Source organism: Arthrobacter sp. 01T414 (assembly GCF_056398965.1).
The window spans coordinates 287018-514258 of record NZ_JBFTQK010000002.1 but is presented as its reverse complement, the minus strand read 5'-3'; the positions used below and the strand labels follow the sequence as shown (position 1 = coordinate 514258).

The following is a 227241-nucleotide window of genomic DNA, read 5'->3' as shown; positions in this document are numbered from 1 at the left end:
GCTCTCGCACGCGCCCTGCGCCTGGACCCGCCCTCGACCATTCATCTGCACCGGCTCGCGCAACCGGTCCTGCAGACCGCGGCCAGTCCCTCCCCGGCGGGGGTGGCGGAGGGCCTCTCGTATCTACTGGTCACGTTGGCCCAGGTTCCGGCCTTTGTCCAGGACCGCTTCATGAACGTCCTCGCCGCCAATCCGCTGGCCGTTGCCCTGTCCCCGAGGAACCAACCGGGCACGAACGTGCTGCGGGCAGCCTTCCTGGACCCCGCCGAACGGGAGCTCTACGAGGACTGGGAACACGTCATGGAGGACGCGACCGCGGGACTCCGCGCAGCTGTGGGGGAGCGCATCAACGACCCGCAACTCGAGGCGCTGGTCACCGAGCTATCGGAGCGCAGCGCCTACTTCCTCCGGCTTTGGGGGCGCCACGATGTCCGCCCCAAGGTGTCGGGCAAGCGACTGCTGCATCACCCGGTGGTGGGCGACCTTGAGCTCTTCCACGAAAAACTGGCCGTAACCGGAACGGACGGTCACCTCCTCGTCATTCACCACGCCGAGCCCGGCAGTGCCTCCGAACGGGCACTGGAGTGTCTGGCCCGGACGCTCCCGGACATGACCCGACCCCTCCATCACGGGCGGCTCTGAATCACCCACGAGGGTAGCCCCGGCATTCATATGAATCACGGGGTTCTGGCTGCCCGATTCCGGTGCGAGCACACTGAATTCCAGAGCTGCCCAGACCCCGCGCTCCTTCAGGCTTGCAGCCGAAGGACGCCGGACGGCTCCTATGAAAAAACTTCCTGCACTGCCGAAAGAAGACCAACCCCATGGCAAGAATCACCACCGGTTTCGGATTCAGCTCCACCACCTCCGACGTCACCGAAGGCATCGACTTCACCGGAAAGCGCGTCATCGTCACCGGCGGCGCCTCCGGCATCGGGATCGAAACAGCCCGCGCTTTCGCCAACATCGGTGCTGAGGTCACCCTGGCGGTGCGCAACGTCGAGGCCGCAACGCCCATAGCCCAGGAATTGCGCGAGTCAACGGCTAACAACAACATCTTCTTGGGCCGGATGGACCTCGCCGACCTGGCCACCATCACCGAATTCGCCGACCGATGGACTGGCCCGCTGCACGTGCTGGTCAACAACGCCGGCATCATGGCCCTGCCCGAACTCGAGCGCACACCGGAGGGCTGGGAAATGCAGTTCGCCACGAACCATCTGGGTCACTTCGCCCTCGCCCAGGCCCTGCATGGAGCCCTCGCCGAGGCGGGGAATGCCCGGATCGTGTCCCTGAGCTCCAGCGGACACTTGTTCTCCCCGGTCATATTCGATGACCCGCATTTCAACTTCGTCGCCTACGACGCCTTTGTCGCCTACGGGCAGTCCAAGACCGCCTCAGCCCTGTTCGCCGTGGGCGTGACCGCACGCTGGGCCAAGGACGGCATCACCTCCAACGCCGTCATGCCCGGGGCCATCGCCACCAAACTCCAGCGCCATACTGGAGGGCTGCGAACCCCCGTCGAACGTCAGAAAACTCCCCAGCAGGGTGCGGCGACCACGCTGTATGTTGCGACCTCCCCCGAGCTTGAGGGCATCGGCGGACGCTACTTTGAGGACGTCAACGAGGCCCGCACCGTGGACCACCGAGGCCCCGACTACACCGGAGTGGCAGCCTACGCAGTCGATCCGGCCAACGCCGAGCGACTTTGGGATCTCTCGACCGAACTCCTCGCCCGGAAGACCCCGTGAAAGCCCTCAACTCCTCCATGCAGAAAGACAATTACATGACCGGCAGCACCGCCACACCCGGCGCAACACCAACCGCACCTGCAATCACCCCTGGCAACGCCTCCGAACTTAACGTCGGCTGGGTCGGCCTCGGAGACCAGGGTGCCCCCATGGCACGCGCGATCGCCGAGGCGGGCTTCAAACTTAACATCTGGGTCCGCCGCGAGGCGTCCCTGGCCGCCCTCGACGGCCTCCCTTACGTCCGGCATGACACCCTCGCCGCGCTCGCCGCGTCCAGCGACATGGTCGGATTGTGCCTCCGCGAGGACTCCGACATCGAGGAGGTTCTCACGACAGGCGGCCTGCTCGAAAGCTCGCGGCCGGGCACCATTCTCATCAACCACGGCACCGGTCTTCCCGGTTATGCCGCCGCCATGGCCGAGCAGGGATCCCAAACTGGCGTGTTGGTCCTGGACGCCCCGGTGAGCGGCGGCAGGACCGGAGCCGAAGCACGTCAGCTGACGACTATCGTCGGCGGTCCCCGCGAAGCTCTGGAGATAGCCCGGCCCGTTCTAGAGTCCTTCTCCCGAAAGATCGCCTACATGGGGGAGGCAGGATCAGGCCAGACCGGAAAGCTCCTCAACAATGCCCTGCTGATGATGAACCAGAAGAACGTCCAGGATATCCTCGCCCTGGCCTGCGATCTGGACTTCGATCTTGGCGCGCTGACGGACTTGCTCCGCTCCGGAACCGGCCGAAGCTTCGCCCTCGAAGCACTCACCGGCGCCGTCACGACCGCCAACGCCGATCACCTCAAAGTCCTGCAGATCATCGACATGGATATCTTCGTCGAGGCCATGACAGGCCTCGGCCACGACGTCACCGATATCGACAACTACGCACGCGCCGGCGCCAGCGGCCTGCCCTCTGCCGCCCGCTTGATCGCCGACGTCGCCCGCTAGAGCCTGGAGTCAACGATGCGGCGGCTGGCCGGGGCGACGTCGTCGGGCTCCTCAGCGGCATGGCGGGCTGAATCGGCAAGCCGGAAAACCCTGCCAGCCGGAGCCGCAGGCACCCAACGGCTCCGGACCATGGTTAGGCCGTTGGGCGCCGGTGTCACTAAACGTGCCCGGGAACGGCGTTTCGTTCCAGCAGGTTCCGGTAGTGCCGGGCCAGGTCCTGCAGCTGCTCATCCGTCAGGTCACGTACCCCGTGCAGGACGAAGGGGCTGAGCCACTGCATTCCGAGCCGACGGGCCGTGGCTTGCAGAGGGATGAGGATGTCGGTGTAGTCCCATCCGTGGAAACCGTCGGGGGAGTAGGCATCCCGGGTGCCTCCCGTGCTGGTGGCGACGCGCAGTGTCTTGCCAGCAAGGGCCCCCGGCGCCCCGGTGCCGTAGGCCCAGCCGCGGACCAGCACCTCATCCAGCCAGCTCTTGATGAACGCCGGCGGGGCGTACCAGTGCGTGGGGTACTGCAGCACGATGTCGTCCGCTGCCTCCACCGCAGCTCTTTCCTCAGCAAGGTCGATCCGGCCGTCCGGGTACAGGCGGCGCAGGTCGCGCACCGCGAGACCGGGTGCACCCTCCAAAGCGGCGGCAAGGGCGTGATTCACTCGGGACCGGCTGAGATCGGGGTGGTCAAGAAGAACCAAGGCTTTGGCGTTTGGGTATGTCACTGTCGTTTTCCTTTCTGGGCGAGGGGTTGTGGCCGGGGGCGGGACTGCCGGCACCTGGGGTGGCGGGTGCCTTCCCGAGTCGCACCGCCTCGGATCGGTCGGGCAGACCGCGGCGCACTTTGGTCAGTAAGTGGGATTATCGGCAGGGGGTGCTACCTGGTTGTTCCACTGCCAATGTGCTGTTGCCGCCCCGTCCGCGTTGAGGGTCACCACCCAAAGGTTGTCAAAAGTTCCAAGAGCGGGATATACGCCGGTTCCCTGAGCAGCGAAGGTGTCTCCCGTCAGGTGGAGGAGCTTCCAGCCGAAAGTCCAGGAGGCTGTGCCACTCCACCCTGACCTCAGTTTCCATCCCGCGATAATTTCGTCCAGACCATGCCAGTCGGTCTCATAGGGACGTTCGTGGAACTCGGCGTCCGGGGCGTAGACGCTGGATATGTCATCCAAGCGGTTCGTCCTCCACGCCTGGACATACCGATCGATCCATCGGCTCGCCTCGTGCTCACTGAGGACCTTGTCCATCTTTCTGGTCTCCTTTCAGGAACTCGCGTACGTGAGGAAGCGGTGGCTATTTGGCCAGGAAGCGGAGCAGGATTTCGTTGATCTCGGCGGCGTGCGTCCAGAGCATGCCGTGCGGTGCATCCTGGAGCTCCACGTACTCCGCGGACGGAAGACGCTTGGTGAACTCGCGGCCTGTCGCGTCGATTGGCAGGATGCGGTCCTGCGCTCCGTGCACGATCAGGGTCGGGATTGTGATTTTGTCGACGTCGGAGCGGAAGTCCGTCAGCCATGAGTCGACGACGGCGAACGACGCGTACCAGGACGAGCCGGCGGCGACGTTCCAGGCGTTGCGAAGCGCTTCCTCGCTGAGGCGGCTTCCGAGGAAAACGTCGGTGTTGAAGAAGTTGTTGTAGAAGTCGGCGAACCAGGCGTAACGGTCCTCAATGGCGGCGGTGCGGATGCCGTCGAACACCGAAGACGGAACGCCGCTGGGGTTGTCTTCGGTCTGCAGGAGGAACGGTTCGAGAGAGGCAAGAAACACTGCCTTGGCTACACGGGCCTGGCCGGAGGTGCCGATGTAACGTCCGACTTCGCCGGTGCCCATCGAGAAACCGACCAGGACGGCGTCCTGGAGGTCCAGGGTTTCGAGTACGGCGTTAAGGTCGGCTGCGAAGGTGTCGTAATCGTAGCCGGTGGTCGGTTTGCTGGATTTGCCGAACCCCCGGCGGTCGTAGGCGATGACGCGGTAACCGCCATTCAAGAGGGCCGCGGTCTGCTTTTCCCAGGAGCCGCCATCCAGAGGGTAGCCGTGGATGAGGACAACCGGCTGGCCGGCCCCGTGGTCCTCGTAGTAGAGCTCGATTTCCGTGCTGTTTTCGGTACCGACGTTGATGTAGCCCATGATTTTGATCCTTGTCTCGACGGCGGAGAACTGACGTTCTCGCGCCGCCATCACATCTGCGGATGGAGTTTGTCCAGTTCCGGCCGGGTGACCGGCAATGGTTCCGGTTTTTACCGGATGTATCCAGCATTGACCCGGCAACGCGCTGGCGGACCCGCGAATCCCGTCAACCATCCCCCAGATAGCGTCAGCCTATGATCGAGCGGGCGGTGAGGTTCGGAAGCCTCAGGGCTGTGACAGGAGATTTTCCAGATAGAGCGACGGACTCATTCCGATCCGCTGCGTGAAGACGCGCCTCATCGTTTCGGCACTGCCGAATCCGCTGGCGGCCGCCGTCGCGGCGACGGTGGCTCCCCTCTGGAGCATGCCTTGAGCCGCCTCTATGCGCACCATTTCGACGTACCGACCAGGAGTGGTGTTGGTTGCCTCTTGAAATCGCCGGGTGAGGCTACTGGCGCTGAGATTCGTCATGGCGGCCATGGCGTCAATCGAGTAGTTCGCGGCTGGGTCGGCCGTGATGCTGTCGAGGAGTTTGCGGAGGACGTGGTCCCTGGGGGCGCTCACGCGGACCGCGACAGGACGCTGGGACTGGCCTCCCGGCCGTTGATTAAAAATGACCATTTGACGGACGACGGCGCGCGCGACGTCGGGGCCGTAGTCGTCTTCAACTATGAACAGGGCCAGGTCGACCCCGGAACTGACTCCCGCTGAGGTGATGATCGAACCGTCTTGCACGAATAACGCGTCAGGGACGACACGTACCAGCGGATATGACCTGCTGAACCTTTCGATTTGGGTCCAGTGGGTGGTCGCGTTGCGGTAGTTCAGCAAGCCCCTGTGCGCCAGCAGAAAAGCACCGGTACAGACGGAGGCGATCCTGTCGGCATCATCCGTTAGACCGGAAACCGCCTCGACCAGCCCCTGCTCGAAGGACTTCGCCACCATCCCGTAGGCACCCGGAACGATGATTGTGTCCAAGGCGCCCGTCTGGCCGGCTGCGGCCTCTACGGTCAGATAGTGCCCATTGGAGGCGCGCTTGGCCTTGCCGTCGGCGGAAATCAAAACAGTCTCGTAGCGCGCCCCGAAGGCATTTGCGTGGTGAAACACATCCGCTGGCCCGGCGATGTCCACCATCGTAACGTTGTCGTGGATCAAGAACCCAATGACCTGGCTTCGATCACTCACTTCTCACCGTAGTCTCTTGAGCTGTGGGGCTGCGCAAAGGGTGCTGCCGACGGGCGCCTGCCCGGATGGCCTCCAACAATCATCGAACCTGACCCCTGAGTTCGCAACATACGAGACCCGCAGTGGTCACACCGACGCTCAAGTCGTCACCGCCGTTCGGTGCCGATGACGAGCCAGCCCTGGCGCAGCTGAACCTGCTGGAAAGCGGGGTTGACGCCCTGGGGGTGCGGACCGCTCCGATGGGCTTGCAGCAGCGCCCCGGGCCAGGTCGATCACCGGGGCTGCAGCCGTGTTCCAGACTAGGATCGGGGAGAGAACCAGCATGTCCCCGGCTAGCGGAGGCAGCCGTCAAGACAGCTCAAGGGGAGACAAACTTCATGCCCGAACAATCCGGCCGCCGCGCCAGGCACGGCTGTACGCCCGTTGATCCCGCCAAATTCATCCCCATTCACCGTCCCAGTAACGCATCGCTGCGCGGCGCAGTGGTCACCGGGTTCGTTCTATGGATCGCGGCTGGAGCAATTTCCGCTGGATGGCTGGCCTCCTGCTTCAGCACTCAACTGCCGTTCTTCCTGACCGCCGCAGTGTTGGGCGCAACCCTGGTCACGGTTCTGGGCGTCCGAAATACCAAGCGGATGGGCCGGCGTCGGCGGGAAGATTTCATCCGTTGCGGCGGCGATCCGACCGGGATGACCGACCTGATGTTCGGGTCGATGCGTGGGTTCCGGACGCCGGAGGGGGAGTGGGAGGTTCCCGAGCAGGGTTCCGGCGACTACCAAGGCATCTGACCGCCCCAAGGTGGGAATCCGATGCTGATGGTGAGGCGGGTTCTGACTCCGGACAGATACCGCGGGTCCGTGGTATTTCTTGGGCCGGAATGTGGCCTGAGTCATTTCCGCTCAAGTCGTCAGGTTCCGTCCCTGATTAGGTCTAGCGTGGCGAGTACAGATCCCTTGCGTACAGATACGCGCCAGCTGCTGGGGCCGGTCCGGGATCAGGGCTCGTTTCACGTCGGAGAGAACGGCGTGGGGAGCCCGCCTACGGCGCCTTCCAGTCAAAGGCGAAGGAACGGAACAGCAATGATGGCTGACCCGAAGACCTGCGCGCCCGATTCCGGCTACGGCGGGGGATTGTACGTACTGGACAATCACGAGGTTGTGAGGCGCGGGTTACGCCACCTGATTGAGTCGGCCGGATTGGCCGTGGCCGGGGAGTCGGGTTCGGCGCGCGAAGCCATCCGGCGGATTCCCGCCCTACGACCGGTGCTTGCGGTTCTTGACGATGATCTTCCTGACGGGTCCGGTGCGGACGTTTGCCGTGCCGTCGCCGTTACGGACCCTTCCATCCGCTGTGTCTTGATGACCAATGGAGATGACGAATCCGTGCTCATCGAATCTATCCTGGCCGGTGCCTGGGGTTGCTTGTCCAAACAGGACGACAGCGGCGACCAGCACAGGTTGATCCGCAGGGTACTGGCTGGCCAGACCGCTTACAGCAGCCGGTTCGTTCCGGGGCTCCGGGTCCGGGTGCCGGGGCGGGGAGCTGACTGTACGGAGGAGACGCTCCGGCGCCTATCCAATCGGGAAGCCTCCGTGGCGCTCGGCTTGGCAAGAGGTTTAAGCAACCGCCAGATCAGCCGGGAAATGTTTCTAGCGGAGAAGACAGTTAAGAATATGGTCTCGTCAATACTGGACAAGCTCGGCATKGAACGCAGGACCGAGGTTGCGGTGCTCGTCGCCGGGGAGCTGAGTCGCCCCGAGGTTTCCGCCGGCGCCGGCTACAGGTCCTGTGGGGTTCCGGACCTGATTGCTGAGGTCACCGCTTCCCTGACGGACTGCATCAGCGAGGACCCCGCCGGGCCACGGACGAGCGCCGGACGTGCCGCGGCCACGGTTCGTCTATCCGCTGCCCTAGACGCGGCCCGGGCCGACCCGATGGGGCGCGGCTCCCTGCTGAACCGACGCGGCGGGTGGACGCCTGGATCGGGACATATTGTCCCGGCGCCTTGAGTGGAGATCCTGCGTCCGGGCATCGAAGCGCCCCGGCTCTATCCCGGGGACCCATTGGGACGCTAGGGGCCGATCACTTTCGGCCTATTGTTCGACATAGCAATGGTCGGTACGGAGCTCCGTTGCGGCCCGTATCTTTTGGGGGCGGAGCGCACCGGTTGTCGTTTCCGTGGGAGTTCAACACAGAGGAAGTCCATGATCGCTTCGGGTCTTTCGTCCCTGACAATGGCGGACGGACCGGCGCATGCTGTAAAGGAGTGTTCCGGCCAGGTAACGGTGCAACGCAGACCAAGGGCAGAGATGCCCGGGAGGACCAAAAATCATGGCAGGGACATTCGAGTTGTTTACCGACCCCCAGTCGCACGTCCGGTTCCGGCTTCTGGCGCCGGACGGGACCGTACTGGCCCTCTCACAGCCCTTCGGGGATAAGGATGAAGCTGCGGCGGCCATCGTCAACGTGCGCGAATGCGCCGGGACGGGTTTGATCCAGGACCACTGCACCGACCGCACGCGGCGCGCACCAGGCTCGACCCGAACCGCCGCTTGAGATCCGTGAATCTGCGGGCCGGCCGGACCATTTTGTCTGCCGGCACCATCACTCGTCGGTGGACAGCTTGTTGCTCGGCCAACCAAGGGATGTCACATGTCCAATGATCCAGACGAATCAGGCACTAACGGGGAACAGTCCGGCAGCACGGCGGAGCTGCCGGAAGAGAACAAGCCTGCAGAGAGGCCCAGTCGGCCCCTTCCGGCCCGAACCATTAACCTGTTCGGGTACGAGCGCGGTCACTGGCCACCGCTCTAGAGTGGCGCTGGCCGCATAGGCGGCCAGCCGGACACGGAGTCGGGGTGGCGTTCACGCTTGGGGCGGAGACTGCGTTGCGGGACCATCGGTCCGGTACCACCATCGGAGCCGCCGGCTGCTTGACGGCTCCAACTGAGCCCGGACCGGTTTCTAGGTGGCCAGGGGGCCTGGTACTGCTGAAGACCGCCACCTACTTCCAGCTGAAGCTCAGGCGGACCCCTGACCAGCATGCGCCCTCATCGGCGCAATAGCGAGCGGGTCAACCGGAATGGCGCCGGCCGACACGTTACATCCACGGATCCCGGTCACCGCCACCGTCAGCGGCAGAAGATGCTGTGTCGCGGACAACGTCAGCGCCATACGGGCGTAAATGGTTTGATTGGTCAGTGCTCCGTCTCAAACGCCTTCTGGTTTTCGGCTTGTTCGCCCTGTGCATCATCATCGCGTTCTCGTTCTGGGTAATCCGGCAGCCCGGCGCGGACTCAGCCGGGGCCCCTCCTGCACCGCCGCGGGCCGGGGCAAAGCTTGAAATGTTGTCCACCGGGATCACAACCGCCGTGAACGTCAGCCGGAACCCTGATGCCCAGTGGCTCACCCGCGCCGCCGCGCAGACCGGGATCCCGGCCCGCGCGCTCCGGGCTTATGTGGCCGCGGCCGTCTCGGCCAATGATGCGACGCCCGGCTGCGGGATCGGGTGGAACACCGTGGCGGCCGTGGGTTTCGTCGAATCAGCGCACGGATCATACGGCGGCGGCAGCCTTAACAGCGCCGGGCAGGCGAGCGGCCCAATCGTGGGACCCAGCCTCAACGGCGTCGGCTTTGCCGCCATCGCGGACACGGACGCCGGTGCCTTGGACGGTGATGCCCGTTGGGACCACGCCGTCGGGCCCATGCAGTTCATTCCCTCCACCTGGCAGCTCGTCGGGCGGGACGGGAACGGTGACGGAAAAGCGGATCCGCTCAATATCGACGACGCCGCCCTCAGCGCGGCGACGTATCTGTGCGGCAGCGGCCGCGACCTCACTACGGCGCAAGGATGGACCGACGCCATTTACGCCTACAACCAGTCGGGCGACTACATCCGCCAGGTGCGCAGCCACGCCACTGCCTATGCCGAGAAGGCTGGAACCCCTTGAGTCGCGGGGTGCGATCCTCGTAGAGTGTCCGCAAACGTCCAGCAGCCCAAGGAGATGACATGTCCCTCGTCCGCGTGCACAACTTCTCGGTCTCCCTGGACGGCTTCGGCACCGGCGAGGACCAGCGACTCGAAGCTCCATTTGGACACGCTGGCTCACGGCTCATGGAATGGGCCTTCGAGACGCGCACCTTCCGGGAGATGGGCTTCCACGGGGAGTCGGAAGGCTCCTACGGCGTCGACGAGGCTTTCGCCAGCCAGTGGAAGCCAGGGATCGGGGCGGAGATCATGGGTCGAAACAAGTTCGGTCCTCAACGCGGCCCCTGGCAGGACGAGGAATGGAAAGGGTGGTGGGGCGATAACCCCGTCTTCCACACCCCCGTCGTTGTTCTGACACACCATCCCCGGCCGACACTCGAAATGGAGGGCGGGACAACCTTCCATTTTGTCGACGCCGATCCTGTCTCGCTGCTTCAGCAGGCCCGCGCCCTGGCCGGAGACCTCGACGTCCGGATTGGTGGCGGCGTCCGGACCATCCGCCAGTTCCTTGAGGCCGATCTGATCGATCACATGCACATCGTCCTCGTGCCGATCGTCCTGGGGCGAGGGGAACGGCTCTGGGATGGACTCGAAGACCTTGAACAGCGCTTTGACATCGAAGCCACCCCTTCTCCCCTCGGAGTCACCCACCTGGTCTTCACGCGGCGCGCGGCCGGGTAGGTAGGCCGAGTAGGCCAGTCCGGCAGTGGCGTTCTGTCACTTTGCACACTCCGCGAAGCTTGTACCCCGAAACAGGGAATTACGTAGCCACTTCGTACGTTGCACCTGCGTCAGCTAAGAACGACGGAAGAGAGAATGACCTAAGTGGCAACTGATTACGACGAAGTACGTTCCGACGTCAAGGAATCCCAGGAACGCTCCCTGGAAGCGCTGCAGTCCGCCAACGCGCCGGATGCCCGCAGCGTTGTCCGGGAACTGGACGAATCCGATGCACTGGATGATGCCATCACCCCCGGCGGAGAGTTTGTCGCCGAGGAACTCGTCGTTGAAGTCATTCCCCAGGCCGAAGACGAGTTCACCTGCTTCTCCTGTTTCCTGGTCCGGCATCGTTCCCAGCTCGCGAGCCAAAGGAACGGACATTCGTACTGCATCGAGTGCGAAGGCTAGGACGACCCAGGTCTCCGGTTAATATGACTCCTGCTCACGGGTTTCCCGGCTTCCTACGGCGTCCGCAGCCCATCAAACCTGAGGCCGGTCAAGAGTCGGTCTGGGACTATCCGCGGCCGCCGAGGGTGGAGCCGCGGTCGGAACGGATCGTTGTCCGGCTCGGCGGCCAGGTGATTGCCGACACCACCGATTCAGTGCGCGTCCTGGAAACGAGTCATCCGCCGGTCTACTACCTGCCGCTGGATGCCTTTTCCGCCGGCGTCCTGGTCCCGGTCGAGGGCACCAGCTTCTGTGAGTTCAAGGGGCAGGCGCACTACTTCGACGTCGTGGCCGGCGGTGTTGTGGTTCCCCGCGGCGGGTGGACCTATCCCGATCCCGCCCGGGGGTTCGAAGCGCTGAGCACCAGGGTGGCCCTCTACCCGGCCCGCATGGATTCCTGCGAGGTCGACGGCGAGCGAGTGGCCGCCCAGGCGGGTGACTTCTACGGCGGCTGGATCACCAGGCAGATCGTCGGTCCCTTCAAGGGCGGTCCGGGCACCGGCGGGTGGTAGTCCGAGCGGTTTGTCCTCACACCGCACTCAGAGGCCTCGGCGCCCCGCCCACAGCCCGTGGAGCAGCGGAACAACCGACCCAACCATCAGCACGTTGCCGAGCAACAAGTCATCCGCCCGGACCACGGCGCCTGCAATGAGCAGCGCGCCGAAGACCAGCGCCGACGCGGCTCGCTGCGCCGTGCGGTCCAGCCGGGCCAGCTGCCGTTCGAGGCGCGGATTGGCCACGGACAGTGGCCCCTCCTCGAACCCGGTGATCAGGCCGTCCAGGCGTTTCGGCAGGCGCACGGCCACCCCGGCGGCGTCGAGCACCTGCTGTGCCACATCCTGGACGAGGTTGCCCCGTTCGTCGCGCAGCAGCTGCGCCGCATAGGGTTCGACGGCGTCCCAGAGATTGAAGCGGGCGTCCAGCGAGCTGCACACACCCGAGGTCAGCGACATCGCCCGGATGATGAGCAGGAAATTTTCCGGCAGCTGGAACGGCAGCGAGCGGACCAGATCGCCGAACTCCACGGCGAACTCGAGGAACTCCTGCTGGTCCACCTCGCGAAGCTCGGCAAAGCCCATCCCGCCGAAGCGGGCGAAGAGCTGCGTCATCGCCCGCTCCAGCTCTGCCCTGTCGGCCGTCGGAACCAGCACCCCCACGTCGCTGATCGCGTTGACCAGTCCCTTGCCGTCACGCGAGGCGGCCGCGATCAGCAGCTTCCGTAGGCCGCTGCGGGTGCGCGGCGGAACTTCGCCCATCATGCCGAAGTCGATGAACGTCAGCTTCCACGGGCGAGCCGCCGATGGATCGGTAACCGGGGTGACAAAGATGTTGCCGGGGTGCGGGTCTGCATGGAAGAACCCGTTGGTAAACAGTTGGTCGAACATCACCGAGGCAAAAACCGGCGCCACCTTCGCCGGGTCAATTCCCGCCGCGAGAAGCGCCCCGGCGTCGGTGATCTTGATCGCCGCAACGTCTTCGAGAACAAGCGCGCGGCGGGTGCTCCACTCCCATGCGACCTCGGGCACGTCCACCCGGTCATCATCGGCGAAATCAGCCGCGAAGCGCTCCGCGTTCGCCGCCTCATGCAGGTAGTCGATCTCGTCGAGGCTGATCTGTGCAAACTCCTCGACCAGGGCCGGCATGTCCGCGCGGCTGGACACCAGGCGCACGCGGCTGAGCCATCCGCCGACCTTCCGCAGGGCCGCCAGGTCGACGTCGATAATCTCGCGGATGCCCGGGCGCTGCACCTTCAAGACCACGCTGTGAAGCCCGGCGTCGGCGGCATTGGCGGGCAGGAGCCGTGCTCGATGTGCCTGCCCAAGCGATGCCGCGGCGATCGGGACCTCCTCTACTGAGTCGAAAACCTGGTCCAGCGGGGCACCCAGCTCCGCCTCGGCAAGGGCGCGGATTGCGGGGAACGGAACGGGCGGCACCTCATCCTGCAGCCCCTCCAGCTCCTTGGTGATTTCGGGCGGAAGCACGTCGAGCCTGGACGACAGGAACTGCCCGACCTTGATCATCAGGCCGCCGAGCTCCACCGCGAGCACATGGAAGCGCTGCGCGAAACGGCGCATCCGCTTCGTCCGGGTACGCCCGGCAACGCTGCCCAGCCCCACCCGGGGGAGGAACAGTTCAAACCACCAGGTCTCCGCGAGATGCCACGCGGCGAAGCGCAGGATCCGACGGTAGCGTGCACGGGTGTCCCCGGCGCCGGGAACCGGATCCGCCCGGTCCCGGCGGCCCGACGGCACCGGTCAGTCCTGGGCGAGGATCGAATACAGCCGGCGACGCGCCTCGTTGAGCACCGCCACGGCCTGCTGCACCTGCTCTGGCGAGCCCGTGCGGCCCACCTGGGAGGCAGCCTGCGCGAGCTCGACTCCGGCCTTGGGTAGCGCCGCGAAACCGGGGCCGGCTGCGTGGCCCGTAGGCTCCCACGGTGCCGACGCATCGGCGCCGGCGACTTCCTCCCGGCCCGCCTCGGTTAGCGAGTAGATCTTGCGGCCGTTGGACTCCTCGGCACGGATCAGCCCCTCATCGGCCAGGAGCTGCAAGGTGGGGTAGACGGAGCCGGCACTCGGCTTCCAGCTGCCGCTGCTGCGCTCCTCGATTTCACGGATGATTTGGTAGCCGTGCATCGGCCGCTCAGCGAGCAGGGCGAGTACCGCCGACCGCACCTCGCCACGACCCGCACGGGTTCCCGAGCGCTTCTCGAACCGCGCGCGCAGGTCTTCAACCGCCTGCCACATGCTGTCAATGTTGGGTGCTCCAAAGCCGCCGGCCGGGTATGAACTACGCATGCTGGTCTCTCCTTAGTGAGTCGCGAACGATACTCAACGATACATTCCGATATAGGGGAAAACTAGGGGTTGGAGCGGCCGGGGTGGTGGATTCGTTGTCTGCGTGCGGTAGACCAGAAGCTATGATCTTCAGCCAGCTTGAATACATGGTCGCGTTGGCCCGGGAGCGCCACTTCGCACGGGCGGCCGAGAGTTGCTCGGTGTCCCAGCCGGCCTTGTCCGAGGGCATCAGGAAGCTTGAAGTCGAGTTGGGCGTCCCGTTGATCCGGCGCGGCAATAGGTTCGAAGGTCTGACGGCCGAGGGTGAACAGATTGTGGTGTGGGCGCGCCGCATTCTGGCGGACCGCAGTGCCCTGACGGCGCAGATCGCGGCCATGCGGTCCGGCGTGACGGGACAGCTTCGAATCGGCACGATCCCGACCGCGTCACCCGCCGTGTCCGGGCTGACCGCCGCTTTTTGCGCGGCGCATCCTCTGGCCAACGTCCATGTCGCGTCCGACCTCAGGTCCGAGGACGTGCTGCGGCTGCTGGCCGACTACGAAATTGACGCCGGAATTAGCTACGTCGCCGACCCGGTTCCGGACGGTTTTGAGATGACCAGCTTGTACCGCGAAAAGTATGTGCTCCTCACGTCGGAGGCCCACGGGGCATTCAAGGGCACTGCGGTGGGCTGGTCGGACGCCGCGACACTGCCTCTGTGCCTGTTGGACCGGTCGATGCAGGGGCGCCGGCAGGTGGACGAAGCGTTCCTGGACGTGGGTTTGACCGCTGACCCGCGGCTTGAGACGGACTCGGTCGCTTCGCTCCTGGCCCAAATGAGCGCCGGCCTGTGGGCCACCATTGTGCCGGCGGCTTGGTTGCATGTGTTTCGGATTCCCCGTGGCCTGCGCGCCCTCCGGCTGATCGGATCGGAGCGGCGGCCACACATCGGGCTCGTGACGCTCTCTCGCGAGCCGCAAAGCGTCCTTGCACGCGCGCTCACTGAGGTGGCCCGTGGGATCGATCTCACATTCTTGGAAAATGCGCCGGCTGACCAGCAGGAATAAACATTCCCTATCGCGCGATGGACTTTTCTTCTTTGAAAGCTATCGCTGCTCGGAGAAGGGTGGGTAGCAGCCGCGGGCTCAGGAAGAGCCCGGACGCGGCACTTCACGGCGCGGCCTCTTTGGACGCCTGTCTAAGCAATTGGAGATTCCTTGAGTACTTTTGCCACTCACCAGCCACTCCGCGGACCGGCCAGGAAGGCCGCCTACACGGATACCGACACCCTTCATCGCTCGGCCCCGGCGAAGAGGACGCTGCCGGGCGGGTACACCGACGTCGACGTCCTGGCCGGGGGGCGGGCCGAGCATGCGGGGCGACCGGGCAGCTACGCGGACGTCCACACCCTGGTGGGTAGGATGACTGCCTGGGACAGTCAGGGCCGCCAGGGCAGTTACACAGACGTGGATCGCTAAGGCACCCGCAACGATCGAGAGGACTCCGGGATGGACACGAAACGCAAGGTGGCTGTGCTCGGCACCGGCATCATGGGGGCCGCGATGGCCCGGAATCTGCTGCGGGCCGGACACGAAGTCCACGTGTGGAACCGCGACCAGGCCAAGACCGTCCCGCTCGGCGACGCCGGGGCGCAGATAGCCGGGTCCCCGGCTGAGGCTGTTGCGGGCGCGGACGTTGTATTGACCATGCTCTTTGATGCTGCCGCCGTGGTCGACGTGATCCGGCATGCGGCAGCGGGAGTCCGCCCGGGCACCGCCTGGGTGCAGTGCACGACCGTCGGTGTGCACGACGTCGCAGCCCTCGCGGACCTGGCGAACGAGGTAGGCCTCGACCTGGTCGAAGCGCCCGTTTCCGGCACCCGCGAGCCCGCTGAGGCCGGCCAGCTTATAGTGATCGCGGCCGGCCCGGACGCGGTGCGTGAACGCGTGGCGCCGGTCCTGGACGCCATCGGTGCGCGCACGGTCTGGACGGGGCAGGACGCGGCCGCGGGCTCGGCAACCCGGCTGAAGCTCGTCGTCAACAGCTGGGTCATCGCCGCCTCAAATGCCGCCGGTGAGATCCTGGCCCTCGCCGAGGCGCTCGGGGTGGATCCCGGGCAGTTCTTCGGGCTGATCGACGGCGGCGGCCTCGATCTGCCCTTCCTGCGAACCAAGGCCGGCCTCATCCTCGAAGACCGGCTGGAACCGGCGTCCTTCGCGGTCGACACATCCCTGAAAGACGCCCGGCTGATCCTCGATGCCGCCCGGGAGCAGGGTGTTCGGCTAGACGGGGTGGAGGCATCGGCCGAGCGCCTCGAACGAGTCGCCTCCCAGGGCCGCGCAAAGCAGGACATGGCCGCTGCCTATTACGCCGGAATCAGGCAGGACCCCGGCACCGCTGGCAGCCTGGGGCTCCCCGCGAGTTAGGTCGGGGCGGCCCGGCCGAGTCAATTCTCGGAACGTTCGCTAAAGGACACCAAGCGCGATTGCATCTCCCAGTACGGGGTGGCGGCCGGCGCCTGCTTGCCATCGCGCAGGGCGGTGACTACGTTCACCGCGGCGTCGACGGCGGCTCGGTAAGGCAGGGAGCCGGAACTCACCCGCCTGACCCCCAGCTCACCCAGTTCAGGGACGGTCAGTGAGGGATGTGCCAGCACGTTAACCGGCAGCGCGACACCGGCGGTGACGGCCTGGATGTCGTCCGGAGCCGCAAGCCCGGGGACAAAGATTCCGTCCGCCCCGGCGTCGGCGTAGAGACCGGCGCGGCGCAGGACGGCGTCGACGGTGGCCTGTTCGCCGAACCAGATGTTGTCTACCCGCGCGTTGACAAACACGGCCGGACTGCGTCGCTTGACTGCGGCGACCTTGTCCGCGACGACTGCTGGATCAACCAGATGACCGGCCGTGCTGTCCTCCAGGTTGACCCCGGCCAGGCCGAGCGCAGCCAGTTGGGCCACGAAGTCCGCAACCTCGGCCGGGTCATCGGAGTAACCGTCCTCGATGTCCGCCGTGATGTGGACCGGCAGGCGGCACAGGCGGGCCACCAGAGCGGCCGTTGCCGCCTTGCTGGAGCGGCCTCCGTCCGGGAGGCCTGCACTCGCAGCGATGCCAAAGCTGGTGGTGCCGACGGCAGGGAATCCCGCATCGGCGAATGCCAGGCCGGATCCGGCGTCCCACGCATTCGGCAATAGGAACGGCGTTGCGGCGTAGTGGAGGTCCCGAAACGTAGTCATTTTCAATCCCATCCCTTGCCAAACGAATAGGTGGATTCCCGTTCAGTTTACAAACGCGTCCGGCCGCCGCAAGGGATGGACGGCAGGCCGGATAACAGTCCGCCGGCGCGGACAGGATGCGAGGGGTCCGGCGTCGCTGCACAGTGCCGGAAAGGCCCTATTGCGCCGGCCGGCGGACTGCTAGGCTCGGCGCCACGACAACTTCGGGAGGTCTGGTGTTTGATCGACTTTTTGGACGAAAAGACCAGCAGGCAAACGGCGAAACCCAATCCCGGGCGGATATCGCCAATCCGGTGTACAAGGAGATCGCGCTCCAGCTCACCTCCACCGCAGAGAATTCGACTCCTGACTGGACCACGTCCTATGGCTACATCGAGGACATCGATGACGGGCGCGGCTACACCGGCGGCCTGGTGGGGTGGTGCAGCGGCACCGGCGATATGCTCGAGCTCCTCCAGGCCTACTCGAATGCCGCCCCCGGGAATCCGCTGGCGCAGTACCTGCCGAGCCTGCAGCAGATCATGGAGGCGCCCTACAAGGAACGCCCGGCCTTGAGCCACCGGCTGCTGGACCCTGGCTTCGCTGCCGGCTGGAAGGCCGCTGCTGGTGACCCGGCCTTCCAGCGGACCCAACAGCAGGAGCGGGACAGGGTCTATTGGCAGCCTGCGTTCGAAGAAGCTGTCCGGGACGGCGTTGGTCCGCTGGGGCTTGCGATCTACTATGACGTCTCGGTCAACCACGGCCCGGGGGACGACGACGAGTCGTTCGGTGGCATTCTGGCCGCAGCCCGGAAGTCGGAACGCCCCCCGGCCCAAGGCGGAGAAGAGGCCAAGTTCCTCGCCGCCGTCGTGAAGGACAGGGTGAAAGTCCTCAAGGCCTGGGGCGATTACCAGAAGCACGGGCGCCAGGATATCCACAACGGGCTTTTGGAAGCAGGAAACCTTGAGCTCACGCCACCAATCAGCTGGTCTGTTTATGACGACCCGTATGAGCTCGGATCGTATCCCCAAGTGAGGTAACGGCCCGCCGCCCGCCGGGGTGCCGCCGTCGACCGGGGTACCGGTGGCAGGTTTACGGATTCTCCGTCACGGTGTCGCCATGCCGATGCGCAACTTTCCATTCGCCGTCCTCGCGCCGGTAAACCTGGGTGGCCCGCAGCGTGTAGGCCCGCGGCTCACCGTTCACGGACGCAGAGGTGTGTTCGAGGCCCGCCGTGTAGGCCATGTCGCCCACCACGTCATATGCCTGCAATTCGAACACATAGGACGTGCAGTCCGAGAAACTCTTCGCGAGCCCCGTGAACAGCTCATCCAGTTCCCGCTGGCCGTTCGCGTTGCGCCATGCACCCAGGACGCTCACGGGTTCATTGCGGGACCAGAGCGCCCGGCGGGGCGCTGCGTCGCCATTGTGCAGGGCCAGTTCCGCCTGGTACAGCGCGGTCTGGACCCAGGCCAAGAAGTCCTCACGCTCATTCATGCCACCAGTATGCTCCCGGTCCAAGCGGTGCGCACCGGCTCATCGCGACGTTCAGGCCGCCTGCCAGCTGGCCGGGAGCGCTTTCAGGCCATAGACGATGGTGCTTTCCATCCGTTCGAGGCGAGCTCCCGGATCCAGGGCGAGTCCGGGCAACCGGCTGAGGATGCCCTCCAGCACGATCCTGGCTTCCAGCCTTGCCAACGGGGCGCCGAGGCAGAAGTGGACGCCGTGGCCGAACGCAAGATGCCGGATCTGGCCGCGGTCGACGTCGAAGCGGGCGGCCTGCTGGAACTGCCGTTCGTCCCGGTTCGCGGAGCCGATCCACGCCACGAGCGGGGCGCCGGCCGGAATTTGAACATCGCCCAGAGTGGTTTCGGCGACGGCAATCCGGTACATCGACTGGACCGGAGACCGAAAGCGAAGGACCTCTTCTATGGCCTGGGGGAGCAGCGACGGTTCCCCGCGGAGGCGTTCGATGGTGCCGGGAACTTCGGCGAAGCAAAGAACAGCGTTGCCGATCAAGTTGGTGGTTGTTTCATTGCCGGCAACGAGCAGCAGGCTGCAGAAACCCAGCAGCTCGACCACGCTTAGCTTCTGCCCGTCGATCTCGGCAGAGAGCAGATTGCTGATCAAGTCGTTGCCGGGCCGGCTCCGACGCTGTTCGATCAGGTCCAGGAAGTACGCCGTCATCTCCCGGTTGGCTGCCTCATGATCCTCATTCAGCGCATTGGTCCGCGTCTGGCTGACGATCACGTCTGACCACTCCTTGAAGCGGTCGCGGTCCTCGGCGGGCACGCCCATCAGTTCCGAGATCACGATCACCGGCAGCGGGACGGCCAATGCCTGGATCAGGTCCGCTGTCCCGAGGTCCGCGATCTCCCCGAGGAGCTCGTCCGTGAGCTGTGAAATGCGGGGACCGAGCGCGTCTACGGCTTTCGGCGTGAAGGCTTGCGTCACCAGGGAACGCAATTGCCGGTGCCGGGGCGGGTCGGTGGTAATCAGGCTGGATTCGAAGAGGTGGCCGGACTCGGATGAGTCGTCGCTCCGCATCCGGGAGGAGAACGTGGCGTGTTCGGAGAGCACCCGCTGCACGTCCTCGTACCGGAAGACGTGCCAGCTGCCCGACTGCTCGTGGTGGAAGACTGGGGCGGTTTCCCGCATTCGTTCGTAGGAAGGAAAGGGATCCAGCGGATGCTCACTGGCCGGGGTGAAGTCCATGGCTGGCCTCTCTGCTCAGCCCGGCGAGCTAGCGTCCGGGCCCGGCCGCCGGGGTCCCGGGTCGATTGACCGGGGACCCTGATTTTATCCAATGCCCCCTCGTGGCGACAGGGGCCGAATGCGAATGGCCGGAGCCGCTGGTCCGCAAAAGGGCGGCCGGAGCCGCTACTCCGCGAACGGCCGTCGGCGCTGCTGTTTCGTCGCGGCCCGCCGTTCCTTCGCGGCAAGGCGCCTGCGGTTGGAGCCCCGGGTAGGTTTGGTCGGCCGGCGCGGCGCAGCCTCTGCCGTCAGGGCCTCGGCCACAAGCTCGGAGAGCTTGGCCAGGGCGCTCTCGCGATTGCGCAGCTGGGATCGCTGCTCCGAAGCGGTCACCGTGATCACCCCGCGGACCAGGCGTCGTCCCAGGCGTGCCACCAGCATCGCCCGCTGGCTGTCCGAAAGCGCGGCCGAGCCGCCGACACTCCACGAGAGTTCCACGCGGCTGTCCGAGGTGTTGACGTGCTGGCCGCCCGGCCCGGATGAGCGTGAGAACCGCCAGCGGAGTTCGGACGAGGGGATGGTGAGCGCGGGCGACACCTCGAGATCCATGCAACCAGCGTTGCACACTCTGGACGCGCGTTTTAGATCCCCGCACGCTGTGGTGCTCGATTCTGCTGGCGTTACCGCCGAGGTTTTGGTCGAGGCGGGGGCCGTTGGCTCCAAGATCCAGAGGATCTGGCCTCTCAAGGCGTATTGTGGGGCCCTGGGGGAGGGCGGCATGGAAGAAATCCTGATTGCAGACGGCAAGGGCCGGCTCGGTCTCAGCGGGCGGCTACTGCACCTGTCCTGGGCGCCCGGTTCGCAGGTCGGAATTGAGGACGCCATCGCGTCCATCGAGGTCATGCGCGGCCTCAGTGACGGCAGCGCGCTGCCCCTGCTGGTGGATATCTCCAGCGTGACCGTGAGCGCAGCGGCGAGGGGCGCTTACGAGCGTGCCCAGGCGGTATCGGCCGTTGCCCTGGTGGGATCGACGGTGGTGGACACCGTCGTGGCGGCAGCGCTGGGGCGCCATGACTTCTGCCCGCACGCCTATTTCACCTCCCGTGCGGAAGCCCTAAAGTGGCTGGACGGGATCTCCCCCGGTTAAGGGCGTGAGTCGCGCCGCTTCTTTCCTCGCGGCGGCGGTGCCGTGGATGAAAGGCCAAAGCTGTCGGACTTCCCAGCCCGTTGTGGCCGCAGGCTCATGCCGGCCGCAAGCACGGCCGCCGTGCCGGCGGCTGCTGCCATGGCGTAGCCCATGCCCGTGTACGTTCCCAGCCATACCGCCAGCAGCGTGCCCGCAGCCGGGGCGACGGCGGTCACGGCGGTCAGCGGTGCCGCAAAGACGCCCTGAAGGGTGCCTAAGCCGTGCGTTCCCCACCGTTCAGCGACGACGGTCGCCTGCAGAAGGGTCTGGCAGCCCCGGACGGCACCTGCGAGCATTCCCGCCGCAATCAGCACCGGCATCGGGCCGGGCAGGGCTGCCAGGAGGAGCACAGCGCAGGCCGCCGCAGCGGTGATGCTTGGCAGCCGGGCTCCGGGCGGGATGGCCGCGAACAGCAGCCGGCCGCCGACTTGCCCGGCGCCCACAAGCCCGAGGCCGAGGGCGGCCGTGGGGTAGTCGGCTCCCTTTTCAAGCAGCAGGGGAATGATGTTCAGCGTCACGGTGTAAAGACCAAACCCGAGGAGCACCATGAGGGTTTGCAGGCCGAGGAATTCCGGACTGCGCCGGACGGCCCGCAGCCGGGCGCGGTGGTCTGTCGCAGGGGTGCCGCGAGCGGGCGGCGCCCACTGACCGTTAAGGTAGCGGGCATGCAGTGGGACTGTGACCAGACCCAGGATCCCGGCGAGCACGAGGAAAGCGTCCCGCCAGCCGAACGCGGAGGCCAGGGCGGCGGTGACCGGGGCGAAGATGGTGGACGCGAAGCCGGCGGCGAGGGTCAGGATTGTCAGGGGCCGGATGCGGGCAGGGCCGTACCAGCGGGTGATCACGGTGAAGGCCGGCTGATAGAGGACCGCGGACTGCGCGGCCCCCGCCAAAAGCCACGCGGCAAAGAACACGGGCAGGGTTGGTGCCATCGCCACGATAACCAGTGCCAGCACTCCCAGCAGCGATCCGTTGATCATCAGTGTCCGCGGCCCGGTCCTGTCCAGGATCCTGCCCACGAAGATTCCGGCTGCAGCGGAGACCAGCAGCCCGGCGGAGAAGGCCCCGGTGACCAAAGCCGGGTCCCAGCCGGTGTCCTCGCTGATGGGCCGGACCGCGGCGACCAGCGCGTAGTAGAGCACGCCCCACCCTGTGGTTTGGGTAATGCACAGTGCGGCGAGACCGCCGCGCGGTGCACCCTCTGCCACCAGGGTCCTTGATGGCGCCGCGGCGGGCATGGCCTAGCTACCGGTGAGCTCCGCATACAGCTTCTGGATCCGGGACTTGATGTCGTCCCGGACCAGCCGCATGCGCTCCATGCCTTCGATGCCGCGTTCGGAGGGCTCATCCGTGTCCCAGACTTCAAGCCGCTTGCCCTCGGGGCCGTCCACTCTGGCCTCCTTGCCCAAGACGATCACGACGTCGACCTCGTCAAGGACTGCCTCAGTGATGGGTTTCGGGTGTTCGCCGCTGATGTCGATGCCGAGTTCCGCCAGAGACTCCACGGACTGGGGGTTCAGTGACGTGCCCGGGTTTGTCCCGGCTGAGTACACCGTGACGGAACCGTTCGCGAGCTGGTTCATCAGTCCGGCGGCGAGCTGTGATTTGCCGCCGTTCTTGCTGCAGACGAACAGGACGCCGGGCCTTTTCGTGGTCTGGATCATTGGTTTGATTCCTTCTTGCTGGAGCCGGAGCCGGTGTTGCTTAGCAGGGATGGGGACCTGGCTAGGTGACCAGGCGGAGGGGGTCAGTTTTCGCCGGAGCGGCCGTGGGCCAGACCGGTGGGGAAGCCGACCAGGACCGGTTCGGGCGTCCCGCAGCAACCGCCGGAGGTCTCCGCCACGAACCCCGCGGTCGCCGGCGTCGGGACGTCGCAGCTGGTGCCGATGTCCGAGGAGCAGACTCCGGTCTCGGGTAGTTCGAGCTGGACGGTGTCGGCGGCTTCCCGGTCCCCGGCCAGGGCCGCGGCGACGGAGCGGACCTGTTCGTAGCCGGTGGCCAGCAGGAAGGTGGGGGCCCGGCCGTAGGACTTCATCCCGACGATGTAGAAGTCCCGCTCCGGGTGGGCCAGCATCTTCGCGCCGTGCGGTTCCACGGTGCCGCAGGAGTGGAATTCGGGATCGATCAGCGGGCCCAGCTCCCGCGGTGCTTCGACGCCCGGGTCCAGTTCCAGCCGGAGTTCCCGGAGCATGTCCAGGTTTGGGCGGAACCCGGTAGCCGGGACCACGACGTCCGCCGTCAGGGTCCGGCCGTCGGTGGCGGTGAGGGTTACCGAACCGGCGTCGGCCGCGGTGAGTGCGGCGATCCCGAAGCCGGTGTGCAGTTCCACCGTGCCGTCCTCCACAAGGGCGCGCAGCCTGCTGCCGAGCTGGCCGCGGGCGGCGAGCCCGTCGGCGTCGCCGCCGCCGTAGACCTTGGCCGCCGAGGCTCCGCGGATCGCCCACACGATCTTCGTGCCGGGCACTTGGGCCGCAAGTTCGGAGAGGTTGATCAGCGTGTTGGCCGCGGAGTGGCCGGCGCCGATGACGACGGCGGTGCGCCCGGCGAAGGCTTCGCGGTCTCGGCCCAGGACGTCCGGCAGGGGAGAGGAGATGTGGGCCGCGGCGGCTGCTTCGCCGACGGCGGGCAGGCCGGAGGTGCCGAGGGGGTTGTGGGTGGACCAGGTTCCGGAGGCGTCAATGACGGCGGCGGCCTGGTAGTCGCGGACTTCGCCGTCGGCGTGCGCGACCCGGACCACGAACGGGGTCGTGTCGCGGTTCCGGCTGTGGGTCTTGTCCATGCCCTGCCTGGTGACGGCGATGACGCGGGCCCCGGTGTGCAGGCGGGACTCGATCTCGGGAAGCGATGCGAGTGGGCTGAGGTACCGGTCGATCAAGTCGCCGCCGGTGGGCAGCGCGGACGGCTCGGGTGATTCCCAGCCGGCCGCGGCGAGCAGTCGTGCCACGGCGGCGTCGGTGTTGTACTGCCAGGGCGAGAACAACCGGATGTGGCGCCACTGTTCGATCGCGGCGGCCGGGGCCGGGCCGGCCTCGAGGATCAACGGTTCCAGGCCGCGTTCGAGCAGGTGCGCCGCCGCGGCGAGGCCGATGGGCCCGGCTCCGATGACAGCTACGGGAAGGGTGTTGGTTGCAGCCATGGTGTCCTCTGTTTCGTTCGGCGGGGTGGTTACTTGTTCGCGGGGGTGAGGGAAGCGATGAGCTCCTCGATGCGGGACTTGATTTCGTCCCGGATGGGACGGACCGCGTCGACGCCCTGCCCGGCAGGGTCCTCGAGTTCCCAGTCCTCGTAGCGCTTGCCCGGGAAGATCGGGCAGGTGTCGCCGCAGCCCATGGTGATGACGACGTCCGATTCCTTGACGGCCTCGGTGGTGAGGACCTTGGGGATCTCCGCAGTCATGTCGATCCCGAGTTCGGCCATGGCCTCGACGGCGGCGGGGTTGACCTTATCCGCGGGCGCAGATCCCGCGGAGCGGACTTCGATGGCGCCCTTGGACAGGGTGGTGAGGAAGGCAGCGGCCATCTGGGAGCGGCCCGCGTTGTGGACGCAGACGAAGAGGACGGACGGCTTCTTGGCGGTTTCGGTGCTCATGGCGTTCTCCTGAGGTTTGTGGGGTTAGACGGAAAGGGTGCGGGAGGTGAAGTAGCATTTGCGGGCCCAGAGGGCCGCGTAGACCAGTGCAACTAGGACGGGGACTTCGATCAAGGGCCCGACGACGCCGGCCAGCGCCTGCCCGGAGGTGACGCCGAAGGTGCCGATCGCGACGGCGATGGCGAGTTCGAAGTTGTTGCCCGCCGCGGTGAAGGCCAGGGTGGTGGTTTTGGCGTAGCCCAGTCGCAGCCGCCGGCCAATCAGCATCCCGGCGCCGAAGACCACCAGGAAGTAAACCAGCAGCGGCAGGGCGATCCGGGCGACGTCCAGCGGGCGGGAAGTGATGGTGCCGCCCTGCAGGGCGAACAACAGGGTGATGGTGAACAGCAGGCCGTAGAGTGCCCAGGGGCCGAGTTTCGGAAGGAAGGTTCCCTCGTACCAGTCGCGGCCCTTGGCCCGTTCCCCGAGTGTGCGGGTGAGGAAGCCGGCCAGCAACGGGATCCCCAGGAACACCAGCACGGAGGCGGTAATGGCCCAGAAGGAGAAGCCGGCGCTGGTGGTGGGCAGGCCCAGGATGGAGGGCAGGAGCTGGAGGTAAAACCAGCCGAGGGCGCCGAACGCGATGACCTGGAAGACGGAGTTGATGGCCACCAGCACGGCCGCGGCCTCGCGGTCGCCGCAGGCAAGGTCGTTCCAGATCATCACCATGGCGATGCAGCGGGCCAGGCCCACAATAATCAGCCCGGTGCGGTACTCGGGCAGGTCCGGGATGAAGATCCACGCCAGGACGAACATGAACGCCGGGGCGAGGACCCAGTTCAGGACCAGGGAGGTGATCATGAGTTTGCGATCGCCGATCACGCGGTGTGCCTGGTCGTAGCGGACCTTGGCGAGCACCGGATACATCATCACCAGCAAGCCGACGGCGATCGGCAGGGAGACCTCGCCGATTTTGACGGCCTCAAGTGCGGTATTCAGGCCCGGGACGAAGCTGCCCAGCAGCAGGCCGAGAGCCATGGCCGCGATGATCCAGACGGGCAGGAACCGGTCCAGAGTGGAGAGTTTGCCGACGACGGCGGCCTCACCTTCGACGTCGGGCGACTGGTCGGTCTGGATGTTCACGGGACTCCTGTACTGCGCCGGCGCAGCCTGATTTGGACAGCTCGGCAAAAGATTGATGGTTATCGATATGAAGTATTGCCAACTATATCGATGGATGTCAATCCATGTGCATAATAGACACATGAATTCTCTGCAGACCCTTGAGCCGGCCGTCGACGAGGCCTGCTGCGTACCGTCCGACCAGGCCGTCCTGAGCGCAGAGGATGCCCAGCGCAAGGCCCTGGTGTTCAAGGCCCTGGCCGACCCTAACCGGCTACGGCTCCTCTCCATCGTCAAGGGTTCCGGGGGCGGGGAAGCCTGCGTCTGCGACCTTACCGAACCGCTGGACCTGGGCCAGCCCACCGTGTCGCACCACCTTAAAATCCTGGTCGACGCCGGCTTGCTGCACCGTGAAAAGCGCGGGACTTGGGCCTACTACTCACTGGTGCCCGGCGCGATCGAGCAGACTGCCGGGCTCCTGGCGACACTGTGAGCCGGGGAACCGCGGCGGGTGTCGCCGTCCGGCCGATGCGGGAGACGGACTGGCCGGCGGTGCACAGAATTTACAGCGAGGGTATCGCCACCGGGCAGGCGACGTTCGAGTCCGAGGCGCCGGACTGGCACCGGTTCGACGCCTCGCGGCTGGCCTCGCACCGCCTGGTGGCGGAGACGCCCGACGCCGGGATTCTCGGCTGGGCTGCGGTTTCCGCCGTGTCCGCCCGGCCGGTTTACGCGGGCGTCGTGGAACACTCCATCTACGTCTCCGCAGCCGCGCGCGGCCGGGGGATCGGATCCGTCCTCCTCCGGTCCCTGATCGCCTCGACGGAACGGGACGGCATCTGGACCATCCAGGCGAGCGTGTTCCCGGAGAACGAGCGGAGCCTGGGACTCCACCTCGCCCACGGGTTCAGGGCGGTCGGCCGGCGGGAAAAGATTGGCCGGATGGCCCACGGCCCTGCCGCAGGCCAATGGCGGGACACCGTGCTGATCGAACGGCGAACCCAGGTCCTTTAGTTCTGGTGCCGTGCACGTGCCCGCGGGGAAACTGGTCCCAAGGACCGGCAACAGCCTCGCGAACAAAGGACACCCATGACCATGGAAGAGCCCACCGCCCAGGACAGGCTGCGCGCCGTGCTGGAAAACGTCAGGACAGCCACGGCAAACACACGCCAGGCGATGGACGCGCCGGGCGACGAGAATTGGGTTCAGGACGGCGAGTCGGATGCCGAATACCTGCGGTCCCTCCAGCGCGACACGATCGCCAGGCTGGACGCCACGGCCCGGGATATCGAGGCGCTGCTGGACCGGGGCCGGCTCGACTAGCCGGGCCGCGGAGCCGGCGGGGCGAGTCTCTCTCAGGCCGGCTCCGAGCTGGGAGTGGTCAGCGCGGACAGTCTTTCTTCTCCAACGGGTTCCTCGGCCAGCAGCGGAATCAGGGCTACCCGGCCCGTCAGGGTGTGCACTTTCGTGATCTGTTCGAATTCGCTCGCGGCGCGGGCCCGCAGGAACGGCGTCCGCGGATGCGCGGCTGCGATCGAGTTGTTGATCACCCAGGCCCACGGATGGATGCCGGCTCTTTCCAGGTCGGACTGCAGTTCCTGTGCTTCGAGCACCGGTGTTGGTTCGGCAAGGGTGACAAGTACGACCTTGGTCTGGGCTGGATCCTGTAGTCGCATGAGCGGCGTCACGAACCCCATGGTGTCACCGACCTGGCGGGCGATCTCGCGGTGGTAGGAACCGGTTGCATCCAGGAGAAGCAGCGTGTGCCCGGTGGGGGCGGTGTCGATCACCACGAAGTGCCGGCGCGACTCCTGAACCACCCTGGAGAACTGCCGGAACACGGCTACCTCATCGGTGCACGGGGACAACAGGTCTTCGGCCAGCGCCGCACGTCCTTCTTCGTCCAAGTTCCGGCCCTTGGTTTCCATCACGTGGCTGCGGTATTCCTGGATGGCCGCCTCCGGATCGATCCGCGAAACCGTCAGGCCCGTGATGGAACCGTTGAGCGTCTCGGTGAGGTGAGCGGCCGGATCGGTCGTCGTGAGGTGAACCGCATGACCCCGGTTCGCCAGCGCGACTGCGATAGCGGCCGCGACGGTGGTCTTCCCGACCCCGCCCTTGCCCATGCACAGCACGAGACCATGGCCGTCGGCTTCCATCTCGTCCACCAGGGCGGCCAGCGGAGCGTGGCTGACCTCGGGGGCCGGGGCCGCGTCTGCCGCGTCTGCCGTGGAGCTGGCGCCGGAAGCGGTCACGAACAGGGACTTCAGGGCCGGAATGCCGACCATGTTGCCCGAATTCAATTCCAGGACATCGCGTGGCAGCCCGGCGACCAACTCGGGAATGGAGGCGAGGGCAGCAGACTCGCGGGTCCTCAGCGCCCGCGCCAGTTCCTCCGTGCCGGCTGAATCCGGGAGCACGCCGTTGACGACGACGTAACCGCCGCCGATCCCGATCTGCTCGAGTTCGCGGTACGTCCGCTCGATCTCGCTCAGTGCCGACTTCTGTGCCCGGGTGACCAGGACAAGCCGAGTCCTCGCCGGATCGGTAAGGGCACGGACCGCCGCGGCATATACCTCTTTGTGCTTCTCGAGTCCCGAGAGCGGCCCCAAGCAGGAGGGGTCGCCCTTGCCGGCGGCCAGGAAATCGGTCCACGAGCCGGGCAGTTGCAGCAGCCGCAGCGTGTGGCCTGTCGGGGCAGTGTCGAAGAGGATGTGGTCGTACTCGCCGTATGCATCGTCGTCGGCGAGCAGGTTGGTGAACTCGTCGAAAGAGGCAATCTCCGTTGTGCAGGAGCCTGAGAGGCTCTCGGCGATGCCTACCAGTTCGGTCTCCGGGAGGAGACCCCTTACGGGGGCGAGGATCCGTTCCCGGTAGGCCTCGACGGCTTGCTCAGGGTCAATTTCCAGGGCGGAGAGCCCCGGTGCCCCCGGGATGGGCGTGAGGGTGTTCCCGATGCTGACCCCGAAGACCTGCCCGACGTTGGAGGCGGGGTCTGTGCTGACCAGCAAGACCCTTCTGCCCTTACCCGCGAGGGTGAGCGCCGCCGCGCAGGCTATGGACGTCTTTCCCACCCCGCCCTTGCCGGTGAAGAAGAGGAACCGCGGGGCGTTCTCGAGAAATTTCACGTGGCCAGTTTATCGACGGGCGTCAATCCCCATGCTGTTCCTCCTACGTCCCGTTGGATCCGCCGGCCAGGCTTCGCTTGAGGATTTTCCCGCTCGGGCCGAGAGGGAGCTCCGTGAGCAGCCTGATGACGCGAGGATACTTGTACGCGGCCAGCTGGGCGCTGGCGAAGTCGATCAGCTCCTTCTCGGAGACGGTGGCGCCGGCGTCGAGCACGATTGCGGCCGCGACTTCCTGGCCGTGGACGTCGTGCGGGATCCCATAGACGGCGGCGCTGACCACCTCCGGGTGGGTGAGCAGGATTTCCTCCACCTCGCGGGGGTAGACGTTGTAGCCGTTCCGGATGATCATGTCCTTCTTGCGGTCCACAATGGTGAGGTATCCGTCGTCGTCCTTGGTGCCAAGGTCCCCGGTGCGGAACCAGCCGTCGACGATCGCCTCCTCCGTGGCCTCCGGCCGGTTGAGGTAGCCCTTCATCAGCAGGTGTCCGCGGACGACGAGCTCGCCCAGCTCGCCCGTGGGCAGCAGTTCGATGCTGTCGACCGTCTCGGCCCGCGCAATTTCAATGTCGACGCCCCAAATGGCCGTCCCGATGGTGCCGGGCCGGGGCTGGGTGCCCACATGGTTGAACGCGGCGACCGGAGAGGTCTCGGTCAGGCCATAGCCTTCGTGGATCTCCACCCCGAAGACGTCGCGGAACCGGTCCATCACCGCAAGCGGCAGCGATGCCCCGCCGGAGATGCCGTAGCGGAGGCCGGTCGGACGGACGGCAACGGTCTTCGCCGCTTCGATGAGCGCCACATACATGGTCGGCACGCCGAGGAAGATGTTGACGTTGTGCCGGGCCATCAGCTGGAGGGCATCTTCGCCGTTGAAGCGCGGCATCATCACGATTGTGGCCCCCGCCCGCAGGCCGGCGTTGAGCACCACGGTCTGGCCGAAGGTGTGGAAGAGCGGCAGGCCGCCGAAGAGAACGTCGCCGGGCTTAAAGTCCATGACCGAGGTCAAGATGACGGAGGTCTGTTCCACCAGGGCGAAGTGCGTGCCTAGGGCGCCCTTGGGCTTGCCTGTGGTGCCGGAGGTGTACAGGATCGTGGCGGTGTCCGAGGGCCGGCATGGCTCGTAGCTGCGGATGGGCTCGGCCGCGGCCGCCTCCGACTCGAGCCGGGGCAGATCGCCGTCCTCGGGTGCCATGACCGTCAGGACATTGACGCCGGCGCTGACGGCGCCGGCGGCGCCTTCCTTCAGCAGCGGTGCGGCGCAGATCAACATCCTGGCGCCGCTGTCCTGGAGGACGTATTCGATTTCGCGTGCCTTGAGCAGGGCGTGCACCGGAACCACGATGGCTCCCAGCGAGAGGACGGCGTAGTAGACGCGGGCGAAGTCCGGGACGTTGGGGATCAGGACGGCGACGGCGTCGCCGGGCCCGATGCCGCGGGCCCGCAGCGCCCCGGCGTAGGCACGCGTCCCGCGCCACAGTTCGCCGTAGCTGGTCTCGTCCTCACCGACGATGAGGGCGATGCTGTTCGGTGTCCGCCGGGCGGATTCGGCCAGGATGGCGGCGACGGAGATTGTTCCGAAGCCGTCTGCGGTGCTGTTGTTGGTCATGGCCTGCTTCTTCGTAGGGGTGCTCATGCTTTGAGGATCAGTGCGTCGCCCTGGCCGCCGCCGCCGCAAAGGGCGACGACGCCGGTGCCTCCACCGCGGCGCTTCAGTGCCAGTGCCTGGTGCAGCACCAGGCGCGCACCGGAAGCTCCCACCGGATGACCGAGGGCGATGGCGCCGCCTTCGGCGTTGACGGCTTCGGCCTCGATGCCCAGGTCGTTGGCCGACTGGATGAGCACGGAGGCGAAGGCTTCGTTGATTTCGACGAGGTCGAGGTCCTCGACAGAGAGTCCCTCGCCCTTGAGGGCGCGTTCAATGGCCCGTGCCGGCTGCGAATGCAGGGAGCCGTCCGGCCCGGCGGTCTGGCCGTGGGCGCCAATTTCGGCAATCCATTCCAGTCCCGCTGCCTCGGCTGCGGCCTTGCTGGCGATCACCAGCGCCGCGGCACCGTCGGAGAGCGGGGAGGAGGACCCGGCCGTGATGGTGGCCGCTTCGTCCTTCGAGAAGGCGGGCCGCAACTGGGCGAGCGATTCCGCGGTGGTCTCCGGCCGGATGCCCTCGTCGTGTTCGAGCGTGAGCGCCGGGCCCTTGCGCTGCGGAACCTCGATCGGGGCGATCTCCTCGGCGAGTACGCCTTCAGCGCGTGCTGCCGCGGCGCGCTGGTGGGAGCGGGCCGCGACCTCGTCCTGCTCGGCGCGCGCGATGCCCCGCTCGGCGTTGCCGGCGTCCGTTGCGGTGCCCATGAGCTGCCCGCTCACCGGATCCTGCAGGCCGTCGTGGTTCAGCGAATCGAGCATCGGCGCATCGCCGATGACGACGCCGGCGCGCAGGCCGGGCACAAGGTGGGGCGCGTTGGTCATTGATTCCTGGCCGGCGGCGACGATGAAGTCGGCTTCGCCCGCACGGATCATCCGGGCGGCGTCGATCACGGCGGTGAGCCCGGAGAGGCAGAGCTTGTTGATCGTTACGGTGGGAACGTCCCAGCCGATGCCGGCGGCCAGGCTGGCCTGCCGCGCCGGACCCTGGCCCGCTCCGGCCTGGATGACCTGCCCGACAATGACGGCGCCGACCTGCTCGGGAGCGACGCCGGTCCGGTCCAGCGCGGCGCGGATGGCGTGCGCGCCGAGCTCGCTGGACGAGAAGGCGGTCAGGCCGCCGCGGAAGCGGCCGAAGGGTGTCCGGGCGCCGCCGAGGATGACGGGGATGTTGGCGTTCTGGTTCATGAGAATCCTTTCGGGGTGGCGGGCGCGGTGCGGATCAGGCGGGGGCTCAGGCGAAGGCGGAGGTTCCGGTGATGCCGCGCCCGATGATGAGGGCCTGCATGGTCTCGGTGCCCTCGTAGGTGTGGATGGCCTCGATGTCGGCGAGGTGCCGGGCGACGCGGTTGGCCAGCAGGATGCCGTTGCCGCCGAGCAGGTCCCTGGCATTGGAGGCGATGCCGCGGGCCGTCCGGGTGCAGGTGTACTTGACCAGCGAGGCCTGCTCGGGAGTGAGCAGCCCTTCTTCGTCGAGGCGGGTCATCTGGACGACCATCAGCTGCATGGTGGCCAGCTCGCTGAGCATCCGGGCCAGTCGTTCCTGCACAATCTGGGAAGCTGCCAGCGGCCGGCCGAACTGCACCCGCTGCTTGGCGTACTGGACGGCGGTTTCGTAGCAGGCGGTGGCATGCCCGACGGCGGACCAGGCGACGCCCAGCCGGGTCGCCAGCAGCACGCGCGCGGTGTCCTTGAAGGTCCGGGCGCCTGGCAGGACGTTCTCTTGCGGGACGAAGACGTTCTCGAGCCGGATGTGCGCCTGCCAGATGGCGCGCAAGGCCAGCTTGCCCTCGATCTTGGTCGCGGAGTAGCCGGGGGAGTCCTGCGGAACCAGGTAGCCGTGCACCTGGCCGTCCTCGCCGCGGGCCCACACCACGCTGACGCCGCCGACGGAGCCGTTGCCGATCCACTTCTTTTCGCCGTTGAGCAGGAAACCGCCGTCCGTGGCGGTGGCCGTGGACTCCAGGGCCACGGAGTCCGATCCGTGGGTCGGTTCCGTCAGGGCAAACGCGGCGTATTCCGTGCCGGCGGCGATCGCCGGCAGCCAGCGGTCCTTCTGCTCCGCGGACCCGCACTCCGCGACGGAGCGCAGGGCGAGGCCGCCCTGCACGGCGATCATGGTGGCCACGGAGCCGTCGCCCCTGCTGATTTCCATGTTCACCAGGCCGGCGGCCATGCTGCTCATCGCGGGGTACCCGTCGACCTCGACGCCGTCCCGCAGCAAATCGAGTTCGCCGAGGCGCCGGAGCAGGTGCAGTGGATACTCGGCGCGCTCCCAGTAACCGTCTATGACGGGAAGGACCTCGTCCTGGACGAAGCTGCGGGCACGATCCCAGTAGCTTCGGTCCTCGTCGCTGAGGCTGGTGAAGACGGCGGCGGGGTCCGTGCCCAGGGCCTCGGTCAGCACGTAATCGGGTTCTACGGTTCCGAGCGGAAAGTTGTCCGCGGTCGCTGTGGCGGTAAGCCCGGAGCCGGGCGACGTCGTCGTCATGTGTAGTCCTCTGTCTGCGGTGCGGGGTCTGATCGCCCGCGGAGTGTGGCTCGCGCCACATCGACTAAGGATGCAATGAAACGGAGTCCCACGTCAAGAAACTCAGTGTCACGACGCTCGATCCCTGGCTTAGGGGAGGGCATCCCGGACGGCCTGGGCAATTGCGTCCTTGTCTGCGCCCGCCGCGAGGACAGTCACGACGACGGCGGTGGACTCGGGCGCGCGGCCCGAGCCCAGCAGCGCCGGACGGAAGATCTCCGAGAGGGCGTGCAGTTCGTTAGAGAGCGCCGTTGAGCGGTCCCGGGCAGCCTTCTCCGCTTCCGGGGCCCCGGCCGCCGTGCGGAGCCACCGCCGGAGGAAGGCGTTGTGCACGGCCACCACGGCCGCGGCGAAGGAGACGGCCTTGTATTCGCGGTGTTCGGCGTCGGGCAGGGTGTCCAGGAGGTGCTGGAGGAACGCCCTCTCATACCGGTGCGAGGTGACCAGCTCCCGGTCCCGGAGTGCGGGAACCGCCTGCATTAGCTCATAGCGCGCCCGGGACGTTTCCCTGTTCCGCAGGTGGTGGTTGAAGACCAGCAGGGCCGCTTCGCAGATCGCCGCGAGTGGTTCCTGCATCGTTTCCGCCAGGCTGTCGGTGACCTGCCGCAGGATCCGCTCGTGGTCGGCGAAGACGACGTCCTCCTTGGAACCGAACTTCCGAAAGAAGGTGCTGCGGCTCATCCCCGCCGCGTCCGCAAGGTCGTCGACAGACGTTGCGTCGAAGCCGTGCCTCGCCAACAGGCCGATAGCGGCGGCAGCGGGCGCATCGGCATGATGGCTTGGCGGTTGCGAGGTCATGGGCCGAAATTTAGCACAGCGGGGCCGGTGCCTTCTGCCGGACCGTGCGCTCCAGCCCAGTTACCAGGTCCGACACGCGCAGCCGGCCGGTGTGTCCCCGGCACAGAAGCGGATTCGAGGGAGGTAACTGGGCAGGAGCGCAGCCCTTTCAGCTCACTCCGCCGTGTCCTGGAGCGACGACTGCGTGGTGAAGGGCAGCACCAGCCGGGAGGGGTGGGCCGCGTCGCGGTAGATCTTGTGGGTGACGGGGCGGCCTACCGGCAGGTGGAAGGCGTCCGGCGGCAGCAGTGCGTTGTGCTCGTCGGCCAGCGGCTCGTCATTGGACAGCTCAACCGTCAAGGTGTGGCCCTGCTTGAAGGTGTTCGCGAACGGGTAGAGCCGCAGGACATACTCCTCGATCACGCCGGGTTCCACCGGCACCGATCGGGTGTGCGGGTGGACCGGGCTGCCTTCGGTGCTGCGTTCATCGAGTTCGCGGTGCGAGGCCTTGAGGTAGCCGCTGGTGATGAGCTGCCGTTTGCCGTTGGGGGCGTAGTCCCACAGGCGCAGGATGAAATTGGTGTCCGGCTGGTCGATCTCGGCGAAGATGTGGGCGGCGCCCGAGCCGATCATTTCCGTGTCTTCCTCGAAGGCCGGGGTGGACCAGCTGATGATTTCCACCTTGTCGGTCACCGTCAGCGGCGCCTGGTAGAAGCCGTCCGGGGCCGCATATTCGGCGCCCATGAGCTCCGGCTCGGTCGAGAGCTTGCGCCGCGGCCGCAGGTAGAGGGACTTGTAGTCTGTGTCCTTCGGCGGCCATGCCTCCGCGGTCACGAGCTCGCGGGAGCCCTCGACGAAGACGCTGACAGCAGGCTCGTCCATCACGCCGTTGTCGATGCCCTTGATCCAGTAGTCGTACCAGCGGAACATCTTGTCGTGTTCCTCGATGAACGGACGCGACTGCATCGGCGGGTACGGACCGATGTCCAGCTTCTTGGGGCCCTTCAGGGCGTTGAACAGCTCGATCGTGCCGTCCATGGTCCAGCCACGGCCCTGATCGATCTGCAGCCAGACCGGGATCTCGATGTTCGGCGCGAGCGTGATCGGGTTGCGCTCCTCGTACCAGTCGCCGTCGAGGTCGTTCATCACGATGTCGAACCAGGCTTCGTGGTTCTTCGGGTAGTGCAGGACGTGGACCAGGTTCGGCCAGGCGGCGACGTCGGGATCCTCCAGGCGCTTGGCGACGAGTTCCTTGAGGTCCGCGGGTGAGTGCTTCTCGATCATGCGGGACTTGACGCCGTCGGTGAACGCCCAGCCGGAGTCGCCGCCGCGGCCCTCCCGCGCGGCCCGCGGCATGAACCACATGATGCCGCCGTGGTACGTGGTCTCGTAGAAGTCGTAGTGTCCGCCGGAGACGAAGATCGCCTTCAGGTGCGGCGGCCGTTCGGCGGCAGCCAGCACCTGCATGGACCCGAAGTAGGAGATGCCGACCATGCCGACGTTGCCGTCGCACCACGGCTGTTCGGCGACCCACTCGATGAAGTCGTAGGCGTCCTGGCCCAGGGACACACCACCGGCGTTGTAGTTGCCGATGTGCTCGCCGCCGGAATGACCGGAGCCGCGCAGGTCGCCGATGACGTGGACGTAGTCTTCCTTGACGATCCGGGCGATGTCGCCGGCCTCGATGCAGCCGTCCCACATCGGGCTGGGGCGCCGCTGCGGCGGCGTGGCCAGCGCGAGCGCCTGCAACTCCTTGCCGTACGGGCTCAGGGCCACGAGTGCGGGCCGCGGCTTGTCCTCGGGGCCCTGGTAGGCGTCGGCGGCAAGCTCGACGCCGTCGCGCATCGGGACCCGGAGGTCCTTGCGGACGGCGATCTTCTCGCCGCCTGCGTCCAGTATCTGGAAGTCATTCACGAGTGCTGATCTCCTCATCGTGGGTCGTGGGGTCCAGCGCGGTGCTGTAGCCGTGGAGCGTGGTGAAGAACGGGGACGGCTCCAGCGTGGGGTCCCCGGTGTAGCCAAGGTCCTCGGCAGCGCGGGTGAAGGGCGAATAGGGCGAGCCGGAGTCCTGCAGCCCGTCGGCCAGGCAGCCGCAGGCCGCCTCATTGACGCGTGCCTCGACGTCGAGGCTCCCCTGAAGCGCCTCCGCGGCCTCTGCGGCGTCGAGCTTCACGCCGTACGGTGTGCCGTCGGCGCGTCGGTACGGGTGGCCCAGGTAGAGGTGCTTGGGACGGATTTCATCGCGCAGGTAACGCAGGCTCGCACGGTAGGCGGCCGGGTCCACAAAGCCGGGGAAGCCGTTGGCGGCGCCGTGGACCTGGACGGCGTCGCCGACGAACACGTCGTTTTGGCCGTCGACGACGTACGCCACCGAACCCGGGGTGTGGCCCGGGATCGAGTGGACCGACACGGTGACGTTTCCGCCGAGGGAGAGGGTCTCGCCGCCGCGCACCAGCACGTCCGGTTCCATCTCGCCTGAGATGACGGCGTTCGTGGCGGCTGTCAGCTTGGCCTCGCCGTCCGGGTCATGCAGGTACTGCCCGCGACCGGCAAGGTATTCGTCCACATGGGCGCGGCGGGAGCGCAGCATGGGGGCGTCGGCCTCGTGGATGACCACCTGGGCTCGCCGTCCGGTGAGCTCCCACAAGGCATGGGCGCCGCCGAGGTGGTCGATGTGGCCGTGGGTCAGCAGGATCCAGCGGACGTCCTCGATTCGGCGGCCGATCGCCGCCAGGGCCGGCACCATGCCCTCGGCGGGCGAGGACGCGATGCCCGTATCCACGATCGCGGGCTCCGGGGCATCGATGAAGAAACTGTAGAGGCCGAACCGCCCCCACGGGGAGAACAAGGGGTGGACGGCGACCGGTTCAGTCATTGCGCCCCACTCCTCTGTGCCCGCGCCAGGCCTGGGTGCCCGTTGGGCCCCGCGCTCCCGCCCAGGAAGGCGGCGGTTTCTTCGATGGCCCCATAGAACTCCGGAATCCAGGAGAAATTGGCGACGAAGCCGTGGTTGGCGCCCGCATAGCGGCTGACCGAGGCTTCCACTCCGGCTTCCCTGAGCCGCCGGCCGTAAAGTTCGCCCTCGTCCCGCAGCGGGTCGTACTCGGCGGTGATGACCAGGGCCGGCGGCAGGCCGGAGAGGTCCCGGCGCTTGATGGGGGAGACGAGGGGGTCCTCCGGATCGGCTCCGCTTTCAAGGTAGAAGGAGTTGAACGGCAGCAGCCCGGCCGTCTCGAGTCCGTACCCTTCGGCGTTCTCCCGCAGCGAGGCGTAGCGTTCGACGTCGAAGTCCAGGTCCAGCGAGGGGTAGTAGAGGATCTGGTGGGTGATCCGCTCGAATCCGTCATCGTGGGCCTTCGCTGCGACCGCGGCGACGAAGTTGCCGCCCGAGCTGTCGCCGGCGATGGCGAGGTTCTTGCCGTCCCACTTCAGGCCGGCGCCTTGTCCGGCCGCCCAGCGCACCACGCCGTAGCAGTCGTCCAGCCCGGCAGGGAAGGCGGCCTCTGGGGCGAGGCGGTAGCCCACCGAGATGACCTTGTAGCCGGTTTCCTTGGCCAGGGAGCGCGCCACATGGTCGTGGGTGTCCAGGCTGCCGAGGAAGAACGCGCCGCCGTGGCAATACACCAGGAGGCCGTAGCTGTCGGCCTCGGCGGGGGTATAGATCCGCACCGGCACTTCGCCAAATGGGGTCACAGCCGTGGCGTCCTCGACGGCGTGGAGCGGGAGACGCTCCTCCGGCGGCGCGACCTGCGCGGCCTCCCCGGCGCGCATGGCGCCAGGGTCCAGGGGAGAACCATCGGGTGCAGGCAGGGTGGCCAGGACCTTGGCGATTTCTGGATGGATTGCCATACCGTTATGCCTCCACCTGGACGGGCTGCTGGGACGCGGGCTGCTGGGACGCGGGCTTTTGTCCGGGGAATACGTCGTTGACCTCTTCCTCGGACCATCCCTGGCGCGAGATGCGCTGCAGTTCGTCCGTCACCGGCTTGCGGGTCGACTGGAACAGCGCCAGCGCTTCCTTGACCGAGCCGGCCTCGGCCAGGGCGTCGGCCAGGGCTCCGGCATCTTCGATGGCGGAGTTCGCGCCCTGCCCCTGGTGGTGCAGCATGGAGTGGGCCGCATCGCCCATCAGGACCACCGAGTCCGTGTGCCAGGTGTCAACGGGGTCGATGTCGTAGACCGCCCGGATGTTCACGGCGTGCATGTCCAGGCCCCGGGCGATCCCCACGATCCGCTCGTCGAAACCTTCCACCGTCTTCAGGAGGTCTTCCTTGCTGATCGCGGGGGCCCAGGTCCCGTCCGGGTTCAGGGCGGTGATGTCGAAGGACATCTGGTTGCGGTGGCGCAGCGGCAGCAGGTAGACCTTCGTGCCCTTGCCGATGTACATCCGCAGGTTGTCGTCGACCACCAGGCCGTGGGCGTCGTCGGCGGAGATCACCACCCGGTAGGCGTGCTCGCCGGAGAACACCGGGCCCGCGCTGCTGAAGAGCTGCTCGCGGAGCGTGGACTTGATGCCGTCCGCGCCGACCACGAGGTCGGCCTCGACGCTCTCCCCGTTGGCAAAGGTCAGGACGGAGCTGCCGCCCTTGTCCTCAATGGTCTCCAGCCGGTGGCCAAGCTGCACCATGCCCGCGGGAAGTACGCCGAGCAGGGCATCGATGAAGTCGCGGCGATGGATGAGGTAGGTGTGCTTCTCATCGCCGGCTTCGGGCCAGTTGTCTTTCATGATCGGTTCGCCGGTGGCCGTGAGGATTTCGAAGTAGTCGCTCGGTGAACTGACCTTGGCGACCGCATCGAAGATCCCCCACTGGCGGAACCGGGCCATCGTGGCGGGACGGAGGCCGATGCCGGCGCCGACCTCGCCCATCTGGGGAGCCTGCTCGTAGACGGTGACGTCTGCGCCAAGCAGGCTCAGGGCCTTGGCCGCTGCGGCGCCGCCGTAGCCGGCGCCGACGACGGCGATCTTGAGGTTCTTGATGTCTTCAGCCTTCATTGGATGGTTCTCTTTCTTGACTCTTTCTTGGCCCGGGCCAAGTCAGGGGAGGGGGTGGGCTGTGCGTGTCAGGGAGGGTCAGGCGCTAAGCGACAGGAAGTCTGCGGGGTTGTCCTCGAGCAGGAGTTTGAGGGTGGCGTCATCGATGCCGGCCGCCCGCATGTCGGGGATCATGTCCTCGAAGATGTAGTTGATGGTGTGGCCTTTCACGCCCGGCCAGCCGAGGGGGCTGCAGTTGGCGTCGGCCGAGACCAGGAGCTTGTCCGCGTAGCCCTTGTTGACGAGCTTGACGAAGTGCTCCATGCGTTCCGCGCGCTTGCGTCCCCAGAAGGGCGGGTCCGGCAGTTCCAGGTCGTAGCCGAAGGTATCGAAGCCGATCCGGCCGCCCTGTTCGTAGATCCAGTCGTGCGGGGTGATCGGAGCGTTCAGGCCGTCGTCGGCATGGCCGAAGAGCACCCGGTCAAGCGGGAGGCCCTCCTCGTTGAAGATGGTCACGGCCGGTTCCGGATCGATGGCCAGGTGGGTCAGGATGGGTGCGCCGGTGACGACGGCGGCGCGGGCCGCGGCGCGGTAGATGCGCTTGTCCAGCTCCGTCATGCGGCCGCCGCGGCTGACACCAACCTTGATGACGCCCGCCTTGGCGCCCGTGGATCCGATGCCGACGGTGATCTCGTGGATGAACACCTTGGTGAGGTAGTCCACGGACGCACGCGAGAAGTGGGGCAGCGCGGTGTCCCCGCCGACGAAGCCGGTGCAGGCGACAATGTGGACGCCCGTCTTCCGGGACAGGGACTTGTAGTAGTCGACGTCGCGGCCGTTGCAGATGCCCGTCGCATCCACGAAGGTGCCGCCGCCGTAGTCGCGGAACTTCCGCAGCTTGGGCACAGTTTCCTCATAGGCCTGCTCCGGCGACTTCCACCACTTGGTGTCCAGCTCGGACCCCGGCATGCCGTAGCCGATGTGTTCGTGGACCGCCACGATTTCCAGTTCTTCGGCCGGGATGGTTCCCAGCACGGTGTTGACCTTGGTCATTCGTTCACCTCAGGGGTCGAAAGGGTTAGGGGACGTACGGGCGTGGGCTTAGCGCACGGCCAGCAGCCTGCGCGGGTTGTCCACGAGGATGCGTCGGCTGTCCTCCTCGCCCAGGCCCCAGGACTTGAGGAAGGGCATGAACGTGGTGAGGACGTGGCTGTAGGGCAGGTTGTACTCCGGCAGGCCCTTGGCCACGCCGATCGAGTTGCCCGAGAGGATGATCTTGTCGGCATGGCCGGCCGTGACGAGCTCGAGCACCAGCTCGGCGCGCTCGTGGTCGGTGAGGTAGCCAGGGTTGTCGTTCAGGCCCACATGGTCGATGCCGACGAAGGCTCCCCGGCCGGCCACTTCGGCGGCGGCGCCGGCGACGTCCTTACGGTCCAGGTCTCCGACGAGCACCCGGTCGGCTCCGACCTGCTCATCCAGGACGATGTCCAGATCGTGCAGGGCGTCGGCGCCAAAACGGATGGACACCGGGACGCCGGTATTCCGGGCGGCGCGGGCGGATCCCCGGAACAAGCTTTCCTCGGTGGCGGTCATGCCCGCGCGGTCGGCGATGGTGGCGACGATGCCGGCAGGGGCGCGCCGCTCGACCCGGGGAATCACCATCCCCTCGGTGACCTCCTTGCCGAAGAGATCGCCAAACTTTTCGGCCGGCCACGGCGTGGGCGGGTTGGTCTGCGGCGTCAGGAAGTAGCCGCCGAGTTCTTCCTCCGGGCCGAGGCCCGTGGAGGCGACGATGTGGACGCCGGTGGAACGTGAGAGCGCCTCGTAGAGCTTGAGGTCGCGGCCATGGAACATGCCTGTGCTGTCAACGATCGTCCGCCCGCCGTGGTCGCGGAAGTCCTGCAGCTTCGCGGCCAGGGTTTCGAAAATCTCTGCCCGGTCCATCGTGATGTCGGGGGCGTACTGGGCGCCGGGGAGGACCGAGAGCAGTGCCTCGTGGACCGCGACCACACCCAGTTCGGAATCGGGCACGGGGCCCAGGACCGTGTTGACGGTGCGCCCGGCGGGGGCCTTGGTCGCTGCGGCGGTGCCGGCGGGGGTGGGGTGACTCACGAGGGTTCTCCCTTGGGTTGCGGGGTTGAATTCAGGGCCGCGAAGCCTGGCGCGCCAGCGCTCCGTTGCGGTGTTGCCAGCATCACACAACGCTTTACATCGTGTCAAGAAAATTGTCGGCGCGTACGGAACGCGGCTTCATTGGACGTTTGTGAAGGCAACATTGCGTATGCGCTCTTGACAGTCTGTAAAGCTTGACTCCACACTGTGGTGAGCGCCACACCTTCTTCCGAAACAAAGGAGTTTCATCGATGAGTCTGACCACACCGGTGCCGGGCCGCGGCTCGGTCCGGGCCACCTTCGTCGCCGCCTATAGCGCCGTCACACTGGCCCAAATCACCAACGCACTGCCTGGCGCCCTCAACGGCACCTTTGCGGTGGAGTTCCACACCTCGGGCGCCGGCCTGACTTGGATTGCCGGCATGTTCATGATGGGCATCGTGGTGTTTGAGCTCAGCTGGGGTCTCCTCGGTGACCTGTTCGGCCGCAAGAAGCTGCTCTACGCCGGCGCTGCAATCAGCGTCGCCGGCTCGGTCCTGGCGGCGCTGGCCTCCAGCACCGAGATGATGATCGCGGCGCAGGCAGTCGGCGGCATCGGGGCCGGCATCCTCTTCCCCATTTCGCTGTCCATGATCGCGGCGATCACCCCCGACCACCGCGCCCGGGCCAAAGTCATCGCCACCTGGGCCGGGTTCTTGTCGCTGGGCGCGGTCATCTCGCCGATGCTGGCAGGCGTGACGGCGGCGGCCTTCACCGTCCCGGGTGCCGCTGCCGGCGCGCCCAACGTCTTCAGCGGGTGGCGGGTGGCCTACTACGTCGCTGCCGCGATCGCCGTCGCGGTTCTCATCGTGGCGGTCCGGGCCAAGGATTCTGCAGCGGCCGAGGGACGCAAGCTGGACCTGCCCGGCCAGGTGACTCTCGCGCTCGGCCTGATCGCGGTGCTCTTCGCCACCGTGCAAGCGGTCGACGCCGGCTTCGGCAGCGCCGAGGTGATCGCCAGTTACGTTGCCGGCGGCGTACTCCTGGTCGCCTTTGTGGTCATCGAAATGCGCACTAAGCAGCCGCTGATCCACCTCTCGCTGTTCAAAAACAGCGCCTACTCGATCACCGGCGTGGTTGCCGTCACCGGCATGTTCGCCTTCCTAGCGGTCTGCTACAGCACCAGCGTCGCTGTCGGCGGACTCGCCCTCGCCGAAGCCTGGAAGGTAGGCGTGCTCTTCGTCTTCATCCAGGGCCCTGCGTTTGCCTTCATCCCGGCGGTCGGCTGGCTCATCCACCATGTGGCTCCGCGCTGGGTACTCACCGCTGGCTTCGCCTTCATGGCCGTCTCCGCCTTCTGGCTCTCGACCTTCGCCCTGGGCACGCCGGAGGCGTTTGGCGGAACCCCCTGGACGGCGTTCATTGCGCCGCTCCTGCTACTGGGCATCGGGTTCGCGCTCACGGTCGGCTCCATCACCGCCGTCGCCATCAACACCGTCCAGCCGCAGCACATCGGCATGGCATCCGCGACGACCAACCTCCTGCGCGACCTCGGCTTCGCCCTGGGCCCCGTCATCGGCTCGGCCATCGCGTTCGGAATCGGCGCCAGCGTCTTCGTCGGCCCCCTGGCCGGGATCCTCGGCGGCGCGGGCCTGCCCGCCGACGCCGTCGCCGGGCTGTCGAACGTCCCGCCCCTGGGCTACCTCTCCGGCTGGGACGGCGTGATCGCGCAGTTCTCCGGCCAGGCTGCGGCCGGCGGCGCACCCGCCCAGGCCGTCGATGGCATGGTCCAGGCCCTCGGCGCCGCGAAGCAGCAAATCCAAGGCGTGGCGGGCGCATCCCTTGGCCACGGCTTCCAAGTCGTCTACCTTGCCGCAGGCATCGCGGCGACACTCTCCGCCATCCTCACCCTGTTCATCTCCGCCCGGGCCTCGGCACCCACACCCGACGCCGTCGCGGAAACCACCGAAGCCAACGCCGAGGCCAGCGCCGAGGCTGCGGTCTGAGACTGACCGCCCGGGCTGGATCCAACAACCAACACATCATTTGGAGAACACCATGACTGCACCCCTCGAATCCGACATCGACATCTGGGATGACGACATCCTTATCGACCCGTACCCCACGTACGCCTCGCTCCGCGAGCAGGCAGCCGTTGTCCACCTGCCCAAGAACGAGCTCTACGTCCTGACGCGCTACGACGTCATCCGCGACGCACTGGGGGATCCGGAAACGTTCTCGTCCACCAGCATCGGCTTCAACCCGATGGTGAATGAGGCGCTCCAAGGCACCTCGCTCGCCTCCGACCCGCCCGTCCACACGCAACTGCGCGCCACGCTGTCGCAGAACCTCACCCCCCGAGCGCTTCGGGGCCTGAAGGTCGTCATCGACGAAAAGGCTGACAAGCTCGTGGCCGAACTAGCCGTCAGCGGCAGCTTCGAGGCCATCGATTCCCTGGCCCGGGCTTTCCCGATCGAGATCGTGGCCGACCTCATCGGCTTCAGCGGCCACGTCAGGGACAACATGCTGCGCTGGGGCCAGGCTGCGATGCAGGTCCTCGGCCCGCTGAACCAGCGCACGCAGGAGAACTTCCCGATCGCCGGCGAGCTCTATGGCTGGTGCTCGTCGGTCACCGCCGAGGACCTCACCCCCGGCTCGATCGGCCGCGGCATCTTCGACGCCGAGGTGCGCGGGGACATTCCCCAGGGCTCCGCGGGGCACATCATCCACCAGTACCTCGGTGCCGGTGTCGATACCACCATCGCTTCGATCGGAAACATCATTGCGCTCTTCGGCCACCACCCCGAGCAGTTCGAGCTGGTCAGGAAGAACCCCGAACTCGTCCCCGCAGCCTTCGCCGAGGTGTTGCGCTACTGGGCGCCGGTCCACATCTGGGGCCGCAAGGCCACCCGCGACGTCGAGATCGACGGGGTCACGATTCCTGCAGGTGCCCAGGTGGGCATCCTGTTTGGTGCTGGCAACAGGGATCCGCGGCATTACGAAAACCCGGACACCTTTGACATTCTGCGCAACCCGGTGGACCACCTCTCCTTCGGCTACGGACCCCACGGCTGCGCCGGACAGGGGCTGGCGAAGCTCGAGGCGCACGCCATCATCGAGGCGCTTGCACGCAGGGTGAAGACGCTGACGATCTCGGATGAGGTCCGGGAACCGAGCAACATCACCCGCAGCCACGAGTCGCTCCAAGTCGAAAAGGTGGTGGCCGCGTGAGGATCGAACTGGACCGGCCGCGCTGCGAGGGACACGGCCTTTGCGAGGAAGCCGCGCCGAAGCTGATGCATCTCGACGACGACGGCGAACTGGTGATCGATGTCGCGGAGGTGGACGGGCCCGAGCTCGACGCTGCCAAGGCTGCTGTCAGGGTCTGCCCGGTAGCCGCACTGCGATTGGCCGCAGCCTGATGATGCGCAGGATCGTCGTGGTCGGCAACGGCATCGCCGGGCTCACTGCCTGTGACTCGCTGCGTTCGGCCGGTTTCGACGGCGAACTCACGGTGGTGGGTGCCGAGCGCCATCATCCCTATAGCCGCCCGGCCCTGTCCAAGGCGCTGCTGCACGGCGACAGCGGGAACGGTGCCGGCGGCAGCGGTGATGGAGGCCTCCGGGCGCATGAGCTCCCAGAACCTGGCCACGAAGCAACCGAGCTGCTCGGCGTGAGCGCGACCGGCCTGGACGCCGAGGCCCGGCGGGTGTTGCTGGACGGAGGCGATGAGCTGCCGTACGACGGCTTGGTCATCGCCTCCGGTTCCCGGGCACGGCGGCTCACGGCAGCACCCGGCGGGGACGAGGCGCCTCTGGAACTGACGCTGCGCACCATCGAGGACGCCGTCCACCTGAGGGAACGCATCGCAGCGCGGCCCTCGGTCATCGTGATCGGCGGCGGACCCCTCGGGATGGAGGTGGCATCCGGTTGCCTGCATATGGGCTGTGAGGTCACCCTCGTTTCAGACGGCTTGCCGCTTGTCCGTCAACTCGGCGGCTATCTGGCGGACCTCTTCACCACCGCCGCCGTCCGCCGCGGACTGCGGGTGGTTGAGGGCGGCAAGGCCCGGCTGGTCGATCACGGCGACCGGGCGAGCGTTGTCCTGGCCGACGGCACCTCGCTCGAGGCTGACCTGGTGGTCACCGCCGTCGGCGATGAGCCCAACATCGGCTGGCTGGTCGGCTCAAAGCTGCTCGCCGAGGGTGCGCTGCGCGTGGACTCCCGCGGCCGGGTGCGGCCGGAGATCGTGGCGGCCGGCGATGTGGCGTTCTTCCCGACCCTCCGCGGCGTGCAGCGGGTGCCTTTGTGGACGAGTGCCATCGACCAGGCCAAGGTCGCCGCCGTCGGACTGCTGCACGGCGACGCCGCACCCGAGTTCAACTTCCAGCCCTATTTCTGGACCGAAGGCTTCGGCCTGTCGCTCAAAGCGGTCGGCTTCACACCTGTCTCGGGTGCCCCCGGCTACTGCGAGCGGGGCGGTGAAGACGGCTCGGAGTTGCTGCGCTGGTCCAATCCGGACGGTTCCGGGACCGCAGCCGCTCTCAATTTCCGAATCCCGATCCCCAAACTGCGCCGGCTGGCCGACGCTGAGCCGGTTGGCGCCGGCCTGGCCGCGCCGCGCCCGGCGGCGACTTCCCGGGTTTGACCCCGTGCCGCAACGTTAGGATTGATCCATGTCGTCGCTGCGAGAAGCCCAGAAGAAGCTCACCCGCGACATGATCGTGGAGCGGGCGCTGGAGCTCTTTACCGAGAAAGGCTATGCCGCGACCACGATCGATGAGATCGCCGCGGCGGCGGGTACCACCAGGGTTACCTTCTACGCCTACTACCCCTCACGCGCTGACTTGATGCGGGACTTCATGGCGCGGGTCAACGCGGTGCTGGACCGCGCCGATGGGCCGGAGAGCGGTTCCACCGCGCCGGACCTGGTGGACGTGGTGCGCGCCGGCGAGTTGCCGGGCATCCTGGCCTGGCTGGAGTCGCGGGCGGCACTGTGGCCGGTTTTCCGGCCCTACCTCGATGTCCTCGACGAGGCGGCCGCGGTCGACCGTGAGGTGCGCGCCATGGTGGAGGGGTGGCACGAGGAGGTCATATCCGACCTGGTCCGCGGGATGGAACTTGCCGGGCGCTTCACCGAGGAGACCCGCCACATCCGCGGGACCCTCGCCTTCACCTCCCTGGACTACGTGGCCACGCTCTGGACCCGGCGCAAGTTCGAACCCAACCGCGAACACGCCCTGGAAGTGCTCGCCGACAGCTGGTACCACCTGCTCTGCGAAGAAGGCTAAAGGGGCCCTCGCATAGTGGCCCCGTGCGCTCCAGCCCAGTTACCAGGTCCGACACGCGCAGCCGGCCGGCGTGTCCCCGGCACAGGAGCGGATTCGAGGGATGTAACTGGGCAGGAGCGCCCGTCGGCTCAGACGGTGCTCAGATCCACTTCGGCGCGGCCGGGGCCAGGCCGTTCGAGGCTCCGGGCCCGGCAGCGGTGACGCCGCCGTGGCCGCGTCCGGCGGCCCATTCGACGACGGCGGCCAGCGGCCCGGACACCACAGTCGGGGACTCCGCCAGGGTGTCCCCGAAGGTCAGGTCGCGGTCGGTGACCTTGACCACGAGGCCCGCATCGGTGCCGCGGGTTTTCCAGGCTCCGGTGATGTCCCGCAGCAGCCGTTCCAGCACGGGAACCGGAATGTCGCGGAAGGCTGCGCCGTTGTCCAGGTCCACGGCGTGCATCCAGACCTCCCGGCTGCGCATCCAGACCGTTTCGGCGGCAGGCACCTCCCGGCCCTGGACTGTCCGGACCCTGTGGTGCCAGGCGTGCTCGGGCAGGTCACGCCATTCAACGTTCAGGTGCACCGCGGAGTGGTCGAACAGGTGCCGGAGCGCAATCGGGGGAAGCGTGGCGCCAAAGTCGATCTCGTGGTCCCGGACCTCGGTGGAGGGGTACATCGGGGTCTCCACCCCGGTGGCCGCCCACTCGATGAGGCGCGCAATCGCGCGGGCGTTGTAGCCGATGTGGGCCGTGATGTGGCGGCGGGTCCAGCCGGGCAGCAGCGAGTCGCCGTCGAGCTCTGCGTCGGTGAGTTCGTTGAGCTTGCGGGCGAAGAACGCCGTGCCCCGTCGCGCCTGCAGGAGGGCCTGCAGGAGCTCCGGGTCCGTCGTCTGGTCCTGGCGGGCAACCATCAGGCTTCCTTGACCACGCGGTTTTTCAGCTGGCCCAGGCCCTCGATGGTGGTGACCAGGAGCTGGCCCTCCTGCAGATAGCGTTTCGGATCCTGGGCGTGGCCCACGCCGCCGGGCGTGCCGGTGGCGATCACGTCGCCGGGGTTCAGCGTGATGATCGTGGAGATGTAGGAGACCAGGAATTCCGGCGTGAAGACCAGGTCGCCGGTAGGGGTCTGCTGCTGGACCTCGCCGTCGACCTCGGAAGTCATCAGCGGTCCTGCGGAGAACTCATCCTTGGTGACCAGGGCCGGGCCGAACGGGGTGGACTTTTCCCAGGTCTTGCCCTGCAGCCACTGGATGGTGCGGAACTGGTAGTCGCGCATGGACACGTCGTTGAGAACGGCGTAGCCGGCAATGTGGTCCTTCGCGTCGGCTTCGCTGATCCGGCGGCCGGCCTTGCCGATCACGACGGCGAGCTCGGCCTCCCAGTCGACCGCGTCGGATTCCTGCGGCAGGGCCAGGTGATCGTTCGGGCCGATCAGGGATTCGGCGTACTTGGCGAACAGGGTGGGGAACTCGGGGACTTCCCGGCCCATTTCCTTGATGTGGTTGCGGTAGTTGTGGCCCACGCAGATGATTTTGCCGGGGGAGGGGACCACGGCGTCAAGGTCGGCGCCGTCGAGCGGATGGGTGGCGCCGCTGGCAGCTTTAGCCGTGGCTTCCCAGTCGGCGTCTTTCAGCAGCTCGCCGACGTTGGCGAAGCCGTCAATCTCGGTCAGGGTGTCGCCGTCCTGGCGCACAGCCACGGTGACGGTGTTGTCGCCAGCGGCGAGGCGGAGGGTGAGGAGTTTCATGCGTTCTTGCGTCCTTCGGTGTAGGTGCGGTTGAAGTTCAACCGTTCAAAAATGGGGGCGTCGCTGAAGCGGAAGAGATCGAATTCGCTTCCGGCCTGCAGGTCGGCCTGAAGGCAAAAAGATGCCCAGGACGGCACCACGAACAGGTCGCCCTTTTCCAGCGTCCGGGTTTCGCCGTTGAGCACCGCTGAGCCGGTGCCTTCGAAGACCTGCCAGACGCTCGAGCCCACCTCGCGGAGCTCTTGCGTGGACGCGCCGGCGCGGAGCCGGTGGAATTCGGCCCGGATTGTGGGCATGACATCGCCGCCCGTGGTGGGGTTGGTGAAGCGGACCGCCGCGTGGCCCTGGGAGACGGTGGCGGGGTGGCCCTCGTCCTCGAGGAGCAGCTGTTCCCGGAGGGCCCGGTCGGTGTGCTCCCAGCGGTAGGCCGCGATGGGGGAGCTCGTGGTGTCGTCCAGGCCGGAGAGCGGACGCAGGCCCGGGTGTGCCCAGAGCCGCTCGGAGCGGGAGATGTCCGGGGTCGCCTCGTCGGTGACGCGTTCGGTGCCGAACTCGAAGAACCCGGCGTCGGCGTAGTGCACGAACGGGATGTCCAGGCCGTCGATCCAGGCCATCGGCTCGTCGGTGTCGTTGTGGTGGCCGTGGAAGTTCCAGCCCGGGGTGAGCAGGAAGTCGCCGCGGGACATGCGCACCGGGTCGCCGTTCACGACGGTCCAGACGCCTTCGCCTTCGACGACGAAGCGGAAGGCGTTCTGCGAGTGGCGGTGCTCCGGGGCGGTCTCGCGGGCGCCGAGGTACTGGATGGCCGCCCACAACGTCGGGGTGGCGTACGGGGTATTGACGAGGCCGGGGTTGGCCAGGGCAATGGCGCGGCGTTCGCCGCCGCGGCCCACCGGGACGAGGTCGCCGGCGCGGGCAGCCAGCGGGTACAGATCGCTCCACCGCCAGACGTGGGGGACCGCCTTGGGGCTCGGCACCATCGGCATCAGGTCCGCGATCTCGGTCCAGAGCGGGATCAGGTTTTCACGGTCGAAGTCGCGGTACAGCTCCTGCAGCTGGGCGGCCTCTTCAGGAGTGGGCTCCGGAGCAGTGTGCCCCGCAGCCACTGATTCATGGGTCGTGTTCTCGGCGCTGATGGACACGTGGGCCTCCTCGGTAGGTCAGAACAGTTCTTGGCGTAGTTCGACCATACGGAGCCCGCAGTGTGACTCCCAACATATTCTGCCAGTCAGAATTAGTGGAGGATTAGTCCCGGCGGCCGAGCCGCCCGCCTAGTCCGGCTCGGCGGGATTGGCAGCGATATCGATCTCCAGTTGCCGGCAGGTCTCCCGCATGGCGGAAACGAGACCGGCGTCGAACACCCGCCGGAAGCGGGTCGCGGGAGTCGCCACGCTGAGCGCCCCGACGACGTGCCCGTGCCGGTTGTGCAGGGCCATGCCGAGGGCGCTCACACCCTCCTCGGTGCCCTCGAAGTTGGCGGCGAAGCCGTTGCCCCGGATGGATTCGAGTTCGCGCAGGAAGGCGGGGTACTCCGCGTCCGGGATGGTATCCCCACCGATCTCGGCATTGCTGCTGCGGAACAGCTGCTCGATCATGGCCGGTTCCAGTTCTGCGAGCATGGCCTTGCCGCCGGACGTCCTGTTGGCCGGCATCACCGTCCCCTGCCGGTCACCCACGCGCAGGACGTTATTCCCCTCTACGGTGGCCAGGAAGCGGACTTTGGTTCCCACCCGCACCATGAGGTTCACGGTCTCGTTGAGCCGGGCGGAGAGCAGTTCCATGTGCGGCTGCGCGAGCGTGCGCAGCAGCCTGGTCCAAGCCAGCCCCGCCGGCCCGACGCCCATCGCGGGCCCGGGCACATAGCGGCGGGTTTCGTCCTGCACGGCGAAACCCCGGTACACCAGCATGGCCAGCAGGCGGTGGGCCGTGGACGGCGCGACGCCGAGTTCCGCTGCGGCGTCCTTGAGCCGCAGCGCGCCGCCGTCGCGCAAGAGTTGCAGGAGCTGCAGCGCGTTGTCCACCGCCTCGATCGAGTACGTCGGGCGTTTCTGGACGGGTTTCCGGGCGGACGGCGACGCTGGCGTGTTCTGCACATCAGAATTGTATTGTGGTTCATCTGCGGCGGCTAGGACAGTAGTGGCATGAATCACACACCATCTGTTGCAGCGCCGCAACGGTCCGCGCCGGAGTCTCCGGGCCCCTCGCCCGCTGACGGGCCTACCTCCCGGTTTTCCAAAGCCTCGGCGGCCGCCGTCCTCGTCTGCTGGCTCCTCGTCGTTTTCGACGGCTACGACCTGATCGTCTACGGCACCGTCCAGTCCTCCCTCATCTCCGAGACCGGGTGGGGCCTGAGCAAGGCCACCGCCGGGACCATCGGTTCGATGGCCTTCGTCGGCATGATGGTCGGAGCTATCTTCGCCGGCCGGATGGCCGACTCCTGGGGACGCCGCCGCACCATCCTGGGCTGCGCCGTCGTCTTCTCAATCTTCACCATCCTCTGCGCCTTCGCTCCCAACGCCCCCGTCTTCGGCGCCCTCCGGCTCCTGGCCGGCGTCGGCCTCGGCGGGCTGGTGCCCTCGGCCAACGCCCTCGTGGCCGAACTGGTCCCCACCAAGTGGCGGTCCACCATCGCCACGCTGATGATGTCCGGCGTCCCGATCGGCGGATCCATCGCCGCCCTTGTCGGCATCCAGCTGATCCCGGCCTTCGGCTGGGAATCCATGTTCCTGGTGGCCTCGGTGGCGCTGCTGGTTGTGGTGCCGCTGGGACTGAAATACCTGCCCGAGACCCTCGCCCCGGCAACCGCCGCAGGGAGCACGGCCGGCAAGGGCCGCACGCTCCGGGAACCGGCCGGCTTCTCCTCCCTGCTCCGCGCGCCGTACCTGGGCATCAGCATGCTGTTCGCCCTGGCCACGATCGCCACCCTCTTCGCCTGGTACGGGCTGGGCACCTGGCTGCCGAACCTCATGCAGCTCGCCGGCTACAACCTCGGCTCTGCCCTGACCTTCGCCCTGGCCCTCAACCTCGGAGCGGTGGCGGGTTCGGTCCTGACGGCCTGGGCCGGGACCCGTTTCGGCCCGATCCCGACGGCGATCGCCGCCGCCGCCGTCGCCGCCGGCGCCCTCGTGGTCCTCGTGACCGGACCGCCCGTCGCCGTCGTCTACTTCATGCTCGTCCTCGCCGGCGTCGGAACCCACGGCACGCAGTGCCTGATCATTGCCGCCGTCGCAAGCCATTACCCCGGACACCTGCGCGGCACCGCGCTGGGCTGGGCGCTTGGCACGGGCCGCATCGGCGCCGTCGCCGCACCCCAAATCGGCGGCCTGCTGCTGGCCGCCGGGCTGGGCGTCAATTCCAATTTCCTCGCCTTCGCCGGCGCAGCCGCCATTGCCGCGGTCCTGCTGGTCGTCGTCGGCCTCAAACTCACAGCTAAAATCTCGACCCCGCAAGGAGCAAGCAATGTCTGAGCACGTCCTCTCCACCAGTTTCCCGTCCGCCGAGAGCCCGTCCACCGACGTCCTGGTCATCGGAGGGGGAATGGCCGGACTGGCCGGAGCCCTCGCACTGCGCGAAAACGGCGCCAACGTCACCCTCGTGGAGCGGGCTCCCGAATTCGGCGAGGTTGGCGCCGGGCTGCAGATGGCCCCCAACGCCTCCCGCGTCCTGAAGCGCTGGGGCCTGCTGGAAAAGGCGCTCGAAATCGGCGTCCAGCCCAAGCACCTCGTGTTCCGCGACGCCGTCACCGGCGAGGAGCTCACCCGCCAGAGCCTCGGCGGGGAATTCGCGGAACGCTACGGCGCGCCCTACGTCGTGATCCACCGCAGCGACCTGCACCGGGTGCTGCTCGAAGGCTGCGAAGCCGCCGGCGTCACGCTCGTCAACGACGTCATGGTCGAGAGCGTGGAAACCGTCAACGGCCGCGGCGTGGCCCACACCGCAGCGGGCGTGGACTACGAGGCCGACGTCGTGATCGGCGCCGACGGACTCCGGTCCACGCTGCGCCCGCTCGTGACCAACGACGAGCCCGTCTCCTCGGCCTACGTCGCCTACCGCGGCACCGTCCCGATCACCGAAGACACCCCCAAGGCCGACCTGGAGGACGTCATCGTCTACCTCGGCCCGGACTGCCACCTGGTGCAGTACCCGCTGCGCAAGGGCGAGCTGCTGAACACCGTGGCCGTCTTCAAATCCCCGTCCTTCGAACGCGGCGAGGAGCAATACGGCGGCGTCGACGAGCTCGAGGCCGCGTACAAGGACTGCGTTCCTGCCGTCCAGGAGGCGCTGAAGAACCTGGCCACCGGCATCCGCTGGCCGATGTACGACCGTGACCCGATCGAGAACTGGGTCGCCGGCCGGATGGTCCTGATGGGCGACGCCGCGCACCCGATGCTCCAGTACCTCGCCCAGGGCGCCTGCCAGGCGCTCGAGGACGCCGCCGCGCTGCAGGACGCCACCGTCGGCACGGTCTTCACGGAGGCCGGCATCAACCCGGACGCCTGGGACGGTGCGATCAAGGAGTTCAACAGCGTCCGCGCCGGCCGCACAGCCCGGGTGCAGCGCACCGCGCGCGTCTGGGGCGAATCGTGGCACGTGTCCGGACTGGCCCGGACGCTGCGCAACCTGCTCTTCAAGAGCCGGAAGGACAACGACTTCCGGTACAACGACTGGCTGTACGGCCAGGACGGCGACGGCGTGCCCGCCGTCCGTGAAGCCCGGACCGGCGTGCAGGAGCCGGTCCCGGCCTGAGCCGCCCGCCGATGCCCGGCCACACCGGCCCGTTGCTCTCTCACCTCTGGTCGTTCTGAAGCCCCGGAACGTGCCGAAGTGATAGCGCAACGGGCTGGTCCGTGCCAGCATGGGCCTCGGCGCACCGTGCGCCCGGAAGAAACCTTGCGCCGGAAGGAACTGAGATGGAAGCCAAGGACCTGCTGCTCGATGCCTTTGGCCGGATCCACGAAACGGTGGCGGCCACGCTGGACGGGGTGGATGCCCGCACGCTGTCCCGGCGCCCGGGCGGGAACGGGAACTCGATGGCGTGGCTGATCTGGCATCTGGGCCGGGTCGAGGACGCGCAGCTTGCCTCCGCGGCCGGCCTCGCCCAGGTGTGGACCGCGCAGGGCTTTGCCGCCCGCTTCGGCTTGCCGCTGCCCGAGCGGGACACCGGCTACGGCCACACTTCCGCGCAGGTCGACGCCGTCACGGCCGCGCCCGAGCTGTTGGCCGCGTACTACGACGCCGTCCACAAGCAGACGGTCGGCTTCATCCGGGGCCTCGACGGCGGCGACCTCGACCGCGTCGTGGACACCCGCTGGGACCCGCCGGTCACCCTCGGCGTGCGGCTGGTCAGTACCCTTGCCGACTGCCTGCAGCACGTTGGACAGGCCGCGTACGCCAGGGGACTGGACGCCTGACCGGCGCCTGACCGGCGCCGGACGCGGGAAAACGGGTCCGGGGAAACCCGGGCCGGCCCGCGGGCTACCGCGCCGCGGTGAGCACCATCGCGGAGCCTCCGCCGCGCCGGACCGGCTCGGCCGCCGCGGTCATCCGCCCGCCCGGGCCGAACTCGATCGCCGTTGCCGCGCCGATTTCCGCCGCCGAGGTGAAGGCGTCCCCGGAGGGCGTGAAGGCGTGGCCGTACCCGGCGAGCGGGCCGCCGTATGCGGTGATGAAGTCCGGTTCGGCGGTCACCTTCGCGGTGTTCCGCTGTGACGCCCGCGGGGCCGCGATCGCCTCGGAGATCGTCATGCCCAGGTCAACCCGGTTCAGGATGGTCTGCAGGACGGTGGTGATGATCGTGGACCCGCCGGGCGAGCCAAGGGCAAAGAAGGGCGATCCGTCCTTAAGGACGATGGTCGGTGCCATCGAGGAGCGGGGACGCTTGCCCGGCTCGATCCGGTTCGGATCCTTCGGGTCGTACACCGTGGAGAAGTCCGTCAGTTCGTTGTTCAGCAGGAAACCCCGGCCCGGCACCACCATGCCGGACCCGCCGGTCTGCTCGATCGTGAGGGTGTACTCGGCCACGTTGCCCCACTTGTCCGCGACCGTGAGGTTGGTCGTCGAGATGTTCTCGGTGTCCAACTCGTCCGCGGGGGCGGCACTGGTGTCCGGGCACACGCCGTCGTAGGCGGTGACATCGCCGGGCGCGACAGGCTTGGGGGCGGCCCGCAGCGGATCGATCCGGCACCCGCGCTCCTTGCCGAAGAGCGGGTCGGTCAGGGCGGCCGTCGGCACCTGCTGACCGGCCGGGTCACCGACGTACTTGCCACGGTCGGCGAACGCCAGGGCGCTTGCCTCCAGGTAGTGGTGCAAGGCGCCGGCGCGCGGCATTGCCGCGAGGTTCGACGGCGCCAGGATGTTCAGTGCCTCGCCGACCGTGGTCCCGCCGCTGCTGGAGGGCGCCATCCCGTAGACGTCCAGGCCGCGGTAGTCCACATGCGTCGGATCCTGGTCCAGCGCCCGGTAGGCGGCGAGGTCCGCAGTCGTCATGGACCCGGCCGGCACGGGCAGGGCGGTACCGGCAGCTTTCGCCGGAGCCTGGACCGTGGCGGCGATCTCCGCCGCGAGCGGGCCGCCGTAAAAGCCGTCCGTGCCCTGCCGTGCGAGGAGACGGTAGGTGGCGGCGAGGTCGTGGTTCTGGAAGATACTGCCGACGGCGGGAGCGTCGCCGCCGGGAAGGAAGAGGGCGCTGGTGGCAGGGAATGCCGCGAAGCGGGCCTTATTGTCGAGGGTTTGCTGGCGGAAGGTGCCGTCAACCACGAATCCGCGCGTGGCCACTTTGATGGCAGGCCGGAGGGCCTCGGCCAGGCCCAGGCTTCCCCAGCGTTCGAGGGCCCGCTGCCACGTCGCCGGGGTGCCCGGGACACCGACGGCGACGCCGCTGGTGACCAGTTCGGGGGTGAACCGGTAGGGCTGGCCGGTTCCCGGATCGATGAACGCGTCGTGCCGCATGCCTGCCGGGGCGGTTTCACGCCCGTCGACCGTGCCGACGCGGCCGGTCTTTGCGTCGTAGTAGACGAAGTAGCCGCCTCCGCCGATCCCCGCGCTGTACGGCTCGGTCACGCCCAGGGTAGCGGCGGCGGCGACCGCGGCGTCGGCCGCATTGCCGCCCTTCCGCAGCACCTCCAGTGCGGCGGCGGAGGCCTCGGGGTCCACGGTGCTCACGGCGCCGCCGTAGCCGGATGCCGTCGCGGTCTTCTCGGTCTCCCGCGGCGCCGCGGAGGCAGGGGAGGCGACGGCGGCGCCCGCCACGCCCAGGGCCAGGGCCGCGGTGGCGGCGGACAGTCGGCGTCCTACAAGATGCATGGGTGCTCCCCGGTTCACGTGATTGACAGGTTCTGTCACACTACCTGCGCCCGCTGTGACGTGGCAATGCGAAAGTTGTCACGAGGAATGCCCCGATCAGGCCGCCCCGCCGAGGTGGGCGATAAGCGCGTCCAGAACCGGCAGCTGGCCGCGCACCAGCTTGGTGCGCGCCGCGGTCTCGCTGAACCACGCGGCGTCGTCGATTTCCGGATAGTTGCGGACGACGCCGGATCCCTTCGGCCACTCCAGCGAGAACGTGTTGCTCGAGATGGTTTCCGGCTGAAAGTCCGATTCGGCGGCGAAGACCGTAATGACCTTGCCTGAGGACTGCCGGAAGCTGCCCAGCGGGAAATAATCGCCCGGCGGGGGCGGCGTCCCGATTTCCTCGGCGAACTCGCGCTTGGCGGCGGCCAGGGCATCCTCGTCCTCGGTGTACTCGCCCTTCGGGATGGACCAGGCCGCGGTGTCCTTCCGCGCCCAGAACGGCCCGCCCATGTGCGCGATCCACACTTCCAGCCCCGACTGTGGGTCTCTTCGGAACAGCAGCAGGCCGGCGCTCCTTACGGGCATGCACCCTCCGTCCACTGGCGCCGGCGCGGCATCGCTGGAGTGGTCCGGGCGGCGACCCCGGACGGTCCGTGCGGCGGGATTACCAGTTCTGCGGGTCGTTCATGTTGCAGCCCTGGCTGCTGCACTGCCTCGCGCTGACCTGCCAGTCGGGCTGCCGCGCCGCCGCGGACCGGACGTCCTTCCAGATGGGCACCACCCGTGAACCGCAGGCCGGGCACGGCGGTTCCATATGCGCGCGTCGTTGCGCCTTGTTCATGATTCCCCCAAAAACCTTCGATACCTACAGGCAAATTTAGCCATATTTCCATCGAAGTTACAAACATCCTAGGCGCGTGCTGCCCAGTCCAGGACCCGCCGGGCCCGCAGCGTGTTCCAACGGCTTGGGCGGCCGTCGCCCTCGTCCAGCGCGAAGTGGATCCGGCCCGGATGGCTGTTCTCCAGCTGCCAGGTTCCGTCCGGCTGCCGCTTGGACTCCACCAGCGCCAGGGCCTCCGCGGTCCTCTCGTCCGGAGCGGCGCCGGCGGCCCGGAAATAGTCCAAGCCGCGGAGCACGTCGTAGTGCCAGCGCACCGGGTAGGAGAACTGCAGCCACGCGGGATCGATCAGGTCCCCGGTGCTCTTGCGCCGCAGCAGGCCCCGCTCCAGCAGGTACTCCTCGCCGCGCTGCCGTGCCGCGGCCACGTCAGGGGACCGGCCACCCGATCGGCCGTACTCCAGCAGCCCCTCCAGCACGTTGATGGTGGTGTCGAACGAGGAACGGGTGGAACCCCGCTCCGCCTCGCAATTCCAGCCGCCGTCGTCGAGTTGTTCCGCCAGCAGCCGCGAGACGGTGCCGTCGACGTTCGCGCCGAAGTAGGCCCCGAGCGCGACGGCCATCCCGTTGATGCAGGGTTCCACCTCGCCGTCGAAGAAAGGCTGGCCGCCCTCTTCCCAGCGGCTGCACTTGCTGACCCGGCCGACGGCGGTGCGTGCCGGCTCGCTGCCGGGGTCCAGACCGAACTCGCGGAGCAAAAGCAGGCTGTAGGTGGTCGCGGTCCAGGGCTGGCCCGGTTCGGAATTATCGAAGGGCGACGGGAAGTAGGTGCCGCCGTCCCACTGTCCGTCGGAGCCCTGCAGCCCGAGCAGGCGGGCGCCCCAGCCGGAGTCGGAGACGCGGGCGCGCTCCGCGCCCACCTCCTCAGCGGACGCGTCCGTGAGGTCGCGCAGGACCTGCCAGCGCAGCGCGGGGTCGGAGTCGAGCAGCCAGTCCAAGACGTCCATCCGGACAAGCTAGCATCACCGGCCTCGGCCGGGGAAGGAGCCCGGCTGCGCCGTCACTCGCCGTCGTCGTCGGACAACCGCCGGAAATCGCGGGACAGGTAGAGCGCCAGCGCGGCCGAATTACCGCTGTCCACCGTGACCGCCACCCGGTTGCGGCCCAGCTGGTGCAGGGCGTTCAGGGAGTGGGCCAGCAGTTCCTCGGCGAGGCCCTGCCTGCGGTGATCGGGATGCGTGAACAGTTCGGCGATCTCGCTGTCCCAGTCGACATCACTGCCGGGCGCGGGCTCGGTGACGATAATGGCGGCCGCGAGTTGCCCGTCGGGTGCCGCTTTGACCGCCGACGCCTCGGCAAGGTGCCGCCCGCGGGCTCCATCGATCAGGGCATCGATCCAGCCGACCTCGCGGTCCGCCGGTTGCGGCAGGCTGTCCGCGTACGCCTCCCGGTACATAAGGGAGAGGCCTGGCAGGTCGGCGGCCTGGATGGGCCGTATCGCGGTGCCGGGTCGGGTGCCGTCGGGGGCGCCGGTGGGACCGGTCAGGATGATCAAGGGATTCACGGCGGCCCTGCTCTCTCTAGCGACCTCTTATGACGGGACACCCTGCGGGTATCCCTTCCAGCTTGGCCCCGCTTTGTTGCAGCCGCATTTCCGGCTGGTGATATTCGGGCGACGGGCGGGCAGTTGGAAGGTTAACGCACGCCTGCCGCCAGGAGTTCCGGCTGGGGACGCCGGCAGCGGTTCGGGGATACGGCAACGGTCCGGCGCTACGGGAATCCCCGTAGCGCCGGACCGTCTGCGCGTCATTCAGCCGGAGCCGCTGCGCGAAACCGCTGCGCGGATTAGCTCAGGGTCGCGGTGTCAATCACGAAACGGTAGCGCACGTCGGAGGCGAGCACACGCTCGTAGGCTTCGTTGATCTTCTCGGCCGGGATGACCTCGATCTCGGCGCCGAGGTGGTGCTCGGCGCAGAAGTCGAGCATTTCCTGGGTCTGGCGGATGCCGCCGATCATGGAACCGGCGAAGGAGCGGCGGCCGCCGATCAGGGCGAACGCGTTCACCGGCAGCGGTTCGGCCGGAGCGCCGACGTTCACCATGGTGCCGTCGAGGCTCAGCAGCTGCAGGTAGGAGCTGATGTCGATCGAGGCGCTGACCGTGTTGATGATCAGGTCGAAGCTGCCGGCGAGCTCGGTGAAGGTGTTCTCGTCGCTGGTGGCGAAGTAGTGGTCCGCGCCGAGGCGCAGGCCGTCTTCCTGCTTCTTCAACGACTGCGAGAGGACCGTGACCTCGGCGCCCATGGCGTGGGCGATCTTGACGGCCATGTGGCCGAGCCCGCCGAGTCCGACGACGGCGACCTTCTTGCCGGGGCCGGCGTTCCAGTGGCGCAGCGGCGAGTAGGTGGTGATACCGGCGCACAGCAGCGGTGCGGCGACGTCGAGTTCGATGCCCTCGGGGATGCGCACCACGAAGTCTTCGGTGACGACGACGTGGGTGGAGTAGCCGCCCTGCGTGATGGTGCCATCGCGGTCCACGGCGCCGTAGGTGCCGGTGTTGCCCTTGAGGCAGTACTGTTCCTCGCCAGCCTGGCAGTTGGCACACTCGCCGCAGGAGTTCACCATGCAGCCGACGCCGACGCGGTCGCCAACGGCGTGCTTGGTGACGGCCGAGCCGACCTCGGTCACGATTCCGGCGATCTCATGGCCGGGGGCGAGGGGGTAAGACTGCGGGCCCCAGTCGCCACGGACCGTGTGGATGTCTGAGTGGCAGATGCCCGCGAACTTGATCTCGATCAGGACATCGTGCGGGCCGACGTCGCGGCGCTCGATCTTGGTGGGGACGAGGTCCTCGGTGGCGGACGGGGCAGCGTAAGCGTTTACGGTAAGCATTCTTCTCCAGTAAGAGTCGGTGCGGTGTCGCGTCGTCGCGGGGAAGAGGAGGTCCGGGGATTGGGGGGGGGGGCGCCCCGGAACTTTCTGGCCCGCGATGGCGCGGTGGCCCGAGGGCGTATCGCCCGGAGCCACAATATGGGCCAACACCGTGCCCGTGCCGATTGTTCCGAGATGCGCCGGATTTTTTTCGCCGGCGCCCTTTCGGCTCCTTTTCGGCTCCGTTCTTCGGCTCCGCTGCCGGCGGGTGCCGCTAGCCGGCCATGCCGGGGTGGACGCGGACGAACTCGATCTTGTTTCCCGGATTGACTTTCTTCCTGGGCGCCCGGGAAAAGCCCTTGGCGTCCAGGTTGTTTTGCGCCCGGAACTCGGCGAGCGCGGCGTCGTAGGCAGCATTCAGTTGCTGGCCGGTGAACTCTTCGGTGGAGCCGTCGGCGAAGGTGATGGTGACGGGGGTGCTGGCGGGGAAGTGCCGGTTCATCCGGATGAAGCCGTCAGCGTCCTGCTGGAGATTGATCAATGGGTTCCGCCTTTGCGATTGGGAGTTCCAGTCTTCCTTAGTTTCGTCCACAAAATGCCCGTAGCAGTGGCGGGGGACAATGGAGGCGTGACTTCCACCCCCGCCGCCGGCAACCCGGCCCGCCCTCCTTTCGACCTGGGCTCCATCGGAACCGGGCTGGTCTTTGCCGGGTCCCTGGGCCGGCTCGCTGAGGCCCTGGAGGCGGGATCCCCGGGCGGTGCCGCGGTGGTCGAGGCGCCACCGGGGACGGGAAAGACCACGCTGGTGCCCCCGCTGCTGGCCAACCTTGCCCTGCAGGACGCTGCGCTGCGCGGCGCTGCCGACACGGCCCCGCGGATCGTGGTGACCCAGCCGCGCCGCGTCGCCGCGCGTTCCGCCGCCCGGCGCCTCGCCGCCCTGGACGGCAGCCCGCTGGGCGGACGCGTCGGCTACACCGTCCGCGGCGACCGTCAGGCCGGGCCCGGCACCTGGATCGAATTCGTCACCCCCGGCATCCTGCTGCGCCGCCTGCTCGCGGATCCCGGGCTGGAGGGCACCGATGCGGTGGTGCTCGATGAGGTCCACGAACGCGGGCTGGAGACAGACCTGCTGCTCGGCATGCTCGCCGAAGTCCGCCAGCTGCGCGGCGACCTCACGCTCGTTGCCATGTCCGCCACCCTGGATGCGCCACGTTTCGCCGCCCTGCTGGGGGACGCGGCGTCCGACGGCGGCGGCGCGGCCCCCGTCGTCGGCTGCCCTTCCGCGCTGCACCCGCTGGAGACCCAGTGGGCGCCCGCACCGGTTCCCCGCCTGGACGCCCGCGGCGTGACGCGCACGTTCCTGGACCACGTGGCGGACACAGCCGCGCATGCCCATGCCGCGGCGCTCGCCGCGGGAGAGGACATCGACGCACTGGTTTTCGTTCCGGGTGCCCGGGAGGTCTCCCACGTCGCGGCCAGGTTGCGGAGCCTGGCGGGGGCAGAGGTCCTGGAGCTGCATGGCCAGGTCGGCCCCGCCCTGCAGGACCGCGCCGTGTCCGGCCGCGCCCCGGGGGACCCTGCACGGATCATCGTCTCCACGGCGCTCGCCGAATCTTCCCTGACGGTTCCGGGGGTACGCCTGGTGGTTGATTCCGGACTCTCCCGCGAACCTCGCCGGGACGCCGGGCGCGGCATGACCGGCTTGGTGACCGTGTCCTGCTCACGTGCCTCGGCCGAACAGCGCGCCGGACGGGCCGCGCGGCTTGGCCCCGGACGGGTGGTCCGGTGTTACGACCAGAAGAGTTTCGGGGCCGCCCCGGCCCACCAGACTCCGGAGATCGCCGTCGCCGACCTGACGGGAGCGGCCCTGGTGCTGGCTTGCTGGGGCTCGCCCGGCGGCCGGGGGCTGGCACTCCCGGATGCACCGCCCATCGCTGCGATGGAAGAGGCCGTTGAAGTGCTGCGCGAGCTCGGCGCCGTAGGCACCGGCGGACTGGCGACGGAGCTCGGCAAAGCGCTGGCCCGGATCCCGGCGGATCCGCGGCTCGCCCGCGCCCTGCTGGATGGCGCTTCCGCCGTCGGGCCCCGCGCCGCGGCGGAGGCCGTCGCCGCCGTCGCCGGCGGGCAGCGCGCCCCCGGTGCGGACCTGCCCGGGCTGCTGAACGCCCTCCGCACCGGCAACGACCCGGCGTCCCGGCGCTGGGCGGAGGACGTCCGGCGGATGGAATCCCTTGCCCGGCAGTCCGGGACGCACGCGGACGCCGCACAGCCCGGCCCCGCGCGGCCGGCCGGTGCGGAAGACACCGGATTCGTTGTCGCCCTCGCGTTCCCGGACCGGGTGGCCCGCCGGGTGCCGGGGCCCGGGGAACGCTACCTGCTCTCATCCGGAACCCGGGCCGGGCTCCCGGGCGGCAGCCGGCTGGCCGGCCACGAGTGGCTGGCAGTCGCGGAGGTATCACGCGCCGACGGGCAGGACGCGGCCGGGACCGGCGCAGTCATCCGGTCAGCCGCGCCGCTTGCGGCCGATTCCGCGGAGGCGGCGGCGCGGCATTTGCTCAGCGACACGGTGGAGGCAGGATTCGGCCAGGGACGGGTCACCGCGCGCCGGGAGCGCCGCCTGGGCGCGATCGCGCTCTCCTCGACGCCCGTGCGGCCGTCCGCGGCGGAGGGCCGCACCGCGGTGGCCCGTGCGCTGGAACAATCGGGGCTGCAAACGATCGGCTGGTCGACGGCGGCGGACGCGCTGCGCCGGCGCCTGGCCCTGCTCCACCGCGAACTCGGCGAACCCTGGCCGGATGTCTCCGAGCCTGCCCTGCTGGCCCGGCTGGATGAATGGCTGGCGCCGGAACTGGAGGCCCTCGCCGCAGGTGCTGCGACGAACGGCATCGACCTGGCCGAACCGCTGCGGCGGCTCCTGCCCTGGCCGGAGGCTGCCCGGCTGGGGGAGCTGGCCCCGGAAGCGCTGCAGGTCCCCAGCGGTTCGCGGATCCGCATTGACTACCCCGAAGCGGGCGAGCCCGACGGCGGCCGGCCGGTGGTCGCGGTCAAGCTGCAGGAGTGCTTCGGCTGGGACCAGACGCCGCGGCTGGTGGATGGCCGGGTTCCGGTACTGTTCCACCTGCTGTCTCCGGCCCGGCGCCCGCTCGCTGTCACCGACGACCTGGCATCCTTCTGGTCCGGGCCCTACGCGCAGGTCCGGGCGGAGATGCGCGGCCGGTATCCCAAACACCCTTGGCCGGAGGACCCCTGGACCGCGCCCGCGACCGCCAAGGTCAAAAGCAGGATGTGAGGGGCCCGGCAGTGTGCACTTTGGGGGAAACCGCTACCCGGCTTCGGCGCCCTCCCAGGCAACGTGGACCCAGCGCTGGCCCTCGCCGTCCCAGGATTCCGAATGGCCCAGCAGGGCCAGGTCCTGGAAGCTGACCTCGATCCCGTCACGCTGAAGCTCGTCGCGGAGTTCGCTCGTGGCCTCACGGACGGCGGAAACAACTGCCTCGGGGTTGTCGGATTCGACGCGCCGGGAGGCTTCATATGGTTTGCTCATGGGCACCATCTTTCAGCCTCGAAGCCGTTATGGGAACCACCGGCTGCAGCGGCAGCTGCGGGCACAGTGCGGATCAGCTGCCGATCAGCCGTTCCCCGTTGGACCAGCAGACCGCGCGCAGCCAGTCGTCGTCGAGCCGTGGCTCCCGGTCGCGGAGCCGTTCGAGTGACTCAAGCTGGTGCGCGTAGGGGTACGGGATATTGGGGAAGTCACTGCCGAGCACGATCCGGTCCCCAAGCTCGGCGAGCCTCGGCAGCAGCCCGGCCGGAAACGGCGCCACGTCCTCGAAGAAGTCGGTAAAGGCCATCGTGGTGTCGAGATGGACGCGCGGATACTTCTCGGCCAGGGCCAGGAACTCGGCATACTCCGGCGTGCCCAGATGGGCGACGACGGCGGTGAGCCCGGGATGCCGGCGCAGCACGCCCTCGAGCTTGTCCGGCCCGGTGAACCCGGCCCGCGGGACCGGTCCGCTGCCCACGTGCACCACCACGGGGACGGCGGCCTCGGCAAGGAGTCCCCACACCGGGTCCAGGACCGGTTCGCGCAGGTCGAAGCCGCCCACCTGGGCGTGGATCTTGAACACGCGCGCGCCCCGGCTAAGGGCCGATTCGACCTGCCCCAGCACGCCGTCCTCCGGGTAGAACGTGGCGCTCGGCACGCAGTCCGGCTCGGCCGCGGCGAGGTCCAGGGCAAAGTCCGTTAGGTCTGCCGCCATCCCCGGACGGTGGGCATAGGCGAGTGCGGTGAAGCGGCGGACCCCCCAGCTGCCGGAGCTGCTGCAGCCTGCTGTCCTGGTCCGTGCGGTAGGTGATGGGCCAGGGCCTGCCCACCAGGGGCCCGGCCGCGTCGAAGTGCGCCCAGACCCGCCGCAGCATCCGCTCGGGCAGGAAATGCGTGTGGATGTCGATCAGCCCCGGCAGCCTTAGCCGCTGCCACCAGGCCGGGACGTCGCCGTCGGCCATAGGTTCCGGCCGCCCAGCGCTGGTTCCGGCCGTTCCCGGCCCGTTCACCGGGCATCCTTGGCAGCCATGTCCCCGCTGTGCAGCCGGATGAACTCCGCCACTGCCGGTGCGAGGTCTGCCCCGATCTCATCCGCTGCCCGCTTCGCCCCGGCCACGGCGAAGGAGTGGTCCCCGCCCTCACGCCACTGCAGTGTCGCCGCGTGGCCGATGCGCTGCACCACGGACTCCAGCAGCCCGCGCGTTGCGAAGGTGTCCCTGGTGCCCTGCAGGAACAGCATCGGCACGGTGAGTTCGTAGAGGTGCTCGTCGCGCAGCTTCTCAGGCTTGCCCGGGGGATGCAGCGGATAGCCGAGGTACACGAGGCCGGCCGCGGGCATGCCTTCCGCGACTGCCATCGATGCCATCCGGCCGCCAAAGGACTTTCCCGCGGCCCAGAGCGGCTCGCCCTCGGACCGGGCAGCCGCAGCGTCCATCGCCGCCCGCCAGGCCGCGATGGCCATCGGCGGCCGGTCCGGGAACTTCCGGCCGGCCTCGCGGTACGGGAAGTTGAACCGCAGCGTTGCGAAGCCGACGTCGTTCAGGGCCCCCGTGAAGCCGCGCAGGAACGGGTGCTCCATTCCGGCTCCCGCGCCGTGGGCCACCACGAGCGTCGCGACGGGGTTGTCGGGGCGGCAGTAGACCCCAGACACCGCGGTGCCCTCGACGTCGATGCTCAGCGGCTGCTCAGCGGCGGCCATGAAGCATTCCGCGCCGCGCGAGCCCGCGCAGTGACAACCCGACGGCGCAGGCCACCGGCGCCATGGCCAGCAGCATGGCGATCGGGTTGGGCCGGAACATGACGCGGCCGCGCGGGTTCCGGGCGTAGACGCCGAGGGGCAGCACGAAGCCGCCGCCCCCGCCGCCGGAGCCCGCCGGGGCTTCGTCCGAGGCAGGGGCGCTGCCGCCGCCGAAGCCGAACGACACCAGCGCCACCGGAATGAGTTCCTCGCCGCCGAGCTGGACGGGGGCTCCGTACGCGCGCGCCACCCCCACGTTTTTGAAAGCGTCCACGAGGGACGTAAATGCCTCAGACATGTCAGCCACCCTAACCACGGGCCGCGGCGAGCACCAGAGCGAGCACCAGAGCGGCCCGCCGGCCGGGGCCGGACTGCGCCCGTCCGGGCCGTCCGGCCCCTGTTCCGGCGCCCCGGTTGCCCATAGATTGGGGCTGGGACAAGCCGCCGGCTGAGAGGAATGAGTCATGTCAACTACCGCTGGAGCCGCACCGCGGCTGGCCGGAGCGCTGGCCATCGTGCTCGGTACCGAGGACATCCCGCTCCAGCTGCGGGCCTGGGACGGCTCGGAAGCCGGACCGGAGGGCGCGCCGCTGCTGGTGGTCCACTCGCGCCGGGCGCTGCGTCGGATCCTCTTCTCGCCCGGCCAGCTCGGCCTGAGCCGGGCGTACGTCGCCGGCGAGATCGAGGCGCCCGGCGACATCTTCGCCAGCTTCACCGCCCTCAGTTCGGCGGGGAAGTTCGCCCAGCCCGGGCCGTTCCGCCGGCCCACGGTCCGCGAACTGGGAGCCCTGGCCGCGGCCGCGGTGCGGCTCGGCGCGCTGGGGCCGAACCCCGCCCCGCCCCCCGAAGAGGCCCGCGTGGCGCGCAAGGGCCGGCGGCATTCCCGGAAGCGCGACGCCGCCGCCATCTCGCACCACTACGACGTGGGCAACAAGTTCTACGCCCTTGTGCTCGGCCCGTCCCTGGTCTACTCCTGCGCGGTCTGGGATACCCCCGAAACGGGCCTGGACGCGGCGCAGGAAGCAAAACTCGATCTGGTCTGCCGCAAGCTCGGTCTCCGGCCCGGGATGCGGGTGCTGGACGTCGGCTGCGGCTGGGGCAGCTTCGCCATCCACGCGGCCCAACGCTACGGGGCCGACGTCGTCGGCGTCACGCTCTCCGCCGAGCAGGCCGAACTGGCCCGGAAACGGGTGGCGGAAGCCGGACTGACGGACCGGGTCGAGATCCGGATCCAGGACTACCGGGACGTGGACGACGGTCCCTTCGACGCGATCAGCTCGATCGGCATGTCCGAGCATGTGGGCCGCGAGCAGATCGGGCACTACGTCTCCCGGCTGCACGGGCTGCTTTGCCCCGGCGGCCGGCTGTTGAACCACGCCATCTCCTGGAACGCCGGCCCCACCGACCCGGATCCCGATTCCTTTATCCCGCGCTACGTCTTCCCGGACGGGGAGATGCTCAGCCTGACCGAGATGATCGGCGCCCTGGAAGGCGGAGGCCTGGAAGTGCTCGACGTCGAGGCGCTGCGCCCGCACTACGCGCTGACGCTGCGCGCCTGGGTGCAGAACCTGGAGCGCCACTGGGACGAAGCCGTGGCGGCCAGCAGCCTGGGCCGTGCCCGGGTCTGGCGGCTCTACATGGCGGCCAGTGCGCTGGGATTCGAAGCCGGCACCACGGGCGTGAACCAGGTCCTGGTGCAGCGCGCCGGCGGCGCCGAACCCCCGCTGCGCCGGACCGCCTGGCTTTGATGTCGCCGGCATCCGCCGCCATCGCGGAGGGACTGTCCTCGGCGGAGGCCGCCCGGCGGCTGGCGGCCGACGGCCCGAACGAGCTTCCCACGGCGAAGCCGCGCAACCTCCTGCAGCAGAGCTGGGCCGTGATCCGCCAGCCCATGCTGCTCCTGCTGCTGGGTGCCGGGACCGTGAACTTCGTCCTGGCCGAACTCCTCGACGGCGTGCTGTTGATGTCCTTCGTGGTCGTGGTGATCGGCATTTCCATCTACCAGGAGCGCAAGACCGAGAACGCGCTCGCGGCCCTCCGGGACCTGTCCTCCCCGCGAGCGCTCGTGGTCCGCGACGGAGACCAGCTCCGCATCCCCGGACGCGAGGTGGTGCGCGGGGACCTTGCCGTACTCGCCGAGGGGGACCGGGTGCCGGCCGATGCGGTGCTGCTGGAAGCCCGCAACTTCGCGGCCGACGAATCAGCGCTGACCGGGGAGTCGGTCCCGGTCCGCAAGGCGCCGCAGGGTGGCGCCGCGGCGGAGGCCATGGGCCGGCCGGGCGGGGACGCCACGCCCTGGATCTTCTCCGGCACCCTGGTGGTGAAGGGCCATGGGCTGGCCCTGGTCAAGGCAACGGGGGCGGGCACGGAACTGGGCCGGATCGGCTCGGCCCTGCGCTCGATCGAACAGGAACCGACCCCGCTGCAACGGGAAATCGACCGGCTGGTCCGCTACGTGGCGGCATTGGGCCTGGCCGCCGCCGCCGTCGTCGTGGTGCTGTACGGGCTGAGCCGGGGGAACTGGCTCGAGGGACTGCTGGCCGGCATCGCGACCGCGATGGCGATGCTGCCCGAGGAGTTCCCGGTGGTGCTGACCGTGTTCCTGGCCCTGGGAGCCTGGCGGATGTCGCAAAAGCACGTGCTGACCCGGCGCTCGCCGGTGATCGAAGCCCTGGGCGCGGCGACCGTCATCTGTGTGGACAAAACCGGCACCCTGACTCTGAACAGCATGACCGTGCGCCAGCTGGTGGTCGGTACCCGGAGCTACACCCTCGACGACGGACCGCTGCCGGAGGCCTTCCACACGATCGCCGAGTTCGGCGTCCTCGCCTCCCCGGTGGATCCGTTCGATCCGATGGACAAAGCCTTCAAAGCGGTCGGCGCGAAGTACCTGGGCGACACCGAACACGTGCACGCCGACTGGGAACTGGTCCGGGAATATCCGCTCTCGGAAAGCCTGCTGGCCCTCTCGCACGTCTGGCGCGCCCCGGATGGAAGCCGCTACGTGGTGGCCGCCAAGGGTGCCCCGGAGGCGGTGGCAAGGCTGTGCCGGCTGGGCCCCGCGGAGCTCGCGGCCCTGACCGCGGAAGTGGAGGCGGCCACCGCGGGCGGCCAACGGGTCCTCGCGGTGGCGCGGGCCTCGTTCGACCGGGCGGGGAGCCTGCCGGAGCTCCAGCGCGACTTTGACTTTGAGTATCTGGGCCTGGTGGGCCTGCATGACCCGCTGCGGCCCGGCGCGGCCGACGCCGTGTCGGCCTGTGCGCGGGCGGGGGTCCGAACCGTCATGATCACGGGGGACTACCCCGGGACGGCCCTGGCGATCGCCCGCGAGATCGGCCTGGACCACGGCGCCGGTGTCATCACCGGCCCCGAGCTCGAGGCCATGGCGGATGAAGAGCTGGCCCGGCGCATCCGGACCGTCAGCGTGTTCGCACGGATGGTGCCGGAGCAGAAACTCCGGCTGATCCGCGCCCTCAAGGTCAACGGCGAGGTGGTCGGCATGACCGGCGACGGCGTCAACGACGCGCCCGCCCTGCGCGCGGCGGATATCGGCATCGCCATGGGCGCGCGCGGCACCGACGTCGCCCGCGAATCCGCCGACCTGGTCATCACCGACGATGATTTCAGCTCCATCGCCGGCGGCATCCGCCAGGGCCGCGGCATCTTCGACAACCTCCGCAAGGCCTTGGCGTACACCATCGCCGTCCACGTCCCGATCGTCGGCATGTCCCTGCTGCCGGTCTTCGTCAGTGAGTGGCCGCTGGTGCTGCTGCCGGTCCAGATCGCGTTCCTAGAACTCATCATCGACCCGGCCTGTTCTGTGGTTTTCGAAGCGGAGGAAATCGACCCGGCCATCATGGACCAGCCCCCGCGCCGGGCCGGCCAAGGCATCTTCGGCCGCCGGGTCCTGGTCATTGCCGCCTGCCAGGGGCTCTCCGTGCTGGCTGCCGTGGTCTGCGTCTACCTCTGGAGCATCGGCAGCGGAAAGGCTGACGACGTCGTCCGTTCGCTCGCCTTCGCCACCCTCGTCATCGGCAACCTGTCGCTGATCCTGGTGAACCGGTCCTGGCGGCTGCCGGTCTGGCGGACGTTCCGCGAGCGCCGGAACCGGACCCTGAAGTGGGTGGTCGGCGGTGCCGCCCTGTTCCTGGTGGTGCTGCTGAGCGTTCCGGGGCTGCGCGGCGCCTTCGACCTGGGGCCGCTGGCGCCGGGGGACTGGCTGCTGGCGGTCGTGGCCGGTGCCGCCGGCGTGGCCTGGTTCGAGGTCTACAAGACCGTTCGGCATCCCTGATGCTTCCGCCGTCTCCTTTTGCTGGACGGCGGCCCGGGGTAGCTTGTCCTCATGGCGCGGGAAGAAACCACGGTCTCCGTTGCGGGACCCGAGGGCAGCAGGGAAATCCGGATCTCAAGTCCCAGCAGGCCGCTGTGGCCTGACGCGGGTTTGAGCAAGCTGGACCTGGCCCATTACATGATCGCCGTCGGGGACGCCTTCCTGGCCGCCAACGGGGGCCGCCCCATCACGCTCCAGCGGTTCTCCGGCGACGTCGACGGCGAACAGTTCTTTTCGAAGAATCCACCCAAGGGCGCCCCGGACTTTGTGCGGGCCGTGGACGTGGTCTATCCGAGCGGCCGCTCCCACCCGCAGCTGGTGATCGATGAGATAGCCGCCGCGGTGTGGGCGGTGCAGATGAACACGGTGGTCTTCCACCCCTGGGCCTCGCGGGCTGCGAACCCGGACAACCCGGACCAGCTGCGGATCGACCTTGATCCGCAACCCGGCACCGGCTTCCGGGACGCCGTGCCCGCGGCCCGGGAACTGCGCAAGGTACTGGCCGAAGCGGGGCTGACCGCCTTCATCAAGACCTCGGGCAACCGCGGACTCCACGTCTTCGCGCCGATCGAGCCCGCCCACGAATTCCTCGATGTGCGGCACGCCGTGATCGCCGCCGCGCGCGAACTCGAGCGCCGGATGCCGGAGCAGGTCACCACCGCGTGGTGGAAGGAGGAACGCGGTGCCCGGGTCTTCATCGACTTCAACCAGGCCAACCGTGACCGCACCATGGCGGGGGCCTACAGCCCGCGCGCCCTGCCCGCCGCCACCGTGTCCTGCCCGCTGGAGTGGGAGGAGCTCGACGGCGCCGACCCGGGCGACTTCACCGTCGCCACCGTCCCCGGCCGGCTCAAGGCCACGGGTGACCCCTGGGCGGACATGCATTCGAGCCCCGGGTCCATTGCGGCGCTGCTTGAATGGTGGGAACGGGACCAGGCTGCCGGCCTCGGCGAGCTTCCCTTCCCGCCGGACTTCCCGAAGATGCCGGGCGAACCGCCGCGGGTGCAGCCCAGCCGGGCCAAGAGCAAAGACTAGGGTCTGCCCGTTATTCCTGGAGGAGTTCGGGGTGGTGCAGCCTGGCCACCTCGGGGTGGGTGCGGAGCCAGCCTTTGAGGACGTTCGCCCCGTAGGAGGCGAGCATGGGGTTCTCGGGATCGTCCGAAAGGCCGCGGGACTGGGCCGCGAGCGCCGGGGGAAGCGGGACCGGCTCAATCACGGCGTCCAGCCGGGGCGACCAGAAGAACGGAACGGTGTAACGGTCGACGCCGGGTGGTGGCGCCTGCACCCTGTGGATCGTAGCCGAAAGATACCCCTGGGTCGCCACCTCAAGCATTTCGCCGAGGTTTACCACCAGGGCCCCCTCGATGGGCGCCACCGGGATCCAGTCCTTGCTGCCGGGCGGCCGGACTTCCAGACCGCCCGCCCGGTCCTGCAGCAGGAGGGTCACGAACCCGTAGTCCGCGTGCGCGCCGACCCCCTGGTCGCCGGCTGCCTGGTCGCCGGCTGCCTGGACTTCGCCGCCGACGTCGTGGGTGAGCCTGGCCATCCACGCCGGTGTGCCTTCGAAGGCTGCATCGAAGTAGTCCTCCGGAAGTTCCAGCGACACCGCGATGGCGCGCAGCAACTCCGCGCCCCCGACGCACATGCGTTCGGCCCAGGCCATGGCCGCGCTGCGCAGTTCCGGGAGGGACTCATCCGGCCAGAGATTGGGCCCCTGGATGAGCCAGTATGGCTGCTCGGCCGGGTAGCCGCTCAGGGCCGGCCGTTCGGGGCCGAAGTCCAGCTGTTCCCGTGCCTCCGGGCGCCCCCGCGTCCCCTCGTGCCCCAGCCGGGTGTAGCCGCGGAAATGCGGAGATTTCCGGTTGTCCAAGGCGAGCCGGTCCGCTTCCGGGAGATCGAAAAACCGGCGTGTGAGCCCGAAAAGCTCATCGACCTGCTCGGCCGTGGCGCCGTGGCCGACCAGCTGGAAAGAGCCCACCCGGTGGCTGGCGTCGCGGAGTTCGGCAAGGAAGCCGGGGTTGAATGAACCGTCGATATTTCTCGCCCCGCCCAGGTCCAGGACCGGGATTGATTCGGTTCGGGTGTCCATCTTTGCAACGTAGCACCGGGAGTTCAGCGATTGAAGGTGTCCGCCGCGCCAGCGCCAACCCGATCGGAGCGGTGCAGCCGCTCCAGCGCGGCGGTGTCACGGCCGAACGAGAAGAGCAGGAGCGCGAGGGCGCCGAGGAGCGCCGTCGTGCCCGCCACTGAAGGTATGCCGGGCGTCAGGGCCAGGAGCAGGGCGAGAGGTTGAAGCGCACCGATGGCCTTCCGGGCGGGCGAGGCGGGGAGGTCGTTCTTGAGGGCCGGACGGAGCCAGCCAGCGGCGGCAAGAACGTAGTACATGAGTCCGATCAGCAGCACCCACGGCCCGAAGGCCGCCGCCGCCGCGCAGGACAGCACCAGGGTCAGCGCCGCGTCCGTCTCGGAGTCCAGCCGTGCTCCCGCTGCGGACGCGGTCCCGGTCCGCCTTGCCACCGGACCGTCCACGGCGTCGAGCGCGAAGGCAACGGCACCCAGGACGACCAGGAGCCCGGCAGGCAGTTGCCGGCCTAGGAGTCCCGCGGCCGCCAGCGCCGCGCAGCACGCAACCAGCACGGCGCGGACCAGGGTGACCCGGTCAGCGGGGGTGCACACGCGGGGCTCCCGCAGCAAAATGGAGCCGGCTGTTCGGCCCAGTACCAGTGCGCCGGCGACCACGGCCAGGGACCCCGCGGCCGCGCCGGGGGCGGCGAGCGACGCGAGCCAGCCGCCGGCCCCCAAGTAGGCGGCCCCGGCAGCCGTGACGTCGACCGCCGCCCGGCGGGGATATCTGTTCGGCATGCTCACCTCGACCCCATGCTAACAACGCCCCGGTCAGGCACGGAGGCGGCCGGTCCCCGGGCCGCCCGGCAGGCGCTGCCGGGCGCGCCGGGTGCGGACCACGCCGAGCCCGGCCAGCGCCGCACCGGCACCCTCCGCAATGGCGCTGACGGTCTTCTCGAAATACCAGACGGGCTCGTACATCGCCGGGAACGGTCCGAAGGCGGGGAGGTTCACGTAGCGGTAGAACATGACGGCACCGAAGGCGCTGAGCGCCACGAGGAAGGCGAAAACGTAGGAGGCCGTGCTGCCGCGCAGCAGCACCGCCAGCGCCGCGAGCGCCGCCGCCGCGGATTCGAGCAGGAACAAGGTGCCCTGGCCGACCCCTTGCGGGGACCCGGCCTGGTAGCCGGGCGCCAGATGGATGTGGACACCGGCGTCGATCAGCAGGGCCAAGGCCGTCAATGCCCGCAGGGCCAGGTCCGGGCCCCGTCCGGGTGAGCCGCCGCGGGGGTTCACTTGACCGTCAACGTTCCGTGCATGCCGGGGTGGAAGGTGCAGTGGAAGGGATACGTCCCCGGCTGTGACGGCGCGGTGAACGTGGCGGTGCCGCCGCCGCCCTTGACGTCGACGTCGAACGCGGAGCCGTCGTCTGAGGTCACCGTGTGCTCGGCGCTGTCCATGTTCGTCACGCTCACCTGCGCCCCGGCGGCGACTACCACCGGCGTACCGTACGCAAAGTCGCGTACGGTGATCGCCGCCGTCGAACTGGCCGGCGCCGGAGTGGCCGGCGTCGAACTGCCGGGCCGACCGCCGGATCCCATCGGCATGCTCGCGCTCGCGGAGGCGCTCGCCGGAGCTGTGGCCGCCGGCGGCGACCCGGTCTGCCCACCCGGCGCGCATCCCGCGGCACCCAGCAGGACCGCTGCGAGCAGCAACGTGACATGTGCATTCCCGGTGTTCATGACGCACCCTCTTGACCTTGAGGCAACGCTGGAAGGAAAGCTTCCTGACTCAATTCTGCGCCCGTTCCGGGCACATGGCGCCGGAGCGCAAGCCGGGTATTTTGCCTGAACCCCGGCGCGTCCGGAAGGCCTACGAACCCGAACAATGGGCCGGCGCGAAGGACGCGGGTGGGGCCCCATAGCTACTCGTCAGAGCCCTGCTCCGCTCCGGAAGCTACTTGGCCAAACTGCCGGCTACCCGGATTTCCTCGGGCCTGCGTACTCGATACGCGGGCGCCCCGTACCCGACTTTTCGCCTCCGGAAAAATCGGGTAGTTACCCTCGCTTGTTGTCTCTAGGCCGCCGTGTCACGGTGGCTGCGGGAAGTGGCATGTCATTGATCAACGCGATTTGCAACGGGGCCTGGGGATCGGAGRGCATCGTGCACAACTTGCCGGCGGCAGCGCCATCCATAGCGGTTCAGCTGTTTGGATCCCTGGAAATTCGCCGCGAGGGCGTGGCACTCACGGCCGCGGATCTGGGCGGCTGCAAGCCGCGGCACATTCTGGAAATCCTCCTGCTCAATCTGGGTACTCCGGTCTCGAAAACCCGGCTGATCGAAATCCTCTGGGGGCCATGCGCCAGCGACGGGGCCGTGGCCACGCTGGAGAGCTATGTCAGCGGCATTCGCCGGGCAATCCAGCCGGGACATACCAAGACGGGGCCGCTCCGGACCGCGAACAGCGGATACGTGTTGGATCCCGCACTCGTGGATTTGGACCTTTCGCGTTTCCGCGACCTGTTGCGCGCCGCGGACCTGGCAGCGCCCGCCAAGGCCTATTTGTTCCTGGTTGAGGCCCTGGAGCTCTCGGCCGATCCGCTCCTCGGCTTCGAGCTCGACGCCGACTGGGCAGATGCGGCCCGCGCCCGCCACGCGGCCGAGCGCGTGGCAGCCATGATCTCCGCCGCCGAGGCCGCGGCCTTCCTGGGACGCCACGACGAGGCGATCCGCTGGGCCCAGTCAGCCATCCGTCTGGAACCGCTTAACGAGCGGGCGTGGACCGGCCTGGTGACGGCGTACGAACTTGCCGGCCTGCCGGTGCAGGGGTTGTCCGCCTATGACCGGTGCCGCCGCCTTTTCGACCGCGACCTTGCCTGCCCGCCGGGGCCGGCCCTCCAAGCGGCTCACCTCCGGCTGCTGCGGAGGCGCGCCGAGGCGGATACGGGCCTCTCCGAAGTGCTGGGGGCCCTTCTCTTGCTCTGGGACAGGCTGCACGCGGCCGGCCCCCAGGGTCCCGCGGTTGATGACCGGCTCCGCGAGAACGCCGGGAGGATCCTGGACTCCTTCCTGCAAACGGCCCGGACCACGGGCTGAGCTTCAGGCCGTGCTCAGGCGGCCCTCACCACGGGAAGTTCGTCCCAGTGGGTCGTGTAGCGCGGGGACAGCATGTCGCGTTTCATCGTCCAGTCGGGGCCGCCGCGGATCCCCGCGTGACCCAGGCCGATGGAGCCCCGGCCGTATTTGCGGCTGACCTCCTCCAGCAGCGGCCCGATGCCGTGTTCTTCATGCGGGTTCTCAAACACGGCCAGCGGCGCCTGGCTGGCTGTCGGGCGCAGGTCGGTGACCATGATGCCGGCCTTCGCGTACTTGACGCCGTCGACGACCCGGGGGAGCAGGGCGTAGGCCGCCCTGGCCAGCAGGACCGGATCAGCGGTCGGCATCGGGAGCGCTGCAGACACCGAGGGGTGTGAACTGTCTCGGGGGTTGTAGTAGGACGTTGCGGCGAACGCGGTCAAGACCTTGGCTTGCAGGCCGTGCCGTGCGAGCCTGGCGCTGGCCTGTTGCGCGTAGATGCCCAGGACCTGGCGCATTCCGGCCGCGGTGCTGATCGGGGTGGCGAAGGAGCGGCTGAAGATGAGCTGGTCCCGGCCGACGCGCTCCTCCTCAAGCGGAATGCAGGGCGTGCCCTGCAATTCCAGAACGGTGCGCATCAGCACCACCGAGAAGCGGTCCCTGATCCGGACCGGGTCCGCCCGGGCCAGGTCGAGCACGCTATGGATCCCCAGCGCGTTCAGCCGTTTGGTCAGTCGTGTCGAGACGCCCCAGAGTTCGATGACGGACAGGCCGGCCATGAGCTGCTCCTGCAGGTTGGCGGGTACCGAATCCCAGTGACAGACGCCGTCGAAGGCGGGGTTGTGTTTGGCCCACTTGTTGGCCAGTTTCGCCAGGGTCTTGGTCCCGGCGATGCCGACGCAGACCGGGACGCCGACATTCCGGCGAACCGCCGTCTTCATTGCCTGCCCCAGCCGCAGCAGTTCTTCCGGGTCGCCGCGCACGCCCAGGAAGGCCTCGTCAATGCTGTAGACCTCCAGCCACGCCGAATACCGGCCCAGGAGTTCCATCACCCGGGCGCTGACGTCGCCGTAGAGCTCGTAGTTGCTCGACCTGGCCACGAGCCCCCACTCCTTGGCGCGTGGGGCGAGCTTGAACCACGGTTCGCCAAGCGGGATGCCGAGCGCCTTCGCCTCGGGGGATCGGGTGACGGCGCAGCCGTCGTTGTTGGATAGCACCACCACCGGCCGGCCTTCCAAGGAGGGGTCGAACGCGCGTTCGGCGCTGGCGTAGAAGCAGTTCACATCCACGAGGGCGATGCTGCCGCCGGGCCGGGTCTCGGGCATGGGGCTCATACCGGGGGCTCAGACATGGTGCAGGCACCGGGTGGCGACGCCCCAGATGACCAGGTCGGAGAGGGCCGGAACCCTGATGTCGGGGTAGCGCGGGTTGTCCGCCTGCAGGACCACGCCGGCTGCGGTGACGCGCAGGCGCTTGACGGTGAGTTCGCCGTCGAGGACGGCGACGACGACGCATCCGTCGCGGGGCTCCAGGGCACGGTTGACGATCAGCTCGTCGCCGTCGCTGATGCCGGCGCCCTCCATGGAGTCCCCGGACACCCTGACGACGTAGGTGCTGGTGATGTCCTTGATCAGGTGCTCGTTGAGGTCGATCCGTCCGTCGAAGTAATCCTGCGCCGGCGACGGATAGCCGGCGGCGACCGGAACCGGCGAGATCAGCACCGAGAGGAGGGAAGTGCCAGCGTCTATCACGCGAGGCCCAACGATTACGCCCACAACACACCTTTTTTCGAATATATGTTCGAGTTAAAGTGTAGCCCCGGGGGCCGACATTTGACCGGGCAGTGCCATTCAGGAGTGCGGATACCCATTTCGCCGCGCGCAACCACTTAACGGCGGTCCCGCAGCCAGCGCGAATGAGTTTCTGCGCATCATTTCTGACTCCATCCGGTCGGTCGGCTCCTGGTGCTGAACTGGATCTGGATGTGGTTGAGTTCGGAGCGCGGAAGCGCGGCGGTCACGACGCCTGCGCCTGGCAGTTCGGCGCCGATGCCGTATACGAACGGGCCCGTGTCGACTTCGACGCCGGGTATTTCCACCCCGTTGACGAGGACACGTACCCGGCCATTGACCATCCGGTCGCCCACTGCGGGTGCGGCCCGATCCCACGGACTGCCGTTCAATCCGGGCTCCGGCCGGTACTGATTCATGAGGATGTGGTTGACGTGGTCGACCAGCAGCCTGCGGACCGAAGAGCGCTCGGAGGAATCACGGTGCCAGCTGGTTCGCACGGCGTCCCACAACTGCGGGTACCGCATTCGCTCCACCTGCGCGACCAGCCACGCGGGTCGCGGCCATGGCGGAACATTCTCGATCGCCTTCCGCGTGCGCTCGTCGAGGTCCGCGAGGTTTATCGGATCCGAGCGGTCTGCCGGGTTCCGCCAGACTGTGTAGGTGACGCCCGCCGTCATTTCGCTGTATCCACGATCGTCCTGGCTGTAGGCCAGAGAAACAGTGTCCGTGTCTTCCAGCGACGGCTGGGGCATGAGGCCCATCACGGGGACGGGCATGAGTCTCAGCTGTTCAGCCTGCTGAACACGAGGGTCCGGTGCGTCCTCGGGGAGAACTCCAGTCAGTCTCATGCCTCGATTATGAACCTGGAAATGTAAATGCCGGAGTCAATTAGGCGGCCCCGTAGGGGGTTCGGAATAGGGTAACTCCCCACTCCTGGTTGTGCAGCACGATGCCACTGTCCCGGCGGGCAAACTGAAGCGGCGCCTGAAGGTACTGCTTCATCCGCTGTTGTTCCCCGTCCCAGGGGAATGGGCACGCGCCGACGAAGCTTTCGAACGTGCCCGGATCCGGTGTGATGGTGCCGCCGGCAACACTCACTCCGACCGCGTAGGACGCGCAGCGGATCCGCACCGTCATCAACGGATGGCCGCCCACGCTGCCAAACCTGACGGCATAGTCACCGGAGCTCAGGCCAGGACCTGCGGGCACGGATGCGGGCATCAGGGAGCCGGAAGTGAAGTATTCGCACCGAAGGGGTCCGTTGGCTGCGGCGTCCCCGGCCTGCTGCAGGCACTGATCCGCGCCGCGGCCGGCGGGGGCGGGCGGAACCGGCGGGGCGGGCGCAAGGGTCTGACCTGGCGACAGCCCGGCGCCCGTCACGGCCGCTGCCGAGGCTGCCGGCGGCTTGGTCAGGGTTGGCGTGCCAGCCGGCTCCGCGGGCGGAGCCGAGCCGCAGCCCGCCGTCACCGCCCCAATCGTCACCGCCCCAAAGGCGAGGCATGCGATAGACAACAGTGTCGGCGTCGTGCGTTTTCGATAACGTGCGTTTCCCCCGGGCGCGGTCATGATCCGAACAATAGGGGGCCGGGGGTGTCGCTGCAAGGACCCGCCCGGCCAGCCCGACGGCTATCCGCAGCGCTATTCGAAGCGGGACGGGTCTCCCATGCCGTGGCGGGTGACCTCGGCAACGCCGCTGGAGAAATCGATGACCGTGGTCGGCTCTGCCCCGCAGTCGCCGGAGTCGATGACGGCGTCCACCACGTGGTCCAGCCGTTCCTTGATTTCCCAGCCCTGGGTCAGCGGCTCTTCTTCGTCCGGAAGCAGCAGCGTGCTGGAAAGCAGCGGTTCGCCGAGTTCGGCCAGCAAGGCCTGGACGACCTTGTTGTCCGGGATGCGTACGCCCACCGTTTTCTTCTTCGGGTGCAGCAGCCGCTTCGGCACTTCCTTTGTGGCCGGCAGGATGAAAGTGTAGCTGCCCGGCGTCACTGCCTTGATGCTGCGGAACACGTCATTGTCGATCTGGACGAACTGGCCGAGCTGGGCGAAGTCCTTGCAGACCAGCGTGAAGTGGTGCTTGTCATCCAGGTGCCGGATGGCCCGGATCCTGTCCAGCGCGTCCCGGTTGCCGAGCTGCGCGCCGAGGGCGTAGCAGGAGTCGGTCGGGTAGGCGATCAGGCCGCCGGACTTGATCATCTCCACCACCTGCGTAATGGCTCGCGGCTGCGGGTTGTCGGGGTGCACATCGAAATATCTCGCCATGGCACGAGCTTACGCCCGCGGCCGGGCCCCGCGGCGCCACATGCCCGACCAGCAGTGGCGCCCGCCATTTGTGTACAGACAATTCTGTCTGGTAGCTTCGTTCCCGACATAGACAATCCTGTCTAGGGCAGCCCGGCGCGCCGCTGCGCCCGGCCAGGAATCCTGAAAGAAGCACAAAGCTCCCATGACCACACACCGCACCCTCGTCGTCGTTGCCCACCCCGACCTGGCAGCATCCCGGATCACCGCGCGGCTTGCCGCCGCCGTCAGGGACCTCGACGGCGTGACCGTCCGGGACCTCGCCTCCGCCTACCCGGACCGGCGCGTGGACGCCGCCAGGGAGCAGGAGCTCCTGCTCGAGCATGACACCATCGTCCTGCTGTTCCCTTGGCACTGGTACTCCGTGCCCGGTGTGCTGAAAGAGTGGATGGACCAGGTCCTCAGCTATGGTTTCGCCTACGGCGCCGGCGGAACCGCCCTGCACGGCAAGCGGCTGCAACTGGTCATCTCAACCGGCGGCCCCGAATCCTCCTACACGCCGGCGGGGCACAACCGCTTCACCATGGCCGAGCTGCTGCGTCCGCTGGAGGCCACCGCGCACCTCTGCGGGCTGGAAATGGCAGAACCCCTGGTCCGGCATTCGGCCCCACGGGTGACGCCGGACGAATTGGCGGCACACGCCGCACGCTTCCGGGAGCTGCTCTCGGCCGTTCCTGCCGCCGCACGCTGACCGAAGGCCGGGAAGCCGCTAGGCGTGCTGCTGATCGTGGTTTTGCTCGTCGTGGTGGATCCGCTCGTCCAGCCGGTGTAGCGGCTCGCCGCTGCCACTCCACTGCTTGGCGATGATTTCCGCGGCGATGGACACCGCTGTCTCTTCCGGGGTGCGCGCGCCAAGGTCCAAGCCGACCGGGCTGTGCAGCCGGGCCAGCTCGGTCCCGCCCAGTCCCGCCTCGCGCAGCCGCCGGATCCTGTCCTCATGGGTGCGCCGCGAGCCCATCGCCCCGATGAAGGCCACCGGGCTGCCGCGCAGGGCCACCTCCAGCAGCGGAATATCGAATTTCGGGTCGTGGGTGAGCACGCAGATGACGGTCCGTTCGTCCACCAGTCCCTGCTCCTGCTGCCGGGCAAGATAGCGGTGCGGCCACTCGTTGATCACCTCGGCGGCCTCGGGAAACCGGGCCGGGGTGGCGAAGACGGGGCGTGCGTCGCACACCGTCACCCGGTAGCCCAGGAAGGTTCCCAGCCTTGCCAGCGCGGAGGCGAAGTCGATGGCCCCGAAGACGAGCATCCGCGGCGGCGGGGCGTAGCTGGTGAAAAAGATGCGCATTCCACTGTCGAGCCGTTCCCCGTCCGGGCCGTAGTTCAGGATGCCGGTCCGGCCCGCGGCCAAGTAGCCCTGACAGTCGTCGCCGACGGCGAGGTTGGCGCGTTCGGAGCCCAGGTTGCCCTCGAAGCCGTCCGGCCGCACCACCAGGTGCCGTCCGAGCCAGTTGCTGTCCGGGTGTTCGATCACCGTGGCGACGCCCACCCGCTTTTCGTCGCCGATGTCCTGCCGCACGCCGTCGAGCTCGGCGAAGCGCTGTTGGGAGACCGGCTCCACGAAGATGTCGATGATGCCGCCGCAAGTGAGGCCGACGGCGAAGGCGTCGTCGTCGCTGATTCCGTACCGCACCAGCACCGGGACGCCGTCGTCCTTGACCTGGGTGGCCAGCTCATACACCGCGCCCTCCACGCAGCCGCCCGACACCGACCCGACGGCCTCGCCGCCGGCGGTGACCAGCATCGACGCGCCCGGAAGCCGCGGGGCGGACTTGAACGTGTTCACCACCGTGGCCAGGCCCGCAGTCCTGCCCAGCCGCCAGTCCGGCAAGATGGCCCCCAGCACGTCCCGCATGGGCTTCTCCTAGAGCCTTCCGCAGAGCCGGAGCATCCGGAAGGCCGAGCGCCGGCCCGCCCAGTACGCCAGGCACGCCACTGCGGCGAGCAGGCCCGCGACCTTGCCGGGGCTGGAGAGCTGGTCGGCGGCAATGCCCTTCGCCAGGCTGAAGGCGTCGAGACTGCCCGACGGCGCTGGCGTCGCTGGCGTCACTGGCGGTATGGGGGCTGCGGGCGGTTGGGCTGCGGCAGCTGGCACAGGGGCAGCGGGTGGGGTCATTGCCGGTGGGGTGGCCGCCGGAGGTGCGGGCTCGGCAGGGGCCTCGGCAGGGGCCTCGGCCGGGCCCTGGGCCGCGGCTGCCCCCGGCTCGGCAAGCATGGCCTGCAGGTTGCTGGCGAAGAGTCCCATCATTTGTTCGGTAACGCTGCCGATCACGCTCTTGCCCATGGCGGCTGCCTTGCCGGAAAGCGCCAGGTCGGCACTGACGGTTCCGCGGGTCGTGGTTCCCTCCTCCGCCAGGGCCAGCGTGACCTTGGCTTCCGCTGTGCCCTGGCCGCGGGTCTCCTGCGCCTTCCCGCCCAGAACGGCCCGGTGCTCGGTGGCGTTCCGCTCCCGGACGTTCAGCAGCCCCTTGTACTGCATGTTCACCGGGCCCAGCTTCACCGTCATGCCCACCTGGTAGGCGTCGTCGGAGAGCTTGTTCAGGATCTGGGCACCCGGAAGGCAGCCGGCCACCCGTTCGAAATCCATCAGCGTGTCCCAGACCTTGCCGATCGGTGCGACCACCGAGAAACTGCTGTCGATCTGCATTAGCTGCTCCCTTGACTTTCGATCCCTTGTCTTCCCACTGCATGTCCTTCCGGACCGGCCGGGCCGTCGCCGCGGATGGCCGCAGCCAGCTCCGCCAGTGCCACATAACTGTGCCCGCTGACGAACGCGTCGCAGTAGGGCAGTGCGGCGGCAATGCCGCCGGCCAGCGGCTGGTAGTGCGGCGCCGCCTTCCGCGGGTTCACCCAGACCACCCGGTGCGCGAGCCTGCGCAATCTCGCCATCTGGGCCGCGATCTGCTCCGGATCCTCCTGCGCCCAGCCGTCGGAGAAAACCACCACCACGGCTCCGCGCGCTAGGCCGCGGCGGCCGTGTTCGTCGACGAAGTCCCGGAGGCACGCGGCGATCCTGGTGCCGCTGGCCCAGTCCGGCGCGGTGGCGGCTGCGCGGGCAAGTGCCAGGTCGGGATCGCGCTGGGCCAGTTGCCGGGTCAGGCGTGTCAGCCTGGTGGAGAAGACGAAGGCCTCGGCCCCAGCGGTCGTGACTGCTCCCTGCAGCAGCGCGAGGAAGATCCGGGAATAGGCTTCCATCGACGCGGAGACATCGCACAGCAGCACCAGCTTGCGCCTGAGTTGGCGGCGCCGGGCGTAAAGGAGCCTGGGGGAGTCATAGCCGGAGCGCCGGGCCGCCCGCACGGTGGCCCGGATGTCCAGGCGCGCGCTACTGTGCACCGACTTGCGTGTACGCCGGCTCAAGCGCACGGGCGTCGAAAGCAGGATCCGGCCGGCCAGGCGGCGGATCTCGGCGGCTTCCGCGTCGGTGAGCTCGGCAAAGTTCATCGCGTGCAGGTGCTCTTCGGTGGAGGCCATCGCCAGCACCGCCTCGCGCTCGGGTCCGCGCCGGTCTCCGGCGTCGTCCTGGACCGAAGCCACGGCGGGGTGCTGCCGCCCGGCTGTGTAGCGGTGCTCGGTCTCGCGTCCGGTGCCGGCGGCGGCCTTGGGCCGGGCGCCGTCCGCCGGCGGCGCCGCCGGGACAGGGACGGGTTGGCCGGCGTGGCGCTCCAGCGCGGCGGCGGGGTCGAAGCCGCCCCGGAAAACGGCGTCAAACACGGCGTCGAACACCGGTAACTGCTCACGGCTGGAGACCAGCACCACCCGCAGGGTCCAGTACAGCCGCTCCAGATACGTCGGCGGGACAAGCCGCAGCGCCACCGCCAGCCTGGCCGCCCGGTCCGGCGAGCACGTGACTCCCGCGCCGCGCAGGGCCGTGATGAAGGACGCGGCCAGGGAAGCAGCCTCGACGAACGGCGGCCCGGCAGTCGGCGGCCCGGCAGTCGGCGGCCCGGCAGTTAGCGTCTCAGCCGTGGCCGCCTGCGGGAATTTTGGCGTCGGGTCAGTCATCGGTGCCGTCCACCAGCCAGGCCGCGCCGCGGGAGCCCACCAGTTCCAAGTCGTCGCGGTTCTTCACGATCGAACCCAGGGTCCGTTCGGCCGTCGCGGCGTCGATCCGCTCGATGCCCAGCACCGCGAGCGCGGACACCCAGTCGATGGCCTCGGAGATGCCAGGCGGCTTCGCCAGGTCCAGGCTGCGCAGCCGAGTGATCACCGCTGCGGCCTGCAACGCCAGCGGGCCGCTGCTGGCGGGCACCCGGCGGCGCACAATCTCGGCAATCCGGGCCGGGCCCGGGTAATCGATCCAGTGGTACAGGCAGCGGCGGGTCAGCGCGTCGTGCAGGTCACGGGTGCGGTTGGAGGTCAGCACGACGATGGGCGGATGCGTGGCGCGGATGGTGCCCAGCTCGGGGATAGTGACCGAGGCCTCTGCCAGCAACTCAAAGGTGAACGCCTCGAACTCGGCGTCGGCGCGGTCAATCTCGTCCAGCAGCAGCACGGCCGGACGCGGCCCCGGGTGTTCGATGGCCTGCAGCAGCGGCCGGCGCAGGAGGTATTGAGGACCGAACAGTTCAGCCTCGCCGACCTCGGCATCGCGCGCCTCGGCCAGCCGGATCCCCAGCAGCTGGCGCTGGTGGTTCCACTCGTAAAGCGCTTCTCCCGCGTCGATACCCTCGTAGCACTGCAGCCGGTACAGCGGGGTGTCCAGCAGCAGCGCCAGCGTCTTGGCTGCCTCCGTCTTGCCCACGCCGGCCTCGCCCTCGAGCAGGATGGGCTGCGGCAGCCGCACCGCCAGGAACAGCGCGGTGGCCAGCCCGGTGTCAGCCAGGTAGTCGTGCTGGTCCAGGGCCGCCATCAGCGAGGCGACGTCGGGGATCCTCCGCTGCACCTCGTCCTCCGCGCCGTGCCGGGCTGCCGTGTTCATCCGGCCCCCTGCAGCTCGGCCAGCACCCGCCGGTAGTCCTCTTCGGTGTCGACGTCGAGGGGGATGAGGCCCGGCGTGGGAACCTCGACGACGTCGTCCGCCCGCTGCTCCAGCAGCTTCCACACGGCCTTGTCCCCGTGCAACGAGGCCAGCTCCGGCAGCAGCCGCCGGCTGAACGCGAGGGGATGGCCCACGCCGTCGTCGTAGCGGCACACGGCGGCCAACGGGCCGTCGGACCGGCCCAGCGCCCGCAGCAGCGGCGCCACGCTCTCCGCCCGGACGCCGGGCTGGTCGCCCAGCAGCAGGACCACCGCCTCGGTGTCCGGCCGCAGCACTCCCATAGCGGCGGCGATCGAGGACGAACATCCCTGGCCGTAGTCCGGGTTGAGCGCCACCTCGCAGCCCGTGGTGTCCACCGCACCGAGGACTTCCTCGGCGGATCCGCCGAGCGCCAGCACAGTCTGCGCGAACCCGCAGCGCCGGGCCGTCGCGAGCGCGGCGTCCAGCAGCACGCCGTCGCCGTAGGGCAGCAGCTGCTTGGGCCGGCCCAGGCGCGCCGACCCGCCGGCCGCCAGGATGACGGCCGCGGTGCCTGCCGGGAGGGTCGAATCAGGTGCTGAGGGCATAGCGCTCCGGATCCTTGCGGAAGGCCGCGCGGCAGCCGGGCGAGCAGAAGTAGACGGTGACGCCGTTGTGCTCGAGCTGCAGTGACGATTCGACCGCCGGGACCGACATGCCGCACACCGGGTCCACCGCGGTTTCCGGCTGCGGCGTCGACGGCGCAGGAACCCCGCCGGCTTGCGCGCTGTTCTGTGCAGCGTTCTGTGCCTGCGCACGGGCCGCGGCCCGTTCCTGCACCAGCTGGGCGAGGATGGACACGGCGATTTCCCCGGGGGTGCGGGCGCCCAGCTGCAGGCCCGCGGGGGTGTACACCCGCGAGCGCAGCACATCGTCGACCTCGAGCGAGTCCAGCACGGCGGCGCCCCGGGTTTCGCTCGCCACCAGGGCGACGTAGGGGACTCCGGCGCGCAGTGCGGCCTCGAGGGCACCCTCCTCCGCCTTGCCGTGCGAGGCGACGATCAGGGCGGCGTCGCCCGCGCGCGGCTCAGCGGAGCCGCCGTCGGCGAGTTCGACGTCGAACCCCACACCGGACCCCAGCGCCGCGAGCGCCTGCGCCACCGGCGTCGTCCCCACCACCACGACCCGTGGCGCGGGGAGGCGCGGCTGGAGGAAGATTTCGATCGCTCCGCCGCTCAGGCACGGGTTGGACACCTCCACGGCGCCGTCCTCCGTGTGCCTGGACGGTTCGCCGGGCAGCACGCGCAGCAACAGGGGTTCCCCGGAGGCGAGCACCTGCAGGCCGTATTCGCGGACCGAGGACTCGACGCAGTTCCCGCCGACGAAGCCCTGGATGTCCCCGCCGGGCAGCACCAGGGCGGTGTCCCCGGCGCGGGCGCTGGTGGGATGCTGGGCGCGGACCACCGTGGCGTGCACGAACGGCTCGCGGCGGGCGGCGAGTTCGCCGGCCCGTGCGGAGATGGAGTCTGCGGCGGTGGTCATCTCAGATCGGCGGCGTTGCCCGGCCCTGCATGGCGGCCCAGACCCGGGCCGGCGTGCACGGCATGTCCATGTGCACGACGCCGAACGGCGCCAGCGCGTCGACCACGGCGTTCACGATCGCCGGGGGTGAGCCGACCGTGGCGGATTCGCCGATCCCCTTGGCGCCGATGGGGTGGTGCGGGGACGGTGTGACCGTGAAGCCGGTCTCCCAGTCCGGGACCTCCATGGCCGTGGGGATGAGGTAGTCCATGAACGAGCCGCCCAGGTTGTTGCCGTCCGGGTCGAACTCGATGATCTCCATCAGGGCCATCCCGACCCCGTCGGTCAGGCCGCCGTGCACCTGGCCTTCGATGATCATCGGGTTGATACGGGTCCCGCAGTCGTCCACCGCGATGAACCGCCGCACCTTGACGTGGCCGGTGCCAGGGTCGACGTCGACCACGCAGATGTAGGCGCCGAACGGGAAGGTCAGGTTGGGCGGGTCGTAGGTGACCTCCGCATCCAGGTTGCCGTCGACGCCTTCGGGCAGGGTCATGGTGCCGTGGGCCGCCATGGCGATGTCCTCGATGGTCTTCCCGGCTGTGGGGTCGCCCTTGACGAACCAGCGGCCCTTCTCCCATTCCAGGTCTTCGGGGCGGGTCTCCAGCATGGCCGCGGCGATCAGTTTCGCTTTCTCCCGCACCTTGCGCGCCACCAGCGCCACGGCGCCGCCGCTGACCGGCGTCGAGCGGCTCCCGTAGGTGCCCAGGCCGAACGGTGTCTGGTCCGTGTCGCCGTGGACGACGTCGATGTTCTCCGGCGGGATGCCGAGTTCCTCCGCGACGATCTGGGCGAAGGTGGTCTCGTGGCCCTGCCCCTGGCTTTGCACGGACAGCCGCACGACGGCCTTGCCGGTGGGGTGCACCCGCAGTTCGGCGCCGTCGGCCATGCCCAGGCCGACGATGTCGAAGTGCTTGCGCGGCCCGGCGCCGACAACCTCGGTGAAGAAGGAAATGCCGATGCCCATCAGTTCGCCCCTGGTGCGCTTCTCCTGTTGTTCGCGCCGCAGCTCCTCATAGCCGGCCAGCTGCATGGACTTCCGCATGGCCGCCTCGTAGTTGCCGGAGTCGTAGACCCAGCCGGTCTTGTTGGCGTAGGGGAACTGCTCGGGTTTGATGAAGTTCTTCAGCCTGAGCTCCGCCGGGTCCATGTCCAGCTTCCGGGCCAGGACGTCCACCATCCGCTCCACGAGGTACACGGCTTCGGTGACCCGGAAGGAGCAGGCGTAGGCCACGCCGCCGGGTGCCTTGTTGGTGTAGACGCCGGTGACCTTGCAGTGGGCGGCCTGCAGGTCGTAGCTGCCGGTGAAGATGGAGAAGAAGCCGGCCGGGTTTTTGGTGGGCTGGGCGGTGGCGTTGAAGGCGCCGTGGTCGGCCAGCACGTTGGTGCGCAGGGCCAGGATCTTGCCGTCCTTCGTCGCGGCGATCTCGCCCTGCATGATGTAGTCGCGGGCGAAGGAGGTGGACATCAGGTTCTCCGAGCGGTCCTCCACCCACTTGACCGGTTTGCCGGTGACGATGGAGCCGACCACCGCGAGGATGTAGCCGGGGTAGATGCCGACCTTGTTGCCGAAACCGCCGCCAATGTCGGGGGAGACGATCCGGATCTTGTGTTCCGGGATGCCGGCCACGATCGCGAACAGCGTCCGGTGCGCGTGCGGGGCCTGCGTCGTCTCGTACAGGGTCAGCTTGCCGTTGACGGCGTCGAAGTCGGCCACGGCGCCGCAGGTCTCCATCGGAGCCGGGTGCACTCGGGGGTACACCATCTCCTGGCTGACCACGACGTCCGCGCCCGCGAACACGGCGTCGGTCTCGGCCGCGTCCCCCATCTCCCAATCGAAGATCTTGTTGTCCGTCCGGCCCTCGATTTCGTCCCTGATGAGCGGGGCGTCGGCGTCGAGTGCCCTGCGCGCATCGACCAGTGGCGGCAGCATGTCGTATTCGACGTCGATCAGCTCCAGCGCGTCCCGGGCGGCGTAACGGTCCTCGGCCACGACAAACGCGACCTCCTGCCCCTGGAACCGGACCTTGTCCGTCACGAGAACCGCCTGCACGTCGGCGGAGAGCGTGGGAGCCCAGGCCAGCTTGAGGCCCTCGAGGTCCTTGCCGGTGATGACGGCGAGGACCTTGGGGTGCGCCAGGGCGTTGGTGGTGTCGATCGACACCAGCCGGGCGTGCGCCACCGGGGCACGCAGGATCGCGCCGTGCAGCATGCCGGGCAGGACGAGGTCGTCGATGTAGTGGCCCTTGCCGCGGACGAAGCGGGGGTCTTCCTTGCGCTGGATGCGGCCGTAGCCGATCGGACGGTCCGCGTCGCCGGCGGCGGGGTTGTTCTCCCGCTCATGGATGACGGTCATGCCTTCACCTCTGCGTCTTCGGTTTCCGTGGCGACGTCCGCCACAACGGTGTCGGTCCCGTCGAGGACCTCGTCGGCTCCTTCGCCCGGGTCGGCCCCGTCCGCCGGATGGGCCGCAGCCCACAGCACCGAGCGGACGATCGTCGCGTAGCCCGTGCACCGGCAGATCTGGCCGGAGATGGCCTGGCGGATCTCGCCCTCGTCCGGGTGCGGGTTCTTGTCCAGCAGGGCGCGGGCTGTGAGCATCATGCCCGGCGTGCAGAAGCCGCACTGCAGCCCGTGCTCCTCCATGAAGCCCTGTTGCACCGGGTCCAGCGTGGTCCCGGCGGCGAGTCCCTCGACTGTCCGGATGTCGTGTCCGGCGGCCATCGCCGCCAGGACGGTGCAGGACTTCACGGGCTGGCCGTCCATCAGGACCACGCAGGTTCCGCAGTTGCTCGTGTCGCAGCCCCAGTGGGTGCCGGTCAGTCCGAGCACCTCGCGGATGTAGTGGACCAGGAGCACGCGCGGTTCAATCTCGGACGTTACTTCGTTGCCGTTCACGGTCATGCTGATCTGCATGCGCTTCAGCCTTCCTGTTGCTGGTTGACCGGCTGCTCGGGTTGCCCGGCGGCCCGGGCGCAGGCGCGCCGCAGGACGCGCCGGGTGAGTTCGTCGGCGAGGTGCCGTTTGTAGTCGACCGGTCCGCGCTGGTCCGCCACCGGGTCGCAGGCCTCGGCGGCGAGTCGGCCGGCGTCGGCGAACAGTTCCTCGGAGGGGTGCTTGCCGCGCAACAGCCCGGCGGCTTCCTCAACCGTGTGGTCCAGGCCCAGTGCGGTGAGCCCGACGGCGGCCTCGGCAATGCTGCCGTCCTCCGCGAGCGTCACGGACGCCCCGGCGGCCCCCACGGCCCAGTCGCCCACGCGCCGCTCCACCTTCTCGTAGGCGCTGGACGAGCGGGCCTTGATGGGGATGCGGACTTCGCACAGCAGCTCGTCCGGGCCGACGGCCGTCTGGTACGGGCCGCGGTGGAAGTCCGGCATGGACAGGACGCGCTCGCCGGCCGGGCCGCGGACCGCGGCCGCGGCGCCGAGGACGGCGCACACCGTGGAGAGATCCTCAGCCGGGTCGGCCTGGCACAGCGAACCGCCGATGGTGCCGCGGTTGCGGACCACCGGGTCGGCGATCACCAGCTCCGCGTCCCGCACAATCGGGAACAGCCCGGCAATTTCGTCCGATTCCAGCAGCGTGGAGTGGCGGGTCAGGGCGCCGATGCGCAGCTCCCCGCCGTCGCGCAGGATGAAGTCAAGCTCGAAGAGGTCGTTGATGTCGATCAGCCATTCGGGCCGCGACAGCCGGAGCTTCATCATCGGCAGCAGGCTGTGGCCGCCGGCAACCACCCGGGACTCGGGGCCGTGGCGTGCCAGAAGCTCAAGGGCGTTCTCCACCGTGGTGGCCCGAACATAGTCGAATGGAGCCGGAATCTGCATAGTCTCACCTCACTCCAGGGCGCAGGCATCGTCGCGCGGCGCCGATTTAGCGTCAGTCTTGCCCCGCCCCAAGGAGGGTGTCAACATCGTCATAAGCGAAAGGTTATGAAGCCGTGTCGATGACGTTGAGCCAGTTGCGGACGTTCGCGCTGGTGGCACGCCTCGGTTCCCTGCACGCCGCCGCGGCGGCCTTGGGCGTCAGCGAGCCCGCCGTTTCCGCGGCCCTCGCGGCGCTCCGGCAGGACCTGGGGGATCCCTTGTTCGTGCGGGCCTCGGGCGGGATCACCCTGACGCCCGGCGGCCGGGCCCTGGCGGACTACGCGCAGGATATTGTCGGGCTCGCGGACCAGGCCCGCTGGGAGGTCGGTAACGCCAAGAACGACGCCGGACGGCTGAGAATCGCGGCCACTGCGCCGTTTGCCGAGCACGCCGCCGGTCGGTTGCTGGACCTGTTCACCAAGCGGGTCCCGGGCGCCTCGGTGGATGTCGTCGCCGAGGCTGCCGAGGACCTGGCCGGGCTCCTGCTGGAGCGTGCCTATGACATCGCCCTGGGGGCCAGGCCGCCGGGGCACCCCGGGAGTTCCGCGCCCGTCCCGGGCCTCCACTCTGTCCCGTTCCTCCGCTACCAGCGGGTTTTCGTGGCGGCCCCGGCGGACCCGCTGGGGCGGGCACACGGCCCGCTGGCCGTGGAGCGGCTGTTGGGCAGGCCCTGGTTCACCGGTCCCGCGGGCATCCTGGAGAGCGCGGAGGAGGGCCGCTGGCTCGCCTCGCTGGGAGTCGTGCCGGAGATCATCAGACTCAGCAGCGAGACGGAGGCCCTGGCCGCCGCACGGGCGGGGGAGGGAACCATGCTGGCCCTGGGCCACATCGTCCAGGCCGAGGTCGCCGACGGCATGCTGGTGCGGTTGCCCGTCGCCGGAACCCCGGTGCCCGGCCTGTGGTGGGCCAGCACGCTGGACCAGCACAGGACCACCAGCATGGCCCAGACCCTGCAGCGCTTCGTCGGGACCGCCGATGCCACGGCGGCCATGGTTGCCCGCGGCGGCTCGCGCGGGCTGGAGCGCCGTGGCTCAAAGTTCCACGTTGCCCTGTGGAGTTGATGGTCGGGGGAGTTGACCGCCGGGGGAGCTGGTGGTCGGAGGGCCGGTGACTTGGCGGCACCGGCTGTGTCGCGTTGCACCTTGGCCGGAATCGGTGCTACCCCTTGAGGGACAGCCGATTGACCCGAGCACCCGAGCATGAGGAGTAGCAGATGACCTTGCCCCGAGAAGAAGACAGCGCGCTGCGGCACTGGAGCGCCCGCCTGATCCAGGCCCTGCAGATCCTTGACCTGGAAGTCGACCACGAGAAGCTCGTGGAAGTCGCGGAAGAATCCGTGAAGGCGGTCGGGCCGCACGCAGACGCCGTCAGCGCCTTCATCGTCGGCTTCGCTGCGGGTACGGCATCCACCAACGGCCGGAAGAGCACCCAGGAGGCGGTGCACGCCGCGTCCAACAAGGTCATCGAGCTGTGCGAGCACGGCGAGTCCGGCGGCCCTGACGAGAAGGGCTGGGCCAAGCGGGCCCAGTAGCTGGCCGGGTGGCGTAGCGCTGTAGCACCCCAGGGGGACATGCCCTTCCTTGGCAGCCAAGGGTGGACATATCCGCATTATGTCCACTGGCCAAGGCCGGGAATGGGCATGTCCCCCGATGTGGTTTGAGCCTTCCTGAGGGACATGCCCCTTTTTGGCCGCCAAGGATGGACATATGCGCATTATGTCCAGTGGCTGCGGCGCACGTCGGGCATGTTCCCCGATGTGGTTTGAGCCTTCCTGAGGGACATGCCCTTCCTTGGCGGCCAAGAATGGACATATGCGCATTATGTCCAGTGGCCGCGGCCGACGTCGGGCATGTCCCCGATGTGGTTTGAGCCTTCCGGAGGGACATGTCCCTCCTTGGCTGCCAAGGATGGACATATGCGCATTATGTCCAGTGGCCAAGGCCGGGAATGAGCATGTCCCCCGAAGTGCTCGAGCCTCTCCAAGGGACATGTCCCACCGCTCAGGCCGGCCACCGCTTAGGCCGGTGCCCGCTTAGGCCGGCGCCATGACGCCCGGGGCCATGTGCAGCCGGGACGGGCTGTCCGGGGTCTGGTCAAGGCTCGGCTCGAGCCGGACGATGACGGCCTTGGAGATCGGCGTGTTGCTGCCCTCCGCCGTGTGGTTCAGCGGCACCAGCACGTTGGCCTCCGGGTAGTACGCGGCGGCGCAACCGCGGGCCGTCGGGTAGGAGACGACGCGGAACTTGCGCAGCACCCGCTCGACACCGTCCTGGTACTGCCCGTGGATGTCCACGAAAAGCCCGTCGGCCAGGCCCAGCTCGTTCAGGTCCTCCGGATTCACGAACACCACGTGGCGGCCCTTCTTGATCCCGCGGTAGCGGTCGTTATGGCCGTAGATGGTGGTGTTGAACTGGTCGTGGGACCGCATGGTCTGCAGGATCAGGGTGCCCTCCGGCCGCTCCACGTGCTCGAGCTCGTTCACGGTGAGCACGGCCTTGCCGGTCGGCGTCGGGAAGGTGCGGGAGTCCCGGGGGCCGTTCTCGAGGATGAAGCCGCCTTCCTGGCGGATCCGGGTGTTGTAGTCCTTGCAGCCGCCGACGACCCGCGAGATGTGGTCCCGGATCAGGTCGTAGTTCTTCTCGTAGCCGTCCCAGTCCGCCTTGATCTTGTCGCCCACGAGGGCTTTGCCGAGGCGGCTGAGGATCGCCGGTTCGGAAAGCAGGTGGTGCGAGACGGGCTCCACGCTGCCCCACGAGGGGTGCACGGCGCACACCGTGTCCTCCACGGAGACGAACTGCTCGCCGGATTCCTGGATGTCGATCTCGGACCGGCCCATGGTAGGCAGGATCAGGGCTTCCGCGCCGGTCACCACGTGCGAGCGGTTGAGCTTGGTGGAGACCTGGATGGACATCTCCGTCCCCGCCACGGCCGCCTCGGCGGCGTTGGTGTCGGAAATGGCGCCGACAAAGTTGCCGCCCATCGCCATGAACACCTTGATCTCGCCGTCCTGCATCTTGTTGATGGTCTCGACGGCGTCGACACCGTGCTCGCGGGGCGGTTCGAAGTCGAATTCCTCGCCGAGGGCTTCCATGAAGGACTGCGGCATCTGCTCCCAGATACCCATGGTGCGGTCGCCCTGCACATTGGAATGGCCGCGGATCGGGGAGGCGCCAGCGCCGGGCTTGCCCATGTTGCCGCGGAGCAGGAGCAGGTTGATGATCTCCTTGATGGTGGCCACGCCCTTCTTCTGCTGCGTGACCCCCATGGCCCAGGTGATGATGACCTTGTCGGCCTTCAGGTAGCGGGCGGCGAGTTCGTCGATCTCCTCGGTGCGCAGGCCGGTGGCTTCCAGCACTGCCTGCTCGTCGAGCAGGGCCAGGTGTTCCTTGAGCTCCTCGAGCCCTTCGCAGTGCTCGGCGAGGAAGGCGTGGTCCAGGACGGTGCCGGGGTTCTTCGCCTCGGCGTCGAGCACGCGCTTGGACACGGCCTGCAGCAGGGCCATGTCCCCGCCGATCCGGATGTGCATGAACTGGTCGGCGATTGAGGTGCCGCGGCCGATGATGCCCTTGATCTTCTGCGGGTTCTTGTACCGGTGCAGGCCCGCCTCGGGGAGCGGGTTGACGGCGACGATCTCGCCGCCGTTGTGCTTGCAGTTCTCCAGTTCGGTGAGCATGCGCGGGTGGTTCGTGCCCGGGTTCTGGCCCATGATGATGATCAAGTCCGCGTCGGCGTAGTCGTCGAAGTTGACCGTGGCCTTGCCGATGCCGATTGTCTGGCCCATCGCCCAGCCGGACGACTCGTGGCACATGTTCGAGCAGTCCGGCAGGTTGTTGGTGCCGTAACCGCGGACCAGCAGCTGGTAGAGGAAAGCTGCCTCGTTGGAGGTGCGGCCGCTGGTGTAGAAGGAGGCCTCGTCCGGGGAGTCCAGGCCCTTGAGCTTCTCGGTGATGATCCGGATGGCCTCATCCCAGCTGATCGGCTTGTAGTGGTCTTCGCCGCTGGGCTTATAAACCGGTTCGGTGAGCCGGCCCTGCATGCCAAGCCAGTAGTCCGAGCGGTTGCGCAGTTCACTCACCGAGTGCTCTGCCCAGAACGACGTCGGGATGACCACCGGAGTCGCTTCCCAGGTGACGGCCTTGGCGCCGTTTTCGCAGAATTCGAAGGCCTTGCGGTGATGCGGATCCGGCCACGCGCAGCTCGGGCAGTCGAAGCCGTCCTTCTGGTTCATCTTCATGACCGTCTTGCGCGTGCGGTTCAGGCCCATCTGCTCAACGGCAGGCTTCATGGAATGGTAGACACCCGGGACCCCGGCGGCCCAGTGCTTCGGCCCGTCGCCGACCTCCAGGTCCTTTTCCTCGGTTTCCTCAATGCGCGGAGCCTTACGAGTCACGTCAACTTCCCTTCTGCAGACGCCGCCCGTTCAGGCTGGCGCACCTCTACTCAAGCACACTACCTTTTGGCCTGTAGCGGGCCTACCAGCAGGCCCGGAGCGCCGCGAGGGATCTGCGTCGAGGGACCGGCGGCGGGCCCGTCGGCAGCGCACGCAAGCGCCGCGACGTCGTGGTCCCAGCTTTTTCCAAGGACGTCCCCGCATTCTGGTGCCACCATCAGCGTCCGGGGGACAACGGCCGGTCACCGACCGCCACCGTCCGCCGCGGCACAACTGCCAGGGGCCGCGACCAGGACGCCTGAGATGGGACCGCTGGCTGCCGGGTTCCCAGCGACCCGGCAGCTGGGCCGCCTCCGCCACCGGCGGGTACTTCCCGCCGGGAAGTACCCGCCCTAACGGCCGGCCACCAGCCTGTCCCGGATCTCCCGGCGCAGGACCTTGCCGATCAGCGAGCGCGGCAGAACGTCCAGTACCTCCACGCGCCGGGGAACCTTGTAGGCCGCCAGGTGCCCGCGCGCGAAGTCCAGGAGTGCCCCCGTGTCGAGGCGGCTCCCCGCGGCGGGCACGACGGCGGCCACCACGTCCTCCCCGCCGCCTGGCCTGGGCAGCCCAACCACTGAGACCTCCGCGACGCCGGGGAACTCGGCGAGGACGTCCTCCACCTCGGTTGGCGAGACGTTGAAGCCGCCGGTGATGATCAGTTCCTTGATCCGGTCCCGGATAGTGACGAAGTGGTCCTTATCTACCGAGACGATGTCGCCGGTGCGGAACCAGCCGCCCTCCAGCAGGGCCTCCTCTGTCTCCTGCGGCCGGTTCCAATAGCCGGCGAAGACCTGGGGTCCACGGATCAGCAGCTCGCCCGCCTCGCCCGGGGCGCGGTCGATCCTGACGTTCTGCGGGTCCACCACGCGGATGTCGGTGAGCGGGAACGGGACTCCCACTGTGCCCGGCTTGCGGCTGGGGCCGAACGGGTTGCCGATCGAGATCGGCGAGGTCTCCGTCAGCCCGTACCCTTCGATCAGGTAGCCGCCGGTAGCCTTTTCCCACGTCTCCACGGTCGCCACCGGAAGGTTCATCGCCCCGGAAATAGAGAACCGGATTCCCTTGAGGCTGATGCCCTGCCGTGCCGCTCCGGCCGCGATCCGTTCATAGATCGGCGGGACGGCGGGCAGGAAGGTGGCCGGGGACTTCCGGTACGCCTTGAGCACCAGGTCGACGTCGAACTTGGGGAAGAGCACCAGCCGCGCGCCAATGCTCAGCGCAAAGGTCATGCACAGGGTCAGTCCGTAGGCGTGGAACATGGGCAGCACGGCGTACACGGTTTCGCGCCCGTCCTTGAGGCCGGGGACCCAAGCCCGCCCCTGGGCGGCGTTGGCCTGGAGGTTCGCATGCGTGAGCATGGCGCCCTTCGGTTCACCGGTGGTGCCGCTGGTGTACTGCAGCACCGCGAGGTCCTCCGGTGCGGGGCGCGGGTACCGCTTCTTGAGCTCGCCGGCCTTGAGGAGGTCGTCCCACGGCAGGACAGACCGCCGCACGCCGTTGTGCACCCGGGGCGCGGGTTTGCCGGCGGCCAGGGCGGCCCGTGCCTTGCGGGCCGCCGGGAGCGGCAGCCGCAGCGCGAGCCRCTTGGCCAGCGGCATCGCGGGGATCAGCCCGACTGAGACGACGCTGCGCAGCCCGACGTCGGCCGGCAGCTGCAGCACCCGGTCCACCGCCTTGTCCCAGACGATGGCGACGGCGGCGCCGTGGTCCTCGAACTGGTGCCGCAGTTCACGGTCCGTGTAGAGCGGGTTGTGCTCCACCACGACGGCGCCGAGCCGCAGCGCCGCGTGGAAGGCGATCACGTGCTGCGGGCAGTTCGGCAGGACCAGGGCAACCCGGTCACCGGCCTTCACACCGAGTTTCTTCAGCCCGGCGGCCGCCCGGCTGATCTGCGTCCCGAGTTCCCGGTAGCTGGTGGTCGCCCCGAAGAACTCGAGCGCCGTCTTGGCTCCGAAGCGCCGGACGGAGGCCTCCATCAGGTCCACGAGGGAACCCTTGGGGAGCTTGAGGTCGGCGGGTACGCCCGGGCTGTAGTGCCTGGTCCACGGACGGTCCGCCCAGGGCAGGCCGGGAACCGGGGCAGCTGGGAGCGGTTTCTTGTTCATGCGTAGTCCTTGCCACTGGGTTGGCGGAGTCCGGTTTGTGTTCCCCGCCCGAAGGCCTGCCCGGAGAGCCTGCCGGAAAAAGCCTACCGGGGCGGCTCAGGCAGGCCGGACCAGCCGTGGCTCCCAGCCGCCGGGTGCTCGTGACTTTCGGCCCTAGGTGGGGGCCGGGATTGCGCGGAAGGTGGGGTTGACGGACTCGGGAACGGAAGCACCATGAAACACGAGCAGCCGACCCTCCGGTTTTTCGGTGCAACTGACACCGTGACCGGCTCCCGCTACATGCTCGAAGCCGGCGGCCGCCGGGTTCTGGTCGACTGCGGGCTGTTCCAGGGCTACAAGCGCAGCCGCGAACGCAACCGCCTGCCGTTCCCGGTGCCGCCCCGCTCGATCGACGCCGTCGTCCTCACGCACGCGCACCTGGACCACACCGGCTACGTCCCGGCGCTGGTTCGGGACGGCTTCGCCGGGCCGGTCTATGCCACCGACGGGACCACCGAGCTCTGCAAGCTGATCCTGCCGGACAGCGGCTACCTGCAGGAGGAGGAGGCGCGTTACGCGACGCACCGCGGCTCCACCCGGCACAGCCCGGCGCTGCCGCTGTACACCACAGCGGATGCGGTCAAGTCGCTGAACAGCTTCAAGATCCGCGACTTCGACGATCCGCTGGATCTTGGCGGCGGCATGGAAATGACCTTCGTGCCTGCCGGTCACATCCTGGGCGCGGCGCAGGTGCACGTCAGGTTCGGCTCCCAGTCGGTGCACTTCACCGGCGACCTAGGCCGCTCCGATGATCCGTTCATGTTCCCGCCGCGACCGCTGGGCGCCGTCGACGTGCTTGTCACGGAGTCCACCTACGGCAACCGCAAGCACTCCACGCTGGATCCGGAGCAGCAGCTTGGGGAGATCATCACGCGCGTCGCCAAACGCGGCGGGGTGGTGATGTTTGCCGCGTTCGCCGTCGGACGGGCCGAGACGCTCATGCTGTACCTGTCCCGGCTCCGGCGCAGGAACGCCATCCCGGACATTCCGGTGTACCTCAACAGCCCGATGGCGATCGACGCCTCCGACATGTATCAGCGGCACCCCGAGGAACACCGGCTCACCCGGGACGAATACAAGAACATGTACAGCCTCGCCAAGCTCACCCGCAGCGTGGACGACTCCAAGCTGCTGAACTTGCGCGGCGGGCCAATGATCATCATCTCCGCCAGCGGGATGCTCACCGGCGGCAGGATCCTGCACCACCTCGCGGCCTACGGCCCGGACCCCAAGAACGCCCTCATTCTCAGCGGCTACCAGGCCGGGGGCACCCGCGGCGCGGCGCTGGCCGCGGGCGAGCGCGAGGTCCGGATCTACGGCGAGGACGTCAAGATCCGGGCCGAAGTCATCCAGATGGAGAACCTGTCCGCGCACGCCGACACAGACGGGCTGATCAACTGGATGCGGGCCGCGCCGCAGGAGCCGCGGATGACGTACATCACGCACGGCGAGCCCGACTCCTCGGACGCGCTGCGGGTCCGGATCAAACGCGAACTGGGGTGGCGGGCCAGGGTCCCGGAGCACCTGGAGCGGATCGAGATTGGGGACCCGCGGTGAACCCGGGCAGCGTCACCAAGTCGTCCGTCCTGGGCGAGATCCATTCCCTTGCGCGTCCCCTCCGCACCGAACGGGACCTTGACGGGCTGGTGCGGCGGGCCGCCGGGTGCCGGTTCACGGCGATCGGGGAAGCCTCGCACGGCACCCACGAGTTCTACACCTGGCGGGCCACGCTTAGCCGCCGGCTGATCGAGGAGCAGGGTTACACCTGGATCGGCGTGGAAGGGGATTGGCCCGACTGCTGGCGGATCAACCAGTGGGTGCGCGGACAGCACGGGCAGGACCAGGGCGTCCATGCGCTCCTCGCCGGTTTCCAGCGCTGGCCCACCTGGATGTGGGCGAACGAGGAAGTGGCCGGCTTCCTGGACTGGCTGCGCACCTGGAACTCGCGCCGCCCGCTGCCCGAACGGGTCGGGTTTTACGGCCTGGACGTGTACTCGCTCTGGGACTCGCTGCGCGAGATCATCGCCTGGCTCGAGGAGCACCTGCCCGACGCCGTTCCCGCCGCGATGCGCGCCTGGCAGTGCTTCCTGCCGCACCACGAGGACCCGCACCAGTACGCGTGGAGCACCCGGCTGGTCCCCAACTCCTGCGAGGCCGACGTCGTGGCACTGCTCAGCGAAGTACGGAGCCGCGTGTTCACCCCGGGAGACCACGATGAGGAAGCGTTCGACGCCGTCCAAAACGCCGAGGTCGCCGCGAACGCCGAACACTACTACCGGATCATGGTCCGCGGCGACCGACAGTCCTGGAACGTCCGGGACCACCACATGGCAGACACCATTGACCGGTTGAGCAGGCACCTGGGCGCAGCCTCCAAGGGCATCATCTGGGAGCACAACACCCACGTGGGCGATGCGCGTGCCACGGACATGGCGCAGGACGGCCTGGTCAACGTCGGCCAGCTGCTGCGGGAGCGGCACGCCCTCGACGGTGTCCTGCTCGTGGGCTTCGCCGCGCACCGCGGTGCGGTCATCGCCGCCGACTCCTGGGGGACGCCGGAGCGGATCATGCCCGTGCCCCCGGCGCGACCGGGCAGCCACGAGGATTTCCTGCACGAGGCCCTGGGCGTGCCCGCGGTGCTGGAGTTCGGCGACGACCGGACCGGACCATGGCTTGCGACCTGGCTGGGCCACCGCGCGATCGGCGTGGTCTACCACCCGGAACGGGAGCAAGGGAACTACGTCCCGACCCGGATGGGGGAGCGCTACGACGCACTGATCTGGCTTGAGCACACCGACGCGCTGCGCCCGGTGCACCACGAGGGGCCGCCCCGGGAGCCCGAATTCGAGACCGAACCGACCGGCTTCTAGGCGGATGTTGTGGGGCTTAAGGCCCTAACCGGGCGCCGGGGGCCGGGTCACACTGAATTGTCGGCAGAGCCCCGGGGCTGCCGGCGAGTCATGCCAAGGTGCAGCGGCCGCTAAGCAACGGCCTATGCAGCGGTCTCAGCAGTGGTCACAGAAGGGTGCGCTGCCGGGACCACCGTAGAGGTCACGTCAACGTTCACGCTATGGAAAAGAGCAGGATTCAGCATGAGTAAACCAATCGTCGTCGGCATCAACGGTTCGGCGGGCAGCGAGGCCGCGCTGACGTGGGCGCTGGAGCGCGCTGCCCGGCAGAAACTCGCCGTGGTCTGCGTCCACGCCGTGGACGACCGTTGGATGTCGCCGGACTTCCAGTACCACGAGCTGATCCGCGAATCCGGGATGGAGCTGCTGGAGAAGGCCAAGGCCAACGCGAAAAACCATGCCCCCGACGTGGACGTTGATATCCAGTTGCGGCACGGAAGCCCCGGATCGGCGCTGCGGGAAGTGTCCAAGGAAGCGTCCATGGTCGTCGTCGGCGGCCACGACAAGCACTGGATGGACGGCGGCCCAATGACGGACCGCGCCCTCCAGATCGTGACAGCCTCGGACAGCCCTGTCGCCGTCATCCCGGCCCAGCGCGCCGCCGGCGGCCACGGCGTGGTGGTCGGCGTGGACGGATCTGAGGAATCGCTCCAGGCCGTGGCGTTCGCCGCAGCCGAAGCCGACCGGGGCGGGGACGAACTAACCGTGGTCCTGGCGTTCCGCAGCCCTGCCCGCTGGGTGGAGCACCAGCTCCCCGAAAGCGGACTGGCGGAGACGATCGTCGAAGAAGACCGGATTGTGCTGGCTGAATCGGTCGCCGGCCTCGGGGACAAATACCCCGACCTCGTCGTCCACCAGCGGCTCGAAACCGACACCGAGCCGGCGAAGGCCCTCGTCGACATTGCCCGCGAGGCACGGCTGCTGGTGGTCGGCAGCCGCGGCCGCGGAGGCTTTTCCCGGCTGGTACTCGGTTCCACAGCCCATGCCGTGTTGCTGAACGTGCCGTGCCCCACCGTGGTGACCCGGGTGCACAAGGTCAAGCACGAGGACTGAGCGGCCCGGGCTGCCGCTTACCGCGTGAGCCCCCTCTTCGGAGGGGGCTTTCCGCTGCCCGGCGCCGGTGGGAGGATGATGCCGTGGATTCCCTGTTCAATTTCTTCGGCCACAACTGGTGGCTGGTCTTCCCGCTGAGCGCCCTGCTGGCCAACTGGGCACGCTCCTGGAGTAAAGCCGCAGAACGCCGGCACCGCCGGAAAGTCGAGTTGTACCGGCTCAGGAACCAACAGGCGGACCTGGAGCTGGCCGGCCGCGCCGAAGTACAAGCCCTCATCGACGCCCACGACGCGGTCAACCGCCGCTGGCTGGACTACGAACTGGACGTGGGCAAACTCATTGACTTTCCGGTCATGACCGACGTTCGTGAGCCGCTCACCGTGGCCTTCCTCCGCGCCAAACGCGAGGCCGACGGCCTCCGTCCCTCCGACGCCGGGCAGATCACGACGGCGCCCCGGCTGGCGGAATACCGCGCCGCCGTGCGCGGCTTCGAGCTGGCCTTCGACGTCGCCGAGCGCGAAGCCCTCCGGATCAGGGACAGCAACTTCACCGGTCCCGAGCGCGAACGGCTCGCGACGGCCCGCAAACTGCTGCGGATCGCCTCCGACTCGGCGGCCACCCCGGCCGAACGGCAGTCCGCGTACAAACGGGCCCGCCGTGAACTGGACGGGCTGATTGTGCTGCCGGATGCGACCCTGGCCGAACTCGAAGGCAGGATCGCCGGGGTGCTCGACGCGGGCCCGGGCCGCGGCGCGCATGGCTGACCGCGCGGTCCGCGCCACCGGCCCCGCAGCCGGGCCAAACCCCGATGTTTTGCCCTGCACTCATTGGCACGTACGATCTATAGGGTTTCAGGACAGCTTTGGTGAACCGCACCGGTGCTCCCGGCTTGACGGCGGGTGAACAGTGAGAAGCAAGGCCGCCACGGGGAATGAAACTGCTGACCGTCGACTCTGCAGATTGGGCAACAGGTGGAAATCACCGTAATGGTGGCGCTGGTAATAGCGCTGGCGCTTTTCTTTGACTTCACGAACGGATTCCACGACACCGCCAACGCGATGGCGACGCCCATCGCGACCGGTGCCATCAAGCCGAAGACCGCCGTCGCTCTCGCGGCAGTGCTGAACCTGGTGGGCGCGTTTCTTTCCACCGAGGTGGCCAAGACGGTTTCCGGCGGCATCATCCGGGAAGGCTCCGACGGCGTCCAAATCACCCCGGACATCATCTTCGCCGGCCTGATGGGCGCGATTCTCTGGAACATGATCACCTGGCTCAAAGGCCTGCCTTCCAGTTCCTCGCACGCCCTCTTCGGCGGCCTGATCGGTGCGGCCATCGCCGGCATCGGCCTGCACTCGGTGAACTTCACCTCGGTGCTCCAGAAGGTCCTCCTGCCCGCCGTCTTCGCGCCGGTCATCGCCGCCGCCGTGGCCTACGTCTGCACCCGGCTCGCCTACGCGCTGACGGCACGGCACGACCCGGAGACCGGCAGCAAGCTCACGCAGAAGCGTGGCGGTTTCCGCACCGGGCAGATCTTCACCTCCAGCCTGGTGGCCCTCGCGCACGGTACGAATGATGCGCAGAAGACCATGGGCATCATCACTCTGGTGCTGATCTCGGCCGGTAGCCAGGCCCCCGGTTCGGGTCCGCAGCTCTGGGTCATTGCGGCCTGCGCCCTGGCCATCGCGGTCGGCACCTACTCCGGCGGCTGGCGGATCATCCGGACCATGGGCTCGGGCCTCACCGACGTCAAGCCCGCCCAGGGCTTCGCCGCGGAGACCAGCACCGCCGCGGCCATCCTGGCCTCCTCGCACCTCGGCTTTGCCCTGTCCACCACCCACGTGGCCTCCGGCTCCGTCATTGGCTCGGGCATGGGTCGCCGCGGCACCACCGTGCGCTGGGGCACTGCAGGGAAGATCGTCGTAGGCTGGCTCTTCACCCTCCCGGCCGCCGGAATCGTCGGCGCCCTGACCGCCCTGCTGGTGCACACCGGCACGGTCGGGTTCGTTATCGCCGCCGTCGCCGGGACGGCAGCCGTGGTCTACATGTTCGTTGCTTCCCGGAAGTCCCACGTCGGCCACCACAACGCCGTCGAGGTCGAAGAGGCCGGCCAGGCCATCCGGTTCGCGAAGAAGAAAGCGGCTGCGGTCAGCCGTACCAACAACTCCAAGGGTGGCCGGTAATGAAGTGGCTTGAACTCGTCCTGGTAGCGGGGGCCACCCTCGTCTCCGCTGTGACCGTCGTGGTCCTGTATGCCCTGGGCGTGCGGCTCACCGCCATCGCAGGGGATGCCCGCACCACCCAGCCCGGCTGGATCCGGCCGCTTTCCTACGTGTGCTTCGGCCTCTGCGGCGTCGCGGTGCTCTTCGGGCTGTACCTGATCATTCCGTACTTCACCAAGTAGCCGACGGCGGCGGCCCCCGCCGCGCCGCCCGCTTGGCCTCTGGGAAAAGCCCCCTGCGGTGGCTACGCTGGGCACATGCCCGGCTTCCAGTACTTCGTAGCGGCCTCCCTGGATGGCTTCATCGCCACCGCGGACGACAACCTCGACTGGCTGCTCCAGTTCGACGGCTTCGCCGGCGGCAAGGAGAGCTACGACGCGTTCATGGCCGACGTCGGCTGCATCGTGATGGGCGGGGACACCTACGCCTGGCTCCGGCAACACGAGAGCGGCTGGCCATACCCGGGCATCCCGTGCTGGATCTTCACGCACCACGAACTGTCCGCCCCCGCGGGCACGGACATCACCTACGTCCGGGGACCCGTGGCCGAATTCGCCGGGGACTTGACGGACGCCGCCGCGGGAAAGAATGTCTGGGTGGTAGGCGGGGGAGTCCTGGCCGCCCAGTTCGTCGACGCCGGGCTGCTGGACGAACTGATCCTCTCGGTCATCCCCATTGTGCTGGGCGGCGGGAAGCCGCTGCTTCCGCTGTCCGGCCCGACGGCGCCACTCGAGCTGCTCTCATCGCGGACCATGGGCCGCGGCATCGTCGAACTCCGCTACCGCCTCAGCGGCCGCGGCTGACGGACGTCAGACCGCCGCCAGCCCGGCGGCCGGCCGAGGGACGCCGGGCTCGCTACTCGCTAACGTCGCGAAGCAGGTTGGTGATCCGCGCAGTGGAAAGCCGCCGGCCCTGCTCGTCGGTCATGATGATTTCGTGCGTCGTGAGGGTCCGGCCCAGGTGGATGGCCGTGCAGGTCCCCGTCACGGTGCCGGAGGAGATCGAGCGGTGGTGCGTCGCGCCGACGTCGATCCCCAGGGCTTGGCGGCCCGGTCCCGCATGCATGGCGGCAGCGAAGGAGCCGAGGGTTTCGGCCAGCACCACGTGCGCGCCGCCGTGCAGGATCCCGGCGACCTGCGTGTTGCCCTCTACGGGCATGGTCGCGACCGTGCGCTCCGGGCTCAACTCGAGGAAGTGGATCCCCATCTTCACCACGAGGGCGCCTACACCCATCTGGCCCAACCAGTCGTGCAGTTCCGCGGGAACACCGGCGGCCTCAAGTTCGGCGGCGAACGGGGCGGGCGTGAAATTGTCGATCATGGGAACTAGGCTGGCACCTGTGAGCGAAACTACCAAACCGGCCCCCGCCCCTTCTGCCGCAGGCACCACCGAAGCCGCCGCAGGCACTGCGACAGGAATGACAGACACTGCTGCGTCGGCCGGCGGTTCCGTGCTTGTTGCCGAAAAGGCGAAGAAGCCGCGGCGCAGCACGCCCGAGGTCTCCGCCACCGAGGCTCCCGTCATCCCGATCACGGACCAGCCCCGCCTCCTTGTGCTCGACGGGCACTCCATGGCCTTCCGGGCCTTCTTCGCGCTGCCCGCGGACAAGTTCTCCACCGCCACCGGCCAGCACACCAACGCCGTGCATGGTTTCACCTCCATGCTGATCAACCTGATCAAGGCGCAGAAGCCCACCCACGTGGCTGTGGCGTTCGACGTCTCCGACGACACCACCCACCGCAAGGCCGAGTACGACGGCTACAAGGGCGGACGCAACGAGACGCCGCGGGAAATGAGCGGCCAGATCGACCTGATCGACAAGGTCATGGGCGCCTGGGGTATCAAGACCATCAAGCTCCCGGGCTGGGAGGCGGATGACATCCTGGCCACCCTCGCCGCCCAGGGCGAAGCGGCCGGCTTCGAGGTGCTCCTGGTCTCCGGTGACCGCGATGCCTTCCAGCTCATCACCGACAACGTCTTCGTGCTCTACCCCAAGAAGGGCGTGAGCGACATTCCCCGCATGGACGCGGACGCCATCCAGGAAAAGTACTTCGTGTCGCCGGCCCAGTACTCGGACCTCGCCGCCCTGGTGGGCGAAACGGCCGACAACCTTCCCGGCGTCCCCGGCGTCGGGCCCAAGACCGCGGCCAAATGGATCAACCTCTACGGCGGCCTCGAGGGTGTACTGGAGAACATCGACTCGATCGGCGGCAAGGTCGGCGATGCCCTTCGCGAGAATGTCGACGCCGTAAAGCGCAACCGCAAGCTCAACCGGTTGCGGACCGACCTGGAACTGCCCGTCACACTGGAGGACCTGGCCGATCCCAAGCCAGACCAGGCCGCGCTCGAGGAACTCTTCGACACGCTCGAATTCAAGACCATCCGCACCAGGCTCTTCGCCCTCTACGGCAGCGAGGTCACCGAGGCAGAACGCGAGACACTGGCCACCCCGGAATACACTGTTCCCGCCACGGCAGCCGAGCTCAGCGCGTTCCTGGCCGGTGCGGAAGGCAACCGCGCCGCCGTCGCGGTGGACCTGGTCCCCGGCCGCATCGGCGAGGACGCGGCCGCCGTCGCGATCGTCCACGGCGAGTCCGCCGTCTACCTGGACCTCACCAGCCAGGACGCCGAAACCGAGAACGTCCTCGCCACCTGGCTCCGCGACCCCTCGGCCGCCAAGGTCATGCACGGGTTCAAGGGCGCGCTCAAGGCGCTGTCCGCCCGCGGCATGGAACTGGACGGCGTGGTGGATGACACCTCCATCTCCGGCTACCTCATCCAGCCCGACCGCCGCAGCTACGAGCTCGCCGAGCTGGCCCAGCACCACCTGAACCTCACCGTCTCCAAGGAGGAAGCGAAGGCGGGTCAGCTGGAGCTGGCGTTCGACGGCGACGACGCTGCCGCCGCCGGCGCGCTGGTCCATGTCGCCGCCGTCGTCCAGGCCCTGAGCCGCTACTTCGAAACCGAGCTGAAGGAGCGCGGGGCGCAGGAGCTGCTCACTACCCTTGAGCTGCCCGTCAGCCGCGTCCTCGCCGACATGGAACTGGCGGGGATCGCCATCGACATGCAGCGCATGGACGAGCAGCTGGCGGACCTGGCCAAGGTGATCGACAACGCCCAGGAACAGGCGTTCGCAGCCATCGGCCACGAGGTCAACCTTGGCTCGCCGAAGCAGCTCCAGACCGTCCTGTTCGACGAGCTGGGCCTGCCGAAGACGAAGAAGATCAAGTCCGGGTACACCACGGATGCCGCCTCGCTGAAGAACCTGCTGGAAAAGACCGGGCATGAATTCCTGGTCCAGCTGATGGCGCACCGGGAGTCCTCGAAGCTCCGCCAGATGCTGGAATCGTTGAAGAAATCGGTCACGGAAGACGGCCGGATCCACACCACCTACGCGCAGAACGTCGCGGCAACGGGCCGGATCTCCTCCAACAATCCCAACCTGCAGAACATCCCGATCCGCAGCGAGGAAGGCCGCCGCGTGCGCGGCATCTTCGTCGTCAGCGAAGGCTACGAATGCCTGCTCTCCGCTGACTACTCGCAGATCGAAATGCGCATCATGGCCCACCTCTCGGGCGACCCCGGACTGATCCAGGCCTACAAGGACGGCGAAGACCTGCACCGGTTCGTCGGTTCCAACATCTTCCACGTGCCCACCGACCAGGTCACCAGTGCGATGCGTTCCAAGGTCAAAGCGATGTCCTACGGCCTGGCTTACGGCCTGACCTCGTTCGGCCTGTCCAAGCAGCTGGAAATCTCCGTCGACGAGGCGCGGACCCTGATGAAGGACTACTTCGACCGGTTCGGCGCCGTCCGCGATTACCTGCGCGGCGTGGTGGACCAGGCCCGGATCGACGGGTACACCGCCACCATCGAGGGCCGCCGTCGATACCTCCCGGATCTGACCAGCACCGACCGCCAGCTGCGTGAAAACGCCGAACGCATCGCGCTCAACTCGCCGATCCAGGGATCCGCGGCGGACATCATCAAGCGGGCCATGCTTGGCGTTTCCGGCGCGCTGGCCGAGCAGGGGCTGAAATCACGGATGCTGCTGCAGGTCCATGATGAACTGGTCCTCGAGGTCGCCGACGGCGAACGCGAGGCGGTCGAGAAGCTCGTGACGGAGCAGATGGGCGCCGCGGCCCAGCTGTCGGTGCCGCTGGAAGTCCAGATCGGTATCGGCACCAGCTGGTACGAAGCGGGGCACTAGGCCGGGCCGGCCGTTCAGTTCTTTCAAAGTTGCAAGAATTTCCAGGGGGAGAAGCACGTGGCAGAGCAGTATGAAATCCGGCGTTTCCAACCCGCGGCCAAGGACGACGCGGCATATCCGGAGTCGGTCGCCTGGATGCGGGCCGTAGCCTTCGGCTTCCACGACGCCCGCCGAAGCGACGAACGGGTCGACAAAGGCCTCGAGATGCAGCGCGTGGACGGACGGGTACTGACCGGCGCCTACCAGACCGGTCCGGTGTCCGAGCACGCCCTCGGCGCCGACGTGCCGGTGGCAACCTTCGGCACGATGACCAAGACGCTGAACATTGGCTACGGCCGGCTGCTGGATACCCGGCTCGTGACGGCCGTTACGGTGCGGACCTCGCACCGCCGCCGCGGACTGTTGCGCCGCATGATGGCGGAGGAGCTGGGGCTGGCACGGCAGGAGGGGCTGGCGATGGCGGCACTGACCGCCTCGGAAGCGTCCATTTACGGCCGGTTCGGCTTCGGCGTCGCCACGTCCGAACAGTCGATCAAGGTCGACACGAGTGCCCGCTTCGTCCTGAAGCACACGCCCGTCGGGAGCGTCGAGGTGGCTGATCCCAAGGTGCTCCTTGAGTTGGCTCCGGCGATCTTCGAACGCCTGCACCGCCAGACGCCGGGCTCGGTGGGCCGGCACGAGTTCTACCGGCAGTTCGCCTCCGGTTCCATCAGCCGTGAAGACGGTGAGGACCCCAAGGTCAAGGTCGCGCTGCACTACGACGCCGACGGCGCTGTGGACGGCTACGTGTCCTACAAGTTCGGCGGCTGGTCCAGCACCCCGTACACAATGGACGTCGTCGACCTGGTGGCCGCCACCCGGACCGCCTACCTGGAGCTGTGGCAATACCTCGGCGCCATCGATCTCGTCGAACGCGTGAGCTGGGACGAGGCGCCCGTTGACGATCCGCTGCCGTGGGCGCTCACGGACCCGCGCTGTGTCGATGCCTCGGACGCCCGGGACATGCTCTGGCTGCGGATCCTGGACGTGGAGAAAGCCCTGGCCGCGCGGCGCTACTCCGCCGACGGGTCCCTCGTGCTTCGCGTCACCGACAGCCTCGGCTTCGCGGCCGGGACGTTCGTCCTGACGGTCAGCGGCGGCGAGGCAACGGTGACGCCGTCCCCTGACGCCGAACCCGACCTGTCACTGGACGTCGCGCACCTTGGCTCCCTTTACCTGGGCGCCGTCTGTCCGGTGACACTGCTGTCGGCCGGCCGGATCACCGAACACACCCCGGGGGCGGCGCTGACGGCGCGGCTGATGCTCGCCGTCGAACGCGCACCGCACTGCCTGACGCACTTCTAGAGGGGCGACGGCGGGCTCCGTTGCGCTTTGACCGGGGTTGGCGTATACGACTAGACTAAACGGGCGTGTACTACGTGTGCGCAACCTAATCCACAAAATCAGGATGACCCGGCGGATCGCCTTTGATTTGCCGTGTTCTTCACCCGTGTCGCCGACGCGGGTGGGACGGTTTGCCTGACCGACTAACTATCCACAACGGAGCCCCTACTACATGACCATCACCTCAACCGAGAAGTCAGGTACCCCCGTAGTCGCAATTAACGACATCGGTACCGCTGAGGACTTCCTCGCAGCAGTCGACGCCACCATCAAGTACTTCAACGACGGAGACCTCGTCGAAGGTACCGTCGTCAAGGTCGACCGCGACGAAGTCCTGCTCGACATCGGTTACAAGACCGAAGGTGTCATTCCCTCCCGCGAGCTTTCCATCAAGCACGACGTTGACCCCGGAGACGTTGTTTCCGTTGGCGATCAGGTCGAAGCCCTGGTGCTCACCAAGGAAGACAAAGAAGGCCGTCTGATCCTCTCCAAGAAGCGTGCTCAGTACGAGCGTGCCTGGGGCGACATTGAGAAGGTCAAGGAAGAAGACGGCGTCGTCACCGGTACCGTCATCGAGGTTGTCAAGGGTGGTCTTATCCTCGACATCGGCCTGCGCGGCTTCCTGCCCGCATCCCTGGTCGAGATGCGCCGTGTGCGCGACCTTGCTCCGTACATCGGTCAGCAGATCGAAGCCAAGATCATCGAGCTGGACAAGAACCGCAACAACGTTGTGCTGTCCCGCCGTGCATGGCTCGAGCAGACCCAGTCCGAGGTCCGCTCCACGTTCCTCAACAAGCTGGAAAAGGGCCAGGTTCGTCCCGGCGTCGTTTCCTCCATCGTCAACTTCGGTGCCTTCGTGGACCTGGGCGGCGTAGACGGCCTGGTTCACGTTTCCGAGCTGTCCTGGAAGCACATCGACCACCCGTCCGAGGTTGTCGAAGTTGGCCAGGAAGTCACCGTCGAGGTTCTCGAGGTCGACCTGGACCGCGAGCGCGTTTCCCTGTCGCTCAAGGCTACGCAGGAAGATCCGTGGCAGACCTTCGCCCGCACCCACGCCCTCGGCCAGGTTGTTCCGGGTAAGGTCACCAAGCTGGTTCCGTTCGGCGCGTTCGTCCGCGTTGAAGACGGCATCGAAGGCCTGGTCCACATCTCCGAGCTCGCCGTGCGCCACGTTGAGCTGGCCGAGCAGGTTGTCTCCGTTGGCGACGAGCTCTTCGTCAAGGTCATCGACATTGACCTCGAACGCCGCCGCATCTCGCTGTCCCTCAAGCAGGCCAACGAGGGCGTCGACGCCGAGTCCACCGAATTCGATCCGGCTCTCTACGGCATGGCCGCTGAGTACGACGAAGAGGGCAACTACAAGTACCCGGAGGGCTTCGATCCGGAGTCCAACGAGTGGCTTGAAGGCTACGAGACGCAGCGCGCCGCCTGGGAGCAGCAGTACGCTGACGCCCAGACCCGCTGGGAAGCCCACAAGAAGCAGGTTGCCCAGCACGCTGCCGACGACGCTGCCGCTGCAACGTCCGGCGAGAGCGACTCCGGCACCACCAGCTACTCCTCCGAGCCGGCTGCAGCCGAGACCGGTGCAGGCACGCTTGCATCGGACGAAGCCCTCGCCGCTCTGCGCGAGAAGCTGACCGGCAACTAATTGCCACCGGCCCGGGTCGCCCCGGGCCAACCCAAGCGGGTCCCTGCCATGTGCAGGGGCCCGCTTTGGGTTAAGCGGGGTGCTGCTGCGCGGCGGTACGTGGGGACATGCCCAATCTTGGGGGCGGGGACTGGACATAGTGCGGATATGTCCAGTGGCCGGCGTGGGCGCGGGGCATGCTCCTCGCGCCACGCGGGGCGTGGAAGGAGGACGGACCTTGAAAAAGGTGCCGGCGGATGTTCAGGCCGCGGTGCCGAGGATCCGGTCCGTGGCTTGGTCCGGATCCCCGCCGAAGTACTTGTCCAGGACTTGGCGGAACGCGGGCTCGTCAGGTGCCGCCCGCAGGAAAAGGGTCGACGACGAATGCAGCTTCCGTGCGTCAATGCCGCCAAAGATCTGCTCGGCGCTTCGGTCGTTAACGGCGTCGACCGCCCGGAAACACTCCAGGAGACGGCTTCCGAGAACCGGGTGGTGCAGGTAGGCCCGAGCCTCCTCCAAGGACGAGATGGCGTATTTCCGGGACGTCGCGCTCTGCCCCAGCCCGGTGATTTGCGGAAAAATAAACCACATCCAGTGGCTCTGCTTGGAGCCGGCCCGCAAGTCCGCCAACGCGCGCTGGTAGGTACCTCCTGAGTCCTGGGCTTCGAGGAATCGTGCGAGGTCGAAGGGATAGTCCATGCATAGTCTCCTTGTTCGTTGCTGTGCCCGGTCCGCCCGCATCGATGCCGTCGCCGGGCGTAGGGCTCCCTTCATCCAACCACTGTCCTAGGGTCCGCGACAGGCCACGACCGGCAGCATCCCCGGATCCAGTGGGCGCGGGGGATGAGGTTGTCCACTCCGTCCCCGGCACCCGGCGGCTAGCCCAGCTTGAACCGCGCGCTGATCCGCTGTCCGTCGGTCGCGAGCTCGGCACCCGCGGAACGTAGCAAGGCCTGGGCTGCTGCATTTCCGGGGGTTGTTTCCGCCGCCAGCAGGTCCGCGCCGGCCGCCGCGGCCTGGGCTTTGACCAGGCGCAGTGCCTCCCGGCCGATGCCGCGGCCTCGGAAGCTCCGGCCCAGCCAGATCCCGGTCTCCAGGGCGCCGCCGTCGTGCGGGAATGTCACGGACCCCGCAGCGGACACCCGCTGCAGCCGGACGGATCCGGCCAACTCTCCATCGGCCGTGATTGCCCAGGTTTTCTGCCGTGCCGGGCCGTCGAGCCCTGCGGCAGCCGCGCGGTGGTAGGCGCGGAACCAGCTGATCCGTTCGGTGTTCCAACCCTCGGCGGTCCCGAGTGGCGGGGTGACTTCGTCGGCGTCGGCCTCGTGCAGGGCGACCGCCAGGAGCCGCTCCAGCACGGGATCCGTCACGTCGACCAGCGCCACTACCGGCAAGGGTTCAGTCGATGGCAACATCGGTCCACTCCGTTTCTCCGGGCAGCAGTTCGGCGCTTCCGGCCGAAATTGCCGCAAGGCGATCAGCGGCCTCCGCCAGCCCCGCCGGGTCGTCCGGCAACGCCAGCCGGAGGACCGTCGTCTGCGCATCATAGCTGGTGCCGGCCATGACATAGCCGGCCGCCCGTAACTCGTTCTCAAGCCGCCCGGCGGCTGCGTGCGGCACCGGCACGGCGCAGATCCGCAGCCGCTGCCGGCGTACCAGCGGCGCCAATTCCAGCGCGGCGGACACCGATTCGGAGTAGGCCCGGACCAGTCCGCCCGCACCGAGCAGGATCCCGCCGAAATAGCGGACGACGACGGCGGTCACGTCGCTCAGGTCGGTCACGCCGGGGGCGGTTTCGCGTTTCAGCAACGCTTCCAGCATCGGAATGCCGGCGGTGCCGGAGGGTTCGCCGTCGTCGCTGGAGCGCTGCACGCCGCGGTCCGGCCCGAGGATGAACGCCGAGCAGTGGTGCCGGGCGTCGTGGAATTCCCGTCGCAGGCCGGCGATGAGCGCCCGGGCGCTGTCTTCGTCGGCGGTGCGCTGGAGCACCGTGATGAAGCGGGACCGTTTGATCTCCAGCTCGTGCCGGAAGCTGCCGCCGGCCGCGAGTGTTGTGTACACGGTGGCTCCGTCTCTCGGAGAAACCGCGTCGATTGGCACGGCTTCAGTTTAGTCTGGTGGGGTGCTGAAGATCGGTTTGACGGGCGGCATCGCCTCAGGGAAGTCAGTGGTGGCCTCGCGGCTGCGTGAACTGGGCGCCGTGGTGGTCGACGCCGACGCGTTGGCCCGCGAGGTCGTCGAGCCCGGGACACCCGGTCTGGCGCGGGTGGTGGAAGCCTTCAGTTCCGCCATCCTGGATCCCCACGGAGCCCTGGACCGAGCCCGCCTGGGCGCCCTCGTCTTCGGCGATCCCGAACGCCTGGCGGTGCTGAACGGCATCATCCACCCCCTCGTCCGGGAGCGCGCCGCCGCCCTCGCGGCCGGCGCCCCGAAAGGCGCAGTCGTGGTCCAGGATATTCCGCTCCTGGTCGAGACCGGCCAGGGCGCCCACTTCCATCTCGTCGTGGTGGTGGACGCTCCGGAAGACGTCCGGGTACGTCGGATGGTGGAGCACCGGAAGATGACGGTCGAGGAGGCCCGCTCGCGCATGGCCGCCCAGGCCACCCGCGACGCCCGGCTGGCGGCGGCCGACGTCGTACTGGACAACTCGGGCTCCAAGGAGGAACTGCGGGACGCGGTGGACCGGCTCTGGCAGCGCCGGCTGCTCCCGTTCGCGGAGAACCTGACCAAGCACCGGGTGGCCCCGCGCACCGGCGGCCCCGTGCTCAGTCCGGCCAATCCGGACTGGCCGGCCCAGGCCTCCCGGATCGCGGCCCGCCTGCTGGCAGTGGCGCTCCGGGACGTCTTCGCCGTGGACCACATCGGCTCTACCGCGGTTCCGGGACTCGACGCCAAGGACGTGCTGGACCTGCAGCTCACCGTCCGTGACCTGGCGACGGCGGACCGCCTCGAGCCGCTGCTGGCGGCGGCAGGCTACCCGCGCTGGCCCGGCATCGGCCCGGACAACCCCAAGCCCGCCCACCCCGACCCCGCCGACTGGGACAAGCGCGTGCACGGCAGCGCGGACCCCGGCCGGGCCGTGAACCTGCACATCCGGGCCGCGGGGTCGCCCGGCTGGAGGTATGCGCTGTGCTTCCGCGACTGGCTGCGCGACGACGCCGGGGCGCGCGCCGACTACCTCGCGGAAAAGCGCCGCGCGGCCCGACGGCACGGCGTGGACAAGTCCACCGCGGCCTACGCGGCGGACAAGGAGGAGTGGTTCACCGGCCACGCCGCCCCGCGGATGGAAGAGTGGGCCCGCCGCACCGGCTGGCTGCCGCCGTCGTACGCCGCCTCCGGACCGGCGGGTACCGCCCAAAGCTGAATCCGGCCTTCCTGTCGGAGGGCGGCGGTAGATTAGTAGCATGAGCCTTGCCCAGGAAATCAACCGTGTCGTGGCGCCCTTCGAGGTTATTAGCGAGTTCAAGCCCGCCGGGGACCAGCCGGCCGCGATCGCTGAACTGACCGAGCGCATCCAGAATGGCGAGAAGGACGTGGTGCTTCTCGGCGCCACCGGTACCGGCAAGAGCGCGACGACGGCGTGGCTGATCGAGCAGGTCCAGCGGCCCACCCTGGTGATGGTGCAAAACAAGACGCTCGCCGCCCAGCTGGCCAACGAATTCCGCGAACTGCTGCCGAACAACGCGGTCGAGTACTTCGTCTCGTACTACGACTACTACCAGCCGGAAGCCTACGTGGCCCAGACCGACACCTTCATCGAGAAGGACTCCTCCGTCAACGAGGAAGTCGAACGGCTCCGGCACTCCGCGACGAACGCCCTGCTCACCCGGCGCGACGTGATCGTGGTCGCCACCGTCTCCTGCATCTACGGCCTCGGCACCCCGGAGGAATACATCGCCGGCATGGTGACCCTCCGCAAGGGCGCCCAGATGAACCGCGACGACCTGCTCCGGAAATTCGTCTCCATGCAGTACACCCGCAACGACATGGACTTCCACCGCGGCACGTTCCGGGTCCGCGGCGACACCGTGGAAATCATCCCGATGTACGAGGAACTGGCGATCCGGATCGAGTTCTTCGGCGACGAGATCGAGAACATTTACACCCTGCACCCGCTGACCGGCGAGGTGATCCGGGACGAAACCGAAATGTACGTCTTCCCCGCGTCGCACTACGTCGCCGGTCCGGAACGGATGGCCCGCGCGATCAAGCGGATCGAGGACGAGCTCGCGGACCGCCTCAAGGTGCTCGAGAGCCAGAACAAACTCGTCGAAGCCCAGCGGCTGCGCATGCGCACCACCTACGACCTGGAAATGATGCAGCAGATGGGGTTCTGCAACGGCATCGAGAACTACTCCTCGCACATCGACGGCCGCGCCCGCGGCACGGCGCCGCACTGCCTCCTCGACTACTTCCCGGACGACTTCCTGCTGGTCATCGACGAATCCCACGTCACCGTGCCGCAGATCGGCGCCATGTACGAGGGCGACATGTCCCGCAAGCGGAACCTCGTGGACCACGGCTTCCGGCTTCCCTCCGCCATGGACAACCGCCCGCTCAAATGGGACGAGTTCCAGGAGCGCGTGGGCCAGACCGTCTACCTGTCGGCAACCCCGGGCAAGTACGAGCTCGGCAAGGCGGACGGCTTCGTGCAGCAGATCATCCGGCCCACCGGCCTGATCGACCCCGAGGTCATCGTCAAGCCCACCAAGGGCCAGATCGACGACCTGCTGGGCGAGATCCGCACCCGCACCGCCAAGAACGAACGCGTCCTCGTCACCACGCTGACCAAGCGGATGGCCGAGGACCTCACCGACTATCTGCTGGGCCACGGCGTGAAGGTCGAGTACCTGCACTCCGACGTCGACACGCTGCGCCGCGTGGAGCTGCTCCGTGAACTGCGGATGGGCGTCTTCGACGTGCTGGTCGGCATCAACCTGCTCCGCGAAGGCCTGGACCTGCCCGAAGTTTCGCTGGTGAGCATTCTGGACGCGGACAAGGAGGGCTTCCTCCGCTCGGCGACCTCGCTGATCCAGACCATCGGCCGTGCGGCCCGAAACGTCTCCGGCCAGGTCCACATGTACGCGGACAAGATCACCGACTCGATGGCTCAGGCCATTGACGAGACCAACCGCCGCCGCGCGATCCAGGTGGCGTACAACACCGAAAAGGGCATCGACCCGCAGCCGCTGCGCAAGAAGATCGCCGACATCACGGACCAGCTGGCCAAGGAGGACGCGGACACCCGCGAGCTGCTGGCCAGCGCGGGGAAGGCGCGCGGCAAGGGCAAGGGCGGCTCAAAGGTCCGTGCCGACGGCCTTGCCGCGGCTCCTGCCGAGGACCTGGTGGGCCTGATCGAACAGTTGACCGAGCAGATGCACGCTGCCGCCGGCGAGCTGCAGTTCGAGCTCGCGGCGCGGCTCCGCGACGAGGTCGGAGAACTGAAGAAGGAGCTGCGCCAGATGCAGTCGGCCGGGCACGCCTGAGGTAAAGTGGATCAAACGTAGGGGAGTATCCCAAGCGCTACGATCGTCAACACGCACGGCACAGATGCCCTGCCGGGCGTAGCGGGCAGCGAATCTGCACCTGATGGCGACAGCCCAGGTGCGGCAGCTCAGCCGGAGAGACTTACACCGCTTAGTCGTACCCTGCGAAAGGTATCTTCGTGCCCGAACTTCCCGTCTGGTTCGAGATCGGCTCCTTCGTCGTTCTTGGAATCATCCTCACCATCGATCTGCTCCTGGTGCTGAAGCGCCCGCATGAGCCCTCCATGAAGGAAGCAGGCCTGTGGGTCTCCTTCTACATCGGCCTGGCGCTCGTCTTCGCCGGAGCCATGTTCCTTTTCACGGGTCCGGAGTACGGCGGACAGTTCATCGCCGGCTGGGTGACGGAATACAGCCTCAGCATCGACAACCTGTTCGTCTTCATCATCATCATGGCGCGCTTCTCGGTACCCCGTAAGTACCAGCAGGAAGTCCTCATGGTGGGCATCATCATTGCCTTGATCCTGCGTGGAATCTTCATCATGCTCGGCGCGATCGTGATCGAACAGTTCAGTTGGGTTTTCTACATCTTCGGTGCCTTCCTGCTCTGGACCGCATGGAAGCAGGCGCAGGACGAGGGCGAGGACGAGGAGGACAAGGAAAACCCGCTGATCGCCCGGATCCGCCGCATCCTGCCGATGTCCGAGAAGTTCGACGGCGGCAAGCTCCGCACCGAGGTCAACGGCAAGAAGGTCTTCACCCCCATGGTGATCGTCTTCGTCACCATCGGCATGACCGACCTGCTCTTCGCCGTCGACTCCATCCCGGCCATCTTCGGCCTCACCCAGAGCGCCTTCATCGTCTTCACCGCCAACATCTTCGCCTTGATGGGCCTGCGCCAGTTGTACTTCCTGCTTGGCGGCCTGATGAGCCGGCTCATCTACCTCAAGCACGCGCTGTCGGTCATCCTGGCCTTCATCGGCGTCAAGCTGGTGCTGCACGCCATGCACGTCAACGAACTGCCCTTCATCAACGGCGGCAAGCACATCGAGTGGGCCCCGGAAATCCCGACCTACGTTTCGCTCGGCGTGATCGTCGGAACGATCATTATCGCGGTCATCGCCAGCCTGGTCAGCTCCAAGGCCTCGAAGGCCAAGCTGGATGCCCGGCTCGAAGAGGACTCCCGCAAGAGCCTCACCGACGCCGAGTAACGCGCCCCGGCAGCCCGTCTCCGGGCTAAGCTCGGAACGTGAAAAATTTCAACGCCACGACGGCGGCCGGTGCGGCGCTGCACCCGCAACGGGTGCAGCGCCGTACCGTTGTCGTGCTCAGCGCCGCCCAGCTGCTCAGCGGCGTGGGCGGCGGTGCCAGCCTTTCCGTCGGGTCGCTGCTCGCGGTCCAGCTCTCCGGCTCCAACGCCTGGGCCGGCTCGGTGACCACCACCATGACTCTCGCGGCCGCACTGGCCGCGCTTCCGCTTGCCGGCCTGGCAGGGCGGCGGGGACGCCGGGCAGCCCTCGTGACCGGCCTGCTGTCCGCCATGACCGGGGCCGTGCTGGTCATCCTGGCCACCGTGACCGCCTTCTTCCCGGCGCTGCTGCTCGGTGCAGCGATGCTGGGCCTGGGCACGGCGGCCAACCTCCAGGCCCGCTTCGCCGCCGTGGATCTCGCCGAACCCGAACACCGCGGCCGCTCGCTCGCAATCGTGGTGTGGGCCGTGACGGTCGGCGCCGTGGCCGGGCCGAACCTGATCCAGCCCGGCGCGCTGGTGGGTCAGGCCCTGGGCCTGCCGCCGATTTCCGGGCCCTTCGTGTTTTCGACCGCCGGACTGGCCCTCGCCGCGGTGCTGCTGTTCATCGGGCTCCGCCCGGACCCGCTGTTGCTGGCCGCCCGACTCCGCGCCGCAGGCGAGGAACCGGGCCAGGGGCCAGGGCGGCGGCGGGGGGATGGGGCGGGCGAGGAGCCCGCGAAGGGGACAGTGGCAACCCGGCGCAAGCACGCGTTGCGGAACGGACTGCGTGCGGTCCGTTCCTCGCCGCGGGCCAGGCTGGCGCTGCTCGCCGTCGTCGCTGCGCACGGCTGCATGGCCGCCGTGATGTCCATGACCCCGCTGCATCTGCAACTGCTCACCGAGGGCCCAATGGCCGGCCACGCCGCGGGGCACTCGCATGCCGCCGGCACGGACGTCTTCGTGCTGATCGGCTTTACGATTTCGCTGCACATCGCCGGCATGTACGCCCTCTCACCCGTAATGGGCTGGCTCACCGACAGGGTGGGACGGCTGCCGGTGATCCTGGCCGGCCACGGGCTGATCCTGCTCGCCGTCTGCGTGGCGGGCTTCGGCCAGGCCCAGCCCGCCCTGGTCACCACCGGACTGGTGCTCCTGGGGCTGGGCTGGTCCGCGGCCACGATCGCCGGCTCCACCCTGCTGGCCGAGAGCGTCGCTGCCGGGGACCGGGTCCTGGTGCAGGGCGTGTCGGACACCCTGATGGGGGTGGCGGGCGCTGTGGGCTCGGGGTTCGCCGGTCTCGTGATGAGCGGCGTCGGGTATCAGGGCCTGAACCTTGTGGCGGCCGTCGTGGCCGCCGCGGTGCTGGGCGTGGTCCTGCAGGCAGCCATCCGGGCGCCGCGTGCCCCTGCGCCGGCCTGAGCCTGAGGCCTGAAACCCGGGCCTGCGTCCTGAAACCAGGCCTGCATCCTGAACCCCGGGCCGTGAACCCCGGGGTTGCGGGCGCTTCAGGCCCGCATGCCTCGGATCATGCCAAGCAGCCGGCCGAAGATGGCCTCACCGTCGTCGGCGATGCCGTCGTGGTGGAACTCATCCGACTCCCAGACCTGCAGGCCCCGGACGGCGGCCGCAGTCTCCAGCGACAGCTCCCGGTCAACGTAGATGTCGTCGCTGTACACGGCGGCGGCCACCGGCACATTGTTCAGGGCCAGCCGCTCGGGATCGTAGAGCGGTTTCCAATCGTCCTTCTCCGCGAGCAGCTGTGCCACCGCGCGGAGTGGGCGCAGGGCGGGATCCTGTTCGAAGTACCAGGGGTAGACCATTTCCCCGGTCAGCAGCGGGTCGGCGGCGTCCGGGCGGAACTCGGGGAACGACTGGAGCACCCGCAGGGCGGCCCAGTCGGTGGCTTCGCCCTGGCCGTAGATGGACTCATGCATGAGGGCATAGAGCGGATTCGATGCCCGCGAGACAAGCCCGCGGACCTGCTCCAGGAAGCCGTCGGAGAGCCTGTCGCCGTCGGGGGTGCTGACGAAGGCATCCTCCAGCAGGTGGTGCAGGCCGTCCACCCGGGTGTTGCCGCCCAGGTAAGAACCCACCATCTGGAAGCGTTCCACGGTGAGCCTGCTGCCATCGGGCAGGAGTTCCTCGTGCTCGCGGAGGTGCCGGGCGATGCGGCTGACCAGTTCCCGGTCCTGCGGATACCAGCCGAAGTACTCGGCGTTGCGGGCCGCCACGCGCCGGAAAGTTGTCTGGTAGACGCGGTCCGCGGGGCCGGACAGGGGAGCGAGGCCGCCGGTGATCAGCGCCTCGCGCAGCCCCTCCGGCGCGAACGACAGGTAGCTCAGGGCGCAGAAGCCGCCGTAGCTTTGCCCGTAGATGGTCCACGGCGCGGCGCCGAGGGTCCGCCGGATCGCTTCGGCGTCGGCCACGATCGAGTCGGCCCGGAAGTGCGCCAGGTATTCGGCCTGTTCCCGGTCACTGCCGCGCAGCGGCAGGGTCTTGCGGTCGATGGGGGAGGAGAGCCCGGTGCCGCGCTGGTCCAGCATCAGGATCCGGAAATCCCGGGCCGCGGCCTTGCTCCAGCCGCCCAGGGCGGGGAAACGGTTGCCGCGCCCGCCCGGCCCGCCCTGCAGGTACAGCAGCCACGGGAGTTCGGCGGCGGCCTCCTCGCTGTGGTCTGCGGAGACGTATTCCCGGGCGAAGACGGTGATGGATTCCCCGTCGCCGCCGAAATGGTCCAGTGGCACCTCGAAGTAGTGCTCCGCGGTGCGCATGCCGCGGTAGTCGTGCCGCGCCTTGACGATGTGGGGGACGGCAGCGGTCCCCAGCTCAGCCGTGTCAGCCACGGGCGTTGGCCGTCCGGGCGCCCGCGAACGCGTCCAGGGCGTCGCCGGTGAGCCGGAAGGTGGACCACTCGTCCATCGGGGCGGCGCCGAGGTTCTTGTAGAAGGCGATCGAGGGCTCGTTCCAGTCCAGCACGCTCCACTCAACCCGGGCATAGCCGCGCTCGACGGCGGTGGCCGCCAGATGCTGCAGCAGCGCCTTCCCGTGTCCGGCGCCGCGGGCCTCGGGCATGACGTAGAGATCCTCGAGGTAGATCCCGTGCACGCCTTCCCAGGTGGAGTAGTTCAGGAACCACAGAGCGAAGCCCTGGACGTCGCCGGCCTCGTTCTCGGCCATGGTGGCGTACACGCGAGGGTTCTCGCCGAACAGCACCTCCGTGAGCATCTCCGGGGTGTTGCGGACGGCGTCCGGTTCCTTCTCGTAGATGGCCAGGTCGTGGATCATCTGCAGGATGGCGGGGACGTCGTGGGGCGTGGCCGGGCGGATTACACTCATGGTCGCCAGTTTACTAGCGGCTACAGGCGGTTCACGTCCGTCACGCGTACGACGGCGGTGCCGGTTTCGTCCGAAGCGGCCAGGTCTACCTCGGCAGAGATGCCCCAGTCGTGGTTGCCGGCCGGGTCGTCGAAGATCTGCCGGACCTTCCAGACGCCCGGTTCCTCGGTGATAATCAGCAGGCCCGGCCCGCGCGCGTCCGGGCCGGTCCCGATGTCCTGGTGCTCTTCGAAGTAGTCGTCCAGCGCGTCCTCCCAGCGCTCCGCGCCCCAGCCGGAACCGCCGTCGAGTTCGCCCAGCGCGGTAGCGGCTTCATCCGCGAAGAGCTCCACCCGCCGGAACATCTCGTTGCGGACCATGACCCGGAAGGCACGGATATTGGAGGTCAGCGACGGCGGCGGGGGCGGCGGGGCATCATGCGGGGTCGGGGCGGCGCCGGAGGTAAGTTCCTCCCATTCGTCCAGCAGGCTCGAGTCGACCTGGCGGACCAACTCGCCGAGCCAGGCGATGAGGTCCTCAAGGTCCTCACGCAGCGCGTCCTGCGGCACGGTCTGGCGCAGGGCCTTGAAGCCGTCGGCCAGGTAGCGCAGCACGATGCCCTCGGAGCGGGCCAGGCCGTAGAACTGGACGAATTCGCCGAAGTTCATCGCGCGTTCGTACATGTCCCGGATGACCGATTTGGGGGCGAGTTCGAAGTCGCCGATCCACGGAGCGGCCTTGCGGTACACATCGAACGCCTCGCCGAGGATCTCCGCGAGCGGCTGCGGGTAGGTCACTTCCTCGAGCATGGCCATCCGCTGGTCGTACTCGATCCCGTCGGCCTTCATCGCGGCGATGGCTTCCCCTCGGGCCTTCTTCTGCTGGGCGGAGATGATCTGCCGCGGCTTCTCCAACGTCGACTCGATCACCGAGACGACGTCGAGGGCGTACGACGGCGACTCCGGATCCAGCAGTTCGAGCGCTGCCAAGGCGAAGGGGGAGAGCGGCTGGTTCAGGGCGAAGTTCGCCTGCAGGTGGACGGTGAGCCGGACGCTGCGCCCGTCCGGGCCCTGCTCCGCGGGCGGGATGCGTTCGACGACGCCGGCGGCCAGCAGTTCGCGGTAGATGCCCAGTGCCTTCTTCATCAGCTGCAGCTGCGCGGCACGCGTCTCGTGGTTTTCCGTCAGCAGCCGGCGGGCGGCCTTGAACGGATCGCCCGGGCGTTCCATCAGGTTCATCAGCATCGCGTGCGTGACGGTGAAGCTGGAGCTCAGCGGGTCCGGCACGGAATCGACCAGCCGCTTGTAGGTGGGTTCGCCCCAGGAAACGAAGCCTTCCGGCGGCTTCTTCTTGACCACCTGGCGGAGCTTCTTCTGGTCGTCGCCGAACTTCGCCGTGGCCTTGGCCATCGCCTTGACGTTTTCGATCACATGCTCGGGGGCCTGGACCACCACCGTGCCGGCGGTGTCATACCCGGCCCGGCCCGCCCGGCCCGCGATCTGGTGGAACTCGCGCGAATTCAACAGGCGGGTGCGGACGCCGTCGTACTTGCTCAGCGCCGTCAGCAGGACCGTGCGGATGGGGACGTTGATCCCGACGCCGAGGGTGTCCGTGCCGCAGATGACCTTGAGCAGGCCCGCCTGGGCGAGTTGCTCCACGAGCCGGCGGTACTTGGGCAGCATCCCGGCGTGGTGCACGCCGATGCCGTGCCGGACCAGCCGGTTGAGGGTCTTGCCGAAGCCCGCGGCGAAACGAAACCCGGCGATCAACTCGGCGATCTTGTCCTTTTCCTCCCGGGTGCACACATTGATGCTCATCAGGTTCTGGGCGCGGTCGATCGCCTCAAGCTGGCTGAAGTGCACCACATAGACGGGCACCTGTTTGGTGGAGAGCAACTCCTCCAGGGTCTCGTGCACGGGGGTCTGCTGGTAGTAGAAGTGCAACGGAATGGGCCGTTCCGCGGAACTGACGGTCGTCGTCGGGCGCCCGGTCAGTTCGGTGATGCCCTCCTCGAAGCGGCTGACGTCGCCCAGGGTGGCGGACATCAGCAGGAACTGCGCCTGCGGAAGTTCCAGCAGCGGCACCTGCCAGGCCCAGCCGCGTTGCGGATCGGAGTAGAAGTGGAACTCGTCCATGATGACGGCGCCAAGGTCCGCGTTCGAGCCCTCGCGCAGGGCGATGTTCGCCAGGATTTCCGCCGTGCAGCAGATGATGGGCGCGTCCTGGTTGACGCCGGAATCGCCGGTGATCATGCCGACGTTTTCCGCCCCGAAGATCTCGCACAGGGCGAAGAATTTCTCCGAGACGAGGGCCTTGATCGGAGCGGTGTAGTAGCTGCGGGCCCCTCGCGTCATCGCCTGGAAGTGCGCTGCGATGGCCACCAGCGACTTGCCGGACCCGGTGGGCGTCGCCAGGATCACGTTGGCGCCGGCTGCGAGCTCCATGACCGCCTCGTCCTGCGCTGCGTACAGGGCCAGCCCGCGGCTCTCGGTCCATTCGACAAACCGGGTGTAGAGCTCGTCCGGATCGAGCGCGTGCCTGCCGGGAACGCGGGCGGCCGGGGCGGGGAGCTGATCAACAAGTTTCATTGCCTTCCAGCTTAGTGGCCCGGGGCGCTGCCGGTGGGCTACTCCCAAGGACCAACACTTGAACATTCAATCAAGTGGGCGTACGTTAGTTGTAGCTTCAACTAACACCCTATTTCCCAGCAGAAAGGAAACTGATGAACGACCTCTTGGCCCGCCTCTTTGGAAAGAAGAATCCCATGATCGACATCACCATCATCGGCAACGGAAACATGGCCCGGGGCATCGCCACCCGCGCCCACGCGGCAGGCCGCAGCGTGGAGATCCTCGGCCAGGACGCGGCCAAGGCCCAGGCGCTGGCCGAAAGCCTGGGCAACGGTGCGCGCTTCGGCACCACCGCCGACGCACCCCAGGGGGACATCGTCGTCCTGGCCATCCCCTTCGATGCCGCCAAGTCGGTGGTCACCAGCTACGGCGGGAGCCTCGCGGGCAAGACGCTCGTGGACATCACCAATCCGGTGAACTTTGAGACCTTTGACTCCCTCGTCGTGGATCCCGGGACTTCCGCCGCGGAGGAAATTGCCGCGCTTGCCCCCTCCGGCGCCAATGTGGTCAAGGCCTTCAACACCACCTTCGCCGGAACCCTGCTGGCCGGTGAATCCGCCGGCCAGCCCCTGGATGTCTTCATTGCCGGAGACGACGCCAACGCCACCGGGGCGGTCAGCAGCTTCGTTGGCGATGCCGGTATGCGGCCGATCGTGGTCGGTCCGCTCAAGCGCGCCCGCGAACTGGAAGGCTTCCAGTTCGTGCTGATGACCCTCCAGGCAAACTCCGAGTTCGCCGACTTCAACTGGAACACCGGCCTGAAGGTCACCAAGTAATGCCCGCCGCACACAGTGCCCCCGTGGTGGCGTCTGCTGGTTCGACCGACCCGGCGGCGCCCTTGGTGGTGCTCCTGCATGGACGCGGTTCCAATGAGCTTGGCATCATCGGCCTCGCCGAGCAGCTGCCGGCCGGTCCCGCCTACGCCGCCGTCCGGGCGCCGATTGCCGAGGGCGGCGGTTACGCCTGGTTCGCCAACCGCGGCATCGGCCGCCCGGTTGCGGAGTCGCTGACCGAAACAATGGCCTGGTTCCGGGCATGGCTTGACGCGGCAGCCCCTGACGGCCGGCCCGTTGTGCTGGTCGGTTTCAGCGGCGGTGCGGCCTTTGCCGGCGGCCTGCTGCTCGCCGATCCCCAGCGTTATGCCGGCGCGGCCATCCTTTATGGCACCCTCCCGTTCGACGCGGGCGTTCCCGTGGCCCCGGCCGGCTTGGCGGGCGTTCCGGTCTTCGTCGCCCAGGGCGATCAGGACCGGGTCATCCCGGCGGAGCTGCTGGAGCGCACATGGCGGTACCTCCACACGGAATCCGGGGCGGCCGCCCGCGGGCGCCGTGATCCCGGTGGCCATGGCATCACCGGCCAGACCCTGGCAGAGCTCGGCCGCTGGATCGAGGAAAACCTTGCTCCCTTCTACCCGGCGGATACGGCAGCGGCTACCGACGCCGCGCGCTGAGCCGTTTTCGCCGCGCCGCCGGGCCGACACGCCTCCGGAGGGCTAGGCTTCCGCTGACAGAGCCATGGGAAGCGGAGGAACGCGTGAAGTGGGATCCAGCCAAGTACGTGCAATTCGGGGACTATAGGGACCGGCCGTTTTTCGACCTGACCGCCCGCATCCATGCCGAGGCACCGCGGCACGTCGTCGACCTTGGCTGTGGACCGGGCAGCCTGACCGCCACGCTGGCGGCGCGCTGGCCGGGCGCCGCCGTGCAGGGGCTCGACTCCTCCGCCGAGATGCTCGAGAAGGCGGCGGCCAGCGGGGCGGGGGCGGACAACCTTGCCTTTGGCCTGGCGGACATTGCCGACTGGATGCCGACGCCGGACACCGACGTCGTGGTCACGAACGCGGCACTGCAGTGGGTGCCCGGGCACCGGGAGCTGCTGACCCGCTGGCTCGCGGCATTGCGTCCGGGGGCGTGGTTCGCGCTTCAGGTCCCGGGCAACTTCAGCTCACCCTCACACACCCTGATGCGGAGCCTTGCTGGCTCGGACGAGTGGTCCGGCCGGCTGGTAGGCGTGCTGCGCCACGACGACGTCGTGGCCGAACCTGCCGCGTATCTGGAGCTGATGCTTGATGCGGGGTGCGACGCCGACGCCTGGGAGACCACTTACCTCCAGCTCCTGCCGGGAGAGGACCCGGTGCTCGAATGGGTGCGGGGGACCGGCCTACGCCCGGTGCTGGCCGCGCTCACGGCGGAGGAGGCGGGCCGCTTCGAGCGGGAGTATGCGCGGCTGCTGAGGGAGGCTTATCCGCCCGGTGAGCACGGGACGGTTTTCCCCTTCCGGAGGATCTTCGCCGTGGCTCGCAAGCGCGGTTGAGCGGGGTAGATCCCGGTCGCCGCCGGGCGGTGCGGGAGGGCAATTCGTCCGCCACCCGAGCCATTTGACGAATGTGACACGCCGTATGACAACAAACGGAGTGTGATCGGGCTTACAATGACAAGGCGGTCTGGGGGCGGCCGCGTTCTGGTCCTAGTCCGAGCCCTGTTCTAGCGATGGAGGTTCGGTGCTACTTCGCCTGATGGGGCGCTTACTCGTCGCCCACAGGATGACCGTCCTGGCCATCATCGGCCTGCAGCTGCTGCAGACCACCGCCAACCTGATGCTTCCCACCCTGAATGCGGCCATCATCGACGACGGGATCGTGGCCGGCGACACACGTGTAATCCTGCGGCTGGGCGGCTGGATGGCGGCCGTCGCCGTTCTCCAGGTCGGGACCGCCATCGCCGCCGGCTACCTCGGCGCCGTCGTCGCCATGCGCGTGGGCCGCGAGCTTCGCGAGGAACTGTTCGCCAAGGTCCAGACCTTTTCCTCGCAGGAGGTCGGCGCGTTCGGGGCGCCGAGCCTTGTCACCCGGGCCATCAATGACGTCACGCAGATCCAGAACCTCACCGTCCTGGTCTTCATCATGCTCGTCGCTGCGCCCGCCAGCTTCATCGGCGGCATCGTGCTTGCAGCCCGCCAGGACCTTCCACTCTCCGGGATCGTCGCCGCGGTGATTCCGGTGCTGGCCGGGCTCATGCTGTTGATAGTGCGCCGGCTGATTCCGCTGTACCGGCGGGGCCAGGAACTTATCGACCGGATCAGCCGGGTGCTGCGGGAACAGATCATCGGCGCCAACGTCATCCGGGGCTTCGTCCGGCAGGAGCACGAGATCCGGCGCTTCGACGCCGCCAACCGGGACCTCACCCGGAACAACCTGGACTCGGCCCTGCTGGTGGCCGGCATGAACCCGATGATCATGGTCGTGGTGAACCTGTCCTCCGTCGCGGTGGTCTGGTTCGGCGGCCACCGGATCCAGTCCGGAGACATGCGCCTGGGCGCCCTGACGGCCTTCATCGCCTACATCCTGCAAATCCTGATCGCCATCATGATGGCGATGTACGTCTTCACCACGGCGCCCCGCGCCGCCGCCTGCGCCGAGCGCATCCAGGCGGTTCTCGACACCGAGCCCGCCATCGGCGGTCCGGATCCGGCCGCCCAGCCGCCAGAGCCGGACCCGGCGGCCCCACCGGTCCACGGCCCGGACCACGCCTTGGACCACGGCCCCGTCCCCGCAAGCACGGTGCCCGCAGGCGCGGTCGAGTTCCGCGACGTCGCTTTCGCCTACCCGGGGGCCGAAGCCCCCGTCCTCAGTGGGGTCACGTTCAGCGCCGCTCCCGGAACCACGACGGCGGTCATCGGCGCCACCGGCAGCGGCAAGACCACGCTGCTGAACCTGTTGCCGCGCCTCCTCGACCCGACGGCGGGCAGCATCAGCATCGGGGGCCGCGGGATTCGCTCGCTTCCGTTGGCGGAGCTGCGCTGCCTGATTTCCATGGTGCCGCAGCACTCCTACCTCTTCTCCGGGACCCTCGCGGATAACCTGCGAATGGGCCGCCCGGACGCGAGCGACGCCGAACTCTGGCGGGCCCTGCAGACGGCACAGGCCGAAGATTTCGTCAGCGAGCTCCCCGGCGGCCTCGACTCGCCGGTCAGCCAGGGCGGCACCAACTTCTCGGGCGGCCAGCGCCAGCGTCTGTGCATCGCCCGGGCGCTGCTTCGGCCCGCTCCCGTCTACCTTTTCGACGACAGTTTCTCCGCCCTCGACTACGGCACCGACGAGAGGCTTCGCGCCGCCCTGGAGCCGGCGCTGCGGGAGGCCACGGTGCTGGTCGTGGCGGAACGCGTGTCCACGATCGAGGAGGCTGACCTGATCCTTGTGCTGGAGGAGGGCCGGCTCGTGGCCCAAGGCACCCATCGGGAGCTGATGGAGTCGTCGCGTACCTACCAGGAGATTGCCGCCTCCCAGCTGGTCCTGGAGGAGACCCCGTGAGCGCGGACTTCGCCGCCCCGGCACGGACGGCTGCCGCTAAATGGCGGACCGCCGGGAGGCTCCTGGGCCTCCTGAAGCCGGTGCGCCGCCGCATGGCCGGTGTCATCGCCGCCACCTGCGCCTTCGCGGCGCTGAACGTGGCGGCACCCAAATACCTCGGCGACGCCACCGACGTCGTGGTGGCAAGCGTCGTCGGGGGTCCCTTCGATGAACAGAGGCTCGGCCGGCTGCTGCTCGAAGTCGCGTTGATGTACCTTGGCGCCTCCCTGTTCAGCTGGATCCAGGGCGCCCTTACCGCCACGGCCGTGCAGCGGCTGAGCTACGGGCTCCGGGCCTCCGTGGAACGAAAGCTCCACGTGCTTCCATCCAGCCATTTCGACGACCAGCACCGCGGCGACGTGCTCAGCCGGGCCACCAACGACGTCGACAACGTCTCGCAGGCGCTCAATCAGCTGCTCAACCAGCTGATCATGTCGGTGCTGATGCTCTCCGGCGCCTTGGCCCTGATGTTATGGCTGTCCCCGCTACTGGCAGTGATCGCCCTGGCCTCGGTCCCGCTCTCCACCCTGATCACCGTGCTCGTGGCGCGGAGGTCGCAGGCGCATTTCACCGAGCAGTGGGCCGGCACCGGCGAACTCAACGCGCACCTGGAGGAATTCTTCACCGGGCACGAGGTGATCAAGGTCTTTGGCCGCCAGGAGAACGCCGCGGAGATTTTCGCCGGGAGCAACCAGCGGCTCTTCCGGGCGGCGTCCAGCGCGCAGTATCTCTCCGGCGTCGTGCAGCCCCTGATGATCTTCGTCTCCAACCTCAACTACATCGCTGTCGCCGTGATCGGCGCGCTCCAGGTGGCCGCCGGCAGCATGACGATCGGCGGTGTCCAGGCCTTCATCCAGTTCAGCAGGCTCTTCAGCCAGCCGATGGGCCAGATCGGCGGGATGCTAAACCTGATGCAGTCCTGCGTGGCCTCCGCCGAGCGCGTCTTCGCGCTGCTGGACGCGCCCGAAATCCCGTCGGATGCTGCGGAACCTGCCGCCGGAGCGGCGCGTGCCGCGGCCGTCCGCGCCGTCAATGAGCGCGCCGCTGGCGCCGAGCCGCCGGCGCCCGCGGGCCGGGTCACCTTCGAGGGCGCGACCTTCGGCTACAGCCCCGGCAAGCCCGTCGTGGAGGACCTTTCCTTCACTGCCGAGCCGGGCCAGACAGTGGCGATCGTGGGACCCACCGGGGCCGGCAAGACCACGGTGGTGAACCTCCTGATGCGGTTCTACGAGCTGGACTCCGGACGGATCACGGTGGACGGAATCGACATTGCCGACATGCCGCGCGACACGTTGCGGTCGGTCTTCGGCACCGTGACGCAGGACGCCTGGCTGTTCACGGGCAGCATCAGGGAGAACATCGAGTACGGCCGGCCCGGCGCCAGCGACGGCGAGATCATGGCCGCGGCGCAGTCCAGCCATGTGGACCAGTTCGTCCGCGCACTCCCGGCCGGCTACGCCACCATGCTCGGCAACGACGGCGACTCCCTGAGCCGCGGCCAGCGCCAACTTATCTCGATCGCGCGTGCTCAGCTGGCCGGACGCAGCGTCCTGATCCTCGATGAGGCCACGAGCTCGGTGGACAGCCGCACGGAAGTGCAGATCCGGAACGCCATGGCCAAGCTTCGGCAGGGCCGCACCAGCTTCGTCGTCGCCCACCGCTTGTCCACGGTCCGGGACGCTGATCTAATTCTGGTCATGGACCACGGACGGATAGTTGAGCAGGGCAACCACCAGGAACTAATGGCCGGGGGCGGTTTCTACGCCGCGCTCTACCGGGCCCAGTTCGCCGGCCGCGAACAGGCCGAGGCTGTCCTGGAGCCCGAACTGTGAGCTCCGCCGAACGTGCCGCGGCGCAGTTCCCGGGCAGTTGGAAGCCCAACACCGGCAGCTCGGTGCCGCTCTTCGAACAGCTCCGGCTGAATATCATCGAGCAGGCGGACAACGGCACCCTGGCGCCGGGCACCCGCCTGCCCGCCGTCCGCAGCCTCGCCGGCGAACTGGGGGTCGCGCCGCACACCGTGGCGCGCGCCTACAAGGAACTTGAGGCGGCCGGCGTCGTCGCCACCCGCGGCCGGAACGGAACCGTCGTCTGCGCCCGGGACGAGGCCTGGGGCTCCCTCACCGCTGCCGCTTCGGAGTACGCGGCGGCGGCCAAAGCGCAGGGCGCCAGCTTCGCCGAGGCCGTTCGACTGCTCGCCGCAGCGTACGACCGCCAATAGCACACCCGACGCCCGAATAGATATTCGAAGAAGTTTTCGATTAGCATTGGAGGCGTGCCTAAAGCCGTAGCTGAAGAACCTGCCGTTGATGTCCAGCCTGCCGCCGTTCCGGTGAAGTCCGGAAAAGCGGGCGGCTCCCGCTCGTCCAGCCCGGCCTCCTCGGCCGTGGAGCTGGCCCGCCCGGACCTGTCCCGACTCGTCGTGAAGGGCGCGCGCGAACATAACCTGCGCAATGTCGACCTCGACCTGCCGCGGGACGCGATGATTGTCTTCACCGGCCTGTCCGGCTCCGGAAAGTCCTCGCTCGCCTTCGACACCATCTTCGCCGAGGGGCAGCGGCGCTACGTGGAGTCGCTCTCCGCCTACGCCCGCCAGTTCCTGGGCCAGGTGGACAAGCCCGACGTCGACTTCATCGAGGGCCTCTCGCCGGCCGTGTCGATCGACCAGAAGTCCACCAGCAAGAACCCCCGTTCCACCGTGGGTACCATCACCGAGATCTACGACTACATGCGCCTGCTCTGGGCCCGGGTGGGACGCCCGCACTGCCCCGTCTGTGGCGAGCCGGTCACCAAGCAGACCCCGCAGCAGATCGTTGACCAGCTCCTGGAGCTGCCTGAGGGCACCCGGTTCCAGGTGCTGGCGCCGGTGGTCCGCGGCCGCAAGGGCGAATTTGTCGAACTGTTCAAGGAACTCACGGCGAAGGGCTACTCGCGGGCCAGGGTGGACGACAAGCTGATCCAGCTCAGCGATCCGCCCAAGCTTGGCAAACAGTTCAAGCACACCATCGAGGTGGTCGTGGACCGCCTGGTGGTCAAGGAGGGTATCAGCCAGCGACTCACCGACTCGGTCGAGACCGCCCTGGGGCTCGCCGAGGGCCGCGTGCTGGCCGAATTCGTTGACCTCGAGGCGGACGACCCGGAGCGGATCCGGGCCTTCTCCGAGCACCTCGCCTGCCCCAACGAGCATCCGCTGGCGATCGATGAGATCGAACCCCGCTCGTTCTCCTTCAACAACCCCTTCGGCGCCTGCTCCGCCTGCAGCGGCATCGGCACCAAGCTCGAGGTTGATGAGGAACTCCTCATCCCCAACCCGGAGCTCTCGCTCTCCGAGGGCGCCATCGCCCCGTGGTCGCTCGGCACCGCCACTACCGAGTACTGGAACCGGCTGCTCGGCGGCCTGGCCAAGGAAATCGGCTTCAAGATGACGACGCCGTGGGAGAAGCTCTCCAATGAGGCCCGGCAGACCGTGCTGCACGGCAAGGACCACAAGGTTGTGGTGCAGTACCGCAACCGCTTCGGCCGGGAACGCAAGTACAGCACCGGCTTCGAGGGCGTCGTGCAGTACGTGCACCGCAAGCACACGGAGACGGATTCAGACTCGGCGCGGGACCGCTACGAGGAGTACATGCGCCAGGTTCCGTGCCCCGCCTGCAACGGTGCCCGGCTGAACCCGGCGTCGCTGTCGGTCCTGATCAACGGCAAATCGATTGCCGAGGTCGCCGCGCTGCCGATGCGCGAATGCGCGCACTTCCTCGACACCCTGGTCCTCAGCGGCCGTGAGGCCCAGATCGCGCACCAGGTCCTCAAGGAGATCCAGGCGCGCCTGACCTTCCTGCTCGACGTCGGCCTCGAGTACCTGAACCTGGAACGGCCCTCCGGCACCCTGTCCGGCGGCGAAGCCCAGCGCATCCGCCTGGCCACCCAGATCGGCTCCGGGCTGGTCGGCGTGCTGTACGTCCTCGACGAGCCCTCCATCGGCCTGCACCAGCGCGACAACCGGCGCCTGATCGAGACCCTCACCCGGCTCCGCGACCTCGGCAACACGCTGATCGTGGTCGAGCACGACGAGGACACCATCCACGAGGCCGACTGGGTGGTGGACATCGGACCCGGCGCCGGCGAGCACGGCGGCAAGGTGGTCCACTCCGGCTCCTACCAGGACCTGTTGAAGAACACCGAGTCCCTGACCGGCGACTACCTCTCCGGGCGCAAGTCCATCGAGGTGCCGAAGAAGCGCCGCAAGTACGACAAGAAGCGCGAGCTGAAGGTCGTCGGCGCCAAGGAAAACAACCTCACGAACGTGGACGCGGCCTTCCCGCTGGGCCTCTTCACTGCCGTCACCGGCGTCAGCGGCTCCGGCAAGTCCACCCTGGTCAACGAGATCCTCTACAAGGTGCTCGCCAACAAGCTCAACGGCGCCAAGCAGGTCGCCGGCCGGCACAAGACCGTGCAGGGCCTTGAGCACCTCGACAAGGTGGTGCACGTGGACCAGAGCCCCATCGGCCGCACCCCGCGCTCCAACCCGGCCACCTACACGGGCGTCTTCGACCACATCCGGAAGCTCTTCGCCGAGACCACCGAAGCGAAAGTCCGCGGCTACATGCCCGGGCGCTTCTCCTTCAACGTCAAGGGCGGGCGCTGCGAGGCCTGCTCCGGCGACGGCACGCTGAAGATCGAGATGAACTTCCTGCCGGACGTGTACGTGCCCTGCGAGGTCTGCCACGGTGCGCGCTACAACCGCGAAACCCTTGAGGTGCACTACAAGGGCAAGACCATCGCGGACGTGCTGAACATGCCGATCGAAGAGGGCGCCGAGTTCTTCGCCGCGTTCTCGCCGATTGCCCGGCACCTGAAGACCCTGGTCGACGTCGGCCTCGGTTACGTCCGGCTCGGCCAGCCTGCCACGACGCTCTCCGGCGGCGAGGCGCAGCGCGTCAAGCTGGCTGCGGAGCTGCAGAAGCGCTCCAACGGCCGCAGCGTCTACGTCCTCGACGAACCCACCACCGGGCTCCACTTCGAGGACATCCGCAAGCTGCTGATGGTCCTGCAGGGCCTAGTAGAAAAGGGCAACACCGTGATCACGATCGAGCACAACCTCGACGTCATCAAGAGCGCGGACTGGATCGTGGACCTGGGACCCGACGGCGGTTCCGGCGGCGGCCGGATCGTCGCCTCCGGCACGCCGGAGCAGGTCGCCAAGTCCAAGGACAGCCACACGGCGGCGTTCCTGGCCGACATCCTCGGCTGACCCGGGCCGCCGGCTAGCCTCCGCGGGAATCACCCGCGGAGGCGTCAGCCCCAACCGGCCCGATGCATTCCCCTAGGGGTATGCGGGTTTTTGGCATACGTGCCGCCGTGAGAAACTAAGCCGGTGACCCAGACAACCGTGCCCGTGATCTTTGACCTGGACGGCACTCTTGTCGATCCGGCCGACGGCATCTCCGGAGGGGTTGCCGTGGCCCTGAGGGAACTCGGGCTTGCCGTGCCCGGGCGTGAACGGCTGAACGCGATGATCGGTCCCAAGCTCAGCCATTCGCTCGTGGACATCGCCGGCGTCCCGGTTGAGTTGCTGGACGACGCGATCCGGATCTACCGCGCCCACTACCTCTCCACCGGCATCGCGCAGGGCCGCGTCTACGAGGGTGTCCGTGCACTGCTTGAGTCCTACGTCCACGCGGGGCGGCCGATTGCCGTCGCCACCCAAAAGCCCGAGCACCTTGCCCGAATCGTCCTGGAACACCACGGCCTCGCCGGACTGTTCCGCGCCATCCGCGGTTCCGCGGCCGACGAGTCCGCCGTCGCCTCCGGACCGGCCGGAAAGGCCGGGATCATCGCGGCCGCGCTGGCAGATCTTGGAACCGGGGACGCCGTCATGGTGGGGGACCGGGCGCAGGATGTCGCCGGAGCGGCGGCCAACGGCCTGGAATGCATCGGGGTAGGCTGGGGTTTTGCGCTCGACGGCGAACTCCGCGATGCGGGCGCAGCGGCGGTGGTGCACAGCACCTCCGCCCTCCACGAAACTATTGTCAGGCTGGACGCCGTCCGTGCCGACACCCTGCAGACCCTGAACGAGGTGCACACCGATGGCAATGTTTGACGCGATCCGCTGGACCACGCGGGGGCTGGTCAGTTCGACCTGCCGCCCCACGGTCGTCGGACTCGAGAACGTGCCGAAGAGCGGCCCGTTCATCGTGGCGCCGAACCACCTCTCCTTCCTGGACAGTGTGATTGTCCAGGCCCTCATGCCGCGGCCCGTGGCGTTCTTCGCGAAGGCGGAGTATTTCACCACCGGCGGCATCAAGGGCAAGGTCATGAAGTCTTTCTTCGAGGCCGTGGGTTCCATCCCGGTGGAGCGCGGCGAGCAGGCAGCCAGCGTGCAGGCCTTGAAGACGCTGCTGGAGATCCTCGACGCCGGCAAGGGCGTGGGCATCTACCCGGAGGGCACCCGCTCCCGCGACGGCATCCTGTACCGCGGCCGCACCGGCGTCGGCTGGCTGGCCCTGACCACGGGCGCCCCGGTGATCCCGGTGGGACTGATCGGCACCGAAAACCTGCAGCCCGCGGACAGCAACAAGATCACCCCGCAGCACTTCACCATGAAGGTGGGCGAGCCGCTCTACTTCGACAAGACCGGCCCGGATCACTCGCTGCCGGCGCGGCGCCAGGTCACCGACCGGATCATGGACGCCATCGCGGAACTCAGCGGGCAGCAGAGGGCCACCACGTACAACCAGAGCAAGAGCGTCGAGTAGTCCGGGCGTGCCGCCCGGGCGCGCCGCGGGCCGGTACGGTCGGATCCGTACCGGCCGGCTCAGTAGAATGGACTAGTGGCAAATCCAGCTAGTTACCGCCCCCAGACGGGGGAGATCCCGACCAACCCGGGTGTATACCGGTTCCGCGACCCGCACGGCCGGGTCATTTACGTCGGCAAGGCCAAGAACCTCCGCTCCCGGCTGAACTCCTACTTTGCCAACCCCGCAGGCCTGCTGCCCAAGACCTACGCGATGGTGCACACCGCCAGCAGCGTGGAATGGACCGTCGTCGGCAGCGAGCTGGAATCCCTGCAGCTCGAATACACCTGGATCAAAGAATTCAAGCCGCGGTTCAACGTCATGTTCCGCGACGACAAGTCCTACCCCTACCTGGCCGTCACCATGGGGGAGAAGTACCCCCGGGTACAGGTCCTGCGCGGCGAACGGCGCAAGGGCACCCGGTACTTCGGCCCGTACACAGCCGGCGCCATCCGCGACACCATGGACACCCTGCTGCGGGTCTTCCCGGTCCGCAGCTGCAGCCCCGGCGTCCTCAAACGCGCCGAAGCCAGCGGCCGGCCGTGCCTCCTCGGCTACATCGACAAGTGCGCCGCGCCCTGCGTCGGCCGCATCTCCGCGGAGGACCACCGCGCCTTGGCCGAAGACTTCTGCGCCTTCATGGGCGGCGAAGCCAAACGCTTCGTCTCCCGGCTGGAGAAGGACATGGCCGCCGCCGTCGCCGAACTCGACTACGAACGCGCCGCCCGGGTACGCGATGACATCATCGCGCTGAAGAAAGTCTTCGAGCGCAACGCCGTCGTTCTGGCCGAAGACACCGACGCCGACGTGTTCGCCCTGCACGAGGACGAGCTCGAAGCCGCCGTGCAGGTCTTCCACGTCCGCGGCGGCCGGATCCGCGGCCAGCGCGGCTGGGTGGTGGAAAAGGTCGAGGACTCCACCACGCCCGACCTTGTCGAACACCTGCTCCAGCAGGTCTACGGCGAAGAAGGCGAAAGCCAGGGCCGGATGCCCCGCGAGGTGCTGGTTCCGGCCGAGCCCAGCAACGCCGCCGAGCTCGCCCAATGGCTCAGCGGCCTGCGCGGCGCCCGGGTGGACATCCGCGTCCCGCAGCGCGGGGACAAGGCCACCCTGCTATCCACGGTCCGGGACAACGCCGAACACGCCCTCAAGCTCCATAAGTCACGCCGGGCCGGCGACATCACCATGCGTTCCCAGGCGCTGCAGGAACTGCAGGAGGCCCTGGATCTTCCGGACGCGCTGATGCGGATCGAATGCTTCGACATCTCGCACATCCAGGGCACCAACGTGGTCGGCTCCATGGTGGTGGTCGAAGACGGACTGCCGAAGAAATCCGACTACCGGAAATTCTCGGTCACCGGAGCGGCTGCCAACGACGACACGGCCGCGATGCATGACGTCCTGACGCGCCGCTTCCGGAACTATCTGCAGGAACAGGCCGAGAAGACGGCCGACAATTCAAGCCCCCTGGCCGCCGCCCAGGCGGCCGCCGTGGCCGACACCCCCGTATCGGACACCACGACGCCGGCGCCGCGGACGAAGTTCGCCTACCCGCCCAACCTCGTCGTCGTCGACGGCGGCAAGCCCCAGGTCAACGCCGCAGCGAAGGCCCTGGCAGAGCTCGGCATCCAGGACGTCTACGTGGTGGGACTCGCCAAGCGGCTCGAAGAGGTCTGGCTGCCGGACAGCGACTTCCCGGTCATCCTGCCGCGCGCCTCGGCCGGGCTCTACCTGCTGCAGCGGATCCGCGACGAGGCGCACCGCTTCGCCATTTCCTTCCACCGGCAAAAGCGCGGCAAGGCGATGACCGTCTCCGCCCTCGACGGCGTGCCCGGCCTTGGCGACTCGAAGCGCAAGGCGCTCCTGAACCAGTTCGGCTCGGTGAAAAGCATCAAGGCCGCGACGGTGGAGGAGCTGACCGCAGCCAAGGGGGTCGGGCCGGCCCTCGCCGGCGCCATCGTGCGGCATTTCAACGCCGAGGACGGCGCGGAAGAGCCCGCTGCTCCCGCCATCAACATGACGACCGGCGAAATCCTCGAAACTTAGCTAGGGCCGGCAATCTTAGCTAGGGTAAGGAGCTGAGGTACGGCGCGCAGCCGGCACGAAACTGCTGCGCGCGGTGCCCTGATGGCAGAGCAAACAGCAGAGATGGGGCACCACGGATGACAGAGTCAACGGCAGGATCCGGCATGGAGGCGGACGGCTTGACCCCCGTCAAGCCGATCGAGGCGGAACTGCTCGTGGTGACCGGGATGTCCGGCGCCGGCCGGAGCACCGCCTCCGACGCCCTCGAGGACCACGGCTGGTACGTCGTGGACAACCTGCCGCCGCAGATGCTCGGGACGCTCGCGGAGCTGGTCTCCCACGCGCCGGGCTCCATTTCCAAACTCGCCGTCGTCGTGGACGTCCGCAGCAAGGACCTCTTCGCGGACATCCGCACCGCGCTGCGCAACCTTGAGGCCAGTGGGGTCACGTTCCGGGTGCTGTTCCTGGACGCCAGCGACGACGTCCTGGTCCGCCGCTTCGAGCAGGGCCGGCGCCCGCACCCGCTGCAGGGCGGCGGCAGGATCCTCGACGGTATCGCCGCGGAACGCGACTTGTTGCACGAACTCCGCGAATCCGCGGACATCGTGCTGGACACCTCGACGCTCAACGTCCACGGCCTCGCGACCGCCATCACCGAACTGTTCAGCGAAACCGGCCCGGTGGCGCTGCGGCTGAACGTGATGAGCTTCGGCTTCAAATACGGGCTGCCGGTGGACGCCAACTTCGTCGCCGACGCCCGATTCATCCCGAACCCGCACTGGGTGCCGCAGCTGCGCCCGCACACCGGCCTGGACAAGGACGTCAGCGACTACGTGCTCGAGGCGGAGGGCGTCAGCAACTTCGTGGAACGCTACGTACTTGCGCTCGAACCCGTCCTGGACGGCTACCGGCGCGAGAACAAGCACTACGCGACCATCGCCGTCGGGTGCACCGGCGGCAAGCACCGTTCCGTCGCGGTGGCAGTGGAACTGTCGCGGCGGCTGGCACAGTACCCCCGAGTCACCGTCACCACCACCCACCGGGATCTGGGCCGCGAGTAATGGCGCTCCTCACCGGGCCGCTGCCCCTGGTGCCGGCCGCCAGCGCGGCCTCCGCCGGCCAGCAGGACAAAGGCCCCTCCGTGGTCGCCCTCGGCGGCGGCCACGGCCTCTCCGCCTCGCTCTCGGCCCTGCGCCTGCTCACCTCGGAACTGACCGCCATCGTCACTGTCGCGGACGACGGCGGCTCCTCCGGGCGGCTGCGCGACGAGTACGGCGTGCTGCCCCCGGGGGACCTCCGGATGGCCCTGTCCGCGCTCTGCGACGACACGGACTGGGGCCGGACCTGGCGCGATGTCATGCAGCACCGCTTCAAACCCGGCAAGGGCCCCGGCGGTTCGCTCGACGAACACGCCATGGGCAACCTGCTGATCGTCACGCTGTGGGAACTGCTGGGCGACGCCGTCGTCGGACTGCAATGGGCAGGAGCGCTGCTCGGCGCCCGGGGCCAGGTCCTGCCGATGTCCACCACCCCGCTCACCATCGAAGGTGAGGTGCGGGTCGGCTTGCCGGACGGCACGACCGAACTGCAGACCGTCAGCGGGCAGGCCAAGTGCGCCGTGGCGGGAACCCTCGAAGCCGTGCGGCTGCTGCCCGAATCGGCCCCGGCCTGCGTCGAGGCACTGACCGCCATTGAGCTCGCCGACTGGGTGGTCCTCGGGCCCGGCTCCTGGTACACCTCGGTGCTGCCGCACCTGCTGCTGCCAGAGATGCGCGACGCGTTGTGCAAGACCGAGGCGCGGCGCTGCCTCACGATGAACCTCGCCACGGACACCAAGGAGACCCTCGGCATGTCCGCCGCGGACCACCTGCGCGTGCTGCGCGACTACGCGCCGGACTTCAGCGTCGACGTCATCCTCGCCGACCCCGCCTCGGTACCGGACCTCACGGATTTCAAGCAGGCGGCCGGGATGCTCGGAGCAGAGGTGGTCTTGGGTAAAGTAGGGGCGTCGAGCCGCCGGCCGATCCACGACCCGCTGCGCCTGGCAACGGCGTACCACGACATTTTCGGGAACAGGTAGGAAAGGTGCCATGGCACTGACAGCATCAGTCAAGGAAGAACTTTCCCGGCTGGACATCAAGAAGTCCTCGGTCCGCAAGGCTGAAGTGTCCGCCATGCTCCGCTTCGCGGGGGGACTGCACATCATCTCCGGACGCATCGTGATCGAGGCCGAGGTGGACCTCGCCTCGACCGCCCGCCGGCTCCGCGCGGCGATCGCCGAGGTCTACGGGCACCAAAGCGAGATCATCGTCGTCTCCGGCGGCGGACTGCGCCGCGGCAGCCGCTACGTGGTGCGGGTGGTCCGCGACGGGGAAGCCCTCGCCCGGCAAACCGGCCTGCTGGATGCGCGCGGCCGCCCCGTCCGGGGCCTGCCCTCCGTGGTGGTCAACGGCTCCGCCGCCGACGCCGAGGCCGTCTGGCGCGGCGCGTTCCTGGCCCACGGCTCGCTCACCGAGCCGGGCCGCTCGTCCGCGATGGAAGTCACCTGCCCCGGCCCCGAATCAGCCCTCGCGCTGGTCGGCGCCGCGCGCCGCCTCGGCATCCAGGCCAAGGCCCGTGAAGTCAGGGGAGTGGACCGCGTGGTAATCCGCGACGGCGACACCATCGCGGCGCTGCTGACCCGGATGGGCGCACACGATGCGCTCATGGTCTGGGAGGAGCGGCGGATGCGCAAGGAGGTCCGCGCCACCGCCAACCGGCTGGCCAACTTCGACGACGCCAACCTGCGCCGCTCGGCGCAGGCCGCCGTAGCCGCCGGCGCCCGGGTGGACCGGGCCCTGGAGATCCTCGGCGACGACGTCCCGGACCACCTCAAATATGCCGGCGAACTCCGCGTCGCCCACAAGCAGGCCAGCCTGGACGAACTCGGCCGGCTCGCCGACCCGGTGATGACCAAAGACGCCATCGCCGGCCGGATCCGCCGCCTCCTGGCGATGGCGGACAAGCGGGCCCAGGACCTCGGCATCCCCGGCACCGAAGCGAACGTGACGCCGGAAATGCTGGACGAGTAGCCGGCGCCGGGAATACCTCAGCCGGACCGGGGGCTATGCCCACTGGATCCGCATCCATAGACTTCCGGGTGTCCAACCATCCGGATGCACAATCCGAGAGTTAGCAAAACCGGACGAACCCGTCCACGACATTGGAGGATTTTGTGACCGAGTACGTACTGCCCGAACTTGACTACGACTACGCTGCGCTGGAGCCCCACATCTCCGCGAAGATCATGGAGCTGCACCACAGCAAACACCACGCCACCTACGTTGCCGGCGCCAACAACGCGCTGGCCCAGCTGGCCGAGGCACGCGAAAAGGGCGACTTCGCCAACATCAACCGCCTCTCCAAGGACCTCGCGTTCCACACAGGCGGCCACATCAACCACTCCGTGTTCTGGAAGAACCTTTCCCCGGACGGCGGCGACAAGCCCGAGGGCGAACTCGCGGCCGCGATCGACGACGCCTTCGGCTCCTTCGACGCCTTCCGCGCCCAGTTCAGCGCCGCGGCCCTGGGCCTGCAGGGCTCCGGCTGGGGCTTCCTGGCCTACGAGCCCATCGGCGGCAACCTCGTCATCGAGCAGCTCTACGATCAGCAGGGCAACGTCGCGCTGGGCACCACCCCGCTGCTGATGCTCGACATGTGGGAGCACGCCTTCTACCTGGACTACGTCAACGTCAAGGCCGACTATGTCAAGGCTTTCTGGAACATCGTGAACTGGGCCGACGTCGCCAAGCGCTTCGACGCCGCCCGCAAGAACGCCACGGGCCTCATCACCCTCTAGGGACTGCCCGGCCGGAAGGCCGCCAAGCAGTAACCTGGATGTAACAAAGCTCACATTTCGGGCCGTTGGTCCCGAAACGTGGACAGCCCGCCCCCGCACTTGCGGGGGCGGGCCAACTTAAACGTAAGATGGATCACGGAAGGCGGTTAGCCTTCAGCAACGTGGCTGGTCGCCCTCCGATCTGGTAATCATCTCTGCCCAATGGCGTGCGGGATCTGTTAGTTGGCTTGAACGCCTACTCAACTAGTCGTGCTTGATAGAGCACCAAGGAGACTGAAAACGTGACGACACGTATTGGTATCAACGGCTTCGGCCGCATCGGCCGCAACTACTTCCGCGCCGCCCTGGCCCAGGGAGCAGACCTCGAGATCGTTGCAGTCAACGACCTCACCAGCCCGGAAGCCCTCGCACACCTCTTCAAGTACGACTCGGTCGGCGGCCGCCTGGCCGAAACCATCGAGGTCAAGGACGGCAACATCGTCGTCGACGGCAAGACCGTCAAGGTCCTCGCCGAGCGTGACCCCGCCAAGCTGCCGTGGGGCGAGCTGGGTGTCGACATCGTGATCGAGTCCACCGGTTTCTTCACCAAGGCCGCAGATGCGCAGAAGCACATCGACGCCGGCGCCAAGAAGGTCCTGATCTCCGCCCCCGCCTCCGACGAGGACATCACGATCGTGATGGGCGTCAACGACGGCCTCTACGACAACGCCGCGCACAACATCATCTCCAACGCCTCCTGCACCACCAACTGCCTCGGCCCGCTGGCCAAGGTCGTCAACGACGCGTTCGGCATCGAGCGCGGCCTGATGACCACCATCCACGCCTACACCGCGGACCAGAACCTGCAGGACGGCCCGCACAAGGACCTCCGCCGCGCCCGCGCCGCCGCCATCAACATGGTCCCGACCTCCACCGGCGCCGCCAAGGCGATCGGCCTGGTCCTGCCGGAGCTCAAGGGCAAGCTCGACGGCTACGCCATCCGCGTCCCCGTCCCCACCGGCTCCGCCACCGACCTCACCGTGACCGTCTCCCGCGAGACCACCGTCGAGGAAGTGAACGCCGCCCTCAAGGCCGCCTCCGAGTCGGAAGAGCTCAAGGGCCTGCTGACCTACACCGACGAGCCGATCGTGTCCTCGGACATCGTCGGGGACCCGGCGTCGTCCATCTTCGACTCCGGCCTCACCAAGGTGATCGGCAACCAGGTCAAGGTTGTTTCCTGGTATGACAACGAGTGGGGCTACTCCAACCGCCTCGTCGACCTCACGGAGCTCGTCGCGTCGAAGCTGGGCTAGGGTAAGACCCATGACATTCCACACCCTCGACGAACTGATCGCTGATGGTGTCCGCGGGCGGTACGTTCTGGTCAGAAGTGACCTGAACGTGCCGCTCGACGGCTCTACAGTCACTGACGACGGCCGGATCAAGGCCTCCCTGCCAGTGCTGTCGAAGCTGACGGACGCCGGTGCCCGCGTGCTGGTCACGGCACACCTCGGCCGCCCCAAGGGCGCCCCGGAGGAGAAGTACTCGCTCAAGCCCGCCGTGGCGCGCCTGGCCGAACTCGCGTCCTTCAAGGTATCCCTCGCGGACGACACAGTCGGCGGAGCCGCCCGGACGGCCGCTGCAGCACTGCAGGACGGCGAAGCCCTGGTCCTTGAAAACGTGCGCTTCGACGCCCGCGAAACGTCCAAGGACGACGCCGAACGCGGCGCCTTCGCAGACGAACTGGTCGCCCTGACCGGCGACCACGGCGCCTTTGTCGACGATGCCTTCGGTGCCGTGCACCGCAAGCACGCCAGCGTGTACGACGTCGCCACCCGGCTCCCGTCGTACCAGGGCGACCTGGTCCGCACCGAGGTGGAGGTGCTGCGCAAGCTGACCACCGACACCCAGCGGCCCTACGTCGTCGTGCTCGGCGGCTCCAAGGTCTCGGACAAGCTCGCCGTGATCGCGAACCTGATCGGCAAGGCGGACACCATTTTGGTAGGTGGCGGCATGCTGTTCACCTTCCTCGCCGCTGCCGGCCACAAGGTCGCCGGCAGCCTGCTCGAAGAGGACCAAATCCCCGTCGTCCAGGACTACCTCAAGCGCGCCGCTGACGCAGGCACCGAGTTCGTTGTCCCCACCGACGTGGTGGTGGCCAGCAAGTTCGCCGCCGACGCCGAGCACCAGACGGTAGCAGCGGACGCCATCGAGTCCAGCCGCTTCGGCACCTCCGGCATCGGCCTGGACATCGGACCGGATTCGGCAGCCGCGTTCGCCGAACGGATCAAGGGCGCCAAAACGGTGTTCTGGAACGGTCCGATGGGCGTCTTCGAGTTCCCCGCCTTCGCCGGCGGCACCCGGGCCGTGGCCCAGGCGCTCACCGAGACCTCCGCGTTCACGGTTGTTGGCGGCGGTGACTCGGCCGCGGCGGTGCGTACCCTCGGCTTCGCCGACGACCAGTTCGGGCACATTTCCACCGGCGGCGGCGCCAGCCTGGAATACCTCGAAGGCAAGGACCTTCCCGGCCTGAGCGTGCTGGACCGCTAGAACCACCAGCCGGCAGGGCGCCCGCCCGCAAAACGGGCGCCCTGCCGGCTCTTTCACTGCTACGAATCTTTTGGAGATCACGTGACAACGTCAACCAACGGCAAGTTCGACCGCAAGCCCTTCATCGCGGGCAACTGGAAGATGAACATGGACCACGTCCAGGGCATCACCCTCCTGCAGAAGCTGGCCTGGACCCTGTCCGATGCCAAGCACGACTACAGCCGGGTGGAGGTCGCCGTGTTCCCGCCGTTCACCGATCTCCGCGGCGTGCAGACCCTCGTCCAGGGCGACGAACTGGACGTCGCCTACGGCGGCCAGGACCTGTCGCAGTTCGACTCCGGCGCCTACACCGGCGACATCTCCGGGCAATTCCTCGCCAAGCTCGGCTGCCGGTACGTGCTGGTGGGACACAGCGAACGCCGCACCATCCACAATGAGTCCGACGCGGTCCTTAACGCCAAGACCAAGGCGGCCTTCCGCCACGGCATCACCCCGGTGCTCTGCGTCGGCGAAGGGCTCGAAGTCCGCCAGGCGGGCACGCACGTGGAGCACACGCTGGCCCAGCTCCGCGCCGGCGTCGAAGGCCTCACCGCCGAGCAGGCAGCCGAGCTGGTGGTTGCCTACGAACCCGTCTGGGCCATCGGCACCGGTGAAGTCGCCGGCCCGGAGGACGCCCAGGAAATGTGCGCTGCGATCCGCGCCGAGCTGGCCACCCTCTTCGACGCCTCGGTCGCCGCCAAGACGCGGCTGCTCTACGGCGGTTCGGTCAAGGCCAACAACGCCGCCTCGATCCTCAAGGAACGCGACGTCGACGGATTGCTGGTCGGCGGTGCCAGCCTTGACGCTGCCGAGTTTGCTAATATTGTCAGGTTCGAGAGTCACCTGCTGACGGATTAGTCCGGACACAGCTTTGGCCCCCGCAATCCCCATCTTCTGAAAGGCCGTCGTGGACGTTCTTCATGTCATTCTCCAGGTGCTGCTGGGCATCACCAGCCTGCTGCTGACCCTGCTCATCCTGCTTCACAAGGGACGCGGCGGCGGTCTGTCCGACATGTTCGGCGGCGGCATGAGCTCCGGACTCAGCTCCTCGGGCGTGGCCGAGCGGAACCTCAACCGCTTCACGATCATCCTCGGAGTCACCTGGGGCGTCGTCATCATCGCCCTCGGTCTGCTGATGCGCTTCAGCACCGGCGCCGACTCCTAATACCCGGCTTTTCCAAAACTCCATAGGGGCCTTGCGGCCCTCCCTCGCATCGGGAACTCCGAACTACACTGTCGCTGGCAAGAACCAATCCACCAGCGAGTAGCCAGGAGTTCCCGATGCTGCATTCTGCTTCCGGATTTAGGGGCATCCGCGTCGGTGCCATCGCCGGAGCCCCGGCCCGTCACGAGCCCCTCGACGGCGGCGCTGCGCCACCCCGGGTCTGTGTCACCTACCGCTGCGCGAAGGGCCACGAAACCGCCCTCGTCTTCGCCAAGCTTCCGGAGGAGCAAATCCCCGGGGTGTGGGACTGCCGCCGCTGCGGCGCTCCAGCCACCCGGGACGAAGCCCGGTTCGCGCTGGAGGACGAGCCCGTCGAGGGGTTCAAGAGCCACCTCGAATACGTTAAAGAACGGCGCTCCAGCCAAGACGCCGAAGACGTGCTGGCTGGAGCGCTGGAACGGCTACGCGCCCGACGCGCCCTTCCGGACGAGCTGCTCGGGGACGCGTGAGGCTGCGTCCTCGTCGATCAGCCACAGCGTCTGGAACCGACCCCGCGGTCCTGCCGCCGGCACCTGCACAGGGTTGGCACCGGCCAGGGCCAGTCCCACCGCGCCGGCCTTGTCATCGCCGGCCACCACCATCCACACCTCGTTGGCGGTGTTGATCGTCGGCAGCGTGAGTGACAGCCGGGCCGGCGGCGGCTTGGGGGAGTTGCGGACGCCGACGACGGTCAGCTCCTTCTCCCGGATCCCGGCCTGCTCGGGGAACAGCGAGGCCACATGGGCGTCCGGGCCGACGCCCAGCAGCACAATGTCCAGCCGCGGCAGGCTGGCGGGCTCCTCCGGACGGTCATCGGACATGTCGGCTGCGTGCTCGGCCGCGGCCGCCTCGGCGAGCCGCCGGGCGTAGTCCGCCGCCGCCTCCTCGGGGGTGCCGAAGTCATCCGACGAGCCGGGGACGTGGACCCGCGCGGGGTCGACGTCGATGTGCGAAAGAAGTGCCTCGTGCGCCTGGCGGGCGTTCCGGTCGGCGTCGTCGGCGCCGACGAAGCGCTCATCGCCCCACCAGAAGTTCACCTTGGACCAGTCCACGGCCGGGGCGGCCGGCGACTCGGCAACGGCCCGGAGCGAGCCGATCCCCATCGTCCCGCCGGTAAGCACCACAGTGGCCTCGCCGTGCTTGTCCTGGATGTCGACGAGCTTGGTGATCAGGCGTGCCGCGATCGCCGCCATCAGGACGGTCGAGTCAGGATGGATGCTTACTCTGGGGTCAGCGCTCACTGGGACGGACACTCCTTAGGTTGGTACGGGGCAGTCCAATAGTAATCACTTCGCCGAAGACTTCGTCCGGGTCCAGGCGCCGGAGCTCCTCGGCCAGGCAGTCCTTGAGGCTGCGGCGCGGCAGGGAAATGCGCTGCGCCGGCTGGCCCGGCTGGGTCAGTTCGGCCACGGTCAGCCCGGGCCGGAACAGCTGCACGTCGCCCCCGGTGCGGGACAACCGCACCCGCCGGATCCCCGTGCCGGCCGGATCGGCAACGATCGTCACCGGAGCGTCCAGCGCCAGTGTCAGCCACGCCGCGAGCAGGATGGTGCTGGGGGAGTCGGAGGCGCCCTCGACGGCGACGGCGGTGACCGGTGACGAATCCACCTGGTCGAGGACGGCGGCCAACTGGATCCGCCAGTTGGTCAGGCGGGTCCAGGCCAGGTCCGTGTCGCCGGCTTTGTAGGTGCTGCGGAGGTTGTCCAGGGCAGCCAGCGGGTCCGGCTCATTCGCGGAGTCGGTGATGCGGCGGTGCGCGATCCGTCCGATGGACGTCTCGCAGGCATTCCGGGGCGCGCCGTGCGGCCACCAGGCCACGATCGGGGCGTCCGGAAGGAGCAGCGCGGCCACCAGGGACTCGCTCTCCTCCGCGAGTTCGCCGTAGCCGCGGAGCAGGATGACCTCGGAAGCGCCGGCGTCGCCGCCCACACGGATCTGGGCGTCCAGCCTGGTAGGCGCGGAGGCGCCGGCGTCGGCCAGGACGATGATCCGGCAGGGGTGCTCCCGGCTGGCTTCGTTGGCGGCCTCGATGGCTTCCTCTTCGAGGCCGGACTTGGTCACCACCACGAGGGTCAGCACGCGGCCCAGGGCGATCACACCGCCCTGCTCGCGCAGCGCCATGATCTTCTTCGAGATCTTGGAGGTTGTTGTGTCGGGAAGATCTACAATCATGGCCTTCTCCAGGTGCGTCCGTCGCGGGCGAGCAGTTCATCGGCGGAGGCGGGACCCCAGCTTCCCGGGGCGTAGGGCTCCGGCTGTTCCTTCAGGCTCGCCCAGTAGTCCTCGAACGGGTCCAGGATCTTCCAGGAGAGCTCCACTTCCTGGTGCCGCGGGAACAGCGGGGGCTCGCCCAGCAGCACGTCCAGGATGAGCCGTTCGTAGGCCTCGGGACTGGACTCCGTGAACGAGTGGCCGTAGCCGAAGTCCATCGTTACGTCGCGGACTTCCATCTGGGTGCCGGGAACCTTGGAACCGAAGCGGATCGTGGCGCCCTCATCGGGCTGCACCCGGATGACCACCGCGTTCTGGCCGAAGTCGTCCTCACCGTGGTCGCGGAAGAGCAGGTTGGGAGCGCGCTTGAAGACGACGGCGATCTCCGTCACGCGCCGTCCCAGCCGCTTGCCGGCCCGCAGGTAGAACGGCACGCCGCTCCAACGCCGGGTGTTGATGTCCACCCGGATGGCGGCGAACGTCTCGGTGGTGGAGTCGGCGGGGATGCCCTCCTCCTCCAGGTAGCCCTGGACCTGCTCGCCGCCCTGCCAGCCGCCGGCGAACTGCCCGCGCGCCGAGTGCATGGACAGGTCCTCCGGCAACCGGACGGCAGCGAGGACCTTTTCCTTTTCGGCGCGGAGGTCGTCCGCGTTGAAGGAGATCGGCTCTTCCATGGCGGTCAACGCGAGCAGCTGCAGCAGGTGGTTCTGGATGACGTCGCGGGCAGCGCCCACGCCGTCGTAGTAACCGGCCCGGCCGCCCGTGCCGATATCTTCCGCCATGGTGATCTGGACGTGGTCCACGTAGTTGGCGTTCCACAACGGTTCGAACAGCTGGTTCGCGAAGCGCAGCGCCAGGATGTTCTGGACCGTTTCCTTACCGAGGTAGTGGTCGATCCGGAATACGGCGTCCGGCGGGAAGACCGACTCAACAATGTCGTTGAGCTGGCGGGCGGACTCCAGGTCGTGCCCGAACGGCTTCTCGATCACGACGCGGCGCCACTTGTCGCCCTCCGCCTGCGCGAGGCCGTGCTTGGAGAGCTGCCGGCAGACGAGTTCGAAAGCCTTCGGCGGGATCGACAGGTAGAAAGCGTGGTTGCCCCGGGTTCCGCGCTGTTCGTCGAGCTCGTCGATGGTCTCGCTCAGCCGTTCGAATGCGTCGTCGTCGTCGAACTCGCCCTGAACGAAGCGGATGCCCTCGGAGAGCTGCTTCCACACCGTTTCGTCGAACGGTGTCCGGGCGTAGTTCTTGACCGATTCCTTAACCTCGGCGGCAAAGTCCTCGTTCTCCCACTGCCGCCGGGCGAAGCCGACGAGCGCGAAGCTCGGGGGCAGGAGCCCGCGGTTGGCCAGGTCATAGACGGCCGGCATGAGTTTCTTACGGGCGAGGTCACCGGTAACGCCGAAGAGCACCAGTGAGGAGGGGCCGGCGATGCGGTTCAGTCGGCGGTCCCGCGGGTCGCGGAGCGGATTGCGCCCCCGGCCCGCGGGCTTAGGGCCGCCGTTTTGCGAGAGTGGCATGGTTGCTGTGGTGCCTTAGCTTTCGGTGGAGGACGCGGTGCTGCCGGCGGTTGAAGGGCCGGCCAGCGAGGAAACGAGCTGCCGCAGCTGGCGGACGCCGGCGGCACGGTCCGTGAGGTGGAGCCGGAGCACCGGCCGACCATGTTCGCCAAGGACCTGCGCGTCACCGGCGGCCTGCGCCGAGATGAGCTCGCCAAAGGTGAACGGACGGTCCGGGATGCCGAGATCCGTGGCGGACGCTGCCGTGATTTGCAGGAACACCCCGATGGCCGGTCCGCCCTTGTGGAACTGGCCGGTGGAGTGCAGGAACCTCGGGCCCCAGCCGAAGGTGACAGGGCGGCCGCTGAGGGCGGCGAGTTCGTCCCGGATGCCCTCCAGCGGTGCGTAGTTGAGCCGGTCGAAGTAGGCCTGGACGCTGAGGTAGCCGTCCTGGCCGAGCTGGCCCAGCAACGCGCTGACCGCTTCGGCCGCGGTACCCGAGCCGTCCAGCCAGCTGCCGCCGCGGACCTCGATCGCGCCATCGGTGAAGTTGGCCGGGGTCGGTTCGGGCTGCGCGTCCAGCAGTCCGCGCGCAGCCACCTTGGCGGCCTCGACGTCGGGCTGGTCGAAGGGGTTGATACCGAGCAGCCGCCCCGCGACGGCGGTGGCGAATTCCCAGGTCATCATTTGCGCGGCGAGGCCGCCGGCGATGGCAGCCTCGTTTTCGCCGAGTTCGACGTCGGCGTCGGCTGCCACCAGCCGGACCACCAGCACGTCAGCGGCGCCGCCGGTGACCTCCGGCGCGTCCGGGCCCGCGACGACCGGCAGCACGCCGGTGCCGAGCTTGCCGGTGGATTCGGCAATGAGCTGTTCCGCCCAGTCAGCGAACCCTGCGATCCCGGAGCCGTCCTCGGCGATGACGATCTTGTCGCGCAGCGGGTTGGTGCCGCCCAGCGCGGCGCCGAGGGCGAGGCCGATGTTCTCCTCGCTGTCGTCGTTGAGGATCTCGGCCGTTTCCTCGGCTTCGTCCAGGAAGGCCTGGATGTCCACGCCGGCGAGTCCGCACGGCACCAGCCCGAAGGCGGTCAGCGCGGAGTAGCGGCCGCCGACATTGGGGTCGGCGTTGAAGACCGCCCGGTAGCCGGCCTCGCGGGAGGCCTTGTCCAGCGGGGAGCCCGGGTCCGTGACGATGACGATCCGGCTCTTCGCGTCCAGGTCCGCCTCGGTGAAGGCATGCTCGAAGACGCGGCGCTGAGAGTCGGTCTCCAGCGTGGAACCCGACTTCGAGGAGACCACGATGGCCGTCTCCGCGAGGCGGTCGGCGAGGGCGGCGGCAACCTGCTCGGGGTCGGTGCTGTCCAGCACCGTCAGCTCGACGCCGGCAGTTCCGGCGATGACCTCGGGGGCCAGCGAGGAACCACCCATGCCGCACAGGACAATCCGGGTCACACCCTCGGCGCGGAGGGCGTCCCGGAGGGCCAGGATGTCGGCTACCAGCGGCTGGGAAACGGTGGCGGCTTCCACCCAGCCGAGCCGGACCGCGGCCTCGGCTTCGGCGTCCGGACCCCACAGGGTGGCATCCTTGGCGAAGATCCGGGTGGCGACCCGTTCCTCCAGCAGGGCGGGCAGGTGCTGTTCATGGGCCTGGCGGGCGGCGCCCGTGGCGTCGTAGCTGAGAGTGGTCATGGGGGACTATGCGTCCTTCCGTGCAGCGGCGAGGGCGACCTCGACGTCGGCCAGCAGTTCCTTCCAGCTTGCCACAAACTTGTCGAGGCCTTCGGACTCGAGCAGGGCGACGACTTCGTTGTAGGAAATGCCGAGGGCATCGAGGGCGTTGAGGGTCGCGTTCGCATCGTCGTAGCCGCGGGTGATCGTGTCTCCGGTGATGGCGCCGTGGTCGTAGGTGGCGTCCAGGGTCTTTTCCGGCATGGTGTTGACGACGCCGGGGGCGACGAGTTCGGTCACGTACAGGGTGTCCGGGTAGGCCGGATCCTTGACGCCGGTGGACGCCCAGAGCGGGCGCTGCGGCCGCGCGCCGGCTTCGGCAAGCAGGGCCCAGCGCTCGGTGGAGAACAGCTCCTGGTAGACCTGGTACGCCAGGCGGGCGTTGGCCAGGCCGGCCTTGCCCTTGAGTGCCTTGGCTTCATCGGTGCCGATCGCGTCCAGTCGCTTGTCGATTTCCGTGTCCACGCGGGAGACGAAGAAGGACGCCACCGAGTGGATCTTGGACAGGTCGTGGCCGTTTTCCTTGGCCTGCTCGAGTCCGCTCTGGAAGGCGTTGATCACGGCGCGGTAGCGCTCGAGCGAGAAGATAAGCGTCACGTTGACGCTGATGCCGCTGGCCAGCGTGGCGGTGATCGCCTCAAGGCCTTCGAGCGTGGCGGGGATCTTGATCAGGACGTTGTCCTTGTTGACCTGGCCGTAGAGTTCCTTGGCTTCGGTGATGGTGCCGGCGGTGTCCCAGGCGAGGCGCGGGTCTACCTCGATCGAGACGCGGCCGTCGACGCCGTTCGTGGCTGCAGCCACCGGGGCGAACAGCTCGCAGGCGTCGGCGACGTCGGTGGTGGTGATCGCGAAGACGGTCTCCTCGACGCTGGCGCCGGCGGCCGCCATTTCCTTGATCTTGGCGTCGTAGTCGGTGCCGGCCGTGATGGCGGCGTGGAAGATGCTCGGGTTGGTGGTGACGCCGACGACGTTCTTCTCTTCGATCAGTTTGCGCAGCGTGCCGGTGGCGAGGCGGCCGCGGGAGAGGTCATCGAGCCAGATGGAAACGCCGGCGTCGGAAAGCTGTTGCGTGGGGGTGGTGTTCATGTGTGACTCCTGAAGTCTGGGGCCGCCGCCGTCGGTGGGGCGGCGGCCCGGAAAGCGTGAAGTTGGGTCTCAGGCCGTGAGGCCGGCGAGGGATTCCTTGGCGGCGGCGGCCACGGCTTCGGCGGTGATTCCGAATTCCTGGAAGAGCCGCTTGTAGTCGGCCGAGGCGCCGAAGTGCTCGAGGCTGATGGAGCGGCCGGCGTCGCCGACGAATTCCTTCCAGCCCAGGGCGAGCCCGGCTTCGACCGAGACGCGGGCCTTGACGCCGGCGGGGAGCACGGCGTCGCGGTAGGCGGCGTCCTGCTTGTTGAACCATTCCACGCACGGCATGGAGACAACCCGGGTGGGGATGCCTTCGGCCTGCAGGGCCTCGCGGGCCTCTACGGCGAGCTGGACCTCGGAACCGGTGCCGATCAGGATGACCTGCGCGTCGGTGCTCTCACCGTTGGCGGAAGCTTCGGCGAGGACATAGCCGCCGCGTGCCACGCCGACGGTCGAGGCGAAGGTGTCTCCCTCGGCGTCGCCGGTGCCGCGGGCGTAGGTGGGGATGTTCTGCCGGGTCAGCACGATGCCGGCCGGGTTTTCGTGGTTTTCGAGCATGACCTTCCAGGCCGCGGCGACCTCGTTGGCGTCGCCGGGGCGGACCACGTCCAGGCCCGGGATAGCCCGGAGCGAGGCGAGCTGCTCCACCGGCTGGTGGGTCGGGCCGTCCTCGCCGAGGCCGATCGAGTCGTGCGTCCAGACGTAGAGGGACGGGACGCCCATCAGGGCGCCGAGCCGGATCGCGGGGCGCTGGTAGTCCGAGAAGATCAGGAACGTGCCGGAGAACGCGCGGGTTGCCCCGGCGAGGCTGATGCCGTTCACGATCGACGCGGCGGCGTGCTCGCGGATGCCGAAGTGCAGCACCCGGCCGTAGGGGTTGCCCTTCCACGCCTCGGTCTGCCGGGACGCGGGGATGAACGAGGGTGAGCCTTCGATGGTGGTGTTGTTGGACTCGGCGAGGTCGGCGGAGCCGCCCCAGAGTTCGGGCATGACCGGGCCGATGGCGTTCAGGACCTTGCCGGACGCGGCGCGGGTGGAGACGTCCTTGCCGGCCTCGAAGACCGGGAGGGCGGCGTCGAGTTCGGCCGGGAGCTTCCGCGCTTCGACGCGCTCGAGCAGGGCGGCCGCCTCGGGGTTGGCCGACTGCCAGGCGTCGAAGGATTCCTGCCACTCGGTCCGGGCCGCGGCGCCGCGGGCCTGCGCCTCGCGGGTGTGGGCCAGGACCTCGTCGTCGACCTGGAAGCTGCGCTCCGGGTCGAAGCCGAGGACCTTCTTCAGGCCCGCGACTTCCTCGGCGCCCAGGGCCGAGCCGTGGATCTTGCCGGTGTTCTGCTTCTTCGGCGCCGGCCAGCCGATGATGGTGCGCAGCGAGATGATGGAGGGCTTGGACGTCTCGGCCTTCGCGGCGAGCAGGGCGGCGTGCAGTTCGGCCACGTCCTCCTTGTACTCGCCGGTGCGGGTCCAGTCGACGCGCTGGGTGTGCCAGCCGTAGGYCTCGTAGCGGGCCAGGACGTCCTCGGTGAACGCCACGTCAGTGTCGTCCTCGATGCTGATGTGGTTCTCGTCGTAAATCACCACGAGGTTCCCCAGCTCCTGGTGGCCGGCGAGCGAGGAGGCTTCGGACGTGACGCCTTCCTGCAGGTCGCCGTCGGAGGCGATCACCCAGATGGTGTGATCGAACGGGCTGGTGCCCTCGGCGGCGTCCGCGTCGAACAATCCGCGCGTACGGCGCTGCGAGTACGCGAAGCCGACGGCGGATGCCAGACCCTGGCCGAGCGGGCCGGTGGTGATCTCCACGCCCTTGGTGTGCTTGTATTCCGGGTGGCCCGGGGTCAGCGAACCCCAGGTGCGCAGCGACTCAAGGTCCTTCAGCTCCAGGCCGTAGCCGGAGAGGAAGAGCTGGATGTAAAGCGTCAGGGACGTGTGGCCGGGGGAGAGGATGAACCGGTCGCGGCCCAGCCACTCCGGGTTCGCCGGATCGTGGCGCATCAACTTCTGGAAGAGCAGGTACGCGGCCGGCGCGAGGCTCATGGCCGTGCCTGGGTGGCCGTTGCCGACCTTCTCCACCGCATCCGCCGCAAGTATGCGGACGGTGTCCACGGCACGCTGGTCCACGCTGGTCCATGACAGTTCTTGCTCTTCCAAATGTGGCACGAAAACCGGGCCCCTCTCTGTGCTGACGGCCGGCGGTACGGGTTTTCCCTCTGGGAGCTGTCCGCCGGGGCACAGTTCGGTGCCCGCTGCGGTTCGTACCAGCCGTTCACCATCGAAACGTTGATCTATCATTCAGTCGCATGCGCAGAGGCAGGGAGCGCCGTTGGAGGGCAGCCGCCCGTGCGTGCTGATCTGTCTGACAGCTTAGCCCCATTCCACCTGCCGGGCAGCGTACATCTCACGAATTGGACCTGATTTTGGGCATATATGAATCACCGCGCGGCGCAGCGGCTGTGAGTCTTCGTTAACCTGCCGGAATTCCGGCAGGACTCCGGGCGGATTCCAGCGGCTTCCGGGAGTACCGGGACGCCGGTGCTGCCACGGTATGATGGTGCGTGGCTACCAACGGGGGCGAGGACATGCCTGTGCACTGCGCGTGGACCCCCTCCGAACGCAGTGCGCCGGATCTAGGACGTACTGCGACGACCAGCCGGACTGAACAGCCAGACAGAACAGAGTGACTGCCACCGTGAGCACAACAGATACGCCGCTAAACGCCTCCCCGGCCCCGGGCCGAATCGGTTTCGGCCGCAAAGCCAAGGCCTACCTGGCGCTCACGAAACCCCGGGTCATCGAACTCCTGCTGGTCAGCACCCTGCCCACCATGATTTACGCCGAGCGCGGATTCCCGTCCCTGGGCCTGATCCTGGCGACACTCGTGGGCGGAGCCTTTGCCGCCGGCAGCGCCGGTTCCTTCAACTGCTACATCGACCGGGACATCGACAAACTGATGCACCGGACGGAGAACCGGCCGCTGGTTACCGGCGAGGTCACGCCGCGCGAAGCCCTCGTGTTCTCCTGGCTCCTCGGTGCAGCCGCGATCGCGATCCTCTGGTTCGGCGCCAACCCGCTTTCGGCCTGGCTGGGGCTCGGCGCCATCGTGTTCTATGTGGTGATCTACACCATGATCCTCAAGCGCCGTACCGCGCAGAACATCGTCTGGGGCGGCGCCGCGGGCTGCTTCCCGGTGCTGATCGCCTGGGCCGCCGTGACCAATACGGTGGAATGGCCCGCCGTCGTCCTCTTCATGGTGATTTTCCTGTGGACGCCGCCGCACTACTGGCCGCTGTCCATGCGCTACGGCGAGGACTACCGCAACGCCAACGTGCCGATGCTGGGCGCAATCGCCGGCGCCAAGGTTGTGTCGGTGCAGGTGGTGCTCTACGCGTGGGCCATGGTTGCCTGCTCGCTGCTGCTGATCCCGGTCGGCGGGGCCGGCTGGGTTTACACCGTCACCGCAGTGGCTGCCGGTGCCTGGTTCCTGTACGAGTCGCACGCCCTCTACAAGCGCGCGCAGGCCGGGGACGTCTCCAACAAGGGCGCCATGAAGGTCTTCCACGGATCGATCAGCTACCTCACCCTGCTCTTCATCGCACTGGCTGTCGACCCGTTCATCGGATCCGCCATCGTCGGCGGCTAGGCAGCCGACCACGGGGCGTTCCGCCCGGGCATGACAAGAGAACCCCGGTCCAAACGGACCGGGGTTCTTCTGTTTGGGGCGCGGGCGGCGCCGCTAGTCCGGGTTCCTGCCCGGCCTAGTTGACTGGGCTAGTTAACCGGGCTGCTGCGGGCGATGTCCGCGGCATTGGTGGACGCGGCCATCAGCAGGGCCGCGCCGAGCATGTGGGCGCCGACCAGCAGCGCGGGGATGCCGTTGTAGTACTGCGTGAAGCCGATGACCGCCTGCAGCACGGTGACGCCAAGGAGCATGAACACGGCGCTGCGGAACAGGCCCGTGATGCGGCCGCGGACCACCAGGAAGACGCCGAACAGGGCCCCGGCGGTTACCAGGTAGGCGGGGACGGCGTGGATGTGTGAGAACAGGTCCCAGTCCAGGTTGTTGCGCGGCGCATTCGCGTCGCCGGCGTGCGGGCCGGCACCGGTGACCACGACGCCGAGGCACACAGCGACGGCGGAGATCAGGGCTGTGGCGGTCAGCACCGGACGGGCGGCGCCCGGCAGCACGGGGAGCTCACGCGTGCGGAACTTTCCGGTCCTGCCGTAGGCCCGGTTGACGAGCAGGGTCGCGAGGACCACCAGCGCCATCGAGACGAGGAAGTGCAGGCCCACCACCCAGGGGTTCAACTGGGTGAGCACGGTGATGCCGCCAATCACGGCCTGGGCCGGGATGCTCGCCAACAGGCCGAGGGCCAACCCGAAGAGGTCACGGCGTTCCTTGCGCAGGTTCCACAGGAAAACCAGCATCGCGACGGCGACGGCGGCCAGGGCGAAGGTCAGGGTCCTGTTGCCGAATTCGATGATGCCGTGGATACCCATTTCCGGGGTATTCACCAGCGAGCCGTCGGTGCAGCGCGGCCAGGTGGGGCAGCCCAGGCCGGAGGCAGTGAGGCGGACCGCTCCGCCGGTCACCACCAGCACGATCTGGCCGATCAGGGACAGCACGGCCAGCCGGCGGACCGTCTTGTCGACGGTGACGGGCAGCCGGGAGGAAATCCTGGACACGATCCGGGAAGGGCGGGACGCCGTACTCACAGTTTTCTCAATTCCACTTGAACCAACGGGTTGCTGCGAAGCCGGCGATCGCCGTCCAGAGCAGCAGGACAAAGACGGCGGCAAAATTGACGCTGCCGTGCAGGAAAGCGTCCCGCAGCGCCTGGCCCAGCGCGCCGGAGGGAAGGAAGTGCACGATCGCCTGGGCGAGGGCCGGGAGGCGTTCGGCCGGAATGACGATGCCGCCAAGGGCGCCGAGCAGGATCCACAGCAGGTTGGTGATCGCCAGGGTGGCCTCGGGCCGGACCGTGCCCGCCACGAGCAGGCCCAGGGCGGTGAAGGCCGCCGCGCCAAGGACCAGCAGTACCAGCCCGGGCAGTAGTCCCGGCAGCGAAGGCCGCCAGCCCAGTGGCAGGGCGACCGCGGAGACCACCAGCACCTGCAGTAGCAGCACCGCAAGCACGGCGAGCACCTTGCCCAGGATCAGGCCCGCGCGCCCCAGCGGTGTGGTGGAGAGGAAGCGCAGCACGCCGTAGCGCCGGTCGAAGCCGGTGGAAATTCCCTGCCCGGTGAAGGCGGTGGACATGGCGCACAGGGCCAGGATGCCCGGCACCGCGACGTTCACCCGGCTCGAACCAAGGCCGTCCAGCAGGGGAGTGACGGTCAGGCCCACGAGGGCCAGCAGCGGCAGGATGATCGCCAGGATCAGTTGCTCGCCGTTGCGGAGCATGGTCACGGTCTCGTACTTGCCCTGCAGCAGAATCCGGCGCAACAGGGGAGCGGGCGCACTGCCCAGCGGTGCGCCGGCGGTGACGGGGGCGGAGCTCATCGGGTCTCCCTTCCGGAGATGTCGAGGAAGACGTCCTCGAGGCTGCGGGCAGCCAGGCTCATCGAGGCGGGCATGATGCCTCGTTCCGCCCACCATGCCGTGACGGCGGCGAGGTCGGCGGGCGTCAGCGCACCGGTGGCGCTGTAGCTCCCGGCGCGTGTTTCCCGGATTTCGACGTCGGCCGGCAGGACGCCGGCCAGGTCCAGCCCGGGCTCGGCCTCGAAGTGCAGCGTCCTAATGTGCTGTTCGCCGGCGGCAGCCAGTTCGTGCTGCAGCAGTTGCGCGACCGTGCCTTCGGCGACATTCCGGCCGGCTTCGATGATGTACACGTAGTCGGCCAGGCGCTGGGCGTCGTCCATGAGGTGGGTCGTGAGGACGATGGCCATTCCGCGGTCCCGCAGTTCGGCGATCAGCTCGAAGACCAACTGGCGGGACTGCGGGTCCAGGCCGGCGCTGGGCTCATCGAGGAAGAGCACCTCGGGCCGGCCCACCAGGGCTGCGGCCAGGGCCAGGCGTTGTTTCTGGCCGCCGGAGAGGCGCCGCACGGAGGTCCGGCTGAAAGCGTCAATGCCCAGGCGCGCCACGAGCTCGTCCACCGGCCACGGGTCCTGGTACATGCCGGCGATATGCCTGAGCAGCGGGATCGGGCGGGCCGACGGCGGCAGGCCGCCGTCCTGGAGCATGACGCCGACGCGGGCGCGCAGCTCGGCCCCGGCCGTGTCCGGGTCCTGGCCGAGCAGGCTGATGCTGCCGCCGGTCCGCTTCTGCAGGCCCTGGGCGCATTCGATGGTCGTTGTTTTGCCGGCTCCGTTCGCGCCCAGCAGGGCGGTCACCTGGCCTCGCTCGGCAACAAGGGAGACTCCGCTGACCACACGCAGCATTTTGCCGTCGAGGCTGGGCAGTGGGCCAACATCCTTGATGAGCCCGCTGATTGTCAGGGCGGGAGATTCGGGAGATCGCACCAAAGCATTCTACGTGATGTAGTAGGGCCTGCCCCGATCGGCAGCCGGTGCCAGGAAAGCCATGCCTTACTGGATCGGGGGAGTAAATTACGACATGATTGTGTTGTGTATTCCATGAGTCCAACTACTTCTGCCGTGCCTGCCACGCGCGCGGAGTCAGCCGGGCCTTCCGAGGGCTCGTCAGTCCGCGCAGCAGTGCCGGCGGCAACCGCCGCCGACGCGGAGGAACGCACCCGGGACCGTGTCCTGGCGGCAGTGCTGGAACACGGCCCGATCAGCGCCGCGGAGCTTGGCGAGCTGCTGGGTTTCACTCCGGCAGCGGTCCGCCGCCACCTGGACCACCTCTCCCGCCACGGCGTGATCGAGGTCAAGCGCGCCTCCCGTGCGGGCGCCGGCGCCGGACGTCCCGCTCGACGCTACGTGCTCAGCTCGCAGGGCCAGTCGACACTGGGCAATGACTACCTCGACATCGCCAGTTCCGCGCTGCGCCGGCTCGGCGAAATGGCCGGCGACGACGCGGTACGGGAGTTCGCCGTCGAGCGTTTCGCCGAGATGGAACGCCGCTACGCGCCGGAAATCGAGCGCGCGGGTGCCGACATCACGGCCCGCGCCCAGGCGTTGTCTGAGGCCCTGAGCCGCGACGGATTTGTCGCCTCGGCGCAGTCGATCGAGGCCAAGGCACCGCTGCCGGCCGCCCTTTCCAGTGTTCAGCTCTGCCAGGGACACTGCCCCATCCAGCAGCTCGCCGCACAGTTCCCCGTGTTCTGCGATGTGGAGACTGAACTGTTCTCCCGGCTGGTCGGCGTCGACGTGCGCCGGCTCTCCACGCTGGCACGCGGCGGGCATGTCTGCACCACCCACATACCTACGGGCCGTCCGGCCGCCGTCGGGGCTCCCAGCCCCGCGGGCCCGGGCAACCCGGACGAAGTATCCAACCATCTGCAAGAAAGGCCGTGATGACGGACCAACTATCAGAGAAGAAGGTTGCTGAATCCACTGTGATCTCGGAGATTCTGGAAAAGAATCCCGAGCTCCACGGAATCGGCACCTACGAGTACGGCTGGGCCGACAAGACCGACGTCGGCGCCAACGCCCGCCGTGGTATCGATGAGGACGTTGTCCGTGACATCTCGGCCAAGAAGAACGAACCCGAGTGGATGCTGGACCTGCGCCTCAAGGGTCTGAAGTACTTCGACCGCAAGCCCATGCCCACCTGGGGTGCGGACCTGTCGGGCATCGACTTCGACAACATCAAGTACTTCGTGCGCTCCACGGAGAAGCAGGCCGCCAGCTGGGAGGACCTGCCTGAGGACATCCGGAACACCTACGAGAAGCTGGGCATCCCGGAAGCCGAGCGCAGCCGCCTGGTTTCCGGCGTCGCCGCGCAGTACGAGTCCGAGGTTGTCTACCACCAGATCCGCGAGGACCTGGAAGCCCAGGGCGTCATCTTCCTGGACACGGACACCGCCCTGCGCGAACACCCGGAGATCTTCCAGGAGTACTTCGGCACCATCATCCCGGTGGGCGACAACAAGTTCGCCTCGCTGAACACGGCCGTCTGGTCCGGCGGTTCCTTCGTGTACGTGCCCAAGGGCGTGCACGTGGACATCCCGCTGCAGGCCTACTTCCGCATCAACACGGAAAACATGGGCCAGTTCGAGCGCACCCTGATCATCGCGGACGAGGATTCCTACGTTCACTACATCGAGGGCTGCACGGCGCCGATCTACACCTCGGACTCGCTGCACTCCGCCGTCGTGGAGATCGTCGTGAAGAAGGGCGCCCGCGTCCGCTACACGACCATCCAGAACTGGTCCAACAACGTGTACAACCTGGTCACCAAGCGCGCCATCTGCGAAGAGGGCGCCACGATGGAGTGGATCGACGGCAACATCGGTTCCAAGGTCACCATGAAGTACCCGGCCGTCTACCTCGTAGGCGAAGGCGCGAAGGGCGAGACCCTCTCAATCGCGTTCGCCGGTGAAGGCCAGCACCAGGACACCGGGTCCAAGATGGTCCACATCGCGCCGAACACCAAGAGCTCGATCATCTCCAAGTCCGTGGCACGCGGCGGCGGCCGGGCCGCCTACCGCGGCCTGGTACAGGTCCGCGAAGGCGCCAAGCACTCGGCCAACACGGTCCGTTGCGACGCGCTGCTGGTGGATACCATCAGCCGCTCGGACACCTACCCGTACATCGACATCCGCGAGGACGACGTCACCATGGGCCACGAGGCCACGGTCTCGCGCGTCAGCGAAGAGCAGCTCTTCTACCTGATGTCCCGCGGCATGCGCGAAGACGAGGCCATGGCGATGATCGTCCGCGGCTTCATCGAACCGATTGCCCGCGAACTGCCGATGGAATACGCCCTCGAGCTGAACCGCCTGATTGAACTGCAGATGGAAGGATCGGTCGGTTAATGACTGACATCACTACCGAAAAGGCACGCATCGGCGCGCCCTCAGCCCAGCCGTTCATCAACGGTTTCACCGAGGAAGGCGAAAGCCTCTCACCGCTGAACGCCGCGGAGTCCAAGTCGCCCCTGGGCGGCGAGGCCGTCAAGCGCCACTCGCACGGCGGCGGCGTCGGCGTTCCGGACAGCTCACGCGCCGGCCGGCTCACCTCCTACAAGCTGGCGGATTTCAAGCCGCTCACCGGCATGGAGGAAGACTGGCGGTTCACCCCGCTCAAGCGCCTCCGCGGCCTGCACACCGACGTCCTCAACGGCACGGCACCGGCCGTGGCCGTCACTGGCCCGGACAGCGTCCGCGTCGAGACCGTCGGCCGCGACGATGCCCGCATCGGCTCGGCTGCCATCCCGGAGGACCGGGTCTCCGCCAACGCCTGGGAGAACTTCACCGAGGCCACCGTCATCACGGTGCCCGCCGAGGTCCAGGCCGAAGGCGAAGTCAGCGTGGTCCTGACCGGCCAGGGCACCCGGGCGTCCGCGCAGCACGTCGTGATCGTCGCAGAGAAGTTCTCCAAGGCCGTCGTCGTCCTGGACCACCAGGGCACCGCCGTCGTTTCGGAAAACATCGAAATCCTGGTTGAGGACGGCGCGCAGCTGACCGTCATCTCGCTCCAGGAATGGAACGACGACGCCGTGCACGCCTCCTCGCAGCAGGCAAAGCTCGGCCGCGACGCCAAGTTCAAGCACATCGTCGTCAGCCTCGGCGGGGACCTGGTCCGCGTCACGCCGTCGGCCCGCTTCACCGCCCCAGGCGCCGAAGCGGAGCTGTTCGGACTGTACTTCGCCGACGCCGGCCAGCACCTTGAGCAGCGCCTCTTCGTTGACCACGCCGTCGCGAACTGCAAGTCCAACGTGCTCTACAAGGGCGCCCTGCAGGGCCGCAACGCGCACACCGTCTGGGTGGGTGACGTCCTGATCCGCAAGGAAGCAGAAGGCACCGACACCTACGAGGCCAACCGCAACCTGGTCCTCACCGACGGCGCCCGCGCGGACTCCGTGCCGAACCTCGAGATTGAAACCGGCCTGATCGCCGGCGCAGGCCACGCCAGCGCCACCGGCCGTTTCGACGATGAGCACCTGTTCTACCTGATGGCCCGCGGTATTCCGGAAAAGGTGGCCCGCCGACTGGTGGTCCGCGGCTTCCTGAACGAGATCATCCAGCAGATCAAGGTTCCCGCCATCGAGGAACGCCTCACCGCCGCCGTCGAGCGCGAGCTCGCCGCAACGGATAACTAGTGCGCAGCACTAGGGGATACGGACTGCCATCATGACGGAACAGCCAAAGGGCGAGCTGGTCTGCAACGCCAGCGAGATCCAGGTCAAGCAGGCACTGCGCATCCTGATCGACGACTACCCGGTAGCGGTCGTGAAGGACTCGATGGGGGAGATCCACGCCATCGGCGACACCTGCTCGCACGCGGACATCTCGCTCTCCGAAGGCGAAGTGGAAGACTGCAAGATCGAATGCTGGGGCCACGGCTCCCAGTTCGACCTGCGCAGCGGCCAGCCGCTGCAGCTGCCCGCCTATGATCCAGTCCCGGTCTTCGCCGTCACCATCCAGGATGACGACGTCTACGTGGACGTCAGCACCATCCTGAACGGCGCCGAGGCCCCGAACTTCGGCTAAAGGCCGGGGCGAGCCAGGCTCGCCCCGGCCGGCAGCCAGCACTAACAAAAACTTATCGACGAGAAAACGCACCGCCGTCGAGGCGGGTGCAGAGGAGAACAAGACACATGTCTACTCTTGAGATCAAGGACCTGCACGTCAGCATTGACACCGAGCAGGGCACCAAGGAAATCCTGAAGGGCGTCAGCCTGACCATCAAGACCGGCCAGACCCACGCCATCATGGGCCCCAACGGCTCGGGCAAGTCCACCCTGGCTTCCACCATCGCCGGACACCCGCGCTACAACGTCACGAGCGGCACCATTACGCTCGACGGCGAAGACGTCCTGGCGATGAGCGTCGACGAGCGCGCCCGCGCCGGCCTCTTCCTGGCCATGCAGTACCCGGTCGAGGTCCCCGGCGTCAGCATGACCAACTTCCTGCGCACCGCCAAGACCGCGATCGACGGCGAAGCCCCGAAGCTGCGCACCTGGACCAAGGACGTCAAGGCCGCCATGGCCCAGCTGCGCATCGACGCGGACTTCACCCAGCGCAACGTCAACGAGGGCTTCTCCGGCGGCGAGAAGAAGCGCGTGGAGATCCTCCAGCTGGAGCTCTTCAAGCCCAAGTTCGCCATCCTCGACGAGACCGACTCCGGCCTCGACGTCGACGCGCTGAAGGTTGTCTCCGAGGGCGTCAACCGCGCCCACGCGGAAGGCAACATGGGCACCCTGCTGATCACCCACTACACCCGGATCCTGCGCTACATCAAGCCGGAGTTCGTGCACGTGTTCGTTGACGGCAAGGTTGTCGAAGAGGGCGGCCCGGAGCTGGCGGACCGCCTCGAAGAAGAAGGCTACGACCGTTACGTCCAGGGCGCCGGAGCCGCCACCATCGCTGCCGCCGAAGCCGCAGCACAGGCCTAGTTAGGACTACGCCATGACCGAAATCAATACGGCCCGCACGGGCCTCGAGGATGTCGAAGAGGCACTCAAGGATGTGATCGACCCGGAACTGGGCGTGAACATTGTTGACCTGGGCCTGCTGTACGGCCTGAAGTACTCGGACGACGACGGCGCCCTGCTGATCGACATGACCCTCACCACGGCTGCCTGCCCGCTGACCGACGTGATCGAGGAGCAGGTGGGCAAGGCCCTGGACGGCATTGTCGACGACTGGCGGCTGAACTGGGTCTGGATGCCGCCTTGGGGTCCGGAGCGGATCACCGAAGACGGCCGCGACCAGATGCGCGCCCTGGGCTTCAACATCTAGATTCCCACCGCACCAAAACGACGGCGGGCCCACCTCCATGAGGTGGGTCCGCCGTCGTCGTTTTATCGGTTGCTCCATAACCGCCCTTTTGAGGGCTCATAAGGGCGGTTATGGAGCAGTCGATGGGTTACCGGGCTACGGGGTAGCGAGCTTGAAGGCGAGACCGGCCGGTGGCATTGGACGGCAGCTGGGCTGGCTAACAGATAGGCTCGCAGCATGAGCATCCCCACCGCCGCTTTCCTTCGGCCTTCCCCGTGGCGGCAGGACCGTTCACGCCTGCACCAGGGACGAAGGGGCCTCGGCGCCACCTCCGGCGGCGGCAGTACGCCATCCGGTCGTTTTTCTCGGAATCCGTGAAATTCCGGAGCCGACGCACTGTTGCCGGAATCAATTTCAGCAGCGCCATGAAGACGGTCGCCACCGCGCTGGCCTCGGGTCTGCTGATTCTGGGCGTGGCCGGCTGCGGCGCCGGGGCGGGGACTGCGGACTCGGACTACTCCGCGAAGTACAAAGCGGCAGCCGAACCGGTAGCCCACGTGGCCTCCGTGGATGCCAGCTACAAGTCTTCGGGCGGCATGGGCCGCAGCGGGGATGTCTTCCTGCATTCCGACAGCTCGGACCGGGAGGTCCTGGTGGGCGTCCTCCGGGATGCGCTGCCAGCCGTCGTGGACGCAGCTAATGGGGACCCCGACGTCAACCTGGCCATCCAGGTGATCTCCGCGAACGGGGCGTCGGCCGTCTCTCCGTCCGATCTGGGCTATTCCGGCCCCGGGACCCTGAGCAGCTACCGCGCCTTCCTCGGCAAATAGGCTGACCGCTTAGAGCCTGATGGCTTGCAAGTCGCCGGCCAGGGCAGCCATGCGGTCATCCGGCGGGGTGGGTTCCTCTTCTGATGCCACCGAGTGCTCCGAAACGGCCCTTTTGAGGGCTCATAAGGGCCGTTACGGAGCAGTCGATTGTTTAGTCGCTACGGGGTTGCGACCTTGAAGGTGTCGCACTGGTTGATGTCGCCGGTCTTGTAGCCCTGGTAGAACCACTTCTGCCGCTGCGCGCTGGAGCCGTGGGTCCAGGACTCGGGAGAGACCCGGCCGGTGGCGGCCTTCTGGATCCGGTCGTCGCCCACGGACGCGGCGGCGGACAGTGCGTCCTGCAGGTCCTGGGTCTTGAGCGGTTCCAGGAACGGCTGGCTGCTCTTCGGGTCCTTGGTGGTGGTCGCGTAGCGGGCCCAGAGGCCGGCGTAGCAGTCGGCCTGGAGTTCCACCCGCACGGCGCCGGACTGCGGACCCTGGGGATCCTGCTGGGCGCGGTCGATGGTGCCGAGGACGTTCTGGATATGGTGCCCGAACTCATGGGCCACCACGTATTCCTGCGCCAACGGGCCGCCCGAGGAGCCGAAGCGGTCCACAAGCTCCTGGAAGAAGCCCGGATCGAAGTACGCCGTCTGGTCAGCAGGGCAGTAGAAGGGGCCGACTTCCGAGGTGGCATTGCCGCAGCCGGTGCTGGTGGCATTGCGGAAAAGGACCGTCTGCGGTTGCGGGTACTTCTCGCCGTACTTGGCCAGGTAGGCCGGCCAGAACGCGTTCAAGCTGTTGACCGTGCCCACGATGCGGCACTCCAGACGGGCGTCGGCGTCGGCGCCGGTCTTGCACGCCGGCGCGGTGGACTGGCTCTGCGACTGCTGGTCCTGGGTGCTGCCAGCGAGACCCTCCAGCAACTGCGGGTTGATGCCGAACAGCGCGGCCAGCAGCAGCACAATGCCGCCGCCGATCCCGCCGCCTATTTTGGTGCCACGGCCCATGCCGCCGCGGCTCTGGACCTGCGACGGGTCCAGCTGCACGTTGTCATTGAAACTCATGCTGTCACATTATCCCCTCCCGGCCACCGCAGCCCGCTGCCCGGTAAAGTTGGGTTGATGCCTTTTCTCGACAGACTCCAGCGTTGGGCCGATGAGCGCCCCGACGACACCGCCGTCGTCGTGGCCGGAAAACGCCTGAGCTGGTCCGAACTGCGGAACGCGGCAGCCGTCCTCGTCCCGGTGACGCCGGCCGTCTCGGTACTGGCCGAGCGCAATTCCACGGATTTTGCGGCCGCCTTCTCAGCAGCCGTGGCGGGCGGCCGGCGCTGCGCCGTGCTGGACCCCACCTGGCCGCAACAGCTGCTGGACGACTTGACCGTCCGGATTGCGGAAGCAGTCCCTGCCGGCGGCACGGATCTGGGCAACGAGCTCGCCGACGGGCCTCCGGAGTCACCGTTCCTGATCGGACTCACCTCCGGGACCACGGCGGTGCCTAAGGCATTCAGCCGCTCGCGCCGCTCCTGGCAGCGCTCCTTTGACTCGTCGGTCGAGTTCTTCGCCTTGCAGCCCGGCGACAAAACCCTCGCCCCCGGCCCCCTGGCCGCCAGCCTCAACCTCTATGCACTCGCCGAATGCCTTTATGCCGGCTCCGAATTCCACACCCTTGAGCAGTTCGACGTCGGCGACGCGCACACCGCGGTCAGCCACGACGGGATCACCCGGCTGATCCTGGTTCCCACCATGTTGCGGCTGCTCAGTGAGCGCGGCCTGGCCGGAGGGGTGGACGCCTCGGGCCTGCGGAGCATTATCTGCGCCGGCTCCAAGCTCGACGCGAGGACCTTGGAGGCGGCTCGCCGCTGGGCGCCGAACGCGACAATCTTCGAGTACTACGGCGCCGCTGAGCTAAGTTTCGTCGCCGGCGCCGGACTGCGGCCAGGCGTTGCCCCAGCCGCTGCCGGAACCGAGGGTGGCACCGGCGTCGGCGAGCCGTTTCCCGGCGTCGAGCTCAAGATCCTCGACGACGCCGGCGCCCCGGTTCCGGAAGGGGTCGACGGCAATGTCTGTGTCCGCAGCGGCATGGTCAGCGACGGGTACTTGTGGGGCGACGACGGCGCGGCGCTGCAGTGCTTTGACGGCTGGTACACCGTGGGCGACCGGGGTTACCTGTCCGAGGGAACCCTGCATTTACTGGGCCGCCGTTCGGACATGATCGTCACGTCCGGCACCAACGTGTACCCGCACGAGGTGGAACTCGCCCTGGCCTCCGTGCCAGGAGTCGCCGCCGCCATCGCCGCGGGGCAGCCGGACGACCTTCGCGGCCAACGGGTCGTGGCCGCAGTGCTGCCCTCCCATGGCGGAATGACAGGCACCCAGCTCAAGGCCGGCGTCGAGGGCGTCCTGGCCCGGAGCAAGAGACCGTTGGACTATTACCTGCTGGCGGAGCTGCCGCTCACCGACCGCGGCAAGCCCAGCCGTCCGCTGCTGCTTGAATGGATTGCCCTCAACGATCCACGAATCCGTCGCCTTGGCTGAGCAGTCGCTGCCTGCCCCGGCTTCTCCTATCAGCCCGGGCCGCGCCGGACACCTGCCGGAGGACCGGCAACCCGTCATCATCGCGGCGCTGCGCACACCCATCTGCCGCGCCCACGGAGCCCTGAAGAACCTCCAGGCGCACGAGCTGCTGGCGCCGGTCCTGCGTCGCCTGCTGGCCGACTCGGGTGTTGGACCGGACCAGGTCGCGGACGTCGTGGTGGGGAACGCGGTGGGCGGTGGCGGAAACGTCGCCCGGCTGGCGGCCCTCGAAGCAGGGCTGGACGTGGGCGTCCCCGGCCTGACGGTGGATCGGCAATGCGGCTCGGGCCTGGATGCGATTGTGCTGGCATCGCGGCTTGTCGCGTCAGGCGGCGGTTTCGGGAATGGCTTCGGGAACGGTTTCGGCGGGGGAGGCGTGTACCTGGCCGGCGGGGTGGAGAGCATCAGCACCGCGCCGCTCCGGGCCAGGCGCGGCGCGGACGGCGAACCGCAGTTCTTCAGCCGGGCCCAATTCGCACCGGACAGCCTCGGCGACCCGGATATGGGAGTCGCGGCCGAGAACGTCGCCGTCCGCCACGGCATCCCGCGGCTGCGCCAGGACGACTTCGCCCTGCGCAGCCACCGTCGCGCACTCGATGCCGCCGCGGCCGGCGCCTTCGCGGGTGAGACCGTTTCGTTGGCGCCGGATGGAGGTGAGGTGGTATCCGACGACGGCCCGCGCCGTTCCCTGGCCCCAGCGCTGCTCGCGCGGTTTCCGGCCGCGTTCGTTCCCGGCGGGACTGTGACCGCGGGCAACTCCTGCGTCGACGCGGACGGTGCGGCCGCCGTCGTGATCACCTCACTGGCGCGGGCGCGCGAGCTTGAAGCCCGCGACGGCCTGCTGGTGCTCGGGGCGGAGACTGCCGGCGTGCAGCCGGCGCTGCTGGGCGTGGGGGCGGCCGCCGCAGCCAAGCGACTGCTTGCCAACGACGGCGTCGGTCCCGGGGATCTCGGGCTGGTCGAATTCAACGAGGCGTTCGCCTCACAGACCCTGGCGTGCCTCGATCAGCTGGGCATCGACCCGCAGCGGGCAAACCTCGACGGCGGAGCCCTCGCCCTGGGACACGCCTACGGCGCTTCCGGTGCGGTGCTGGTGACCAGGCTGCTGGCCCAGTCTCGCCGGGATCCAGTGGACGGCAAGCTGGCCCTGGCCATGATCAGCATCGCCGGAGGGATGGGGACGGCGGCGTTGTTCGAGTACCGCTCCTTCGGCTAGCCCCCGGCGTTGGACATGCCCACTCGCTGGCTCCAGCGTTGGACATAGTGCTGATATGCCCACTCCGCGTGCGCAGGAATGGGCATGTCCGTGGCAAACCCAGTCGTCAGTCGTCCCGGTCGCGATCGCCCGCGTCGCCCAGGCCGCGGGCCGCCAGGGCGTCGCCGGTCTGCCGGGCGAAGGCCACCGTCGTAATGAACACCGGCAGCACCAGGGCACGCGGGTTCCGGTCCAGGCCGCGTGCCCGCGCGGAATCCCGGACATCGGCATAGGCGCCCGCAATGAACGGGATGCTGCGCAGCATCACGGCAATCGTCAGCGCGAACCGCTCGGGATCGGCACCAAGCCGCCTGAATGGCCGGGCCAGGGACGCCACACCGTCCAAGAGGGCCTGAACCGGGGTGGTGGCGGTCAAAATCGACGCCGCGACCACGCAGACGAGGATATTCAGGACGATGCGAGCCGCAACGGGGCCGCCGAGCTGCCACCACTGGAACACCCCGATCATGGCCAGTACGGGCAGGAGGGGCCGCACGGCCTGGAACAGCCTGCGGAGACCCGCTCCACTGAGCAGGAACACCCCGCTCAGCACAGCGAGGGCGGCAGCTGCAGCGGCCCAGTCGGCCACCAGGAAAGATCCCATCCCGCACGCCAGCACCAACAGGAACTTCAGCCACAGCGGGGCACGGTGCACCGGGGAACCGCCCGGCACGTAGTTGGCCAGCAGGAAGCCGTGGCCCCTCATGGCCGCGTCGTCTCCCCGGTGGCGGGCGGAACGGGAGCTGCATCTGCCGCGCACAGCCTGCGGTAGTGTGCGACGGCGTCGGCCGCCCCGCCGTCGAACACTATCTTGCCGCCGTCCACCACCATCACGCGGTCCAGATCGAGGGCGAGCTCGAGGTCATGGGTCGAGAGGATGATCTGCTGATCCAGTCCGGACAGTGTGCGGCGCAGCAGTTCGCGGTTCCGCAGGTCCAGCAGGGTGGACGGCTCGTCCAGGACCAGGACCTCCGGATCCACGGCCAGTACCGCGGCAAGGGCGACGAGCTGCCGCTCGCCCCCGGAAAGTTCGTAGATGCTCTGGTCCGCCAGCCGCAACATCCCGAGCCGCGCCAGGCAGGCCTCGGCCAGGGCGCGCCGTTCGCCGGCGTTCCGCACCGAGCGGCGCAGGGACAGTTCCACGTCCTCACGTCCGGTCGGCATGACCAGTTGCGAGAGCGGGTCGGTAAAGACGAAGCCGACGCGGCGGCGTACGGCGCGCACGTCCCGGACCGTGTCTGAACCGAACACGGCCACCGTGCCGTCACTCGGGGCGACGAGGCCGTTGATCATCCGGAGCAGGGTGGATTTGCCCGAGCCGTTCGCCCCAATGACGCCGATGCGGCGTTCCGCCAATGTCAACGACAGCGGGTGAAGCAGGGTCTTGGGCTCCGCGCGGCCGTCGACCGCAACCCTGACTGCCGCCCGGTCGAAGACAATACTCACGCGTGACCGTCGGCGGGTCCGGCTGCATTTTCGTTTACGCTTCCACCTGTGCCGCGGACCCGGCGGATCAGCAGGTCAGGGAACGCCTTGTGCAGCGCCAAGGCAACCGTGACGGCGAGGATGTTCTTGATGACATCGCCCGGGTAAAAGGCCAGGTCGGCGAGGAAGGCCGCCGAGAGACTGAGCTTGGCATTGAGCATCATGCCGAGGATGCCCAGGCCATGGACGAAGACGATGCTGCTGAGCGTCGCCGCAACGAAAAGCAGGACAGCCCGGGTCTTCGTGGCGTGCGCAGCCGTCCGGCGGAGGACGACGGCGGTGAGTGCGCCGACCGCCGTGGCCGCCAGCAGGAAGCCAAAGATGTAGCCGGCCGACGGTCCTGCCAGGACCCCCAGCCCGCTGCGGCCGCCGCTGAAGATGGGCAGCCCGGCGAAGCCCAGTACGAGGTAAAGACCCACGGCGGCGAAGGCGCGGCCCGGGCCGAGCGCGAGTCCGGTGAGCATGACGGCGAGTGTCTGCAGGGTGATCGGCACACCAAGACCGCCTACCGGTATCGCCGCAATGAGGGCGGAACCCGCAACGATCGCTGCAAAGACGGCGATCAGGGCGAGATCGGTCGCGTCCCAGCGGCGTCGCCGGTTCCGGCCCGGGGCGGTCGGCGATGTGCCGCCGCCGTGGCGAGCCGCCTCGTTCGTGTTACTGACGGCATTGTCGATGTTGCTCATGATGGTTCCTGTCGGGTCGTCTGGCCGGTTCCTGCTTTCGACGATACGGCCGCGGCAACTCCGGCATTTTGTAGGCCTTCCACTAAGCGTGGGCCCCCTCGCTGGACAACCTCGCCAAAGGCCGCTGGCCGAGGCTGACGCGCACCGCCGTCGTCCGCCGCGTTCCCCGATGTCACCCGGCGGAGGAGGTGCCGGTAGACTGGTAGAGGCCGTTCTCTCGGCCACACTGCCCCGGCCCCGTCCAGATGCCATCCGTTGTGCCGCGGCGTTCCCTGTTGTGAAAGGCCTTAGCTGCATTGATTACCGTCCAGGATCTCGAACTGCGCGCCGGCGCCCGTCTGCTTATGGACCAGGTGAGCTTCCGGATCGACAAGGGAGACAAGATCGGCCTCGTCGGCCGTAACGGTGCAGGCAAGACCACGCTGACCCGCGTCCTGGCCGGTGAGGGCCTGCCCGCCGCCGGGAAGGTCACCCGCAGCGGCGAGATCGGCTACCTTCCGCAGGATCCGCGCACGCCGGACATGGAGCAGCTGGCCCGGGACCGCATCCTGTCCGCCCGCGGCCTCGACATCGCCGTCGGCAAGCTCCGCGTGGCACACGAGGAGATGGCCAGCGAGGACGCCAACGTCCAGCGCAAGGCCATGAACCGCTACGACCGGCTGGAATCGGAGTTCCTGGCCGCCGGCGGCTACGCGGCCGAGGCTGAGGCCGCAGCGATCTGCTCGAACCTCGCCCTGCCGGACCGGCTGCTCAACCAGCCGCTCAAGACCCTCTCCGGCGGCCAGCGCCGCCGCGTGGAGCTGGCCCGAATCCTGTACTCCGACGCCGAGACGATGCTGCTCGACGAACCCACCAACCACCTCGACGCCGATTCCATCGCCTGGCTCCGGGAGTTCCTCAAGAACCACCAGGGCGGCCTGATCGTGATCAGCCACGACACCGAGCTGCTTGAAGCCACGGTGAACAAGGTCTTCCTGCTGGACGCCAACCGCGCCCAGATCGACTTCTACAACATGGACTGGAAGCGCTACCTGACCCAGCGCGAAACCGACGAGCGGGCACGCAAGCGCGAACGCGCCAACGCCGAAAAGAAGGCCCAGGTCCTGATGGACCAGGCCAACAAGATGCGCGCCAAGGCCACCAAGGCTGTCGCCGCGCAGAACATGGCCAAGCGCGCCGAACGGCTGCTCGGCGGCCTCGAGGCGGTTCGCGAGAACGACCGCGTGGCCGCCCTGCGCTTCCCGGATCCCTCGCCGTGTGGCAAGACCCCGCTCACCGCCGACGGCCTCAGCAAGTCCTACGGCTCGCTGGAAATCTTCACCGACGTCGACCTTGCCATCGACCGCGGCTCCAAGGTGGTCATCCTGGGCCTCAACGGCGCCGGCAAGACCACCCTGCTGCGCATGCTCGCCGGCGTGGACAAGCCCGACACCGGCGAAGTCATCCCCGGCCACGGCCTGAAGGTCGGCTACTACGCCCAGGAGCATGAGACGCTCGACGTCGACCGTACCGTCTTGCAGAACATGCGCTCGGCCGCGCCGGACATGAACGATTCCGAGGTGCGCGGCATCCTGGGTTCGTTCCTGTTCTCCGGCGACGACGTCGACAAGCCCGCCGGCGTGCTCTCCGGCGGCGAGAAGACCCGCCTCGCGCTGGCCACCATCGTGGCATCGAGCGCAAACGTGTTGCTCCTCGACGAACCGACCAACAACCTCGACCCGGCGAGCCGCTCCGAGATCCTTGGCGCGCTGCGCAACTACACCGGCGCGGTTGTGCTGGTAAGCCACGACGAAGGAGCTGTCGAGGCGCTTAACCCCGAGCGCGTCGTGCTGCTGCCCGACGGTGTCGAGGACCTTTGGAACGAGGACTACCTCGATTTGATCACGCTGGCGTAGGCGGTCAGCCCTCAGGTCACCTTCGCGGCTTGGATTCTGGTCACCTCCGCGCCTCACTCGCTCAATTTGCCGCGTGCTCGCTCGTCCCTCGCTTAGACGCACGCTACGCAAATTGACCGCGTTCGGCGCTAGTGGGGATGTCACCATGCGCTTCTGGTGTTCCCGTTCGGCGCTTGCGTGGGCGTCAACTTTTCGGGCTAGCGGACGGGCATTACTTCTGCGTTGGTGATGCGGTGGAGTTCTTGGTAGGTGATCGAAAACATTGCGTTGTGGTCCCCGGCGCCGGCCCAGAGCAATTCGTGGCTTTTCAGGGATTCGTCCAGGAGGGTCCTGATCTTGTTGGGGTGGCCGACCGGTGCCACTCCGCCGACTCGCTGGCCGGTGTGGAGCAGGACGAAGTCGGGGTCCGCGCGGCGGATCTTCCCTAACCCCAGGCGGGCTGCCACCTTGCGGACGTCCACCTTGGCGGCACCGCTGGCCAGGATCAGCAGGGGAGCGCCGTCGAGTTCGAACACCAGGCTGTTGGCGATCGCCGCGACGTCGCAGCCCAGCGTGTCGGCCGCCGCTGCCGCGGTGGGCACGGCGGAGGCGAAGACGGCCACGGTATCCGCGGCTCCTGCCGCGTGCAGGGCGCGGCGGACGTTCGCTACGGCGTCGGAGTCCACTCAGCGCTCCCTCAGAATCCTTGGGCGTCCAGGATGGCGTCTTCCTCTTCCTCCGCGGTGGCGGTCTTCCGCTTCCGGGGGACTGGACGACGGCGGGGGCCCGGGTTGCTCGCGTGCAGGTACCCGTCTTCGGCCGCCCGTTCTTCCGCGTCCTCAGCATCGATGGCTGCGTTCCGCGCCTGCTGGCGCGCCGCGTAGCCGAAACCGACGAACATCAAGACACCGAAGGCGAACCACTGCAGCGAGTAGGACAGGTGCGTGCCCTCGTCGGTGGAGGGCTTGGGGAAGCCGACGGGCATGTCCGCTACCGGAGGAGTTTCCGAGGCGAGTTGGCCGTAGGCGCCGGTGAGGAGGGGGTAGCCAAGCTGGGAGGCGTAGGCCGGGAGGTCGATGGACGCGAGCTGCCCGTCCGGGGCACCGCGCTGGAGTTCGGGTTCGGAATGCTTGAGCCGGGCAACCACCGTGACGTTTCCCGTGGGCGGCGCAGGCACCGAGTCCGGGCTGCCGGGGGTCTTGTTGCCGATGGGGAGCCAGCCGCGGTCAATCACGACCGTGTCGCCGGAGTCCAGCTTGAAGGGGACCACCACCTCGTAGCCGGGTTGGCCGTTGAGGGGACGGTTGCGGACAATCCGCTGCCCTCCGACGTCGTAGCGGCCGTGCAGCTCCACCTGCGTCCACTCGCGGTCGGCGTCGAGCTTGACGAACTGGTCCCGGGCGTCGGCAAAGGGGATCGGAGTGGCCGAATAGTTGGAGACGACGCGGTTGATTTCCGCGAGGGTTTCCGCCCGGCGGTCCATCTGCCAGCGGCCCAGGAGCACGCAGGCGGTAGCGAAGATTGCGGCCAGCAGCAGATAGCCCAGCCACTTGCTGGAGAAGAGGAAACGGTACATTCAGGCGTCCCCGCCCTGACCGATCGACGACGGCGCGCCGTCGGCTGCCGTCTCCGCGGCTTCGCCGCCGTCCAGCGGAAGAGTTTCCTTCCACAGCCCCCGCGTTTGCAGGTAGTCCTCCAGCCAGTCGCGGTGCTCCGGGCAGGCGAGCCAGATCTTCCGCCGCTCCGGCGTGTGGATCTTGGGGTTGTTCCACAGCAGCTGCCACCGGGCGCCGGCGCGGCACGCCTTGCGTGAACACAGCGCGGTGGCAGGCTCGGCCGTGGGGCCTGCCAGGTCAAAGATGTTCATGAAGCTGCCCGTCCGTGGTCTTCGTCGTCGTCAATCAGCTCACCCTGGAGCAGGGTTATGGGCGGGTCGTCCGCTGCCGCCTGCCCCTGGTGCGGCGATTCTTCGGAGCGCGGCGCGTCCAGTTCGGCCATCGGCACGTAGTCGATCAACGATTCGCTGTGCACTTCGGCGTGGTCACTGCCGTTGGCGATAACCACGGCGAACCACGGCAGGAACACGGCTCCGATGACAGGGAGGATCTTGAACCAGCCGTCCACCACGAACACCAGGACCAGGCAGACCATACGAATGCCCATCGCCACGGCATACTTGATCATCCGCTCACGCATCTCTTCAGAGTGCGCCGTGGCGGCGTCGGTGATGCTGTGGACCTCGGTGTCGCCGGAGTCCTCCCCGGACGTCCGTTCACCGGGTCGGTTCTTGTTTGTCACGGCTGTCAGATCACGCTCCATAGGCTTCCTTCGATTCTCTCACCATCGGCTGGGGCGCCCAAACAGCTGACTGCCGCGCGGCTGGGACGGTGCGCCGGAGGCTAAGATCGGAGGCAGGAAAATCCAGCCCCCCGACGCGGTCCCAGTGAGCCGCAGAAACCCGGAGCCCAATATGTCTGAAGCAACCTCCACCGGCCGCAGCGTCCTAATCACCGGCGGCAACCGGGGTATCGGCCTGGCCATCGCCGAATCCTTCATCGCGAATGGCGACAAGGTGGCGGTCACCTACCGCAGCGAGGCCAAGCTCCCGGAAGGCATCCTGGGCGTCAAGGCGGACGTCACCGACGAGGCCTCCGTGGACGCGGCGTTCACCGAGGTCGAGGCAGCCCACGGCCCGGTGGAGGTCCTCGTGGCCAACGCCGGCATCACCAAGGACACGCTTTTGATGCGGATGAGCGAGGACGATTTCACCTCGGTGATCGACACAAATCTCACCGGTGCCTTTAGGGTCATCAAGCGCGCCTCCAAGGGCATGATCCGGGCACGCAAAGGCCGCGTGGTGCTCATCTCCTCCGTCTCAGGCCTGTACGGGGCCCCGGGCCAGATCAACTACTCGGCGTCCAAGGCCGGTCTCGTCGGTATCGCCCGCTCGCTTACCCGCGAGCTCGGGGCACGCGGAATTACTGCCAACGTGGTCGCGCCGGGCTTCATCAACACGGACATGACGGCCGAGCTGCCCGAAGCGACGCAGAAGGACTACCTGTCCAAGGTTCCTGCCGGCCGATTCGCCGAAGCCTCGGAGGTCGCCGACGTCGTGCGCTGGATCGCCAGTGACGAGGCCGCCTACATCTCCGGCGCGGTGATCCCGGTCGACGGCGGCCTCGGAATGGGCCACTAGCCGCCGGGCCTTTGGCCCTATGCGGCGCCCCCGCCGGGGGCGTGTACTGGAGCCACAGCCCCTGACCGCCAAGGCACGGGCGTGGATCCAGGAGGATTATTATGGCTGATCTCAGCAAGTGGGCGCCTTCGGACATGTTGGAGCCTGTCCGCCGCTTCCTCGACGGCGACCTGACGATGGCGTCGACCATCAAGGTCGAGCAGTTCCAGGACGGTAACACCCTGGTGGTGCGGGCGGAGGTTCCCGGCATCGATCCCGACAAAGACGTCGACGTGTCGGTCAGCGAGGGCATGCTGCATATCCGGGCCGAGCGCGAGGAGAAGTCCGAGCAAAAGAGCAAGACAGGCTACCGCTCGGAGTTCCGCTATGGCTCCTTCATGCGCAGCATCGCGCTGCCGGCCGGCGCCAAAGAAGAGGACATTACGGCTACCTACAAGGACGGCGTCCTTGAAGTGCGGGCGCCGGCCCCGGTAGCGGCGCCCGGCGAGCCGACCAAGAAGATCAGGATCGACCGAAGCTGATCCGGCCGGGCCCGGGCAAGTTGGTCATCCAGCTTCGTCCCGGGCCCGCAGCAGCCATCCCGCGACCTCGGCGTCAAGGTCCGCCTCGGAATTGAGCTCCAGATGGTGCATCCACAGGCCCGGTGAAGTCTGCACCACGGACTTGAACCGCGGCGAGTCGAGGCGTTCGTGGAGGGCAATCGACAGTACGGCCGGGACCTCGGATCGGACATAGCGCCCGGGCCACCACACGTAGGCAAAGTCGCGGCGGCGCCCGCTGAAGGCAACCTGACTGGTGGTAGCCCTGATCCCGGCCGGCGCAGTTCCGGCCAGAGTAGCCGCGGGAGGCGCCTCTCCGGGCGGGACGGACTCCTGGAGGAGGCGTTCCACCGCCCGGCACAGCTCCAGGCCGCGCGGCGATCCGCTGAAAACCTCTTCCGGCGTCGAGTCCTTGCCGCGCCTGCCCATGGGCGCGAGCCTACGCCCCTGAGGCCTGCCGCAACAGCGCCCGGGCATGCCCCCCGCCCGCACCGCGCACCACTTCCCGGCAGCCCACCCGAACTAGGCCCGCGCGGCTTCTTTGTTGATCCCGGACAACCGAAATGCTGTGGCCCGCTGGCATGATGGACAACAGACCCCAACGTATTTGGATGTTTGGAACAAAGGAGCTCGAATGGGACTGCTGGACAACAAGACCGCAATCGTGACCGGTTCATCGCGTGGCATCGGCGCGGAGGTGGCTAAATTCCTCGCCGCCGAGGGTGCCGCCGTCGTCGTCAACTACCGCCAGAAGGCGCCGCGCGCCAACAAGGTTGTCGCCGAGATCGAGGCCGCGGGCGGCCGGGCCGCAGCCGTGGGCGCGGACCTGACCACGCAGGAAGGCGTCCAGGCCCTCGCCAGCGCCGCAATGGAGAACTTCGGCTCACTGGATCTCCTGGTCCTGAACGCTTCCGGCGGCATGGAGTCCGGCATGGAAGAAGGTTACGCGCTCAAGCTGAACCGTGACGCCCAGGTGAACATGCTCAATGCTGCCGTCCCGCTGATGTCGGAGGGCTCGCGCGTGGTCTTCGTGACCAGCCACCAGGCGCATTTCATCGAAACCGTGCCCACCATGCCCGAATACGAACCGGTCGCCCGCAGCAAGCGCGCCGGCGAGGACGCCCTCCGGGAATTCGTTCCGAGCCTGGCCGACAAGGGCATCTCGCTGGTCGTGGTCTCCGGCGACATGATTGAAGGCACCGTCACCGCCACGCTGCTGGACCGCTCCAACCCGGGCGCGATCGAGGCCCGCCGCGCCGAGGCCGGCAAGCTCTACTCGGTCAAGGAATTCGCTGCCGAGGTCGCCAAGATGGCCACCGCCGACGTCGAGACAGGCCACACCGAATACGTCGGCGGCGCCGATTACTTCGACAAGTCAGACAAGTCAAGCGGCGCCGGCACCAACTAGCCGCCACCGAGATGACACTTGGCGGCAGTGTTCCTCACGGACACTGCCGTCAAGTGTCATCTCGCGTTAGCGGGCCTCACACCCCGGCGATGTGCCGGACTGCGTCGAGATACGGCATGTCCACGGCGGCGTCGGCGACCGCGCGGACGGCCGGCTTGGCGTTGAACGCTACTCCGATGCCCGCGGCGCCAAGCATGTCCAGGTCATTGGCGCCGTCGCCCACCGCGATGGTGTGTTCCATCGGGATGCCCTCCGCGGCGGCCCACTCGCGCAGGTACTTTTCCTTCGCGGCGCGGTCCACCACGTCGCCCAGCACCTTGCCGGTCAGTGCGCCGTCGACGATCTCCAGCTCGTTGGCGATCCAGTAGTCCAGCCCCAGGCCCTCGGCAATCGGCCGCAGGATCTGGTTGAAGCCGCCCGAGACCACGGCCACCGCATGTCCGGCCGCTTTGAAGGCCGCCACCAGTTCAGCGGCGCCGTCGCTCAGGGTCACCTCGGCGCGGACGGAATCGACGACGTCGGCGGGCAGCCCGGCGAGCACAGCCACCCGGGCGTGCAGGCTCTGGGCGAAGTCCAGTTCGCCGCGCATGGCAGCCTCGGTCACGGCTGTCACTTCCTCCCGCTTGCCCGCATAGGCCGCCAGCAGCTCAATGACCTCCTGCCGGATAAGGGTGGAGTCCACGTCCATGATCAAGAACTTTCGGGGAGCCTCCCGCAGGGCTGCGGGAACGACCGCCGTGTTGATGCCCTCGATGCCGGCCGCGGCTACGCTTTGCCGGATGCCGGCCAGCCCGGCCTCGGTCAGGGGGAGGGGCAGGGTGCAGTCGGCGGCGTAGACGGAGAACCGTCCGTCGCCGGTGGTGGTTTCGGTACCGATGGCCAACCCGGCGTCGGCCAGCGAGCGGCGCAACTGCTCGACTTCGGGAAGGGACAAATTGACGCCGTAGCTGACCGCGGTCACGTTCGAACTCATGGGCTCAATCCTAGCGAGCGCACGGGAGCCGGCCGGAATTCGTTTCGCCGCGGTGACGCGGGCTGGCGGCGCTTCCGCCGGACCCACGCCCCGGTTATCAGTAGTCCGCTTTTTTGTCCTAGTGTCTACTCCTATGAGTGATGTTCTTGAATTGGCCGCCGTCAGCGTTGTGCGTGGGGCGAAGACGCTCCTGGACAAGGTTGACTGGCAGGTCAAGGAAGGCGAGCGTTGGGTGATCCTGGGCCCCAACGGCGCCGGCAAGACCACTTTGCTGCAGGTGGCAGCAGCCCGCCTGCACCCCACGAGCGGCATGGCCGGGATCCTCGAAGAGATCCTCGGCGCCGTGGACGTTTTCGAACTCCGGCCGCGGATTGGCCTGTCCTCCGCCGCCCTCGCCAACCAGATCCCCGAGCACGAAAAGGTGCTCAACGTCGTCGTGACCGCCGCGTACGGGGTCACCGGCCGCTGGCGCGAAGGCTATGAGAAAGACGACGAACGTCGAGCCTTCGCCCTGCTCAACGAATGGGGGATGGGCCCGCTGCTCAACCGGCCCTTCGCTTCGCTCTCCGAGGGGGAACGCAAGCGGGTGCAGATCGCCCGCGCGCTGATGACGGATCCCGAGCTCCTGCTGCTCGACGAACCCGCCGCCGGCCTCGACCTGGGCGGCCGGGAGGACCTGGTCCACCGGCTCAGCGAGCTGGCCCGCGACGAGGCAGCCCCCGCCATTGTCCTGGTCACCCACCATCTCGAAGAGGTCCCGCCGGGCTTCACCCATGCCTTGTTGATGCGCGACGGCGGCGTCGTCGCCTCCGGGCCGCTGACCGAGGTGCTGACCGCGGACAACCTCAGCAAGACCTTTGGCGTAGACCTCGACGTCACCGTCTCCGGGGGCCGTTACACCGCCACCGCCCGCCGCTGAAAGGGCCACTGACAGCGCGTGGAGTTCCTCAGTAGCGTCTTCATTTTCTTCGCCGGCCTCTGGGCGGGCACCATCAACAGTGTGGTGGGCTCGGGCACCCTGGTGACTTTCCCGGTGCTGATCGCCCTCGGTTTCGCCCCGGTGACCGCCTCCATCAGCAACGCCATGGGCCTGGTGGCCGGCAACGCGGCCGGCGCCTGGGGCTACCGCAAGGAACTTGGCGGGCGGGGACGCCAGCTCCTCAAGCTGTTGCCCGCCTCGCTGCTGGGCGGCATCACCGGCGCCTACCTGCTCCTGCACCTGCCCGAGAAGGTGTTCCAGTACGCGGCTCCGGCCCTGATTGTGCTCGCCCTGCTGATGGTGGTGTTCCAGCCCCGGCTCCAGCGCTGGGTGCAGAACCGGGAACAGAACCCGGAACACGCGATCCGTGACAAGCAGCACGGGCTCCTCCTCGTGGTGCTGGTCTACCTCGCCGGCGTCTACGGCGGCTACTTCGTCGCGGCCCAGGGCATCCTGCTGGTGGGGATCCTCGGGGTGTTCATGGCCGGAACCATGCAGAACGCCAACGCCATGAAGAACATCCTGGTGCTCGGGGTGAATATTGTCGCGGCCATCTCATACCTGATCTTCGCGTTCGACCGGGTCAGCTGGACCGCGGTCGGCCTGATCGCCGTCAGTTCGCTGATCGGCGGCCTGGTCGGCTCCAAGGTGGGACGCCGCCTCTCCCCGCCGGTGCTGCGCGGCGTGATCTTCGTCCTGGGAACCGTGGCCCTGGGCTTCATGCTTGCCAAGTTGCTGAATTGACCGCCCGGTGACCTTCCATTACCTCGACTCCGCGGACGACCCCCGGGTCTCCGACTACACCCAGCTGACCGACGTCCACCTGCGCAAACTCCGCGAGCCCGCCGAGGGCATGTACATTGCCGAGTCCTCCCGCGTATTGCGCCGCGCCCTCGCCGCAGGCCACAGACCCCGCTCCTTCTTCCTGGCGGAGAAATGGCTCCAGGACCTCGCCGACGTCTTTGAGCAATACCCGGACGTCCCGGCCTACATTGGCTCCGCCGCGCTGTTGGAAGAAATCACCGGCTTCCACCTGCACCGCGGCGCGATGGCAGCCATGCACCGTCCGGCACCCGTACCGCTGCCCGAACTGCTCGCCGGTGCGCGCCGGATCGCGGTACTCGAGGACATCGTGGACCATACCAACGTTGGCGCCATCTTCCGCTCCGCGGCCGCACTCGGGCTCGACGCCGTGCTGGTGTCACCGCGCTGTGGCGACCCGCTCTACCGGCGCAGCGTGCGCGTCAGCATGGGCACGGTCTTCCAGGTGCCGTGGGCACGGCTCGACGAGTGGCCGGGGGAGTTGACGGTGCTGAAGGAACACGGCTTCCTCGTCGCCGCCATGGAGCTGACCCCGGACGCGGTGGACGTCGACGAGCTCGCCGCCCGCAACCCCGAACGGCTTGCCCTGGTGCTCGGCACCGAAGGCGCCGGAATAAGCGCAGAAACCCTGGCCGCCGTGGACCTCGCCGTGAAAATCCCGATGCGCCCCGGCGTCGATTCGCTGAATGTCGCCGCAGCGTCCGCCGTCGCGTTCTGGGAACTGCGGCCCCGCGGCTGACACCTCCGCAAGCGCACCGCCGGCCGGTTCGTCCAGTCCCGGGATCTGGGCTATTATTGGTAGCTGGCCGTGCTGCGCCTTTGGGCGCCGCGTAGCTATCCCACTCATACCTGGCAGCTGGCAAAATCCAGTTGCGCGAACAAAGGTCCAATTATGCAGTCTGATATCCACCCGAAGTACGAAGCTGTTGTTTTCAACGACCTGGCTTCCGGCGTCAAGTTCCTGACCAAGTCCACCGTGTCTTCCTCGAAGACCATCGAGTGGGAAGACGGAAACACCTACCCGGTCATCGACGTCGAAATCTCCTCCGAGTCCCACCCGTTCTACACGGGCAAGCAGCGCATCATGGACTCTGCAGGCCGCGTCGAGCGCTTCAACGCTCGCTTCAAGGGCTTCGGCGGCAAGAAGTAACTTTCTGCTCCCAAGGTCTTTTGGAAAAGCCCGCACCGGCGACGGTGCGGGCTTTTTGCGTCCCGGCGGCACCCGGTTCGGCCGGCTTCGCTTTGGGCAGGCCGTGGGGCAGGATTGACGGTATGACATCCCTTCCTTCCTCTGCGGCGTCAACGACCGACGACGGCGGCCGCCGCCACGGCGAGTACAAGGTGCCCGGCGGCAAACTCGTGGTGGCCGACCTCGACGTCGTCGACGGCGTCCTGGCGCACGTCTCGATCAGCGGCGATTTCTTCCTCGAACCCGACGAGGCGCTCCTGGAGATCAACCGCAGCCTCACCGGCCTGCCCGAGGATGCCAGTGCAGCCGACCTTGCCGCCGCCGTGACGGCCGCGTTGCCCGAGGACGCCGTGCTTTTCGGTTTCTCCGCCGAGTCGGTCGCGATCGCGGTCCGCCGGGCACTGGCCAAGGCCACCGGCTGGGGCGACCACCACTGGAACATCATCGGCCCTTCCGTGCTTCCCACCCACGTGAACGTGGCGCTGGACGAGGTCCTCACCGAGGAAGTCGGTGCCGGCCGCCGCAACCCGACACTGCGTTTTTGGGACTGGGAGGAACCCTCGGTGGTGATCGGCAGCTTCCAGTCCGTCCGCAACGAAGTCCACCCCGACGGCGTCAGCCGGCACGGCATCAGTGTGGTCCGCCGGATCAGCGGCGGGGGAGCCATGTTCATGGAGGCGGGCAACTGCATCACCTACTCCCTCTACCTGCCGCAAACCCTCGTCGACGGCATCAGCTTCGCCGATTCCTACGGATTCCTGGATGCATGGGTCATGGCGGCGCTGGAGAAGGTCGGCATCAGCGCGTTCTACGTGCCGCTGAACGACATCGCCACCGACCAGGGCAAGATCGGCGGTGCCGCGCAAAAGCGGCTCGCCAACGGCGGAATGCTGCACCACGTCACCATGAGCTACGACATCGACGCCGACAAGATGGTCGAGGTGCTGCGGATCGGCAAGGAGAAACTCTCGGACAAGGGCACCACGAGCGCCAAGAAGCGCGTCGACCCGCTCCGTCGGCAGACCGGCCTGGCCCGTGCGGAGATTGTCGCCGCCATGATGGAAGTCTTCACCGAGCGGTACGCGGCGACGCCCGCGGAACTGACCGAGACCGAGCTCGAGGCGGCCCGGCAGCGGGTCGAGACCAAGTTCGGCACCACGGAGTGGCTGCACCGGGTCCCGTAGCTGCATCCGTCCCATCGACTGCTCCCCACCGGCCTGTTGACCCCTCAAAGGGCGGTTGGGCCCACGCCGGCAGGGTTCCCTGGCCGAGCTTGCGAGGCTAGGGAGCCGGTGGGGAGCAGTCGAACTGGGTTTCAGTCGATCTGGGTCCTAGCCGGCGGCCTGTGCCGTGAGCGCCCGCAACAATTGGCTGCGCTGTTCGATGATGATCCGTCGCAGCGCGCGGGCTGCGTCCGGATGTTCGGCGAGCCACTTATCCGTGCGGACAATCACCGGGTGCTCCTCGGGAGCCTGCGCCTGCCCGCTGTCCTGGGCCAGGTCCTGGCCTGCGGGGTACAGACCGCGGACGATCCGGCTGGCGATCTCGATGCTCCGGCCCGCCCAGACCCGCTCGAGGCACTCGAAGTAGGGTTCGACGTAGCCGGCCAGCAGGGCGGCCGGCGCGGTGTTGAATCCCGTGATGGTGGCGCTGAGCAGCTGGTTCGACAGTGCGGTGCCGTGCACGGCGGCGTCCCAGGCGGCATCTTTGACCGCAGGATCGGGCCGCGCCGCAAGGGCTGTGGCGTGCCCGGACTTGCCCGAGGCGGTGTTGTCGCGGGCCAGTTCGGCGTCCAGCTCGGCGGGGGCGGCCTGGCCGTGGGCCGCGAGGGCGTGCCAGAGGTTCCAGCGGAGCTCCGCGTCGACCGAGAGGCCCTCGATGACGGTGCTGCCGTCCAGCAGGCCGCGGACCAGCTCCAGGCGCCCGGCGTCGAAGCGGCTCGTGGCGGCAAGCGTGCGCGCCCAGGCCAGCTGCTGGTCCGAACCGGGAGCAGCACCCTCGAGTTCGGCGGCGGCCGTGGCGAGGAATCCGCTGCGGACGGCGCCCCGCCGGTCCGCAGGGACGTAGCGTTCGATTGCGGTCCCGGCGTTGCCCAGGACATTCAGCAGCACGCCGATGCCTGACTCGGCGGGGCCGAAGCGTTGTACCGCCTCCACGTAGCTGGCCGCCGGGGTCACGGCGTCCCGGGCGGAGTCCCACAGCGCGGTCCAGCACAGGGCCCGTGCCATCGGATCGCTGATCGTTCCCAGCGAGCTGCGCACCGTGGCCTCGGAGTGCGGATCCAGCCGGACCTTGGCGTAACTGAGGTCCTCGTCATTGACCAGCAGCAGCGCCGGGCGTGCCTTGCCGGCGAGCTGGCCCACCAGGGTGCGTTCGCCGTCGACGTCGGTCTCCACGCTCTCGGTGCGGACCAGCGCGCCGGTGGCGTCGTGATTGTAGAGGCCGATCCGCAGCCGGTGCGGCCGCGGCTCCTGCCGGCCGGTGATCGGATCTACGGCGTGCTGCAGCAGGGACGCGGTGCCCAGGACGCCGTCGTGCTCCTCGATCTCGGAGCTGAGGGTGGAAATGCCGGACGTCTGCAGCCACTGCCGTGCCCAGGTGCCGAGATCCCGGCCGGAGGCGGCACTGAGCGCGGCCAGCAGGTCCTCCAGCGTGGTGTTGCCGTAGGCGTGGTCACGGAAGTACTGGCGGGAGCCGGCGATGAACGCGTCGAAGCCCACATAGGCGACGAGTTGCTTGAGCACCGAGGCGCCTTTGGCGTAGGTGATGCCGTCGAAGTTCTGCTTGGCGGCTTCAAGGTCCGGGATGTCCGCGACAATCGGGTGCGTGGTGGGCAGCTGGTCCTGGACGTAGGCCCAGGCCTTGCGGTTGTTGGCGAAGTTCACCCAGGCGGTCTCCCAGTCCGTCGTGCGGTCCACGCCGAGGGTTCCCATGTAGTCCGCGAAGGATTCCTTCAGCCACAGATCGTCCCACCACCGCATCGTGACGAGGTCCCCGAACCACATGTGCGCCATCTCGTGCAGCAGTGTGTTGGCGCGGCCCTGGTACTGCGAGTCGGCCGCCCGGGAGGTGAAGACGTAGCTCTCCGTGAACGTCACGAGGCCGGGGTTCTCCATCGCGCCGAGGTTGTACTCGGGCACGAAGGCCTGCTCGTACTTCCCCCACGGATACGGGTAGTCGAAGAGTTCGTTGAAGAAGTCCAGGCCGTTCCTGGTGAGCCGGAAGAGTTCCGCTGCGTCAAATGACGGCGCCATCGAGGCACGGCAGTAGAGGGCCAGCGGCACGTCCAGCTGGGTCCCGTCCGCGAGGGTCCCGTGCCAGGCGTCTTCGGCCTTGAAATAGGGTCCGGCCAGCACCGTGGTGATGTAGGTCGACATCGGCTTGGTGGGGGCGAAGTCCCAGCGGCTGGTCGCCGGATCGCTGGTCAGCTGGGTGCGGAGGGTTTCGACGCCGTTCGAGGAGACCTGCCACCCGGACGGGGCCATCACGTGGAAGGTGAACTCGGCCTTGAGGTCCGGCTGCTCGAAGTTCGCGAACACGCGCCGCGCGTCGGCGGGTTCGTATTGGGTGTAGAGGTAGCACTGGCCGTCCGCCGGATCGAAGAACCGGTGCATGCCCTCGCCGGAGGTGCTGAACAGGGCGGTGCCGGTGACCGCGACTTGGTTTTCGGCCTGAAGATCGTCCAGCCGGATCCGGGAACCGTCCACCACCTCCTCCAGCGGCAGGCCCTTGCCGTTGAGGAAGACGCTGTGCACGCTGCTGCCGATGAAGTCCAGGAAGGTGGAGGTGCCGGGTTCGCTGGCGGAGAAGGTGATCACGCTTCGGCTGGTGTAGCCCGCGACCTTGGCGTCGGCGGCCTGCCGGACGTCAAGGGACACATCGTAGCTGTGGGTGGTGATCAGGGCTGAGCGGGCGGCCGCTTCGTCACGGCGCAGGTTCTGGTTCGACACTCCGCTATCTAATCACGACCGGTACCGCGGTACAGCTGTCTTCAGGCCCTGTTTGGCCCTGTCAGGCGCCGGATTCAGCGGCCAGGGATGAGGATGACGGCGGCGGCGAGGCCCAGCGCGGCGATCAGCAGCCACGACGCCAGGGCGGCCAGCAGGGCACGGGTCCCGGTCCGCAGCAGGTGCCGCACCCGGACGGCCGAGCCCAGCCCGAACAACGCCATGCCCAGCAGCACATCCTGCAGCAATGCGGCCGCCCCAAGAACTTCGGGGGAGAGCCAGCCACTGGAGCGCAGAGCCGCCATGGCGATGAACCCCAGCACGAACAGAGGGACGACCGGCGGGAGCTTCCCGCCGTCGTCGGACCCGATCCGGTGGTGGATCCCTGCTGCGGCGACCATGGGCGCGAGCAGCAGTACACGCGTGAGTTTGACGATGACGGCGACGGCGAGCGCCGACGCGCCCGCGGTCTGGGCGGTGGCGACCACCTGGCCGACGTCGTGCACAGAGGCGCCCGTCCAGGCCCCGAAAGTTTCCGGGCCCAGGCCCAGCGGTCCGATCAGGAGCGGCAGGACGCCGATGGCCAGCGTGCCGCAGAGCGTGACCAGCGCGATCGGCAGCACCGTGTCGGGCTGCCGGATGCGGCGCACGGCGGCCATCGCGCCGATCGCGGAGGCGCCGCAGATGGCAAACCCGGTCGCGATCAACAGGGGCACCTGCGGCGGCAGCCGGAACAGCCGGCCGATGCCGTAGGTGCCGGCGAAGGCGGCCAGTACCACCCCGGTGATCAGCAGCAGCGCCGGCCAGCCCAGGCCCAGCACATCCATCACGCTGACCTTGAGTCCCAGCACCACGATGCCGCTGCGCATCAGGTGCTTGCCGGCAAAGTCGAGCCCGGGCCGGCCGGATCCGGCGGTCCAGCCGGAGGCGCCCGGCAGGTTCGCGGCCAGCAGCCCCAGCACGACTGCCACCGTCATGGCAGGCAACGAGGGCAACAGCAGGTGGACGGCAAGGGCGACGGCGACGGCGGCGGTGCAGGCGAGCAGGCCGGGCAAAAGCGGCGCTAGCCGGCCGGGGCGCCGCTGCGGGAGGGCGGGACGGGTAAGAGGCACGCCTCCCACTTTGCCGTATCTTCGGGGCATGCATCGGAGCGCAACACGGAACCGCTGCAAACCCCGGGCGCCGGCGTGAGCCGCAACACGCCCTGCGGGTTACGTCGAAATGATTTCGTAACGAAAAGGTGGTTGGCTAGTGGGCATGTCTGACCTTTTCCAGGATTACTCCGAGGCCGCCGGCCGCAGCGGCGCCTACGACGAGATGTTCACCCCGGACCAGCAGGCCCGGCGCTCCTACGGGCAGGTGGCCGGGGCGCTGCAGGAGCTTTCGCTGGCCGACGTCACCGCCCGTGCGGATTCCATGGCGCGGACCTTCCTGGACCGTGGCGTGACCTTCGACTTCGCGGGCGAGGAGCGGCCCTTCCCGCTGGACATTGTGCCCCGGGTTATCCCGGCGGACGAGTGGTCCGTCCTGGAACGCGGCGTGGCCCAGCGCGTCCGGGCGCTTGAGGCCTTCCTCAACGATGTGTACGACAAAATGACGGTCGTTGCCGACGGCGTAATCCCGCGGCAGCTCGTCACCACCAGCGCCCACTTCCACCGCCAGGTGCACGGCTTCGAACCGGCCGGCGGTGTCCGCGTGCACATTTCCGGCATTGACGTCGTCCGCGACGCTGCCGGCACGTTCCGCGTCCTGGAAGACAACGTGCGCGTCCCGTCCGGGGTCAGCTACGTCCTGGAGAACCGCCGCGCCATGGCCAAGGGCCTGCCGGAGGCGTTCGGCCAGCAGCTCATTCGCCCGGTGGAGGAATACCCGCGCCGGCTGCTGTCCGCGCTGCGCAGGACGGCCCCGTCCGGCGTCGACGACCCGACCGTGGTTGTCCTGACCCCCGGCGTGTTCAACAGCGCCTACTTCGAGCACACCCTGCTGGCCGGCCTGATGGGCGTTGAACTGGTCGAGGGCCGTGACCTGATCTGCCGCGGCAACCGCGTTTACATGCGCACCACCGCCGGCGAGCAGCGCGTAGACGTGATCTACAAGCGGATCGACGACGAGTTCCTGGACCCGCTGCAGTTCCGCTCCGACTCCATGCTCGGCTGCCCCGGGCTGGTCAACGCCGCCCGCGCCGGCGGCGTCACCATCGCCAACGCCGTGGGTAACGGCGTCGCGGACGACAAACTGGTCTACAGCTACGTGCCGGACCTGATCCGGTACTACCTCAGCGAGGAACCCGTCATCGCCAACGTTGACACTTTCCGGCTCGAGGAGAAGGAAGCCCGCGAGCACGTGCTGGACCGACTCGACGAGCTGGTGGTCAAGCCGGTGGACGGTTCCGGCGGCAAGGGCCTCGTGATCGGACCGGACGCGTCCAAGGACGAGCTCGACGCCCTGCGCAAGCGCATCATCGCCGACCCGCGCGGCTGGATCGCGCAGCCGGTGCTGCAGCTCTCCACCGTGCCGACGCTCAGCGGCGACAAGTTCGGCCCGCGGCACGTGGACCTGCGCCCGTTCGCGGTGAACGACGGCGACGACGTCTGGGTGCTGCCCGGCGGCCTCACCCGGGTGGCGCTCAAGGAGGGGTCGCTGATTGTGAACTCCAGCCAGGGCGGCGGCTCGAAGGACACCTGGGTGCTGGCTGATTCCCCGCAGGTCCCGGTGGAGGCCATCCCGCGGCCGGCGATCACGGTCCGTGAGCGGGTCTCGGTCTGGCCGGTGGAGAGCAACTGGCGCGACAGCCAGAAAGAGCAGCAACAGCAGCAGATGTCCGAGGCGCAGGAGGTAGCCGCGAATGCTTAGCCGTATTGCCGAGTCACTGTTTTGGATCGGCCGCTACGTTGAACGTGCCGACGGCACCGCCCGGATTCTCGATGTCCACCTCGAACGGCTGAACCACCTGCCGATGGAGGAACAGCGCAGCGTGGCGCAGGAGCTCCTCGCCGTCATGGGTGCCCGGCCGCAGTCGGAGGATTTCGGCCTGGACGAGCTGCTGCACGCCCTGGCCTACGACAAGCACAGCGCTACCTCGATCGCCGGCTCCCTGGGCGCGGCACGTGAGAACGCTCGGCGTGCCCGCGAAACCGTATCCTCGGGACTCTGGGAGAGCCTGAACACCACCTACTACGGCTTGAACCAGCACCGCAAGGACGTGGTGGGCACCTACCGCTTCTGCAACTGGGTGCTGGAACGCACCGCGATGGTCAGCGGCCTCGCCGACACCACGGTCAGCCACGACGAAAGCTGGCTGTTCCTGGTCCTGGGACGCTCGCTGGAGCGGGCCGACATGACCGCGCGCATGCTCTCCACCCGGGACGTGCTCTCCGCCGGGATGTCCTGGGTGAACATGCTCCGCTGCGCCGGCGCCTACGAATCCTTTTTACGCACCCGGCGGGCCGCCTTCGGCGACCAGCACGCTGCCGAGTTCCTGCTGCTGGACCGGCTCTTCCCGCGGTCCATTGTCTATGCCCTGCGCGACGCCGACGATTGCCTCGCCAAGCTCGACCCCTCGGCCCAGCGCGTCGGCTTCATCAATGACGCCCGCCGGATCGTTGGCCAGGCCCGGACCTTCCTGGAGTTCCACCGCACCGACGACCTGATGTCCGAACTGCCGGAGCACATGGAGCGCGTGCAGAAGGCCGTTTCGCAGGCCTCGGACGCCATTTCCCGTAAGTACTTCAATCAGGCAGACGAACTGGCCTGGGTGGGAGAAGTTTCATGACCCGGCTCAGCATTACCCACAGGACCGCGTACAAGTACAACAAGCGAGTCACCCTCTCCTACAACGAGGCGCGGATGACGCCGCTGACGGACCCGCAGCAGGTGGTGCTGGAGTCCTCGATGAAGGTCTCGCCGTCGCAGGCCGCGCTCAGCAGCTACCGCGACTACTGGGGAACCCGCGTAACCGCGTTCGACATGCAGATGCCGCACGACCACCTCGAGGTCCTTGCCACCACCACGGTGGAGGTCCACCGCGTCGAGCGGGTCCCGGCAGAGGCGGACATCGTGGGCTGGGATGTGCTGGCCTCTCCGGAGACCCTCAACCGGTTCAGCGACTGGATCCCGCAGTCGCAGCTGACCGGTCCCGGCGACGAGGTCCTCGCGATCGTCCCCGGCGTCGTCGAGGGCCGCAACCCGCACGAGGCCGCGATGGCGGTCTTCGAATGGATGCGCGGGGAGATGAGCTACATGAAGGGCTCCACCGGCGTCACCACCAACGCCGAGGAAGCCTGGACGCAGCGGCAGGGTGTCTGCCAGGACCTTGCCCACCTCGCAATCGGAGCGCTGCGCAGCTGCGGGATCCCGGCCCGGTACGTGTCCGGCTACCTGCACCCGCGGTCGACGGCGGACCTCGGCGAGACCGTCGCCGGGCAGTCACACGCCTGGCTGGAATGGTGGGACGGCGAATGGCGCAGCTGGGACCCGACCAACCACAAGCCTGCCGGGGACTTCCACGTGACCGTGGCCCGGGGCCGCGACTACCGCGACGTGCCGCCGCTCAAGGGCATCCTGTCCGGCGGCGGAGGGTCGGCCTTGTCCGTGACGGTGGAGATCACCCGGCTGGCCTGACGCGCCCCCGGCCGGTTCCTATTCGAAACCGGAGCGGGTGGCATCGTCGAGCGGGGTCCACCACGTCAGCGGCGGCACGATCTTGAACCGCCGGCCGGTGAGCGAATCCGGTGTGATCCGGACGAAGTGGTCTTTCTTGCCGGCCTGCCACGGGAACAGCAGCAGACCCACCGTGTCCAGGATCTCCTCCTGGTTCTTGACCGCGGCGGCCTGGCCCTTGACGACCACGCTCCAGGCGATGCCCCTGTCCGCATCGACGCCGTCGGCCTCCACCGCTACCGCCGTGTCGCCGGTCGCGGCCTGCAGCTTCGTGCCTTCCGCGGTGCGGAAGACGAGGGTTCCGTGGTCCACCTTGTAATTGATCGGAAAGATGTCTGGATGGTCATCCACCCACACGGCCATTCGGCCCACTGTGACGCTGCGCAAGAGCCGCCAGCACTCGTGGCTGTCCAGATTTTCGACGTCGTGGGGCTGGCCTGCTGCCGGTTTCGGATCGGTGCTCATGGCGCCGAGCCTACGTCAGCCGGGGAGGACCGGGCTAGGGCATAACGGCCCGGCGGCGTAATAATCCGCCAATTCCGTGGGTCTGATCGGAACGTATCAGGGTATTCTGGCAACACGTCATCGGCGCGGATGGACGTGGTGAGTATCGGGGGACTGATGGAATCTGTCGATGAGGGCCGGGAGACTATCGGCTCCGGCACTACGAAAGTAGAAGACCTGCTCAAGGACTTCGTTTCTCACGGCGGTGAGCTGTTGCAGTCCCGCGAGCGGATGGCCGGACTGCTCGAAGCAGTCGTCGCCCTCGCCGAAGACCTCAGCCTCGACGCCGTCCTGGAACGGGTGGTGCAGTCGGCCTGCCACCTCTTGCGTGCCCGCTACGGGGCGTTGGGCGTCATGGGCGACAACCGGGCCCTGAGCCATTTCATCACCGTCGGCATTGACGAGGAGCTCGCCGCCAAGATCGGTTTGGTGCCCTCCGGCAAGGGCGTGCTCGGCGTGCTGGTCACCACCCCCCAGCCGCTGCGGCTGCACGACCTCGGCCGGCACCCGGAAGCCGTGGGATTCCCCGAACACCACCCGCCCATGCGGTCCTTTCTTGGCGTTCCCATCCGGGTCCGCGACACCGTCTTCGGAAACCTGTACCTGACGCAGAAAGAGGGCGGAGGGGACTTCAGCGATGAGGACGAGGAACTCGCGATGGCGCTGGCCGCGGCCGCTGGGGTCGCGATTGAGAACGCCAAGATGTACGACGACTCACGGCGCCGCGCGCGCTGGCTGGAGGCGTGCATGGATGTCGCGGGGCTGATGCTCGGCGATGACCGGGACTACACGGTGAGCGGGCTCGATCCCATCGCAGCCCGGGCACTGCGGGAGTCCGAGTCCCAGCTGGCGCTGATTGTCGCCCCTGATGCGTCCGGGCCAGGCTACATTGTGGCGGGTGCTGCGGGGGAGCGGGCGAGGGAGCTCTCCGGGAAGCCGTTGGCGCTCGATTCGCCGGAACTGAGGGAAGTGTTTTCCGGTGGCGAACCGACCATTGTGGAGGATTCCGCCGCCGTGCTGGAGTGCACCGAGTGCGGCCCGATGGGACCGTTGCTCGCCGTCGCGCTGAGCACCCAGGGCGCGCACCACGGCCTCCTGCTCCTGGCCCGCGGCCCGAACGGCCGCCGTTACGCCCGCACCGACATCGAGATGGGCGCGGTCTTCGGCTCGCACGTGGCCCTGGCCCTGGAACTCGCCCGTGTGCATCGGCTGCGCGAAGAACTCCTCGTCTTCACGGACCGGGACCGGATCGCCCGGGACCTGCACGACCTCGTCATCCAGCGGCTCTTCGCCGCCGGGCTGAGTGTCCAGAGCCTGACCCGGTTCACCAAGGACGAGCTGGCGACCGAACGGATCCGCAACATCACTGGCGAATTGGACGAGGCGATCCGCAGCCTGCGGGACACGATCTACTCGCTCCGGAGCAGCAGCGGAGAAACCGAGCTGCTCAGCGGCAGGATCCGGCGCGTGACCCGGAGTTCGGCCAAGTCCATGCCCTTCACCCCGCGGCTGACACTGACCGGCCCGGTGGATGCCGTCACGCCGGACAAGGCGGACAACGTGGTGGCCGTGGTTTCGGAAGGCCTCAGCAATGCGATCCGGCACTCCGGCGCTGACGCGATCTCGGTGTCCGTGGCCGTCGTGAAAGGCCAGGTCACGGTCGTCATCACGGACAACGGCTCCGGCTTCGACGACAGCCAGGAACGCAACGGCCTGGCCAACCTGGAAGACCGTGCGCGGATGCTGGACGGCGAATGCACCATCACGACGGCGCCGGACGCCGGCACCAGCGTGGAATGGTCCGTCCCGCTCTGAGCGGCACCGCACCGGAACGGCGCGGCCGGCACCGTTCTCAGTGGATGCTGTGCTGCCGCCCGGCCTCGGTCGCTGAACCGTTCGCAGGCGTCCCCGCGCCGGCTGGGCTGGCAATGAAGACCGCCGCCTGGGTGCGTCGCTCGAAGCCCAACTTGGCCAGCAGGGACGAAACGTAGTTCTTGACCGTCTTTTCGGCCAAGAACATCTCAGCCGCGATCTGGCGGTTCGTGAGTCCGCCGCCAACCAGTTCCAGCACCCTGCGTTCCTGCGGCGTAAGGGAGGCCGTGCGCGGATCCACTTCTTCGGGTTCGACCAGGCTCTCGACGATCCCGGCGGCCACGCCGTCCTCGAAGAGGGATTCGCCGGCGGCGGCACGGCGCAGCGCACCGATCAGGTCGGTGCCGCCGATCTCCTTCAGGACGTAGCCCGAGGCTCCGGCGAGAACGGCGCCGCGCAGGGCCTGCTCGTCGTCGAAACTGGTGAGGATGATGCAATTCAGTGAAGGATCGACGGAGCGTACGTCCCGGCAGACCTCAATCCCGGTGCCGTCGGGCAGCCGGGCATCCAGGACACAGACATCCGGATGCAGTGCCGGTATCCGGCGGGTGGCTTCCACGGCGGAGCCTGAGCTGCCGACCACAAGGAAGCCCTCGCCCTCCAGCAGCTCCTGCAGGCCGCGGCGGACCAGCTCGTGGTCGTCGAGGATGAACACACGGATGACAGCCGGATGGCCCTCGGTTGCGGCGAGACCGGCATCTGCCCAGGCAATCATGTTTCTCCTGTCAGGGCGCCGCTGCCGCTTCGCGTTCCACGGAGCTCCCCAGCTCGCGTCGCAGGGATGCAGCAGACCACGCCCGTCCATCTTGTGCGGAACCCTGGTTGCTGGTTCCTGAATTGTGGTGGAGTCGTACTTTCTATTGTGGCCTCCGGCGGCCTGCAAATGGTGCGGGACCCGAATATTTCTTCGCCGTGCACAGAGCAAGTCTGCGGCCGCCCGGGGTCCCGGGCAAGGGCCGTTCGGCCTACGGCGCCGGGCCGGCCGGGCCGCCGCCGCCGTGACTTTCGGCCCTAGCCGACGGACCCGGGCGCCGGAATCCTTGGAGCTACTGCCACGGGGGCACCACGAAAGGGACCAGCCATGAGCGACGCTACGGGCATCCGGACCATCCTGGTTGGAGTCGACGGATCGGACGCCTCGGTGGAGGCCCTCCGCCAGGCGCAGCGGCTGGCCCTCCCGCTGTCGGCGAACCTGGTGGCGATGGCCTGCTGGGACGTTCCTCCGGTCTACGACGGCTACGTCGCCATGGGCATCAACGACTTTGACGTCCGCGCCGGGGAGATCCTGCAAGAGACCGTAGTGAAGGCCTTCGGCGAAACCACCCCCGCCAATGTGGAAACACGGCTGGTGCAGGGGCACCCGCGCCGGATGTTGCTTGAGGAGAGCCAGAACGCGGACCTGCTGGTGCTGGGCAGGCGCGGGCACGGCGGCTTCGGCGGCCTGCTGCTCGGCTCCGTCAGTTCGGCCCTCGTGGCCCACGCGCACTGCCCAGTGATGGTGGTGCACGCGCCGGCAAAGCACCAGCCGGCGAAGCACTAGCCGGCACAGCGTCAGCGGGGCCGACAGGGTTTAGGCGGCGGTTACGGACCGCCGCGACTACTCGAAGGAGGCACGCCTCGGGTCTGCCAGCCGGGTGTGCCACACATCCGGGTTGTTGACCTTGAAGCGGCGCCCGGTCAGGGCCTTCGGTGCCAGCCGGACGTAGTAGTTTTTTTCGCCGGGTTGCCACGGCTCGAGGAGCAGCTCGTCCACCGCATCCTTGTCCGCTTGGTCCTCAATCAGCTGGGCCTCGCCCCGGGCGACGACGCTCCAGGCGGTCTGCTCGTGGGCGTCATAGCCGTCGATTTCGAAGGCCACCGGCTTGGCCGTGATGGCGCCCCACAGCTTGGTGCCGCCAGCGGTGCGGAACACGATCGAGCGGCGCTGCAGGACGAAGTTCACCGGGAACACCTCCGGGTGGCCGTCCACGATCAGCGCGATCCGCCCGACCACTTCGCTGTCGAGCAGCACCCAGCACTGGTCGATGGAGAGCTGGAAATTTGGCGGAGGCGTCGTCGTAGTCACAGCTCCACGTTACGGACGGGCCCCGAGGCCCATTAGGGCCATAAGGCCCGTGGCGCAGCCGCGTAAGCGCCGCTACCGGGTCAGGGCCCGCCGTCGAGGGTTACCAGGGGCTTGGTTTGTAGTCCTTGAGGAACACACCGTACTGGTCCTCGCCCGATTCGCCCATGACGATCGGGTCGTAGACCCGCGCCGCACCGTCGACCAGGTCCAGCGGGGCGTGGAAGCCTTCCTCCATCAGCCGGACCTTTGTGTAGTGCGGCCGCTCGTCGGTGATCCAGCCGGTGTCGACGGCGGTCATCAGGATGCCGTCGGACTCCAGCATTTCCTTGGCGCTGGTGCGCGTCATCATGTTCAGCGCGGCCTTGGCCATGTTGGTGTGCGGGTGCCCGGGTCCCTTGTAGGCGCGGGAGAACTGGCCTTCCATGGCGCTGACGTTCACGATGTACTTCCGCCGTGCCGTGGAACGCTTCATCGCCCCGCGCAGCCGGCTCACCAGCAGGAACGGCGCCGTGACGTTGCATAGCTGCACCTCGAGCATCTCCAGGGGATCCACCTCGTCCACCACCTGGGTCCAGCTGTTGATGGTGGCGAGGTCCGGGACCAGGCCGCCGGCGTCGATCGCGGTGCCCGAAGCGATCCGCTCCAGCGATGCCGAGCCGGTCGAGAGCGCCAGTGAGGTGATGGCGTCGCCGGCCAGGACCGGGTGGTCCAGGACCGAGCTTGCCAGGGCCAGCGGGTGCTTGTCGTGGGCGTGGCCGAACGTGACCAGTTCTGGTCCGCCGTTGGCCGCCTGCAGCTCCGCCGGCAACGGCTCGTCCTCGGCGTCGACCAGTGGCTTGTAGGCGTTTCCGGAGCGCCGCACCGTCTGGGCGGCGTTGTTGATGATGATGTCCAGCGGCCCCGCGGCGTCCAGTGAATCCGTCAGGGCCATGACCTGGGAGGGGTCGCGCAGGTCGATGCCCACGATCCGCAGCCGGTGCAGCCAGTCGGCACTGTCTTCCATCGCGGCGAAGCGCCGGGCGGCGTCCTTTGGGAAGCGGGTGGTGATCGTCGTGTGGGCGCCGTCGCGGAGCAGCCGCAGGGCGATGTACATGCCGATCTTGGCCCGGCCGCCGGTCAACAGGGCGCGCCGGCCGCTCAGGTCCGTCCGCGCATCGCGCTTGCTGTGGCTGAAGAGTGCACACTCCGGGCAGAGCTGGTGGTAGAACGCATCCACCTGGGTGTAGTGCTGCTTGCAGATGTAGCAGGGCCGGGACCTGATTAGGTGGCCGGCGACCTCCCCGGTGGCCGAGGTGGCCAGCTTGTTGCCGCGGGTCTCGTCGTCAATCCGGTCCGGCGCAGCCGTCGCGGTCTGGGCGATGACGGCGCGGTCTGCCTCGGCGATCAGGTCTCGCTTGGTGACCCGGCGGTGCCGCTTGACCGCCTTGAACATCTTGCCGGTCGCGCGGCGGACCGAGACGTAGTCCGGGTGCTCCTCGTCGTAGACGTGGATGCTGTTCAGCACCTTGAGGCAGGCCGCGATCTCGGCGGAGGTAAGTTCGGCTGGCGCCGGGGCGGGGTCGGCTGCCGCCGGCTCGGCAGCGGCCATCGGATCGGAGRCCGGCACGGGGGGCAGATCGGAGGAGCTCATTGGGCCAATTTTACAGCCCGGCCAGGGCCCGTCCGAACATCAGCCTGCGCAGGAAGGGGCCGGGCCGGGAGCCGGCAAACGGTACCCGGCGCCGGTCTCCTGCTCAGTACGCCTTGGTGGAGGTGCTCCCGGGAGGCTCGACGCCGACGGCGGCGGCGTGCACTTCGCCGACCTTCTCCACGGACTCACGGCCGGCCGGCCAATTCTCGGTGGCGGTCTTGACCGCATCCGGCACCAGATACAGGTTGGCCGCGGAGAGCGCGCGTTCGGCGTCTCCCGGCTCGGGGACCTCCTGGCCCTTGGAGAGGACCGTGATGCCGGACTCGGTGACCTTGAACCCGCGCGCACGGTCCAGCTCGGGGTCCAGGCCGATCGCCGCGCCGGCGGGGATGCGGACGTTTTTATCGACGATGGCGCGCTTGACCACGGCGCCCGCCCCGACCTGCACCTTGTCCATCAGGACCGAGTCGAGCACCCGGCTCGCGGTGCCGACGTAAACGTCGTTCGAGAGCACCGAACCTTCCACGATGCCGCCGGAGATGACCACACCGCTGGCCACGATCGAATCCAGCGCCGTGCCCACCGTGCGGCCCTCGCCGCGGACGAACTTGGCCGGCGGGGAGATGCTCTGGCGCGTGTAGATCGGCCACTCCGAGTTGTACAGGTTGAAGACCGGCACGGGGGAGATCAGGTCCATGTGGGCGTCGTAGAAGGAATCGATGGTCCCGACGTCGCGCCAGTAGGTGCGGTCACGTTCGGTGGAGCCGGGGATGTCGTTGAGGGTGAAGTCGTATACGCCGGCCTCGCCCTGGTCCACGAAGTAGGGAATGATGTCGCCGCCCATGTCGTGCTTGGTGTCGAGCCTCTCGGCGTCGACATGCAGCGCTTCGACTAGAGCGTCAGCGTTGAAGACATAGTTGCCCATGGACGCCAGGAACTGGGTCGGGTCCGCGGCGAGCCCGGGCGTGGAGGAGGGCTTCTCCACGAAGGCTGCGATTTTCTCCGGGTTCTCCTGGTCCACCTCGATCACGCCAAACTGGTCTGCCATATGCAGCGGCTGCCGCACGGCCGCGACCGTCGCCTTGGCGCCGCTGGCGACGTGCTGGGCGACCATCTGGGCGAAGTCCATCCGGTAGACGTGGTCCGCGCCGACCACGACGACGATGTCGGGATTGGCGTCGTGGATCAGGTTAAGGGACTGGTAGATGGCGTTGGCGCTGCCCAGGAACCAGCTCTTGCCGACACGCTGCTGGGCGGGCACGGACGCGATGTAGTTGCCGAGCTGCGTGGACATTCGCCACGTTTCAGAAATGTGCCGGTCGAGGCTGTGGGATTTGTATTGCGTGAGGACAACAATCTGCAAATACCGGGAATTCACCAGGTTCGAGAGAGCAAAATCAATGAGCCGGTAACTTCCGGCAAACGGAACGGCGGGCTTGGCCCGGTCGGCCGTCAACGGCATTAGCCTATTTCCCTCGCCACCTGCGAGGACTATGGCCAAGACTTTCTTCTGCTGCGGCATGTGATCGCTCCTGAACGCCTTTGGTGCTCCCCAAAACTGTCCGGTGTGCCCGGACCTCTTCACACTAGAACAGATCAGCCGGAACGACTACCTTGGGGGTTGTGCGTATAGACATTGTGACCAAGGAATTCCCGCCCGAAATCTATGGGGGCGCCGGCGTCCACGTGGCCGAACTCAGCCGGGTACTGGCCCAGAAGGTGGACCTGCAGGTGCGGGCCTTCGGGGCGCCGCGTGATCCGCAGTACCACGGGGCCACCGTGACCTCCTATGCCGTGCCGGAGGACCTGGGCGGCGCCAACGCCGCCGTGCAGACCCTCGGCGTGGACCTGAGGATCGTCCCTGACATCGCCGGGGCGGACCTCGTGCACTCGCACACCTGGTACGCCAACATGGCCGGCCACATCGCCTCGCTGCTGCACGGCATCCCGCACGTGCTCAGCGCCCACAGCCTGGAGCCGTTACGGCCATGGAAAGCCGAACAGCTCGGCGGCGGCTATGCCCTGTCCTCCTGGGTGGAGAAGACCGCCTACGAATCCGCCGCGGCGATCATCGCAGTGTCCGAAGGCATGCGTCAGGACATCCTGCGCAGCTACCCCGAGGTGGACCCGGCCAAGGTCCGCGTGGTCCACAACGGCATCGACGTCAGCCTCTGGAACCGCGATGAGGATGACGACGTGCTCCGCGCCCTCGGGATTGACCCGGAGCGGCCCAGCGTAGTCTTCGTGGGCCGTAACACCCGGCAGAAGGGTGTCCCGTACCTGCTGCGGGCCGCCGCCAAGCTCCCCGCCGACGTCCAGCTGGTGCTGTGCCTCGGTGCCGCGGACACCCCCGAACTCGCCGCGGAAACCGCCCGACTGATCGAGGAGCTGCAGGGCCAGCGCAGCGGAGTGATCCTGGTGGAGCGGATGCTCCCGCGCCGGGAACTGATCCAGGTCCTCAGCCACGCCACCGCGTTCGCCTGCCCGTCCATTTACGAACCGCTCGGGATCGTGAACCTGGAGGCGATGGCCTGCGGCGCAGCCGTGGTAGCCAGCGCCACCGGCGGTATCCCGGAGGTGGTCCAGCACGGCGAAACCGGCCTCCTCGTCCAGCTTGAACAGGTGACCGACGGCACCGGGACCCCGCTGGATCCGGAGAAGTTCGTCACGGAGTTTGCCGCGGCCCTCACCGAGGTGGTCTCCGACCCGGCGCGTGCCCGCGCGATGGGCGAGGCCGGCCGACGCCGGGCCGAGGAACACTTCTCCTGGGAATCCATCACCGAAACCACCCTTGAGGTGTACCGCTCGGTCCTTCCGCAGTAGTCACGCCATACGACGACGGCGCCGCCCCGGCTAAGGGGGCGGCGCCGTCGTCGTTTAGTGCAGTCGTTTAGCCGCGCTGGGTCTTGGCTGACTTCGCCTTGCCCGACTTCGCGGTGCCGGACTGGGCCTTGCGGGCGAGCAGGATCTTCTCGTCCACCGCCGCGTGGCCGCTGGCGCGCTGCTGGCGGAAGAACTCCCTGGCCTCATCCTGGCGGGTCTTCTCGGCCCCGGTGGCGATCGCGGCGCGGAGGTGCTCCGGGCCGAAGCCGAAAGCGTCCACCAGATCCAGGGCATGCGGGCGGATCTTCACGAGCAGCCGGTTGATGTACTCACCCACGGTGCGGGCCCGCTGCATCGAGAGCCGGCCGTTCATCAGGTACCAGGACAGGTTCTTCTCGATCAGGGACAAGCCGAACAGGTCGCGCAGCCAGGTCAGGACCTTCTTGGTGCCGGGGTCCGTGACCTCGCCCAGCGCCTCGGTGAAGGCTTCCCACTGCAGCAGTTCGGCGTGCGCCTGGGCCGCCTCGATGAGTTCGTGCTGGTGGCTGTTGAACAGGGCGGCGGCTTGGGCCTGCGGCAGCTTGTTCGCGCCCTTGAGCGCCGAACCGACCTCGGCCACCATGGCTTGGACGCGCTCGGTTAGCAGTGCCCGCTGGCCGGCCTCATCCTTGATCGCGCTGGCTGCCTTCTGCACCGAACCGGAGTCGGCCACGAACTGAGCAACACCCCGCAGTCCGGTCCGGTGGATGGCGGCCCCGGTCGCCTGTCCGACGACGTAGCGGGCCAGCACGCCGAAGTCCACGTTGCGGAACTCCTTGGCGTAGTCGGCCAGCAGGCGTTTCGCGACGAGCTGCAGCAGCACGGTGTTGTCGCCTTCGAAGGTGGCGTAGACATCAAGGTCGGCGCGCAGCGAGGCGAACCGGTTCTCGATCAGGAAGCCGGCGCCGCCGCAGGCCTCGCGGCACTCCTGCAGGGTGTCCAGGGCGTGCCAGGTGCTCAGCGGCTTGAGCGCCGCGGCCAGGGTCTCGAGATCCTGGCGATCCTCGTCGGTGTCGTTCCGGCCGGAGAACACGTCGTCGAACTTCTGCAGCAGCTGTTCGCTGGCGAAGCTTGCCGCGTAGGTGGTGGCGAGCCGGGTGAACAGCCGGCGCTGGTGCCGCTGGTAGTCCAGCAGCACCTCCTCGTCCGTGGCGGAGGAGGCGTTGAACTGGCGCCGTTCGGAGGCGTACTGGATGGCAGTTTTCAGAGCCAGCTTGGAAGCAGTCACGGCAGCGCCGTCGAGCGAGACCCGGCCCTGCACCAGCGTGCCGAGCATGGTGAAGAAACGGCGGCCCGGGCTGGCGATAGGGGAGGTGTAGGCGCCGTCGGCGTCGACGTTGCCGTAGCGGTTGAGCAGGTTTGTCCGCGGGATACGCACGTGGGTGAAGTGCAGGCGGCCGTTGTCGATGCCGTTGAGTCCGCCCTTGACGCCGTCATCTTCGCCGCCGATGCCGGGTAGGAATTCCTTGGTTTCCGGGTCGCGCAGGTCCATGTAGAAGGCGTGCACGCCGTGGTTGACGCCGTTGGTGATCAGCTGGGCGAAGACGACGGCGGCCAGGCCGTCGACAGCGGCGTTGCCGATGTAGTCCTTCCAGGCGGCGCGGAAGGGCGTGTGGACCACGAATTCCTCGGTGGCCGGGTCGTAGGTGGCCGTCGTGGCGATGCTGGCGACGTCCGAGCCGTGGCCGGTCTCGGTCATGGCGAAGCAGCCGGGGATGTCCAGGCTCATGATGCCGGGTAGCCACTTCTTGTGGTGTTCCTCAGTGCCGAGGTGGTTCACGGCCGAGCCGAAGAGGCCCCACTGCACGCCGGCCTTGATCTGCAGCGAGGGGTCGGCAATGACGAGCTCCTGGAAGCCGGCCACGTTGCCGCCGTGTTCGTCCGCGCCACCGAGCGCCACCGGGAAGGCGCGGTGCACGGCGCCGTTGTCGACGAGGACCTTCAGCTGGCCGAAGACGCGCTGGCGGTGCTCGGTGTGGGGCAGCCCCTCGGTCTTGTACAGTTCCGGCCGGCCGGCCAGCTCGCGGGACTGTCGGCGGATGTCGGCCCACTTGCCGAGCAGTTGCTCGCCGAGGGCGGCGACGTCGACGGCGGGGGCTCCGGGGGCGGAACTTGCGGCGGGCGAGGTCCGGGGCTCGGGGGCCGGGGAAATGAGACGGCCCGCGGGGCGGTCGGCGAGTTCAGTCATGTCGATTCCTTCGTTGGCACTGACATTGCGGTTCTGGCAGTTGGGTTTTATACGGTTGGTTTTTCGGGCAGTTGGTGGCGGCGGCCGATGTTGGCTAAGGGACCGGCGGTTCTTGGAGTTCGGGTGCGATGCCGAAGCAGAGCCAGTCGGTGATCTGCCGGGCCATCGCTTCCTGGTTGGGCTTGGCGGGGGAGTCCGGGCTGGCCAGCCACTGTTCTCCGGCGTTCCGGACCAGCCCGATCGCGGCGTTGGGCCAGTAGCCGATCACCGCCTCCTTGCCGGGGACGGCGCGCAGCTGGTTCCGCATCGGCAGCGCGATCATCTCGCTGATCGCCGCGAAGAAATGCCCGAGCGCCCCGGCCGCCGCAATGGAACCGTTCTGGCTCTCCGCTTCACCCGGCGCATACCGGGTAACGAAGGTGTACACATTCGGGCTGGTCTCGGCCATTTGGAGGTATGCGGACACCATGGCATAGAGCCCCTCGCGCGGGGTCTGGGCGCTCTGCGCGGCCTCCTGGATGCGCCGCTGCATCTGGTTCAGGACGACCTCGCCCACGGCTTGCTGAAGGCCTGCCTTGTCCCCGAAGTAGCGATAGAACACGGATTTGGAGGTTCCGGCAGCTGCCGCGATGTCCTCCATTGAGGCTTCGCTGCCCAGGGCGTGCACCGCCTTCCGCGCCGACTTGATCAGCTCGCGGCGGCGTTCCTCGCGGTGGGACTGCCAGCGGGAGGTCCGTCCATCGATGACGGCACTGACGGGGCCGGGCGCCGCGCCGCTACCGGCACGGCCGCCGGCGCTGCCGGATGCGCTGACCGGTCCGGGAGGTTCAGCCTGGAGGATGTTCACGATACCCAGCGTATCAGGTACGCTGGGTATCAGTAATCCGCTTTGATCAAAGGAGAGAGCCCATGCCTGAAAACGGAACCCCCGCGACCGGTCCAAACACCGCCGCAGCCGCGCCGGCCGCAGGATCAGCCGCAGCGTCACTCCGCAAGGCCGTGGTGGTCGGCGGCAACCGCATCCCGTTCGCCCGTACCGGTGGCGCCTACACCAAGTCCTCCAACCAGGACATGCTCACCGCCGCGCTGGACGGGCTGATCGCACGGTTCGGCCTGCAGGACGAGCGGATCGGCGAAGTTGCCGCCGGCGCCGTGCTCAAGCACTCCCGCGACTTCAACCTCACCCGCGAAGCCGTGCTCGGCTCCGCCCTGTCGGCCGAAACCCCGGCCTACGACCTGCAGCAGGCCTGCGCCACCGGCCTCGAAACCGTGCTGGGCCTCGCCAACAAGATCAAGCTGGGCCAGATTGACTCCGCCATCGCCGGCGGCGTTGACTCCGCCTCCGACGCTCCGATTGCGGTGAGCGAAGGCCTGCGCGAAATCCTGCTGGACCTGAACCGCGCCAAGACGCTGCCGCAGCGGCTCCAGGTCCTGAGCCGGCTGCGGCCCAAGGATCTCGCCCCGGATGCGCCCAACACCGGGGAGCCCCGCACCGGGCTGTCCATGGGCGAGCACCAGGCGCTCACCACGGCGCAGTGGAAGATCACCCGTGAAGCCCAGGACGAACTGGCCTACAACAGCCACCGCAACCTTGCCGCCGCCTACGACGCCGGCTTCTTCGACGAGCTCCTCACCCCGTACCGCGGCCTCAGCAAGGACTCCAACCTGCGGCCCGACACCACGCTGGAGAAGCTCGCGGGCCTCAAGCCGGTGTTCGGCAAGAACCTGGGGGCAGAAGCAACCATGACGGCGGGTAACTCCACCCCGCTCACGGATGGCGCCTCCACCGTGCTGCTCGCCTCGGAAGAATGGGCCGACGCCCACGACCTGCCCAAGCTGGCCACCGTGCTCGACGGCGAAGCCGCCGCGGTCGACTTCGTCCACGGCAAGGATGGGCTGCTGATGGCTCCGGCGTTCGCCGTGCCGCGGCTGCTGGCCCGCCACGGCCTGAGCTTCGATGACATCGATTTCTTCGAAATCCATGAAGCCTTCGCCGGGACCGTGCTGAGCACCCTGGCCGCCTGGGAAGACGAGGAGTTCTGCCGCACCCGGCTTGGCCTGGACGGCCCCCTCGGCAGCGTCGACCGTGCCAAGCTCAACGTGAACGGCTCCTCGCTCGCCGCGGGCCACCCGTTCGCCGCGACCGGCGGCCGCATCGTCGCCTCGCTGGCGAAGATGCTGCACGCCAAGGGACAGGTGGACGGCCGTCCGGCCCGCGGGCTCATCTCCATCTGCGCCGCCGGCGGCCAGGGCGTCGTCGCTATTCTCGAAGCACACTAGGGGGAACGGATGACTGACAAATACACCCAGTTCGTGAGCCGGGGACTCGGCAAGGACATCGCCAAGAAGCTCGGCCTGCCGCAACCGGTGGTGCTCCGCCGGCACCGGCCCGGCCAGCCGCTGGTTCAGGGACCCGTCCTGGTCCAGGGATCCGGCAGCGGCGCCGACGAACTCGCCGCCACGCTGCTGTCCTGGAACCTGGACGTTCGGCGCCATGCCGTGCCGCGCGAGAAGCTCGGCGCGATCATCCTGGTCCTGGACGAGGCGGAGCGGCCGGAAGATCTGGAAAAGCCCGTGCTCAGCGCAGCGGCCTCGCTCCGTGACCTCACCCCGAACGCCCGCGTGGTCACCGTCTCCCGCGCCGCAGCCGGGACTGAGGATCCGGCAGCGGCAGCGGCGCGGCAGGGCGTCGACGGCCTGTTGCGTTCACTCGCGAAGGAACTGCGTGCCGGCGCCACCGGCAACGGCATCCTGCTGGCCGACGGCGCACGGACCACGAGCCCGAGCGCCCTCGGCGCCCTCCGGTTCTTCCTCTCCGGCCGCTCCGCTTTCGTGGACGGCCAGTTCCTCACCGTATCTTCCGACGCTGGTGAGCTTCCCGCCGACGCCGAGAAGCCGCTCGCCGGAAAAGTCGCGGTCGTCACCGGAGCAGCCCGCGGTATCGGCGCGGCCATCGCCCGCACGCTGTACCGCGACGGCGCCACGGTCGTCGTCGTCGACATCCCGGCCGCCGGGGACCACCTGGCGAAGGTCGCCAACGAGGTGCACGGCACCGCCCTGCAGCTGGACATCAGCCGGGAGGATGCCGGCCAGCGCATCATCGACCACGCCGTGGAGCGCCACGGCCGGTTGGACATCCTGATCCACAACGCCGGCATCACCCGGGACAAGCTGCTCGCGAACATGGACCAGGGCCGCTGGAGCTCCGTGATTGCCGTGAACATCGCCGCGCAGCTGCGGATCAATGAGGCGCTGCTGGCTTCGGAACACTTCCGGCACACGCCGCGGATTGTCTCCGTCGCCTCCACCAGCGGCATCGCGGGAAACCGGGGCCAGACCAACTACGCCGCGTCCAAGGGCGGGGTGATGGGCATGGTCCGTGCCACGGCGCCGCTGCTCGCAGCGCACGGCGGCTCCATCAACGCCGTCGCCCCGGGCTTCATCGAAACCGAGATGACGGCCAGGATCCCGTTCGCCACCCGTGAGGTCGCCCGCCGGCTCAACTCGCTGCAACAGGGCGGGCAGCCCGGGGACGTGGCTGAAGCCATCGCATTCCTCGCCAGCGACGCCGCCGGCGGCATCTCCGGCGAGGTGCTGCGTGTCTGCGGGCAGAACTTGGTGGGCGCATGAGCGGTCAGCAGCCCGTCATCCTGGGCGAGATGCCGTCGCTTTCCAAGCTGTACCTCAACGCTGCCGCCACCGCCGCGCGCCGGCGGGTCCTGGGGGCCCACGTGGGCACCGAGCTTCCCGGCTGCAGCCACGAAGTGCGCGGCGTCACGGCCGGAGTCACCAACCTGACGGCCTACCAGCACCTCATCGGCGAGACCGCCAGCGACGTGCTCCCGGCGGGATTCCTCCACGCCCTGGCGTTTCCGCTCTCCATGTCCGTGATGAACCGGGACGATTTTCCGCTGCCGCTGCTGGGGATGATCCACCTGACCAACAAAGTGGTCCAGAGCGCTCCGGTGCTCTTCACCGAGGCGCTGGACGTCCGGACCTGGGCGGAGAACCTGCGCGGGCACCGTGCCGGGACCCAGCTCGATATCGTGGCCGAGGTGCGCGGGGCGGGGGAGGACTTCGTCCGCTGGCGCGGCGTCTCCACCTACCTGGCCAAGGGGATGTTCCTCCCCGGGATCGACAAGCCGTCAGCCGCCACAGCGCCGGAGCCTTTCAGTGCACCGAATCCGACGGCGCTCTGGCAGCTTGGCGTGGACACCGGCCGGGCCTACGCCTCCGTGTCCGGTGACTTCAACCCGATCCACCTCAGCGTGCTCAGCGCGAGGGCGCTGGGTATGCGGCGCTCCATCGCGCACGGCATGTACCTCGCTTCCAGGGCCCTGGCCGACGTCGGCGCAGCCAAGGGGGACGCCTTCAGCTGGGACGTGGCGTTCGAGGCGCCGGTGTTCCTGCCGGCCAGGGTGGCGCTGGACATCAGCACGGTCCAGGACGACGACGGCGGGTGGCTGCGCTCCGACTACGTGGGCTGGAGCCCGCGTTCGGGGCGGAAGCACTTCAGCGGATCCGTGGCGTCGCTGAAATAGCACGCTCCTGCGCATACGACGGCGGCCGCCCTGGGAAGACCGGGGCGGCTGCCGTCGTCGTATGCGGGCGGACGCCAGGTTCGGCAAGTTTGGCCCGCGGCAGGTCCTGCGGCAGCACCTGTCGGGTATTGTGCGGAACGAGCCCGGCTCGACTTATAGCCTGGACTGCGACTCACCGAGGCAACACGCCACCCGCGAGCAAAGGAGCTCCCGATGACCGAAGACATGGCTGGAAGTTTGCGAGTCCTGGGCACCCTGGGGAGCGCGAACGGCAGGGGCTTTGTCCGGCTTGAGGCCCGGTTGGACACCGGGATCGGCGGGCTCTGGTCCGCCCTCACAGATCCCCGTCGTCTCTCCCGCTGGCTCGGCGAGGTGGCAGGCGAGCTACGCCAGGGCGGCGAGTTCAGCGCGCACTTCTTTGCCAGCGGGTGGGAAGGGAGCTGCCGGGTTGAACTGTGCGAGCCGCCGCAACGACTGCGGTTCTACGCCACCTCGCCCGGCGAACCGGACTCGGTCATGGAAGTGACGCTGACCGCTGACGGTGACCAGACCATCCTGGTCCTTGAGGACCGTGGGCTGCCTCTCGAGCAAGTCGCCGCCTACGCGGCAGGCGACCAGATCCACCTCGAGGACCTCACGGCTTACCTTGCCGGCGACGGACCGTGCGACGCGCGCGCCCGCTGGCAGGAATTGCACCCGGCATACCAGGCCCAGGCCGCGAATCTGGCCTAGTCCGGCTGCGGATCAGTCGTGTTCCTGCTGGTGGCAGCGGACGAGGGTTCGCCGTCCCCTGCACCCGGCTCCGCGGTATCCGACGTGGCAGTGCTGGCTTTGGCAGGGTCGGATTTCGTCTGGTCGGATTTTGTAGCGTCGGATCCCGCAGCAGCTGATTTTGCGGCGCCTGATTTTACGACCCGCAGCATTCGGTGGAGGCTGAGCAGGATTGACTCGACGGCGCTGGGGGCGCCGGCTGACAGGTCCTCCTCGGCGACCCTTGCGGTGAAAGCCTGCACCGCGGCGTCGGCCTGCTCGACGAGCTCGGTCTGCCGTTGCGGTTCCTCCTCTTCGGCGGCGCGCAGCACGTCACCCACCAGGGTCATGGCTTCGGAGAGCGGCTCGGCGTACCCGTCCGGGATGACGAAGGGGGTGTCTTCGGCCCAGATGACATCCGAGAGGACTTGGGTGACATCCTGGACATGGAAAGTTATCCGCTCCAGGTCGCGCAAGTCGCGGTAGTCCGCCTCCACGTCACGCGGATGCAGCCGGCGCCGCGGATTGGCCTGACGGCTCGCGTCCGCCTTCTGCACGGCCGCGCGCACGGAGCGGGCGCGGCCGGCGAGCGCCTCGGAGCGGCGGGACCAGTCTTCGTGTTCCGGCGGCCAGTTTTCGCGCAGTGCCTTGCCCATGTCCCAGAGCTGTTGGGCCAGGGCCAGCCGCAACTCGGCCAAGCTGAGGGCCGCCGCCTTAAAGTGCAGCGGCGGGAAGACCAGCAGGTTCACCACAATCCCGACGCTGACGCCGACGCCCATCTGGAAGAGATAGCCGAACGAGAACTTATCCGGGTTGTGGCCGCCAACCAGCAGCACCAGCAGGGCCGCCGTCGGGATCCAATCGCTGCCGGAGCCGATTCGGGGCAGGCCGGCCAGGATGACGCCGAGCCCCATGACGATCGCGACTGTCAGCGGCGAAGGGTCTCCGAGGCTGAAGAGCATGAAGGCCAGTCCGACGCCGATTGCCAGCCCGACGAGCGTCTGGAATCCCTGCCGCATGGAACCCGAGACGTTCTCGTACATGGCAACGAGGGCGCCCAGCGGGGCGTAGTACGGATAGTCCGCCGCGGACCCGGGCATGAAGGGGGCGATGGCGAAGGCCACACCGGCCGCGATGGCCGCTTTGGCGGCCAGCTGCAGCCGGGGCCACAGCAAGGCCGCAGAGATGCTCCCGGTCACCGCTCGCCACAGTTTGTGGACCCAAGTGGGCCGGCTGCCGGCGTCGTGTTCTTTTGTAATTGCCATCCCGGCTCACCCTAGGTCCGCGGCTTTGCTGCTACAAGTGGACGAACCCCGCGGCGGCTCAGCCGCGGGCAGCGCACGCTTTCCGGACCGCGGCGGAGAGCCGGTGCGCGCGGCCATTGGTGCGGCCCTCCTCGCTGCGCCGGGGAACGTAGCCGAAGCCGATCCCGTAGCCGGGATCGGCGAAACCCAGGGCGGCGTTGGCGCCCTCGTGGCCGAAGGCGAGGTGGCTGCCGAAGTCGCGCCCCGGCTGCGGCTTCATGAAGACGACGGCGAAGGCGTTGTCCTGCCCCGACGAACGGTCAAGGCCCCACACCTGTTCCTCGGCCATCAGCTCGATGGTCCCAGGCGTTAGGAAGGCGGGCCGGCCGTCCACTCCGGTGGTCGCTGCGGCGTAGAGCCGTGCCAGTCCTTCCGCGGAGCCGATCCCGCCGGCGCTGCTCATGCCGCCGGCGCTGCTCATGCCGCCGGCGCGGACCACTCGGTGGTTCGGCAGCTCCATGATGCTGCTGACCGGTGCGTTGCTGTTCAAGCCGGCTTGGCTGAGTGGATCCAGCCACGCCTCGGGATCTTCGGTGCACAGCACCTCGCGGAAGCGTTGCTCCTCTTCGGCGGGCAGGCCCAGGAAGAAGTCGATGCCATAGGGAAGCCGCAGACGCTGATCAAAGAGCTCCTGCAGCGGGGCCCCGGCAACCCTCCTGCAGAGTTCCTCCATCAGGATGCCGATGGTCAGCGCGTGGTAGCCGAAGGTGGTTCCGGGGCGCCACGCCGGGGCGGCGGCAGCCAGACGGCGGGCGGCTTCCGGCGTCGGGAACTCCGCCAGCGCAAAGCCGCCCGGAATCCCGGGCAGCCCCGCCTGGTGCGAGAGGGCCTGCCGGACGGTGAGCCTGCCCTTGCCGTGTAAGCCGAACTCCGGCCAATAGGAGGCCATGGCGGCATCCAGGTCCAGCAACCCGTCCTGCACCAGCAGGGCGATGACGAATGCTGCGGCGCCCTTTGAGCACGAGTAGGTGCCGGTGATGTCGCCGTGGCGCAGTCCGGGGCCTCCGCACAGGTCCAGTACCTTGGACCCGGCGCGGTAGACAGCCAGCTGGGCGCTGTATTCCGGGTCTTCCGCCAGGAACGTATCGAAAAGTTCACGGACTTCAGCGAATTCGGGGGCGGCCATACCGGCGGAGCGGCCCGGACCGGCTGCGGGGCCCGCGACGGGCTGGGTGGATAGGTCCATGGCCACCACCCTAGCGCCGCCGCCGCTGCTTAGCCGGCGCCGTGTCCGGCGGCGACCTCTTCACCGGCCCGGACAGGCCCGGGAGGTGTGCCGTTGCCGAAGGGCCGGCCGCCGAGCGCCTCCCGGCAGTGCTCCGTCAGCCAGTTTTCCAGCGCCGGTCCCTTCGGGACGATGCCGGTGGGATTGATGTCCTCATGGACGATGTAGTAGTGCTGCTTGATCTGGACGAAGTCGGTGGTGTCGCCGAAACCGGGGGTCTGGAACAAGTCCCGGGCATAGGCCCACAGCGCCGGCATTTCGCTGAGCTTCTGGCGGTTGCACTTGAAGTGGCCGTGGTAGACGGCGTCGAAGCGTGCCAGCGTGGTGAAGAGCCTGACGTCCGCCTCTGTGATGGTGTCTCCCACCAGGTAACGCTGTCCCGTGAGCCGTTCCTCAAGCCAGTCCAGCGCCGTCCACAGCCGGTCATACGCGGCATTGTAGGCCTCCTGCGAACCGGCGAAGCCGCAGCGGTAGACGCCGTTGTTGACCTCGGTGAAGACCCGCTTGTTGACGGCGTCGATCTCCTCCCGCAGGGCTTCGGGGTAGAGATCCGGAGCGCCTTCGCGGTGGAACTCGGTCCACTCAGTGGAGAAGTCCAGGGTGATCTGCGGGAAGTTGTTGGTGACCACGGCTCCGCTGGGCACATCGACGATCGCGGGGACGGTAATGCCGCGGGGGTAGTCGGGGAAGCGGCGGAAGTAGGCTTCCTGGATCCGCTCAATGCCCAGGACCGGGTCCTTGCCGCCGGGATCCAGGTCGAACGTCCAGGAGCGGGCGTCGTGGGTGGGGCCGGGCTGGCCGAGCGAGATGACATCTTCGAGCCCGAGGAGCCGCCTCACGATCACGGTGCGGTTTGCCCACGGGCAGGCACGCGCCGCGACCAGCCGGTAACGGCCGGCTTCCACCGGCCAGCCGGGCTCGCCATTGGCGCCGGGGGTGCCGTCACGGGTGATTCGGTCCTCGATGTAGTTGGTGTCCCGGGTGAATTCCGCGCCGCCGGTCACGTAGGCGCCCCGGGTGCTGAAGGCCGGGTCGTCGGTGTGTGTCGTGTTCATGGTCCCAGCCTATGCCGGGAAGGGACCCACACCCTTTTGCAGCGTCACGAACACCGGTGCCATCGGCTGCCAGGCGAACCACCATGAGGCGCCCACCACTGCGGCGAAGAGGACGATCCAGACGGCTGCGGGGACGTGCGTCGCCTTTGCCAGCAGGTATGCGTCCGACGTCGAGAGCCGGTTACGGTGCCTGAGGTGAACGGCCGCCAGCTTGCCGAGGTCCCGGACGGCGGCCACCAGCAGCGCGAGCCCCAGCCCGATCATTACGTGGCCGATAAACACCGCCGGTACAAACAGGACCAGTAACACGGCCGCGAGTACCGCCCCGGCCGTGATGAGGACACCGACGCCGTTGCGCAGGAAGACGAACGAAAGCAGCAACACCAGCGTGCCAACCGACATCGCCGCCGGCCCCCAGCCGTTGAAACCGGACCAGACCATCGCCGCGCCGACGACGGCAGGGACGGGATAGCCCCAGAACGTCGACCAGACCGCGGCCATGGGGCGCCGGCTGTAGCTCGTGGTGGTGCCCGAATGGTCCAGGCTCAACCGGATGCCGCCCAGCCGCTGGCCGGTCATGAGGGCGGCAAGGGCGTGGCCCAGTTCGTGGGTGACGGTGGCGAGCAGGCCAAAGTACCGCCAGCTGGCCCGTGGCAGCGACAGCGCGACGGCGACGGCCACCACCAGGAGCAGTTCGGTGCCGGTCACCACGGGGGCGGGGGCGTGGCTGAACCCGCCCACGATCCGGCCCCACCAGGTGCCGGCCAGGTCGTCGGCGGCGAAGGTGGCTGACTGAATGTTCATCGGGGAGTTTCACGCTTCCCCGGGATGCCCGGCCCGGCGGAGTGCCGGATGCAGTAGGGCGTCCAGGGCCTGGCCTCGAGCCTGCCTTCGGCTATCGGACCGCCGCAGACTTCGCAGACGCCATAGCTTCCGGCATCAATCCGGGCCAGCGCGGCTTCGATTTGAGCGAGGCCCGACCTGCTCTGTTCCAGCAGCGCGGAGGCCTGGGAGAGTTCGAAGGCGATCGTCGCACCCTCGGGATCGTGCTCGTCGTCGACGTTGGAGTCCTGGCGGGCCGCATTCACGGATGTGATGTCCCGGCGCAGTGCGGGCAGGAGGGCAAGCTTCCGCTCGCGCTCCTGGTTGAGGAGGATCCGGAAACGTTCGACGTCGACCATAGGGTGCAAGGCTAGCGCGGCCGGCCGGGAAGCGACGAAACCACCCAAGGCGGCAGCACGTGTTCCCGCAGGCGGGTACACACGTTTCCGTTGGGCCGAAGGGCCTGTTCCCTGGAGCCGGGCCGGCCGTACAGTTGGATCAGGCTCAGCGGGGCCAGGGTTCCGCACCGCCAGAGAGATCCAGCCAGGGAGATGCCATGGACACGCCGGTTGCCAAGAACGCCCAGGAAGAAGCAGAGGCGCTCGCCGCCGTGGAGTCCCACCATGCGGGCATGCTCAAACGGCTCCGCGCCCTGATTGCCGCCCTGACGCACGCGGTGAAGGCCCGTGACACCGCAGCGGAGCATGACGCCCATGAGGTGCTGGTCGAATGGTGCGAGACCGAACTCGTCCCGCATGCGCTCGCCGAGGAGGGCCCGCTTTACAGCGGACCGGGCGCCGCCCCCGAAGGCCGGCTGCTTGTGGCAGGAATGCTCGCGGAGCATCAAGCGATCGTCGGCCTCGTCGAGCGCCTGCGCGGCGCCCAGGGTGTCGACGCCGCCGTCGCCGCCGGCGCGATTGGAGAAGTTTTCGCCCTGCACCTTGAGAAGGAAAACCGGCTGCTGATGCCCTTCATCGTCGAGTCGCCCGGGCTTAGCCTGGCCGACTCCGTCGCCGGACTGCACGAGCTGGTGGGGGAGGCCCACATCCACGCTGGCAGCCACGGCAACGAGACGCCTGCGCCGCGGATCAACGGCTGACCCGCGTGACGGCGAGTAAGGACCCTCTCAGCAGCGAACCGGAATCGTCGGACGACGGCGATGCACTGCTGCGCGAACTGGCGGCAGCGCACCGGGTGGGGACTTCCTATTGGGGCTGGGACGGGGTGGAGCGGTCCGTCGCCGCCGACACCCTGCGCCAGGTCCTCACCGCGCTCGGTGTTGCCTCGTCAGGACCAGAGGAGATCAGACATTCCCTGGCGGCAGCGGAACTTGCCCCCTGGCGCTTGTTCCTGCCGCCCATTGTGGTGGCGCGGGAGGGAGCGGCGGCATTCTTCGATGTGCATGTCCTTCATGGGAGCCCGGTCAGTCTCCGGATCATTGCCGAGGACGGCTCCGGGCACGAGCCCCGGCAGCTGGAGAACTGGACTGCGCCTGTGGAGGTCGACGGCGTCCTGACCGGGCGTGCGAGCTTCGCTATCCCCGAGGGGCTGGGCATCGGCTGGCACACGATCATGGCGGACACGGCCGGCACCGCGGCGGAGTGCCCGCTTGTGGTGACCCCGGGACGGCTGCACACCACCTCAGCGCTGGCGGGACGCCGCAGCTGGGGACTGACAGCCCAGCTCTACTCGGTCCGCTCCGCCAGGTCCTGGGGGATCGGCGACTTCACGGACCTGGCCGACCTGGCCGCCGTCGCCGCGGCCGAGGGGGCCGGGTTTGTCCTGGTCAACCCCCTGCACGCCGCCGAGCCCCGGCCGCCGGTGGAGGACTCCCCATACCTGCCGACGACCCGGCGCTTCTTCAACCCGCTCTATATCCGGGTGGAGGAGATCCCCGAATACGCCTACCTGGAGCCGAGCGCGCTGGCCGAGGCGGACAGCCTCGCAACCCGCCTGCGGGCCGCCAACCGGGAGGCGTCCCTGCTGGATCGCAACTCCAGCTACGCGGCCAAACTGGCCGTGCTGGAGCGGGTGTTCCGCGTCCGCCGGGGCCCCGCCCGTACACGCCGGTTCAGCGACTTCTGCCGGGACCAGGGCAAGGGGCTCGACGACTTTGCACTGTGGTGCTCGCTGGCCGAGACCCTCGACCCCTCGGCCCCTCAGTGGGACGGAGTCGCCGCCTCCCCGGACACGGCGTACTGCGCCGCGCAACGGACGGCGCTCGCGGACCGGATCGAGTTCCACCGCTGGCTGCAGTGGATATGCGACCAGCAACTGGAATCCGCTCAGGAAGCCGCGCGGCGGGCAGGCATGGACATCGGCGTCGTGCATGACCTCGCGGTCGGGGTGAAGCTCGGCGGCGCCGACGCCTGGACCCTGTCCGGTGTCCTCGCGCAGGGCGTGACGGTTGGCGCGCCGCCGGACATGTTCAACCAGCAGGGCCAGAACTGGACCCAGCCGCCCTGGCACCCGGCCAGGCTCGCCGAATCCGGTTACGCCCCCTACCGGGACATGCTGAGGACAGTACTGCGCCATGCCGGCGGGATCAGGGTTGACCACGTCCTCGGGCTCTTCCGGCTCTGGTGGATCCCGGAGGGTGCCGGGCCGGACCTGGGCACGTACGTCTATTACGACCACGAGGCCCTGATCGGAATCCTCGCCCTGGAAGCGCAACGTGCGGGGGCAGTGGTAATTGGGGAGGACCTCGGCGTCTTCGAGCCCTGGGTCAGGGACTATCTGGCCGAGCGGGGCATCTTCGGAACCTCGATCCTGTGGTTTGAGCACGATGACGATGGGCCGCTGGCGCCGGAACGCTACCGGCAACAGTGCCTCACGAGTGTCAACACCCATGACCTGCCTCCCACCGCGGGCTACCTGGCCGGCGTGCACGTGACGCTCCGCGAGTCGCTAGGGCTGCTTCGGCGCCCCGTAGCGGAAGAACGTGCCGCGGACGCTGCTGAGCAGGAAGCCGTGCTCTCGCTCGTGCGGGAGCGTGGACTGCTGCCTGCGGCCGGGGCCACGGGGGATCAAGCCACGGTGGAGGCGCTCTACGAGTTCACCACCCTCACGCCCTCCTCCTTGCTGGGCGTGGCGCTGGTCGACGCCGTGGGGGAGACCCGCACCCAGAACCAGCCCGGCACCAGCACGGAGTATCCCAACTGGCGCATCCCGCTCGCCGGGCCGGACGGCGTCGTACTGATCGAAGAACTGCCTGACAACGCGCGGTTCCGGACCCTTCTCGGCACGGTCCAACAAGCCCTCCACCCCGACGCCGGCCCGGCCGGACGGGGCGGCGGATAGCGGTCAATCGGGCTGCAAAACGAGCGCCGGGAAAGGCCGCCGCGGAGCCGCCCCCAGCGTGTCCTTGCGGGGTGTGGCAGCGGGATGATAATTTCTCTTGCCGCCGCAATTTCGCGGACATATTCGGCTCCCGTTTCCCCCCACTCCGACGCTTCACCGCGCACCAGAAAGGCCGCAATGGCGCTGCTCCTTCCCGACACCCTGCCGACCCTTCAGACGGTCACCGGCAGGTTCGTCCTGGCACCATTCACACCGCTCGACGTCGAGCCGCTGGCGCGCCTTCTGGCCCGGGAGGAAATCTGGTCCCAAGGCTTCAGCGACAGTGAGGCCCGTCCCGCCGGTGAGGCCGAGTTGTCGGCCTTCGTGGACCGCCGTTTCGCCGGGCTGCAGGTCTTTTCCGTGTACCAAAAACTTCCGCTGGGACAGTCCCGTTTTGTCGGTACCACCGGCATCACCGAACACGACGACTGGACGGAGCGCGTGAAGATCGGCCGGACTGTACTCGACCCGGACCTTTGGGGCGCGAAGGTCAACCACGAGGTGAAGATCACCCTGCTCGACTGGTTGTTCTCCTGCGGGGCCGGCCGGATCGAATGCGATGTGGACAGCCGCAACCGGCGTTCGCTGGCCTCGCTGGCCCGGTTCGGCTTCACGGCTGAAGGAACCCGACGCCGCTCCTCCCGCAACGTCGACGGCGTCTGGCGCGACTTTGTGATCCTTTCCCTGCTGACCGAGGAGTGGCCGGAACTTCGTCCGCGAGCGCTGGCCTCCCTTGCCGGGCAGAGCCCAGCCGGGCTGCTCGCCGTCTAAGGCCCTACGGGGCAGCGCGGGCCCTGCAGGCCGTCCGTCAACCAGAAAATGGCGGATCCCGCGGCCCGGGGATCAGGGGCGGGGTTCGACCTGGAAGACCACGAAGTTTGTCCGGCTGTTTCTGTCCGGGCTGCTCACGTTGAACTTAAAGTCGTAGTCCCCGTCGGTCCCCGCGATGCTGCAGACCGTCGTCGTCCCGCCGACGGTCGGCCGACGGGTGCACGTGCCCTCGATGGTCATGGCGAAACCGGCCGGGGAGCCCAAGGCCTTCAGATCATCGACGGTAAGCTCTCTGCCGGCATCCCAGCGCCGGGCGATGCTGGGGCAGGGATTGGTTGAGATGCACAGGAACATCTCCCGGCGCACGATGTTGTCCTGTAGCTCCCAGTCCGCCGGGATGGGAAAACGCGCGGCCCGGGAGGCCATCTCCGCGGTGACCCTGTCTTCGGCGTACCGGACAAAGGAGATGGCGACGGCGCAGGCGGCCAGTACCGCCGCCAGGACTATCCAGGTTCTTCGTCGCACCGCGTTCCCCCAAACGCTCAGTACCAAGCTCTTGACCAGCGACACCGGATTGGTGTTCGGCTGCATCCTATCCCCGCCCGGGGGCATTTCGGTCAGGGAGGGAAACAACGGACGATACTGCTTTTCGGCAGCGCATGGTTGGAGACACAAAAAAACCCCTGGAAGCCGTGGATTCCAGGGGTTTTCCCTTGTGCGCGGAGGGGGACTTGAACCCCCACCCCCTTTCGAGGACTAGCACCTCAAGCTAGCGCGTCTGCCATTCCGCCACCCGCGCAGGTGGTATTTCCGGGAAGAATTTCGCCTTTCAGCGTTTTGCTTTTCTCGGAAGCAGCGAGAAAGACTCTAGCACGAAGATTCCGGAAACAAATAATCGGGGCCAGTGGGTAGGCTGAAGCCAACACAGAGCCACTGCCACGAGGAGCGATATGACTGACGTTCGGCCCGAAGATGAGGTTGTCCGGATCTGCCAGGAACTGATCCGGATCGACACGTCCAACTACGGTGATGGTTCCGGGCCGGGGGAGCGGGCCGCCGCTGAGTACACCGCCGGCCTCATCACGGAGGTCGGGCTGGACGCAGAAATCTTCGAGTCGGCGCCGGGGCGCGCCAGCGTAGTCACCCGGATGGCGGGCGAGGATCCTTCCGCCAGTGCCCTGGTGGTGCACGGCCACCTCGACGTCGTTCCCGCGCTGCGCGAGCAGTGGTCCGTTGACCCGTTCGGGGGCGAACTCAAGGACGGCCTGATCTGGGGCCGCGGCGCCGTGGACATGAAGGATATGGACGCCATGATCCTTTCCGTCCTGCGGGATTTCGCCCGCACCGGCCGGAAGCCCAAGCGCGACCTCATCTTCGCTTTTTTCGCCGACGAGGAGGCCGGCGGCAAGTACGGCGCCGGTTACGCCGTCGAACACCGGCCGGAACTCTTCGAAGGCGCGACTGAGGCGATTTCCGAGGTCGGCGGGTTCTCCGCCACCATCGGCGGCCAGCGCACCTACCTCCTGCAGACGGCGGAAAAGGGACTCTCCTGGCTGCGGCTGGTGGCCCACGGCCGCGCCGGCCACGGTTCCCAGATCAACACCGACAACGCCGTCACCCGGCTTGCCAGCGCCGTGTCCCGGATCGGCGAATACCGCTGGCCGGTGGAGCTGACACCCACCACCCGGCAGTTCCTCGACGGTGTGACAGAACTCACCGGGGTGGAGTTCGATCCGGACGACCCGGAGAAGATCCTCAAGGAACTCGGCACGGTGGCACGGTTCGTTGGCGCCACGCTGCAGAACACCACGAACCCCACCCTGCTCAAAGGCGGCTACAAGCACAACGTCATCCCGGAGTCGGCCGAGGCCCTGGTGGACTGCCGGACCCTGCCGGGCCAGCAGGAACAGGTCCTCGAAATTGTCCGCGAACTGGCCGGCAGCGGTGTGGATGTGAGTTACGTCCACCAGGACGTCTCACTCGAGGTGCCGTTCGCCGGCAACCTGGTGGACTCCATGATCGATGCCCTCCATTCCGAAGATCCGGGCGCAAAGGTCCTGCCGTACACGCTCTCCGGCGGCACGGACAACAAGGCCCTGAGCCGGCTCGGCATTACCGGGTACGGCTTCGCGCCGCTCATGCTCCCGGACGAGCTGGACTTCACCGGCATGTTCCACGGCGTTGACGAGCGGGTCCCCGCCGACTCGCTGAAGTTCGGCGCCCGCGTGCTGAACACCCTCCTGAGTAACTACTGAGCGGCAGCGACGAGGGTTGGCTTCCAACGACATGACACCTGATGAGATCCTCCCGGACGCGCTGCTGGAGCGGATCCGCAGCCGGGCGGCTGGCTACGACCGGGACAACGCCTTCTTCACCGAGGACCTCCGGGACCTAGCCGCCGCCGGCTACCTGAGGATTTTCGTACCGGCCTCCGAAGGCGGCCTGGGCCTGGGGCTTGCCGGCGCCGCTCAGCTGCAGCGGCGGCTGGCCACGGCGGCCCCGGCCACCGCGCTGGCGATCAACATGCACCTGGTCTGGACCGGCGTCGCGCATGTGCTGGCAGCCCGGGGCGACTCCTCCCTGAACTTCGTTCTGCAGGAGGCGGGGCAGGGCGAAATCTTCGCGTTCGGCAATTCCGAGGCCGGCAACGATTCGGTGCTCTTCGACTCAAGGACCGAGGCGACTCCGCTGCCGGACGGAAGCTACGGCTTCACCGGGCGGAAGATCTTCACCAGTCTCTCGCCGGCCTGGACCCGGCTGGGGATCTTCGGCAAGGATGCGTCGGCGCGCGGCGGCGAGGGTGAACTGGTGCACGGCTTCATTGAACGCGAGACCCCGGGCTACGAAATCCTGCCCGACTGGGACACGCTGGGAATGCGGGCCAGCCAGTCCAACACCACGGTGCTGGAGGGGGCCGTGGTCCCGCCGGAGCGGATCTTCCGCAAGCTCCCGGTCGGGCCGAACGCGGATCCACTGATCTTCGCCATTTTCGCCTGTTTCGAGACGCTGCTGGCCGCGGTCTACACGGGGATCGGGGAGCGGGCGCTGCAGCTTGGCGTGGAGTCGGTCAAGCGCCGCACCTCCTTCAAGAACGGGGGCCGCAGTTACGCGCAGGATCCTGACATCCGCTGGAAGGTCGCGGAAGCGGCGATGGCAATGGATGCCCTTTACCCGCAACTCGCGGCCGTGGCGTCCGACGTCGATTCCCTCGCCGATCACGGCGGGCAGTGGTTCCCGAAGCTCGTCGGGGTCAAGGTGCGCGCCACCGAAACTGCGCGGACCGTGGTGGATCTGGCAATCAGGGTTTCGGGCGGGTCAAGCTACTTCCGCGGATCGGAGCTCGAACGGCTCTACCGGGATGTCCTGGCGGGAATGTTCCATCCCTCCGACGACGAATCGGCGCACAACACCGTGGCCAGCGCCTGGCTCGGCCCGCTCGAGTCCTAGAGGGTCCGCCGGGTTGGCTCGGGGTGCCCGGTTCTCCGGGCTCCCGGGCTAGCTAGACGGTGCGCTGGACCTGAATGACCTTCCGGCGCAGCCAGAAGCGCCGTCCGCCGCCTACGTAGAGGACGCTGCGCTCGAGCTCCCATTTGCCGTACTCGGAGTGCGCGGCGAGGATGCGGCGCGCTTCGGGCAGCGAATCCTCAGGGCTGACCGTCAGTACGAGGTACTCGTACTGACGGGCGTAGTCCCGCTCCCGACGGACCGAGCTGCTCAGAAAATGTTCCTTCATTGCTCTCCATTTTCATCTTTTTCGGGCTAACGTGAAGTCATGAGCATCGATCCGCGTGTCGCGCTTCAGTCCCTTACCGCTGCCCTCGAGGAACATCTGGCCGCTGCGGCGGCGCGGCGGGGAGACGGGGACCCCGCGGTCGAAGCGGCGTTCTTCGCCGTCGCCGACGCCTTCGAAGTCTACGACGACTCCCTCTACGAAGCGTACGGCGAAGTGACGCCGCTAGAGGTCATCGACGAAGAAGATGACGACGACGAAAGCGAAGACGTCGACGACGAGGAAGACCTCGAAATCCTCCAGGACAACTAGGTCCGACGGCCCGACGGCCCGGCGGCAGAGCGCGGACATCCGCCTTAGGCGCTACTCCGGATTCTCCGGATTTGTCCAGCTTGCGGGAGTACCCTGTGACTGCCTTCGGGAATCCGCCCGGTTTCCCGTCGGCTCCGGAGTGCCGGCGGTGTTCCGGGTCCCGGGTTGGTCGAACGTCGGAGGTCATTCTTGCCTGCACCATGGCGCCGTGCCGTCCGGTCCGGGACCGGCGCTGACGAAGATCCCTCAGCGGATCAAAGCGAGGCTGCGGCCACGGGTGGTCAGGCTGCGGCCGGGCGGACCGCTGCCGGTCCGCAGTCAGACCGGATGCTGGTGCGGCTCGTCCGGAGCATCACCAGGATTCCGCTGGCGCTCTCCCTGACCCTACTGATGTGGGCAGCCGGAATTGCCACGGGCTCCGTGATCTCGGGGCCACCCCAGGATCTGGCGGCAAGCGTGTCCATCGCCCCTGGCTTGCTGCTGCGCGGCCAGTGGTGGCCGGCGTTCGGATCCTTGCTTTTCCCCGGGGCCCTCGCCTCGTACGTGCTGGCGACCGCCGTCGTCCTGGGGTGCGTAGGCCTGGCGGAAGCCACCATAGGGTTCCGCCGGACGCTCGTAGCGTTTGTCGTCGGACAACTTGCAGCACTCCTGCTGTACGTCGCTGTGATCGAACTCGGCGCGGGCCTGGGGAGCGAATGGCTGGCCTCGCTGCGCCACCCTGCCCTGCTAGGCCCCTTCGCCGCCTCGCTGGCCGCCCTGATGGCTGCCAGCCCGCGGATCAGCGCGCTCTGGCGCAGGAGGATCCGATCGCTGAGCATTGCCGTGACGGTCATGCTGCTGCTGTACATCGGGCACCCGCAGAGCCTGGACAGCCTGCTCGGAGTGGTGACCGGCATCGGCATCGGCATCGGCGTTGTGCGCGGCGGCGGACACAGCGGCGGGCGCGCCCTCCATTCCACCAGCCGGGAGGTCCGGGCCCTGCTGTCCATGGTGGTGGCGGTCTTCGCGGCCGGCCCCGTGCTGGCCAGTCTGGCCAAGGCCCCCTCGGGGCCCCTGGCCGTGCTCAGGAACCTGGTGGTGAACCCGATCCCCACCGTGAATGACCTTCAAGCGAGCTGCTCCGCCGCCGTAGACCTTTCCTGCCTGCAGATCATCCACAGCCCCGGACTGCGCGGCCCGGGCCTGGAGGCCCTCTCCCTGGTCCCGCTCGTGCTGCTGCTGGTCTGCGCTGAGGGGCTCCGGCGCGGAAACCGCGTCGCGCTCTGGGTCGCTATTTCGGTCCAGCTGGTGATCGGCGTGCTCTCCGCCGTCTACCTGCAGCTGTTCGCCCAGTTCGGACGATCCGTACGAAGCGGCGCCCGGGTGCTCTCGGTGGACTCCGGAGTGGCGGAGGTTCTTCCCGTGGTGCTGGTGCCCCTGCTCATTGCGGCCGCACTCTTCGCTGCCCGCAGGCATTTCAACGTCGACGCCGACCCTGTGCTGGCGCGCCGCTCGCTGATCCTCATGGCCAGCGTCTTCGCGGTGTTTGTGGCGGGCTATGTGCTGGCCTGGTTCGCCGAAGACAACTACCACCACCGCGCCGGGCTGCTGTCGCTCCTGGCCACCCTGCCGCGGATGTTCCTGCCCTATCCCTTCTCGTTCCGCTATTCGGTGTCGGTGTACCCGCACGGCGTCTGGTCTCCACTGATCTTCAGCTACGGCGGCGCGGTGTTCTGGCTGATCTGCCTGATCAGCGTCCTGGCCATGTTCGCCAGCCGGAGGCTGCGGGACCTCCGGGCTGACAGCGGAGCCTCGCTGGCCGCCCGGCTGGTCCGCCGGGGTGGCGGATCGCTGTCGTGGATGGCGCTCTGGCCGAACAACAGATGCTGGTTCAACGAGCGTGAGACAGTCGGCATCGCCTATCAGATCCATTACAACGTTGCGCTCACGGTGGGCGGACCGTTCGGCGAAGCCGGGGACTTCGAGGCGGCCGTGGCGGATTTCACGGCCTACTGCGCCGAGCAGTCGCTCACGCCGTGCTGGTACTCGGTCACCGACGAACACTGGCCCCTGCTGCGGGCGCTCGGATTCAACCGCGTGAGGGTGGCCGAAGAGACGCTGTTGCCGCTGGGCAACATCGAATTCAAGGGCAAGGAGTGGCAGGGGGTCCGGACGGCCCTGAACAAGGCCCGGAAGCTCTCCGTGGAAGCCCAGTGGTGCACTTACGCCGAACTCACGGGACCCGTCCGCACCCAGATCCACGAAATTTCCGAGGAATGGGTCTCGGAGAAGACGCTGCCGGAAATGGGCTTCACGCTGGGGGGCATTGACGAACTCAAAGACGAGAACGTGCTGCTGTGCGTGGCCCTGGATTCCCACGGCAAGGTCCACGGCGTCACCAGCTGGCTACCCGTGTTCACGAACGGCCAGGTCACCGGGCGCACACTCGATTTCATGCGACGCAGCCCGGATGGCTTCAAGGGAGTGATGGAGTTCCTGATTGCCTCGGCCGTTCTCCACTTCGACGGAAAACTCAAGGAAATCTCTCTCTCCGGGTCGCCGCTGGCACCGGTATATCGCGGCGACGCGGTCCCCGATCCGTCCGACGGCGCCGCAGTCGGCCGCTTCCTGGACTGGCTTGGTGCCGTCTTGGAACCGGTCTACGGTTTCCGGTCCCTCGCGGCGTTCAAACAGCGCTTCCACCCGCGCCACCGGACGCTCTACATGATGTATCACGACCCGCTGGCGCTGCCCGTGATCGGCCGTGCCCTCACCAAGGCCTACATGCCCACCATGTCCATCAGGCACACCGCCAGGCTGCTGCGGGGCGTCCTCGGCTGATCTCCGCTTCCCGAGGCGCGTCTTCGCGAACCACCTGAGTGGCCCACCTGTACTCGGCCGCCGAAAAGCAAGTAGCGGCTACTCCCGATTTACCCGCCGGGCGGGAATATGCTTCAGGCGTGACGCAGCCCTGCCGCGACGCCGGGTGCGCTGCCCCATTGGAAGTGACGGGGGACATGAAGCCTGCGAGCAGCAACTCGGTCCGGGAGGTCGGACGCGTGAATTGGCCGGGAGGATTTCATAGGGTCCGGACGAGACCACGGTACGGTCCGCGCCGGATCCCCCTTACCTGGCTGCTTGTGGCGCTCCTCTGGGCCGCCGGAGCCAGCACCGGCTCCTTGATTTCCGGGCCGCCGCCAGGCCTGGACCCGTTCGTGAACATTGGCCCCGATAGCCTGGCTCCGGGCGGGTGGGGCTCCGTATTGGCGAGCCTGCTGTTTCCCGGCGGGGTCTCCTCCTACGTGCTTTCCACTGCCGTGCTCCTGCTGTGCATGGGGATCGCCGAGGCCACGATTGGCAGCACCCGGGCTGCGGCCGCCTTTGTGGCCGGCCACGTCGCGGCCGTCTTCCTGTACCTCGGAAGCGTGGCCGCCGGCGATGAACTCGGCAGCAGCTGGCTTAGCTCCATGCAGCACCCGGCCCTGGCCGGGCCGTTCGCGGGCTGCCTTGCCGCCGTGATGGCGGCCAGTCCCAGGTTGAGCCCGCTCTGGCGTCGCCGCCTCCGCTCGATCGCTCTTGCCGTGACGGGCATGCTCTTGCTCTATGTCGGACACCCCCAGAACCTCCTCGCCTTCCTTGGCGTGCTCGCCGGCTTGGCCGCCGGTCTGGCCGCGGACAAGGCGGCGCAGCCGTCCTCGGCCGGACAGACGCCGGCGGCCCGAACGCGGGACACCCTCCAGCGCGGTAGTTCTTGGTGGACGGGCAGGGACGTCCGCTCGATGATGGCCATGACGGTGGCGGTGTTCGCTGCGGGACCTGTGCTTGCCGGATTATCCTTGTCGCCAGTCGGTCCGCTGGCAGCGCTCCGAAACCTCATCGTCAACCCAGTCCCCTCCCTGAGTGAACTCCAGAGCGACTGCACGGCGGCCGTAAACGCCGGTTGCCCGCAGATCCTGCACAGCCCAGGCCTCAACGGCCCCGGCGGAACAGCGCTCTCGGTCGTTCCCTTGTTGCTGCTTTTGGCGTGTGCAGAGGGGTTGCGCCGGGGGAGCCGTGTCGCGCTATGGATCGCCACGGCAGCTCACTTGGCGGTCGGCGTGCTCTCCGCGGTTTACCTTCAACTGTTTGCGCACTTTGGCGTCTACGTCAGGAACGGGAGCCGGAAAATCCCTGTGGATTCCGGCGTGGTGGAGATCCTGCCGGTGGTGCTGGTGCCGCTGCTGATCGCCGCGGCCCTTTTGTTCAACCGGCGCCATTTTGCGGTGGATGCGGATCCCGCCCTCGGCCGACGGGCACTGGTCATCGTGCCGACCGTCTTCGCCGCGTTTGTCGCCGTCTACATCTTTGCCTGGTTTGCCGAGGGAAACGACAAACACAGGGCCGGTCTCCTCTCCCTGGCGACGACCCTGCCGCGCATGTTCCTGCCGTACCCTTTCTCGTTCAAGTATTCCGTGTCGGTGCACCCGCGCGGCTACTGGTCGTCGCTGATATTCAGCTACGGCGGGGCGGCATTCTGGCTGATCTGCCTGATTTCGGTCCTGGTCATCTTCACGAAGCGGCGGCTCTGGGACCGCCGGGCGGACAACGACCGCTCCCTGGCACGGGACCTGGTGCTGCAGGGCGGAGGCTCGCTTTCGTGGATGGCGTTGTGGCCGAACAACCGGTACTGGTTCAATTCCTCCGGGACGGTGGGGATCGCGTATCAGCTGCGCCACGGCGTCGCACTGACTGCGGGCGGCCCGTTCGGGAAGGAACAGGATTTCACCGAGGCGGCGCGTGAATTCACCCGCTATTGCGCGGAACAATCCCTCACGCCCTGCTGGTATTCCGTCGCCGACGGGCACTGGGCGGGCCTCAGTTCCCTGGGCTTCAAGCGGGTGGGGGTGGCCCAAGAGACGGTGCTTCCCCTAGCCGGTATCGATTTCCGCGGCAAGGAATGGCAGAACGTCCGGACCGCCATGAACAGGGCGAAGAAGCTTGGCATCACGGCGCACTGGGGCGTCTACAGCGGGCTGTCGGCAGGGCTGCGCAGCCAGGTTCATGAGATTTCGGCACGCTGGGCGGCGACGCGTTCCCTTCCGGAGATGGGTTTCACGCTCGGGGGAGTGGAGCAGCTCAAGGACGACCACGTGCTCCTGTGCCTCGCGGTGGACGGCGAAGGAGCGGTACTCGGCGTCACAAGCTGGCTGCCCGTCTTCCGCGACGGCGAACTGGTCAGCCGCACCCTGGATCTCATGCGCCGTCGCGACGACTGCTTCAACGGCGTCATGGAGTTCCTGATCGCCTCGGCAGTGCTGCACTTCAAGTCGACCATGGCCGAGATTTCCCTTTCCGGATCCCCGCTGGCGCCGGCTCTGAAGATGACGGGCCCTGAGCGGGAGAACGGTCGCGGCGAAATCACCGAGACCGAGGCCCCGGGCCCCGGGCCGGTCAGCCCGGCCGCCGCTGTGACGGGCGGCGAAGGCGTCCCCGCGGACCGCTTCCTGCGTTGGCTCGGCGATCTCCTTGAACCCGTGTACGGCTTCCGGTCCCTGGCGGCCTTCAAACAACGGTTCCGGCCCCAGCACAGAACCCTTTTCATCCTGTACCAGGACCCCCTTACGCTGCCGCTGATCGGGCGCGCCCTCGCCGAGGCCTATCTGCCGGACTGGTCCCTGCGCCACACGGCGCGGCTCCTACGGGACGTCACGGCCGGACCTGCGGTTTCGCGCCGGTCAGGGCGGTGATCCGCATTCCGCCACGTGATCCCCATTCCGGCCGCCGTGCAGGTGACTCAGCCGGTGACGCCTAGGCGCTTCATCAGCCAGTCCATGTTGTTCTCTACGCCGTATTTCCAGGCCGTCCAGGCGTGCCCGCCGGGCGCCTCCTGGTACTGGACGTCCATGCCGGCCTTTTTCATGCCCTGGTAGACCTGGATTCCCTGCGCCCGGTAGAACGGATCCCCGGCGCCGACGGTGATGATCCCGGCGGTGTCCGGATACTTACGGGTCTTGACCACATCCAGGGCGTTCTGCTTCTTGAATTCGGCCGCGCTGCCGCCGAAGTACTGCTGGAGCAGCGCCTGGTGGCCTTGCCGGATGGTCGGCTGGTTTTCACCGGAGCTGTCGATGAAGGTCGGGTACACCTCTGGGTAGTTCACGGCCAGTTGCATGGCGCAGGTACCGCCGTAGGAGAATCCCCCGATCGCCCACTGGCGGTTGGAGTGTTTGCCGGCGCCGAACGTCGCCTTCACCCAGTTGGGCACGTCCTGGCTCAGATAGGTTCCCGCCTGGCCCTGCTTCGTGTTCATGCAAAGCGGCGGATAGTTGGCCCACCTCGCACCGGCGTCGGGCATCACAATGATCGGCGCCAATCCCTTGTGCGACGACGCGTAGTCGTCCATGAACTCGGCCACCCGGCCGTTACGCAGCCAGTCCACCGGCTCGCCAGGGACGCCGTGGATGAGCACCAGGACCGGAAGGTCCGCCCGCGGGGTGGCAAGGTACGCGGGAGGGAGGTACACGAACGCCGTCGAGGATATTTCGTGGGAGATCGGCGCCGGAATGATTGCACGGACCACCGTTCCCTGGTCCGGCATGCCCTCCGGCGGGGTCCAGTCCGCCAGCGTGGTGGGAGGCTCGCTCGGTTTTGTCTGGGGCAAGGAGTCGCCGCGTTCCTGGCTCTTGAACTGGTCCAGGGTCTCCATCTTGACTCCCGTGTCGCCGAAGACGGAGCCCAGCGTGGGGTAGTACTCAAAGTTCTGGTTAATCAGGGACCCTGACGCCAAAACCACCACCAGCGCTGCCGGCAGCACGGCGATGCGTGCCGGCAGCCGGCGCAGGTCCCGGATCTTGGGGACGACGAGGAGCAGTGCCAGGATGCCGAACCCCGCGTAGGCGTAGACGCGTTTGGGCAGCGGGGAGCCCCAGAGGTTCCACACCGGTTCGGAAAACCACCAGATAAGGATGCCGAGGATGACCGCCGCAACGGCTGCAGCCGGCACCCAACGGGATAGATGACGCCGGCGGCCCCAAATGAGCCAGCCAAGGGCGGCCGCCGCGAGGATATAGAGAACCACGGGAACGATGCCGGTAGTGATCGCGAGGTTCTGCAAGTTCATGGCCCAAGACTAAGTCCACAACCCGGGAGCGAGCCCTGAATCTACCGAAAAGTTACCCGGTCAGGCCGGATTGGATACGTCCTCCAGCGCCGCGGCAATCTCCCGCGGCAGCGGCGTCAGAACCGCGTCCATGATTTCCTTCAACTGCACGGGCGTCCGGGCGCCCACCAGCGCGGTGGCCACCCCATGCTGGGACAGCAGCCAGCTCAGGGACACGTCGAGGGCGGACCGGCCCAGTCCCTTGGCCGCCATCGCCACGGCCTCGACGACGCTGGAGGCGGTTCCTTCGAGGTAGGGCTGCACGTAGCCGGCCAGTTTGTGGTGCGCGGCCCGCGAATCGGAGGGAATGTGGCCCCGGTACTTGCCGGTCAACACCCCGCGTCCCAGAGGGGCCCACGCCATCAACCCGAGGCCCGCATCTTCGATGGCGGGGATCAACTCGTCTTCCGGCTTGCGCTGCAGCAGCGAGTACTCGGCCTGGCAGGCGACGAGCGGGAAGTCCGCCACGGCGGCAGCCTTGGCGGTCTGCCAGCCATTGAAATTGGAGACGCCCGCGTAGCGTGCCCGGCCCGAGCGGACCGCGAAATCCAGGGCGGACAGTGTCTCCTCCAGCGGGACGTTCGGGTCCCAGGCCTGGGCGAACCAGATATCCACGTAGTCGGTACCGAGCCGGGCGAGGCTCGCGTCGAGTCCGGAGAGGAGCCCGTTGCGGGAGGTGTCCACGCTGTGCCGGCCGCCCGACGTCGCCAGCCCGGCCTTGGTGGAAATCACCACTTCGGAGCGGGCCACGACGTCGCCCAGCATTCCGCCGAGCAGCACTTCGGCGCCGCCGCCGGCGTAGGAGGCAGCCGTGTCGATCAACGTGCCGCCGCCGTCGACAAATGCACGAAGCAGGCCGGCGGCATCCTGTTCATCGGTCTCACCGGCCCACGACATGGTGCCAAGGGAAAGGGACGAGACACGCAACCCACTGTTGCCGACATAACGCTGCTGCATGCCTGCAAGCTTACGGTGCTTCGGAACCTCCATAACGTAGGGTCTATAAACGTGAACTGGTTAGAAGCGGCCTTTCTGGGCCTTGTGCAGGGACTGACAGAATTCCTCCCGATTTCCTCGAGCGCCCATCTGCGGATCGTAGGGGCGTTCCTGCCCAACGCCGCGGACCCCGGTGCCGCCTTTACCGCCATCACCCAGCTGGGTACCGAGACGGCGGTGATTGTCTACTTCTGGCGGGACATCGTGCGGATCGTCAAAGCCTGGTTCGGCTCGCTGACCGGCAAGGTATCGCGGCAGGATCCGGACGCCCGGATGGGCTGGCTCGTGATCCTGGGCAGCCTGCCGATCATCGTCCTCGGCCTGCTCTTCCAGGACCAGATCGAATCCGTGCTCCGCAGCCTGTGGATTGTGGCGACCACCCTGATCGTCTTCGGCATGATCCTCGCCGTGGCGGACGCCGTCGGCCGTCAGGAACGTGACCTCACCAAGCTCAGCTACAAACACGGCATCTTCTACGGCCTCGCCCAGGCGATGGCGCTGATCCCCGGCGTATCCCGCTCCGGCGGCACGATCACCGCAGGCCTGCTCATGGGGTACACCCGTGAGGCCGCCGCCCGTTATTCCTTCCTGCTCGCAATTCCCGCCGTGTTCGGCAGCGGCCTGTACCAGCTCTACAAAGTGGTTTCCAAGGACGGCATCACCGGCCCCTACGGGCTGCCCGAGACCGGTCTCGCCACCGTGATCGCCTTCGTGGTGGGCTACGTCATCATCGGCTGGTTCCTCAGGTATGTCTCCACCCGCAGCTACCGGCTGTTCGTCTGGTACCGCATCTTCCTGGGCCTCGCGCTGTACCTGCTGCTCGGTTTCAATGTCATCAGCGCCTAGCACTAGGCTTGGGGTGTGAAATCCTGGATCTCCCGCCCTGTTCCCCAGCTCCCGGGCAGCATGCCCGCGCTGCGTCTGTTCGACACCGCCAAGGGCGGCCCCGTCACCCTTGAAGCGACGGGGGAGCAGTCCATGTACGTCTGCGGGATCACCCCGTACGACGCCACCCACATGGGCCACGCGGCGAGCTACGTTGCCTTCGACCTGCTCAACCGGGCGTGGCGCGACGGCCGTCAGCAGGTGGCCTACGTGCAGAACGTGACCGACGTCGACGACCCCCTGCTGGAACGCGCGACGGCCACGGGCGTGGACTGGCGGGAACTTGCCGGCAGCCAGATCGAGCTCTTCCAGACCGACATGGAAGCCCTGAACGTGCTGGCCCCGGACAACTACGTGGGCGCCGTCGAAGCCATCCCGATGATCGTGCCGGCCATCGAATCCCTGCTGGGGCGCGGACTGGCCTACCGGGTCACGGGCACCGCGGGCGAGCCCGACGGCGATGTCTACTACGACGTCGAAGCGGCCGGAAAGCATTCCGCCGAGGCAAGCGACGCGTGGACGCTGGGATCCGTCTCAGGCCTGTCCGACGCCGAGATGCTGGAACTTTTCGCCGAGCGCGGCGGCGACCCCGGCCGGGCCGGCAAGCGCCAGGCGCTGGACCCGTTGCTCTGGCGGGTGGCCCGCGAGGGCGAACCCAGTTGGCCCGGTGGCGAACTGGGGGAGGGGCGCCCGGGCTGGCACATCGAGTGCACCGTGATCGCGCAGAAGTACCTGCCCGCACCGTTCACCGTGCAGGGCGGCGGCTCCGACCTGGTCTTCCCGCACCACGAAATGGGTGCCGGCCACGCCTACTCCCTTACCGGGGTGCCGCTGGCCAAACACTTCGCCCATGCCGGCATGGTGGGACTCGACGGCGAGAAAATGAGCAAGTCCAAGGGCAACCTTGTGCTCGTCTCCAGGCTGCGCGCCGCCGGCGAAGACCCGGCCGCAATCCGGCTCGCGATCCTGGCCCACCACTACCGCAGCGACTGGTCGTGGACCGACGCGGGCTTCAACGAGGCCAAGGACCGGCTCCGCACCTGGCGCGCGGCCCTGGACGTCGCGCCCGCGGGTTCCGCCGGCCCCGTCCTTGCCGAGATGAGGTCCGCGCTCTCGGATGACCTCAACGCGCCGGGAGCCCTCGCCGCGGTGGACACCTGGGCTTCCGACGCCCTGGCAGCGGGAACCTCCGGAGACTCGGCAACGGGCTCCGCAGCAGACGCAGCCCTCGTGGGCGACGCGGTGAACGCGCTGCTCGGCGTCGAACTGTAGGCCTGCGAACTTTCGGCCTGCGAACTGTAGGCCTACGCGGCGGGACAGGCCCTAGGGCTTGTCCTTGCCGCGGCGCTTGAGATAGCGCTCGAATTCCCGCGCAATGGACTCGCCGCTGGCCTCGGGCAGGTCTGCGGTGTCTTTCGCTTCCTCCAGTTGGCGGACGTAGGCGGCGATCTCCGGGTCCTCAGTTGCCAATTCGTCCACGCCACGCTCCCACGCGTCCGCATCCTCCACCAGTTCCTGCGTGTCCAGCGGAACCTGCAGCAGCTCCTCGATCCGGTGCAGCAAGGCCAGCTGGGCCTTCGGCGAGGGCGCCTGCGCCACGTAGTGGGGAACGGCGGCCCAGAGCGAGACCGTAGGCAAGCCGGCCAGGAGCGCCACCTCGGCAAGCACCCCCACGATGCCCACGGGCCCCTCGTACTGGGACGCCTCCAGATCCATCCGCTCCCGCAGCGCGGCGTCGTCGCTGGAGGTGCTGACCGGGATGGGGCGGCTGTGCGGCACATCAGCGAGCAACGCACCGACCAGGATGACGTAATCCACGCTCAGCGCCTCGGCGTGCACCAACAACTCGGCCGTGTAGGCGCGCCATTTGTAGGACGGTTCCGTGCCCTGGACAAAGATGACGTCCACGTTGGAGTCGGGAACGCTGGCTTTGAAGATGCGGGTGGCAGGCCACTTGATCTTCCGCTCACCGGAGGCCGTGCGCCGGATGGTCGGGCGGGTGAACTGGAAGTCGTAATACTCGTCGGCGTCGATCGAGCCGACCTTCTTGCCTCCCCAGAGCTTGTTGAGATAGCGCAGCGCATCGCTCGCTGCTTCACCGGCGTCATTCCAGCCTTCGAAGGCTGCCAGCATCACGGTGACACGCTGGCCCTCGGGGACGGGCTGCAGCAGCCGCTCCGGCTCAGGCGTGACGCCCGTTTCCGTGGTGTCTGGCTCGAAGCTATTCATGTGTTCACCCTACGTCCAAGTCGCGGGCGCGCGCATGAAGGAAAACGCCGCAAGCGACCTGAAATTCGCCATCGGCGTAGCCCAGGGCACCTCGCAGGGCCGGCATCGTAGACTGGAGGGCATGCGATCCCTAGCCTCCCAGCCCCTGCTCAAAGCCGCGTTATGGGACATGGACGGCACGATCGTGGACACCGAACGGTACTGGATTGAGGCCGAACACGCGCTGGTGGCGGCCCACGGCGGACACTGGTCGCATGAGAAGGCCATGCAGCTGGTGGGACAGTCGCTTGTCTACTCGGCCGGCATCCTGCAGGAGGCCGGCGTGAAGCTGGAAGTTCGCGAAATCATCGACACCCTGACCGGGCATGTCGTCAGCCTTGTTCGGGAGTCCGTGCCGTGGCGTCCCGGAGCGCGCGAACTGCTGGAGGAACTGCACACGGCCGGCGTCCGCTGCGCCCTTGTGACCATGTCCGAGGCGCCCCTGGCACGGGAGATCGTGGCCAGCCTGCCCAAACCCTATTTCGAGTTCCTGGTCACCGGGGACACCGTCACCCAGGGCAAGCCGCACCCCGAGGCGTACCTGAAGGCCGTGGAACTCCTGCAGCGGCACGACCCCGAACTGGAACACCGGCACTGCGTGGCCCTCGAAGACTCCGCCCCCGGGGTCGCGGCGGCTGTCGCGTCCGGCGTTGCCACGGTGGCGATTCCGCACATCGTCCCACTGCCGGATGACCCGCGCCGCGCAACCTGGGACACCCTGGCCGGTCGCACCGTCGCCGACCTCGAACGCCTTCTGGCGCTCCGGCACCGCG

The 227241-nt window shown here is 68.0% G+C and carries 214 protein-coding genes and 1 tRNA gene (2 of these 215 only partly in view); 108 read left to right on the top strand and 107 right to left on the bottom strand.

Annotated elements, in window-relative coordinates:
- The 4 genes from AC1DK9_RS07855 to AC1DK9_RS07840 all read left to right on the top strand — a co-directional run.
- Nucleotides 1-175, top strand: the final stretch of a protein-coding gene (locus AC1DK9_RS07855) for a helix-turn-helix domain-containing protein (RefSeq protein ID WP_476915531.1). The gene continues 206 nt to the left of window position 1, outside the view; only the last 175 of its 381 coding nucleotides appear in the window; the start codon falls outside the window, past its left edge; its stop codon occupies nt 173-175.
- On the top strand, nt 103-642 hold the full coding sequence (locus AC1DK9_RS07850) for an MmyB family transcriptional regulator (RefSeq protein ID WP_476915530.1): 540 nt from the start codon (nt 103-105) through the stop codon (nt 640-642). The genes AC1DK9_RS07855 and AC1DK9_RS07850 overlap by 73 nt, the downstream gene beginning before the upstream one ends.
- A 182-nt stretch (nt 643-824) precedes the next feature.
- Complete coding sequence (locus AC1DK9_RS07845) at nt 825-1751, top strand: SDR family NAD(P)-dependent oxidoreductase (protein WP_476915529.1); 927 nt, start codon at nt 825-827, stop codon at nt 1749-1751.
- Nucleotides 1752-1768: 17 nt separating this feature from the next.
- Nucleotides 1769-2692 carry an NAD(P)-dependent oxidoreductase gene (locus AC1DK9_RS07840; RefSeq protein WP_476915528.1) on the top strand — a complete coding sequence of 308 codons (924 nt, stop codon included), beginning with the start codon at nt 1769-1771 and terminating at the stop codon, nt 2690-2692.
- 157 nt (nt 2693-2849) lie between these two features.
- Here the strand turns inward: AC1DK9_RS07840 and AC1DK9_RS07835 are convergent, their stop codons facing one another.
- The 4 genes from AC1DK9_RS07835 to AC1DK9_RS07820 form a co-directional block, all read right to left on the bottom strand.
- Nucleotides 2850-3407 carry an NAD(P)H-dependent oxidoreductase gene (locus AC1DK9_RS07835; RefSeq protein WP_476915527.1) on the bottom strand — a complete coding sequence of 186 codons (558 nt, stop codon included), beginning with the start codon at nt 3405-3407 and terminating at the stop codon, nt 2850-2852.
- Nucleotides 3408-3530: 123 nt separating this feature from the next.
- The gene (locus AC1DK9_RS07830) at nt 3531-3926 is read right to left on the bottom strand and encodes a nuclear transport factor 2 family protein (RefSeq protein WP_476915526.1); all 396 of its coding nucleotides are present in this window, start codon (nt 3924-3926) and stop codon (nt 3531-3533) included.
- A gap of 46 nt (nt 3927-3972) precedes the next feature.
- Nucleotides 3973-4806, bottom strand: a complete 834-nt coding sequence (locus AC1DK9_RS07825; RefSeq protein ID WP_476915525.1) for an alpha/beta fold hydrolase — start codon at nt 4804-4806, stop codon at nt 3973-3975.
- A 225-nt stretch (nt 4807-5031) separates the two neighbouring features.
- Complete coding sequence (locus AC1DK9_RS07820; protein ID WP_476915524.1) at nt 5032-5991, bottom strand: GlxA family transcriptional regulator; 960 nt, start codon at nt 5989-5991, stop codon at nt 5032-5034.
- Nucleotides 5992-6368: 377 nt separating this feature from the next.
- On the opposite strand from AC1DK9_RS07820, the gene AC1DK9_RS07815 reads away from it, so the two are divergent.
- From AC1DK9_RS07815 to AC1DK9_RS07785, 7 genes are all read left to right on the top strand, one after another.
- The gene (locus AC1DK9_RS07815; protein WP_476915523.1) at nt 6369-6779 is read left to right on the top strand and encodes a hypothetical protein; all 411 of its coding nucleotides are present in this window, start codon (nt 6369-6371) and stop codon (nt 6777-6779) included.
- A gap of 291 nt (nt 6780-7070) precedes the next feature.
- On the top strand, nt 7071-8000 hold the full coding sequence (locus AC1DK9_RS07810) for a response regulator (protein ID WP_476915522.1): 930 nt from the start codon (nt 7071-7073) through the stop codon (nt 7998-8000).
- 322 nt (nt 8001-8322) lie between these two features.
- Nucleotides 8323-8547 (top strand): YegP family protein, encoded by a 225-nt coding sequence (locus AC1DK9_RS07805; RefSeq protein WP_476915521.1) that lies wholly within the window; start codon nt 8323-8325, stop codon nt 8545-8547.
- Nucleotides 8548-9191: 644 nt separating this feature from the next.
- Nucleotides 9192-9941 carry a lytic transglycosylase domain-containing protein gene (locus AC1DK9_RS07800; RefSeq protein WP_476915520.1) on the top strand — a complete coding sequence of 250 codons (750 nt, stop codon included), beginning with the start codon at nt 9192-9194 and terminating at the stop codon, nt 9939-9941.
- 59 nt (nt 9942-10000) lie between these two features.
- On the top strand, nt 10001-10660 hold the full coding sequence (locus AC1DK9_RS07795; protein WP_476915519.1) for a dihydrofolate reductase family protein: 660 nt from the start codon (nt 10001-10003) through the stop codon (nt 10658-10660).
- Nucleotides 10661-10804: 144 nt separating this feature from the next.
- Nucleotides 10805-11107 (top strand): DUF4193 domain-containing protein, encoded by a 303-nt coding sequence (locus AC1DK9_RS07790; protein ID WP_476860854.1) that lies wholly within the window; start codon nt 10805-10807, stop codon nt 11105-11107.
- 125 nt (nt 11108-11232) lie between these two features.
- Nucleotides 11233-11658, top strand: a complete 426-nt coding sequence (locus AC1DK9_RS07785) for a DUF427 domain-containing protein (protein ID WP_476915518.1) — start codon at nt 11233-11235, stop codon at nt 11656-11658.
- A 27-nt stretch (nt 11659-11685) separates the two neighbouring features.
- Here AC1DK9_RS07785 and AC1DK9_RS07780 read toward each other — a convergent pair whose 3' ends face one another.
- Nucleotides 11686-13398, bottom strand: coding sequence for an ABC1 kinase family protein (locus AC1DK9_RS07780; RefSeq protein ID WP_476915517.1), 1713 nt, complete (start codon nt 13396-13398; stop codon nt 11686-11688).
- Nucleotides 13399-13401: 3 nt separating this feature from the next.
- Nucleotides 13402-13944: a PadR family transcriptional regulator gene (locus tag AC1DK9_RS07775; protein WP_476915516.1), complete on the bottom strand. Its 543-nt coding sequence runs from the start codon at nt 13942-13944 to the stop codon at nt 13402-13404.
- 122 nt (nt 13945-14066) lie between these two features.
- Here AC1DK9_RS07775 and AC1DK9_RS07770 point away from each other — a divergent pair, with 122 nt between their 5' ends.
- Together AC1DK9_RS07770 and AC1DK9_RS07765 are read left to right on the top strand one after the other, a co-directional pair.
- Nucleotides 14067-14990 carry a LysR family transcriptional regulator gene (locus AC1DK9_RS07770; RefSeq protein WP_476915515.1) on the top strand — a complete coding sequence of 308 codons (924 nt, stop codon included), beginning with the start codon at nt 14067-14069 and terminating at the stop codon, nt 14988-14990.
- A gap of 441 nt (nt 14991-15431) precedes the next feature.
- Nucleotides 15432-16349: an NAD(P)-dependent oxidoreductase gene (locus AC1DK9_RS07765; RefSeq protein ID WP_476915514.1), complete on the top strand. Its 918-nt coding sequence runs from the start codon at nt 15432-15434 to the stop codon at nt 16347-16349.
- A gap of 20 nt (nt 16350-16369) precedes the next feature.
- On the opposite strand, the gene AC1DK9_RS07760 is transcribed toward AC1DK9_RS07765, so the two are convergent.
- Entirely contained in the window at nt 16370-17155 is a 786-nt protein-coding gene (locus AC1DK9_RS07760; protein WP_476860848.1) for an isocitrate lyase/PEP mutase family protein, read from the bottom strand.
- Between the two features lie 215 nt (nt 17156-17370).
- Here AC1DK9_RS07760 and AC1DK9_RS07755 point away from each other — a divergent pair, with 215 nt between their 5' ends.
- Entirely contained in the window at nt 17371-18174 is an 804-nt protein-coding gene (locus AC1DK9_RS07755; protein ID WP_476915513.1) for a chitosanase, read from the top strand.
- A gap of 52 nt (nt 18175-18226) precedes the next feature.
- On the opposite strand, the gene AC1DK9_RS07750 is transcribed toward AC1DK9_RS07755, so the two are convergent.
- From AC1DK9_RS07750 to arfB, 3 genes are all read right to left on the bottom strand, one after another.
- Entirely contained in the window at nt 18227-18631 is a 405-nt protein-coding gene (locus tag AC1DK9_RS07750; RefSeq protein WP_476915512.1) for a nuclear transport factor 2 family protein, read from the bottom strand.
- 51 nt (nt 18632-18682) lie between these two features.
- The gene (locus tag AC1DK9_RS07745; RefSeq protein ID WP_476915511.1) at nt 18683-19849 is read right to left on the bottom strand and encodes a cytochrome P450; all 1167 of its coding nucleotides are present in this window, start codon (nt 19847-19849) and stop codon (nt 18683-18685) included.
- Between the two features lie 165 nt (nt 19850-20014).
- Nucleotides 20015-20437, bottom strand: coding sequence for an alternative ribosome rescue aminoacyl-tRNA hydrolase ArfB (gene arfB, locus AC1DK9_RS07740; RefSeq protein ID WP_476915510.1), 423 nt, complete (start codon nt 20435-20437; stop codon nt 20015-20017).
- A 169-nt stretch (nt 20438-20606) separates the two neighbouring features.
- Between arfB and AC1DK9_RS07735 the strand changes: the two genes are divergently transcribed.
- Nucleotides 20607-20975 (top strand): DUF7793 family protein, encoded by a 369-nt coding sequence (locus AC1DK9_RS07735; RefSeq protein ID WP_476860844.1) that lies wholly within the window; start codon nt 20607-20609, stop codon nt 20973-20975.
- On the opposite strand, the gene AC1DK9_RS07730 is transcribed toward AC1DK9_RS07735, so the two are convergent.
- The 5 genes from AC1DK9_RS07730 to arsB all read right to left on the bottom strand — a co-directional run bounded on the left by AC1DK9_RS07730 (nt 20972) and on the right by arsB (nt 25718).
- Entirely contained in the window at nt 20972-22222 is a 1251-nt protein-coding gene (locus AC1DK9_RS07730; protein WP_476860843.1) for an MFS transporter, read from the bottom strand. The genes AC1DK9_RS07735 and AC1DK9_RS07730 overlap by 4 nt on opposite strands.
- Before the next feature lie 33 nt (nt 22223-22255).
- On the bottom strand, nt 22256-22678 hold the full coding sequence (locus tag AC1DK9_RS07725) for an arsenate-mycothiol transferase ArsC (RefSeq protein WP_476860842.1): 423 nt from the start codon (nt 22676-22678) through the stop codon (nt 22256-22258).
- Nucleotides 22679-22761: 83 nt separating this feature from the next.
- Nucleotides 22762-24150: an FAD-dependent oxidoreductase gene (locus AC1DK9_RS07720; protein WP_476860841.1), complete on the bottom strand. Its 1389-nt coding sequence runs from the start codon at nt 24148-24150 to the stop codon at nt 22762-22764.
- A 29-nt stretch (nt 24151-24179) separates the two neighbouring features.
- Nucleotides 24180-24602: an arsenate reductase ArsC gene (locus tag AC1DK9_RS07715; protein WP_476915509.1), complete on the bottom strand. Its 423-nt coding sequence runs from the start codon at nt 24600-24602 to the stop codon at nt 24180-24182.
- Between the two features lie 24 nt (nt 24603-24626).
- Nucleotides 24627-25718, bottom strand: coding sequence for an ACR3 family arsenite efflux transporter (gene arsB, locus AC1DK9_RS07710; protein WP_476860965.1), 1092 nt, complete (start codon nt 25716-25718; stop codon nt 24627-24629).
- Between the two features lie 127 nt (nt 25719-25845).
- Between arsB and AC1DK9_RS07705 the strand changes: the two genes are divergently transcribed.
- The 3 genes from AC1DK9_RS07705 to AC1DK9_RS07695 all read left to right on the top strand — a co-directional run bounded on the left by AC1DK9_RS07705 (nt 25846) and on the right by AC1DK9_RS07695 (nt 27026).
- Nucleotides 25846-26196, top strand: a complete 351-nt coding sequence (locus tag AC1DK9_RS07705; RefSeq protein ID WP_476860839.1) for an ArsR/SmtB family transcription factor — start codon at nt 25846-25848, stop codon at nt 26194-26196.
- 35 nt (nt 26197-26231) lie between these two features.
- Entirely contained in the window at nt 26232-26717 is a 486-nt protein-coding gene (locus AC1DK9_RS07700; protein ID WP_476915635.1) for an N-acetyltransferase family protein, read from the top strand.
- 75 nt (nt 26718-26792) lie between these two features.
- Nucleotides 26793-27026 carry a hypothetical protein gene (locus AC1DK9_RS07695; RefSeq protein ID WP_476860838.1) on the top strand — a complete coding sequence of 78 codons (234 nt, stop codon included), beginning with the start codon at nt 26793-26795 and terminating at the stop codon, nt 27024-27026.
- Between the two features lie 32 nt (nt 27027-27058).
- Here AC1DK9_RS07695 and arsA read toward each other — a convergent pair whose 3' ends face one another.
- The 11 genes from arsA to AC1DK9_RS07640 form a co-directional block, all read right to left on the bottom strand.
- The gene (gene arsA, locus AC1DK9_RS07690) at nt 27059-28831 is read right to left on the bottom strand and encodes an arsenical pump-driving ATPase (protein WP_476915508.1); all 1773 of its coding nucleotides are present in this window, start codon (nt 28829-28831) and stop codon (nt 27059-27061) included.
- Between the two features lie 43 nt (nt 28832-28874).
- Complete coding sequence (locus AC1DK9_RS07685) at nt 28875-30437, bottom strand: long-chain-fatty-acid--CoA ligase (RefSeq protein ID WP_476915634.1); 1563 nt, start codon at nt 30435-30437, stop codon at nt 28875-28877.
- 23 nt (nt 30438-30460) lie between these two features.
- Nucleotides 30461-31657 carry an acetyl-CoA C-acetyltransferase gene (locus tag AC1DK9_RS07680; RefSeq protein ID WP_476860836.1) on the bottom strand — a complete coding sequence of 399 codons (1197 nt, stop codon included), beginning with the start codon at nt 31655-31657 and terminating at the stop codon, nt 30461-30463.
- 46 nt (nt 31658-31703) lie between these two features.
- Entirely contained in the window at nt 31704-32960 is a 1257-nt protein-coding gene (locus tag AC1DK9_RS07675; protein ID WP_476860835.1) for an acyl-CoA dehydrogenase family protein, read from the bottom strand.
- A 129-nt stretch (nt 32961-33089) separates the two neighbouring features.
- Nucleotides 33090-33797, bottom strand: coding sequence for a TetR family transcriptional regulator (locus AC1DK9_RS07670; RefSeq protein ID WP_476915507.1), 708 nt, complete (start codon nt 33795-33797; stop codon nt 33090-33092).
- Nucleotides 33798-33950: 153 nt separating this feature from the next.
- The gene (locus AC1DK9_RS07665; RefSeq protein WP_476915506.1) at nt 33951-35690 is read right to left on the bottom strand and encodes a CocE/NonD family hydrolase; all 1740 of its coding nucleotides are present in this window, start codon (nt 35688-35690) and stop codon (nt 33951-33953) included.
- On the bottom strand, nt 35683-36651 hold the full coding sequence (locus tag AC1DK9_RS07660; protein ID WP_476915505.1) for an MBL fold metallo-hydrolase: 969 nt from the start codon (nt 36649-36651) through the stop codon (nt 35683-35685). The genes AC1DK9_RS07665 and AC1DK9_RS07660 overlap by 8 nt, the downstream gene beginning before the upstream one ends.
- Complete coding sequence (locus AC1DK9_RS07655) at nt 36648-37625, bottom strand: alpha/beta hydrolase (RefSeq protein WP_476915504.1); 978 nt, start codon at nt 37623-37625, stop codon at nt 36648-36650. The genes AC1DK9_RS07660 and AC1DK9_RS07655 overlap by 4 nt, the downstream gene beginning before the upstream one ends.
- Before the next feature lie 4 nt (nt 37626-37629).
- Nucleotides 37630-38769: an FAD-dependent oxidoreductase gene (locus AC1DK9_RS07650; RefSeq protein ID WP_476915503.1), complete on the bottom strand. Its 1140-nt coding sequence runs from the start codon at nt 38767-38769 to the stop codon at nt 37630-37632.
- A 78-nt stretch (nt 38770-38847) separates the two neighbouring features.
- Complete coding sequence (locus AC1DK9_RS07645) at nt 38848-39801, bottom strand: phosphotriesterase family protein (RefSeq protein ID WP_476860829.1); 954 nt, start codon at nt 39799-39801, stop codon at nt 38848-38850.
- 48 nt (nt 39802-39849) lie between these two features.
- Nucleotides 39850-40860 carry a phosphotriesterase family protein gene (locus tag AC1DK9_RS07640; RefSeq protein ID WP_476860828.1) on the bottom strand — a complete coding sequence of 337 codons (1011 nt, stop codon included), beginning with the start codon at nt 40858-40860 and terminating at the stop codon, nt 39850-39852.
- Nucleotides 40861-41111: 251 nt separating this feature from the next.
- On the opposite strand from AC1DK9_RS07640, the gene AC1DK9_RS07635 reads away from it, so the two are divergent.
- From AC1DK9_RS07635 to AC1DK9_RS07615, 5 genes are read left to right on the top strand one after another with little or no spacing between them, the layout of a single operon-like run.
- The gene (locus AC1DK9_RS07635; protein ID WP_476915502.1) at nt 41112-42845 is read left to right on the top strand and encodes an MFS transporter; all 1734 of its coding nucleotides are present in this window, start codon (nt 41112-41114) and stop codon (nt 42843-42845) included.
- A 52-nt stretch (nt 42846-42897) separates the two neighbouring features.
- Complete coding sequence (locus AC1DK9_RS07630) at nt 42898-44070, top strand: cytochrome P450 (protein ID WP_476915501.1); 1173 nt, start codon at nt 42898-42900, stop codon at nt 44068-44070.
- Nucleotides 44067-44261: a ferredoxin gene (locus tag AC1DK9_RS07625; protein WP_476860825.1), complete on the top strand. Its 195-nt coding sequence runs from the start codon at nt 44067-44069 to the stop codon at nt 44259-44261. The genes AC1DK9_RS07630 and AC1DK9_RS07625 overlap by 4 nt, the downstream gene beginning before the upstream one ends.
- Nucleotides 44261-45487, top strand: a complete 1227-nt coding sequence (locus AC1DK9_RS07620) for an NAD(P)/FAD-dependent oxidoreductase (RefSeq protein WP_476915500.1) — start codon at nt 44261-44263, stop codon at nt 45485-45487. Before AC1DK9_RS07625 ends, AC1DK9_RS07620 begins: the two co-directional genes overlap by 1 nt.
- 28 nt (nt 45488-45515) lie before the next feature.
- Nucleotides 45516-46130, top strand: coding sequence for a TetR/AcrR family transcriptional regulator (locus AC1DK9_RS07615; RefSeq protein WP_476860823.1), 615 nt, complete (start codon nt 45516-45518; stop codon nt 46128-46130).
- Between the two features lie 139 nt (nt 46131-46269).
- Here the strand turns inward: AC1DK9_RS07615 and AC1DK9_RS07610 are convergent, their stop codons facing one another.
- The 4 genes from AC1DK9_RS07610 to AC1DK9_RS07595 form a co-directional block, all read right to left on the bottom strand.
- Nucleotides 46270-47022, bottom strand: coding sequence for a maleylpyruvate isomerase family mycothiol-dependent enzyme (locus AC1DK9_RS07610; RefSeq protein WP_476915499.1), 753 nt, complete (start codon nt 47020-47022; stop codon nt 46270-46272).
- Nucleotides 47022-47858: a fumarylacetoacetate hydrolase family protein gene (locus AC1DK9_RS07605; RefSeq protein ID WP_476915498.1), complete on the bottom strand. Its 837-nt coding sequence runs from the start codon at nt 47856-47858 to the stop codon at nt 47022-47024. The genes AC1DK9_RS07610 and AC1DK9_RS07605 overlap by 1 nt, the downstream gene beginning before the upstream one ends.
- On the bottom strand, nt 47855-49000 hold the full coding sequence (locus AC1DK9_RS07600) for a cupin domain-containing protein (protein WP_476915497.1): 1146 nt from the start codon (nt 48998-49000) through the stop codon (nt 47855-47857). The genes AC1DK9_RS07605 and AC1DK9_RS07600 overlap by 4 nt, the downstream gene beginning before the upstream one ends.
- Before the next feature lie 129 nt (nt 49001-49129).
- A complete protein-coding gene (locus AC1DK9_RS07595) occupies nt 49130-49951 on the bottom strand; it encodes an IclR family transcriptional regulator (protein ID WP_476915496.1) in 822 nt (273 codons plus the stop codon).
- A 48-nt stretch (nt 49952-49999) separates the two neighbouring features.
- Here AC1DK9_RS07595 and AC1DK9_RS07590 point away from each other — a divergent pair, with 48 nt between their 5' ends.
- The 3 genes from AC1DK9_RS07590 to AC1DK9_RS07580 all read left to right on the top strand — a co-directional run bounded on the left by AC1DK9_RS07590 (nt 50000) and on the right by AC1DK9_RS07580 (nt 53269).
- Nucleotides 50000-51325, top strand: a complete 1326-nt coding sequence (locus AC1DK9_RS07590; protein WP_476915495.1) for an MFS transporter — start codon at nt 50000-50002, stop codon at nt 51323-51325.
- Nucleotides 51318-52604, top strand: a complete 1287-nt coding sequence (locus AC1DK9_RS07585; protein ID WP_476915494.1) for an FAD-dependent oxidoreductase — start codon at nt 51318-51320, stop codon at nt 52602-52604. The genes AC1DK9_RS07590 and AC1DK9_RS07585 overlap by 8 nt, the downstream gene beginning before the upstream one ends.
- Before the next feature lie 164 nt (nt 52605-52768).
- A complete protein-coding gene (locus tag AC1DK9_RS07580) occupies nt 52769-53269 on the top strand; it encodes a mycothiol transferase (RefSeq protein ID WP_476915493.1) in 501 nt (166 codons plus the stop codon).
- Between the two features lie 64 nt (nt 53270-53333).
- On the opposite strand, the gene ggt is transcribed toward AC1DK9_RS07580, so the two are convergent.
- The 7 genes from ggt to AC1DK9_RS07545 all read right to left on the bottom strand — a co-directional run bounded on the left by ggt (nt 53334) and on the right by AC1DK9_RS07545 (nt 59392).
- The gene (gene ggt / locus AC1DK9_RS07575; RefSeq protein WP_476915492.1) at nt 53334-55160 is read right to left on the bottom strand and encodes a gamma-glutamyltransferase; all 1827 of its coding nucleotides are present in this window, start codon (nt 55158-55160) and stop codon (nt 53334-53336) included.
- A gap of 96 nt (nt 55161-55256) precedes the next feature.
- Nucleotides 55257-55730, bottom strand: coding sequence for an NUDIX hydrolase (locus tag AC1DK9_RS07570; RefSeq protein WP_476915491.1), 474 nt, complete (start codon nt 55728-55730; stop codon nt 55257-55259).
- A gap of 79 nt (nt 55731-55809) precedes the next feature.
- Nucleotides 55810-55959: a DUF7340 domain-containing protein gene (locus AC1DK9_RS07565; protein WP_476860962.1), complete on the bottom strand. Its 150-nt coding sequence runs from the start codon at nt 55957-55959 to the stop codon at nt 55810-55812.
- A 95-nt stretch (nt 55960-56054) separates the two neighbouring features.
- Complete coding sequence (locus AC1DK9_RS07560) at nt 56055-56990, bottom strand: prenyltransferase/squalene oxidase repeat-containing protein (RefSeq protein ID WP_476915490.1); 936 nt, start codon at nt 56988-56990, stop codon at nt 56055-56057.
- Between the two features lie 53 nt (nt 56991-57043).
- Nucleotides 57044-57547, bottom strand: a complete 504-nt coding sequence (locus AC1DK9_RS07555; RefSeq protein WP_476915489.1) for an N-acetyltransferase family protein — start codon at nt 57545-57547, stop codon at nt 57044-57046.
- A gap of 281 nt (nt 57548-57828) precedes the next feature.
- Complete coding sequence (locus AC1DK9_RS07550; protein WP_476915488.1) at nt 57829-58872, bottom strand: NAD(P)-dependent alcohol dehydrogenase; 1044 nt, start codon at nt 58870-58872, stop codon at nt 57829-57831.
- Between the two features lie 253 nt (nt 58873-59125).
- A complete protein-coding gene (locus tag AC1DK9_RS07545) occupies nt 59126-59392 on the bottom strand; it encodes a hypothetical protein (protein WP_476860809.1) in 267 nt (88 codons plus the stop codon).
- 54 nt (nt 59393-59446) lie between these two features.
- Here AC1DK9_RS07545 and hrpB point away from each other — a divergent pair, with 54 nt between their 5' ends.
- Nucleotides 59447-62140: an ATP-dependent helicase HrpB gene (gene hrpB / locus AC1DK9_RS07540; protein WP_476915487.1), complete on the top strand. Its 2694-nt coding sequence runs from the start codon at nt 59447-59449 to the stop codon at nt 62138-62140.
- Nucleotides 62141-62173: 33 nt separating this feature from the next.
- On the opposite strand, the gene AC1DK9_RS07535 is transcribed toward hrpB, so the two are convergent.
- From AC1DK9_RS07535 to AC1DK9_RS07520, 4 genes are all read right to left on the bottom strand, one after another.
- Nucleotides 62174-62395: a hypothetical protein gene (locus AC1DK9_RS07535; protein WP_476860807.1), complete on the bottom strand. Its 222-nt coding sequence runs from the start codon at nt 62393-62395 to the stop codon at nt 62174-62176.
- Nucleotides 62396-62468: 73 nt separating this feature from the next.
- Nucleotides 62469-63110: an amidohydrolase family protein gene (locus tag AC1DK9_RS07530; RefSeq protein ID WP_476915486.1), complete on the bottom strand. Its 642-nt coding sequence runs from the start codon at nt 63108-63110 to the stop codon at nt 62469-62471.
- Between the two features lie 291 nt (nt 63111-63401).
- Nucleotides 63402-64094 (bottom strand): alpha/beta hydrolase family protein, encoded by a 693-nt coding sequence (locus AC1DK9_RS07525; RefSeq protein WP_476915485.1) that lies wholly within the window; start codon nt 64092-64094, stop codon nt 63402-63404.
- Nucleotides 64081-64431 carry a hypothetical protein gene (locus tag AC1DK9_RS07520; protein WP_476860804.1) on the bottom strand — a complete coding sequence of 117 codons (351 nt, stop codon included), beginning with the start codon at nt 64429-64431 and terminating at the stop codon, nt 64081-64083. The genes AC1DK9_RS07525 and AC1DK9_RS07520 overlap by 14 nt, the downstream gene beginning before the upstream one ends.
- 166 nt (nt 64432-64597) lie before the next feature.
- On the opposite strand from AC1DK9_RS07520, the gene AC1DK9_RS07515 reads away from it, so the two are divergent.
- The 3 genes from AC1DK9_RS07515 to ligD are packed head-to-tail and all read left to right on the top strand — an operon-like array spanning nt 64598 to nt 69498.
- Entirely contained in the window at nt 64598-65881 is a 1284-nt protein-coding gene (locus AC1DK9_RS07515; protein WP_476915484.1) for a class I SAM-dependent methyltransferase, read from the top strand.
- Nucleotides 65881-68424, top strand: a complete 2544-nt coding sequence (locus tag AC1DK9_RS07510; protein ID WP_476915483.1) for a cation-translocating P-type ATPase — start codon at nt 65881-65883, stop codon at nt 68422-68424. Before AC1DK9_RS07515 ends, AC1DK9_RS07510 begins: the two co-directional genes overlap by 1 nt.
- 51 nt (nt 68425-68475) lie before the next feature.
- Nucleotides 68476-69498 carry a non-homologous end-joining DNA ligase gene (ligD, locus tag AC1DK9_RS07505; protein WP_476915482.1) on the top strand — a complete coding sequence of 341 codons (1023 nt, stop codon included), beginning with the start codon at nt 68476-68478 and terminating at the stop codon, nt 69496-69498.
- A gap of 10 nt (nt 69499-69508) precedes the next feature.
- On the opposite strand, the gene AC1DK9_RS07500 is transcribed toward ligD, so the two are convergent.
- The 4 genes from AC1DK9_RS07500 to AC1DK9_RS07485 are packed head-to-tail and all read right to left on the bottom strand — an operon-like array spanning nt 69509 to nt 72026.
- Nucleotides 69509-70552 carry an isopenicillin N synthase family dioxygenase gene (locus AC1DK9_RS07500; RefSeq protein WP_476915481.1) on the bottom strand — a complete coding sequence of 348 codons (1044 nt, stop codon included), beginning with the start codon at nt 70550-70552 and terminating at the stop codon, nt 69509-69511.
- 23 nt (nt 70553-70575) lie between these two features.
- A complete protein-coding gene (locus tag AC1DK9_RS07495; protein WP_476915633.1) occupies nt 70576-71325 on the bottom strand; it encodes a CDP-alcohol phosphatidyltransferase family protein in 750 nt (249 codons plus the stop codon).
- Between the two features lie 33 nt (nt 71326-71358).
- Entirely contained in the window at nt 71359-71823 is a 465-nt protein-coding gene (locus AC1DK9_RS07490; protein ID WP_476860800.1) for a hypothetical protein, read from the bottom strand.
- The gene (locus AC1DK9_RS07485) at nt 71820-72026 is read right to left on the bottom strand and encodes a cupredoxin domain-containing protein (protein WP_476860799.1); all 207 of its coding nucleotides are present in this window, start codon (nt 72024-72026) and stop codon (nt 71820-71822) included. Before AC1DK9_RS07485 ends, AC1DK9_RS07490 begins: the two co-directional genes overlap by 4 nt.
- On the opposite strand from AC1DK9_RS07485, the gene AC1DK9_RS07480 reads away from it, so the two are divergent.
- Both AC1DK9_RS07480 and AC1DK9_RS07475 read left to right on the top strand, forming a co-directional pair.
- A complete protein-coding gene (locus AC1DK9_RS07480; RefSeq protein ID WP_476860971.1) occupies nt 71986-72378 on the top strand; it encodes a hypothetical protein in 393 nt (130 codons plus the stop codon). The two genes, AC1DK9_RS07485 and AC1DK9_RS07480, sit on opposite strands and share 41 nt — an antisense overlap.
- A 312-nt stretch (nt 72379-72690) precedes the next feature.
- Complete coding sequence (locus tag AC1DK9_RS07475) at nt 72691-73623, top strand: AfsR/SARP family transcriptional regulator (protein ID WP_476915480.1); 933 nt, start codon at nt 72691-72693, stop codon at nt 73621-73623.
- A 14-nt stretch (nt 73624-73637) separates the two neighbouring features.
- Here AC1DK9_RS07475 and AC1DK9_RS07470 read toward each other — a convergent pair whose 3' ends face one another.
- The 5 genes from AC1DK9_RS07470 to AC1DK9_RS07450 all read right to left on the bottom strand — a co-directional run bounded on the left by AC1DK9_RS07470 (nt 73638) and on the right by AC1DK9_RS07450 (nt 77654).
- The gene (locus tag AC1DK9_RS07470; protein WP_476860797.1) at nt 73638-74927 is read right to left on the bottom strand and encodes a Y-family DNA polymerase; all 1290 of its coding nucleotides are present in this window, start codon (nt 74925-74927) and stop codon (nt 73638-73640) included.
- Nucleotides 74928-74945: 18 nt separating this feature from the next.
- Nucleotides 74946-75377: a LexA family protein gene (locus AC1DK9_RS07465; protein ID WP_476860796.1), complete on the bottom strand. Its 432-nt coding sequence runs from the start codon at nt 75375-75377 to the stop codon at nt 74946-74948.
- Nucleotides 75378-75532: 155 nt separating this feature from the next.
- Nucleotides 75533-76243, bottom strand: coding sequence for a hypothetical protein (locus AC1DK9_RS07460; RefSeq protein ID WP_476860795.1), 711 nt, complete (start codon nt 76241-76243; stop codon nt 75533-75535).
- A 40-nt stretch (nt 76244-76283) separates the two neighbouring features.
- Nucleotides 76284-76961, bottom strand: a complete 678-nt coding sequence (locus AC1DK9_RS07455; RefSeq protein WP_476860794.1) for a hypothetical protein — start codon at nt 76959-76961, stop codon at nt 76284-76286.
- 72 nt (nt 76962-77033) lie between these two features.
- Nucleotides 77034-77654 (bottom strand): L-threonylcarbamoyladenylate synthase, encoded by a 621-nt coding sequence (locus AC1DK9_RS07450; protein ID WP_476860793.1) that lies wholly within the window; start codon nt 77652-77654, stop codon nt 77034-77036.
- Nucleotides 77655-77838: 184 nt separating this feature from the next.
- On the opposite strand from AC1DK9_RS07450, the gene AC1DK9_RS07445 reads away from it, so the two are divergent.
- Entirely contained in the window at nt 77839-78384 is a 546-nt protein-coding gene (locus AC1DK9_RS07445; protein WP_476860792.1) for an NAD(P)H-dependent oxidoreductase, read from the top strand.
- A gap of 18 nt (nt 78385-78402) precedes the next feature.
- Here AC1DK9_RS07445 and AC1DK9_RS07440 read toward each other — a convergent pair whose 3' ends face one another.
- From AC1DK9_RS07440 to AC1DK9_RS07400, 9 genes are read right to left on the bottom strand one after another with little or no spacing between them, the layout of a single operon-like run.
- The gene (locus AC1DK9_RS07440) at nt 78403-79548 is read right to left on the bottom strand and encodes an XdhC family protein (protein ID WP_476915479.1); all 1146 of its coding nucleotides are present in this window, start codon (nt 79546-79548) and stop codon (nt 78403-78405) included.
- Between the two features lie 9 nt (nt 79549-79557).
- Entirely contained in the window at nt 79558-80340 is a 783-nt protein-coding gene (locus tag AC1DK9_RS07435; RefSeq protein ID WP_476860790.1) for an SRPBCC family protein, read from the bottom strand.
- Entirely contained in the window at nt 80340-81698 is a 1359-nt protein-coding gene (locus AC1DK9_RS07430) for a vWA domain-containing protein (protein WP_476860789.1), read from the bottom strand. The genes AC1DK9_RS07435 and AC1DK9_RS07430 overlap by 1 nt, the downstream gene beginning before the upstream one ends.
- Nucleotides 81691-82614 carry an AAA family ATPase gene (locus AC1DK9_RS07425; protein ID WP_476860788.1) on the bottom strand — a complete coding sequence of 308 codons (924 nt, stop codon included), beginning with the start codon at nt 82612-82614 and terminating at the stop codon, nt 81691-81693. Before AC1DK9_RS07425 ends, AC1DK9_RS07430 begins: the two co-directional genes overlap by 8 nt.
- The gene (locus tag AC1DK9_RS07420) at nt 82611-83240 is read right to left on the bottom strand and encodes a nucleotidyltransferase family protein (protein WP_476915478.1); all 630 of its coding nucleotides are present in this window, start codon (nt 83238-83240) and stop codon (nt 82611-82613) included. The genes AC1DK9_RS07425 and AC1DK9_RS07420 overlap by 4 nt, the downstream gene beginning before the upstream one ends.
- Nucleotides 83224-84174, bottom strand: a complete 951-nt coding sequence (locus tag AC1DK9_RS07415) for an XdhC family protein (protein WP_476915477.1) — start codon at nt 84172-84174, stop codon at nt 83224-83226. The genes AC1DK9_RS07420 and AC1DK9_RS07415 overlap by 17 nt, the downstream gene beginning before the upstream one ends.
- A gap of 1 nt (nt 84175) precedes the next feature.
- Nucleotides 84176-86569 (bottom strand): aerobic carbon-monoxide dehydrogenase large subunit, encoded by a 2394-nt coding sequence (locus tag AC1DK9_RS07410; RefSeq protein WP_476915476.1) that lies wholly within the window; start codon nt 86567-86569, stop codon nt 84176-84178.
- Nucleotides 86566-87129 (bottom strand): (2Fe-2S)-binding protein, encoded by a 564-nt coding sequence (locus AC1DK9_RS07405; RefSeq protein WP_476915475.1) that lies wholly within the window; start codon nt 87127-87129, stop codon nt 86566-86568. Before AC1DK9_RS07405 ends, AC1DK9_RS07410 begins: the two co-directional genes overlap by 4 nt.
- 5 nt (nt 87130-87134) lie before the next feature.
- The gene (locus tag AC1DK9_RS07400; RefSeq protein WP_476915474.1) at nt 87135-88037 is read right to left on the bottom strand and encodes an FAD binding domain-containing protein; all 903 of its coding nucleotides are present in this window, start codon (nt 88035-88037) and stop codon (nt 87135-87137) included.
- A 119-nt stretch (nt 88038-88156) separates the two neighbouring features.
- Between AC1DK9_RS07400 and AC1DK9_RS07395 the strand changes: the two genes are divergently transcribed.
- Together AC1DK9_RS07395 and AC1DK9_RS07390 are read left to right on the top strand one after the other, a co-directional pair.
- Nucleotides 88157-89137: a LysR family transcriptional regulator gene (locus AC1DK9_RS07395; RefSeq protein ID WP_476915632.1), complete on the top strand. Its 981-nt coding sequence runs from the start codon at nt 88157-88159 to the stop codon at nt 89135-89137.
- Between the two features lie 152 nt (nt 89138-89289).
- Complete coding sequence (locus tag AC1DK9_RS07390; protein WP_476915473.1) at nt 89290-89607, top strand: DUF6457 domain-containing protein; 318 nt, start codon at nt 89290-89292, stop codon at nt 89605-89607.
- Between the two features lie 501 nt (nt 89608-90108).
- Here AC1DK9_RS07390 and AC1DK9_RS07385 read toward each other — a convergent pair.
- Together AC1DK9_RS07385 and AC1DK9_RS07380 are read right to left on the bottom strand one after the other, a co-directional pair.
- Complete coding sequence (locus tag AC1DK9_RS07385) at nt 90109-92466, bottom strand: FdhF/YdeP family oxidoreductase (protein WP_476915472.1); 2358 nt, start codon at nt 92464-92466, stop codon at nt 90109-90111.
- Nucleotides 92467-92858: 392 nt separating this feature from the next.
- Nucleotides 92859-94613, bottom strand: coding sequence for a long-chain-fatty-acid--CoA ligase (locus AC1DK9_RS07380; RefSeq protein WP_476915471.1), 1755 nt, complete (start codon nt 94611-94613; stop codon nt 92859-92861).
- Between the two features lie 213 nt (nt 94614-94826).
- On the opposite strand from AC1DK9_RS07380, the gene AC1DK9_RS07375 reads away from it, so the two are divergent.
- The 7 genes from AC1DK9_RS07375 to AC1DK9_RS07345 all read left to right on the top strand — a co-directional run bounded on the left by AC1DK9_RS07375 (nt 94827) and on the right by AC1DK9_RS07345 (nt 101636).
- Nucleotides 94827-96209: an MBL fold metallo-hydrolase RNA specificity domain-containing protein gene (locus tag AC1DK9_RS07375; RefSeq protein WP_476915470.1), complete on the top strand. Its 1383-nt coding sequence runs from the start codon at nt 94827-94829 to the stop codon at nt 96207-96209.
- Nucleotides 96206-97522, top strand: coding sequence for an erythromycin esterase family protein (locus AC1DK9_RS07370; protein WP_476860778.1), 1317 nt, complete (start codon nt 96206-96208; stop codon nt 97520-97522). Before AC1DK9_RS07375 ends, AC1DK9_RS07370 begins: the two co-directional genes overlap by 4 nt.
- 222 nt (nt 97523-97744) lie before the next feature.
- Nucleotides 97745-98614, top strand: coding sequence for a universal stress protein (locus tag AC1DK9_RS07365; protein ID WP_476915469.1), 870 nt, complete (start codon nt 97745-97747; stop codon nt 98612-98614).
- Between the two features lie 83 nt (nt 98615-98697).
- Nucleotides 98698-99378 carry a hypothetical protein gene (locus AC1DK9_RS07360; RefSeq protein WP_476860776.1) on the top strand — a complete coding sequence of 227 codons (681 nt, stop codon included), beginning with the start codon at nt 98698-98700 and terminating at the stop codon, nt 99376-99378.
- Between the two features lie 207 nt (nt 99379-99585).
- Nucleotides 99586-100794: an inorganic phosphate transporter gene (locus AC1DK9_RS07355; RefSeq protein ID WP_476860775.1), complete on the top strand. Its 1209-nt coding sequence runs from the start codon at nt 99586-99588 to the stop codon at nt 100792-100794.
- A complete protein-coding gene (locus tag AC1DK9_RS07350) occupies nt 100794-101015 on the top strand; it encodes a hypothetical protein (RefSeq protein WP_476860774.1) in 222 nt (73 codons plus the stop codon). Before AC1DK9_RS07355 ends, AC1DK9_RS07350 begins: the two co-directional genes overlap by 1 nt.
- 75 nt (nt 101016-101090) lie before the next feature.
- On the top strand, nt 101091-101636 hold the full coding sequence (locus tag AC1DK9_RS07345; RefSeq protein WP_476860773.1) for a dihydrofolate reductase family protein: 546 nt from the start codon (nt 101091-101093) through the stop codon (nt 101634-101636).
- Nucleotides 101637-101688: 52 nt separating this feature from the next.
- On the opposite strand, the gene AC1DK9_RS07340 is transcribed toward AC1DK9_RS07345, so the two are convergent.
- Nucleotides 101689-102153, bottom strand: coding sequence for a hotdog fold thioesterase (locus AC1DK9_RS07340; protein WP_476915468.1), 465 nt, complete (start codon nt 102151-102153; stop codon nt 101689-101691).
- Between the two features lie 250 nt (nt 102154-102403).
- On the opposite strand from AC1DK9_RS07340, the gene polA reads away from it, so the two are divergent.
- The 3 genes from polA to rpsA all read left to right on the top strand — a co-directional run bounded on the left by polA (nt 102404) and on the right by rpsA (nt 108074).
- Nucleotides 102404-105043, top strand: coding sequence for a DNA polymerase I (polA, locus tag AC1DK9_RS07335; RefSeq protein ID WP_476915631.1), 2640 nt, complete (start codon nt 102404-102406; stop codon nt 105041-105043).
- 57 nt (nt 105044-105100) lie between these two features.
- Nucleotides 105101-106387, top strand: coding sequence for a GNAT family N-acetyltransferase (locus AC1DK9_RS07330; protein WP_476915467.1), 1287 nt, complete (start codon nt 105101-105103; stop codon nt 106385-106387).
- Nucleotides 106388-106598: 211 nt separating this feature from the next.
- The gene (rpsA, locus tag AC1DK9_RS07325; protein ID WP_175323298.1) at nt 106599-108074 is read left to right on the top strand and encodes a 30S ribosomal protein S1; all 1476 of its coding nucleotides are present in this window, start codon (nt 106599-106601) and stop codon (nt 108072-108074) included.
- A gap of 240 nt (nt 108075-108314) precedes the next feature.
- Here rpsA and AC1DK9_RS07320 read toward each other — a convergent pair whose 3' ends face one another.
- The 3 genes from AC1DK9_RS07320 to AC1DK9_RS07310 all read right to left on the bottom strand — a co-directional run bounded on the left by AC1DK9_RS07320 (nt 108315) and on the right by AC1DK9_RS07310 (nt 110114).
- Entirely contained in the window at nt 108315-108752 is a 438-nt protein-coding gene (locus AC1DK9_RS07320) for a DUF1810 domain-containing protein (protein WP_476915466.1), read from the bottom strand.
- A gap of 179 nt (nt 108753-108931) precedes the next feature.
- A complete protein-coding gene (locus tag AC1DK9_RS07315; RefSeq protein ID WP_476915465.1) occupies nt 108932-109468 on the bottom strand; it encodes a GNAT family N-acetyltransferase in 537 nt (178 codons plus the stop codon).
- A complete protein-coding gene (locus AC1DK9_RS07310; protein ID WP_476915464.1) occupies nt 109452-110114 on the bottom strand; it encodes an IMPACT family protein in 663 nt (220 codons plus the stop codon). Before AC1DK9_RS07310 ends, AC1DK9_RS07315 begins: the two co-directional genes overlap by 17 nt.
- Nucleotides 110115-110175: 61 nt before the next feature.
- Between AC1DK9_RS07310 and coaE the strand changes: the two genes are divergently transcribed.
- The 4 genes from coaE to AC1DK9_RS07290 all read left to right on the top strand — a co-directional run bounded on the left by coaE (nt 110176) and on the right by AC1DK9_RS07290 (nt 116186).
- Nucleotides 110176-111417 carry a dephospho-CoA kinase gene (coaE, locus tag AC1DK9_RS07305; RefSeq protein WP_476915463.1) on the top strand — a complete coding sequence of 414 codons (1242 nt, stop codon included), beginning with the start codon at nt 110176-110178 and terminating at the stop codon, nt 111415-111417.
- A 40-nt stretch (nt 111418-111457) separates the two neighbouring features.
- On the top strand, nt 111458-113539 hold the full coding sequence (gene uvrB, locus AC1DK9_RS07300) for an excinuclease ABC subunit UvrB (RefSeq protein ID WP_476860766.1): 2082 nt from the start codon (nt 111458-111460) through the stop codon (nt 113537-113539).
- A gap of 179 nt (nt 113540-113718) precedes the next feature.
- Nucleotides 113719-114747 (top strand): TerC family protein, encoded by a 1029-nt coding sequence (locus AC1DK9_RS07295; protein ID WP_476915462.1) that lies wholly within the window; start codon nt 113719-113721, stop codon nt 114745-114747.
- Nucleotides 114748-114785: 38 nt separating this feature from the next.
- A complete protein-coding gene (locus tag AC1DK9_RS07290) occupies nt 114786-116186 on the top strand; it encodes an MFS transporter (RefSeq protein ID WP_476915461.1) in 1401 nt (466 codons plus the stop codon).
- An 86-nt stretch (nt 116187-116272) separates the two neighbouring features.
- On the opposite strand, the gene AC1DK9_RS07285 is transcribed toward AC1DK9_RS07290, so the two are convergent.
- The 3 genes from AC1DK9_RS07285 to AC1DK9_RS07275 form a co-directional block, all read right to left on the bottom strand.
- Nucleotides 116273-117538: an alpha/beta fold hydrolase gene (locus AC1DK9_RS07285; protein WP_476915630.1), complete on the bottom strand. Its 1266-nt coding sequence runs from the start codon at nt 117536-117538 to the stop codon at nt 116273-116275.
- Nucleotides 117539-117602: 64 nt separating this feature from the next.
- On the bottom strand, nt 117603-118103 hold the full coding sequence (locus tag AC1DK9_RS07280; RefSeq protein WP_476915460.1) for an N-acetyltransferase family protein: 501 nt from the start codon (nt 118101-118103) through the stop codon (nt 117603-117605).
- Between the two features lie 20 nt (nt 118104-118123).
- Complete coding sequence (locus AC1DK9_RS07275) at nt 118124-120670, bottom strand: DEAD/DEAH box helicase (RefSeq protein ID WP_476915459.1); 2547 nt, start codon at nt 120668-120670, stop codon at nt 118124-118126.
- Nucleotides 120671-120804: 134 nt separating this feature from the next.
- Between AC1DK9_RS07275 and AC1DK9_RS07270 the strand changes: the two genes are divergently transcribed.
- The 19 genes from AC1DK9_RS07270 to AC1DK9_RS07180 all read left to right on the top strand — a co-directional run bounded on the left by AC1DK9_RS07270 (nt 120805) and on the right by AC1DK9_RS07180 (nt 141956).
- Entirely contained in the window at nt 120805-121488 is a 684-nt protein-coding gene (locus AC1DK9_RS07270) for an NADPH-dependent F420 reductase (RefSeq protein ID WP_476915458.1), read from the top strand.
- Nucleotides 121488-122162 (top strand): alpha/beta hydrolase, encoded by a 675-nt coding sequence (locus AC1DK9_RS07265; RefSeq protein ID WP_476915457.1) that lies wholly within the window; start codon nt 121488-121490, stop codon nt 122160-122162. Before AC1DK9_RS07270 ends, AC1DK9_RS07265 begins: the two co-directional genes overlap by 1 nt.
- Nucleotides 122163-122245: 83 nt before the next feature.
- Nucleotides 122246-123025 carry a trans-aconitate 2-methyltransferase gene (locus AC1DK9_RS07260; protein ID WP_476915456.1) on the top strand — a complete coding sequence of 260 codons (780 nt, stop codon included), beginning with the start codon at nt 122246-122248 and terminating at the stop codon, nt 123023-123025.
- A 202-nt stretch (nt 123026-123227) separates the two neighbouring features.
- Nucleotides 123228-125021, top strand: a complete 1794-nt coding sequence (locus AC1DK9_RS07255; protein WP_476915455.1) for an ABC transporter ATP-binding protein — start codon at nt 123228-123230, stop codon at nt 125019-125021.
- A gap of 92 nt (nt 125022-125113) precedes the next feature.
- Nucleotides 125114-126892: an ABC transporter ATP-binding protein gene (locus AC1DK9_RS07250; RefSeq protein WP_476860958.1), complete on the top strand. Its 1779-nt coding sequence runs from the start codon at nt 125114-125116 to the stop codon at nt 126890-126892.
- A complete protein-coding gene (locus tag AC1DK9_RS07245) occupies nt 126889-127281 on the top strand; it encodes a GntR family transcriptional regulator (protein WP_476915454.1) in 393 nt (130 codons plus the stop codon). The genes AC1DK9_RS07250 and AC1DK9_RS07245 overlap by 4 nt, the downstream gene beginning before the upstream one ends.
- 165 nt (nt 127282-127446) lie before the next feature.
- Entirely contained in the window at nt 127447-130308 is a 2862-nt protein-coding gene (gene uvrA / locus AC1DK9_RS07240; protein ID WP_476860957.1) for an excinuclease ABC subunit UvrA, read from the top strand.
- 123 nt (nt 130309-130431) lie between these two features.
- Entirely contained in the window at nt 130432-131157 is a 726-nt protein-coding gene (locus AC1DK9_RS07235; RefSeq protein ID WP_476915453.1) for an HAD hydrolase-like protein, read from the top strand.
- On the top strand, nt 131144-131812 hold the full coding sequence (locus AC1DK9_RS07230; RefSeq protein ID WP_476860754.1) for a lysophospholipid acyltransferase family protein: 669 nt from the start codon (nt 131144-131146) through the stop codon (nt 131810-131812). Before AC1DK9_RS07235 ends, AC1DK9_RS07230 begins: the two co-directional genes overlap by 14 nt.
- Before the next feature lie 75 nt (nt 131813-131887).
- Complete coding sequence (gene uvrC / locus AC1DK9_RS07225) at nt 131888-133897, top strand: excinuclease ABC subunit UvrC (protein WP_476860753.1); 2010 nt, start codon at nt 131888-131890, stop codon at nt 133895-133897.
- A gap of 116 nt (nt 133898-134013) precedes the next feature.
- Nucleotides 134014-134937 carry an RNase adapter RapZ gene (gene rapZ, locus AC1DK9_RS07220; protein WP_476860752.1) on the top strand — a complete coding sequence of 308 codons (924 nt, stop codon included), beginning with the start codon at nt 134014-134016 and terminating at the stop codon, nt 134935-134937.
- Nucleotides 134937-135956 (top strand): gluconeogenesis factor YvcK family protein, encoded by a 1020-nt coding sequence (locus AC1DK9_RS07215; RefSeq protein WP_476860751.1) that lies wholly within the window; start codon nt 134937-134939, stop codon nt 135954-135956. Before rapZ ends, AC1DK9_RS07215 begins: the two co-directional genes overlap by 1 nt.
- 10 nt (nt 135957-135966) lie before the next feature.
- On the top strand, nt 135967-136947 hold the full coding sequence (gene whiA, locus AC1DK9_RS07210) for a DNA-binding protein WhiA (protein WP_066438143.1): 981 nt from the start codon (nt 135967-135969) through the stop codon (nt 136945-136947).
- Nucleotides 136948-137090: 143 nt separating this feature from the next.
- Complete coding sequence (locus AC1DK9_RS07205; protein ID WP_175323312.1) at nt 137091-137714, top strand: superoxide dismutase; 624 nt, start codon at nt 137091-137093, stop codon at nt 137712-137714.
- A gap of 281 nt (nt 137715-137995) precedes the next feature.
- Nucleotides 137996-139006, top strand: coding sequence for a type I glyceraldehyde-3-phosphate dehydrogenase (gap, locus tag AC1DK9_RS07200; RefSeq protein ID WP_476915452.1), 1011 nt, complete (start codon nt 137996-137998; stop codon nt 139004-139006).
- Between the two features lie 10 nt (nt 139007-139016).
- Entirely contained in the window at nt 139017-140243 is a 1227-nt protein-coding gene (locus AC1DK9_RS07195) for a phosphoglycerate kinase (RefSeq protein ID WP_476915451.1), read from the top strand.
- Between the two features lie 81 nt (nt 140244-140324).
- Nucleotides 140325-141140, top strand: a complete 816-nt coding sequence (gene tpiA, locus AC1DK9_RS07190) for a triose-phosphate isomerase (protein ID WP_476860748.1) — start codon at nt 140325-140327, stop codon at nt 141138-141140.
- A gap of 49 nt (nt 141141-141189) precedes the next feature.
- On the top strand, nt 141190-141447 hold the full coding sequence (gene secG / locus AC1DK9_RS07185) for a preprotein translocase subunit SecG (RefSeq protein ID WP_120950437.1): 258 nt from the start codon (nt 141190-141192) through the stop codon (nt 141445-141447).
- 116 nt (nt 141448-141563) lie between these two features.
- A complete protein-coding gene (locus AC1DK9_RS07180; protein WP_476860746.1) occupies nt 141564-141956 on the top strand; it encodes an RNA polymerase-binding protein RbpA in 393 nt (130 codons plus the stop codon).
- Here AC1DK9_RS07180 and pgl read toward each other — a convergent pair.
- The 6 genes from pgl to tkt all read right to left on the bottom strand — a co-directional run bounded on the left by pgl (nt 141909) and on the right by tkt (nt 150194).
- The gene (gene pgl / locus AC1DK9_RS07175; RefSeq protein WP_476860745.1) at nt 141909-142727 is read right to left on the bottom strand and encodes a 6-phosphogluconolactonase; all 819 of its coding nucleotides are present in this window, start codon (nt 142725-142727) and stop codon (nt 141909-141911) included. The two genes, AC1DK9_RS07180 and pgl, sit on opposite strands and share 48 nt — an antisense overlap.
- Entirely contained in the window at nt 142717-143658 is a 942-nt protein-coding gene (locus tag AC1DK9_RS07170; protein WP_476860744.1) for a glucose-6-phosphate dehydrogenase assembly protein OpcA, read from the bottom strand. Before AC1DK9_RS07170 ends, pgl begins: the two co-directional genes overlap by 11 nt.
- A complete protein-coding gene (zwf, locus tag AC1DK9_RS07165; protein ID WP_476860743.1) occupies nt 143655-145217 on the bottom strand; it encodes a glucose-6-phosphate dehydrogenase in 1563 nt (520 codons plus the stop codon). Before zwf ends, AC1DK9_RS07170 begins: the two co-directional genes overlap by 4 nt.
- A 15-nt stretch (nt 145218-145232) precedes the next feature.
- Nucleotides 145233-146882 carry a glucose-6-phosphate isomerase gene (locus AC1DK9_RS07160; RefSeq protein WP_476915450.1) on the bottom strand — a complete coding sequence of 550 codons (1650 nt, stop codon included), beginning with the start codon at nt 146880-146882 and terminating at the stop codon, nt 145233-145235.
- Nucleotides 146883-146888: 6 nt separating this feature from the next.
- Nucleotides 146889-148007: a transaldolase gene (gene tal / locus AC1DK9_RS07155; RefSeq protein WP_476860741.1), complete on the bottom strand. Its 1119-nt coding sequence runs from the start codon at nt 148005-148007 to the stop codon at nt 146889-146891.
- Between the two features lie 69 nt (nt 148008-148076).
- Nucleotides 148077-150194 (bottom strand): transketolase, encoded by a 2118-nt coding sequence (tkt, locus tag AC1DK9_RS07150; protein ID WP_476915629.1) that lies wholly within the window; start codon nt 150192-150194, stop codon nt 148077-148079.
- 526 nt (nt 150195-150720) lie between these two features.
- Between tkt and AC1DK9_RS07145 the strand changes: the two genes are divergently transcribed.
- Nucleotides 150721-151683: a heme o synthase gene (locus tag AC1DK9_RS07145; protein WP_476860739.1), complete on the top strand. Its 963-nt coding sequence runs from the start codon at nt 150721-150723 to the stop codon at nt 151681-151683.
- Nucleotides 151684-151811: 128 nt separating this feature from the next.
- On the opposite strand, the gene AC1DK9_RS07140 is transcribed toward AC1DK9_RS07145, so the two are convergent.
- Genes AC1DK9_RS07140 through AC1DK9_RS07130 form a run of 3 tightly spaced genes read right to left on the bottom strand, consistent with a single transcriptional unit; the run spans nt 151812 to nt 154505 of the window.
- Nucleotides 151812-152756, bottom strand: coding sequence for a COX15/CtaA family protein (locus tag AC1DK9_RS07140; RefSeq protein WP_476860738.1), 945 nt, complete (start codon nt 152754-152756; stop codon nt 151812-151814).
- Between the two features lie 7 nt (nt 152757-152763).
- The gene (locus AC1DK9_RS07135; protein ID WP_476915449.1) at nt 152764-153543 is read right to left on the bottom strand and encodes an ABC transporter permease; all 780 of its coding nucleotides are present in this window, start codon (nt 153541-153543) and stop codon (nt 152764-152766) included.
- Complete coding sequence (locus AC1DK9_RS07130) at nt 153540-154505, bottom strand: ABC transporter ATP-binding protein (protein ID WP_476860736.1); 966 nt, start codon at nt 154503-154505, stop codon at nt 153540-153542. The genes AC1DK9_RS07135 and AC1DK9_RS07130 overlap by 4 nt, the downstream gene beginning before the upstream one ends.
- A 135-nt stretch (nt 154506-154640) precedes the next feature.
- On the opposite strand from AC1DK9_RS07130, the gene AC1DK9_RS07125 reads away from it, so the two are divergent.
- From AC1DK9_RS07125 to AC1DK9_RS07095, 7 genes are all read left to right on the top strand, one after another.
- A complete protein-coding gene (locus AC1DK9_RS07125; protein ID WP_476860735.1) occupies nt 154641-155462 on the top strand; it encodes a helix-turn-helix transcriptional regulator in 822 nt (273 codons plus the stop codon).
- Nucleotides 155462-156925, top strand: a complete 1464-nt coding sequence (gene sufB / locus AC1DK9_RS07120; protein ID WP_476860734.1) for a Fe-S cluster assembly protein SufB — start codon at nt 155462-155464, stop codon at nt 156923-156925. The genes AC1DK9_RS07125 and sufB overlap by 1 nt, the downstream gene beginning before the upstream one ends.
- Complete coding sequence (gene sufD / locus AC1DK9_RS07115) at nt 156925-158211, top strand: Fe-S cluster assembly protein SufD (RefSeq protein ID WP_476915448.1); 1287 nt, start codon at nt 156925-156927, stop codon at nt 158209-158211. The genes sufB and sufD overlap by 1 nt, the downstream gene beginning before the upstream one ends.
- 31 nt (nt 158212-158242) lie before the next feature.
- Nucleotides 158243-158602, top strand: coding sequence for a non-heme iron oxygenase ferredoxin subunit (locus AC1DK9_RS07110; RefSeq protein ID WP_476915447.1), 360 nt, complete (start codon nt 158243-158245; stop codon nt 158600-158602).
- 107 nt (nt 158603-158709) lie between these two features.
- On the top strand, nt 158710-159507 hold the full coding sequence (gene sufC, locus AC1DK9_RS07105; protein ID WP_476860731.1) for a Fe-S cluster assembly ATPase SufC: 798 nt from the start codon (nt 158710-158712) through the stop codon (nt 159505-159507).
- A 13-nt stretch (nt 159508-159520) separates the two neighbouring features.
- Complete coding sequence (locus tag AC1DK9_RS07100; protein WP_146337626.1) at nt 159521-159853, top strand: metal-sulfur cluster assembly factor; 333 nt, start codon at nt 159521-159523, stop codon at nt 159851-159853.
- A gap of 404 nt (nt 159854-160257) precedes the next feature.
- Nucleotides 160258-160662 carry a hypothetical protein gene (locus AC1DK9_RS07095; RefSeq protein ID WP_476860730.1) on the top strand — a complete coding sequence of 135 codons (405 nt, stop codon included), beginning with the start codon at nt 160258-160260 and terminating at the stop codon, nt 160660-160662.
- 158 nt (nt 160663-160820) lie between these two features.
- On the opposite strand, the gene ypfJ is transcribed toward AC1DK9_RS07095, so the two are convergent.
- Complete coding sequence (gene ypfJ, locus AC1DK9_RS07090) at nt 160821-161708, bottom strand: KPN_02809 family neutral zinc metallopeptidase (protein WP_476915446.1); 888 nt, start codon at nt 161706-161708, stop codon at nt 160821-160823.
- Nucleotides 161709-161765: 57 nt separating this feature from the next.
- On the opposite strand from ypfJ, the gene AC1DK9_RS07085 reads away from it, so the two are divergent.
- Both AC1DK9_RS07085 and AC1DK9_RS07080 read left to right on the top strand, forming a co-directional pair.
- Nucleotides 161766-163181 carry a class I adenylate-forming enzyme family protein gene (locus tag AC1DK9_RS07085; RefSeq protein ID WP_476915445.1) on the top strand — a complete coding sequence of 472 codons (1416 nt, stop codon included), beginning with the start codon at nt 161766-161768 and terminating at the stop codon, nt 163179-163181.
- Between the two features lie 28 nt (nt 163182-163209).
- Nucleotides 163210-164436: a thiolase family protein gene (locus AC1DK9_RS07080; RefSeq protein WP_476915628.1), complete on the top strand. Its 1227-nt coding sequence runs from the start codon at nt 163210-163212 to the stop codon at nt 164434-164436.
- 106 nt (nt 164437-164542) lie between these two features.
- Here the strand turns inward: AC1DK9_RS07080 and AC1DK9_RS07075 are convergent, their stop codons facing one another.
- From AC1DK9_RS07075 to AC1DK9_RS07065, 3 genes are read right to left on the bottom strand one after another with little or no spacing between them, the layout of a single operon-like run.
- Nucleotides 164543-165181 (bottom strand): energy-coupling factor transporter transmembrane component T family protein, encoded by a 639-nt coding sequence (locus AC1DK9_RS07075; RefSeq protein ID WP_476915444.1) that lies wholly within the window; start codon nt 165179-165181, stop codon nt 164543-164545.
- Nucleotides 165178-165921 carry an energy-coupling factor ABC transporter ATP-binding protein gene (locus AC1DK9_RS07070; RefSeq protein WP_476915443.1) on the bottom strand — a complete coding sequence of 248 codons (744 nt, stop codon included), beginning with the start codon at nt 165919-165921 and terminating at the stop codon, nt 165178-165180. Before AC1DK9_RS07070 ends, AC1DK9_RS07075 begins: the two co-directional genes overlap by 4 nt.
- The gene (locus tag AC1DK9_RS07065; protein ID WP_476915442.1) at nt 165918-166646 is read right to left on the bottom strand and encodes a biotin transporter BioY; all 729 of its coding nucleotides are present in this window, start codon (nt 166644-166646) and stop codon (nt 165918-165920) included. The genes AC1DK9_RS07070 and AC1DK9_RS07065 overlap by 4 nt, the downstream gene beginning before the upstream one ends.
- Before the next feature lie 296 nt (nt 166647-166942).
- On the opposite strand from AC1DK9_RS07065, the gene AC1DK9_RS07060 reads away from it, so the two are divergent.
- Entirely contained in the window at nt 166943-168541 is a 1599-nt protein-coding gene (locus AC1DK9_RS07060; RefSeq protein WP_175323337.1) for an ABC-F family ATP-binding cassette domain-containing protein, read from the top strand.
- Nucleotides 168542-168738: 197 nt separating this feature from the next.
- Here the strand turns inward: AC1DK9_RS07060 and AC1DK9_RS07055 are convergent, their stop codons facing one another.
- The 4 genes from AC1DK9_RS07055 to AC1DK9_RS07040 are packed head-to-tail and all read right to left on the bottom strand — an operon-like array spanning nt 168739 to nt 170839.
- Nucleotides 168739-169206: a YbaK/EbsC family protein gene (locus AC1DK9_RS07055; protein WP_476915441.1), complete on the bottom strand. Its 468-nt coding sequence runs from the start codon at nt 169204-169206 to the stop codon at nt 168739-168741.
- 11 nt (nt 169207-169217) lie between these two features.
- Nucleotides 169218-170096 (bottom strand): SURF1 family cytochrome oxidase biogenesis protein, encoded by an 879-nt coding sequence (locus AC1DK9_RS07050; protein ID WP_476915440.1) that lies wholly within the window; start codon nt 170094-170096, stop codon nt 169218-169220.
- Nucleotides 170097-170387, bottom strand: a complete 291-nt coding sequence (locus AC1DK9_RS07045) for a hypothetical protein (RefSeq protein WP_476915439.1) — start codon at nt 170385-170387, stop codon at nt 170097-170099.
- Complete coding sequence (locus AC1DK9_RS07040; RefSeq protein WP_476915438.1) at nt 170384-170839, bottom strand: DUF3099 domain-containing protein; 456 nt, start codon at nt 170837-170839, stop codon at nt 170384-170386. The genes AC1DK9_RS07045 and AC1DK9_RS07040 overlap by 4 nt, the downstream gene beginning before the upstream one ends.
- A gap of 151 nt (nt 170840-170990) precedes the next feature.
- On the opposite strand from AC1DK9_RS07040, the gene AC1DK9_RS07035 reads away from it, so the two are divergent.
- Both AC1DK9_RS07035 and AC1DK9_RS07030 read left to right on the top strand, forming a co-directional pair.
- Complete coding sequence (locus AC1DK9_RS07035) at nt 170991-171716, top strand: beta-ketoacyl-ACP reductase (protein ID WP_476915437.1); 726 nt, start codon at nt 170991-170993, stop codon at nt 171714-171716.
- Nucleotides 171717-171817: 101 nt separating this feature from the next.
- A complete protein-coding gene (locus tag AC1DK9_RS07030; protein ID WP_476915436.1) occupies nt 171818-172237 on the top strand; it encodes an Hsp20/alpha crystallin family protein in 420 nt (139 codons plus the stop codon).
- 24 nt (nt 172238-172261) lie between these two features.
- Here the strand turns inward: AC1DK9_RS07030 and AC1DK9_RS07025 are convergent, their stop codons facing one another.
- A complete protein-coding gene (locus AC1DK9_RS07025; protein WP_476915435.1) occupies nt 172262-172684 on the bottom strand; it encodes a DUF5655 domain-containing protein in 423 nt (140 codons plus the stop codon).
- Between the two features lie 205 nt (nt 172685-172889).
- Between AC1DK9_RS07025 and AC1DK9_RS07020 the strand changes: the two genes are divergently transcribed.
- Entirely contained in the window at nt 172890-173663 is a 774-nt protein-coding gene (locus tag AC1DK9_RS07020) for an SDR family oxidoreductase (protein ID WP_476915434.1), read from the top strand.
- Between the two features lie 76 nt (nt 173664-173739).
- On the opposite strand, the gene serB is transcribed toward AC1DK9_RS07020, so the two are convergent.
- On the bottom strand, nt 173740-174636 hold the full coding sequence (serB, locus tag AC1DK9_RS07015; RefSeq protein ID WP_476860716.1) for a phosphoserine phosphatase SerB: 897 nt from the start codon (nt 174634-174636) through the stop codon (nt 173740-173742).
- 133 nt (nt 174637-174769) lie between these two features.
- Between serB and AC1DK9_RS07010 the strand changes: the two genes are divergently transcribed.
- From AC1DK9_RS07010 to AC1DK9_RS06990, 5 genes are all read left to right on the top strand, one after another.
- Entirely contained in the window at nt 174770-175555 is a 786-nt protein-coding gene (locus tag AC1DK9_RS07010; protein WP_476860715.1) for an ABC transporter ATP-binding protein, read from the top strand.
- An 18-nt stretch (nt 175556-175573) separates the two neighbouring features.
- Nucleotides 175574-176359, top strand: a complete 786-nt coding sequence (locus AC1DK9_RS07005) for a sulfite exporter TauE/SafE family protein (protein WP_476915433.1) — start codon at nt 175574-175576, stop codon at nt 176357-176359.
- A gap of 7 nt (nt 176360-176366) precedes the next feature.
- Complete coding sequence (locus AC1DK9_RS07000; protein ID WP_476915432.1) at nt 176367-177176, top strand: TrmH family RNA methyltransferase; 810 nt, start codon at nt 176367-176369, stop codon at nt 177174-177176.
- A 153-nt stretch (nt 177177-177329) separates the two neighbouring features.
- Nucleotides 177330-177587: a type B 50S ribosomal protein L31 gene (locus AC1DK9_RS06995; RefSeq protein ID WP_056739465.1), complete on the top strand. Its 258-nt coding sequence runs from the start codon at nt 177330-177332 to the stop codon at nt 177585-177587.
- 122 nt (nt 177588-177709) lie between these two features.
- Nucleotides 177710-178810: a lipoate--protein ligase family protein gene (locus tag AC1DK9_RS06990; RefSeq protein WP_476860712.1), complete on the top strand. Its 1101-nt coding sequence runs from the start codon at nt 177710-177712 to the stop codon at nt 178808-178810.
- A 147-nt stretch (nt 178811-178957) separates the two neighbouring features.
- Here the strand turns inward: AC1DK9_RS06990 and pepN are convergent, their stop codons facing one another.
- Nucleotides 178958-181576, bottom strand: a complete 2619-nt coding sequence (gene pepN / locus AC1DK9_RS06985; RefSeq protein ID WP_476915431.1) for an aminopeptidase N — start codon at nt 181574-181576, stop codon at nt 178958-178960.
- A gap of 74 nt (nt 181577-181650) precedes the next feature.
- Nucleotides 181651-182685, bottom strand: coding sequence for a YeiH family protein (locus AC1DK9_RS06980; protein ID WP_476915430.1), 1035 nt, complete (start codon nt 182683-182685; stop codon nt 181651-181653).
- 145 nt (nt 182686-182830) lie between these two features.
- Between AC1DK9_RS06980 and AC1DK9_RS06975 the strand changes: the two genes are divergently transcribed.
- From AC1DK9_RS06975 to AC1DK9_RS06965, 3 genes are read left to right on the top strand one after another with little or no spacing between them, the layout of a single operon-like run.
- Nucleotides 182831-184426, top strand: a complete 1596-nt coding sequence (locus AC1DK9_RS06975) for a circularly permuted type 2 ATP-grasp protein (protein ID WP_476915429.1) — start codon at nt 182831-182833, stop codon at nt 184424-184426.
- Entirely contained in the window at nt 184419-185345 is a 927-nt protein-coding gene (locus tag AC1DK9_RS06970) for an alpha-E domain-containing protein (protein ID WP_175323354.1), read from the top strand. Before AC1DK9_RS06975 ends, AC1DK9_RS06970 begins: the two co-directional genes overlap by 8 nt.
- Nucleotides 185342-186193, top strand: a complete 852-nt coding sequence (locus tag AC1DK9_RS06965) for a transglutaminase family protein (protein WP_476915428.1) — start codon at nt 185342-185344, stop codon at nt 186191-186193. The genes AC1DK9_RS06970 and AC1DK9_RS06965 overlap by 4 nt, the downstream gene beginning before the upstream one ends.
- An 18-nt stretch (nt 186194-186211) precedes the next feature.
- On the opposite strand, the gene AC1DK9_RS06960 is transcribed toward AC1DK9_RS06965, so the two are convergent.
- Nucleotides 186212-186697 (bottom strand): pyridoxamine 5'-phosphate oxidase family protein, encoded by a 486-nt coding sequence (locus AC1DK9_RS06960; protein ID WP_476860707.1) that lies wholly within the window; start codon nt 186695-186697, stop codon nt 186212-186214.
- 156 nt (nt 186698-186853) lie between these two features.
- On the opposite strand from AC1DK9_RS06960, the gene AC1DK9_RS06955 reads away from it, so the two are divergent.
- The gene (locus tag AC1DK9_RS06955; RefSeq protein WP_476915427.1) at nt 186854-188551 is read left to right on the top strand and encodes a sensor histidine kinase; all 1698 of its coding nucleotides are present in this window, start codon (nt 186854-186856) and stop codon (nt 188549-188551) included.
- Nucleotides 188552-188588: 37 nt separating this feature from the next.
- Here the strand turns inward: AC1DK9_RS06955 and AC1DK9_RS06950 are convergent, their stop codons facing one another.
- Entirely contained in the window at nt 188589-189323 is a 735-nt protein-coding gene (locus AC1DK9_RS06950; RefSeq protein ID WP_476915426.1) for a response regulator, read from the bottom strand.
- 366 nt (nt 189324-189689) lie between these two features.
- Between AC1DK9_RS06950 and AC1DK9_RS06945 the strand changes: the two genes are divergently transcribed.
- Nucleotides 189690-190148 carry a universal stress protein gene (locus AC1DK9_RS06945; protein WP_476915425.1) on the top strand — a complete coding sequence of 153 codons (459 nt, stop codon included), beginning with the start codon at nt 189690-189692 and terminating at the stop codon, nt 190146-190148.
- A gap of 57 nt (nt 190149-190205) precedes the next feature.
- On the opposite strand, the gene AC1DK9_RS06940 is transcribed toward AC1DK9_RS06945, so the two are convergent.
- From AC1DK9_RS06940 to glgC, 3 genes are all read right to left on the bottom strand, one after another.
- Nucleotides 190206-190673, bottom strand: coding sequence for a pyridoxamine 5'-phosphate oxidase family protein (locus AC1DK9_RS06940; RefSeq protein WP_476915424.1), 468 nt, complete (start codon nt 190671-190673; stop codon nt 190206-190208).
- Between the two features lie 100 nt (nt 190674-190773).
- Nucleotides 190774-192261 carry an SDR family NAD(P)-dependent oxidoreductase gene (locus tag AC1DK9_RS06935; RefSeq protein ID WP_476915627.1) on the bottom strand — a complete coding sequence of 496 codons (1488 nt, stop codon included), beginning with the start codon at nt 192259-192261 and terminating at the stop codon, nt 190774-190776.
- Nucleotides 192262-192406: 145 nt separating this feature from the next.
- Complete coding sequence (gene glgC, locus AC1DK9_RS06930) at nt 192407-193825, bottom strand: glucose-1-phosphate adenylyltransferase (RefSeq protein WP_476915423.1); 1419 nt, start codon at nt 193823-193825, stop codon at nt 192407-192409.
- A gap of 101 nt (nt 193826-193926) precedes the next feature.
- On the opposite strand from glgC, the gene glgA reads away from it, so the two are divergent.
- Complete coding sequence (glgA, locus tag AC1DK9_RS06925) at nt 193927-195126, top strand: glycogen synthase (protein WP_476860701.1); 1200 nt, start codon at nt 193927-193929, stop codon at nt 195124-195126.
- Nucleotides 195127-195193: 67 nt separating this feature from the next.
- Here the strand turns inward: glgA and AC1DK9_RS06920 are convergent, their stop codons facing one another.
- Both AC1DK9_RS06920 and AC1DK9_RS06915 read right to left on the bottom strand, forming a co-directional pair.
- Nucleotides 195194-197353 carry an acyl-CoA dehydrogenase family protein gene (locus AC1DK9_RS06920; protein WP_476915422.1) on the bottom strand — a complete coding sequence of 720 codons (2160 nt, stop codon included), beginning with the start codon at nt 197351-197353 and terminating at the stop codon, nt 195194-195196.
- Nucleotides 197354-197447: 94 nt separating this feature from the next.
- On the bottom strand, nt 197448-198098 hold the full coding sequence (locus tag AC1DK9_RS06915) for a TetR family transcriptional regulator (RefSeq protein ID WP_476915626.1): 651 nt from the start codon (nt 198096-198098) through the stop codon (nt 197448-197450).
- 164 nt (nt 198099-198262) lie between these two features.
- Here AC1DK9_RS06915 and AC1DK9_RS06910 point away from each other — a divergent pair, with 164 nt between their 5' ends.
- The 4 genes from AC1DK9_RS06910 (at nt 198263) to AC1DK9_RS06895 (ending at nt 202626) form a co-directional block, all read left to right on the top strand.
- Nucleotides 198263-199633: an acetyl-CoA C-acetyltransferase gene (locus AC1DK9_RS06910; protein WP_476860698.1), complete on the top strand. Its 1371-nt coding sequence runs from the start codon at nt 198263-198265 to the stop codon at nt 199631-199633.
- Between the two features lie 9 nt (nt 199634-199642).
- The gene (locus AC1DK9_RS06905) at nt 199643-200983 is read left to right on the top strand and encodes a 3-oxoacyl-ACP reductase (protein ID WP_476915421.1); all 1341 of its coding nucleotides are present in this window, start codon (nt 199643-199645) and stop codon (nt 200981-200983) included.
- The gene (locus tag AC1DK9_RS06900; RefSeq protein ID WP_476915420.1) at nt 200980-201894 is read left to right on the top strand and encodes a MaoC family dehydratase; all 915 of its coding nucleotides are present in this window, start codon (nt 200980-200982) and stop codon (nt 201892-201894) included. The genes AC1DK9_RS06905 and AC1DK9_RS06900 overlap by 4 nt, the downstream gene beginning before the upstream one ends.
- 213 nt (nt 201895-202107) lie before the next feature.
- A complete protein-coding gene (locus AC1DK9_RS06895) occupies nt 202108-202626 on the top strand; it encodes an SRPBCC domain-containing protein (protein WP_476915419.1) in 519 nt (172 codons plus the stop codon).
- Here the strand turns inward: AC1DK9_RS06895 and AC1DK9_RS06890 are convergent.
- From AC1DK9_RS06890 to AC1DK9_RS06870, 5 genes are read right to left on the bottom strand one after another with little or no spacing between them, the layout of a single operon-like run.
- Complete coding sequence (locus AC1DK9_RS06890; protein ID WP_476915418.1) at nt 202623-203909, bottom strand: FUSC family protein; 1287 nt, start codon at nt 203907-203909, stop codon at nt 202623-202625. The two genes, AC1DK9_RS06895 and AC1DK9_RS06890, sit on opposite strands and share 4 nt — an antisense overlap.
- 58 nt (nt 203910-203967) lie before the next feature.
- Nucleotides 203968-205134 (bottom strand): serine hydrolase domain-containing protein, encoded by a 1167-nt coding sequence (locus AC1DK9_RS06885; RefSeq protein WP_476915417.1) that lies wholly within the window; start codon nt 205132-205134, stop codon nt 203968-203970.
- 29 nt (nt 205135-205163) lie between these two features.
- Nucleotides 205164-206228, bottom strand: coding sequence for a glutathione S-transferase family protein (locus tag AC1DK9_RS06880; RefSeq protein WP_476915416.1), 1065 nt, complete (start codon nt 206226-206228; stop codon nt 205164-205166).
- A gap of 9 nt (nt 206229-206237) precedes the next feature.
- Nucleotides 206238-207032, bottom strand: a complete 795-nt coding sequence (locus AC1DK9_RS06875; protein ID WP_476915415.1) for a M50 family metallopeptidase — start codon at nt 207030-207032, stop codon at nt 206238-206240.
- Entirely contained in the window at nt 207029-207409 is a 381-nt protein-coding gene (locus AC1DK9_RS06870; RefSeq protein ID WP_476915414.1) for a TraR/DksA family transcriptional regulator, read from the bottom strand. The genes AC1DK9_RS06875 and AC1DK9_RS06870 overlap by 4 nt, the downstream gene beginning before the upstream one ends.
- A gap of 197 nt (nt 207410-207606) precedes the next feature.
- Between AC1DK9_RS06870 and AC1DK9_RS06865 the strand changes: the two genes are divergently transcribed.
- The 3 genes from AC1DK9_RS06865 (at nt 207607) to AC1DK9_RS06855 (ending at nt 211160) form a co-directional block, all read left to right on the top strand.
- Nucleotides 207607-208149 carry a hemerythrin domain-containing protein gene (locus tag AC1DK9_RS06865; protein WP_476860689.1) on the top strand — a complete coding sequence of 181 codons (543 nt, stop codon included), beginning with the start codon at nt 207607-207609 and terminating at the stop codon, nt 208147-208149.
- A gap of 5 nt (nt 208150-208154) precedes the next feature.
- Nucleotides 208155-210350, top strand: coding sequence for a 4-alpha-glucanotransferase (malQ, locus tag AC1DK9_RS06860; RefSeq protein ID WP_476915413.1), 2196 nt, complete (start codon nt 208155-208157; stop codon nt 210348-210350).
- A gap of 177 nt (nt 210351-210527) precedes the next feature.
- The gene (locus AC1DK9_RS06855; RefSeq protein WP_476860687.1) at nt 210528-211160 is read left to right on the top strand and encodes a GNAT family N-acetyltransferase; all 633 of its coding nucleotides are present in this window, start codon (nt 210528-210530) and stop codon (nt 211158-211160) included.
- A gap of 72 nt (nt 211161-211232) precedes the next feature.
- On the opposite strand, the gene AC1DK9_RS06850 is transcribed toward AC1DK9_RS06855, so the two are convergent.
- Both AC1DK9_RS06850 and AC1DK9_RS06845 read right to left on the bottom strand, forming a co-directional pair.
- Nucleotides 211233-211751, bottom strand: a complete 519-nt coding sequence (locus AC1DK9_RS06850) for a hypothetical protein (protein WP_476915412.1) — start codon at nt 211749-211751, stop codon at nt 211233-211235.
- A 125-nt stretch (nt 211752-211876) separates the two neighbouring features.
- A tRNA-Leu gene (locus AC1DK9_RS06845) sits at nt 211877-211959 on the bottom strand.
- 151 nt (nt 211960-212110) lie between these two features.
- Between AC1DK9_RS06845 and AC1DK9_RS06840 the strand changes: the two genes are divergently transcribed.
- Complete coding sequence (locus tag AC1DK9_RS06840; RefSeq protein WP_476915411.1) at nt 212111-213415, top strand: M20/M25/M40 family metallo-hydrolase; 1305 nt, start codon at nt 212111-212113, stop codon at nt 213413-213415.
- Nucleotides 213416-213446: 31 nt separating this feature from the next.
- On the top strand, nt 213447-214607 hold the full coding sequence (locus tag AC1DK9_RS06835) for an acyl-CoA dehydrogenase family protein (protein ID WP_476915410.1): 1161 nt from the start codon (nt 213447-213449) through the stop codon (nt 214605-214607).
- A 52-nt stretch (nt 214608-214659) separates the two neighbouring features.
- Here AC1DK9_RS06835 and AC1DK9_RS06830 read toward each other — a convergent pair whose 3' ends face one another.
- Nucleotides 214660-214893 carry a DUF5703 family protein gene (locus tag AC1DK9_RS06830; RefSeq protein ID WP_175323664.1) on the bottom strand — a complete coding sequence of 78 codons (234 nt, stop codon included), beginning with the start codon at nt 214891-214893 and terminating at the stop codon, nt 214660-214662.
- Nucleotides 214894-214932: 39 nt separating this feature from the next.
- On the opposite strand from AC1DK9_RS06830, the gene AC1DK9_RS06825 reads away from it, so the two are divergent.
- The 3 genes from AC1DK9_RS06825 (at nt 214933) to AC1DK9_RS06815 (ending at nt 220907) form a co-directional block, all read left to right on the top strand.
- Nucleotides 214933-215202 (top strand): hypothetical protein, encoded by a 270-nt coding sequence (locus tag AC1DK9_RS06825; protein ID WP_476860683.1) that lies wholly within the window; start codon nt 214933-214935, stop codon nt 215200-215202.
- A 327-nt stretch (nt 215203-215529) separates the two neighbouring features.
- Nucleotides 215530-218022, top strand: coding sequence for a bifunctional lysylphosphatidylglycerol flippase/synthetase MprF (locus AC1DK9_RS06820; protein ID WP_476915409.1), 2493 nt, complete (start codon nt 215530-215532; stop codon nt 218020-218022).
- 299 nt (nt 218023-218321) lie between these two features.
- Entirely contained in the window at nt 218322-220907 is a 2586-nt protein-coding gene (locus AC1DK9_RS06815) for a bifunctional lysylphosphatidylglycerol flippase/synthetase MprF (RefSeq protein ID WP_476915408.1), read from the top strand.
- A 47-nt stretch (nt 220908-220954) separates the two neighbouring features.
- On the opposite strand, the gene AC1DK9_RS06810 is transcribed toward AC1DK9_RS06815, so the two are convergent.
- Complete coding sequence (locus AC1DK9_RS06810; protein WP_476915407.1) at nt 220955-222280, bottom strand: alpha/beta hydrolase; 1326 nt, start codon at nt 222278-222280, stop codon at nt 220955-220957.
- Between the two features lie 60 nt (nt 222281-222340).
- Nucleotides 222341-223276, bottom strand: a complete 936-nt coding sequence (locus AC1DK9_RS06805; protein ID WP_476915406.1) for an aldo/keto reductase — start codon at nt 223274-223276, stop codon at nt 222341-222343.
- A gap of 51 nt (nt 223277-223327) precedes the next feature.
- Here AC1DK9_RS06805 and AC1DK9_RS06800 point away from each other — a divergent pair, with 51 nt between their 5' ends.
- Nucleotides 223328-224161 carry an undecaprenyl-diphosphate phosphatase gene (locus AC1DK9_RS06800; protein WP_476860678.1) on the top strand — a complete coding sequence of 278 codons (834 nt, stop codon included), beginning with the start codon at nt 223328-223330 and terminating at the stop codon, nt 224159-224161.
- Nucleotides 224162-224176: 15 nt separating this feature from the next.
- Nucleotides 224177-225472, top strand: a complete 1296-nt coding sequence (gene mshC, locus AC1DK9_RS06795) for a cysteine--1-D-myo-inosityl 2-amino-2-deoxy-alpha-D-glucopyranoside ligase (RefSeq protein ID WP_476915405.1) — start codon at nt 224177-224179, stop codon at nt 225470-225472.
- A 51-nt stretch (nt 225473-225523) separates the two neighbouring features.
- Here mshC and AC1DK9_RS06790 read toward each other — a convergent pair whose 3' ends face one another.
- Entirely contained in the window at nt 225524-226429 is a 906-nt protein-coding gene (locus AC1DK9_RS06790) for a PAC2 family protein (RefSeq protein WP_476915404.1), read from the bottom strand.
- 169 nt (nt 226430-226598) lie between these two features.
- On the opposite strand from AC1DK9_RS06790, the gene AC1DK9_RS06785 reads away from it, so the two are divergent.
- Nucleotides 226599-227241, top strand: the 5' portion of a protein-coding gene (locus tag AC1DK9_RS06785; protein ID WP_476915625.1) for an HAD family hydrolase. Its footprint extends 56 nt past the window's final position; the window shows 643 of its 699 coding nt (coding positions 1-643); the start codon lies at nt 226599-226601; the stop codon falls past the right edge of the window.

Coding starts and splice junctions, on each gene's coding strand:
- AC1DK9_RS07340 (WP_476915468.1), bottom strand. CDS start 102,153: ATGATCGACAATTTCACGCCCGCCCCGTTCGCCGCCGAACTTGAGGCC.
- AC1DK9_RS07585 (WP_476915494.1), top strand. CDS start 51,318: ATGTCTGAGCACGTCCTCTCCACCAGTTTCCCGTCCGCCGAGAGCCCG.
- AC1DK9_RS07695 (WP_476860838.1), top strand. CDS start 26,793: ATGACCATGGAAGAGCCCACCGCCCAGGACAGGCTGCGCGCCGTGCTG.
- AC1DK9_RS07255 (WP_476915455.1), top strand. CDS start 123,228: ATGGGGCGCTTACTCGTCGCCCACAGGATGACCGTCCTGGCCATCATC.
- AC1DK9_RS07025 (WP_476915435.1), bottom strand. CDS start 172,684: ATGGGCAGGCGCGGCAAGGACTCGACGCCGGAAGAGGTTTTCAGCGGA.
- AC1DK9_RS07195 (WP_476915451.1), top strand. CDS start 139,017: ATGACATTCCACACCCTCGACGAACTGATCGCTGATGGTGTCCGCGGG.
- AC1DK9_RS06835 (WP_476915410.1), top strand. CDS start 213,447: ATGACACCTGATGAGATCCTCCCGGACGCGCTGCTGGAGCGGATCCGC.
- AC1DK9_RS06830 (WP_175323664.1), bottom strand. CDS start 214,893: ATGAAGGAACATTTTCTGAGCAGCTCGGTCCGTCGGGAGCGGGACTAC.
- AC1DK9_RS07620 (WP_476915500.1), top strand. CDS start 44,261: ATGATGCGCAGGATCGTCGTGGTCGGCAACGGCATCGCCGGGCTCACT.
- AC1DK9_RS07285 (WP_476915630.1), bottom strand. CDS start 117,538: ATGCGCACCGCGGAGCACTACTTCGAGGTGCCACTGGACCATTTCGGC.
- AC1DK9_RS07425 (WP_476860788.1), bottom strand. CDS start 82,614: ATGAACACGGCAGCCCGGCACGGCGCGGAGGACGAGGTGCAGCGGAGG.
- AC1DK9_RS06870 (WP_476915414.1), bottom strand. CDS start 207,409: ATGGTCGACGTCGAACGTTTCCGGATCCTCCTCAACCAGGAGCGCGAG.
- AC1DK9_RS07745 (WP_476915511.1), bottom strand. CDS start 19,849: ATGGACTTCACCCCGGCCAGTGAGCATCCGCTGGATCCCTTTCCTTCC.
- whiA (WP_066438143.1), top strand. CDS start 135,967: ATGGCACTGACAGCATCAGTCAAGGAAGAACTTTCCCGGCTGGACATC.
- AC1DK9_RS07010 (WP_476860715.1), top strand. CDS start 174,770: ATGAGTGATGTTCTTGAATTGGCCGCCGTCAGCGTTGTGCGTGGGGCG.
- AC1DK9_RS07805 (WP_476915521.1), top strand. CDS start 8,323: ATGGCAGGGACATTCGAGTTGTTTACCGACCCCCAGTCGCACGTCCGG.
- AC1DK9_RS07760 (WP_476860848.1), bottom strand. CDS start 17,155: ATGACTACGTTTCGGGACCTCCACTACGCCGCAACGCCGTTCCTATTG.
- AC1DK9_RS07580 (WP_476915493.1), top strand. CDS start 52,769: ATGGAAGCCAAGGACCTGCTGCTCGATGCCTTTGGCCGGATCCACGAA.
- AC1DK9_RS07635 (WP_476915502.1), top strand. CDS start 41,112: ATGAGTCTGACCACACCGGTGCCGGGCCGCGGCTCGGTCCGGGCCACC.
- AC1DK9_RS07535 (WP_476860807.1), bottom strand. CDS start 62,395: ATGAGCAAACCATATGAAGCCTCCCGGCGCGTCGAATCCGACAACCCC.
- AC1DK9_RS07390 (WP_476915473.1), top strand. CDS start 89,290: ATGACCTTGCCCCGAGAAGAAGACAGCGCGCTGCGGCACTGGAGCGCC.
- AC1DK9_RS07765 (WP_476915514.1), top strand. CDS start 15,432: ATGGACACGAAACGCAAGGTGGCTGTGCTCGGCACCGGCATCATGGGG.
- AC1DK9_RS07570 (WP_476915491.1), bottom strand. CDS start 55,730: ATGCCCGTAAGGAGCGCCGGCCTGCTGCTGTTCCGAAGAGACCCACAG.
- AC1DK9_RS06790 (WP_476915404.1), bottom strand. CDS start 226,429: ATGAATAGCTTCGAGCCAGACACCACGGAAACGGGCGTCACGCCTGAG.
- AC1DK9_RS07320 (WP_476915466.1), bottom strand. CDS start 108,752: ATGGACTATCCCTTCGACCTCGCACGATTCCTCGAAGCCCAGGACTCA.
- AC1DK9_RS07440 (WP_476915479.1), bottom strand. CDS start 79,548: ATGCGGGACGTGCTGGGGGCCATCTTGCCGGACTGGCGGCTGGGCAGG.
- AC1DK9_RS06950 (WP_476915426.1), bottom strand. CDS start 189,323: ATGATTGCCTGGGCAGATGCCGGTCTCGCCGCAACCGAGGGCCATCCG.
- AC1DK9_RS06825 (WP_476860683.1), top strand. CDS start 214,933: ATGAGCATCGATCCGCGTGTCGCGCTTCAGTCCCTTACCGCTGCCCTC.
- AC1DK9_RS07020 (WP_476915434.1), top strand. CDS start 172,890: ATGGGACTGCTGGACAACAAGACCGCAATCGTGACCGGTTCATCGCGT.
- AC1DK9_RS06990 (WP_476860712.1), top strand. CDS start 177,710: ATGACATCCCTTCCTTCCTCTGCGGCGTCAACGACCGACGACGGCGGC.
- AC1DK9_RS07685 (WP_476915634.1), bottom strand. CDS start 30,437: ATGACCAACAACAGCACCGCAGACGGCTTCGGAACAATCTCCGTCGCC.
- ypfJ (WP_476915446.1), bottom strand. CDS start 161,708: ATGAGTTTCAATGACAACGTGCAGCTGGACCCGTCGCAGGTCCAGAGC.
- AC1DK9_RS07410 (WP_476915476.1), bottom strand. CDS start 86,569: ATGACCGTCATCCATGAGCGGGAGAACAACCCCGCCGCCGGCGACGCG.
- AC1DK9_RS07735 (WP_476860844.1), top strand. CDS start 20,607: ATGGAAGAAATCCTGATTGCAGACGGCAAGGGCCGGCTCGGTCTCAGC.
- AC1DK9_RS07515 (WP_476915484.1), top strand. CDS start 64,598: ATGTCAACTACCGCTGGAGCCGCACCGCGGCTGGCCGGAGCGCTGGCC.
- AC1DK9_RS07715 (WP_476915509.1), bottom strand. CDS start 24,602: ATGAGCACCGAAACCGCCAAGAAGCCGTCCGTCCTCTTCGTCTGCGTC.
- AC1DK9_RS07405 (WP_476915475.1), bottom strand. CDS start 87,129: ATGCAGATCAGCATGACCGTGAACGGCAACGAAGTAACGTCCGAGATT.
- AC1DK9_RS06935 (WP_476915627.1), bottom strand. CDS start 192,261: ATGGCCGCTGCCGAGCCGGCGGCAGCCGACCCCGCCCCGGCGCCAGCC.
- AC1DK9_RS07415 (WP_476915477.1), bottom strand. CDS start 84,174: ATGACCACCGCCGCAGACTCCATCTCCGCACGGGCCGGCGAACTCGCC.
- AC1DK9_RS07830 (WP_476915526.1), bottom strand. CDS start 3,926: ATGGACAAGGTCCTCAGTGAGCACGAGGCGAGCCGATGGATCGATCGG.
- AC1DK9_RS07350 (WP_476860774.1), top strand. CDS start 100,794: ATGAAGTGGCTTGAACTCGTCCTGGTAGCGGGGGCCACCCTCGTCTCC.
- AC1DK9_RS07655 (WP_476915504.1), bottom strand. CDS start 37,625: ATGGCAATCCATCCAGAAATCGCCAAGGTCCTGGCCACCCTGCCTGCA.
- hrpB (WP_476915487.1), top strand. CDS start 59,447: ATGCCCGTAGCAGTGGCGGGGGACAATGGAGGCGTGACTTCCACCCCC.
- AC1DK9_RS06975 (WP_476915429.1), top strand. CDS start 182,831: ATGTCTGACCTTTTCCAGGATTACTCCGAGGCCGCCGGCCGCAGCGGC.
- AC1DK9_RS07435 (WP_476860790.1), bottom strand. CDS start 80,340: ATGCAGATCGACAGCAGTTTCTCGGTGGTCGCACCGATCGGCAAGGTC.
- AC1DK9_RS07420 (WP_476915478.1), bottom strand. CDS start 83,240: ATGCCCTCAGCACCTGATTCGACCCTCCCGGCAGGCACCGCGGCCGTC.
- ggt (WP_476915492.1), bottom strand. CDS start 55,160: ATGCATCTTGTAGGACGCCGACTGTCCGCCGCCACCGCGGCCCTGGCC.
- AC1DK9_RS07035 (WP_476915437.1), top strand. CDS start 170,991: ATGTCTGAAGCAACCTCCACCGGCCGCAGCGTCCTAATCACCGGCGGC.
- AC1DK9_RS06865 (WP_476860689.1), top strand. CDS start 207,607: ATGGACACGCCGGTTGCCAAGAACGCCCAGGAAGAAGCAGAGGCGCTC.
- AC1DK9_RS06970 (WP_175323354.1), top strand. CDS start 184,419: ATGCTTAGCCGTATTGCCGAGTCACTGTTTTGGATCGGCCGCTACGTT.
- AC1DK9_RS06895 (WP_476915419.1), top strand. CDS start 202,108: ATGACCGAAGACATGGCTGGAAGTTTGCGAGTCCTGGGCACCCTGGGG.
- AC1DK9_RS07450 (WP_476860793.1), bottom strand. CDS start 77,654: ATGGCGAGATATTTCGATGTGCACCCCGACAACCCGCAGCCGCGAGCC.
- AC1DK9_RS07275 (WP_476915459.1), bottom strand. CDS start 120,670: ATGAAACTTGTTGATCAGCTCCCCGCCCCGGCCGCCCGCGTTCCCGGC.
- AC1DK9_RS06960 (WP_476860707.1), bottom strand. CDS start 186,697: ATGAGCACCGATCCGAAACCGGCAGCAGGCCAGCCCCACGACGTCGAA.
- AC1DK9_RS07110 (WP_476915447.1), top strand. CDS start 158,243: ATGACGGAACAGCCAAAGGGCGAGCTGGTCTGCAACGCCAGCGAGATC.
- AC1DK9_RS07030 (WP_476915436.1), top strand. CDS start 171,818: ATGGCTGATCTCAGCAAGTGGGCGCCTTCGGACATGTTGGAGCCTGTC.
- AC1DK9_RS06900 (WP_476915420.1), top strand. CDS start 200,980: ATGAGCGGTCAGCAGCCCGTCATCCTGGGCGAGATGCCGTCGCTTTCC.
- AC1DK9_RS07500 (WP_476915481.1), bottom strand. CDS start 70,552: ATGGACACCCGAACCGAATCAATCCCGGTCCTGGACCTGGGCGGGGCG.
- AC1DK9_RS07670 (WP_476915507.1), bottom strand. CDS start 33,797: ATGACCTCGCAACCGCCAAGCCATCATGCCGATGCGCCCGCTGCCGCC.
- AC1DK9_RS07630 (WP_476915501.1), top strand. CDS start 42,898: ATGACTGCACCCCTCGAATCCGACATCGACATCTGGGATGACGACATC.
- AC1DK9_RS07645 (WP_476860829.1), bottom strand. CDS start 39,801: ATGACCAAGGTCAACACCGTGCTGGGAACCATCCCGGCCGAAGAACTG.
- AC1DK9_RS07675 (WP_476860835.1), bottom strand. CDS start 32,960: ATGACGACGACGTCGCCCGGCTCCGGGCTTACCGCCACAGCGACCGCG.
- AC1DK9_RS07265 (WP_476915457.1), top strand. CDS start 121,488: ATGCCCGCCGCACACAGTGCCCCCGTGGTGGCGTCTGCTGGTTCGACC.
- AC1DK9_RS07270 (WP_476915458.1), top strand. CDS start 120,805: ATGAACGACCTCTTGGCCCGCCTCTTTGGAAAGAAGAATCCCATGATC.
- AC1DK9_RS07135 (WP_476915449.1), bottom strand. CDS start 153,543: ATGAGCTCCGCCCCCGTCACCGCCGGCGCACCGCTGGGCAGTGCGCCC.
- AC1DK9_RS07095 (WP_476860730.1), top strand. CDS start 160,258: ATGAAGACGGTCGCCACCGCGCTGGCCTCGGGTCTGCTGATTCTGGGC.
- AC1DK9_RS06875 (WP_476915415.1), bottom strand. CDS start 207,032: ATGAACATTCAGTCAGCCACCTTCGCCGCCGACGACCTGGCCGGCACC.
- AC1DK9_RS07250 (WP_476860958.1), top strand. CDS start 125,114: ATGGCCGGTGTCATCGCCGCCACCTGCGCCTTCGCGGCGCTGAACGTG.
- AC1DK9_RS07770 (WP_476915515.1), top strand. CDS start 14,067: ATGATCTTCAGCCAGCTTGAATACATGGTCGCGTTGGCCCGGGAGCGC.
- AC1DK9_RS07050 (WP_476915440.1), bottom strand. CDS start 170,096: ATGTACCGTTTCCTCTTCTCCAGCAAGTGGCTGGGCTATCTGCTGCTG.
- sufC (WP_476860731.1), top strand. CDS start 158,710: ATGTCTACTCTTGAGATCAAGGACCTGCACGTCAGCATTGACACCGAG.
- AC1DK9_RS07815 (WP_476915523.1), top strand. CDS start 6,369: ATGCCCGAACAATCCGGCCGCCGCGCCAGGCACGGCTGTACGCCCGTT.
- AC1DK9_RS06820 (WP_476915409.1), top strand. CDS start 215,530: ATGCTGGTGCGGCTCGTCCGGAGCATCACCAGGATTCCGCTGGCGCTC.
- arfB (WP_476915510.1), bottom strand. CDS start 20,437: ATGGATCTCGAGGTGTCGCCCGCGCTCACCATCCCCTCGTCCGAACTC.
- AC1DK9_RS07610 (WP_476915499.1), bottom strand. CDS start 47,022: ATGGTTGCCCGCCAGGACCAGACGACGGACCCGGAGCTCCTGCAGGCC.
- AC1DK9_RS07565 (WP_476860962.1), bottom strand. CDS start 55,959: ATGGAACCGCCGTGCCCGGCCTGCGGTTCACGGGTGGTGCCCATCTGG.
- AC1DK9_RS06810 (WP_476915407.1), bottom strand. CDS start 222,280: ATGAACTTGCAGAACCTCGCGATCACTACCGGCATCGTTCCCGTGGTT.
- rpsA (WP_175323298.1), top strand. CDS start 106,599: ATGACCATCACCTCAACCGAGAAGTCAGGTACCCCCGTAGTCGCAATT.
- AC1DK9_RS07280 (WP_476915460.1), bottom strand. CDS start 118,103: ATGAGTGTAATCCGCCCGGCCACGCCCCACGACGTCCCCGCCATCCTG.
- AC1DK9_RS07525 (WP_476915485.1), bottom strand. CDS start 64,094: ATGGCCGCCGCTGAGCAGCCGCTGAGCATCGACGTCGAGGGCACCGCG.
- AC1DK9_RS07550 (WP_476915488.1), bottom strand. CDS start 58,872: ATGCTTACCGTAAACGCTTACGCTGCCCCGTCCGCCACCGAGGACCTC.
- AC1DK9_RS07680 (WP_476860836.1), bottom strand. CDS start 31,657: ATGAACCAGAACGCCAACATCCCCGTCATCCTCGGCGGCGCCCGGACA.
- AC1DK9_RS07590 (WP_476915495.1), top strand. CDS start 50,000: ATGAATCACACACCATCTGTTGCAGCGCCGCAACGGTCCGCGCCGGAG.
- AC1DK9_RS07460 (WP_476860795.1), bottom strand. CDS start 76,243: ATGAGACTGACTGGAGTTCTCCCCGAGGACGCACCGGACCCTCGTGTT.
- AC1DK9_RS06805 (WP_476915406.1), bottom strand. CDS start 223,276: ATGCAGCAGCGTTATGTCGGCAACAGTGGGTTGCGTGTCTCGTCCCTT.
- AC1DK9_RS06885 (WP_476915417.1), bottom strand. CDS start 205,134: ATGGACCTATCCACCCAGCCCGTCGCGGGCCCCGCAGCCGGTCCGGGC.
- AC1DK9_RS07650 (WP_476915503.1), bottom strand. CDS start 38,769: ATGAAGGCTGAAGACATCAAGAACCTCAAGATCGCCGTCGTCGGCGCC.
- AC1DK9_RS06905 (WP_476915421.1), top strand. CDS start 199,643: ATGACTGACAAATACACCCAGTTCGTGAGCCGGGGACTCGGCAAGGAC.
- AC1DK9_RS07615 (WP_476860823.1), top strand. CDS start 45,516: ATGTCGTCGCTGCGAGAAGCCCAGAAGAAGCTCACCCGCGACATGATC.
- AC1DK9_RS07725 (WP_476860842.1), bottom strand. CDS start 22,678: ATGATCCAGACCACGAAAAGGCCCGGCGTCCTGTTCGTCTGCAGCAAG.
- AC1DK9_RS07040 (WP_476915438.1), bottom strand. CDS start 170,839: ATGGAGCGTGATCTGACAGCCGTGACAAACAAGAACCGACCCGGTGAA.
- AC1DK9_RS07520 (WP_476860804.1), bottom strand. CDS start 64,431: ATGTCTGAGGCATTTACGTCCCTCGTGGACGCTTTCAAAAACGTGGGG.
- AC1DK9_RS07100 (WP_146337626.1), top strand. CDS start 159,521: ATGACCGAAATCAATACGGCCCGCACGGGCCTCGAGGATGTCGAAGAG.
- AC1DK9_RS07430 (WP_476860789.1), bottom strand. CDS start 81,698: ATGACTGACCCGACGCCAAAATTCCCGCAGGCGGCCACGGCTGAGACG.
- AC1DK9_RS07700 (WP_476915635.1), top strand. CDS start 26,232: ATGCGGGAGACGGACTGGCCGGCGGTGCACAGAATTTACAGCGAGGGT.
- AC1DK9_RS06910 (WP_476860698.1), top strand. CDS start 198,263: ATGCCTGAAAACGGAACCCCCGCGACCGGTCCAAACACCGCCGCAGCC.
- AC1DK9_RS06880 (WP_476915416.1), bottom strand. CDS start 206,228: ATGAACACGACACACACCGACGACCCGGCCTTCAGCACCCGGGGCGCC.
- AC1DK9_RS07510 (WP_476915483.1), top strand. CDS start 65,881: ATGTCGCCGGCATCCGCCGCCATCGCGGAGGGACTGTCCTCGGCGGAG.
- polA (WP_476915631.1), top strand. CDS start 102,404: ATGGCCTTCCGGGCCTTCTTCGCGCTGCCCGCGGACAAGTTCTCCACC.
- AC1DK9_RS06850 (WP_476915412.1), bottom strand. CDS start 211,751: ATGCAGCCGAACACCAATCCGGTGTCGCTGGTCAAGAGCTTGGTACTG.
- AC1DK9_RS07180 (WP_476860746.1), top strand. CDS start 141,564: ATGCTGCATTCTGCTTCCGGATTTAGGGGCATCCGCGTCGGTGCCATC.
- AC1DK9_RS07455 (WP_476860794.1), bottom strand. CDS start 76,961: ATGACCGCGCCCGGGGGAAACGCACGTTATCGAAAACGCACGACGCCG.
- AC1DK9_RS06945 (WP_476915425.1), top strand. CDS start 189,690: ATGAGCGACGCTACGGGCATCCGGACCATCCTGGTTGGAGTCGACGGA.
- AC1DK9_RS07160 (WP_476915450.1), bottom strand. CDS start 146,882: ATGACCACTCTCAGCTACGACGCCACGGGCGCCGCCCGCCAGGCCCAT.
- AC1DK9_RS07170 (WP_476860744.1), bottom strand. CDS start 143,658: ATGATTGTAGATCTTCCCGACACAACAACCTCCAAGATCTCGAAGAAG.
- AC1DK9_RS06955 (WP_476915427.1), top strand. CDS start 186,854: ATGGAATCTGTCGATGAGGGCCGGGAGACTATCGGCTCCGGCACTACG.
- AC1DK9_RS07750 (WP_476915512.1), bottom strand. CDS start 18,631: ATGAATGAGCGTGAGGACTTCTTGGCCTGGGTCCAGACCGCGCTGTAC.
- AC1DK9_RS06995 (WP_056739465.1), top strand. CDS start 177,330: ATGCAGTCTGATATCCACCCGAAGTACGAAGCTGTTGTTTTCAACGAC.
- AC1DK9_RS07365 (WP_476915469.1), top strand. CDS start 97,745: ATGAGTAAACCAATCGTCGTCGGCATCAACGGTTCGGCGGGCAGCGAG.
- glgC (WP_476915423.1), bottom strand. CDS start 193,825: ATGCCGCAGCAGAAGAAAGTCTTGGCCATAGTCCTCGCAGGTGGCGAG.
- AC1DK9_RS07495 (WP_476915633.1), bottom strand. CDS start 71,325: ATGCCGAACAGATATCCCCGCCGGGCGGCGGTCGACGTCACGGCTGCC.
- AC1DK9_RS07445 (WP_476860792.1), top strand. CDS start 77,839: ATGACCACACACCGCACCCTCGTCGTCGTTGCCCACCCCGACCTGGCA.
- AC1DK9_RS07845 (WP_476915529.1), top strand. CDS start 825: ATGGCAAGAATCACCACCGGTTTCGGATTCAGCTCCACCACCTCCGAC.
- AC1DK9_RS07400 (WP_476915474.1), bottom strand. CDS start 88,037: ATGCAGATTCCGGCTCCATTCGACTATGTTCGGGCCACCACGGTGGAG.
- sufD (WP_476915448.1), top strand. CDS start 156,925: ATGACTGACATCACTACCGAAAAGGCACGCATCGGCGCGCCCTCAGCC.
- rapZ (WP_476860752.1), top strand. CDS start 134,014: ATGACAGAGTCAACGGCAGGATCCGGCATGGAGGCGGACGGCTTGACC.
- AC1DK9_RS07345 (WP_476860773.1), top strand. CDS start 101,091: ATGCCCGGCTTCCAGTACTTCGTAGCGGCCTCCCTGGATGGCTTCATC.
- sufB (WP_476860734.1), top strand. CDS start 155,462: ATGACGGACCAACTATCAGAGAAGAAGGTTGCTGAATCCACTGTGATC.
- AC1DK9_RS07045 (WP_476915439.1), bottom strand. CDS start 170,387: ATGAACATCTTTGACCTGGCAGGCCCCACGGCCGAGCCTGCCACCGCG.
- AC1DK9_RS07480 (WP_476860971.1), top strand. CDS start 71,986: ATGTTCGTCACGCTCACCTGCGCCCCGGCGGCGACTACCACCGGCGTA.
- AC1DK9_RS07395 (WP_476915632.1), top strand. CDS start 88,157: ATGACGTTGAGCCAGTTGCGGACGTTCGCGCTGGTGGCACGCCTCGGT.
- AC1DK9_RS06890 (WP_476915418.1), bottom strand. CDS start 203,909: ATGGCAATTACAAAAGAACACGACGCCGGCAGCCGGCCCACTTGGGTC.
- AC1DK9_RS07825 (WP_476915525.1), bottom strand. CDS start 4,806: ATGGGCTACATCAACGTCGGTACCGAAAACAGCACGGAAATCGAGCTC.
- AC1DK9_RS07605 (WP_476915498.1), bottom strand. CDS start 47,858: ATGAAACTCCTCACCCTCCGCCTCGCCGCTGGCGACAACACCGTCACC.
- AC1DK9_RS07840 (WP_476915528.1), top strand. CDS start 1,769: ATGCAGAAAGACAATTACATGACCGGCAGCACCGCCACACCCGGCGCA.
- AC1DK9_RS07375 (WP_476915470.1), top strand. CDS start 94,827: ATGAAACACGAGCAGCCGACCCTCCGGTTTTTCGGTGCAACTGACACC.
- AC1DK9_RS07795 (WP_476915519.1), top strand. CDS start 10,001: ATGTCCCTCGTCCGCGTGCACAACTTCTCGGTCTCCCTGGACGGCTTC.
- AC1DK9_RS06920 (WP_476915422.1), bottom strand. CDS start 197,353: ATGACTGAACTCGCCGACCGCCCCGCGGGCCGTCTCATTTCCCCGGCC.
- AC1DK9_RS07315 (WP_476915465.1), bottom strand. CDS start 109,468: ATGTTGCCATCGACTGAACCCTTGCCGGTAGTGGCGCTGGTCGACGTG.
- tal (WP_476860741.1), bottom strand. CDS start 148,007: ATGAACACCACCCCCACGCAACAGCTTTCCGACGCCGGCGTTTCCATC.
- serB (WP_476860716.1), bottom strand. CDS start 174,636: ATGAGTTCGAACGTGACCGCGGTCAGCTACGGCGTCAATTTGTCCCTT.
- AC1DK9_RS07720 (WP_476860841.1), bottom strand. CDS start 24,150: ATGGCTGCAACCAACACCCTTCCCGTAGCTGTCATCGGAGCCGGGCCC.
- AC1DK9_RS07215 (WP_476860751.1), top strand. CDS start 134,937: ATGGCGCTCCTCACCGGGCCGCTGCCCCTGGTGCCGGCCGCCAGCGCG.
- AC1DK9_RS06855 (WP_476860687.1), top strand. CDS start 210,528: ATGGCGCTGCTCCTTCCCGACACCCTGCCGACCCTTCAGACGGTCACC.
- AC1DK9_RS07775 (WP_476915516.1), bottom strand. CDS start 13,944: ATGCGTAGTTCATACCCGGCCGGCGGCTTTGGAGCACCCAACATTGAC.
- AC1DK9_RS07560 (WP_476915490.1), bottom strand. CDS start 56,990: ATGGACGTCTTGGACTGGCTGCTCGACTCCGACCCCGCGCTGCGCTGG.
- AC1DK9_RS07230 (WP_476860754.1), top strand. CDS start 131,144: ATGGCAATGTTTGACGCGATCCGCTGGACCACGCGGGGGCTGGTCAGT.
- uvrB (WP_476860766.1), top strand. CDS start 111,458: ATGAGCCTTGCCCAGGAAATCAACCGTGTCGTGGCGCCCTTCGAGGTT.
- AC1DK9_RS07705 (WP_476860839.1), top strand. CDS start 25,846: ATGAATTCTCTGCAGACCCTTGAGCCGGCCGTCGACGAGGCCTGCTGC.
- AC1DK9_RS07660 (WP_476915505.1), bottom strand. CDS start 36,651: ATGACTGAACCGGTCGCCGTCCACCCCTTGTTCTCCCCGTGGGGGCGG.
- zwf (WP_476860743.1), bottom strand. CDS start 145,217: ATGCCACTCTCGCAAAACGGCGGCCCTAAGCCCGCGGGCCGGGGGCGC.
- AC1DK9_RS07065 (WP_476915442.1), bottom strand. CDS start 166,646: ATGAGCAACATCGACAATGCCGTCAGTAACACGAACGAGGCGGCTCGC.
- ligD (WP_476915482.1), top strand. CDS start 68,476: ATGGCGCGGGAAGAAACCACGGTCTCCGTTGCGGGACCCGAGGGCAGC.
- AC1DK9_RS06965 (WP_476915428.1), top strand. CDS start 185,342: ATGACCCGGCTCAGCATTACCCACAGGACCGCGTACAAGTACAACAAG.
- AC1DK9_RS07470 (WP_476860797.1), bottom strand. CDS start 74,927: ATGCCCGAGACCCGGCCCGGCGGCAGCATCGCCCTCGTGGATGTGAAC.
- AC1DK9_RS06840 (WP_476915411.1), top strand. CDS start 212,111: ATGACTGACGTTCGGCCCGAAGATGAGGTTGTCCGGATCTGCCAGGAA.
- AC1DK9_RS07085 (WP_476915445.1), top strand. CDS start 161,766: ATGCCTTTTCTCGACAGACTCCAGCGTTGGGCCGATGAGCGCCCCGAC.
- AC1DK9_RS07075 (WP_476915444.1), bottom strand. CDS start 165,181: ATGAGGGGCCACGGCTTCCTGCTGGCCAACTACGTGCCGGGCGGTTCC.
- AC1DK9_RS07530 (WP_476915486.1), bottom strand. CDS start 63,110: ATGGCGGCAGACCTAACGGACTTTGCCCTGGACCTCGCCGCGGCCGAG.